The sequence below is a fragment of the Pseudoxanthomonas sp. genome (assembly GCF_051953815.1).
GTDB lineage: Bacteria > Pseudomonadota > Gammaproteobacteria > Xanthomonadales > Xanthomonadaceae > Pseudoxanthomonas_A.
Genome location: NZ_JBQCIJ010000022.1, coordinates 1 through 183124, shown reverse-complemented (window position 1 = coordinate 183124; position 183124 = coordinate 1). Strand labels below are relative to the sequence as shown.

149 protein-coding genes, 1 other RNA gene and 1 pseudogene are annotated in these 183124 nt (G+C 67.2%); 75 read left to right on the top strand and 76 right to left on the bottom strand.

The window, feature by feature from the left end; genetic code table 11:
* The 3 genes from dnaK to hrcA all read right to left on the bottom strand — a co-directional run.
* Positions 1-1639: molecular chaperone DnaK (gene dnaK / locus ACTHN1_RS06170; RefSeq protein ID WP_440470078.1), on the bottom strand; the 1639-nt coding region annotated here is incomplete at its 3' end.
* Positions 1640-1747: 108 nt separating this feature from the next.
* A complete protein-coding gene (gene grpE, locus ACTHN1_RS06165) occupies positions 1748-2266 on the bottom strand; it encodes a nucleotide exchange factor GrpE (RefSeq protein ID WP_440470077.1) in 519 nt (172 codons plus the stop codon).
* A 42-nt stretch (positions 2267-2308) separates the two neighbouring features.
* The gene (gene hrcA / locus ACTHN1_RS06160; protein ID WP_440470076.1) at positions 2309-3361 is read right to left on the bottom strand and encodes a heat-inducible transcriptional repressor HrcA; all 1053 of its coding nucleotides are present in this window, start codon (positions 3359-3361) and stop codon (positions 2309-2311) included.
* A gap of 120 nt (positions 3362-3481) precedes the next feature.
* Here hrcA and ACTHN1_RS06155 point away from each other — a divergent pair, with 120 nt between their 5' ends.
* Both ACTHN1_RS06155 and recN read left to right on the top strand, forming a co-directional pair.
* The gene (locus ACTHN1_RS06155) at positions 3482-3940 is read left to right on the top strand and encodes a DUF2269 family protein (protein ID WP_440470075.1); all 459 of its coding nucleotides are present in this window, start codon (positions 3482-3484) and stop codon (positions 3938-3940) included.
* 83 nt (positions 3941-4023) lie between these two features.
* Complete coding sequence (gene recN, locus ACTHN1_RS06150) at positions 4024-5694, top strand: DNA repair protein RecN (protein WP_440470074.1); 1671 nt, start codon at positions 4024-4026, stop codon at positions 5692-5694.
* 99 nt (positions 5695-5793) lie between these two features.
* Here the strand turns inward: recN and fur are convergent, their stop codons facing one another.
* Positions 5794-6198, bottom strand: coding sequence for a ferric iron uptake transcriptional regulator (fur, locus tag ACTHN1_RS06145; RefSeq protein WP_440470073.1), 405 nt, complete (start codon positions 6196-6198; stop codon positions 5794-5796).
* Between the two features lie 105 nt (positions 6199-6303).
* On the opposite strand from fur, the gene ACTHN1_RS06140 reads away from it, so the two are divergent.
* Entirely contained in the window at positions 6304-6699 is a 396-nt protein-coding gene (locus ACTHN1_RS06140) for an outer membrane protein assembly factor BamE (protein WP_440470072.1), read from the top strand.
* Between the two features lie 6 nt (positions 6700-6705).
* On the opposite strand, the gene ACTHN1_RS06135 is transcribed toward ACTHN1_RS06140, so the two are convergent.
* Positions 6706-6960 (bottom strand): RnfH family protein, encoded by a 255-nt coding sequence (locus ACTHN1_RS06135; RefSeq protein ID WP_440470071.1) that lies wholly within the window; start codon positions 6958-6960, stop codon positions 6706-6708.
* A 2-nt stretch (positions 6961-6962) separates the two neighbouring features.
* Positions 6963-7391 (bottom strand): type II toxin-antitoxin system RatA family toxin, encoded by a 429-nt coding sequence (locus tag ACTHN1_RS06130; protein WP_440470070.1) that lies wholly within the window; start codon positions 7389-7391, stop codon positions 6963-6965.
* A 40-nt stretch (positions 7392-7431) separates the two neighbouring features.
* On the opposite strand from ACTHN1_RS06130, the gene smpB reads away from it, so the two are divergent.
* Positions 7432-7920 carry an SsrA-binding protein SmpB gene (gene smpB / locus ACTHN1_RS06125; protein WP_440470069.1) on the top strand — a complete coding sequence of 163 codons (489 nt, stop codon included), beginning with the start codon at positions 7432-7434 and terminating at the stop codon, positions 7918-7920.
* A gap of 243 nt (positions 7921-8163) precedes the next feature.
* Positions 8164-8517, top strand: a transfer-messenger RNA (tmRNA) gene (gene ssrA / locus ACTHN1_RS06120).
* A gap of 103 nt (positions 8518-8620) precedes the next feature.
* On the opposite strand, the gene ACTHN1_RS06115 is transcribed toward ssrA, so the two are convergent.
* Positions 8621-9418 (bottom strand): nucleotidyltransferase domain-containing protein, encoded by a 798-nt coding sequence (locus ACTHN1_RS06115; RefSeq protein ID WP_440470068.1) that lies wholly within the window; start codon positions 9416-9418, stop codon positions 8621-8623.
* Positions 9419-9593: 175 nt separating this feature from the next.
* On the opposite strand from ACTHN1_RS06115, the gene ACTHN1_RS06110 reads away from it, so the two are divergent.
* Positions 9594-9800 carry a hypothetical protein gene (locus ACTHN1_RS06110; RefSeq protein WP_440470067.1) on the top strand — a complete coding sequence of 69 codons (207 nt, stop codon included), beginning with the start codon at positions 9594-9596 and terminating at the stop codon, positions 9798-9800.
* Between the two features lie 48 nt (positions 9801-9848).
* Here the strand turns inward: ACTHN1_RS06110 and ACTHN1_RS06105 are convergent, their stop codons facing one another.
* The 5 genes from ACTHN1_RS06105 to ACTHN1_RS06085 form a co-directional block, all read right to left on the bottom strand.
* Entirely contained in the window at positions 9849-10580 is a 732-nt protein-coding gene (locus ACTHN1_RS06105; RefSeq protein WP_440470066.1) for a DUF2306 domain-containing protein, read from the bottom strand.
* A 114-nt stretch (positions 10581-10694) separates the two neighbouring features.
* Entirely contained in the window at positions 10695-10970 is a 276-nt protein-coding gene (locus ACTHN1_RS06100) for a hypothetical protein (RefSeq protein ID WP_440470065.1), read from the bottom strand.
* Between the two features lie 171 nt (positions 10971-11141).
* Positions 11142-11417: a chaperone modulator CbpM gene (locus ACTHN1_RS06095; RefSeq protein ID WP_440470064.1), complete on the bottom strand. Its 276-nt coding sequence runs from the start codon at positions 11415-11417 to the stop codon at positions 11142-11144.
* Positions 11414-12328 (bottom strand): DnaJ C-terminal domain-containing protein, encoded by a 915-nt coding sequence (locus ACTHN1_RS06090; RefSeq protein WP_440470063.1) that lies wholly within the window; start codon positions 12326-12328, stop codon positions 11414-11416. Before ACTHN1_RS06090 ends, ACTHN1_RS06095 begins: the two co-directional genes overlap by 4 nt.
* Positions 12325-14628: an FdhF/YdeP family oxidoreductase gene (locus tag ACTHN1_RS06085; RefSeq protein WP_440470062.1), complete on the bottom strand. Its 2304-nt coding sequence runs from the start codon at positions 14626-14628 to the stop codon at positions 12325-12327. Before ACTHN1_RS06085 ends, ACTHN1_RS06090 begins: the two co-directional genes overlap by 4 nt.
* A 193-nt stretch (positions 14629-14821) precedes the next feature.
* Between ACTHN1_RS06085 and fdhD the strand changes: the two genes are divergently transcribed.
* The 3 genes from fdhD to ACTHN1_RS06070 all read left to right on the top strand — a co-directional run bounded on the left by fdhD (position 14822) and on the right by ACTHN1_RS06070 (position 17492).
* A complete protein-coding gene (gene fdhD, locus ACTHN1_RS06080) occupies positions 14822-15664 on the top strand; it encodes a formate dehydrogenase accessory sulfurtransferase FdhD (protein ID WP_440470061.1) in 843 nt (280 codons plus the stop codon).
* Positions 15665-15704: 40 nt separating this feature from the next.
* Positions 15705-16640 carry a Dyp-type peroxidase gene (locus tag ACTHN1_RS06075; protein WP_440470060.1) on the top strand — a complete coding sequence of 312 codons (936 nt, stop codon included), beginning with the start codon at positions 15705-15707 and terminating at the stop codon, positions 16638-16640.
* A gap of 300 nt (positions 16641-16940) precedes the next feature.
* Entirely contained in the window at positions 16941-17492 is a 552-nt protein-coding gene (locus ACTHN1_RS06070; RefSeq protein WP_440470059.1) for a TetR/AcrR family transcriptional regulator, read from the top strand.
* Positions 17493-17589: 97 nt separating this feature from the next.
* Here the strand turns inward: ACTHN1_RS06070 and ACTHN1_RS06065 are convergent, their stop codons facing one another.
* Positions 17590-18492, bottom strand: coding sequence for a LysR family transcriptional regulator (locus tag ACTHN1_RS06065; RefSeq protein WP_440470058.1), 903 nt, complete (start codon positions 18490-18492; stop codon positions 17590-17592).
* 55 nt (positions 18493-18547) lie between these two features.
* Between ACTHN1_RS06065 and ACTHN1_RS06060 the strand changes: the two genes are divergently transcribed.
* Entirely contained in the window at positions 18548-19576 is a 1029-nt protein-coding gene (locus ACTHN1_RS06060) for an MBL fold metallo-hydrolase (protein ID WP_440470057.1), read from the top strand.
* Between the two features lie 204 nt (positions 19577-19780).
* Here ACTHN1_RS06060 and ACTHN1_RS06055 read toward each other — a convergent pair whose 3' ends face one another.
* The 8 genes from ACTHN1_RS06055 to ACTHN1_RS06020 all read right to left on the bottom strand — a co-directional run bounded on the left by ACTHN1_RS06055 (position 19781) and on the right by ACTHN1_RS06020 (position 28420).
* Entirely contained in the window at positions 19781-20317 is a 537-nt protein-coding gene (locus ACTHN1_RS06055; RefSeq protein ID WP_440470056.1) for a DUF4199 domain-containing protein, read from the bottom strand.
* Positions 20318-20435: 118 nt separating this feature from the next.
* Positions 20436-20885 (bottom strand): response regulator transcription factor, encoded by a 450-nt coding sequence (locus ACTHN1_RS06050; protein ID WP_440470055.1) that lies wholly within the window; start codon positions 20883-20885, stop codon positions 20436-20438.
* A 50-nt stretch (positions 20886-20935) separates the two neighbouring features.
* The gene (locus tag ACTHN1_RS06045; RefSeq protein WP_440470054.1) at positions 20936-21502 is read right to left on the bottom strand and encodes an alpha-ketoglutarate-dependent dioxygenase AlkB family protein; all 567 of its coding nucleotides are present in this window, start codon (positions 21500-21502) and stop codon (positions 20936-20938) included.
* A gap of 1 nt (position 21503) precedes the next feature.
* Positions 21504-24740 carry an error-prone DNA polymerase gene (locus tag ACTHN1_RS06040; RefSeq protein WP_440470053.1) on the bottom strand — a complete coding sequence of 1079 codons (3237 nt, stop codon included), beginning with the start codon at positions 24738-24740 and terminating at the stop codon, positions 21504-21506.
* Complete coding sequence (locus ACTHN1_RS06035) at positions 24737-26158, bottom strand: Y-family DNA polymerase (protein WP_440470052.1); 1422 nt, start codon at positions 26156-26158, stop codon at positions 24737-24739. The genes ACTHN1_RS06040 and ACTHN1_RS06035 overlap by 4 nt, the downstream gene beginning before the upstream one ends.
* 9 nt (positions 26159-26167) lie before the next feature.
* Entirely contained in the window at positions 26168-26794 is a 627-nt protein-coding gene (gene imuA, locus ACTHN1_RS06030; protein ID WP_440470051.1) for a translesion DNA synthesis-associated protein ImuA, read from the bottom strand.
* Between the two features lies 1 nt (position 26795).
* Positions 26796-27413 (bottom strand): transcriptional repressor LexA, encoded by a 618-nt coding sequence (gene lexA, locus ACTHN1_RS06025; protein ID WP_440470050.1) that lies wholly within the window; start codon positions 27411-27413, stop codon positions 26796-26798.
* 74 nt (positions 27414-27487) lie between these two features.
* A complete protein-coding gene (locus ACTHN1_RS06020) occupies positions 27488-28420 on the bottom strand; it encodes a LysR family transcriptional regulator (RefSeq protein WP_440470049.1) in 933 nt (310 codons plus the stop codon).
* A 101-nt stretch (positions 28421-28521) separates the two neighbouring features.
* On the opposite strand from ACTHN1_RS06020, the gene ACTHN1_RS06015 reads away from it, so the two are divergent.
* Both ACTHN1_RS06015 and ACTHN1_RS06010 read left to right on the top strand, forming a co-directional pair.
* Positions 28522-29157, top strand: coding sequence for an NAD(P)-dependent oxidoreductase (locus ACTHN1_RS06015; protein WP_440470048.1), 636 nt, complete (start codon positions 28522-28524; stop codon positions 29155-29157).
* 52 nt (positions 29158-29209) lie between these two features.
* Positions 29210-30148, top strand: a complete 939-nt coding sequence (locus ACTHN1_RS06010; protein WP_440470047.1) for an MBL fold metallo-hydrolase — start codon at positions 29210-29212, stop codon at positions 30146-30148.
* Between the two features lie 232 nt (positions 30149-30380).
* On the opposite strand, the gene ACTHN1_RS06005 is transcribed toward ACTHN1_RS06010, so the two are convergent.
* A complete protein-coding gene (locus ACTHN1_RS06005) occupies positions 30381-32753 on the bottom strand; it encodes a Tex family protein (RefSeq protein WP_440470046.1) in 2373 nt (790 codons plus the stop codon).
* Between the two features lie 157 nt (positions 32754-32910).
* Between ACTHN1_RS06005 and pip the strand changes: the two genes are divergently transcribed.
* Together pip and ACTHN1_RS05995 are read left to right on the top strand one after the other, a co-directional pair.
* Positions 32911-33864: a prolyl aminopeptidase gene (gene pip / locus ACTHN1_RS06000; RefSeq protein WP_440470045.1), complete on the top strand. Its 954-nt coding sequence runs from the start codon at positions 32911-32913 to the stop codon at positions 33862-33864.
* A gap of 8 nt (positions 33865-33872) precedes the next feature.
* Positions 33873-34358, top strand: coding sequence for a DUF7004 family protein (locus ACTHN1_RS05995; protein ID WP_440470044.1), 486 nt, complete (start codon positions 33873-33875; stop codon positions 34356-34358).
* Positions 34359-34464: 106 nt separating this feature from the next.
* Here ACTHN1_RS05995 and ACTHN1_RS05990 read toward each other — a convergent pair whose 3' ends face one another.
* The 10 genes from ACTHN1_RS05990 to ACTHN1_RS05945 all read right to left on the bottom strand — a co-directional run bounded on the left by ACTHN1_RS05990 (position 34465) and on the right by ACTHN1_RS05945 (position 44984).
* The gene (locus ACTHN1_RS05990) at positions 34465-35142 is read right to left on the bottom strand and encodes an OmpA family protein (protein ID WP_440470043.1); all 678 of its coding nucleotides are present in this window, start codon (positions 35140-35142) and stop codon (positions 34465-34467) included.
* Positions 35143-35265: 123 nt separating this feature from the next.
* Positions 35266-36744, bottom strand: coding sequence for a WS/DGAT/MGAT family O-acyltransferase (locus ACTHN1_RS05985; RefSeq protein ID WP_440470042.1), 1479 nt, complete (start codon positions 36742-36744; stop codon positions 35266-35268).
* A 60-nt stretch (positions 36745-36804) separates the two neighbouring features.
* Positions 36805-38220 carry a cryptochrome/photolyase family protein gene (locus ACTHN1_RS05980; RefSeq protein ID WP_440470082.1) on the bottom strand — a complete coding sequence of 472 codons (1416 nt, stop codon included), beginning with the start codon at positions 38218-38220 and terminating at the stop codon, positions 36805-36807.
* A 37-nt stretch (positions 38221-38257) separates the two neighbouring features.
* Positions 38258-39328, bottom strand: coding sequence for a hypothetical protein (locus ACTHN1_RS05975; protein WP_440470041.1), 1071 nt, complete (start codon positions 39326-39328; stop codon positions 38258-38260).
* A gap of 29 nt (positions 39329-39357) precedes the next feature.
* The gene (locus ACTHN1_RS05970; protein WP_440470040.1) at positions 39358-40755 is read right to left on the bottom strand and encodes a replicative DNA helicase; all 1398 of its coding nucleotides are present in this window, start codon (positions 40753-40755) and stop codon (positions 39358-39360) included.
* Positions 40756-41010: 255 nt separating this feature from the next.
* The gene (gene rplI / locus ACTHN1_RS05965; protein WP_440470039.1) at positions 41011-41460 is read right to left on the bottom strand and encodes a 50S ribosomal protein L9; all 450 of its coding nucleotides are present in this window, start codon (positions 41458-41460) and stop codon (positions 41011-41013) included.
* Between the two features lie 130 nt (positions 41461-41590).
* Positions 41591-41821 (bottom strand): 30S ribosomal protein S18, encoded by a 231-nt coding sequence (gene rpsR, locus ACTHN1_RS05960; protein WP_079726029.1) that lies wholly within the window; start codon positions 41819-41821, stop codon positions 41591-41593.
* A gap of 11 nt (positions 41822-41832) precedes the next feature.
* On the bottom strand, positions 41833-42261 hold the full coding sequence (gene rpsF / locus ACTHN1_RS05955; protein ID WP_440470038.1) for a 30S ribosomal protein S6: 429 nt from the start codon (positions 42259-42261) through the stop codon (positions 41833-41835).
* A gap of 542 nt (positions 42262-42803) precedes the next feature.
* Positions 42804-44567 (bottom strand): DUF885 domain-containing protein, encoded by a 1764-nt coding sequence (locus tag ACTHN1_RS05950; RefSeq protein WP_440470037.1) that lies wholly within the window; start codon positions 44565-44567, stop codon positions 42804-42806.
* Between the two features lie 78 nt (positions 44568-44645).
* Positions 44646-44984, bottom strand: a complete 339-nt coding sequence (locus tag ACTHN1_RS05945; RefSeq protein ID WP_440470036.1) for a HesB/IscA family protein — start codon at positions 44982-44984, stop codon at positions 44646-44648.
* A gap of 111 nt (positions 44985-45095) precedes the next feature.
* On the opposite strand from ACTHN1_RS05945, the gene asnS reads away from it, so the two are divergent.
* The 16 genes from asnS (at position 45096) to ACTHN1_RS05865 (ending at position 58569) form a co-directional block, all read left to right on the top strand.
* Positions 45096-46496, top strand: coding sequence for an asparagine--tRNA ligase (gene asnS / locus ACTHN1_RS05940; RefSeq protein ID WP_440470035.1), 1401 nt, complete (start codon positions 45096-45098; stop codon positions 46494-46496).
* Positions 46497-46515: 19 nt separating this feature from the next.
* Positions 46516-46821 (top strand): hypothetical protein, encoded by a 306-nt coding sequence (locus ACTHN1_RS05935; protein ID WP_440470034.1) that lies wholly within the window; start codon positions 46516-46518, stop codon positions 46819-46821.
* Entirely contained in the window at positions 46818-47141 is a 324-nt protein-coding gene (locus ACTHN1_RS05930; protein WP_440470033.1) for a hypothetical protein, read from the top strand. The genes ACTHN1_RS05935 and ACTHN1_RS05930 overlap by 4 nt, the downstream gene beginning before the upstream one ends.
* A gap of 2 nt (positions 47142-47143) precedes the next feature.
* Complete coding sequence (locus ACTHN1_RS05925) at positions 47144-47779, top strand: FMN-binding negative transcriptional regulator (RefSeq protein WP_440470032.1); 636 nt, start codon at positions 47144-47146, stop codon at positions 47777-47779.
* Between the two features lie 41 nt (positions 47780-47820).
* Positions 47821-48609, top strand: a complete 789-nt coding sequence (locus tag ACTHN1_RS05920; RefSeq protein ID WP_440470031.1) for an SDR family oxidoreductase — start codon at positions 47821-47823, stop codon at positions 48607-48609.
* Positions 48610-48679: 70 nt separating this feature from the next.
* Complete coding sequence (locus ACTHN1_RS05915; RefSeq protein WP_440470030.1) at positions 48680-50107, top strand: aldehyde dehydrogenase; 1428 nt, start codon at positions 48680-48682, stop codon at positions 50105-50107.
* Positions 50108-50226: 119 nt separating this feature from the next.
* Positions 50227-50901, top strand: a complete 675-nt coding sequence (can, locus tag ACTHN1_RS05910) for a carbonate dehydratase (protein ID WP_440470029.1) — start codon at positions 50227-50229, stop codon at positions 50899-50901.
* On the top strand, positions 50894-51325 hold the full coding sequence (locus tag ACTHN1_RS05905) for a RidA family protein (RefSeq protein ID WP_440470028.1): 432 nt from the start codon (positions 50894-50896) through the stop codon (positions 51323-51325). Before can ends, ACTHN1_RS05905 begins: the two co-directional genes overlap by 8 nt.
* Before the next feature lies 1 nt (position 51326).
* Positions 51327-51857: a 3-hydroxyanthranilate 3,4-dioxygenase gene (locus ACTHN1_RS05900; RefSeq protein WP_440470027.1), complete on the top strand. Its 531-nt coding sequence runs from the start codon at positions 51327-51329 to the stop codon at positions 51855-51857.
* A gap of 5 nt (positions 51858-51862) precedes the next feature.
* Positions 51863-52873 (top strand): amidohydrolase family protein, encoded by a 1011-nt coding sequence (locus ACTHN1_RS05895; RefSeq protein ID WP_440470026.1) that lies wholly within the window; start codon positions 51863-51865, stop codon positions 52871-52873.
* 2 nt (positions 52874-52875) lie between these two features.
* A complete protein-coding gene (locus tag ACTHN1_RS05890) occupies positions 52876-53253 on the top strand; it encodes a 5-carboxymethyl-2-hydroxymuconate Delta-isomerase (protein WP_440470025.1) in 378 nt (125 codons plus the stop codon).
* Positions 53250-54524 (top strand): kynureninase, encoded by a 1275-nt coding sequence (gene kynU, locus ACTHN1_RS05885; RefSeq protein ID WP_440470024.1) that lies wholly within the window; start codon positions 53250-53252, stop codon positions 54522-54524. Before ACTHN1_RS05890 ends, kynU begins: the two co-directional genes overlap by 4 nt.
* Positions 54525-54537: 13 nt before the next feature.
* Positions 54538-55908, top strand: a complete 1371-nt coding sequence (locus tag ACTHN1_RS05880) for an FAD-dependent oxidoreductase (protein WP_440470023.1) — start codon at positions 54538-54540, stop codon at positions 55906-55908.
* Positions 55905-57344: an exodeoxyribonuclease I gene (sbcB, locus tag ACTHN1_RS05875; RefSeq protein WP_440470022.1), complete on the top strand. Its 1440-nt coding sequence runs from the start codon at positions 55905-55907 to the stop codon at positions 57342-57344. Before ACTHN1_RS05880 ends, sbcB begins: the two co-directional genes overlap by 4 nt.
* Entirely contained in the window at positions 57341-58027 is a 687-nt protein-coding gene (locus ACTHN1_RS05870) for a DUF2461 domain-containing protein (protein WP_440470021.1), read from the top strand. Before sbcB ends, ACTHN1_RS05870 begins: the two co-directional genes overlap by 4 nt.
* Before the next feature lie 2 nt (positions 58028-58029).
* Entirely contained in the window at positions 58030-58569 is a 540-nt protein-coding gene (locus tag ACTHN1_RS05865) for a DUF2939 domain-containing protein (RefSeq protein ID WP_440470020.1), read from the top strand.
* An 82-nt stretch (positions 58570-58651) separates the two neighbouring features.
* On the opposite strand, the gene ACTHN1_RS05860 is transcribed toward ACTHN1_RS05865, so the two are convergent.
* The 5 genes from ACTHN1_RS05860 to ACTHN1_RS05840 form a co-directional block, all read right to left on the bottom strand.
* Positions 58652-59380 (bottom strand): transferase, encoded by a 729-nt coding sequence (locus ACTHN1_RS05860; protein ID WP_440470019.1) that lies wholly within the window; start codon positions 59378-59380, stop codon positions 58652-58654.
* Positions 59377-60294, bottom strand: coding sequence for a 5'-nucleotidase (locus ACTHN1_RS05855; protein ID WP_440470018.1), 918 nt, complete (start codon positions 60292-60294; stop codon positions 59377-59379). The genes ACTHN1_RS05860 and ACTHN1_RS05855 overlap by 4 nt, the downstream gene beginning before the upstream one ends.
* A gap of 55 nt (positions 60295-60349) precedes the next feature.
* A complete protein-coding gene (locus ACTHN1_RS05850; protein ID WP_440470017.1) occupies positions 60350-60844 on the bottom strand; it encodes a hypothetical protein in 495 nt (164 codons plus the stop codon).
* Between the two features lie 100 nt (positions 60845-60944).
* Positions 60945-61715 carry an NAD kinase gene (locus tag ACTHN1_RS05845; RefSeq protein WP_440470016.1) on the bottom strand — a complete coding sequence of 257 codons (771 nt, stop codon included), beginning with the start codon at positions 61713-61715 and terminating at the stop codon, positions 60945-60947.
* A gap of 196 nt (positions 61716-61911) precedes the next feature.
* Positions 61912-67023: an NAD-glutamate dehydrogenase gene (locus ACTHN1_RS05840; RefSeq protein ID WP_440470015.1), complete on the bottom strand. Its 5112-nt coding sequence runs from the start codon at positions 67021-67023 to the stop codon at positions 61912-61914.
* A gap of 205 nt (positions 67024-67228) precedes the next feature.
* Here ACTHN1_RS05840 and ACTHN1_RS05835 point away from each other — a divergent pair, with 205 nt between their 5' ends.
* From ACTHN1_RS05835 to ACTHN1_RS05810, 6 genes are all read left to right on the top strand, one after another.
* The gene (locus ACTHN1_RS05835; protein ID WP_440470014.1) at positions 67229-68002 is read left to right on the top strand and encodes a TetR/AcrR family transcriptional regulator; all 774 of its coding nucleotides are present in this window, start codon (positions 67229-67231) and stop codon (positions 68000-68002) included.
* A complete protein-coding gene (locus ACTHN1_RS05830) occupies positions 67999-69204 on the top strand; it encodes an efflux RND transporter periplasmic adaptor subunit (RefSeq protein ID WP_440470013.1) in 1206 nt (401 codons plus the stop codon). The genes ACTHN1_RS05835 and ACTHN1_RS05830 overlap by 4 nt, the downstream gene beginning before the upstream one ends.
* A 12-nt stretch (positions 69205-69216) precedes the next feature.
* Positions 69217-72381: a multidrug efflux RND transporter permease subunit gene (locus ACTHN1_RS05825; protein WP_440470012.1), complete on the top strand. Its 3165-nt coding sequence runs from the start codon at positions 69217-69219 to the stop codon at positions 72379-72381.
* A gap of 305 nt (positions 72382-72686) precedes the next feature.
* Entirely contained in the window at positions 72687-73823 is a 1137-nt protein-coding gene (locus ACTHN1_RS05820) for an efflux RND transporter periplasmic adaptor subunit (protein WP_440470011.1), read from the top strand.
* Positions 73824-73836: 13 nt separating this feature from the next.
* Positions 73837-77007 (top strand): efflux RND transporter permease subunit, encoded by a 3171-nt coding sequence (locus ACTHN1_RS05815; protein ID WP_440470010.1) that lies wholly within the window; start codon positions 73837-73839, stop codon positions 77005-77007.
* A gap of 105 nt (positions 77008-77112) precedes the next feature.
* Entirely contained in the window at positions 77113-77967 is an 855-nt protein-coding gene (locus ACTHN1_RS05810) for a hypothetical protein (RefSeq protein ID WP_440470009.1), read from the top strand.
* 86 nt (positions 77968-78053) lie between these two features.
* On the opposite strand, the gene ACTHN1_RS05805 is transcribed toward ACTHN1_RS05810, so the two are convergent.
* Positions 78054-79202 carry an acyl-CoA dehydrogenase family protein gene (locus tag ACTHN1_RS05805; RefSeq protein ID WP_440470008.1) on the bottom strand — a complete coding sequence of 383 codons (1149 nt, stop codon included), beginning with the start codon at positions 79200-79202 and terminating at the stop codon, positions 78054-78056.
* A gap of 139 nt (positions 79203-79341) precedes the next feature.
* On the opposite strand from ACTHN1_RS05805, the gene ACTHN1_RS05800 reads away from it, so the two are divergent.
* The 6 genes from ACTHN1_RS05800 to ACTHN1_RS05775 all read left to right on the top strand — a co-directional run bounded on the left by ACTHN1_RS05800 (position 79342) and on the right by ACTHN1_RS05775 (position 86867).
* On the top strand, positions 79342-80271 hold the full coding sequence (locus ACTHN1_RS05800) for an ArsR/SmtB family transcription factor (RefSeq protein WP_440470007.1): 930 nt from the start codon (positions 79342-79344) through the stop codon (positions 80269-80271).
* Positions 80268-81356, top strand: coding sequence for a homocysteine S-methyltransferase family protein (locus tag ACTHN1_RS05795; RefSeq protein ID WP_440470006.1), 1089 nt, complete (start codon positions 80268-80270; stop codon positions 81354-81356). The genes ACTHN1_RS05800 and ACTHN1_RS05795 overlap by 4 nt, the downstream gene beginning before the upstream one ends.
* A gap of 8 nt (positions 81357-81364) precedes the next feature.
* Positions 81365-81964 carry a short chain dehydrogenase gene (locus tag ACTHN1_RS05790; protein ID WP_440470005.1) on the top strand — a complete coding sequence of 200 codons (600 nt, stop codon included), beginning with the start codon at positions 81365-81367 and terminating at the stop codon, positions 81962-81964.
* Positions 81964-84657, top strand: a complete 2694-nt coding sequence (metH, locus tag ACTHN1_RS05785; protein WP_440470004.1) for a methionine synthase — start codon at positions 81964-81966, stop codon at positions 84655-84657. Before ACTHN1_RS05790 ends, metH begins: the two co-directional genes overlap by 1 nt.
* Positions 84658-84981: 324 nt before the next feature.
* A complete protein-coding gene (locus ACTHN1_RS05780; protein ID WP_440470003.1) occupies positions 84982-85674 on the top strand; it encodes a hypothetical protein in 693 nt (230 codons plus the stop codon).
* 38 nt (positions 85675-85712) lie between these two features.
* Entirely contained in the window at positions 85713-86867 is a 1155-nt protein-coding gene (locus ACTHN1_RS05775; RefSeq protein WP_440470081.1) for an MFS transporter, read from the top strand.
* Here the strand turns inward: ACTHN1_RS05775 and ACTHN1_RS05770 are convergent.
* The 6 genes from ACTHN1_RS05770 to ACTHN1_RS05745 all read right to left on the bottom strand — a co-directional run bounded on the left by ACTHN1_RS05770 (position 86864) and on the right by ACTHN1_RS05745 (position 91430).
* Complete coding sequence (locus tag ACTHN1_RS05770; protein ID WP_440470002.1) at positions 86864-87568, bottom strand: alpha/beta fold hydrolase; 705 nt, start codon at positions 87566-87568, stop codon at positions 86864-86866. The two genes, ACTHN1_RS05775 and ACTHN1_RS05770, sit on opposite strands and share 4 nt — an antisense overlap.
* Before the next feature lie 12 nt (positions 87569-87580).
* Positions 87581-88216, bottom strand: coding sequence for a DUF2058 domain-containing protein (locus tag ACTHN1_RS05765; protein WP_440470001.1), 636 nt, complete (start codon positions 88214-88216; stop codon positions 87581-87583).
* A 57-nt stretch (positions 88217-88273) separates the two neighbouring features.
* Positions 88274-88507: a SlyX family protein gene (locus ACTHN1_RS05760; protein ID WP_440470000.1), complete on the bottom strand. Its 234-nt coding sequence runs from the start codon at positions 88505-88507 to the stop codon at positions 88274-88276.
* Complete coding sequence (locus ACTHN1_RS05755) at positions 88497-89849, bottom strand: UDP-glucose dehydrogenase family protein (protein WP_440469999.1); 1353 nt, start codon at positions 89847-89849, stop codon at positions 88497-88499. Before ACTHN1_RS05755 ends, ACTHN1_RS05760 begins: the two co-directional genes overlap by 11 nt.
* A 31-nt stretch (positions 89850-89880) precedes the next feature.
* Positions 89881-90816 carry an FKBP-type peptidyl-prolyl cis-trans isomerase N-terminal domain-containing protein gene (locus ACTHN1_RS05750; protein ID WP_440469998.1) on the bottom strand — a complete coding sequence of 312 codons (936 nt, stop codon included), beginning with the start codon at positions 90814-90816 and terminating at the stop codon, positions 89881-89883.
* 80 nt (positions 90817-90896) lie between these two features.
* Positions 90897-91430 carry a glutathione peroxidase gene (locus ACTHN1_RS05745; RefSeq protein WP_440470080.1) on the bottom strand — a complete coding sequence of 178 codons (534 nt, stop codon included), beginning with the start codon at positions 91428-91430 and terminating at the stop codon, positions 90897-90899.
* A gap of 159 nt (positions 91431-91589) precedes the next feature.
* On the opposite strand from ACTHN1_RS05745, the gene ACTHN1_RS05740 reads away from it, so the two are divergent.
* The 8 genes from ACTHN1_RS05740 to ACTHN1_RS05705 all read left to right on the top strand — a co-directional run bounded on the left by ACTHN1_RS05740 (position 91590) and on the right by ACTHN1_RS05705 (position 97756).
* Positions 91590-91844, top strand: coding sequence for a hypothetical protein (locus ACTHN1_RS05740; RefSeq protein WP_440469997.1), 255 nt, complete (start codon positions 91590-91592; stop codon positions 91842-91844).
* A gap of 3 nt (positions 91845-91847) precedes the next feature.
* Complete coding sequence (locus ACTHN1_RS05735) at positions 91848-92210, top strand: GntR family transcriptional regulator (RefSeq protein ID WP_440469996.1); 363 nt, start codon at positions 91848-91850, stop codon at positions 92208-92210.
* Positions 92210-93085, top strand: coding sequence for an ABC transporter ATP-binding protein (locus tag ACTHN1_RS05730; RefSeq protein WP_440469995.1), 876 nt, complete (start codon positions 92210-92212; stop codon positions 93083-93085). The genes ACTHN1_RS05735 and ACTHN1_RS05730 overlap by 1 nt, the downstream gene beginning before the upstream one ends.
* The gene (locus ACTHN1_RS05725; RefSeq protein ID WP_440469994.1) at positions 93082-94074 is read left to right on the top strand and encodes an ABC transporter permease; all 993 of its coding nucleotides are present in this window, start codon (positions 93082-93084) and stop codon (positions 94072-94074) included. Before ACTHN1_RS05730 ends, ACTHN1_RS05725 begins: the two co-directional genes overlap by 4 nt.
* A 70-nt stretch (positions 94075-94144) precedes the next feature.
* On the top strand, positions 94145-94984 hold the full coding sequence (locus ACTHN1_RS05720) for a hypothetical protein (protein WP_440469993.1): 840 nt from the start codon (positions 94145-94147) through the stop codon (positions 94982-94984).
* An 11-nt stretch (positions 94985-94995) separates the two neighbouring features.
* Positions 94996-95535: a DUF2884 family protein gene (locus ACTHN1_RS05715; protein ID WP_440469992.1), complete on the top strand. Its 540-nt coding sequence runs from the start codon at positions 94996-94998 to the stop codon at positions 95533-95535.
* A 66-nt stretch (positions 95536-95601) separates the two neighbouring features.
* Complete coding sequence (locus ACTHN1_RS05710) at positions 95602-96825, top strand: serine hydrolase domain-containing protein (protein ID WP_440469991.1); 1224 nt, start codon at positions 95602-95604, stop codon at positions 96823-96825.
* 88 nt (positions 96826-96913) lie between these two features.
* On the top strand, positions 96914-97756 hold the full coding sequence (locus tag ACTHN1_RS05705; RefSeq protein WP_440469990.1) for a DUF2268 domain-containing putative Zn-dependent protease: 843 nt from the start codon (positions 96914-96916) through the stop codon (positions 97754-97756).
* Positions 97757-97783: 27 nt separating this feature from the next.
* Here the strand turns inward: ACTHN1_RS05705 and ACTHN1_RS05700 are convergent, their stop codons facing one another.
* Positions 97784-99229 (bottom strand): class II fumarate hydratase, encoded by a 1446-nt coding sequence (locus ACTHN1_RS05700; RefSeq protein ID WP_440469989.1) that lies wholly within the window; start codon positions 99227-99229, stop codon positions 97784-97786.
* Between the two features lie 140 nt (positions 99230-99369).
* Between ACTHN1_RS05700 and purB the strand changes: the two genes are divergently transcribed.
* The 12 genes from purB to pilH all read left to right on the top strand — a co-directional run bounded on the left by purB (position 99370) and on the right by pilH (position 113144).
* Positions 99370-100737, top strand: a complete 1368-nt coding sequence (purB, locus tag ACTHN1_RS05695) for an adenylosuccinate lyase (RefSeq protein WP_440469988.1) — start codon at positions 99370-99372, stop codon at positions 100735-100737.
* Between the two features lie 39 nt (positions 100738-100776).
* Positions 100777-101175, top strand: coding sequence for a VOC family protein (locus ACTHN1_RS05690; RefSeq protein ID WP_440469987.1), 399 nt, complete (start codon positions 100777-100779; stop codon positions 101173-101175).
* Positions 101172-102098 carry a subclass B3 metallo-beta-lactamase gene (gene bla / locus ACTHN1_RS05685; protein WP_440469986.1) on the top strand — a complete coding sequence of 309 codons (927 nt, stop codon included), beginning with the start codon at positions 101172-101174 and terminating at the stop codon, positions 102096-102098. Before ACTHN1_RS05690 ends, bla begins: the two co-directional genes overlap by 4 nt.
* Positions 102095-103273 (top strand): ribosomal protein uL16 3-hydroxylase, encoded by a 1179-nt coding sequence (locus ACTHN1_RS05680; protein ID WP_440469985.1) that lies wholly within the window; start codon positions 102095-102097, stop codon positions 103271-103273. The genes bla and ACTHN1_RS05680 overlap by 4 nt, the downstream gene beginning before the upstream one ends.
* Positions 103270-104178, top strand: a complete 909-nt coding sequence (locus ACTHN1_RS05675) for a GNAT family N-acetyltransferase (protein WP_440469984.1) — start codon at positions 103270-103272, stop codon at positions 104176-104178. The genes ACTHN1_RS05680 and ACTHN1_RS05675 overlap by 4 nt, the downstream gene beginning before the upstream one ends.
* A gap of 216 nt (positions 104179-104394) precedes the next feature.
* Positions 104395-107226 (top strand): 2-oxoglutarate dehydrogenase E1 component, encoded by a 2832-nt coding sequence (locus tag ACTHN1_RS05670; RefSeq protein ID WP_440469983.1) that lies wholly within the window; start codon positions 104395-104397, stop codon positions 107224-107226.
* A gap of 60 nt (positions 107227-107286) precedes the next feature.
* Complete coding sequence (sucB, locus tag ACTHN1_RS05665) at positions 107287-108498, top strand: dihydrolipoyllysine-residue succinyltransferase (protein ID WP_440469982.1); 1212 nt, start codon at positions 107287-107289, stop codon at positions 108496-108498.
* A gap of 102 nt (positions 108499-108600) precedes the next feature.
* Positions 108601-110043 (top strand): dihydrolipoyl dehydrogenase, encoded by a 1443-nt coding sequence (gene lpdA, locus ACTHN1_RS05660; RefSeq protein WP_440469981.1) that lies wholly within the window; start codon positions 108601-108603, stop codon positions 110041-110043.
* A 144-nt stretch (positions 110044-110187) separates the two neighbouring features.
* Positions 110188-110781 (top strand): TIGR00730 family Rossman fold protein, encoded by a 594-nt coding sequence (locus tag ACTHN1_RS05655; protein WP_440469980.1) that lies wholly within the window; start codon positions 110188-110190, stop codon positions 110779-110781.
* Positions 110782-111320: 539 nt separating this feature from the next.
* Positions 111321-111617: a GIY-YIG nuclease family protein gene (locus tag ACTHN1_RS05650; protein ID WP_440469979.1), complete on the top strand. Its 297-nt coding sequence runs from the start codon at positions 111321-111323 to the stop codon at positions 111615-111617.
* A 34-nt stretch (positions 111618-111651) separates the two neighbouring features.
* Positions 111652-112644 carry a YhdH/YhfP family quinone oxidoreductase gene (locus ACTHN1_RS05645; RefSeq protein WP_440469978.1) on the top strand — a complete coding sequence of 331 codons (993 nt, stop codon included), beginning with the start codon at positions 111652-111654 and terminating at the stop codon, positions 112642-112644.
* Positions 112645-112751: 107 nt separating this feature from the next.
* Positions 112752-113144 (top strand): twitching motility response regulator PilH, encoded by a 393-nt coding sequence (gene pilH, locus ACTHN1_RS05640; RefSeq protein WP_141453090.1) that lies wholly within the window; start codon positions 112752-112754, stop codon positions 113142-113144.
* A gap of 95 nt (positions 113145-113239) precedes the next feature.
* On the opposite strand, the gene ACTHN1_RS05635 is transcribed toward pilH, so the two are convergent.
* Together ACTHN1_RS05635 and ACTHN1_RS05630 are read right to left on the bottom strand one after the other, a co-directional pair.
* Positions 113240-114130: a DnaJ C-terminal domain-containing protein gene (locus ACTHN1_RS05635; RefSeq protein ID WP_440469977.1), complete on the bottom strand. Its 891-nt coding sequence runs from the start codon at positions 114128-114130 to the stop codon at positions 113240-113242.
* Between the two features lie 150 nt (positions 114131-114280).
* Positions 114281-114724 carry an Hsp20/alpha crystallin family protein gene (locus ACTHN1_RS05630; protein ID WP_440469976.1) on the bottom strand — a complete coding sequence of 148 codons (444 nt, stop codon included), beginning with the start codon at positions 114722-114724 and terminating at the stop codon, positions 114281-114283.
* Positions 114725-114868: 144 nt separating this feature from the next.
* Between ACTHN1_RS05630 and ACTHN1_RS05625 the strand changes: the two genes are divergently transcribed.
* Entirely contained in the window at positions 114869-115345 is a 477-nt protein-coding gene (locus ACTHN1_RS05625; RefSeq protein ID WP_440469975.1) for a peroxiredoxin, read from the top strand.
* A gap of 79 nt (positions 115346-115424) precedes the next feature.
* Here the strand turns inward: ACTHN1_RS05625 and pbpC are convergent, their stop codons facing one another.
* The 10 genes from pbpC to ACTHN1_RS05575 form a co-directional block, all read right to left on the bottom strand.
* On the bottom strand, positions 115425-117812 hold the full coding sequence (gene pbpC / locus ACTHN1_RS05620; protein ID WP_440469974.1) for a penicillin-binding protein 1C: 2388 nt from the start codon (positions 117810-117812) through the stop codon (positions 115425-115427).
* A gap of 117 nt (positions 117813-117929) precedes the next feature.
* Positions 117930-122855: an alpha-2-macroglobulin family protein gene (locus ACTHN1_RS05615; protein ID WP_440469973.1), complete on the bottom strand. Its 4926-nt coding sequence runs from the start codon at positions 122853-122855 to the stop codon at positions 117930-117932.
* 135 nt (positions 122856-122990) lie between these two features.
* Positions 122991-125693 carry a DNA gyrase subunit A gene (gyrA, locus tag ACTHN1_RS05610; protein ID WP_440469972.1) on the bottom strand — a complete coding sequence of 901 codons (2703 nt, stop codon included), beginning with the start codon at positions 125691-125693 and terminating at the stop codon, positions 122991-122993.
* 299 nt (positions 125694-125992) lie between these two features.
* Positions 125993-127048 carry an S-methyl-5-thioribose-1-phosphate isomerase gene (gene mtnA / locus ACTHN1_RS05605; protein WP_440469971.1) on the bottom strand — a complete coding sequence of 352 codons (1056 nt, stop codon included), beginning with the start codon at positions 127046-127048 and terminating at the stop codon, positions 125993-125995.
* Between the two features lie 87 nt (positions 127049-127135).
* Complete coding sequence (locus tag ACTHN1_RS05600; protein WP_440469970.1) at positions 127136-127921, bottom strand: DUF3011 domain-containing protein; 786 nt, start codon at positions 127919-127921, stop codon at positions 127136-127138.
* 113 nt (positions 127922-128034) lie between these two features.
* A complete protein-coding gene (gene epmA / locus ACTHN1_RS05595; RefSeq protein ID WP_440469969.1) occupies positions 128035-129003 on the bottom strand; it encodes an EF-P lysine aminoacylase EpmA in 969 nt (322 codons plus the stop codon).
* Positions 129000-131375: an NAD-dependent DNA ligase LigA gene (gene ligA / locus ACTHN1_RS05590; RefSeq protein ID WP_440469968.1), complete on the bottom strand. Its 2376-nt coding sequence runs from the start codon at positions 131373-131375 to the stop codon at positions 129000-129002. The genes epmA and ligA overlap by 4 nt, the downstream gene beginning before the upstream one ends.
* Positions 131376-131520: 145 nt before the next feature.
* Positions 131521-132255 (bottom strand): cell division protein ZipA, encoded by a 735-nt coding sequence (zipA, locus tag ACTHN1_RS05585; protein ID WP_440469967.1) that lies wholly within the window; start codon positions 132253-132255, stop codon positions 131521-131523.
* Between the two features lie 38 nt (positions 132256-132293).
* Complete coding sequence (gene smc, locus ACTHN1_RS05580) at positions 132294-135797, bottom strand: chromosome segregation protein SMC (RefSeq protein ID WP_440469966.1); 3504 nt, start codon at positions 135795-135797, stop codon at positions 132294-132296.
* 177 nt (positions 135798-135974) lie between these two features.
* The gene (locus ACTHN1_RS05575) at positions 135975-138923 is read right to left on the bottom strand and encodes a DUF748 domain-containing protein (RefSeq protein WP_440469965.1); all 2949 of its coding nucleotides are present in this window, start codon (positions 138921-138923) and stop codon (positions 135975-135977) included.
* Between the two features lie 218 nt (positions 138924-139141).
* Between ACTHN1_RS05575 and ACTHN1_RS05570 the strand changes: the two genes are divergently transcribed.
* Positions 139142-140344: an amino acid aminotransferase gene (locus ACTHN1_RS05570; protein ID WP_440469964.1), complete on the top strand. Its 1203-nt coding sequence runs from the start codon at positions 139142-139144 to the stop codon at positions 140342-140344.
* A gap of 74 nt (positions 140345-140418) precedes the next feature.
* Here the strand turns inward: ACTHN1_RS05570 and ACTHN1_RS05565 are convergent, their stop codons facing one another.
* Complete coding sequence (locus ACTHN1_RS05565) at positions 140419-143319, bottom strand: ThuA domain-containing protein (RefSeq protein WP_440469963.1); 2901 nt, start codon at positions 143317-143319, stop codon at positions 140419-140421.
* 140 nt (positions 143320-143459) lie between these two features.
* Positions 143460-144542, bottom strand: a complete 1083-nt coding sequence (locus tag ACTHN1_RS05560) for an ABC transporter ATP-binding protein (RefSeq protein WP_440469962.1) — start codon at positions 144540-144542, stop codon at positions 143460-143462.
* Positions 144543-144751: 209 nt separating this feature from the next.
* Here ACTHN1_RS05560 and ACTHN1_RS05555 point away from each other — a divergent pair, with 209 nt between their 5' ends.
* The 4 genes from ACTHN1_RS05555 (at position 144752) to ACTHN1_RS05540 (ending at position 150044) form a co-directional block, all read left to right on the top strand.
* On the top strand, positions 144752-146113 hold the full coding sequence (locus ACTHN1_RS05555; RefSeq protein WP_141453107.1) for a GH1 family beta-glucosidase: 1362 nt from the start codon (positions 144752-144754) through the stop codon (positions 146111-146113).
* Between the two features lie 58 nt (positions 146114-146171).
* A complete protein-coding gene (gene glk, locus ACTHN1_RS05550) occupies positions 146172-147179 on the top strand; it encodes a glucokinase (protein WP_440469961.1) in 1008 nt (335 codons plus the stop codon).
* A gap of 260 nt (positions 147180-147439) precedes the next feature.
* On the top strand, positions 147440-149350 hold the full coding sequence (gene edd, locus ACTHN1_RS05545) for a phosphogluconate dehydratase (RefSeq protein WP_440469960.1): 1911 nt from the start codon (positions 147440-147442) through the stop codon (positions 149348-149350).
* A 37-nt stretch (positions 149351-149387) separates the two neighbouring features.
* On the top strand, positions 149388-150044 hold the full coding sequence (locus tag ACTHN1_RS05540) for a bifunctional 4-hydroxy-2-oxoglutarate aldolase/2-dehydro-3-deoxy-phosphogluconate aldolase (RefSeq protein WP_440469959.1): 657 nt from the start codon (positions 149388-149390) through the stop codon (positions 150042-150044).
* A 54-nt stretch (positions 150045-150098) separates the two neighbouring features.
* Here ACTHN1_RS05540 and ACTHN1_RS05535 read toward each other — a convergent pair whose 3' ends face one another.
* The 12 genes from ACTHN1_RS05535 to ACTHN1_RS05480 all read right to left on the bottom strand — a co-directional run bounded on the left by ACTHN1_RS05535 (position 150099) and on the right by ACTHN1_RS05480 (position 168185).
* Entirely contained in the window at positions 150099-150803 is a 705-nt protein-coding gene (locus ACTHN1_RS05535; protein ID WP_440469958.1) for a hypothetical protein, read from the bottom strand.
* Positions 150804-150861: 58 nt separating this feature from the next.
* Positions 150862-151713 (bottom strand): carbohydrate ABC transporter permease, encoded by an 852-nt coding sequence (locus ACTHN1_RS05530; RefSeq protein WP_440469957.1) that lies wholly within the window; start codon positions 151711-151713, stop codon positions 150862-150864.
* Positions 151710-152594 (bottom strand): carbohydrate ABC transporter permease, encoded by an 885-nt coding sequence (locus ACTHN1_RS05525; RefSeq protein ID WP_440469956.1) that lies wholly within the window; start codon positions 152592-152594, stop codon positions 151710-151712. Before ACTHN1_RS05525 ends, ACTHN1_RS05530 begins: the two co-directional genes overlap by 4 nt.
* Positions 152591-153880 (bottom strand): sugar ABC transporter substrate-binding protein, encoded by a 1290-nt coding sequence (locus tag ACTHN1_RS05520; RefSeq protein ID WP_440469955.1) that lies wholly within the window; start codon positions 153878-153880, stop codon positions 152591-152593. The genes ACTHN1_RS05525 and ACTHN1_RS05520 overlap by 4 nt, the downstream gene beginning before the upstream one ends.
* Positions 153881-153950: 70 nt before the next feature.
* Positions 153951-155522, bottom strand: coding sequence for a glucoamylase family protein (locus tag ACTHN1_RS05515; RefSeq protein WP_440469954.1), 1572 nt, complete (start codon positions 155520-155522; stop codon positions 153951-153953).
* 149 nt (positions 155523-155671) lie between these two features.
* A complete protein-coding gene (locus ACTHN1_RS05510) occupies positions 155672-157195 on the bottom strand; it encodes a tryptophan halogenase family protein (RefSeq protein WP_440469953.1) in 1524 nt (507 codons plus the stop codon).
* 149 nt (positions 157196-157344) lie between these two features.
* A complete protein-coding gene (locus ACTHN1_RS05505) occupies positions 157345-160404 on the bottom strand; it encodes a TonB-dependent receptor domain-containing protein (protein WP_440469952.1) in 3060 nt (1019 codons plus the stop codon).
* Between the two features lie 103 nt (positions 160405-160507).
* Positions 160508-163492 carry a TonB-dependent receptor gene (locus ACTHN1_RS05500; RefSeq protein WP_440469951.1) on the bottom strand — a complete coding sequence of 995 codons (2985 nt, stop codon included), beginning with the start codon at positions 163490-163492 and terminating at the stop codon, positions 160508-160510.
* Between the two features lie 150 nt (positions 163493-163642).
* Entirely contained in the window at positions 163643-164662 is a 1020-nt protein-coding gene (locus ACTHN1_RS05495) for a LacI family DNA-binding transcriptional regulator (protein ID WP_440469950.1), read from the bottom strand.
* A gap of 564 nt (positions 164663-165226) precedes the next feature.
* Positions 165227-167512 (bottom strand): glycoside hydrolase family 3 N-terminal domain-containing protein, encoded by a 2286-nt coding sequence (locus ACTHN1_RS05490; protein WP_440469949.1) that lies wholly within the window; start codon positions 167510-167512, stop codon positions 165227-165229.
* Positions 167513-167613: 101 nt separating this feature from the next.
* Positions 167614-167883, bottom strand: coding sequence for a BolA family protein (locus tag ACTHN1_RS05485; RefSeq protein WP_440470079.1), 270 nt, complete (start codon positions 167881-167883; stop codon positions 167614-167616).
* A gap of 2 nt (positions 167884-167885) precedes the next feature.
* Complete coding sequence (locus ACTHN1_RS05480; protein WP_295376016.1) at positions 167886-168185, bottom strand: YciI family protein; 300 nt, start codon at positions 168183-168185, stop codon at positions 167886-167888.
* 383 nt (positions 168186-168568) lie between these two features.
* Here ACTHN1_RS05480 and ACTHN1_RS05475 point away from each other — a divergent pair, with 383 nt between their 5' ends.
* From ACTHN1_RS05475 to ACTHN1_RS05455, 5 genes and pseudogenes are all read left to right on the top strand, one after another.
* A complete protein-coding gene (locus ACTHN1_RS05475) occupies positions 168569-169474 on the top strand; it encodes a segregation and condensation protein A (protein WP_440469948.1) in 906 nt (301 codons plus the stop codon).
* Between the two features lie 43 nt (positions 169475-169517).
* Positions 169518-170363 (top strand): annotated as a pseudogene (scpB, locus tag ACTHN1_RS05470) (SMC-Scp complex subunit ScpB); the annotation flags it as partial.
* Positions 170364-170398: 35 nt separating this feature from the next.
* Entirely contained in the window at positions 170399-172027 is a 1629-nt protein-coding gene (locus tag ACTHN1_RS05465; RefSeq protein ID WP_440469947.1) for a pseudouridine synthase, read from the top strand.
* Between the two features lie 151 nt (positions 172028-172178).
* Positions 172179-173276, top strand: coding sequence for an NAD(P)/FAD-dependent oxidoreductase (locus ACTHN1_RS05460; RefSeq protein ID WP_440469946.1), 1098 nt, complete (start codon positions 172179-172181; stop codon positions 173274-173276).
* A 96-nt stretch (positions 173277-173372) separates the two neighbouring features.
* Positions 173373-174152: a ferredoxin--NADP reductase gene (locus ACTHN1_RS05455; RefSeq protein ID WP_440469945.1), complete on the top strand. Its 780-nt coding sequence runs from the start codon at positions 173373-173375 to the stop codon at positions 174150-174152.
* A gap of 24 nt (positions 174153-174176) precedes the next feature.
* Here the strand turns inward: ACTHN1_RS05455 and ACTHN1_RS05450 are convergent, their stop codons facing one another.
* Both ACTHN1_RS05450 and ACTHN1_RS05445 read right to left on the bottom strand, forming a co-directional pair.
* Complete coding sequence (locus tag ACTHN1_RS05450) at positions 174177-174515, bottom strand: hypothetical protein (protein WP_440469944.1); 339 nt, start codon at positions 174513-174515, stop codon at positions 174177-174179.
* A 59-nt stretch (positions 174516-174574) separates the two neighbouring features.
* Positions 174575-175060 (bottom strand): glutathione peroxidase, encoded by a 486-nt coding sequence (locus tag ACTHN1_RS05445; protein WP_440469943.1) that lies wholly within the window; start codon positions 175058-175060, stop codon positions 174575-174577.
* Between the two features lie 137 nt (positions 175061-175197).
* Here ACTHN1_RS05445 and ACTHN1_RS05440 point away from each other — a divergent pair, with 137 nt between their 5' ends.
* Together ACTHN1_RS05440 and ACTHN1_RS05435 are read left to right on the top strand one after the other, a co-directional pair.
* Positions 175198-175803: a hypothetical protein gene (locus ACTHN1_RS05440; protein ID WP_440469942.1), complete on the top strand. Its 606-nt coding sequence runs from the start codon at positions 175198-175200 to the stop codon at positions 175801-175803.
* 116 nt (positions 175804-175919) lie between these two features.
* Entirely contained in the window at positions 175920-178085 is a 2166-nt protein-coding gene (locus ACTHN1_RS05435; protein WP_440469941.1) for a M3 family metallopeptidase, read from the top strand.
* Positions 178086-178307: 222 nt separating this feature from the next.
* On the opposite strand, the gene ACTHN1_RS05430 is transcribed toward ACTHN1_RS05435, so the two are convergent.
* The 3 genes from ACTHN1_RS05430 to ACTHN1_RS05420 form a co-directional block, all read right to left on the bottom strand.
* The gene (locus ACTHN1_RS05430) at positions 178308-179537 is read right to left on the bottom strand and encodes an MFS transporter (protein WP_440469940.1); all 1230 of its coding nucleotides are present in this window, start codon (positions 179535-179537) and stop codon (positions 178308-178310) included.
* 1512 nt (positions 179538-181049) lie between these two features.
* A complete protein-coding gene (locus ACTHN1_RS05425; RefSeq protein WP_440469939.1) occupies positions 181050-181277 on the bottom strand; it encodes a hypothetical protein in 228 nt (75 codons plus the stop codon).
* Position 181278: 1 nt separating this feature from the next.
* Positions 181279-183124 (bottom strand): RHS repeat-associated core domain-containing protein (locus ACTHN1_RS05420; protein WP_440469938.1); only part of this gene is annotated, 1846 nt, incomplete at its 5' end.

Here is a 183124-nt window from a genome sequence, read left to right as displayed (position 1 = left end):
CGTGCACCAGCTGGTCGGCCTTGTTGCGCGCGCCGATCAGCTCGTGGAACTTCTTGTCTTCTTCCTTGTTCGCCTCGGCGTCGCGCACCATGCGCTGGATCTCGTCCTCGCTGAGGCCCGAGCCGGCCTTGATCTCGATCTTCTGTTCCTTGCCGGTCTTCTTGTCCTTGGCCGACACGTGCAGGATGCCGTTGGCGTCGATGTCGAAGGTGACCTCGATCTGCGGCATGCCGCGCGGCGCCGGCTCGATGCCCTGCAGGTCGAACTTGCCCAGCGACTTGTTCGCGCTGGCGCGCTCGCGCTCACCCTGCAGCACGTGCACGGTCACCGCGGTCTGGTTATCGTCGGCGGTGGAGAAGGTCTGCGAAGCCTTGGTCGGCACCGTGGTGTTCTTCTCGATCAGCTTGGTCATCACGCCGCCCATCGTCTCGATACCCAGCGACAGCGGGGTGACGTCGAGCAGCAGCACGTCCTTGACCGAACCGCCCAGCACGCCGCCCTGGATCGCCGCACCCACGGCAACGGCCTCGTCCGGGTTGACGTCCTTGCGCGGCTCCTTGCCGAAGAAGTCCTTGACCGACTCCTGCACCTTCGGCATGCGGGTCTGGCCACCGACGAGGATCACCTCGTTGATGTCGGACACACGCAAGTTGGCATCGTTCAGTGCCGTGCGGCACGGGTCGATGGTGCGTTTGACCAGATCCTCGACCAGCGCCTCGAGCTTGGCGCGGGTGAGCTTGATGTTCAGGTGCTTCGGACCGGAGGCATCGGCGGTCACGTACGGCAGGTTGACCTCGGTCTGGTGGCTGGAGGACAGCTCGATCTTGGCGCGCTCGGCGGCGTCCTTCAGGCGCTGCAGGGCCAGCGGATCCTTGCGCAGGTCGATGCCCTGGTCCTTCTGGAACTCTTCCACCAGATAGTCGATGACGCGCTTGTCGAAGTCTTCGCCGCCCAGGAAGGTGTCGCCGTTGGTGGCCAGCACTTCGAACTGCTTCTCGCCGTCGACGTTGGCGATCTCGATGATCGACACGTCGAAGGTGCCGCCGCCCAGGTCGTACACGGCGATCTTGCGATCGGTGCCGTCGGCCTTGTCCAGGCCATAGGCCAGCGCGGCCGCGGTCGGCTCGTTGATGATGCGCTTGACGTCCAGGCCGGCGATCTTGCCGGCGTCCTTGGTCGCCTGGCGCTGGCTGTCGTTGAAGTAGGCCGGCACGGTGATGACCGCTTCGGTCACCGTCTCGCCCAGGAAGGCTTCGGCGGTCTTCTTCATCTTCTCCAGGATGCGCGCGGAGATTTCCTGCGCGGACAGCTTCTTGCCGTCGGCGGTGGCCACCCAGGCGTCGCCGTTGTCGTGCTGGACGATGGAATACGGCACCAGGCCGATGTCCTTCTGCACTTCGGCGTCGGTGAACTTGCGGCCGATCAGGCGCTTCACCGCGAAGAAGGTGTTCTTGGGGTTGGTGACGGCCTGGCGCTTGGCCGAGGCGCCCACCAGGACTTCGCCGTCCTTGGTGTAGGCGACGATGGAGGGGGTGGTACGGTCACCTTCGGAATTCTCGATGACGCGTGCCTTGCCGCCTTCCATGATCGCCACGCACGAATTGGTCGTGCCCAGGTCGATGCCAATGATCTTGCCCATTGTCGGGTTCGCTCCCTAAAAAGTGTCTGTCTTGGTCCGGCGCTGCGCCGGGGATGGTCTGGATGTGGGGTCCGGCCGGCGCGGTTCAAGCGCGGCCGGCCCGGGTGTTCAGTCCTGCCTGGCCACCACCACCAGCGCGGGACGCAGCAGGCGGTCGTTGAGCAGGTAGCCCTTCTGGAACACCTGCACCACGCTGCCCGGGGCGGTGCCGGGGGCGTCGACCTGGCTGATGGCCTGGTGGTGTTCCGGATTGAACGCGGCGCCGACCGGATCAAGCACGGTCAGGCCGTTGTCGCCGGCGACCTTCAGCAATTGCTTGTAGGTCAGCTCCAGCCCCTCGCGCAGCGGATTGGCCTCGCCAGCGGCCGCCGCCAGCCCGGCGTCCAGGCTGTCGAAGACCGGCAGCAGGTCGCCCAGCAGGCGTTCATTGGCGAACTTGCGCGCCATCTCGATGTCGCGCGCCACCCGCTTGCGCTGGTTCTCCAGGTCGGCCCGCTCCAGCAGCGAGGCGGCCCGCAGCTGGTCCAGCTCATTGCGGAGCGTTTCCAGTTCGGCGATCAGCGGGTTGTCGGTTTCTTGCGGTTCGGGCGTCTGGCCCAGTTCGGAATCGTGTTCGTTTTGGCTCATCTCGGGTCCCGTCGCGGCGGTTCCTGCCGCATGACAGGCAACTTATTGGGCCGGGCTGTCGGGATTCAAGGCGGCGCCCAGCGCATCGGCGGCCGCCTGCACCACCGGGATCACCCGGTCGTAGGCCATCCGGGTGGGTCCGATCACCCCCAGCACGCCCAGCACCTGGCCGCCGGCCATGTACGGGGCGGTGACCACCGAGACGCTGTCGTGGCGGGCCAGGCCGGTGTCCTCGCCGATGAAGATGCGCACCCCGGGGGCGCGCAGGGTCCGCTCCAGCAGCTGCAGGATCTCGCGCTTGCGGGCGAAGGTCTCGAACAGATCCCGCAGGCGTTCCAGGTCGGACAAGTCCTGCACGCTCATCAGCCGGGTCTGCCCGGCCAGCACCACGTCGTCGCCCGGCGGGACCAGCGCCTGCTCGGCCAGGTCCACCGCCTCGGCCAGCAGGCCCTCCATCTCGCTGCGGGCGGCGCGCAGCTCCCGCAGCAGGGTGGCGCGGATGTCGGCCAGCGGGCGGCCGGCGAAATGGGTGTTCAGATAATTGGCGATCCGCTCCAGTTCGGAGCGGTCGTAGGTCCGGCGCGGTTCGATGACCCGGTTCTGCACGTCGTTGTCGGCGAACACCAGGATCGCCATCACCCGGCGGCCGTCCAAGGGCACGAAATCGATGTAGCGGAAGGCGAACTGCTCGCGCCGGGGCGCGCTCACCACCCCGACGAAATGGGTCATCGCCGACAACAGTTCCGAGGCATTGCCCAGCAGGGCCTGGGTGCCCGCGCCGGCCGGCAGTTCGGCGCGCAGGCGGGTGATCTCGCCCTCGCCCAGCGATTTCACCTGCACCAGGCTGTCCACGAACACCCGGTAGCCCTGCGCGGTCGGCACCCGTCCGGCGGAGGTATGCGGCGAGCTCAGCAGGCCCACTTCCTCCAGTTCCGCCAGGATGTTGCGGATGGTGGCGGGGCTGACATCCAGGCCGCCGTGGCGGGCCAGGGTCTGCGAGCCGACCGGCTCGCCGTCGCGGATGTAACGGGAGATCAGCGCCCGCAGCAACTGGCGGGCGCGGGGGTCCAGCGGGGTGTCGGCGGGTGCGGCCATCATCGCGAATAGATAGCGGCATCGCCTCGCGACCGCAAGCGTTGAAGTGACTTCCGGCCACTTGGCCCGCGCCGGCGGATGCGGGTCAATGGGCGTCCCTCCCGGACCGGGCCCGCCGCCATGGTCTACCTGCTGTTCAAACTGCTGCACGTGGTGGCCTTGGTGCTGTTCCTCGGCAACATCACCATCGGCGTGTTCTGGGTGCGCCACGCCGCACGCCACCGTTCCCCGCCGCGGCTGGCGGACGCGATGGCCGGGGTCATCCGCGGCGATCGCGTGTTCACCCTGCCGGCGGTGATGGTGATCATCGCCAGCGGCGGCCTGGCCGCCTGGCAGGGCGGCTGGCCGGTGCTGCGCACGGGTTGGATCGCCTGGGGCGTCGGCCTGTTCGTGCTGTCCGGGCTGGTGTTCGCGGCGTTGGCCCCGCTCCAGCACCGCCTGCGGGTGCTGGCCGCCCGCGAGGGAATCGGCTGGGAAGACTGCGCGCCGCTGCTGCGGCGCTGGAACCGCATCGGCATCGCCAGCCTGCTGCCGGCCTGGCTGGCCCTCGCCGCGATGGTGCTGAAGGTGCCCGCGTAGCGCCGTCTCGGTTCCTGCGACGGCGCCCGCCGATGCTGCCGCCGCGTGCCATGCGTGTCATGGCTGGCCCTTACAATACGAGCATGCTCAGACACCTCGCGATCAAGGATTTCGCCGTCGTCCGCGCCACCGAACTGGAATTCGGCCCCGGCATGACCGTCATTTCCGGTGAAACCGGCGCCGGCAAGTCGTTGCTGGTGGATGCCCTGGGATTCCTGTCCGGCCTTCGCGCCGACAGCGGCGTGGTCCGCCACGGCGCCGAACGCGCCGAACTGTCGGCCGAATTCGCCATCGACGCCAACGCCCCGGCGCAGGCGTGGCTGCGCGAACAGGAACTGGACGACGAACTGGCCTGCCAGTTGCGCCGGGTCATCCGCGCCGACGGCGGGTCGCGCGCCTGGATCAACGGCCGCAGCGTCACCCTCGGCCAGTTGTCGGATCTGGCCGGACGGCTGGTGGAAATCCACGGCCAGCACGAACACCAGGCGTTGATGGACAAGGCCAGCCAGCGTGATCTGCTCGACGGCTACGCGCGCAACGCGGCCGAACGGCAGGCGGTGGCGACGGCGGCGGCGCGCTGGTCCGAACTGTTGCAGGAGCGCGAGCATCTCTCGCGCCAGGGCGACGTGTCCGACCGCATCAACTACCTGGAACACCAGCTCGGCGAACTGGCGCGCGAGGACCTCGCGCCAGCCAGTATCGAGAACCTGATCGCCGGCCACCGTCGCCAGGCCCACGCCACCGGCCTCATCCAGGCCTGCGACGCGGCGCTGGCGCGGCTGGGCGGCGACGAATCGCCTTCCCTGTCGCGGCAGTTGCAGCAGACCCGGGGCGAGCTGGCCCGGCTGGCCCAGCACGAGCCCCGGCTGGCCGAGATCGACGGCATGCTGGAAAGCGCCAACATCCAGATCGAGGAAGCGCTCGGCCTGCTCGGCCAGGTCCGCGACGATCTGGACGCGGATCCGGAGCAGTTTGAAGAACTGGAACTGCGGCTGGGCCGCATCCACGACCTGGCCCGCAAGCACCGCACCACCCCGGACGATCTGGCGCGGGTGCGCGACGCCATCGCCGCCGAACTGGATGGGCTGCGCGGGGCCGGCGAACGCCTGCTCGGCCTCAACAAGGAAATCGAGGCCGCCCGCGAGGTTTGGAAGACCGCGGCCGCCAGACTCAGCCGCAGCCGCCAGCGGGCCGCCCGCGAACTGGGCAAGACCACCACGGCGCTCATCGCCGAGCTGGGCATGGGCGGCGGCCGGTTCGAGATCGCGCTGGAAGCCAACGAAGGCGACCGCCCGGACCCCGCCGGCGCCGAGCGGGTCGAATTCCTGGTCGGCGCCAACGCCGGCCAGCCGCCGCGGCCGCTTCGCAAGGTCGCCTCCGGCGGCGAACTCTCGCGCATCTCGCTGGCCATCGAGGTCGCCGCGCTCGGCGTGGACGCGGTGCCGACCATGGTCTTCGACGAGGTGGACTCGGGCATCGGCGGCGCGGTCGCCGACATCGTCGGCAAGAAATTGCGCGCGCTCGGCGCCCAGCGACAGGTCCTGTGCGTGACCCACCTGCCCCAGGTCGCCGCCCAGGGTCACGCCCATTACCGGGTCAGCAAGGCGCCGGTCGACGGCATGACCCAGAGCGCGGTCGAAGTCCTGACCGCCCGCCAGCGCGAAGAGGAACTGGCGCGCATGCTCGGCGGGGTCGAGGTCAGCAAGGAAGCCCACGCCGCGGCCAAGCGTCTGCTGGCCGACGTCGCGGGCTGAGGGCGCCGGTCACCGGCTTCGTGCGGGCTTGTGTTTCACGGGGCATGGCCGGGTGGCCGTGCCCACCCGTTGCCCGATGGGGTCGCGGCTGCCGCGGACTCAGCGCTTCTTGCGCACGTACAGCACCAGCGAGTGCTCTTCCAGCACGTAACCGTGCTTGGCGGCGATTTCGCGCTGCAGCTTCTCGATTTCCGCGCTTTCGAACTCGATGATCTTGCCGGTATCCACGTCCACCATGTGGTCGTGGTGGCCGCCGCGATCCAGTTCGTAGACGGCCTGGCCACCCTCGAAGTTGTGCTTCAGCACCAGGCCGGCGGCCTCGAACTGGGTCAGCACCCGGTATACCGTGGCCAGCCCGATCTCGTCGCCGTGCTCGAGCAACTGCCGATAGATGTCTTCGGCACTGAGGTGATGCTGCGAGGTTTTCTGCTCCAGCAGCTCCAGGATGCGCATCCGCGGGTGGGTGACCTTGAGGCCAACCTTGCGAAGTTCTTGGGATTCCATATCGGCGTCTCCGTTCATAACCGGTTTAGCGCCGGCTGCCTGAAGCTGGGTTGCGGCGGTCGCCGGAAGTGTATCATCGGCATGTTTTCCACCTGTAGCCGTCCCATGCGCAAACTCCTGCTGGTCGCCGCCCTCGCCTCCCTGACTGCCGGCTGCGGCATCCTCTACAAGCAGCCGATCTACCAGGGCAACCTGCTGGACAAGGCGGCGGTGGATCAATTGCAGGTGGGCCAGAGCAAGCAGCAGGTGCAGGCGCTGATCGGCAGCCCGTCCATTGCCGATCCGTTCCATTCCCAGCGTTGGGACTACGCGGCCAGCGAACGCACCAACCGTCGCGGCACCACCGACATCAAGACCCTGACCCTGCACTTCCAGGGCGACACGCTGGCCAGCTGGGAAGGCGAATACTTCCCCGAGAACGATTTGCAGTTGGCCTCGGACGTGCGCAAGTTCGGCCCCAACCTGGCCAAGGACAAGAAGAAGGGCCGCGGCGGCCGCTGAGCCGGCCTAGGCCTTGCGGGCGCGCCGCCGCCGCGCCTCCTTGGGGTCCAGCGTCAACGGCCTCAGCAGTTCCACCCGATCCCCGTCGCGCAGGTCCGTCTCGGCCCGCGCCACCACGCCGTGCACGGCGTAGCCGGTGATTTCCGGATCGTCGGCGAACCCCGACGCGCTCACCGCATCGGCCACCCGCGCGCCTTCCGGCAAGTCCAGCGTCACCGTGTCGAACCGGTGCGGCCAGGCGCGGATGACCTCGATCCGCATGCTCATTCCCCGCGGTCGGCCACGCGCACGAAGTCGTCCACCATGCGATCCGCCAGCCCCTGGAAGCCCAGGGTCAGCGCCGGCAGCAGCAGGCGGCTGGACGGTTCGAATTCCAGGGTCAGGCTGACCTTGCAGGCGCTCTCGTCCAGCGCGTGGAATTCCCATTGCCCGTGCAGCTTGCGGAAGGGCCCGTCGACCAGCTTCATGTCGATGCGGTGCGGGCGGTCCAGGGTGTTTTCGGTGGTGAACCAGGTGCTCAGCGAGCCCAGCCCCAGATCCAGCCGGGCCACCAGCCGCTGCTCGCCGGTTTCGATGACTTCGGCGCCACGGCACCAGTCGAAGCGGCGGGGATAGGCGGGAACATCGTTGACCAGGTCGAACATGCGGCTGGCGGCGTGTTCGACCAGGGCGCTGCGGCGGATGGTTTGCATTTGACTCGCTTGTGGTTCCGCCTTCGGCGACAATAAACGGATGGGCAAGAAACCGGACAAGAATAAAGCAACTGGCACCATCGCGTTGAACAAGCGCGCCCGCCACGAGTACCACCTGGAGGAACGCCTCGAGGCGGGACTGGCGCTGCAGGGCTGGGAGCTCAAGGCCATCCGCGCCGGCCGGGCCAACATCACCGAGGCCTACGCGACCATTCGCCACGGCGAGATCTTCCTGTTCGGTTCCCAGATCACCCCGCTCATCCAGGCCTCCACCCACGTGGTGGCCGACGACCGCCGTACCCGCAAGATGCTGCTGCACCGACGCGAGATCGATCGCCTGATCGGCAAGGTCGAACGCGATGGCTACACCCTCGTGCCCACCTCGCTGTACTGGAAGGGCAACAAGGTGAAGGCCGAGATCGCCCTGGCCAAGGGCAAGCAGTCCCATGACAAGCGCGCCGCCAGCAAGGAACGCGACTGGGCCCGCGAAAAGTCGCGCGTCATGCGCCAGCACAACCGCGACGCCTGAGCCGGTTTTCCCGCAGGAGCGATATAAGTCGCGGCCGGATGAATAAGGCAGTCTGGGCACGTACCCGTCATCCGTGCCGGGAACATACCTGTGCTGGAAATCCCGATCGCGACTCACGCTGCTCCTGCGGGACGTCCTCGGCCGTCACCCGGCTAACCACCGGTTGACCGGCTCTCCGTCACAACCTTGTAAGCGCCCCACCCCGCCCCTACACTGTCGCGGTCAGGAAACATTCTGGCTCCCGGGGGTGCACTGGCTTCGACGGGGGTTGCAAAGTTGCCTGGTGCATGCCGAGGGGGCAGCTTTCCTCGTAAATCCAGCGGCAAAACTCTAGTTGCCAACGACGACAACTACGCTCTCGCCGCTTAAGGCGTAAGCCCCGAAACTGCTTGTGTCCGTGCTCGCAGCGTAGGGTCACTATCACGGAATCGCCGGGAGCCGTTGCCTGTCAGCTCCCGGTCAACCTCTAACAGGCTGGTCCTGCGGTGCGCTTTGCCCACCGTGCTGCCGCAGGACGAGACTCAACGGGGGGATAAGCATGTAGTACCGGGGATGGAGTGCCTTCGGACGGCGGTTCAATTCCGCCCACCTCCACCATTCAGACGAAAGGCCCGCTTCGGCGGGCCTTTTGTTTGGTGCTGGCGACACCCGGCAGACGTTCCCGCTTTCTCGCGGCGAAGAGGACGATGGCCTGGCCCCGTCAGTTCATCGGCCGGTCCATGTCGAGATAGCGCCTGAGCGCGCCGGGCATGTCATTGATCCGCTCCCGTGGCGGTTCGTCGTTGCGGAGTTCCAGGTACGCATCGATGGCGGCGGACAGCGCATCACGCACGGAATCCGCCTCATGCGTGGGCACCATGCGCGTCAGCAATTCGTTCGCCGGGCCGTCCAGCCCTTCGATTCGCCTTACGCCACGCTGTGGGCGCCCCGCCCTCCGATGAAGCATCGGGCCCAATACCTGATCGCGTAAAAAGGCGAGCATCCCCATGGCTTCGAACAATTCACCGCGCCGCAGCTTGGCCGCGCCATAGTGCAGCCATATCCAGGCCCGCTGCTCGAACCATTCCGGGGACCGGTCGGGCCAGTGGATGGCCGCCGCCTCCAGGCGGGCTTCGATGGCTTCGGGATCGCGCGCGAACAGAACCGCCGGGCGCTCGACAAGCCGGTCCAGGTCATCGGCAACCACGAACTTCAGATCCACATGCAGCAGCGGTGGTCCGTACAGGCAGATGAGAAGCCTGGGCTCGCCGACATGTTCGCCGGTGAACGCCGACAGCAGTTCGCCTGCCCTCTCCGCGAACCGCCTGCGCTCGGCCATCACCTCATCGTATTGGTCGCTGTCCACGACAATCACGAAATCCAGATCCGAATACTCATCGAACCCGCCATGGATATAGGAACCGCCGGCGAGCAGCGCCGTCAACCGGCTGTCGCGGGCAACCTCGGCCCGGACCCTTTCAACAAACTCCTGGTGCAATCGGGGCAATGCGCTGGTCATATCCGCTTCTCCAAGCCAGCGACCCAGACTACGAGCTTCAACCGTAAAGACAAGCGCTCCGATACTCGATACTCGATACTCGAGCCTCGCGGCTCGGAGCCTAATCAGGACGACCGCCGCGCGCCACGGCCCGCCTGCTATCTTCAACACCGACACTTCATGCCAAGGAACCCGCATGTCGCCTTTCGATCTGGCCGATCTCGTGGATCTGTTCTTGTCCTGGCGGTTCTATCTGGGTCTGGCACTCACCGCGGCGGTCTGCCTTGGTGTCATCCAATGGGTCGATACCGGCGTCCTGCGCTGGGTTTTCTGCATTCCCATCGCCATTATCGGCGTGCTGCTCAGTTTCCATTGGCAGCATCGCGCCGAATCCGACGGATGATGGTCATCCGGGAGGGGGGATGGTGTGTCTTCAGGCCTTCAACAGCCCTCAGGCCGATTCGGGCTCGGGAGTGACGCCGGTCGGCGTATCGGAACGCCGCTCGTGACGCATGGCCGCTGCGCGCCGTGTGCGGATCATGAAGCACCCCACCCCATACACCAGCAGCGGCGCGGCCCAGCTCAACCAGAGCAGCGTCGGAATCATGGTCATCGGCGGGGCGATATCCATCATGCCGGGAATCCGGATCAGTGCCCGGAAGGTAATCGGCGCCAGCGTCGCCAGATAGCAGGCAATCATCCATTGCCGGTGCAATGTCACCTGTCCGCGGCGGATGGCGGTGTAGCCCATGAAGGCCGTCACCAGCCAGGCCAGCGCGGTGGCGCCAAAGGCGATGCGTATCGCGTGCGGCGCCAGGCTGGTCAGGATCAGGCCGACCGCGCCCACACAGGCGACCAGCATTCCCAGCAGAAAGCTCCGGCCGATCCAGCGGTGCAACCGTGGATATCCACGGCGAATCTGCGGCAGGAACTGCAAGGCCCCCAAGACGATCGTCAGCAAGCCTCCGCCGATGTGCGTCCATAGCCATTCGCGGCGTGTCCAGAACATGCCATACGACCCGGCGTCCAGATGCGTGTACTTCTGATAGGCGATGGACAGGAATTCTCCGACGGCGACCGCCACCAGCAGCCATATCACCACCCATGCCGCGTTGCGCAGATGACGGGAACCGCTGCGGGAAACACTGGGAGGGTTCGGATCCGCCATCTCGGTGGGTGTCATCGGCTGGTGATGCGCTGAGACTACACGAGCCCCGGGGGATGGATAAGGCCCGTATTCAGCCGCGTCGTCGCCCCGCCAATCGCGGGGAACCGATGGCGCGGCCTTCGGTGGCGGCTATTCCACCCAGGACACGGAGCCAGGACGCCCTTCCATCCCGCTCGGGTCAGCAGACAGCAGATCTTCGTGCAGCATGAAGACCTCATTGTCATCAACGCCGGGATCGCCCAGTGCGTAGAGCGTGGAGAAGACGGACTCGTAGGCGGTGTTGCGCATCAGCAGGCATATGTCCCGGGGATCGGCGCCCAGCGCGAGCAGGCGCTCCAGGGCGGGGCCGCTGTCGGCAAGAGGATCATCAGGGCGCTGCCTTGCCTGGGCGATGACCTGGTTCAAGCCGGCCGGCCTGAGATGAATGTTGATCACATCGGCCCAAGATGGGCCAGGAATTCTTCTCGACTGGACATGTTTCTCTTGTACGGATGAGTTCAATGGACGCCTGGGACAAGCTGGCAATGGAAAGCAGCCATGCCAACGTGTGCGTGGTCGTCGACGCTCGCGTTGATTCTAGTCGCCCTTGATCTCGCTGCGCAGTTGCCCCAGCAGCCGGCGCAATCCATGGATCTGATCGATGAGATGCAGGGCGACATCGATGCCCTCCTCGTTCACGCCGAGATCGTCGGACAGATCACGGACCAGATAGGCCCGGGCCACATCCACTTCGGTCAGTTCGACACGGGCAACGCCCTGTGTTGGCGTGATCCACGCCTTCTCGATCCAGACGGTCAGTGTTTCGCGCCGAATGCCGGACTGGACCAGGAAGTCCTCAACATCGATGTTCATGCCGGATGCTCCTCGCGCGGGGCATGCGTCTGGCCCGCGTCCCATCGGGAAACGAAGTCCTTCAATTCGGCGTCCCCGCCCTTGGGCAGCACGATGCGCAGACGGACGTACTCGTCACCGCGTCCGCCGCCACGTCGCGGCAGACCATGACCCTTCACCCGCAACCGGCTGCTGCCGTCGGATCCCGGCGGCACGTTCAGCTCGACATGGCCGGTCGGCGTGGGCACGCGCACGGGTCCGCCGAGGACCGCCTCGCGCAGCGAAATGGGCACTTCCAGGCTCAGGTCTTCGCCGTCCTGGGTGAAGCGCGGATCCGGCATCACCTCCAGTTCGATCAACGCGTCGCCGGCCCGGCCCTGCTCTCCGCCGGGCGCGCCCTTGCCACGCAGCCGCAGCGTCTGCCCCGGCACGATGCCGGCCGGGACGGTGACATCCAGGGTGTCGCCGGTCGGCAGGGTCAACCGGGTGCGGGTGCCGTTGATGGCGTCGGCAAGGCTGATCGGCAGGCGATAGTGCATGTCCTGCCCGCGTCGCTGCGCGCGAGCCTGGGCGCTGCGGCGCAACAGTTCGGCGAACGGATCGTCGCCCTCGGCGAAATCCGCGTAGCCGCCATAGCCGGCGTCATCACCGTAGGACTGGCCGTGGTCGGCGCCCGCATAGTCGCGGTAGTAGCGATGCTGCGGCCGCTCGGCGCCGGTCTCGTCGATCTCGCCGGTGTCGTAGCGCTTGCGCTGTTCGGCATCCCCCAGCAGGCGGTAGGCGACGGCGACGTCCTTGAAGCGTTCCTCGGCTGCCTTGTCGCCCGGATTGAGGTCCGGGTGCAGTTTGCGCGCGAGGCGCCGGTACGCCTTCTTGATCTCGTCGGCCGAAGCGGATGACGACACGCCCAGCACCTCATAGGGATTGCTCACGGGCCCGCCTCCGTGGAAACCGGCCCGGATTCCATCGCGATCACGCGGACCGGGATCGACTTGGCGGCGGGGGTGCCGCTGATGCGATCGTAGTAATCCAGCGGGAGCAGTGGATTCAGTTCCGGGTAGTAGCCGGCCACCGCGCCGCGTGGCATCGGATAGTCCAGCACGGTCAGCCCCTCCACCCTTCGATGGTGGCCGTCGTTGCTGAAAGTCTCCAGCGCCACCCGTGCCTCCTGCGCCAAACCGCGCGCGCGCCGGTCCTCCTCGTTCATGAACAGCACCATGCGATCGTTGTACACGCCGCGATAGCGATCGTTGTAGCTGTAGATGCTGGTATTGAATTGATCGTGCGAACGCACCGTGGCCAGGCGCAGCATCGACGGATCGTCGATGGGATCGTTGACCTCCAGCCCTTCCAGCAACAGGAAGTTGGCCTTGCCATTGGGCGTGAGCCAGACCCGCCGGCGCGGCGCGACATCCAGGTGGAATCCCTTCGGGTCGCGGATGCGTTCGGCGAAGCCGGTGTAGATGGACGGATACACCGCCGCGATGCGATCCCGGATGAGGCCGTAGTCGGTGATGTAGTCCCGCCATGGAATCCGGCTGTCCGGCAGGGTCGCCTGCGCCATCCGGCACACGATCTCCACTTCCGGCAGCACGTCCGGACTGACCGGTTCCAGCACGCCGCGCGACGCGGTGATGTTGGACATCGAGTCCTCGATGGTGACGAACTGCTCGCCCGCCGCGGTCCGGATGCGCTCCGAGCGCGCCACCACCGGCAGGATCAGCGCATCCCTGCCATGCACCAGGTGCCCCCGGTTCAACTTGGTGGCGATGCCCACGGTCAGATCCAGCTTGCGCATGGCGGCGTAGGCGCGATCCGTGTCCGGTACCGCGCGCACGAAGTTGCCGCCCAGGCCGATGAAGACCTTGGCGCGGCCGTCCATCATCGCTTCGATGGATTCGACGGTGTGGTGCCCGTGTTCGCGCGGCGGTTCGAAGCCAAACACCTCGCGCACCTGATCCAGATAGGCCTGAGAGGGCTTTTCGTCGATGCCGACGGTGCGATCGCCCTGCACGTTGGAGTGCCCGCGGATGGGCGATATGCCCGCGCCCGGCCGGCCGAAGTTGCCGCGCAGGAACAGCAGGTTGGCGACCTGCTGCACCAGCCGCGAGCCCTGCTGGTGCTGGGTCAATCCCATGCCATAGCAGATGATGGTCGCCTTGGCGCGGATGTAGATCTCGGCGCACCGGCGGATCTGCGCCTCCGATACTCCCGACACCCGCACGATCTCGCCCCAGTCCTGCGCCAGCGCGTCGGCGCGGACGGCTTCCAGGCCTTCCGTGTGTTCGCGCAGGAACTCCCGATCGAGCACGGCCTCGCCGGCCGCTTCCCGTTCGAACACGACCTTCATCATGCCTTTCAGCAGGGCCAGATCGCCGCCGATGCGGATATGCACGAACTCGCTGGCGATCTCGGTGGACCCGAACGTCGCCATCTGCACCACGTCCTGCGGCTCGGTGAACCGGATCAGGGCGCGCTCGGGCATCGGATTGACCACGACGATGGGAATGCCGCGTTTCCGGGCCTCGACCAGGTGGGTCATCATCCGGGGCGAGTTGGTTCCGGTGTTCTGGCCCATCACGAAGATCGCGTCGGCGTGCTCGAAGTCCTCCAGCACCACCGTGCCCTTGCCCACCCCGATCGCCGGCGGCAGGCCGCGGCTGGTGGGTTCGTGGCACATGTTGGAACAGTCCGGGAAATTGTTGGTGCCGAACTGGCGCACGAAGATCGCATAGAGGAACGCCGCTTCGTTGGGCGTGCGACCGGAAGTGTAGAACTCCGCCTGGTGCGGACTTTCCAATCCGCGCAGATGGCGGGCAATCAACGCGAACGCACTGTCCCAGTCGCAGGGAACGTAATGATCCGTCGCCGCGTCGTAGCGCATCGGTTCGGTCAGCCGGCCCTGCATCTCCAGCCAGTAGTCCGATTGCTCCATCAGTTCGGACACGCTGTGGCGGGCGAAGAACTCGCGGGTCACCCGTGCCTTGGTGGCTTCGAAGGCCAGCGCCTTCACCCCGTTCTCGCAGAACTCCAGTTTCTTGGTGTGGTCGGCATCGGGAAAGGCGCAGCTGGGGCACTTGAAGCCGCCGGGCTGGTTCATCGCCAGCAATGCGCGCGAGCCCTTGGCGACGACACTCTGTTCCAGCAACACCTTGGCGGTGGCGGCGGCCGCGCCCCATCCCCCGGCGGGCTGGTGATACGGCTTGTAACGGGGAGGTTTCTGTTCGCTCATGACCGCACGCTCCCTGACCGGCTGACGCCATCAGTTAAGCACTTTAGGACCGCGCGCTCCACCTCGCCGTGATACCGGAACACCCGCTTCCCTCGCCGACGCCATGCCGGATGAGCTACGCTGCGACGCGCGCCGATGGCATTGCCGCCGAGGCGCGATGCCACGTCCGCCCGTCCACCGGAGAGGGAGAACCATGCTCGATTCCGGCGCGCCTTCCGCACCCCCGCCCCCGCCCGGCTGTCTCGCCCGGCGGATCCAGCGGCGGCGCGGGCAAACCATGGAAACGGCCATCGATCTGCTGGCCGAGGAAACGCCCGTCGCGATGCGCTACAACGGCCGCTCGTTCGCGGTGATGATGGCCAGCCCCTGCGACCTGGAAGACTTCGCCCTGGGCTTCTCGCTCAGCGAGGGGCTGATCGCCCGCCCGGAGGAACTGCTGGAGGTCGGGATCCGCCCGCGGGTGGAAGGCATCGAACTGGCAATGACGGTGTCCCCGCACACGGCGGGCGCCCGTTTCCGGGACGAGTCGGCCCGTGGCTTGCCCGGTCGTGGCGGCTGTGGCCTGTGCGGCGCGCGTGAACTGGAGGACGTCGTCCAGCCGCCCGCTCCGGTCGATGGCGCGGGCGTATTCGATGCCCCCGCGCTGCGGCGGGCGCTGGATGCGCTGGCGGACCACCAGCCCATGAACACCGCCACCGGTTCCATCCACGCGGCCGCCTGGGCCGACGCCGACGGTCGGATATGCCGGGTCCGCGAGGACGTGGGCCGGCACAACGCGCTGGACAAACTGATCGGTGCGATGGCGCGCGCGGGTGACGACCCCGCCGCGGGCATGTTGCTGATTTCCAGCCGGGCCAGTTACGAGATGGTGACCAAGGCCGCGCGTGCCGGCATCGGCTTCGTCGCCGCGGTCTCGGCGCCCACCGCGCTGGCCGTCGAACTGGCGCGCGGCGCCGGCGTCTGCCTGGTTGGTTTCGCCCGCGCCGACGGTTACAACATCTACACCTTCCCGGATCGCCTGCGGGTTCACCCCTGAAGGGCGTTTCCATTTCCCCCTATCGCCTACAGGAGTTTCCGTGCAAGCCGTTCTCGCCCAGTCCGTGACCGCCCCGGTGACATGCGCCGCCATCTTCCTCGTCATCACCCTGGCGCGCGGACCGCGGCACGTACAGGCCTGTCGCGCCCTGTGCGGCGACATGGCCGGACTGGTGCGCGCGATCGGCTCGCGTGTTCCCGAAGCCACCCTCTCATGCGTGATGGGATTCGGTTCGGACATCTGGGATGACGTGTTCGGCGCGGCACGCCCGCGCGAGCTGCATCCGTTCCGCGAAATCCACGGCGTCCACCATGCCGTCGCCACCCCGGGCGATCTGCTGCTGCACATCCGCGCCGCCCGCCAGGATCTGTGTTTCGAACTGGCGACCCAGGTCATGCAGCGCCTCGGCGATACGGTCACCGGCGCGGACGAGGTGCATGGTTTCAGCTATTTCGACAACCGCGACCTGATCGGCTTCGTCGACGGCACCGAGAATCCGGTCGGCCAGGCCGCGCTCGACGCCACCCTGGTCGGCGACGAGGATGCCGCCTTCGCCGGCGGCAGCTACGTCATCGTGCAGAAGTACCTGCACGACCTGGGCGGCTGGAACGCGGTGCCGGTGGCCGAGCAGGAGAAGATCGTCGGCCGCACCAAGCTGTCGAACATCGAACTGGACGATGCTACCAAGCCGAGCTACGCTCACAACGCGCTGACCTCGCTGGTCGAGGACGGGCAGGAACTGGAAATCCTGCGCGACAACATGTCCTTCGGCGACACCGCCAAGGGCGAATTCGGCACCTACTTCATCGGCTATGCGCGCTCGCCCTCGCGCATCGAGAAAATGCTGGACAACATGTTCATCGGCAATCCGCCGGGCAACTACGATCGGCTGCTGGATTTCAGCAAGGCGGTGACCGGTTCGCTGTTCTTCGCGCCCTCGGCGGAGTTCCTGGAGGATACGGCCGGCGGGGATTGACGGATCTCCATTGTCGTTTCCCGCTTCCGATCACCGGTCCCGGTTGACGGTCGATACGGCCGATCTTCCGTCCTCGCCCTCGGCGTCACGCACAACATCCGTCCCGGTGACAGCAGTTGCAGGCGATGCCAAACGTCGCGGGGCACAGGGCAGGCGCCGGGAGCGCTAACCGCGAGCGTGCTGGTTTCCCCGCCTTCCGGCGCCAGCGTCACCGCGATGCGGCCTTCCAGCACGTAAAGAACCTTGTCGCCGCCCGGATGGCGTTCCCAGAAGTCCGCGTCGACAGAACGGTCATCGACCATGTCGATCAACGCCACCAGCCATTCGGGATCGCACGACCGCGCCAGCACCAACCGCATCGCCCAGGCCGCCGGCGTCAGCATCGGTTCGCTGTACCAGTACTTTCCCAGCAAGGAGGCGCTGGTGGCGGGCGTCATCGATCTGCACATGCAGGAAATGATGCAACGCACCCGCGATGCATTGACGCGAGTGGCCCAGGAACCGCTTGAACCGGCCACGCGCGAGCTGGTCCGGGTGATGATCGACGCGCACCGCATCAACCCCAGACTGCACCGGGTGCTGGCCGAACAGACGCCGCGCGTGGGACTGCTGGAGAACGTCGGAGCCATCGAACACGAGATCTACACCCTCGTCCGCCGCTACCTGGAAACCCACCGCGAGGTGCTGCGCGTGCAGGATCTGGACACGGCGACGTTCATCGCCGTGTCCACGGTGGAGGCGCTGACCCACGCCGCCGTGGTGCAGGGCCCGGAAATGGTCTCGGGCGATCGCGCCGACGCCTACATCGACGAGGTCACCGCCCTGCTGGTGCGCTACCTGCGCAAGGTCTAGGCGCCCTTACCCGCCCCGCACCAACTTCCCGGGTTGGGCGCCTTGTCTCCATGCCGCCAACGATGTGGCCGGCATGAACGCCGCGCCCGCAAGGACTTCAATTGTCCAGCGCATCGACAATCTGACCGCGCAACCATGCCTGTGCGGGATCGCCATGTGTCCGTTCGTGCCAGATCATGGACAGCGAAAAGGTATCGAGCTTCATCGGCAGTTCGACGAGTTCGATGGGAACGGACTTTGCCACGTGCACGGCCAGCCGCCTGGGCAGGGAAAGCACTAGATCGCTCGCCGCGACGATCATCGGGGCGACGAGAAAGTGCGGCAGACGCACGGCCACCCGACGACGCTTCCCATGGCGGGCCAGAGCCGTATCGATCATGGCATTGCCCTGCCCGGTGATGGAGAGCACAACGTGGGATTGCGCGGCAAATCTGCTCAGCGTCAAACGGGAAGATAGAAGCGGGTGTCCCCGTCGAACCACGCAGACCAGGTCTTCGTTATACAACCTGCGACGATGGAATCCCGCAGGCAGGCGGTCATCGTCAAAGACTCCCAGCGCAACATCCGCATCCCCGCGTGCGACAGCGCCGACATTGTCGCCGTCCGGAACGGAGACTTCCAACCTCACGCCGGGGGCCTGTTTCCCGATTCGTCCGATCAGTCCGGGCAACACCATCGAGGCGACATGATCGATGCAGGCGATGATGAAGCGGTCCTGTGCAACGGAGGGCTCGAATCGTGGAGGCGCCACGATGTTGCGGACGTCTTCCAGCAGCCGGTCCAGCAATGGCTCCATGGCAAGCATCCTGGGCGTCGGCTCGACGCCCGTCGGCGTACGCACGACCACCTTGTCCTTGAACATCACCCGCAGTCTTCCCAGTGCCCGGCTGGCAGCCGGCTGGCTCAGTCCTAGCCTGAGCCCCGCACGAGTGACGCTGCGCTCGCGAAGCAGCGCGCCAAGGAACTTCAGCAGATTCAGATCAACGGCATGGATATCCATTTCACGCATATCAAATATACATCTCATGCATTTTATGCATGGTAAGGCGGTACCTATGATGCTGTCACCTGTACACATCACCGGTGAAAAGAGGCCGGCAGTTCACATGAAGCGATCTCCATTGCTCACCGCCATCCTGGGAACCTCCCTGATGGTCCTTGCGTTTTCATCCTTTGCCGGGACACCCGACCAGCCACGCGTCGCCGTGGAACAGCCCGCTGGCGTCTATCGCTTCGCGCTGGGCGACGCCAGGGTCACCGCCTTGTCCACCGGCACCGTGGATCTGGACCTGCACAAGTTGATGCATGGTACGACGCACGATCACATCGATCAGCTTCTGAGGCGTGAGTTCCTGGAAAATCCGGTGCGCACGTCGATCAACGTCTTCCTGGTAGAACTGGGCGGACGGCGGGTACTCGTCGATACCGGGAGCGGAGCGCTGTTCGGAGGGAATGCCGATCGCCTGATGGAAAGCCTGGCCGCCGCCGGCGTCCAGGCCGGGCAGATCGACGACATCCTGATCACCCATACCCATATCGATCATATCGGTGGACTGGTTCTGGACGGAGAACCTGTTTTTCGCAACGCGATCATCCATGTCGGCGCTCCGGATCTGGCTTTCTACCTGCAACCCGCCACGCCCTCGGTTCCCCATGCGGATGCAGCTTCGTCGGAAACCGCGGAGAAGATGCTGCGCGTCTACGCCGCAGCCGGGAAGATCAAGGCCTTCTCCGGGACGTCCGAAGTCGTGCCTGGCATCGTCGCAACCGTGCATGACGGGCATACCCCGGGCAGTGCGGTGTTCACCCTGCAGCGGGATGGCCGAAAGATCAGTTTCATCGGCGACATGATCCACGCCACCGTCCAGTTCGACGAACCGGCGTTGACCATTGGTTTCGATACGGATTCCTCGCGCGCCCGGGCAGTGCGCGAACGAACCTTCGACCTGGTGGCCTCGGAGCGTTCCCTGATCGCCGGTCCCCATCTTCCCTTCCCCGGCATTGGCCACCTCCGGAGTTCGGGAAATGGATATGCCTGGGTACCCATCCACTACGACGATCGCCCGCTGACCCTCCTGCCCTAGTCAACGGGAGGAAAACGCGGAATCTATTCAGCCATGCGCGCCTTTCGAAGGCGCGCATGGCTGTTCACCGCGTATCCACCACATGGCGTGAAAACCCTCTTCCACCCTCTTCCGGGCTGTGGCGTTCTTCCGATGAACGGCAGTGACACTGTCGTGATGGCGTGCCACGCGGTGTACGCACCCGCGCATGGTCCGGACTTGTCCTCACCCACCCCGCGCCGCCAGCACGCGGGGATTGCGCAGGATGGCCGCCGAAATCAGGGACATCAGCACGCCGACCGGAAAGATCTCGACGAAGGTCATCGGCAACCGGAACAGCGGATTGGCGTACTGCACCTTGAACGTTTCCATGTCGGCGGCCAGCTTGGCCAGCGCCTCGGGACTGGCGCCCTTGGCCTTCTGCGCCGCGATCATCGCCCTGGCATAGGTGTCTGCGAAATCCATGCCGCTGATCGCCAGCGCCGCCTCCCAGGAAAGCATGTAGATCAGGCTGGCCACGAAGCTCACGCCCACGCCCAGGCCGAACGCCGGCCAGAACCGGATCACTCCACCCAGATCGCGATCCCGGTGGCGCTTGATGGCCAGGAATACCAGGCTCAGGGCGACCAGCATGGTCAGGTAGCCGATCGCCATGCTGTAGCCGGAAGGCATGGCGCCTTCCAGGGTAAGGACGATGAGGGACAGGACGCCGCCGGCAATCAGGCCGGAGACCACGCCGTAGGAAAGGATCTTGCGCAACATGCCGGCACCCCGCAGGTGGAAAGGAGAGCTCATTGGACCGGCCGCCCGCCTGCGCGGCCATCGGCCAAACGGGGGATTTCCCCCGTTTCCGCCAAAGGATGTCACGCCTGTGGCCTGTTCAGGGCACCAGGCCCAGCTCGCGGGCGCGCCGCACCGCCTCGGTCCGCCGGCGCGCGCCCAGCTTTTCGTACAGGCGGGCGACGTGGGTTTTGACCGTGCTGGGCGCGATGTGCAGCTCGCGGGCGATCTCCTTGTTGGAACGGCCGGCGGCCAGTTCCAGCAGCACGGTCCGCTCGCGCTCGCTGATGCCCAGGCTGTCCCGCGCCTGCGGATTGCCGTCGAAGGGAGCCGGAAGCCGGCGACCGCCGAACAGGTGGGCGCCGACGAACATGCCCAGCGCCAGGAACGACAGCGCGATCAGGCCGATGTAGAAATCATCCCAATGGGTGCGCGCCAGCCGCTGGTAATCCAGCCATTGCAGCGCCAGCGCCGCCAGTGCGAGCGCCGCTCCGTACAGGGCGGTTCTCTTCCAGCGGGCGGCGGGCGTCCGGGCGGATCGGCGGTTCATGCGGGCCGATTGTCCGCCAGGCCCTGGTCCGGGAAAAGCCACGGCGCGGCTCAGGGCCGCACCCGGAACACCGCGCTGATCCGCGGGCCCTGATGGCGACGGGTCTTGGGAATGCCGTGCTCGTGGGTGAGCTGGGAGGCGTGGCTCATGCTCAACAGGCTGCCGGGCATCAGGTCGATGGGAATGGCCTTGTGCCCTTCCCCCTTGCGCTTGATCAGCATGCGGCGCGGCGCGCCCAGCGACACCAGGGTGATCGGGTGCCCCTCGCGCAGGATGTGCAGCTTGTCGCTGTGCATGGCGACGCTGTCGTGACCGTCGCGATAGAGGTTCATGCCCACCCGGCTGTAGGGCGCCGGCACCACCGCCTGCACCCGCCGCAGCATCTCGGCCAACGGCAGATCCGCGGGCAAGGCATCGACGTCGTAACTCGCCAGCAGGCGCGGCACATCCACCACCTTGTCGTACATCGGGCGCTGCAGATGGGTCCAGGCGGCCTGCGCATGCAGCGACTGGAACCATTGCCAGGCCCGCGCCTCGTCGACGAAATCCGGCCAGTAGCGGATGCCGCCCTGCGCGTCGTCGACCAGTTGCCGCATGGGACAGGCGAACAGGTCCATCTCAGTGGAAGTCCCGCGAAGTGGTGTGGAGATCGCCCAGCAGCCCGCTCATGTCGGAAAGATGGGCGGCGATGAGGTGCTGCACGCCGTCCACGTGTTCCCAGCGTCCGCGCACCGACAGCAGGCGCGCGCCCAACAGCGCCTTGCGCTGGCGCGCGGCCAGATGCGGCCACACCACCACGTTGACCACCCCATGTTCGTCTTCCAGGGTCACGAAGATGACCCCGCTGGCGGTGCCCGGCCGCTGGCGCTGGGTGACGATGCCGGCCGCATGCACGCCGCGTCCATGCGGCATGTCCTGCAACTGGCGCGAGTCCAGCACGCGCTCGGCCTGCAGGCGCTGGCGCAACAGCGCCAGTGGATGGCTGCGCAGGGTCAGGCCCAGCGCGCGATAGTCGGACAATACTTCCTCGCCGGTACGCGGCGCCGGCAGCACGATGTCGTCCTCGTCCGGACTGCCGGGCAACAGTGGCCGCTGGCGTTCGACGCCGGCCACCGCCCAGCGCGCGGCATGGCGGTTTCCGGCCAGCGCTTCCAGCGCGCCGGCTTCGGCCAGGGCGTGCCGGGCCTTCTCGTCCAGTCCCGCGCGCAGGCACAGATCGCGCACGTCGCGGAACGGCTGCCGCGTGCGGGCCGCGACGATCGCATTCGCCATCGCCTCCGACAGCCCGCCGACCAGGCGCATGCCCAGCCGGATCGCCGGCTGACCGGCGTCATCCGCGTCATCGATGCGGAAACGCCCGCCTTCCAGCGTGCAATCCCAATCACTGTGCAGCACGTCGACCGGCCGCACTTCGACCGGCAGGCGACCGCCCCGCCCGCGTCGCGCGTCCTGCACGATCTGGCTGGGCGAATAGAAGCCCATCGGCTGGGCGTTGAGCAGCGCGCAGGTGAACGCGGCCGGCTCGTGCCGCTTCAGCCAGCTGCTGATGTAGACCAGCTTGGCGAACGAGGCCGCGTGGCTCTGCGGGAAGCCGTAGGAACCGAAGCCCTTGATCTGTTCGAAGATCTGGTCGATGAATTCGGAAGAGTAGTTCTTTCCTTCCATCAGCTCGCGGATGCGCGCGCGATGCGGTTCCATATCGCCGCCGCGTCCCCAGGCGGCCATCGAGCGGCGCAGCCCATCTGCTTCCGCTTCCGTATAACCGGCGTGAATCACCAGTTCCATCACCTGTTCCTGGAACAGCGGAATGCCCAGGGTGTTGCCGAGAATGGCCTCGATGCCCTCGGAGGGATAGACCACCGGGTCCTTGCCCTGCCGTCGCCGCAGGTAGGGATGCACCATGCCGCCCTGGATCGGACCGGGGCGGACGATGGCCACCTCGATGACCAGATCGTAGAAATTCCCGGGTTTCAGTCGCGGCAGCATGCTCATCTGCGCGCGCGATTCGATCTGGAACACGCCGACGGTGTCGGCGGCCTGGATCAGAGCGTAGGTGCCCGGGTCACCGCCCGGGATCCGCGCCAGATCAGTGACGCGGCCACGATGCTTCTCTATCAGCTTCACCGCCTTGTGGATGCAGGTCAGCATGCCCAGCGCCAGGCAGTCGACCTTGAGCAGCTTCATGGTTTCCAGATCGTCCTTGTCCCACTGGATGATGGTGCGACCGTCCATGGCCGCGTTCTCCACCGGCACCACCGTGGACAGCGGCGCGTCGCTGATGACGAATCCGCCGACGTGCTGGGACAGATGACGCGGATGCCCACGCAGCAGCGCGGTCATCGCCAGCACCCGCGCGATCAGCGGATTGTCCGGATCGAAACCGGCCTCGCGCAGGCGCTGTTCCATCGGGGTGTCGCCGTTGCCCCAGCCGTAACAGTCGGCCAGCAATGCGATCTGGTCCGGCGGCAGGCCGAAGGCCTTGGCGACGTCGCGCACCGCGCTCTTGCCGCGGTAGCGGATCACGGTGGCGGCGATGGCCGCGCGTTCACGGCCATATTTTTCATAGACGTACTGGATAACCTCCTCACGTCGCTCGTGCTCGAAGTCCACGTCGATGTCGGGCGGTTCATGGCGATCCGCTGACAAAAAGCGCGCCATCAACAGGCGGGTCTCGTCAGGGTTGACCACGGTGATGCCCAGCGCGAAGCAGACCGCCGAATTCGCCGAGGAGCCTCGTCCCTGGCAGAGGATATCTTTTGATTTTGCGAAACGGACGATGTCCTGGACGGTCAGGAAAAATGCCTCGTAACTTTTCTCCGCGATGAGCTCCAGTTCGCTCTCGATCTGCCGCTTGACCTTGTCGGGCGTGCCCTCCGGCCAGCGTTCACGCATGCCTTGCTCGGTCAACTCGCGCAGCCAGCTGGCTGGCGTGTGGCCTTCCGGCACCAGTTCCACGGGATAGCGGTACTTCAGTTCGTCCAGATGGAACGTGCAGCGTTCTGCCAGTTGCACCGCCATCTCCCGCAATGCGGCCGGATAGATGTTGCCCAGCGCCCGCCGCGTGCGCAGGTGGCGTTCGCCGTTGCGGAACAGATGCTCGCCGCACTCGCTCAGCGGAAGCCCGTGGCGGATCGCGGTCATGGTGTCCTGCAGGGCGCGGCGGCGGCGTACGTCCATGTGCACGTCGCCGGCCGCCACCGGCGTCATGCCCTGCTCCACCGCCAATGCCAGCAGTTGTCGCAGGCGGGCATCGTCGTCCTCGTCGCGGTGCAGTTCCACCGCCAGGAAGGCGCGTTCGCCGAAGACCCGCTTCAGCCATTGGCCCTGGCGCGGATCCGGCACCCGCGCCGGCAGCCACAGCGCGAACAGGCCGCACGCCTCTCCGGCCAGCACGGTTTCCACATCCTGGCGGGTGAGCCGGTAGCTTCCCTTGGTGGTGGCGCGGCGGCCCACGGTGATCAGCCGGCACAGCTGCGTATAACCCGTCTGGTCCTGCACCAGCAGCACCAGACGCAGGCCGTCCAGCAGTTGGAACTCGCTGCCCACCACCAGTTTCAACCCCGTCGCCCGCGAGGCTTCCAGCGCGCGCACGATGCCCGCCAGCGAGCATTCGTCGGTGATCGCCAGCGCCTTGTAGCCGCATTGTTTGGCCCGCGCGAACAATTCCTCCGCGCTGGCCGCGCCGCGCAGGAAGGAAAAGTCCGACAGGCAATGCAGTTCGGCGTATTCCGGCAGGTCGTCGGCGACGATGCTGTCGTCGTTGGCCGCCGCCAGTCCCAGCCGTTGCGCCACTTCCCAGGCGCGCGGCGGACGGCCGCCGGGCGAATCGGTGTCGCGTTCCTGTTCGCGGCTCATGCGAACCACCCATGCAGCATCCAGTGACCGCGCTCGCCCGGCGGCGCGAACGCCCAGGCGCGCTGGCCCTGCGAGGTTTCCAGCACGTAGTAGTCGCGGCGCGCATCGTCGCCGTCCCACCAGCCGCTTTCCAGCCGTTCCGGTCCGGACAGGATTCGCGGGCGCGGATCCCGCAGCGGGATCGGCTGCGGCAACAGCCAGGCCGGACGCGGCGGGCGCACCGGCGCCTGCGCGATGGCCGTGCGCTCGTCTCCCCGCAACCGTCGCCAGGCGCGCTCCGGGCGCGGATCACCGGTGGGCGTCACCTGGTGGACCGCATCATCGCCCAGCCGCGCGCGCAGGCGTTCGCGCAGCTGCGGCCAGGGCAGGCTCTGCTGGGCGCGGGTGTCGAACAGATCCCGCGTGGCCGGCACGAACGGCGGCAGCTCGCGCGCGAGCAGGCGCACCGCCACCACCGGCGCGGGAATGGACACGCGTTCGAGCCGGTTGCGGGTCAGTTCGAACAGCATCGCCGGTTCCCGCTCGGCCGACAGCAGGCCCACTTCCACGTCGGTATGCCCTTCCTCGTGTTCCAGCCGCAACAGGAACCGCTGCACCCCGCCATCGCGGATGGACAGGTAGGTGCACAGATCGCCGATCAGCCGCCGCAGCGGGAACAGCAGCGCGGTGTGGCTTTCCACCTCGTAGCCCAGTTCCAGCCGCTCGTCGAAGTGATCCGGTGGGGCGTAGTACGACAGCGGCTCGTCGGCGTCTCCATACAGGCGATCCAGGTGCTCCAGCACGTCCAGGCCGAAGCGTCGGCGCAGGCTGTCGCGTGGCAGGCCGCGCAGGCTGCGCAGATCGCGGATGCCCATGCGGTGCAGGCGCTCGCCGGCATCGCCGGGCAGCACCGCGCGCCGGATGGGCACGCGATCCAGCACCTCGTGCATGACCGGCGCCTGCATCAGCGCCAGGCCATCGCGCAGGCCGGCGAACACGCGCGCCGCGCGCGGCGTCGGCGCCAGCGCGATGCGATGGCTGAAACCCAATGCATGCAGTTCCTCGCGCAGGCGCGCCTCAAACCGGGGCCACGGCCCCAGCAGGCGGAAACTGGCCCGCACTTCCAGCACGATGCAGCCGGGCCACTGCGCGCTGACCAGCGAACTGTGGCGATAGGCCCATGCGGCGAGGAAACGATGCCAGCGCGCTTCGGTCCGCGGGTCGTATTCGGCCAGCGCCAGTTCGGGCAGCAGCGCATGCGCGGCGGTCAGCCGCATGCCGGCCTTCAACCCGGCCCGCGCCGCCGCCGCGTTGACCGCGTGCAACGTGCGCAGTTGCGCCGGACCGGTCGCCAACGCCAGCGGCGCATCCGGATCCGGCGAACGCCGGAGGACGGCGTCCAGCGCCAGTTGCGGCAACAGCAGGCAGGCCCAGAGCATGCGCGCGCCTCAATGCCCGGTCCACGCGAACGCCTGCGCCGGCGGGTGTCCGCCGCGACACTTGCGCACATGCCAGGCACCGGGCCGTTCCCGTTCCGGCACGTACTCCAGCCGCAGCGCCGCCGGCGAGGCATTGACGGCATGCCGGCGATCCCGCAGCGCGAAACCCAGGCAATCGCCACTGTCGGCCGCCACCTGCAGGCGGCGCAGCGCCCGTCCGTCCGCATGGCCCGGCCAGCCGATCACCGCCGCGCAGGCGCCGCTGCGCAGGCACTGCTCGAACGCCCACAAGGCATCGCGTGGCGCGGCCTCGACCAGATGCAGGCGCGCCAGGTCCACGCCGCCGCCCTGCCAGGCCGGCGCATAGGGCAGGTACGGTGGCGCGATCAGCACCACCGCGTCGTCGCCCTGGCTCAGGCGCGCCAGCGTGGGCATCAACAACCCGATCTCGCCCACGCCATCGGCGGGCAGCAGCAGTTCGGTGAGCGCGCCGCGCGGCCAGCCGCCCTGCGGCAGCAGGCGATCCAGCGCGGCATGGCCGGTGCTCTCGCTGTCCACGGGAGCGACGGCGCCGCGCCCCGCATGCCACAGGGTCTGCGCGGCCAGCAGGGATTCCAGGGCGACGACGGAGCCCATGTCAGTCGCGCCGGATCAAACCGCAGTACACGCCTTCGATGGCGAAGTCCTCGTCCGGATCCGGATCGATCGGCGCATGGCCGGCGCTGCGCGGCAGCAGCCGCAGTTCGGTCGCGGTGCGATGCAGGCGCTTGACGGTGATGCCCGCGTCGCCGAGCCGCGCCACCACCGTCTGTCCATGGTGCGCATCGGGAGTGATGCGCACGCCGATCAGATCGCCATCGAGGATGCCGTCGTCGCGCATCGAATCGCCCTGCACGCGCAACAGGTAATCCGGACGCAGGCGGAACAGCGCCTCGTCCACGTGCAGGAAGGTTTCGGTTTCGCCGTCGTTGAGGATCGGCTGGCCTGCCGCGACCCGTCCCACCAGCGGCAGGCGGAGCGTGTCATCGCGTTCGGCGCGCGCCTCGATCAGGCGGATGCCGCGCGGCCGGCTGGGATCGCGGATCAGGTAGCCCTTCTTCTCCAGCGCCTCCAGGTGCTTGAACACCGCGCTGACATGGCCGATGCCGACCGCCGCGCCGATTTCCTGCAGGGTCGGCGCACTGCCGGTCTCGGCCAGGTGCTGGCGCACGGCCTCGAGGATGGCGGCTTGGCGGTGGGTCAGGGTCAGGCTCACGCGAGAATCTTTTCACCTAATCAGGTGAAAGCCAAGGGTGAAAACCTGAATCGGGCTTTCCCGCCCGGTCCTCCTCAGGCCGAAGCGCCGCCGGCCGCGGACAGCGCCCGATCCCAGTCCGGTTCCTCGCCGAAACGCCCGGCCAGGAAGTCCAGGAACGAGCGCACCAGCGGCGGCATCAGCCGGCGGGTGGCGTAGACGCCGAAGATGCCCATCGGCGGTATCTCGTAATCAGGCAGTACCGCGACCAGTTCGCCGCGGGCCAGATAATCGGCCGCCTGGTAGGTCGGCAGCATGGCGATGCCGCCGCCGCTGCGCACCGCCTGCAGCAGCACGCTGGCCTCGTTGGCGCTGATCCCGCCGCCCACCGCCACCGCCACCTCGCGTCCGTCACGGCGCAGGTGCCACAGGCTCTTGCCGACGAAGTGATGGGTCAGGCAATCGTGCGTGGTCAGATCCTCGGCGCGCGCCGGGGTGCCCCGCCGCCGCAGGTAATCCGGCGAGGCGCACAGCCGTGAACGGCACAGGGTCAGCCGGCGGGCGATGAGGTTCGGATCCAGTTCGCGGGTGATGCGGATCGCCAGATCCACCCGCTCCTCGATCAGGTTCACCGTGCGGTCCAGCAGCAGCATGTCGATGCGCACGCCCGGATGCCGGCCGACGTAGTCCACCACCGCCGCCGCCATCTGGCTCTGCCCGAACGAGGTGCTGCAGGTCAGCCGCAGTTGCCCGTGCGGCGGCGTGTCCGCATCGCTGGCGACCGACGCCTGCAGATCGGCGCCAAGCTCCAGCAGTTGGCGGCAGCGCTCCAGCGCCTGTTCGCCCGGCGTGGTCAGGCTGATCCGGCGGGTGGTGCGATGGAACAGGCGCACGCCCAGCCAATCCTCCAGTTCGGCCAGGTAGCGGGTGACCATCGCCCGCGACATGTCCAGCGCCTCGGCGGCGGCGGTCAGGCTGCCGCGCTCGGCGACCTCGACGAACACCCCCATTGCGGTCATCCGGTCCATGACTTGCTCGATTCATGCAACAAACAAGTGCCTTATACGCGGTTTTTCGTCCGCTTTCAGCTCACTACAGTGGCCTCCACATCCCCGCCCTGGAGTTCCCCATGAAAATCGCCCTCGTCGCCGCCACCGGCAAAATCGGCCGCCATATCGCCGCCCACGCCATCGCTCGTGGCCATGACGTCACCGCCATCGTCCGCCGCGACGGCGATCTGCCCGCCGAGCTGGACGGCGCCCGCATCGTCATCGCGCCGCTGGACGATCACGACGCCCTGGTCGCCGCCGTGCGCGGCCACGACGTGCTGGCCAGCGCCTACGGCCCGCAGCCCGGTGCCGAATCCAGCCTCGTCGATGTCAGCGACGCGCTGATCGCCGCCGCGCGCGAAGCCGGCGTGCCACGCGTGGTGGTGGTCGGCGGCGCCGGCAGCCTGGAAGTCGCGCCGGGCGTGCAACTGGTCGACGTTCCGGATTTCCCGGCCGCCTACAAGCCGGTCGCGCTGGCCCACCGCGAAGCCCTCAAGCGCTATCAGGCCACCGACGATCTGGCCTGGACCTTTTTCTCGCCCGCCGCGGAAATCGGCCCCGGCGAAGCGCGCGGCCGGTTCCGCACCCAGGCCGGTTCGCTGCTGAGCGACGCCAACGGCAAGAGCACGATCAGTTATGCCGACTACGCCGACGCCTTCGTCGCCGAAATCGAGCAGGCCCGCCATCCGCGCCAGATCATCACCGCGGCCTACTGATTCCCGCGTCAGATTTCCTCCGCCCGCGTCCGCCGACCAGGAGACGATGTCCATGAAAGTCCATGCCCTGAAATCCGTGAGCGCGCTGACGCTCGCCCTGTCGCTGGCCGCCTGCGGTGGCCAGGGGCCCTCGTCCGCCGACACCGCCGCTCCCGCGGCGCCCCGGGCGGCGGAGCCCGTCGCCGAACCGCTGAAGCTGGCGGTCTACAACCCCGGCCCGGCCGGCATCTTCGCGGTGTCCTCGGTGCTGGTCACCGGCCGCGAGGATGCGGTGCTGATCGACGCGCAGTTCTCCACCGCCGACGCGGCGAAGCTGGTCGAGATGATCAAGGCCTCCGGCAAGCGCCTGACCACGATCTACATCAGCCATGGCGATCCGGATTTCTATTTCGGCCTGGAAACGCTGAAAGCCGCCTTCCCGGACGCGAAGATCCTGGCCACGCCGCAGACCATCGCCCATATCCGGGAAACCAGCGCCGGCAAGCTGGCGCACTGGGGCCCGATCCTCGGTGCGGGCGCGCCCAAGCAGATCGTCGTGCCGGAGCCGCTGGCGGGTGATCGCCTGACCCTGGAGGGCCGGGAACTGCGGATTATCGGTCTGGATGGCCCCACGCCGGATCGCAGCGTGGTGTGGATTCCCTCCCTCCATGCGGTGGTCGGCGGCATCCCGGTGATGGCCGGCGAGCATGTGTGGATGGCCGATACCCGGACCCCGCAGTCACACGCCGACTGGCTGGCCACGCTCGATCGAATCGCCGCGCTGAAGCCCGGGACGGTGATCCCCGGCCACTATGAGCCGGGCGCGCCGCAAGGTCTGGACGCGGTGCGCTTCACCGCCAACTACATCCGCGCCTACGACGAGGAGACCGCCAAGGCGAAGGATTCTGCCGCGCTGATCGCAGCGATGAAGGCGCGGTACCCACAGTTGGGCGGCGTGTCCTCGCTGGAATTGAGCGCGAAAGTCAGCAAGGGCGAAATGCGCTGGCCGTAAGCGGCCGAATCGCTTTCCAAATCCTTCTCCCGTTCACGGGAGGAGGTGGTGCGCAAGCGCCGGATGAGGGCGATCTTGGCGCAATGGCGACGTCGCGGCAGAAGTTTGCCCGCTCGCCCCCATCCGCCTTCGGCACCTTCCCCCGCATGCGGGGGAAGGAACGCAGGATGAAAGTCCGCTCGTTCCCTTCTCCCGTTACGGGAGAAGGAGCATCGGTCGTACGGCCGCGCAGTCAGTCCTTGCTGCGGGCACGCGCGAAGGCCGCGGCCAGCGCGTTGTCGGCAGGTGGCGCGGCGGTGCGTGCTGCGCCACCCTGCCCGCGTCCGCCGCCGTCGCGGCCGTTGCGCGGACCGTTTCCGCCGCCACCGTTCCCGCGTGCGCCTTGCGCGCCACGGTCCTCACGCACCGGCGGCGGCGTGTCATCCAGTCGCCGCGTCAGGGCGATGCGCTTGCGCGGGATGTCCACTTCCAGCACCCGCACCTTGACGATGTCGCCGGCCTTGACCACTTCGCGCGGATCCTTGACGTAACGATCCGCCAGCGCGGAGATGTGGATCAGGCCATCCTGGTGCACGCCGATGTCGACGAAGGCGCCGAACGCGGCCACGTTGCTGATCACGCCTTCCAGAATCATCCCGGGCTTGAGGTCCTTGATGTCCTCCACCCCGTCGGCGAAGCGCGCGGCCTTGAACTCGGGGCGCGGATCGCGGCCGGGCTTCTCCAGTTCCTTGAGGATGTCGCGCACGGTCGGCACGCCGAACTTCTCGTCGGTGTAGTCCTCGGCACGCACGCCGCGCAGGAAGCCGGCGTCGCCGATGATCTGCTTCACCTCCCGACCGCATCTGGCCAGGATGCGCTCGACCACCGGATAGGCTTCCGGGTGCACCGAAGACGCATCCAGCGGCTGGTCGCCATCGGCGATGCGCAGGAAGCCGGCGCACTGCTCGAAGGTCTTCTCGCCCAGGCGCGGCACCTTCAGCAGATCCCTGCGCGACTTGAACGCGCCGTTGGCGTCGCGATAGACCACGATGTTGTCGGCCACGCTGGAGGACAGGCCGGACACGCGGGTCAGCAGCGCCGCCGAGGCGGTGTTCACGTCCACGCCGACCGCGTTCACGCAGTCCTCGACCTTCGCGTCCAGCGCGCGCGCCAGCCGGAACTGGTCGACATCGTGCTGGTACTGGCCCACGCCGATCGCCTTGGGCTCTATCTTCACCAGTTCGGCCAGCGGGTCCTGCAGCCGGCGCGCGATCGACACCGCGCCGCGCAGGCTCACGTCCAGGCCCGGGAATTCGCGCGCGGCGAATTCGGATGCCGAGTACACCGAGGCGCCGGCCTCGCTGACCACGATCTTCTGCATCTTCAGTTCCGGCGCCCGCTTGATCAGATCCCCGGCCAGCTTGTCGGTCTCGCGGCTGGCGGTGCCGTTGCCGATCGAGATCAGTTCCACCTGGTGCTTCGTGCACAACGCGCGCAGCACGTGCAGCGACTGATCCCACTGGCGCTTGGGTTCATGCGGATAGATGGTCGCGGTGTCGACCAGCTTGCCGGTGCGATCCACCACCGCCACCTTCACGCCGGTGCGCAGGCCCGGATCCAGCCCGAGCACCGCCTTGGGGCCGGCCGGCGCGGCCAGCAGCAGATCCTTGAGGTTGTCGCCGAACACCGCGATCGCCTCGGCCTCGGCCTTCTCGCGCGCCTGATTGAACAGATCCAGCAGCAGGTGCATGTGCAGCTTGGCGCGCCAGGTCAGCCGGCACGCGTCCAGCAGCCACTTGTCGCCCGGACGGCCCTGCGCGGAAACGCCGGCATGTTTGGCCACGCGCCCTTCGGCCAGCAGGTGCCCGGCTTCGGCTTCGTTGCCCGGATCCAGATCCAGCAGCAGGATTTCCTCCCGGCGCGCGCGGAACAGCGCCAGCAGCCGGTGCGAGGGAATCTTCGCCAGCGATTCGGCGTGGTCGAAGTAGTCGCGGTACTTGGCGCCTTCGGTTTCCTTGCCTTCGGCCACGCGGGCGCGGATCACGCCGACCTCGTGCATCCAGTCGCGCAGTTCGCCGACCAGCGCCGCGTTCTCGCCCCAGCGCTCCATCAGGATCGCGCGCGCGCCTTCCAGCGCCGCCTTGATGTCGGCCACGCCCTTCTCCGCGTCCACGTAGGCCGCGGCCGCGGTTTCCGGCGCCTGCGAGGGATCCGCCAGCAGGCCGTCGGCCAGCGGCTCCAGGCCGGCTTCGCGCGCGATCTGCGCGCGGGTGCGACGCTTGGGCTTGTATGGCAGGTACAGATCCTCCAGGCGCGCCTTGCTGTCGGCGGCCTCGATGTCGGCGCGCAGTTCACCGGTCAGCTTGCCCTGCTCCTCGATGCTCGCCAGCACCGCCTCGCGGCGATCTTCCAGTTCGCGCAGATAAGTCAGGCGGACCTCCAGGTTGCGCAACTGGGTATCGTCCAGGCCACCGGTGACTTCCTTGCGATAGCGCGCGATGAAGGGAACGGTGGCGCCTTCATCGAGCAGCGCGATGGCGGCACGCGCCTGCGCGGTCTGGGCGCCGATCTCGGTGGCGATGGTCTGGGCGATCTGCAGAGCCAGCTTCGGATTCTTGTCTTGCATTGCTTCCGTCGGAAATGACCCGGTGGTCCGGGTGGGATGCCGATTGTGGCAACCCCGGACCGTGCGCGAAACGGGTTGACAGGCAGGGAAATTCAGCTAGGGCCGGAGTCGATGACGGGGCTGCGCTATCCTTCGCCCAAACGGAAGGACGACGCACGTGCGCGAGCTGTATCCCGAAATCGAGCCCTATCGCACCCACCGGCTGGCGGTGGATGACCTGCACACGCTGTACATCGAGGAATGCGGCAATCCGGACGGCCTGCCGGTGCTGTTCCTGCATGGCGGCCCCGGCGCCGGCCTGTCGGCCTACCATCGGCGCTTCTTCGATCCGGCGCGCTACCGCATCGTGCTGTTCGATCAGCGCGGCGCGGGCCGTTCGACCCCGCCGGCCGAGCTGCGCGACAACACCACCTGGCACCTGGTCGCCGACATCGAGCGGATCCGCGGGCACTTCGGCATCGAACAATGGGTGGTGTTCGGCGGCTCCTGGGGTTCCACGCTCTCGCTGGCCTATGCGCAGGCGCATCCGCAACGCGTGCTCGGACTGGTGCTGCGCGGCATCTTCCTGGGCCGCCCGGGCGAGCTGCGCTGGTTCAATGAACTCGACGGCGGCGCGCGCTGGATCTTTCCCGAGCGCTGGGACCATTACCTGGCCCATATTCCGGAAGCCGAACGCGGCGAGATGGTCGAAGCCTACTGGCGACGCCTGGACAGCCCGGATCCGCAGGTCCGGCTGGCGGCCGCGCGCGCCTGGAGCAACTGGGAAGGCGGCAGCACCACCTTGATCCACGATCCGGAGGAAGCCGGCAACTTCGAGGATCCGAAGGTCGCCGTCAGCGTCGCCCGCGCCGAAGCGCACTACTTCCGCCACAACGTGTTCCTGGAACCGGATCAGTTGCTGCGCGGCATCGACCGCATCCGCCACATTCCTTCCACCATCGTGCACGGCCGCTACGACATCATCTGCCCGATGAAGAGCGCCCATGACCTGGCGCGGGCCTGGCCGGAAGCGGATCTGCGGGTGGTGCTGGCCGGGCACAGCGCCGCGGATCCGGCCATTGTCGACGCGTTGGTGCAGGCCACCGACGCGCTGGCCGACCGGTTCGCCTGAGCCGCGGCATGCGCCGGCATTTCAAGACGCTGGCCGACGGCGCGCTGATTGAATTCGATCGCGGCCAGTTCGACGACTGGTGCGTCTACCTGACGCCGCCGGGCGAACCCCGCTTCGCGCCGCGCGACGCATGGTACTTCGGCGAATTGCAGGCGCTGGCGGCGCGCCACGGCGCCTACCGCCTGTACGAGGATTTCGTGCGTGTCTACGACCGCACCGGCCCGCAGGCCAGTCCCGCCGTGCTGGCCTGGATCACCGGCCTGTCCGCCGCCTATGGCGAAGACGCGCTGCGGGTGGATCAACTGTTCACCATCCTCTACGCCGGCATGGTGGCCGAGGAAAACAAGGTCAATGGTCCACTGGGCCGACGCATCAAGCGGCTGGGCATGTACCAGGCGCTGATCGAAGGCATGCCCGCGACGGACGCGGCGAACTACAGCCGCAATATCGACGCCCGGCGGCTGGATGGGGAATGTCGGCGGCGGGGCTTCTGATGCTCCTGTGGGTGCACGAAGACGCACAGGACGGCGCAAGAACACGTACAAACGGAAAGGGCCGCTGACGCGGCCCTTTCTGTTCACTGCCTGGATGTCGCGATGCTCAGGAGCGCACCGGCAGCACCCGGATCTCGACCCGGCGGTTGAGCGCGCGGCCGGAATCGGTGTCGTTGCTGGCAATCGGATAGCGCTTGCCCATGCCGACGATCTCGAAACGCTCGCGCAGCACGCCCTGGCCGATCAGGTAATTGCCGACCGCCGACGCGCGCTGTTCGGACAGGCGCTGGTTGACCGCGTCGCTGCCGATGCTGTCGGTGTGGCCGGTCACTTCCACGATGGTCTGGTTGTACTCGGACAGGGTGCGGGCGACATTGTTGAGCGCCGGATAGAACTGCGGCTTCAGCTCCGCCTTGCCGAAATCGAAGGTCACCCCGTCCGGCAGGTTGAGCTTGATCACGTCGCCATCGCGGCTGACGTCGATGCCGGTGCCCGCGGTCTGGCGGCGCAGTTCCGCTTCCTGGCGATCCTGGTAGGCGCCAATCGAACCACCCGCCAGGCCGCCGACACCCGCGCCAATCAGCGCGCGCTGGCGACGATCGGTCGCGTCCTTGCCGCTGAGCAGGCCGACCGCCGCGCCGATGCCGGCGCCGATCAGCGCGCCGGTGCGGGTACGGTTGGGATCATTGGGATCGTTGGTCTGGCCGGTATAGCTGGCGCAGGAACTCAACATCACCGCGGCGCCAAGCGCGATGAGCGTGGTCTTGACGGCGTACTTGTTCATGGACTTCTCCTCGTCGAGTGGGAACGCATCCCGGCAATCATTCAGCGCCGGCAAAAATACCGGCTCCCTTCTGTCTGATAGCTAAAGCCCCGTGAAGATCCGGAAAAGCATGCGCCTTCCTGTTCAGCTTGCCAGCGGGGTTTCCTCCAGCAACGACTCCGCCGCGCCGGCATCGAGGGTGTAATCCCAGTTCCCCATCAGGGCCAGGTACAGCAGTTTCTCGAACTCCGGACCAAAGCGGCGAATCACCGCGTCGGGATCCGGCACGAGCTTGGCGTCGGCAATCAGGCCGAAGTGGACGCGGCCGTTGTAGCTGAGGATGGACACGCCGATGCCGATGGAGCCGGTCTGCGGCACCCAGAACATCATGTCGCGGACCCGGCTGCCGCCCATGTACAGCGGCTGCTGCGGTCCGGGCACGTTGGTGGCCACGGCGGTGGCCTTGCGGCTGAAGAGTTCCAGCGCGACGCCCTGCAGGGCCCCCGGCGCCATCCCGAGCGCGGCCAGGAGCCCGAACGCGACAATCGCCTGTCGCGAGTTCTTGAGCGTGTTCATGCAATTGGCGACCCGTTCCACCCGGCGGATCGGATTGGCCTCGCCGACCGGCAGATCCAGGAACACCAGACCGAAGTGGTTGCCCAGCTTGCGCGCGTGTTCCAGCGGCCGCAGGTTGACCGGCACCGTCGCACGCAGGGTCACCCCGTCGACGTCTTCGCCGCGCTCGATCAGATAGCTGCGCAGCGCGCCGGCCGCGGTGGCCATCAGGACATCGTTGACGGTGCAATCGCAGGCACGCCCCACCGCCTTGACCTCTTCCAGATCCAGCGGCTCGGCCCAGGCCACCCGCTTGCTCACCCCCAGCGGTCCCCGCAGCAACGTGGGCGGATCATCCGACAGCGCCAGCGCCGACAGCAATTCGCGGCCGATTTCGCCGCCCTCTTTCGCCAGCATCGTCGCCAGGCTCGGATCCCGGTACATCTCCATGCCCTTGCCGAGCATCTTGCCGCCCAGCTTGACGTAGCGGTCGATGGCGCCGACCCGGCGCACCACTTCCACGCCATCCTGCTTGAGCCAGGCCGCGCGCAGTTCGCTGCTGCGCTCCGGCTTGCGGGTGGTGTCGGTCAGCGACAGCAGCACCTGCACCAGCGCGATGCCATCGGCGTAGCTGTGATGGATGCGCGCCACCAGCGCCGAGCCGCCGCGATAGCGTTCGACCAGATGGAATTGCCAGAGCGGCTTGGTCTTGTCCAGCGGCGTGGACGCCATCTGGCTGACAAAACGCTCCAGCGCGCGCTTCTCCGAGGTGGGATCACTGCGCCCGGGCAGCGCCGACAACCGCACATGCCAGTCGATGTCGAAATCGGTGTCTTCCACCCAGGCGGCGCCGGCGGCGGTGTCCACGGCCTTCTGGCGGAAACGCGGATAGGCGAGGAAACGCCTGCGCACGACATCCTTGAGCCGTTCCAGCGTCATCGGCTCGTCGAACATCAACACGCCGGTAATCATCATCGGATTGGTCGGCCGGCACATCCGCAGCCAGGCGGTATCGACCCGCGACATCGGTTCGCGCCGTGGCTTGCCCGGCCCCTTCTTCGTCGCCATGCTGCCCTCCCTTCCGTGCATCGAGTGAAGCATGCGGCCACGAAAGGCGTCAACGCGCGCTCAGCCGCCGCTGTTCCGGTAGGCGGCCAGCGCCGCTTCGCGCCCTGCGGCCAGGTCCACCATCGGCGAGGCGGGATAGCCGGGCGCGAGCCGCGCGGCCAGCGCCGGCGATTCCCACGGCGCGAACCGCGCGGTCGCAGGCAACCCGCGCAGTTCCGGCACCCAGCGGGCGATGTACTCGCCCTGCGGGTCGAACCGGCGCGCCTGGGTGACCGGATTGAATACCCGGAAGTAAGGCGCGGCGTCGGCGCCGGTGCCCGCGGTCCACTGCCAGCCCAGGGTGTTGTTGGCCAGATCGGCGTCGACCAGCGTGTCCCAGAACCAGCGCGCTCCGTGCGACCAATGCACACGCAGGTGCTTGGTGAGGAAGCTCGCCACGATCATCCGCACCCGGTTGTGCATGTAGCCGGTCGCCCACAGTTCGCGCAGGCCGGCGTCGACGATCGGCACACCGGTCCGTCCCCGCTGCCAGGCATCCAGAACGCCGGCACCGGGCTTCGCCCAAGCGAAGCCGTCGAAACGCGGATTGAGGTTGCGGTCGGTGGTGTGCGGGAAGTGATGCAGCAGGTGCCAGGCGAACTCGCGCCAGCCCAGTTCGCGCAGGAATGCCTCCACTTCGGCGGCGTTGGCCGCGTTGCGCGCCTGCTCCAGCGCGGCGGCCACGCGCCACGGCGCGATCTCGCCGAAATGCAGGTGCGGGGAGAGCCGCGAGGTGCCCACGCGATCCGGGCGGTCCCGATCCTCGCGATAACCGCGCAGGGCGCCGTCGATGAAAATCTCCAGCGTTTCGCGGGCGCCTGCCTCGCCCGGCCGCCAGGCGTCCCAGAAGCCGCGATCCCAATCCGGCTTCGGCGCCAGCCCCAGCGAGGACAGCGGCACCGGCGCGGCGACATCGCAGGCCGGCAGGCGCGCGGGTGCCCGCCAGCACGACGGCAGCCGCCAACGCGCGCGCGCCGCACGCCAGAACGGCGTGAACACCCGGTACGGCGTGCTCTGCCCGGTCGCCAGATCCCACGGCTCGAAGAGCAGGCTGCCGTTCGCGCTTTCCACCCGCAATCCCTGCTCACGCAACTGCTTCTTCAGCGCGGCGTCGCGCGGCTGGGTCGCGGGTTCGTACTTGCGGTTCCAGAACACCGCCCGTGCGCCGCTCTCATGCAGGAGATCACGCAGCGCGGCCGCGGTCGGCCCCCCGCGCAGATGCAGCATCGATCCCCGCGAACGCAGATCGGCGTCCAGCGCCTGCAGGGACCGATGGCGCCAGGCATCCGATGCGGCACCCGGCGCCCACCCTCCCTCTTCTTCAGGCGCATGGATGTAGACCGGCAACGGCGTGTAGCCCTCTTCCAGCGCCATCCGCAGCGCCGGATTGTCATCCAGGCGCAGATCGTTGCGAAACCAGACGAGGGCGATCGGCAGATTCATTCGCTGCTGGCGCTCCATCACACGGCCTGTGTCATGGCGACGCCGGGTATGCGACATTCGCGGTCAGGACACCATAGCGTGCCAAGTACCACCATCTGATCTCCCAGGACGTTCCGATGGGCACACCATGCTGTGCATAGCATTGCTGTCGCGCGTCCAACTCCACGGGATCTGCGGGAAACATCGCCTTGAACGCATCGCTGCTGTCTGTTCCCACAATGAACATTTCCTGGTTGACGGCCAAGCTGATCACCGTCGTAGGCACGGCGGCCGCCAACAATCCGTGATAACCGACCGCATCGTTGCAAGTGAACGTGTAGGTTGGCTTCTGCCAAGGAGAACAGACGTTGGTCGCAGTGCAACGGACGTCGGAACCCTGTCCGATAAAGTCCTGAAAGTGCAGCCACGTCAATCGTGGCGTCGCGTGCAGAAGATTGGAAATCGAGGCCGCCAGGCTACTGCGTGTAGTGGAATCCAGTGTTGACCATGGACTCCAGAATGCCGGCGACCAGAGCACCGCGCCCGCACGCTTCTGGTACAAATCCCCGGACAACTGCAGGATATACGCCTTATATGCTTCCCTGATCTGCGCACCGCTGTAGCTGGTTCCTCCGACGTTGGAACCCGTGAAATAGTTGAGGTTCGCCTCCAACGTCAGGTACCAATGAAATGGGAGCGTCGGATACCGGGCTATCAGCGCATCCGCGATTTTCCTGGACAGGAGAATGTTGTCCCACCGATACCCGCTATCCATGATTCCGTGGAGATAACGGGATTGACCAGCGGACTCCCCCGGCCAGGGCAGATCCACGGTGCCCATGAATACATTGTCGAAGCAATGGAAGTAATCATCGACCAGATCCAGCTGCGCCACATACAGGTCACCATTGGCGTCTCCCGTATCGGAAAGGACCAGGTCGTAGATGTAGTCGGCGGTACCGGGCATACGGTGATGTTGGCAAACCGCTTCGAACCATTTCCGTGCCTTCCATGCCTCCGCCCCGGTCGGCACGCTGGCCACCTGCACGAACAGCCCCCTGGGGCCACCTGCCGATACCTGGTACGAAACAAACAGGCCAAGAAGCAACAACAGGCTACGCATGGTCAAACTCCCTTTCGTGGCGTGTGTCCTTACTCGAAGCTGCCGATGGAGTCGTGCGACAGATTGTCGAAGCGGGTGTACTCGCCGAAGAACTTCAGCTTGCACGAGCCGGTCGGGCCGCTACGCTGCTTGCCGATGATGATTTCGGCCAGGCCCTTGTCCGGCGAGTTTTCCTTGTTGTAATAGTCGTCGCGGTAGATGAACACGATCATGTCCGCGTCCTGCTCGATGGCGCCCGATTCGCGCAGGTCGGCCATGACCGGGCGCTTGTCGGTTCGCGTTTCCAGCGAGCGGTTGAGCTGGGACAGCGCGATCACCGGCACGTTCAGCTCCTTGGCCAGGCCCTTGAGCGAACGCGATATCTCCGAGATTTCGGTAGCGCGGTTCTCGCTGTTGCCGGGCACCGACATCAGCTGTAGGTAGTCGATCACCACCAGGCCCAGATCGTGCTCGCGCTTGAGCCGGCGGGACTTGGAGCGCAGCACCTCCGGCGACAGGCCGGGCGTGTCGTCGATGAAGATCTTGGTTTCCTTGAGCATCCGGATCGCGCTGGTGACGCGGCTCCAGTCCTCGTCTTCCAACTGGCCGGTGCGCAAGCGGGTGGCGTTGATGCGGCCATTCGAGGAAATCAGGCGCAACGCCAGCTGCGCGGCCGACATTTCCATCGAGAACACCGCCACCGCCTTCTTGGACTTGATGGCGGCGAACTCGGCGATGTTGAGCGCGAAGGTGGTCTTGCCCATGGCCGGACGCGCGGCCAGGATGATCAGGTCGGTCGGCTGCAGGCCGGCGGTCATCTGATCGAAATCGGTATAGCCGGTCGGCAGGCCGGTGACGTTGCCGCCGTTCTCGAAGCGGTTCTGCAGGACCTCGAAGGCATCCTTCAGCGCCGAGTTCATGCCGACGAAGTCGGTGCGCCCGCGCGCGCCCGCCTCGGCGATGGCGAATACCTTCTGCTCGGCCACCGCCAGCAGTTCCGCGCTTTCCTTGCCCTCGGGCTGGAAGGCGTCGTTGACGATGTCGGTGCCGACGTCGATCAGCTGGCGCATCACCGCCTTGTCACGGACGATTTCCGCGTAGGCGACGATGTTGGCCGCCGATGGCGTGCTGCTGGCCAGCTCGATCAGATAGGCGCCGCCGGCGACCTGTTCCAGATGCCCCTGCGATTCGAACCATTCGCCCAGGGTCACCGCATCGTACGGACGGCTGCGTTCGGCCAGTTCGCTGATGGCGCGGTAGATCAGCTGGTGATCGCGCCGGTAGAAATCCTTGTCGGTGAGCTTGTCGTTGATGCGGTCGTAGGCTTCCGGCGCCAGCATCAGGCCGCCCAGCACCGCCTGCTCCGCCTCCACCGAATGCGGCGGCACCCGCAACTGTTCGATTCGCGCATCCTGCGGGTCGTTGCGGAAACCTGGGCGGGCGGACATGGGGGCGACGGACTCCTGTGGCCGATGCGGGGCGAACGGAACGGGATTGGCCATGGTAGTCGCTCCACCGGCGGGTGGTTGCAGATAACCATGTGGATAACCGGTGGGCATCTCAGCGGCTGAGACACCCTCGACACCGGATGCGACGCACCGACGGACGGCATCGCGTCCGCGCGATGGCCGGGAAGATGCAGAGGGTACAAACGGAAACGGGCGCCGCGAGGCGCCCGTTCCGGTGCGGCACGGCCCGGGTTATCAGGCTTCGGCTTCGACCACCACCTTGACGGTGGTTTCGACGTCGGCGTGCAGCTTGGCGATGACTTCGAACTCGCCGATATTGCGGATCGGGCCTTCGCCCATCACCACTTCGCTCTTTTCCAGCGGCAGGCCGGCGGCGGTGAAGGCGTCGGCGATATCGCGCGGGCCCACCGAACCGAACAGCTTGCCTTCGGTCGAGGCGTTGGCCTTGATGGTCACGCTGGCGCCTTCCAGCTTGGCGCGGCGGCCTTCGGCGTCGTCATGCACGGCCTTGGCCTTGGCTTCGTACTCGGCGCGCTTGGCTTCGAACTCGGCCAGGTTGGCGGCGGTCGCCGGCACGGCCTTGCCCTGCGGCACCAGGTAGTTGCGGCCGTAGCCGGGCTTCACGTTGACCTTGTCGCCGAGGACGCCGAGGTTGGTCACTTTCTGCAGAAGAATCAGTTCCATCGTATTGCTCCGTATTCGTTAGCGGGCGGCTGGCCCGCAGCGTGGGCTGTCCGAATGACAGTGAAGAAAGAACCTCCCCTTCCGGGAAGGCTCACGGTGACCGGGCGCCTGGGCGTCCGGTCATCGACGCTTACACGTCGTGGTTGTCCGTGTACGGGATCAGCGCCAGAAAACGCGCGCGCTTGACCGCCGTGGCCAGCTGACGCTGGTAGCGGGACTTGGTGCCGGTGACGCGGCTCGGGACGATCTTGCCGGTCTCGGTCAGGTACTGGCGCAGGGTGTTGAGATCCTTGTAGTCGATCTCCTTCACACCTTCGGCCGTGAACTTGCAGAACTTGCGGCGACGGAAGAACTTGGACATGGGTGTGCTCCTTAAGCGGCTTCAGCGTTGTCGGAGGAGTCGGCGGCAGCTTCGGTGCTCTCGCCTTCTTCATCGTCGCGACGGCGGCGCTCACCACGCTCGGCCTTCTCGCCCTTCTCGTCCTTGTTCTTCATGATCAGGGACTGTTCGGTGTCGGCGCCATCGCGCTTGATCACCAGGTGACGCAGGATCGCGTCGTTGAAACGGAAGGTTTCGACCAGCTCGTTCAGCACGGCCTGGTCGGCCTCGATGTTGAGCAGGACGTAGTGGGCCTTCACCAGGTTCTGGATCGGGTAGGCCAGCTGGCGGCGGCCCCAGTCTTCCAGGCGGTGGATCTTGCCGTTGCCGTTCTCGATCAAGCCCTTGTAGCGCTCGATCATCGCCGGCACCTGCTCGCTCTGGTCCGGGTGGACCAGGAACACGACTTCATAGTGACGCATCGTTGTTTACCTTTCGGATGTAAGCCCGGCGGCCTCGCGGCGCCGGGCGGGACAGCTCCCCGACGTCCGGGCGGACGCGGTGGAGCAAGGACCCCGCCGTCTCGACGAGCGGCGGGGAGCCCGAAATTATGGCAGGTCAATGACTTGCAGGCAAATGGGCGGGAGTGGATGGCTGAGGACGGGGTGTCGCCGGCCCGGGGCGCGGCGTTCCGGGTTGGTCCCTGTCTTCGCATTACCTTTGAAGCAGATCAGAAATATCCTGCAACCATCTGATTTTCAATAATTTCCGCACGTTTTTAGACGTCGTCGCGGAAATGGGTCCCAGCGTTCGCCGGGACGACGATGGTGCTGACGGTCGCTTCCTGGACGCCGGTCCGTTGCCCCCCTCCGGCAACGTCGTGGAACCGCCGTCCCGGCGAGCGCCGGAAGCCATTCCGGCTCTGCCGGGGTCTCCCCCGGCGGCTCGGATGCCGGAGGCACAGGCATCCGACACGACATTCTCGAGAAACAACGACCGAAACGTGCCTCGCGCCTTTCCAGCCTCAGCGCCCCTTCTGCTCCAGGATCCAGGCGTCGATGCGCTTCTCCAGGGCTTCCAGCGGGACCGAGCCGGTGTTGAGCACTTCGTCGTTGAAGGCCCGCAGGTCGAACTTCGGCCCCAGCGCCTTGGCCGAGCGCTCGCGCAGCTCGGAGATCTTCAGCTGGCCGATCTTGTAGGCCAGCGCCTGTCCCGGCCAGGCGATATAGCGATCGATCTCGTTGACGATGTCCTGATCGGTCTTGGCGGCGTTGTCCTTGAAGTAGGCGATGGCCTTCTCCCGGCTCCAGCCCATCGAATGCATGCCGGTATCGACCACCAGCCGTACCGCCCGCCACATGTCGTAGGTCAGCTGGCCGAAACGGTCGTAGGGATCGTCGTACAGGCCCATGTCGTAGCCCAGGCGTTCGGCATACAGGCCCCAGCCCTCGCCGTAGGCGACGAAATAGGCGGTCTTGCGGAACATCGGCAGGTCGGGCAGTTCGATGCCGCGCGCCATCTGGAAGTGATGGCCGGGCACCGCCTCGTGCAGCGACAGCGCCATCATTTCCCACTTCGGCCGGGTCTCCGGCTTGTACAGGTTGACGTAGTAGTACCCCGCCCGACTGCCGTCGGCGGCGCCGGGCTGGTAATAGGCGGTGGTGGTGTCGGGCGCGGCGTTGTCCGGGATCGGGCGCACGCCGTAGGGCAGCCGCGGGATGGTGTGGAAGGCTTTGACCAGTTCCGGGTCGATCCGCTTGGAGAGCGCCTGATAGGCCTCCAGCAGCTCGGCCGGGGTCTTGTGGAAGTACTTCGGATCGCTGCGCAGGTGATCGAAGAAGGCATGCAGATCACCCTGGAAGCCGACCTGGGCCTTGATCTTCTCCATCTCGGCGCGGATGCGCGCGACCTCCTTCAGGCCGATCGCATGGATCTGCTGCGGGGTCAGCGGCGTGGTCGTGTAATAGGCGGCCATCGCCGCATAGAAATCCTGCCCGTCCGGCAGATCCGTGGCGGCGATGCTGGCGCGGCTGGCCGGCAGGTAGGTCTGGTCGAAATAGGCCTGCAGCTTGCGATACGCAGGCACCACCCGCTCGCGGATGACCTGCTGGGCTTCCTGGCGCAATCCGGCCCGGTCGGCTTCCGGCACGCCGTCGGCGAACTTCAGGAACGGCCGGTAGAACGGACTCCTGGCCGGGTCCTCGACGATCTGCGCGGCAATCTGCGCCGGCACCCGCTGCATCAGCACCTTCGGCGGCAGGTAGCCTTCGGCCACGCCCCGCTGCATCAGCAGCAGGGTCTGGTCGATCAGCGTGTCCAGGCCACGCAGGCGGGCGATCCAGTTGCGGTAGTCCTGCGTGCTGGCGAACGGCACCACTTCGGCCATGCCGTCGGCCAGTTGCACGCCGCCCTGGTGGCCGATGGGTTGCAGGTATTCCTTGAAGCGCTGGCGCGACACTGCCTGCTGCAGGTTCCACTCGAAGGTGTCGTAGTTGAGCTGGTCGGCCGGCGACAGGCCGTCGCGACCGATCGCGCGCAGCTTCTCCAGCGCGGCCCGGTCACTGGCCTCGCCGCGGGCGATGGCCTCCAGGCTGCGATCGCTCCAGCGGTCGTTGTAGCGGTTGTCGCCGTTGTAGCTGGCATTCTCCGGGCTCTCGCGCAGGCCCCGCTCCCATTCGGCCGCGAACAGCGCTTCCAGTGCGGCATGTTTGTCGGTGGCGGTCTGCGCGCGCAGCGGCGCGCAGACGGTGGCGGCCACCAGCGCGGCCAGCATCAGTGAACGGAACATCGAGCCTTCCCGGTGCGGAAAGCCCGGAAGCTTAACGTCTGCCCCGGCCAGCCGGCAGTGCCGGGACGGGCGTGGACCTCAGGCGGCGTCGGCCTGGGTGGTGAAGCTCTCGCCGCAGCCGCATTCGGCGGTGGCGTTGGGATTGCGGAACAGGAAGGTCTCGCCCAGGCCCTGCTTGGCGAAGTCGATTTCGGTGCCGTCCACCAGCGCCAGGCTCTGGGCATCGACGTAGATGCGGACGCCGCCGAATTCGAACACGGTGTCGCCCTCGCGCTCGTCGCGGGCCAGATCGGCGATATGGCCCCAGCCGGAACAGCCGGTGCGGGTGACGCCGAAGCGCAGGCCCAGCGCGCCCGGGGTCTGCGCGACGAAACGCTGCACGCGTTCCAGGGCGACGGGGGTCAGGGTGATGGCCATGCGTTCCTCCAGGCGGGATGTCGATTATAGGCCGTGGGCAGGGCGTTCGGCCCGCCGCTCCGGTAAACTCCACCGTTCCATAAATAGTCCTGTTACGGAAGGATTCAAGTCATGACGGTGGTGAGCGTCGAACATGCGCTGGCGGGCAAGATCCCGGCCGGCGGCGAAGTCACGGTACGCGGCTGGGTGCGCACGCGGCGCGATTCCAAGGCGGGCCTGTCCTTCGTGAATGTCAGCGACGGCTCCTGCTTCGCCGCCATCCAGGTGGTCGCGCCCAGCGAACTGGACAACTACGAATCCGAAATCAAGCGCCTGACCGCCGGTTGCGCGGTGATCGCCACCGGCACCCTGGTGCCCTCGCAGGGCCAAGGCCAGAGCTTTGAAATCCAGGCCAGCCGGATCGAGGTCATTGGCTGGGTGGAGGATCCGGAGACCTACCCGATCCAGCCCAAGGCGCACTCGCTGGAGTTCCTGCGCGAAGTCGCCCATCTGCGCCCGCGCACCAACCTGTTCGGCGCGGTCACCCGCATCCGCAACTGCCTGGCCCAGGCCGTCCACCGGTTCTTCCACGAACGCGGCTTCTACTGGATCAGCACGCCGATCATCACCACCTCCGACGCCGAGGGCGCCGGCCAGATGTTCCGCGTCTCGACCCTGGACATGGCCAACCTGCCCCGCGACGGCAAGGGCGCGGTGGATTTCTCGCGCGACTTCTTCGGCAAGGAAACCTTCCTGACCGTGTCCGGCCAGCTCAACGTCGAGGCCTATTGCCTGTCGCTGAGCAAGGTCTACACCTTCGGTCCGACTTTCCGCGCCGAGAACAGCAACACCACCCGCCACCTGGCCGAGTTCTGGATGATCGAGCCGGAGATCGCGTTCGCCGATCTGGCCGCCGACGCGGACCTGGCCGAGGATTTCCTCAAGTACCTGTTCCGCGCGGTGCTGGACGAGCGCGGCGACGACATGGCGTTCATCGCCGAACGCGTGCAGCCCGACGCGATCACCCGCCTGGAGACCTTCATCAACGCGCCGTTCGAGCGCATCGACTACACCGATGCCATCGGCCTGCTGCAGAAGTCCGGCAAGAAGTTTGACTTCCCGGTCGAATGGGGCCTGGATCTGCAGACCGAGCACGAGCGCTGGCTGACCGAGCAGCACGTCGGCCGTCCGGTGGTGGTGATGAACTATCCCGAGCACATCAAGGCCTTCTACATGCGCCTGAACGACGACGGCAGGACCGTCGCGGCGATGGACGTGCTGGCCCCGGGCATCGGCGAGATCATCGGCGGCAGCCAGCGTGAAGAGCGCCTGGACGTTCTGGACGCGCGCATGGCGCAGTTCGGCCTGGATCCGGCGCACTACGGCTGGTACCGCGACTTCCGCCGCTACGGCACGGTGCCGCACGCCGGTTTCGGCCTGGGCTTCGAGCGCCTGGTGGTGTACGTCTGCGGACTGAGCAACATCCGCGACGCCATCCCCTACCCGCGCGCGCCCGGCAGCGCCGAGTTCTGAACCGGAGCGGATTGCAACGATGCTCCTGTTCTTCGCCCTGTGCTTCGTCGGCGTCGCCATCGCCGGCTTCTGCGCGTTCGTGATCTTCTGGCCGCTCACGCTGGTGCACATCCGCGACCGCCATGCCGCGCTCGGCGCGCAGTGGGGCGAAGGCGCGTTCCTCAAGCCGGTCGCGCTGCGCTGGCTGCTGGCGCGCGGCTACCGGTCGCTGCGGGACGGCTCGCTGAGCGGCCTGGCCGCGCCGGCGCGCATCTCGCTGCTGGTGATCTTCATCGCCCTGGCGTCGTCGGGGCTGCTCACGCTGTTCTCGCTGGTGATCAAATGAACGATGCGATCCATGACGACGCGGTCCATGACGCCTGGTACGTGGCCTCGCTTGGCCGGACCTTGATCTGGGCTCGCCTGCGGGTGCTGGAAGCCGGCACCGCGCAGGTGCTGGACAGCGACGGCAACACCCTGACCTACGACAGCGAGGACAGCGCCCGAGGCGCATTGTTCGATGCCGAATTCGTCGCCTACGACGGACTGGACGAGGAAGACGCCCTGCAGCGCGGCTTCTCGCTGCACGAGGTCAGCCCGCCGCGCGCCGACGATGACGAGGCGCTGCCGGCGCTGATGGTGCAGCAACTGGGCGGTCGCGCCTGACGATGTACACCCCGCGCGCGTTCGCCGAGACGGATCTGCGCGAACTGGATCGGCTGATCGCCCGTGATGCCTTCGTCACCCTGATCACGACCGACGCCGGCGGCGCGCCGTTCGTCAGCCACATCCCGGTGCTGTACGCGCGCGACGGGGAACGCATCGTCATCGAAGGCCACTGGGCCAGGCCGAATCCACAGGCGCGGCATGCCGGCCCGGCCCTGCTGATCGTGCACGGTCCGCACGCCTATCTCTCGCCGGGCTGGTATCCGGACAAGGAAAGCGCCGCGCGCGTGCCGACCTGGAACTACGCGGTCGCCCATCTGCACGGCACGCTGGAAACCACCGAGGATGCCGCCACGCTCGCCGGCATCGTCGATCGCCTGAGCCAGGCCAACGAAACGCGGGTGGGCAGCGATTGGCGGTTCGAGCCCGCGCGCCCGGATCACGCCGGCCAGTTGCGCGGCATCACCGGTTTCCGTTTCCAGGCCGAGCGGGTGGAACTCAAGTTCAAGCTCAGCCAGAACCATCCCGAAACCAACGTGCGTGGCGCGGCCGCCGGGCTGCGGGCACAGGACGATGCGAACGCACACGAGGTCGCGGCGCTGATGCTGGAGCGGCTGGAACGCCGGCGCTCGCCGTAGGAGCGGCGTAGACTGCGGGTCCGGCATTTCGAGGAGTTCCGATGGATCTGAACCTGTCCGGCCGCCACGCGCTGGTCTGCGGCGCATCCGAAGGCATCGGCCACGCGGCGGCGCGCGAACTGGCCCTGCTCGGCGCCGGCGTCACCCTGCTCGCCCGGCGCGCCGAGGTGCTGGCCGACGTCGCCGCGAGCCTGCCGATCGTGGCGGAGGGTCAATCGCATGACTGGCTCGCGGTGGATCTGGCCGACCATGCCGCCCTGCAGGCGAGCGTGGAAGCACGGGCGGCGAAGGCTCCCGTGCACATCCTGATCAACAACACCGGCGGGCCGCCGGGCGGCCGTGCCATCGATGCCGGCGCGGGCGCCTACCTGGACGCTTTCCAGCGCCACCTGCTCGCCAACCAGTTGCTGGCCCGCGCGCTCGTGCCGGGGATGCGGGACGCCGGCTGGGGCCGCATCGTCAACGTGGTGTCGACCTCGGTCAAGGAGCCCATTCCCAATCTCGGCGTCTCCAACACCATCCGCGGCGCGGTCGCCTCCTGGGCCAAGACGCTTTCGCGCGAACTTGGCGCCGACGGCATCACCGTCAACAACGTGCTGCCCGGCTACACCCGCACCCGGCGCCTGCAGCAGATCCTCGACGACCGCAGCGCCGCCAGCGGCAAGGACGAGGCCAGCGTCGCCGCCGGCATGCTGGCCACGGTGCCGGCCGGCCGGTTCGCCGACCCGGCCGAAGTCGCCGCCGCCATCGCCTTCCTCGCCTCGCCCGCCGCCGCCTACATCAGCGGCGTCAGCCTCGCGGTGGACGGCGGTCGCATGCAATCCATCTGAGCGGAGCGCGTCGCGGCGAGGTGACCGCAATGCAGCAGGCCAACCGCGCGGGCCGGGTTAAGCTGGGGCCATGCAATCGCTGACCCACTGGATCGACGGCCAGCCACAGGCGGCCCGCAATGGCGGCTGGCTGCCGGTGCATGCGCCCGCCGACACTCTTCCCTACGCCCGCGTCGCCGACGGAGATGCCGCCGACGTCGCGGCGGCGATCGACGCGGCGGTGCGCGCGGCGCCCGGCTGGGCCTCGCTGCGTCACAGCGAACGCGCCGCCTGGCTGGAACGCCTGGCCACCGCGCTGGAGGCGCGCCTGGACGATTTCGCCCGCGCCGAGTCCCGCGACGGCGGCAAGCCGATCCGGCTGGCGCGCGAGGTGGAAATCCCGCGTGCGGTCGCCAACCTGCGTTTCTTCGCCCAGGCCGCGGCTCAAACCGCCAGCGAATCGCACCATGGCGAGGCGGGCCTCAACTACACCCTGCGCCAGCCGCTGGGCGCGGTGGCGACCATCTCGCCCTGGAACCTGCCGCTGTACCTGTTCACCTGGAAAATCGCCCCCGCGCTGGCCGCCGGCAACACGGTGGTGGCCAAACCCTCGGAGGTCACGCCGCTGACCGCCACGATGCTGGCGGAACTGGCGGCGGAGATCGGCTTCCCGTCCGGGGTGTTCAATCTGGTCCACGGCACCGGACCGCGGGTGGGCGAACCGCTGGTGGCCGATCCGCGGATCAAGGCGGTCTCCTTCACCGGCAGCACCCGGGTCGGCCAGCGCATCGCCGCCCTCGCCGCGCCGCAGTTGAAGAAGATCTCGCTGGAACTGGGCGGCAAGAATCCGACCCTGGTGTTCGCCGACAGCGACTGGCGCAACCAGCTCGACACGCTGGTGCGTTCGGCGTTCCAGAATTCGGGTCAGATCTGCCTGTGCGGTTCGCGCCTGCTGGTCGAACGGACCATCCTGGATGAATTCCGCGAAGCGTTCGTGGCCCGTGCCGCCGCCCTTAAAACCGGCGATCCGGCGGATCCCTCGACCGATCTCGGCCCGCTGGTCTCGCAGGCCCATCACGACAAGGTCGTGGCCTGCATCGCCCGCGCCCGCGCCGAGGGCGGGCGCTTCCTGCTGGGCGGTGACGCGTCCCCGCGCGGCGGCTGGTTCGTCGAACCCACCCTCATCGATGGGCTGGGTCCCGATGCCGCGAGCAACCTCGAAGAGATCTTCGGGCCGGTGGCGACCCTGCAGGCCTTCGACAACGAGGAGCATGCGCTGGCCCTGGCCAACGCCGGCGACTACGGCCTGGCCGCGATGATCTGGACCCGCGATCTCGGCCGCGCCCATCGCCTGGCGGCACGGGTCCGCGCCGGCATCGTCTGGATCAACACCTGGCTCATGCGCGACCTGCGCACGCCGTTCGGCGGCATGGGCCAGTCGGGCCTGGGCCGCGAGGGCGGGCTGGAAGCGATGCGCTTCTTCACCGAGGCCCGGAATGTCTGCATCGACCTGCGCTGAGGGGCGCCCGCCATACCGCCCCGAATCGCTCCGATGGCTGACGATCCGCGTCGATGGGCGCAAACTACGCGGTGGACCGCCCCGCGCGGCCCCTCCCCCGACCGAACCGGATACCGCCGATGACCGATAGCGAACTCGAGAAGCTGCTGCGCAACAACCGTGAATGGGCCGAGCGGATCAAGCACGAGGATCCCGGTTTCTTCAAGCGCCTGTCGCAACAGCAATCGCCGCGCTATCTGTGGATCGGCTGCTCCGACTCGCGCGTGCCCGCCAACCAGATCCTGGGCCTGGATCCGGGCGAGGTGTTCGTCCATCGCAACATCGCCAACGTCATGTCGCATGGCGATCTCAATTGCCTGTCGGTCATCCAGTTCGCGGTCGACATCCTCAAGGTCGAGCACATCCTGCTGGTCGGCCATTACGGCTGCGGCGGCGTGCACGCGGCGATGACCGGCGCGCGGGTCGGGCTGGCCGACAACTGGCTGCGCCACGTCGCCGACGTGGCGACCAAGCACGCCGTCCGCCTGGCCGAGGAAGACACCGAATCGCTGCGCCACGCCCGCCTGTGCGAACTGAACGTGATCGAGCAGGTGTTCAACGTCTGCCAGACCACCGTCGTGCAGGACGCCTGGGCGCGCAGGCAGCCGCTGACCGTGCATGGCTGGGTCTACAGCCTGTTCGACGGCCGCGTGCGCGAGCTGGGCATGGACGTGGACGCGGCCGAGCGCCTGCACCCCACCTACGAACAGGCGCTGGCGCGGATGCCCGCGCGCGGGGACCGGCGCGATGAGTGAAGGCATCCGGACCGGAGCGGCCCCGGCCCCGGTGGGTGCGTATCCGCACGCGCGCCGGGTCGGCCCGTTGCTGTTCCTGTCCGGCATCGGCCCGCGCGATCCGGCCAGCGACGCGATTCCCGGCAACGACTATTTCGCCGACGGACGCGTGCGCGGCTACGACATCCAGGCCCAGGCGCGCGCGGTGTTCGCCAACGTCCGCGCGGTGCTGGAAGCCAGCGGCGCGCGCTGGGAGGATCTGGTCGACGTGACCGTCTACCTCACCGACATGGCGCGCGACTTCAAGGCCTACAACCAGATCTGGGCCGAGCATTTCCCGGATCCGGCGCGCGCGCCCTGCCGCACCACCCTGGGCATCACCGCGCTGCCCACGCCCATCGCCATCGAACTCAAATGCGTCGCCGCATTGCCCGAGGAACGCTGACATGCTGCCCGGACCGATCAACCTGCTGGCCTGGATCGAGGAACACCGCCATCTGCTGAAGCCCCCGGTCGGCAACAAGGTGATCTACGCGGGCGACTTCATCGTCATGGTGGTCGGCGGCCCCAACCAGCGCACCGACTTCCACTACGACGAGGGCCCGGAGTGGTTCTACCAGCTGGAAGGCGAGATGGTCCTGAAGATCCAGGAAGACGGCGCCGTCCGCGACATCCCGATCAAGGCCGACGAAGTCTTCCTGCTGCCGCCGCGCGTGCCGCACTCGCCGCAGCGCATGCCCGAATCGGTGGGACTGGTGATCGAACGCCGGCGCCTGGCGCATGAGCAGGACGGCCTGCTGTGGTACTGCGAACACTGCAACCACAAGCTGTACGAGGAGTACTTCACCCTGAAGAACATCGAAACGGATTTCCCGCCGGTGTTCGATCGCTTCTATTCCTCGCGCGAACACCGCACCTGCGCGCGATGCGGACATCTGAACCCGGCGCCGGGCAAGTACGTGATGGCGGATACCTGAGCCCCATGCTGAAGATCGACACCCACGCCCACTTCCTGCCGCGCGACTGGCCGGATCTGGCCGGCAAGTACGGGGACAACCGTTTCCCCGTCATCCACCACGGCGACGACGGCCGCCACCGCATCTACAAGGATGGGCGTTTCTTCCGCGAGATCTGGCCCAAGACCTGGGATCCGGTGGAACGCATCGCCGACTACGCCAAGTTCGGCGTGCAGGTGCAGGTGATCAGCACGGTGCCGGTGATGTTCAGCTACTGGGCCAAGCCGCACCAGGCGCTGGAACTGCACCAGGCTCTCAATGATCACACCGCCGCGGCCTGCCGCGACTACCCGCGCCACTACGCCGGCATCGGCACCGTGCCGCTGCAATCGCCGCGACTGGCGGTGCAGGAACTGGAACGCTGCATGGATCAGCTGGGCCTGCAGGGCGTGCAGATCGGCAGCCACGTCAACGACTGGAACCTGGATGCGCCGGAACTGTTCGAGTTCTTCCAGGCCGCCAGCGAACTGGGCGCCGCCATCCTGGTGCACCCCTGGGACATGATGGGCGCGGCCTCCATGCCCAAATACTGGCTGCCCTGGCTGGTCGGCATGCCGGCCGAGCAGTCGCGCGCGGCCTGCTGCCTGATCTTCGGCGGCGTGCTGGAACGCCTGCCCGGCCTGAAGGTCTGCTTCGCCCACGGCGGCGGCAGCTTCCCCTACACCATCGGCCGCATCGAACATGGCTTCAACATGCGCCCGGATCTGGTCGCCACCGACAACCACCGCAATCCGCGCGAGTACCTGGACCGGGTGTACTTCGATTCCTGGGTCGCCGATCCGCGCGCGCTGCGCTACCTGCTGGATACCGTCGGCACCGGCCGGGTGATGCTGGGCACCGACTATCCGTTCCCGCTGGGCGAACAGGAACCCGGCGCCGGCATCGCCGCACTGGGGCTCGGCGAATCCGAGCAGGCCCGCCTCTATCACGGCACCGCGCTGGAATGGCTCGGCCTGTCGCGGCAACGGTTCGACTGACCATGCCGCACCTGACCGTCCAGTACACCGCCAATCTCGTCCTCGACGCGGACACGCTGCTGGGGCGGCTCAACCATGCCCTGGTGGCCAGTGGCCATTTCGGCGAGGAGGCGATCAAGAGCCGCCTCGTGGCGCTGGACGGCTTCCGCGTCGGTACCGACGAACACGCGCCGCGCGCGTTCGTGCATGCCCGCCTGCGCATCCTGCCCGGTCGCGACGAGACCGTGCGCGCGATGCTGTCCGAAACCCTCCAGCAGGTCCTGCGCGAACATCTGCCGGCAGGTCCGTACCACCTGCAGATCTGTTCGGAAGTCAGCGAGCTTCCCGCCAGCTACCGCAAGACCACCGTTCTTCCCTTCTCTTCACCGGCCTCTTCATGACCGACGCGCTGTCCCGCACCCACGCCATCGCCCTCGACGCCGCCGATCCGCTGCGCGCCCTGCGCAACGAGTTCCTGATCCCCAAGCACAAGCACAACGAGCAACTGTATTTCTGCGGCAACTCGCTGGGCCTGCAACCGCGCGGCGCGCGCAGGTACGTGCAGGAAGTGCTGGACAAGTGGGCCAACGAGGCGGTGGAAGGCCATTTCACCGAACCGGCGCAATGGATGACCTATCACGAGCTGGTCCGCGACGGGCTGGCGGACGTGGTGGGCGCGCAACCGGCCGAAGTGGTGGCGATGAACTCGCTGACCGCCAACCTGCACTTGATGATGGTCAGCTTCTACCGCCCCACCGCCGAGCGTCCGGCCATCCTGATGGAGGCCGGCGCGTTCCCGTCGGATCGCTATGCGCTGGAATCGCAGGTGCGCTTCCACGGTTTCGATCCGGCGCGCGATCTGATCGAAGTGGAGCCCGACCAGGCCGACGGCACCGTGTCGATGCAGGCCATCGAGCGGGCCATCGCCGAGCACGGTCCCCGGCTGGCGCTGGTGTTGTGGCCCGGCATCCAGTACCGCACCGGGCAGGCATTCGATCTCGCGGAAATCACCCGCCTGGGCCACGCCCAGGGCGCGCTGGTCGGTTTCGACCTCGCCCACGCGGTCGGCAACCTGCCGCTGCAATTGCATGACAGCGGCGCCGACTTCGCGGTGTGGTGCCACTACAAGTACCTCAACGCCGGCCCGGGCGCGGTTGCCGGCGCGTTCGTGCACGCGCGCCATGCCGATACCGACCGGCCGCGTTTCGCCGGCTGGTGGGGGCACCGCAAGGACACCCGTTTCCGGATGGGGCCGGAGTTCGCGCCCACCTCCGGCGCCGATGGCTGGCAGCTCAGCAACCCGCCGATTCTGGGCATCGCGCCGCTGCGCGCTTCGCTGGAGGTGATCGCGCAGGCCGGCGGCATGCGCGCGCTGCGCGCCAAATCGGAAAAGCTGACCGGCTTCCTGGAAGCGCTGATCCGCGCGCGGGTCGGCGACGCCTTGCAGATCGTCACGCCGTCCGATCCGGCCCAGCGCGGCGCGCAGCTGTCGCTGCGGGTGGTCGGCGGCCGCGAGCGCGGGCGCGACCTGTTCGAGTACCTCGCCTCGGTCGGCACCCTCGGCGACTGGCGCGAGCCGGACGTGATCCGCATCTCGCCCGCCCCGCTGTACAACCGATTCATGGACGTCTACCGCTTCGTCGAGGAAGTGGAGACCTGGCGCGGCGTCTGATCCGGAGCACCCTGTGAGCACAGCTAACGACCGTTCCCTCACCGTCATCGGCGCCGGCCTGGCCGGCGCCCTGCTGGCCACCCTGCTGGCCCGCAGGGGATGGCGGGTGGATGTCTACGAAAAACGCGGCGACCCGCGCCTCAAGGGTTACGCGGGCGGACGCTCGATCAACCTGGCGCTGGCCGAACGTGGCCGCCACGCGCTGCGCCAGGCCGACGCCGACGAAGCGGTGATGAAGCAGGCGGTGATGATGCGCGGGCGCATGGTCCATCCGCGCGACGGCCAGCCGCAGTTGCAGCGCTACGGCCGCGACGACTCGGAAGTGATCTGGTCGGTGCACCGCGGCGATCTCAACATCACCCTGCTCGATCTGGCCGAACAGGCCGGCGCCTCGCTGCATTTCCACCGCCAGCTGGATGCGGTCGATTTCCAGGACCGCGTCGCCACCTTCGTCGACGACCGCGACGGCGGCCGGCATCCGGTCGATTTCGTGTCGCTGGTCGGCGCCGACGGCGCCGGCTCGTCGCTGCGCGCGGCCATGCGCCAGCGCGCCGACCTGGGCGAGCGCACCGACTTCCTCGATCATTCGTACAAGGAACTGGAAATCCCGCCCGCCGCCGACGGCGGTTTCCAGATCGAACCCAACGCCCTGCACATCTGGCCGCGCGGCCGCTACATGTGCATCGCCCTGCCCAACGACGAAAAGACCTTCACCGTCACCCTGTTCCTGCCCAACCACGGCGATCCCGGCTTCGACACCGTGCATACGCCGGCCCAGGCCCGCGCGCTGTTCGAGCGCGATTTTCCGGATGCGATCCCGCTGATTCCGCATCTGGAGCAAGACTGGCACCGCAACCCGGTCGGCCAGCTGGCGACGCTGTACCTGGACCACTGGCACATCGACGAGCGCGCCGTGCTGCTGGGCGATGCCGCGCACGCGATGGTGCCGTTCCACGGCCAGGGCATGAACTGCGCGTTCGAGGACTGCGTGGCGCTGGCCGAGCAACTGGAACGGCACGACGACCGCGCCGAGGCCTTCGCTGCCTTCGCCCGCGAGCGCCAGCCCAATGCCCGTGCCATCCAGGAAATGGCGCTGGAAAACTACGTGGAAATGCGCGACAAGGTGGACGACGACGCGTTCCTGCTCCAGCGCGAACTGGAACGCGCGCTGCAGGAACGGCACCCGGGCCGGTTCGTGCCGCACTACACCATGGTCACCTTCATGCGCATTCCCTATCGGGTCGCGCTGGAGCGCAGCATCATCCAGCGCGAGCTGCTGGTGGAAGCCACCCGCGGCCGCGAGCGGCTGGATCAGGTCGACTGGGCGCAGGTGGACGTCGAGGTGACGCGCCGGCTCCCGCCGCTGGAGGCCGAGTCGCGGTGAGCGCCAGCTTCCTGTTCTACGATCTGGAAACCTTCGGCGCGGATCCGCGCCGGACCCGCATCGCCCAGTTCGCCGCACAACGCACCGACGCGGCGCTGAATCCGGTCGAGGAGCCCATCAGTTTCTTCGTCCAGCCGGCCGACGACTTGCTGCCCTCGCCGACCGCGACCCTGATCACCGGCATCTCGCCGCAACAGGCCCGGCGCGACGGCGTCAACGAAGCCGCCGCGTTCGCCCGCATCGCCGAGGAGATGGCGCGTCCGCAGACCTGCACGCTGGGCTACAACTCGCTGCGGTTCGACGACGAATTCGTCCGCCACGGGCTGTTCCGCAACTTCCACGATCCCTACGAGCGCGAGTGGCGCAACGGCAATTCGCGCTGGGACCTGCTCGACGTCATGCGGCTGACCCATGCCCTGCGCCCGGACGGCATCGTCTGGCCGCAGCGCGAGGACGGCGTCACCTCGTTCCGGCTGGAACACCTGGCCCTGGCCAACGACGTGCGCCAGGGCGACGCCCACGAGGCGCTGTCGGACGTGCGCGCCACCATCGGCATGGCCCGGCGCATGCGCGAGGCGCAGCCGCGGTTGTGGGAATACGCGCTGAAACTGCGCGACAAGCGTTTCGCCGCCAGCCTGCTGGATACCGTGGCGATGACGCCGGTCCTGCACGTGTCGCAGCGCTACCCCGCCAGCCGCATGTGCGCGGCGCTGGTGCTGCCGCTGGCCCGCCATCCGCAATACGACAACCGGATCATCGTCTTCGATCTGGAGGCCGATCCGGATCGGCTGCTGCACCTGGCGCCGGAGGCCATCGCCGATCGCCTGTATACCCCGGCCGCGGATCTGCCGCCGGGCGAGAGCCGGATTCCACTCAAGGAAATCCATCTCAACAAGGCGCCGGTGCTGGTCGCCCTGGCCCATCTGCGCGACGCCGATTTCGAGCGCCTGGGCATCGACATGCTGATCGCCGAAACCCATGCCGCCCGCCTGCGCGCGGCGGGTCCGGCGCTGGCCGAAAAGGTCCGGCGGGTGTTCGGCGGCGAACGCGAGTTCGCCGCGCCCGACGTCGACGCGTCGCTGTACGGCGGTTTCCTCGCCGACGGGGACCGCCGCCGGTTCCCCGAGGTGCGCGCCACGCCGCCGGAACTGCTGGGCCAGCGCGACTTCGGCTTCCGCGATCCGCGCCTGCCGGAACTGCTGTTCCGCTACCGCGCGCGCAACTGGCCGGACACCTTGACCGCCGACGAACGCCTGCGCTGGGATGATTACCGTCGCCGGCGCCTGGGCGGCGACAGTGGACTGTCGGAGTACGGCTTCGAGAGCTTCCACGCGGAAATCGCCGCGCTGCGCGCGGCCCCCACCACCGACGGCCCGAAGCAGGCCCTGCTCGATCAGTTGCAGGCCTGGGGCCGGGATCTGGAGCAGAGCCTGTGAGCAGTTATTTTTCCGACGCCAGTTTCAAGTTCCTGCGCGGGCTGGCGCGGCACAACGACAAGACCTGGTTCGCCGCGCACAAGGCGCAGTACGAGGATCACGTCAAGGAACCGTTCCTGCGCCTGCTGACCGATCTGCAGCCGGATCTGGCGCAGGTCAGCCAGCATTTCCGTTCGGATCCCAAGACGGTCGGCGGTTCGCTGTTCCGGATCTACCGGGACGCGCGCTTCTCCACCGACAAGTCCCCCTACAAGCCCTGGCAGGGCGCGCGCCTGTACCACGAGCGCCGCAAGCAGGTCGCGGCGCCCTCGTTCTACATCCACCTGCAACCGGGTGAGTGCTTCGTCGGGGCCGGGTTGTGGCATCCCGAGCCGGACACCCAGCGCCGGGTCCGCCAGTTCATCTTCGACAATCCCGGCAGCTGGAAGGCCGCCGCGCACGCACCGAAGTTCCGCCGCCGTTTCGATTTCGAGGAAAGCGAGAGGCTGACCCGGCCGCCGCGCGGATTTCCGGCCGATTTCGAATTCATCGACGATCTGAAGCACAGGAATTTCGTGTTCTGGCGCTCGCTGGAGGACAGCGTGATGACCGGGCCGAAGCTTCGCCAGGTGCTGGCCGCGGATCTCGCCGCGCTGGGCCCGTTCGTCGACTATCTGTGCGCGGCCCTGGATCTGGAGTTCTAGCCATGAAGAAGTGGATCGCGTTGATCGTCCTGCTGATCGCCGGCTTTGTCGGCTATCTCGCCGCCGGCCCCTATCTGGCGATCAACGGCATCCGCCAGGCCCTGGCCGAACAGGACACCGCCAGGCTGGAACGCCATGTCGACTTTGCCGCGCTGCGGGTCAACCTGCGCGCGCAGGTCGAGGATCAACTGGCCCGTCGCGCCGGTCCCGAATTCCAGTCCAGCCTGCTGGGCTCGTTCGCCCTGTCGGTGGCCAACAACGTGATCGGCAGCGGCGTCGACACGATGGTCACGCCGCTGGGCATCGGCGCGATCCTGCAGGGCCGTTCGATGTGGAAGAAGGCGGTCGGGGATACCGTCGGCGGCGATACCCATGCCCCGGCGGTGCCCGCGGATCCGCTGAAGAACGCCGAGCATCGTTTCGAATCCCTGTCGCGCTTCACCGCGACCATCCACGACGAGAACGGCCGCCCGGTGGTCTGCGTGTTCACCCGCCAGGGCCTGCGCTGGCGCCTGACCGACATCCGCCTGCCGCTGGATTGATCACGACGCTGGCGCCGCCGGGGCCGTTCGCCCCTTCCCCGCAACTTCTCCGCCGCGCAGGCCCGCTTCGACAACCGGCGCGCTATCGGTCCCGCGGACGCCACTCCCGGCGAGCGCGGGCCAGCCGCAGGAAGCGCGCCGCCAGTTGCCAGCGCGCGGCGCGCGGCAGGCGGGCCAGTGCTTCCCGCGGATCGGCGACCTCGCCGCCCGGCTGCCAGGCGAACGCGATCCGGTTCCCCATGCGGGGTTCTTCCAGCGCCAGCGCGCGGCCATCGAAAGCACGGCGCAGGCGCACCAGATGCCGGCGCGCGTCGGTCGCGTACAGGTTCACCGCCATCGCCCCGCCAGCGTCCAGCGCATCGCGGCAATCGTCGTAGAAAGCCTGGGTCGAGACGGCGGGCGAGATGCCCTCCGGTTCGTACGCGTCCACCAGCAGCAGGTCATAGGCGCCACGGCGCTGCCGCAGCATCGCCGCGCCATCGCCCAGGCGGGCGTGGAAGCGGCCACCGTTGGGGGGAATGCGGAAGGTCTCGCGCAATGCCAGCACGCCGGCATGGCTTTCGAACGCCTCGATGTGCGCATCTGGCAGATGACGATGGCAGAACTTGGCCTGGGAGCCGCCGCCCAGCCCGATGATGCCGATCCGGCCCGGCTGCGGACGCAGCAGCAGCGCCGCCATCATGGTCCGCGTATAGCCGACCTGCAGCACGTCCGGCCACCAGGTGAGCATCCGGCTCTGGGTCACGTCGCGGGTGAACTGCAGCGTGGTGTACCACCAGCCACGATGGACCCGGGGCGCGTCTTCCCTCACGGCACCGGATCGTTGGCGACGCCGTGCGGGACGTGGCCGGCGGCCACGTGCGGACGCGCGCTGTCGATGTTGTGCTGCGAATCGTCGAAGAAGATGTCGGCGCCGAACGCGTCCAGGAACGGTCCCTTGTGGCGACCGCCGAGGAACAGCGCCTCGTCCAGGCGCACGCCCCATTCGCGCAGCGTGCGGATGACCCGTTCGTGCGCCGGCGCCGAACGCGCGGTGACCAGCGCGGTCCGGATCGGCGAATGCTCGCCAGCCGGGAACACCTGCTGCAACTGGTGCAGCGCCGACAGGAATCCCTTGAACGGGCCGCCGGACAGCGGCGCGCGCGCGTTCTCGCGCTCATGCCGGCCGAAGGCTTCCACGCCCTGCTCGCGCGAGATGCGCTCGCTCTCGTCGCCGAAGATCACCGCGTCGCCGTCGAACGCGATCCGCAGTTGGCCGTCGTGCCGCTGCTGATGCGCCTGCGCCGGCAGGATGGTCGCGGCGGCGATGCCGTGCTCCAGCGAGCGCCGGACCGAATCCGGATTGGCCGAGAGGAACAGATCCGCGCCGAACGGCCGGATGTACGGCCAGGTCGGTTCGCCGGAGGTGAACACCGCGCGGACGATGCCCAGGCCGTGGTGCTGGATCGAATTGAAGATGCGCAGGCCGGTGTCGGCGGAATTGCGCGACAACAGGATGACCTCCACCCGCGGCGTGTCGTCGGCCGCGCCGGCGTTGAGCGCCAGCAGCTTGCGCACCACCGGGAAGGCGACGCCGGGCGCCAGCACGTCGTCCTCGTGCTTGCGCTGGTAGTCGCTGTAGACGTCGACGCCCTGGCGTTCGAACAGTGTGTGGCTGTCCTCCAGATCGAACAGGGCGCGCGAGGTCACCGCGACGGTCAGCAGGCGGGGGGTGTTGTCGGCCATGCGCACAGTATCGGCGATCGCGGGGCCCACCCGCGAGCGCCGTCCCGCGCCCCGCTCAGTCCGCGCTGGAATCGATCGTGAAGCGCGCGGGCGGGCCTCGCCGGTAGTCGCGGGTGATCGCGCGCACCTCGACTTCCATCCGCAGCGGCTTCTGCTGCGCCGGCGCATCGTCCGGCCACAGGAACAGCAGTTCGGCCCGACGGCTGTCGCTGATCACCCGCACCGGCTCGGCCGGGAACAGCGCATACGGGCTGTCCGCCGAGACCACCCGGAACTCGAACCCGATGTCTTCCAGCCCGTATTCGCCACGCGGCCAGTCCAGGCGCACGCCAAGCAGGCCCGAGCCGTCGCAGGTACCGGGGTTTCCGCCCAACCCGCGCGTGATCTCGGTGACCTTCAATGCGGGCGCTTTCAGGGTGTCCTCCGGCGCATCCGAAGGCGTCGCCCCGGCCTGCAGTTCGAACGGCGCCATGTGCGTGTTCAGGCCGCACGCCTCCACCGCCTGCGCGGGCAACAGCGCGCACAGTCCCCACAACCACCAGCCTTTCATCCCCTGACTCCTCGGCATCGGATTACGCTTCCGCCGGCACTCCTCCCGATGCCGGACGGCCCTGTCGTTGCTTGCTGCACGGCGTCCCCACGCCGCTTCCCTACACCACGAACTGCTCGCTGAGGATACGTTCCTCCAGATTGTGCTCCGGGTCAAACAGCAACGTCACGGTCCGGTCCTGCGACTCGCGGATGGTGACCTCGACCACGTCGCGGACCTCGTGCGAATCGGCGGTCGCGCTGACCGGCCGCTTGTACGGGTCCAGCACCCGGAACTTCACTTCGGTATTGGCCCGCAGGATCGCGCCCCGCCAGCGGCGCGGCCGGAACGGCGCGATCGGGGTCAGCGCGATCGTGCTAGACCCCAGCGGCAGGATCGGCCCGTGCGCGGAGAAGTTGTAGGCGGTGCTGCCGGCGGGCGTGGCGGTCAGCACGCCGTCGCAGATCAGTTCGTCCAGCCGGGTCTGGCCATTGAGGTCGATGCGGATGTGCGCGGCCTGGCGGGTCTGGCGCAGCAGCGACACCTCGTTGTAGGCCAGCGAGCCGATGCTGGCACCGGACTCGGTCAGCGCCAGCATTTCCAGCGGCCGCAGCTTGGCCGGCTCGGCCTGGGCGATCCGGTCCAGCAGGTCCTCGCTGCGGTACTGGTTCATCAGGAAGCCCACGGTTCCCAGCTTCATGCCGAACACCGGCTTGCCCAGGCTGCCGTGCCGGTGCAGGGTCTGCAGCATGAACCCGTCGCCGCCCAGCGCGCACAGCACGTCGGCATCCTGGGGATCGTGGCTGCCATGCAGGGTGGTCAGTTCGGTCAGCGCCTGCTGCGCCTCGGCGGCGGGACTGGCGAGAAAGGCGATGCGGGGCGTCTGGCTCATCCCGGGTTCCTGGTGGCTTGCCGGAGAGGATAACGGCAGAAGCTCCGGATTGGATGACCGGGACCGACGAGCCGCGTGATGGCGGGATCGCGCACGCCGCACGCGTCGAAGCGCCCTGCGCCCATCCCGTCGAATGCCCCAAAAGAGACAGGCCGGGTTGCCCCGGCCTGTCCCGCCATCATCGCGCGCGGGGCCCTCAGCCCTGCGCGGCCAGCTGGCCCAACCGCTGCACCGCGACCGAGGCGGTCGGATAGTCCAGCGTCTTCTGCGCCGCCAGCTCGTTGAGCATGGCCAGGGTGAAGCGCAGGCCGGCGTCACCACGCTGCAACCACGCCTGGACCTTCGCGTCGGCGGTGCTGCCCGGCATCGACAGCACCTGCGAGGTCAGCGTGCGCTGGTGGTTGGTCAGCTCGTCGCGCAGCACGCCACGCGCCACCGCGTGCCAGCGGCCGTCCACCTTCAGCGCGTCGACCTGGTCCACCAGCCACGGCAGATGCAGGGCTTCGCCCAGGCGATAGTGGACCTTCGACACGTCGACCGGCTTCAGCTTGCGCGCACGCGCCAGCTCGATGATGTCGCAGGACGGTTCCAGGTACGGCAGCGCCGCGAGCTGGCCGGCCAGTCCGGCCGGCAGGCCCTTGTCCTTCCAGGCCTGCAGGCTGGCGTTGTACGCCGGGCGCAGCGAGTCCGGCAGCACGCCGTCGGCGGCCCTGATCTCGTTGAAGCCGTCGTAGTAGCGCTCCACCGCGGTGGCGATCGCCGGGATCGGTCCCTGGCGGGTCAGCAGCCAGCGGGTGAAGGTGCGCTGCACCGACCAGATCACCTGCAGGGCGTCGATCTGCACCGACTCCGGCACCTTGCCGTCGAGGGCGTCGATCTGGTTCCAGAGTTCGCGGGCGTCCAGGGTCTCGCGGGTGATGGTGAACGCCTTGGCGACCTCGGCCGGGCTGCGGCCGGTGTCTTCCTGCATGCGCAGCAGGAAGGTCGCGCCCATCCGGTTGATGGTCGTGTTGGTCACCGCGGTGGCGATGATCTCGCGCTTCAGGCGGTGCTTCTCCATGTCCGCGGCGTACTTCTTCTGCAGCGGCTTGGGGAAGTAGCGCTGCAGTTCCTTGGACAGGTACGGATCTTCCGGAATGTCCGAATCCAGCAGTTGCTGGAACGCCACCAGCTTGGAATACGACAGCAGCACCGCCAGTTCCGGCCGGGTCATGCCCTGTCCGCGCGCCTTGCGCTCGGCCAGCTCGGCGTCCGACGGCAGGTATTCGATCTGGCGATCCAGCAGGCCCTGCGATTCCAGGGTCTGGATGAAGTGCTGCTTGGAACCCAGGCGCGCGGCGCTCATCCGCTCCATCAGGCTGATGGCCTGGTTCTGCCGGTAGTTGTCCCACAGCACCAGCTGCGCGACTTCGTCGGTCATGTCCGCCAGCAGCTTGTTGCGGGCGTCCATGCGCAGCTTCTTCTCCTGCACCACGCCGTTGAGCAGGATCTTGATGTTCACCTCGTGATCAGAGGTGTCCACGCCCGCGGAGTTGTCGATGAAGTCGGTGTTGAGCAGGGTCCCGTGCTGGGCGGCCTCGATGCGGCCCAACTGGGTCAGGCCGAGGTTGCCGCCCTCGCCCACCACCTTGCAGCGCAGGTCACGGCCGTCCACGCGCAGGCCGTTGTTGGCGCGATCGCCGACGTCGGCGTTGGTTTCGCTGCTGGCCTTGACGTAGGTGCCGATGCCACCGTTCCACAGCAGATCGACCGGCGACTTGAGGATCGCGCTCATCAGTTCGTTCGGCGACAGCGACTTCACGCCGTCGGCCAAACCCAGCACCTCGCGTACCTGCGGGGTGATCTCGATCGACTTGGCGGACCGCGGATGGATGCCGCCGCCCTTGGAAATCAGGCTGGCGTCGTAGTCGGCCCAGCTGGAACGCGGCAGCTTGAACAGGCGCTGGCGCTCCTTGAAGCTGCGCGCCGCGTCCGGCGACGGATCCAGGAAGATGTGGCGATGGTCGAACGCGGCCACCAGGCGGATGTGTTCGGACAGCAGCATGCCGTTGCCGAACACGTCGCCGGACATGTCGCCGATGCCCACGCAGGTGAAATCCTGGGTCTGCGAGTCGCGACCCAGCGCGCGGAAGTGGCGCTTGACCGATTCCCAGGCGCCGCGCGCGGTGATGCCCATGCCCTTGTGGTCGTAGCCGACCGAACCGCCGGAGGCGAACGCGTCGCCGAGCCAGAAGTTGTGGGCGATGGCCAGGCCGTTGGCGATGTCGGAAAAAGTCGCGGTGCCCTTGTCGGCGGCGACCACCAGGTATGGATCATCCTGGTCGTGGCGGACCACGTTCACCGGCGGAACGATCTTGCCGCCGACGATGTTGTCGGTGATGTCCAGCAGGCCCTGGATGAACATCTTGTAGCAGGCGATGCCTTCGGCCAGCACCGCGTCGCGGTCGCCGCCCACCGGCGGACGCTTGACGAAGAAGCCACCCTTCGCGCCGACCGGCACGATCACGGTGTTCTTCACCATCTGCGCCTTCACCAGGCCCAGCACCTCGGTGCGGAAATCCTCGCGCCGATCCGACCAGCGCAGGCCGCCACGGGCGACCGGGCCGAACCGCAGGTGCACGCCTTCCACGCGCGGGCCGTACACGAAGATTTCGCGGTACGGACGCGGCTTGGGCAGATCCGGCACCTTGGCCGAATCGAACTTGAAGGCGATGGTGTGCGCCGGCTGGCCATCCGCGCCCACCTGGTAGTAGCTGGTGCGCAGGGTGGCTTCAATCGCGCCGATGAAGCCGCGCAGGATGCGGTCGTCATCCAGGCTCGACACGCGATCCATCAGCTTGAGCAGCGCCTTGTGGGTCGCCTCGACCTGCTCCTCGCGCTTGCCGCCGCGGGCGGCGATCACCGGCTGCAACGCGGACAGCGTGGCCTCGTCGCCCTGCGCCAGGGCGCCGAGCTGGGCGGCGAAGCGATCCTGGCCCGCCTTGATCTCGGCCTTGCTCTCGTGGCCGACCGCCGGGTCGAAGCGCGCCTCGAACAGTTCCACCAGCAGGCGCGCCAGCAGCGGATAGCGGTTGAGCGTCTCTTCGACGTAGCTCTGCGAGAACGGCACGCCGGTCTGCAGCAGGTACTTGCAGTAACCGCGCAGCATCGCGATCTGGCGCCAGGCCAGGCTCGCGCCCAGCACCAGCCGGTTGAAGCCGTCGTTCTCGGCGTCACCGTGCCAGACCCGTGCGAAGGCTTCCTCGAACTGGGTGTGCAGGCGATCGGTGTCGATCGCGCCGTTGACCGATTCCACCTCGAATTCCTGGATGTAGACCGGCTCGGCGGCTTCCAGGCGGAACGGGTGCTCGGAGATGACGCGCAGGCCCATGTTCTCCATCAGCGGCAGCGCGTCGGAAAGCGGGATGTCGGTCTGCTGGCGGTACAGGTTCAGGCGCAGCCCGCCCTCGCCGGCGCGCGCGCGGCGCGAGCGGTGCAGGCTCAGGCGCAACGCGTCCGGGCCATCCAGCGCGGCCAGGTTCTCGACGTCGCTGGCGGCGAACTCGGGCGACACCACCTCGATGTAGCCGGCCGGCAGCGCGCGACCGAAGCGGCTCATCAGCTTCAGGCCCTCGGCTTCGCCGTGGCGCGCGATCAGGGTTTCGCGCAGATCGTCCTGCCAGTTGCGCAGCAGGTGGGCGATGTCGGCTTCCAGCGCGGCGGTGTCGACGTCGACCTGCTCGCCGGCCTTGGGCCGGATGGTGAGGTGCAGCTGCGCCAGCGGCGACTCGCCCAGCTGCACGTTGGTGTCGACGTACTCGCCGTGCAGGGCCTGCTTCAGCAGCGCCTCGATGCGCAGGCGCACGTCGGTGTTGAAGCGATCGCGCGGGATGTACACCAGCGCCGAGAAGAAACGGCCATAGCGGTCGCGGCGCAGGAACAGCTTGCTGCGCACGCGCTCCTGCAGGCCGAGGATGCCCATCGCGGTGCGGTTGAGTTCCTCCTCGCTGGACTGGAACAGTTCCTCGCGCGGCAGGGTCTCCAGGATGTGCCGCAACGCCTTGCCGCTGTGGCTGCTCGGCGACAGGCCGGAATTGCGCATCACGAACTCGTGGCGCTCGCGCACCAGCGGGATTTCCCACGGACGGCGGTTGTAGGCGCTGGAGGTGTACAGGCCGATGAAGCGCTGTTCGGCGATTGGCGTGCCCTTGGCGTCGAATTCCAGCACGCCGATGTAGTCCATGTTGCCCGGACGATGCACGTTCGAACGACGGTTGGTCTTGGTCAGGATCAACGCATCGACCGAACCGGACTGCGGCATGTAGTGCGCGGCCAGGGTCTTGACGCTGCGCGGGGTCGAGGTGTCGTCGCCGCGCAGCAGGCCCAGCCCGCTGTCCTCGACCGCACGCAGGGTGCCGTCGCCGTTGCCCTTCTCCACCCGGTACTCGCGGTAGCCGAAGAAGGTGAAATGATCATTGGCCGCCCAGCGCAGGAATTCCTGCGCCTCGTGGCGGCCGGCGTCGCTGATAGGCAGGCGGCGGGTCGCAAGATCGTCGGCCAGCGTCAGCATCTTCTCGCGCATCACGCTCCAGTCGCGGACGATCGAACGTACTTCCTCCAGCACGTGGCGGATGCGCTGCTCGATGCGCGGCATGTCGCTGGCCTGCTGGCGATCGATCTCCAGCACCATCAGCGATTCCGGCTTGCCCTCGCCCACCGCGGTCGCCTTGCCGGCCTTGTCGCGGGTGAAGCGCACCAGCGGATGGCCCAGCACGTGCACCCCCACGCCCATTTCCGCCAGCGCCATGCTGACCGAATCGACCAGGAACGGCATGTCGTCATTGACGATCTGCAGCATCGTGTGCGGCGCTTCCCAGCCATTGGCCTTGGCGTTGGCGTTGAACACCCGCACGTTGGCGGTGCCAGGCTTGCGGGCGCGCGCGAAATCCAGCATGTCGACGGCGATGGCCGCCCAGATTTCCGGGCCGTGATGCGGATACTCGTCATCGGCCATGCGCTTGTAGAACGCTTCGGCGAAGGCCTGCGCCTCGGCCTGGCGCGCGGCCGGCACACGCTTGCGGATCGCGGCGTAGATCGGCTCGAGCGAGAACCCCGCCGGCGCCTTGCTGGTCTTGCCGGACGGACCGGGCTTGCTGGCCGCAGCCTTGCCCGCTGCCCCCGCGGCCTTCTTGGCCGCGCCGGTCTCCGGTCGGGCAGCCACCTTCTTGGTCGGGGTCTTCTTCGGCGTCACCGCCTTGGCGGACTTGGCCGCGGCCGGTTTGGGCTTCTGTTTCTTCGGGGCTTGCTTGGGGCTGCGCACAGCGTTCATGCAGTTGGAGACTCTACGATTGGTAGTCGAATGGTCATTGTATCCCCCGTCGCCATGACAAAACTTGTTGCGCGGCGTCATAAGACGGGCTTGCAAAGTGCATGACGATTGACTAGGCGATTCGCCTCATCCGGATCTTCTTCGCCGTCCAATCGCCATGCACCTGCCGATGGAGGCGGCATAGGCGCCCCATTGCGCCGCGAGCATGAATGGTTCCCATGGCGCGCCCGCCGGCCGGGACGTCCTTGCCTGTTCAAATTCTGAACTGGACGGTATAGTCCAGCGCCTTATGTCGTCCGTCCTCCCCTCCTTCGCGGCCATCCAGCGCCGCCAGCGCGTGCACGCCGCCGTCCGCGAACTGCTGGCCGAGCAGGGATTCCGGATCAGCATGGACGCGGTGGCGGCCCGGGCCGGCTGCTCCAAGCAGACCCTGTACGCCCAGTTCGGCAGCAAGCAGGCGCTCCTGCGCAGTCTGATCGACGAGCACCTGGACCTGACCACCGCAAGGCTGGAAAACGACCCCGGCACCGGCGCCGACGCCCGCGCCACCCTGATCGGTTTCGCGATGGAGCATCTGGCCCACCTGTGCGATCCTTCGGTCGTCGCAACCAGCCAGTTGCTCACCGCGGAGGCCCACCAGTTTCCCGAAGAAGCGAAAGCGCTGTACCGGGACGGTTGCGAACGGCTGACGGAACGACTCGCCCGCTGGCTCGCCTCGGCCATGGAACGCGGCCTGCTCCGGCAGGACGACCCGAAGCTGGCGGCCGAATTGCTGTTGAGCATGCTCACCGGCCTGGATTTCGAGCGGCAGCGCTTCGCCGTACCGCACCGGCGCAGCGTCGCGGCCCGTCGGCGCTGGGCCGAATTCGCCGTTGACGCCTTCCTGCGCGCCTTCCCGCCGCACGTCGACGCCTTCACGGCCTCCCACGGCCGGAACCATTCCAAGACTTCCAAATCTGACACGGAGCTTCACCGATGACCGCCCCCGTCCGTTCCGTCGCCCTCTGCCTCGCCATCACGGTGGCGCTGGCCGCCTGCAGCAAGAACCAGGAACAACCGCAGATGCCCCCGCCCGAAGTGGGCGTGATCAAGGCCGCGCCGCAGACCGTGCCGCTGGAGCGCGATCTGGTGGGCCGCCTGTCCCCGGTCCGCAGTTCCGACGTGCGTGCCCGCGTTTCCGGCGTACTGCTCAAGCGCGTGTACCAGGAAGGCACCGACGTGAAGGAAGGCCAGGTGCTGTTCCAGATCGATCCGGCGCCGCTGCGCGCGTCGCTGAGCGCCGCCCAGGCCAACCTGGCCTCGGCCCAGGCGACCTACGCCAACGCCAAGACCGCCGCCGACCGCGCCCGCCAGCTGGCGCCGCAGAAGTTCGTTTCCCGCTCCGATCTGGACAACGCCGAAGCCGCCGAGCGCAGCGCCGCGGCCGCGGTCCAGCAGGCACGCGCCAACGTCGAGACCGCCCGCATCAACCTGGGCTACGCCAGCGTCACCGCGCCGATCTCCGGCCGCGCCGGCAAGCAGCAGGTCACCGAGGGTGCGCTGGTCGGCCAGGGCGAAGCCACCCTGCTGACCACGGTCGACCAGCTCGACCCGCTGTATGTGAACTTCTCCATCAGCGCGGCCGAACTGGAAGCCCTGCGCTCGGCGCAGAGCGGCGGCGGCGTGCAGCTGTCCGACACCGGCGCCGCCAAGGTCCAGGTCAAGCTGTCCGATGGGAATCTGTACGACCAGCCGGGTACGCTGGATTTCTCCGGCGTGGTGGTGGATCCCGCCACCGGCAGCGTCTCGCTGCGCGCCACCCTTCCCAATCCGGACCGCAAGCTGCTGCCCGGCGCCTTCGTCACCCTGCGCGCCACGCTCGGCCAGCAGAACAACGCCTTCCTGATCCCGCAGGGCGCCATCCAGCGCGACACCCAGGGCGCCTACGCCATGGTCGTCGGGCAGGACGGCAAGGTCGTGCGCAAGCCGGTCGACGCCAAGCAGGCGGTCGGCGCCAACTGGCTGATCACCAGCGGCCTGGCCGCCGGCGACCAGGTCATCGTGGACGGCCTGCAGAAGGTCCGCGAAGGCGCTCCCGCCAAGCCCGTGACGGCCGGCGCCAAGCCGGCCCAGCCGGCTGCCGCGGCGGGCCAGAAGCCCGCGGCCGCCGAAGGCGCGAAGCCGGAAGGCAAGGCCGAATAAGGATCCGCCCCCATGCCCAAGTTTTTCATCAACCATCCGGTCTTCGCCTGGGTCGTGTCGATCCTGATCTCGCTTGCGGGCGTGATCTCGATCCTCAACCTGGGCGTGGAGTCCTATCCCACCATCGCGCCGCCTCAGGTGACGGTCAGCGCGACCTACCCCGGCGCCAGCGCGGAGACCACCGAGCGGTCGGTGACACAGGTCATCGAGCAGCAGCTCACCGGCATCGACAACCTGCTGTACTTCAGTTCCTCGTCGAGCTCGTCCGGTCGCGCGTCGGTCACCCTGACCTTCCAGACCGGCACCGATCCGGACATCGCCCAGGTGCAGGTGCAGAACAAGGTGGCGCTGGCCACGCCGCGCCTGCCCTCCGAGGTGACCGCGCAGGGCGTGGTGGTGGCCAAGGCCAATGCCGGCTTCCTGATGGTGGTCGGCCTGCAGTCGGACAATCCGGCGGTCGATCGCAACCATCTGAACGACATCCTCGCCTCGCGCGTGCTCGATCAGATCGCGCGCATCCCCGGCGTCGGCAGCACCCAGCACTTCGGTTCCGAGTACGCCATGAACCTGTGGCTGGACCCGGGCAAGCTGCAGGGCTACAACCTGTCCTCCAGTGAAGTGCTGGCGGCGGTCAAGGGCCAGAACGTGCAGTTCGCCGCCGGTTCGGTCGGTTCCGATCCGGCCCCGGAAGGCCAGGCGTTCACCGCGACCGTGTCGGCCGAAGGCCGGTTCACCTCGCCGGAGCAGTTCGAGAACATCATCCTGCGCGCCAACAGGGACGGTTCGACCGTGCGCCTTAAGGACGTGGCACGGGTCGAGTTCGGCGCCCAGAACTACGGTTTCGACACCCAGTACAACGGCAAGCCGGTCGGTGCGTTCGCCATCCAGCTGCTGCCGGGCGCCAACGCGCTGAACGTGGCCGAGGCCGTGCGCACCAAGATGGACGAGCTGCAGCCCAGCTTCCCGCAGGGCGTGAAGTGGTTCTCGCCGTACGACACCACCACCTTCGTGACCATCTCGATCGAGGAAGTCGTCAAGACCCTGTTCGAGGCGGTCCTGCTGGTGTTCCTGGTGATGCTGATCTTCCTGCAGAACTTCCGCGCCACCATCATCCCCACCCTGGTCATTCCGGTGGCGCTGCTGGGTACCTTCTGGGGCCTGAGCGTCATCGGCTTCACCATCAACCAGCTGACCATGTTCGCGCTGGTGCTGGCGATCGGCATCGTGGTGGACGACGCCATCGTGGTGATCGAGAACGTCGAGCGCATCATGGCGGAAGAGAAACTGCCGCCGCGCGAAGCCACCATCAAGGCGATGGGCCAGATCACCGGCGCGGTCATCGCGATCACCGTGGTGCTGGCGGCGGTGTTCATCCCGTCGGCGCTGCAGGGCGGCGCCTCCGGTGAGATCTACAAGCAGTTCGCGCTGACCATCGCGATCTCGATGGCGTTCTCGGCGTTCCTGGCGCTGGGCTTCACCCCCGCGCTGTGCGCCAGCTTCCTCAAGCAGCACGAACACGACAGCCACGAGAAGAAGAACATCGTCTTCCGCACGTTCGAGAAGTACTACGGCAAGGTCGAGAAGACCTACGTGGGCCATATCGGCGCGGCCATCCGGCATACCCCGCGCTGGATGGTGGTGTTCGCCCTGCTGACGGTGCTGTGCGGCTTCCTGTACACCCGCATCCCCAGCAGCTTCCTGCCCGAGGAAGACCAGGGCTACGCGCTGGCGATCGTGCAGCTGCCGCCGGGCAACACCATGAGCAAGACCAACGAGGTGTTCACCCAGATCCGCGGCACCCTCAGCCAGATGGAAGGCTTCGAGGGGATGATGCAGGTGGCCGGCTTCAGCTTCCTGGGCCAGGGCGAGAACGTCGGCATGGCGTTCATCAAGCTCAAGCCCTGGGACGAGCGCAAGGTGGTGGTGACCGACTTCATCCAGCAGGCCAACGGCGCGCTGTACGGCATCAAGGGCGCGCAAATCTTCGTGGTCAACCTGCCGACCGTGCAGGGCCTGGGCCAGTTCGGCGGCTTCGACATGTGGCTGCAGGACCGCAGCGGCGCCGGCGAAGCGGCGCTGCTGGCCGCCCGCAACACGCTGCTGCAGAAGGCCGGCGCGGACAAGACCCTGGTCGCGGTCCGCCCGAACACCCTGGAAAACGCCCCCCAGCTGCAGCTCAGCGTGGACCGCGTGCAGGCCCAGGCGATGGGCCTGTCGGTCGGCGACATCTACACCTCGATCCAGCTGATGCTGGCGCCGGTGTACGTCAATGACTTCTTCTACCAGGGCCGCATCAAGCGGGTGAACATGCGCGCCGATGCCCCGTACCGCACCGGTGCCGAGTCGCTGGGCCGCATCTACACGCCCAGCAGCCTGCAGACCGATGCCAGCGGCGGGCGCGCGATGATTCCGCTGTCCACCGTGGTCCATTCGGAAATGGGCTCGGTGCCGCCGTCGCTGTCGCGCTACAACGGCTATTCGGCGGTGAACATCAACGGCGCGGCCGCGCCGGGCAGTTCCTCGGGCCAGGCGATGACAACGATGGAGAACATCGTGACCAACGATCTGCCGCAGGGCTTCGGCTATGACTGGAGCGGCATGTCGTACCAAGAAATCCTGGCCGGCAACAGCGCCACGCTGCTGATGGTGCTGTCGATCGTGGTGGTGTTCCTGTGCCTGGCTGCGCTGTACGAGAGCTGGTCGATTCCGGTGGCGGTGCTGCTGGTGGTGCCGCTGGGCGCCCTGGGCGCGCTGGCGTTCACCATGCTGCGCGGGCTGTCGAACGATTTGTTCTTCAAGATCGGCCTGATCACCATCATCGGCCTGGCCGCCAAGAACGCCATCCTGATCGTCGAGTTCGCGGTGATGGAGCGCAAGCAGGGCAAGACCCTGCGGGACGCGGTGATCACCGCCGCCCACCTGCGCTTCCGCCCGATCCTGATGACCTCGTTCGCGTTCATCATGGGCGTGCTGCCGATGGCGATTTCCTCGGGCGCGGGCGCCAATGCCCGCCACGCCATCGGTACCGGCGTGATCGGCGGCATGCTGGCGGCGACGTTCCTGGGCCTGCTGCTGATCCCGGTGTTCTTCGTCGCCGTGCGCCGCGTGCTCGGCGACAAGATGGACGAGCCTTCGCGCGAGTATCTGGAGGCGCACAACGCGCCCACCTCGCGGTGACGACGCGTCGAACATACCGAAGAGCATGGAAACCCCGGCCTGGCCGGGGTTTCCTGTTTTCGGCGCCCGCTTTCAAGCCGCGGCGGCCGAAGCGGATTTTGTAATGGGCATTATCACCGCGCGGACAAGTGACTTCCTTCCCTTTCGGGTTCGCGTCTCAGCCCGTGATAATCGCGCGATCCAAGATGTCGATCCGCGCCCCGCCCGTTCGTCGTCTTCCTGAATCCCCCCACCACAGACTACCTGCCATGACACGGAACGCCACTGCACGGAAACCCCCTTCCACCCTGCTCCGCATGGTCCTGATGCTGATCGCCGTCGTGCTGATCTTTGGCGGCGTGTTCGGCTTCAAGGCCGTCATGAGCAAGGGCATGAACGATTTCTTCGACAACATGCCGCAGCCGGCCTCGACGGTGACAGACTGGACCGCCAGGCAGGAACGGTGGGCCGATGCGCAGCAGGCGGTCGGCACCTTCGTCGCCATCCAGGGCACCGACGTGACCACCGAAGCCGGCGGCGTGGTGCGTGAGCTGTCCATCGACGTCGGCCAACCGGTCAAGGCCGGCGCGGTGCTGGCGCGATTGAACACGGCCAACGAAATGGCCGTGCTGCGCTCGCTGGAAGCCTCCGCCAAGCTGGCCGCCGTGCAGCGCGATCGCTGGCAGGCGCTGGCGCGCGACAAACTGGTCTCGCAGGCCGACGCCGAGGAGCGCAGCACCCAGGCCGCCACCGCGCAGGCCCAGGTCGAGGCGCAGCGCGCCCTGATCGCGCAGAAGACCATCACCGCGCCCTTCAGCGGCGTGCTGGGCATCCGCAAGGTCAGCCTGGGCCAGTACCTCAGCCCCGGCGATGCGATCGTCAGCCTGCAGACGCTGGACCCGATCTATCTCGACTTCACCCTGCCCGAGCAACGGGTGGGCCAGATGACCCGCGGCAGCCGGATCCGCGCCACCGTCGACGCCCTGCCCGGCCAGGTGTTCGAGGGCGAGGTCACCGCGGTCGAACCACTGGTCGACGCGGCCACCCGCAATTTCAAGGTGCAGGCAACCCTGGCCAATCCGGACAACGCGTTGCGGCCGGGTACCTTCGCCCACGTCGGCTTCGACACCGGCGGCGCCCAGAACGTGGTGGTCGTGCCGCAGACCGCGGTCAGCTTCAATCCCTATGGCAACGCGGTCTACGTGATCCAGGAAGTCGCCCGCGCCAAGGGCGAGACCGACATGCAGGGCAAGCCGCTCACCGGCAAGAAGCTGATCGTCAAGCAGCGCTTCGTCAAGACCGGCACCACCCGGGGCGACCTGATCGCGATCACCGAAGGCCTCAAGGCCGGCGAGCGCGTGGCCACGACGGGGCTGCTGAAACTGCGTAACGACGCCGAGGTGGTGATCAACAACAAGGTCCAGCCCAGCGCCAATGCCGCGCCGGCGCCGGAAAACCGTTGACGGAGCGCCGGCGATGAAATTCACCGACATCTTCATCAACAAACCGGTACTGGCGGTCGTCGTCAGCCTGTTCATCCTGCTGTTCGGCCTGCGCTCGTTCACCGAGTTGAACGTGCGCCAGTACCCCGAGCTGCGCAACGCGGTGGTCAACATCAGCACCACCTACTACGGTGCCGACGCCGACCTGATCCAGGGCTTCATCACCACGCCGCTCGAACGCGAGGTCGCCAGCGCCGAGGGCATCGAATACCTCAGCTCGACCAGTTCGGCCGGCGTGAGCCTGATCCAGGCCTACATCCGCCTGGACCAGGATCCGAACGAGGCGCTGACCCAGATCGCCGCCAAGGTCAACAAGATGCGCGGCCAGTTGCCGCCGGAGTCGGAGGACCCGGTGATCGATCTGCAGCAGGGCCAGCAGATCGCGGCCATGTACGTGTCCTTCGCCTCCGAGACCCTGGACAACAACCAGATCACCGACTATCTGACCCGCGTGGTCCAGCCCAAGCTGGTGACCGTGTCCGGCGTGCAGCGCGCCGACATCCTCGGCGCGGGCACCTTCGCCATGCGCGTCTGGCTCAAGCCCGACCGCATGACCGCGCTGCGGGTCACCGCCAGCGACGTCGCCAACGCCCTGCAGAACAACAACGTGCTGTCGGCGGTGGGTTCCACCAAGGGCGAGATGGTCGCGATCGACATGACCGCGCGTACCGATCTGCGCAATGCGGACGAGTTCCGTCAGCTGATCGTGCGCGAGGAAAACGGCGCGATCGTCCGCCTGGGCGATGTCGCCGACGTGGTCCTGGGTTCGGAGAACTACGGCACCTCGGTGCGCATCAACGGCGAAGCGGCGACGTTCATGGGCATCTTCGTCGCTCCGGACGCCAACTCGCTGGACGTGATCAAGGACGTGCGCAAGCTCTGGGACAGCGAAATCGTCCCGCAGCTGCCGGAAGGCATCAAGGCCACCATTCCCTACGACAGCACCGAGTCCATCCAGGACGCCATCGACGAGGTGGTGAGCACGATCGTCGAAGCGGTGATCATCGTGATCGTGGTGATCTTCCTGTTCCTGGGATCGCTGCGCAGCGTGCTGATTCCGGCGGTGACCGTACCGCTGTCGCTGGTGGGCGCGCTCTTCCTGATGCTGCTGATGGGCTTCACCATCAACCTGCTGACCCTGCTGGCGATGGTGCTGGCGATCGGCATCGTGGTGGACGACGCCATCATCGTGCTGGAGAACATCCATCGCCACATCGAGGAGGGCATGTCGCCCTATGAAGCCTCGATCAAGGGCGCGCGCGAACTGGCCTGGCCGGTGGTGGCGATGACCACCACCCTGGTCGCCGTCTACCTGCCCATCGGCTTCCAGGGTGGCCTGACCGGCGTGCTGTTCACCGAGTTCGCCTTCACCCTGGCCGGTTCGGTGCTGCTGTCGGGCGTCATCGCCCTGACCCTCAGCCCGATGATGTGCGCCAAGATCCTCAAGCCGCACAGCGCCGGCGGCAAGAGCAAGCTGGAGAAATGGCTGGACGCCCGCTTCGAGGCCCTGCACCGCAGCTACCAGAGGCGCCTGCACGGCACCCTGGAAACCAAGTCCGTGATCGGCATCTTCGGCATCCTGGTGCTGGTCTCCTGCGGATTCCTGTACACCTCCGCGCCGCAGGAACCGGCGCCGCTGGAAGACGAAGGCTTCATCTTCTCCATCGCCAGCGCCGATCCCTACTCCACCCTGGACTACGTGGAGCGCTACACCGAAGAGGTCACCACGATCGCCAAGGGCGTGCCGGAAATCCAGGACTATTTCCTGTTCAACGGCGGCTTCGGCGGCAGCGGCGGCGGCGCCAGCCCCAGCGCGATGGCCGGCTTCGTGCTCAAGCCCTGGAGCCAGCGTGATCGCTCGACCAAGGCGGTGCTGGAGCAGGAACTGCAGCCGAAGATGAGCGGGGTCAGCGGCCTGAACGTGTTCGCGCTGGTGCCGCCTTCCCTGCCCAGCGCAGGCGGCGACGGCGGCGGCGAATTCATCATCGGCGGCGTGGGCGAGCTGAGCCAGCTCAATGAACTGGCCGACAACATCCTGCAGAAGGCCATGGCCAGCAAGCGCTTCATCTTCCTGGACAAGGACCTGAAGATCGACAAGCCGCGCATCGAGGTGGAAATCGACCGCGACAAGGCCGCCAGCCTGGGCATCGACATGCGCACGCTCGCGGCCGACATGGCGGCCATGCTGTCGGGTGGCTACACCAACCGCTTCGCCATGCAGAACCGCTCGTACCTGGTGATCCCGCAGGTGCAGCGCAATGACCGCCTCAACGCCAGCGATCTCCAGAACTACTACACCCGCACCCGCGACGGCGAACTGATTCCGCTGTCGACCATCGTGACGCTCAAGGAAAGCGCGCAGCCGCAGTCGCTCAAGCGCTTCCAGCAGCTCAACGCGGTGTCGATCACGTTCGCGCCACGCCCGGGCGTCAGCAAGGGCGAGGCCCTGGCCATCCTGGACCAGGCCGCCAAGGAAGTGCTGCCGCAGGGCTACTCGGTGGATTACGCCGGCGAGTCGCGCCAGTTCAAGCAGGAGGGCTCGGCGATGCTGCTGACCCTGGTGCTGGCCCTGATCGTGATCTTCCTGGTGCTGTCGGCGCAGTTCGAGAGCTTCCGCGACGCGCTGATCATGCTGTTGACGGTGCCCATGGCGATCTGCGGTGCGCTGCTGACCCTCAACGTGCTGGCCATCGCCTCGCAGTTGCTGCAGATGGGAGGCATCGAGGCGTTCCCCGGGATGAGCATCAACATCTACACCCAGGTGGGCCTGGTGACCCTGGTCGGCGTGATTTCGAAGCACGGCATCCTGATCGTGGAGTTCGCCAACAAGCTGCAGATTGATCGCGGCCTGTCCAAGCGGGAGGCCATCGAGGAAGCGGCCGCCATCCGCCTGCGGCCGGTGCTGATGACCACCGCCGCACTGGTGTTCGCGATGATCCCGCTGCTGATCGCCACCGGCCCGGGTGCCGCCTCGCGGTTCTCGATGGGCGTGGTGATTGCGTCGGGCATGACCATCGGCACCATGTTCACCCTGTTCGTGCTGCCGGCGTTCTATCTGTACCTGGCTCGCGATCATTCCCGCGAACGCGGCCATGCGCAGGAAGGCGCGCCGGCCCTGCCCAGCGAGCCGGCACCCGGCCACTGAACGGAAAGCGTTCAAGCTCGAAAGACAGAAAAGCCCCGGCACTCGCCGGGGCTATTTTCTGGGGTGGGACCGTCCGGTCATGCGCGCCGGTTTGGGAATCTTCCGATGGAGTTCGCTCCCGCGCCCCGTCAGGCTGGCACGTCCCGCCTGCGCGCCTGTGCGATGCCTTCCCTCGTGAACCTGAAATTGCCGTTCCGGCTTCACCGCCTGCCTGCCATCCTGTGTTTCGTCGTCGCGCTGTCGTCATTCCCGTTCGAGGTCGCGCTGGCGCGGGCGGGGCACGACATTCATGACGCCGGCAGCTTCGCGGAACTTCATGCCCGGCAACCCGACCGTGTTTTCACCGCCCCGGCATACTCGCAGCGCGGCCAGACGGTGCGCCATCTCTACGTCAGCGAAGAAGAATTCGGCGAGCCGCAGTTCCAGGATCCGCAGGTGCGATACCAGCCCCATGTCGATGGCCGGGACGTGGACGTGTGGCTTGCCCACGACCGGGTCACCGTCGATGCGCGGGTCTTCCGCTATGCCGACGCATCGACGTTCGAAGGCGAAACCTCGGAACCGCATCACCCCATGTACGCCGATCTCCACGTCGCGCCTGGTCACCACCATCGTCCCGCCATGCTCTGCATCGAGAGCCATCCGGGTGACACCGATGCCGGCGCAACCGACCTGCCCTTGTTCCTGCTGGTCGACCCGCTGTCCGCGCAGGCCCGGCTCTACCGCCTGCCGGGTCGACTCTCCTCGTGCGCGGCGGTGGTTGCCGGCTCGACGGAAAGCCAGCCACGCTTTCCCGCCATACGCCTGCTGCATGCCCCGGATGGACGCGCCATCGGCGCGCGCCAGGAAGGCTGGCGCATCGATGGCGGGCGTTTTGTCGCCACCGGGAGTTCGATCAGCGCGACCTTCACGACTCCGGACGATCCATCCCGCCTGGTCTTCGACGCTCCGGCAGATTGAGATCATGGAGCACCCCAGAAAAGAGAACGCCCCGGCATGCCGGGGCGTTCTCTGCCTGACCTCGCGGAAAACCGGTCGGCCGGTTCTCAGCGCAGCCCTGTCTCGTTGCGGGCGATGACCAGCCGCTGGATTTCGCTGGTGCCTTCGTAGATTTCGGTGATCTTGGCATCGCGGAAATAGCGTTCCAGCGGCATTTCCTTGGAATAGCCCATGCCGCCGTGGATCTGCACCGCCTGGTGGGTGATCCACATCGCCGCCTCGGAGGCGGTCAGCTTGGCGATCGCGGCTTCATTGCTGAAGCGCTGGTCCTGGCCCTTCACCCACGCCGCGCGCAGGGTCAGCAGCAATGCCGCATCCAGCTTGCACTTCATGTCCGCGATCTTGGCCTGGGTCATCTGGAAGGTGCCGATCGGCGCGCCGAAGGCCTTGCGTTCCTTGACGTAGGCAATGGTCGCTTCATACGCCGCGCGGGCGATGCCGATCGCCTGCGTGGCGATGCCGATGCGGCCGGCGTCCAGCACGCCCATCGCAATCTTGAAGCCCTCGCCTTCCTGGCCAAGCACGTCCTCGGGCGCGACCACATAGTCCGTGAACTCGATTTCGCAGGTAGCCGAGGCGCGGATGCCCAGCTTGGGTTCGGTCTTGCCGCGGTGGAAGCCAGGCAGTGCGGTATCGATCAGGAACGCGGTGATGCCGCGCGCGCCCTTGTCCGGCTCGCTCATCGCGAACAGCACGATGTACCTGGCGACCGGACCGGAAGTGATCCAGCTCTTCTTGCCGTTGATCACGTAGCTGCCGTCGGCCTGCTTGACCGCGCGGCAGCGCATGGCGGTGGCGTCGGAACCGGACTGCGGCTCGGTCAGCGCGAACGCGCCGATTTCCTTGCCTTCGGCAATCGCGCGCACGTACTTCTGCTTCTGCGCCTCGGTGCCGAACTTCAGGATGCCGTTGCAGAACAGCGAGTTGTTCACCGACATGATGGTCGAATGGGCGGCGTCGCCGGCGGCGATCTCCACCATCGCCAGCACGTAGGCGATCGGGTCCATGCCGGCGCCACCATACTCGGCCGGCACCTCGATGCCCATCAGGCCGTTTTCACCGAGCAGGCGGATGTTCTCCAGCGGGAACTCGCCGGTCTTGTCGTGGTGCTCCGCGCTGGGCGCGATCTTTTCCTGCGCGATCCGGCGGGCCACGTCCTGGATCATCAACTGCTCTTCGGTGAATGCGAAATCCACGGCTAAAACCCCTCACTCCAAAGTATTTTGAATACCAATTGTAACCCGGCCACCCCGCACCATGCGCATGCGTATGTGGCGCTTGACCGGTCGTCGCGCCGGGCGGACAATATCTCTATATCGCGATAGGAAGATATTTATGGATCTGGAAGCCTGGTCGACCCGACTCAAGGTCTTCGCCGACGCCACCCGCGTGCGCCTGCTGGCACTGCTGGCCGGCGAGGAACTGACCGTGGCCGAGCTCTCGGCCATCACCCAGTTGGCCCAGCCACGTGTGTCCACCCATCTGGCCAAGCTCAAGGAAGCCGGCCTGGTGCGGGACCGGCGCGCCGGCGTGTCGGCCTATTATCGCTTCGACGAGGACAAACTGGACCCCGCCCAGCGGGACTTGTGGCGCGCGCTCAAGGAGGGCAGCGACGACCCGCTGCTGCGCCAGGACGCGGAACGCCTGCCGGCGGTGCTGGCCAGTCGCGCCGCCGATCAGAACTGGGCCGATTCGGTGGCCGGCGACATGGAACGCCACTACTCCCCCGGCCGCACCTGGGAAGCGCTGGCGCGCACCGCCCTGCCCCTGCTGGAAACCGGCGACGTGCTCGACATCGCCTCCGGTGATGGCGTGCTGGCGGAACTGCTGTCGCCGCATTCGCACCGCTACGTCTGCATCGACACCAGCGCGCGCGTGGTCGCCGCCGCCGGCGAACGCCTGCGCCGCTTCCCCAACGTCGAGGTCCGCGAGGCCGACATGCACGCGCTGCCGTTCAAGGACGGCAGTTTCGATCTGGTCGTGCTGATGCACGCGCTGACCTACGCCAGCAAGCCGGCCCAGGCCGTCGCCGAGGCCTCGCGGGTGCTGCGCAAGGGCGGCCGCCTGCTGTTGAGCAGCCTGGGCAAGCACGAGCATCGCGCGGTGGTGGAGTCCTACGGCCACGTCAATCTGGGTTTCACCGAAAAGGAACTGCGTAAATTCGCCGAGAAGGCCGGGCTTGAGATCGTGAGCGCGGAAACCGTCACCCGCGAACGCCGTCCCCCCCATTTCGACGTCATTTCCCTGTTGGGGGTCAAACCATGAACACCCTGCCCTGGCTGCATCCGCATCGCGTCCAGCTGCTGCTCGACGCCCTTGAACAGCGCATCCTGATCATCGACGGCGCGATGGGCACGATGATCCAGCGTCACGGCCTGCAGGAAGCCGACTACCGCGGCGAGCGCTTCGTCGACGGCTTCGACCGCCAGCAGCCCGAGCATGGCCACGGCCCCGGCTGCGGCCATGATCTGAAGGGCAACAACGATCTGTTGCTGTTGACCAAACCCGAAGTCATCGCCGGCGTGCATACCGCCTACCTGGAAGCCGGCGCGGATCTGGTCGAGACCAACACCTTCAACGCCACCGCGGTGAGCCAGGCCGACTACCATCTGGAACACCTGGTCTACGAATTGAACAAGGTCGGGGCCCAGGTCGCCCGCGCCTGCTGCGATGCCGTCGAGGCCAAGACGCCGGACAAGCCGCGCTTCGTCATCGGCGTGCTGGGCCCGACCAGCCGTACCGCATCCATCAGCCCCGACGTCAACGATCCGGGTTTCCGCAACACCAGTTTCGATGAGCTGCGCAGTACCTACCGCGAGGCCATCGACGGCCTGATCGACGGGGGCGCCGATTGCCTGATGGTGGAAACCATCTTCGACACCCTCAACGCCAAGGCCGCGCTGTTCGCCATCGAGGAAGCTTTCGACGCGCGCGGCGCGCGCCTGCCGGTGATGATCTCCGGCACCATCACCGATGCTTCCGGCCGCACCCTGTCGGGGCAGACCGCCGAGGCGTTCTATACCTCGATGTCGCACAGCCGGCCTTTGTCGATCGGACTGAACTGCGCGCTGGGCGCCCGCGATCTGCGCGAGCATGTGGAGACCCTGGCCACCGTGGCCGACGGCTACGTCAGCGCGCATCCCAACGCGGGCCTGCCCAATGCGTTCGGCGAGTATGACGAGACGCCGGAAGAAATGGCCGCGACCCTGAAGGAGTTCGCCCAGTCCGGTCTGCTGAACCTGGTGGGCGGTTGCTGCGGCACCTCGCCCGCGCACATCCAGGCCATCGCGCAGGCGGTGGCCGGGATTCCGCCACGCCGGTTGAAGCAATCGCTGGCCCGGGCCGCGTGAGGCGCGCGATGAAAATACTGGTCGTGGGTGCCAGCGGCACCCTGGGCAAGGCCATCACGGAGCGGCTTGGCCAGCATCACCACATCATCAGCGCGGGCCGCAACAGCGGTGATCACCGCGTCGACCTGCGCGACGATGCCAGCGTGGCCGGGCTGTTCGTGGCGGTGGGCCGGGTGGACGCCCTCGTCAGTGCCGCCGGCAGCGTGCATTTCGGGCCGCTCACCGAGATGACCGCGGCGCAGTTCGATGTCGGCCTGCAGGACAAGCTGCTGGGGCAGATCCGGCTGGCGCTGATCGGCCAGCACCATCTCGCGGACGGCGGTTCGATCACGCTGACCACCGGCATCCTCGCCAAGCAACCCATCCGCCTGGGCGCCAACGCCACGGCGGTCAATGCCGCCGTCGAGGGCTTCGTGCGCGCCGCCGCCTGCGAACTGCCGCGCGGCCTGCGCATCAATGCCGTCAGTCCCACCGTGCTCAGTGAAGCCTGGGACGCCTACGCCGATTTCTTCCCCGGTTTCGAACCGGTTCCCGCCGCCCGCGCCGCGCTGGCCTTCCAGCGCAGCATCGAGGGCGTGCAGACAGGACAGGTCTACAAGGTCTGGTAATGGACAACACCGCATCGCCCCGCTACACCCGCCTCTCCGGTCTCGAGCCGCTGGTCATCACCCCGGACCTGCTGTTCGTCAATGTCGGCGAGCGCACCAACGTCACCGGCAGCGCCCAGTTCCGCAAGCTGGTCAAGGAGGAGCGCTACGAGGAGGCCGTCGAGGTCGCCCGCCAGCAGGTCGCCAGCGGCGCGCAGATCCTCGACGTCAACATGGACGAGGGCCTGATCGATTCCGAGAAGGCGATGACCCGCTTCCTCAACCTGATCGCCTCCGAGCCGGACATCGCCCGCATCCCGGTGATGGTCGATTCTTCCAAGTGGTCCGTCATCGAGGCCGGCCTGAAATGCCTGCAGGGCAAGGGCGTGGTCAACTCCATCTCGCTGAAGGAAGGCGAAGCCGCCTTCATCGAGCATGCCCGCAAGGTCCTGCGCTATGGCGCGGCCGCGGTGGTCATGGCCTTCGACGAGACCGGCCAGGCCGACACCTGCGAACGCAAGGTGGAGATCTGTACCCGCGCCTACCGGATCCTGACCGAGCAGGTCGGCTTCCCGCCCGAAGACATCATTTTCGATCCCAACATCTTCGCGGTCGCGACCGGCATCGAGGAGCACGACAACTACGCGGTGGACTTCATCGAGGCCACCCGCATCATCAAGCGCACCCTGCCGCACTGCCATGTCTCCGGTGGCGTCTCCAACGTCTCGTTCTCGTTCCGCGGCAACGAGACCGTGCGCCAGGCCATCCACTCCGTGTTCCTGTACCACGCGATCCAGGCAGGCATGGACATGGGCATCGTCAATGCCGGCGCGATGCCGATCTACGATGAACTGGAACCGGAACTGCGCGACCGCGTCGAGGACGTCATCCTCAATCGCCGCCGAGACGCCACCGAGCGCCTGCTGGAGATCGCCGAGCGTTACAAGGGCAAGAAGGGCGAAAGCAAGACCGAGGACCTGGCCTGGCGCTGCAAGCCGGTGCGCGAGCGTCTGGCCCACGCGCTGGTGCATGGTATCGATGCCTACGTCGAGGAAGACACCGAGGAAGCGCGTCAGCAGGCCACGCGGCCGCTGGACGTGATCGAAGGTCCGCTGATGGACGGCATGAACGTGGTCGGCGATCTGTTCGGCGCCGGCAAGATGTTCCTGCCGCAGGTGGTCAAGTCGGCGCGGGTGATGAAGAAGGCGGTGGCCTACCTGCTGCCCTTCATCGAGGCGGAAAAACTCAGGACCGGCGACGCCGGCAAGTCCAACGGCAAGATCGTCATGGCCACGGTCAAGGGCGACGTCCACGACATCGGCAAGAACATCGTCGGCGTGGTCCTGGCCTGCAACAACTTCGAGGTCGTCGACCTGGGCGTGATGGTGCCGGCGCAGAAGATCCTGGACACGGCGCGCACCGAGAACGCCGACATCATCGGCCTGTCCGGGTTGATCACGCCCTCGCTGGAGGAAATGACCCACGTCGCCCGCGAAATGCAGCGCCAGGGATTCTCCCTGCCGCTGCTGATCGGTGGCGCGACCACCTCGCGCGCGCACACCGCGCTGAAGATCGATCCGCACTACGACGCGCCCACGGTCTGGGTGAAGGATGCCTCGCGCGCGGTCGGCGTGGCGCAATCGCTGATTTCGCGCGACATGCGCGCCGCCTTCGTGGCGGCCAACGACGCCGACTACGCCGAGATCCGCCAGCGCCATCGCAACCGCGGCGACGCCAAGCGGCTGGTGTCGCTGGAGAAGGCGCGCGGGCAGAAGTTCGACGGCGGCTGGGACGCCTACGATCCGCCGGCGCCCCGCCAGCCCGGCATCACCGTGCTGGATGACTATCCGCTGGCCGAACTGGTCGAGTACATCGACTGGACGCCGTTCTTCCAGGCCTGGGAGCTGGCCGGAAAATTCCCGGCCATCCTGACCGACGAGGTCGTCGGCCCCCAGGCCAGCGAGCTGTATCGCGACGCGCGGGCGATGCTCGACCGCATCATCGCCGAGCGCTGGCTGACCGCGCGCGGCGTGTTCGGCCTGTGGCCGGCGCAATCGGTCGGCGACGATGTCCTCATCCAGACCGACGGCGGTCCGCAGACCCTGCATTTCCTGCGCCAGCAGGTCGACAAGCCGGTCGAGCGTCCGGATTTCTGCCTGGCCGACTTCATCGCGCCGCAGGCCTCGGGCAAGCCCGACTGGATCGGCATGTTCGCGGTCACCGCAGGCATCGGCATCGACGCGCATGTGGCGCGCTTTGAAGCCGATCACGACGACTACAACGCGATCCTGCTCAAGGCCCTGGCCGATCGCCTGGCCGAGGCCTTCGCCGAGCGCCTGCACCAGCGCGTGCGCACCGAATTCTGGGGCTACGACGCCAACGAATCGCTCGACAACGAAGCGCTGATCGCCGAGGGCTATCGCGGCATCCGCCCCGCCCCGGGATATCCGGCGTGCCCGGAACACAGCGAGAAGGCGAGCCTGTTCCGCCTGCTCGATGCGAACGTAAACGCCGGCATGACCTTGACCGAGAGTTTCGCGATGCTGCCCACCGCGGCGGTGTCCGGCTACTACTTCAGCCATCCGCAGAGCCAGTACTTCGTGGTGGGCCGCCTGTCCAAGGAACAGGTCGCCGACTACGCGCGGCGCAAGGGCGTGGATCTGGCCCAGGCCGAACGCTGGCTGGCGTCCAATCTGGACTACGACCCGGATTGAGGCTGGGAATCGGGAATCGGGATGACCGGCCATACGGCCGTTGAAAGCCGGGATTCGGGAAAGGCTGGGCTTTTGCCTCCCCCTTTTGCAAAGGGGGACTGAGGGGGATTTGCTCTTGGCGCGAAGAGCAAGCGCTTTTCAACCGCCGAATGGCGGGTCAATCCCCCGTCATCTGCCTCGCAGTTGCCCGCCCCTTTTAAAAGGGGGCTATCCACGCCTCGTGGGACAACAGGGTTGGAAAACACACCGCATCCCGCCGCCCCCGCAATCCTCGTCCCGCACGGCATCGTTTAGGATCTGCATTCCCCACCGCCCCGCCCCCGCATGGACGCCGCCCAGAGCGCCAACGCCGCCTTCCTGCTCAAGCATGCCGCCCCCGGTCGCATCGGTCTTTCCGGCGGGCGTGACTGGATCAACAAGCTGATCCGCAAGGCCCAGGCGCCGCTGACCGGGGATGGTCACCGCAGTCTGTGGTCGCATGCCTTCCTCTTCATGGAGCAGCGCGTCGACGGGCACTGGTGGGTGCTCGAATCGGACCTGGATCTGCGCTATCGCCAGATACGTCTGGGCGTGCAGGAGAACCGGCTGGCCCGCTATTTCGACGAAACGGCCTTTCCCAATCTCGCCGTGCTGGATTTCGGCTTGGACGATGCGCAGGTCCGCCAGGTGCAGGTCGCCGGCCTGGATCTGCTGGCCGGCCTGTCCAGCTACTCGTTGAGCGAACTGGTCGGCACGCTGTTCGCCATGCACAGCACGCGGCTGCGCCAACGCGACAATCTGCTGGCCAGGGAAGGCGCGCTGTATTGTTCGGCGCTGGTCCAGCATTGCTACGCCACGGCGGGCGTGGAGTTCATTCCCGGCGTACCGGGCAAGAACGTCGCCCCCCACGATCTCTACGATTCGCCGTTGCCGCACCAGACCCACTCGCTGATCCGGGATCTGGGCATCTCGCATCTGCGGCGGCTGGCCCACGGTACCCGCGAACTGCTGCATACGCCCGTGCAGGATCTGCCGTGACGCCGTCCGGCGGGCCCTCGTCCGGCACCGCCGTCCCGATGGCGCGCCTGTCGAGCTTCTATCTCGCCTACTACGCCGCGCTGGGCGCGTTCACGCCCTACTGGAGCCTGTTCCTGCAATCACGCGGCATGCAGGTCGGCGCGATCAGCGTGCTGATGAGCCTGTGGTACGCCACCCGCATCGTCGCTCCGAGTACCTGGACCACGCTGGCGGCGCGGTCGACGCGCCCCATCCGCTGGCTGCATCTTGGCTGCTGGCTGACCTTGCTGGCGTTCGCCGTGTTCCTGCTGCCGCTGGGGTTCGCCGGGCTGTTCCTGGTGATGTGCGCGTTCTGCTTCGCCTACAACGCGGTGATGCCGCAGTTCGAATCGATCACCCTCACCCACCTGGCCGCGCAGCCACACCGATATGGCCAGGTCCGGGTATGGGGTTCGATCGGCTTCATCGTGGTGGTGTCCAGCTACGGTCCGCTGCTGGATCACTTCGGCGCCAGCAGCCTGCCCTGGCTGATGCTGCCGCTGTTGGCCGGACTGCTGGCTTCGGCCTACTTCAATCACTACGAACATCCACCACGCGAAACCGATGCGCCGGACCAGAGCGGTTTCCGTGCCCGCCTGCGGCAACCCGCCGTGCGCGCCTTCTTCGTCGCCGCCTTCCTCACCCAGATCTCGTTCGGCCCCTACTACACCTTCTTCGCCATCTATCTGGGCGAACACGGCTATTCCGCGTCGCGGCTGGGTCTGTTCTGGACGGTGGGCGTGCTGGCGGAAATCGGCGTGTTCTTCCTGTCGGCGCGGATTTTCCGCCGCTGGGACGCAGCCAAGGTCATGACCGTGGCGATGTTCAGCGCCGCGCTGCGCTGGTGGGCCACCGCGCTGTGGCCCGAGAACGTCTGGCTGCTGGGACTGGCGCAGATCACCCATGCGCTGAACTTCGGCGCGTTCTTCGCGGCGGCGATGCAGTTGCTCGCGCGGTTCTTTCCGGGGCGGCTCAACGGCCACGGCCAAGGCGTGTTCTACGGCCTTTCCTCCGGAGTCGGCGGTGTCGCCGGCGCCCTGATTGCCGGGCAGCTGTGGCATTCCAGCGGCGCCACCGCGTTCGCCGCCGCCGGTGGCTTCGCCCTGCTGGGCGCGCTCATCGCCTGGCGCTGGCTGGTGCCGAGCCAACCGGGTGCCGCTCCCCTCGCGGACTAGGCGAGGCGACGACGCTTCAGGAAGTCGACGATGGCGGTCGCGGCCGGGGCGGTCGAGACCTGAAACAGGAAATGCGGTGCGTCGATCCGGTGCAGTTCGGCGTCCCGCGCCAGGCGAAGCACTTCCCTGCCCGCGTGCCGGCCGATGAGCCAGTCGCGCGTCCCTTCCAGATACAGCACGGGCAGGTCCAGTGCTTTCAGCACGCCTCCGGCGTCGCTGCGCAGCGCCGCGAGCGCACGGGCCCGCAGCACCGGTGTCGGGATGCTCCGCAGGATGGCCCGCAGTTCATCGCGCAGTTCACCGCCCGCGCCGCGGCCGGCCAGCAACCGTTCCAGCAACAGGCCCGGCGGCAACATGGCCGGCATATGCGCCAGCACGCCGGCGAGCAGCCGACTGGCCGGCAATGGCGAGGACACGAAACTCGCGGCCAGCACCAGCGCCCGCAGACCCGGCGGGCGCCGCCCCGCCAGTTCGACCGCCAGCGGTCCGGCGAAGGATTCGGCGATCAGGACGAAGTCTTCGTCCCGGGGCAGCTGCGTCGCGATCCGGTCCGCCAGCGCGGCATAGCCGTCGAAGCGACCGCTGTCGTAGGCCATGACCCGGACCGTGAAATCCTCGTCCAGTCGCCGGGCCAGGTGCCGGTACAGGCGTCCGGTGCCATCCAGGCCGGGCAACAGGCACAGCGTGGGTGCCCGCTCCATCACCGCGATGACTTACCAGACCAGATCGTCGGGCACCTGGAACTGCGGATCCGCGTACGGATCTTCCGCCGCCGGCGCATCGGGGTCCACCTTGAGCGCGACCGAGGGCGCGAACGTGGCTTCCGCCTGCGCCAGCACCTCCGCCGTCACCAGCAGGTAGCTGCCATTCAACTGGACCACGCCCAGTTCGCCGGCATTGAGCGCCTTGAGCTGGGTATCGTTGACATAGATGCGCTTGATCTTGCCGCCATAGGGAAAATGCCGCGCGATCTCCGCATTCGCATCGTTCAGCGCCTGGTCCTTCAGCAGGGTTTCCAGCCGCGCCTTGGCCTCGCGGCGAAGCCGGGCTTCTTCCTGCTTCTGCCGCTCGGCCTCGATGCGCTCGTCCTTTTCCTTCTGCGCGCGGATCGCATACGCCTTGGCCAGATCGATATCGCCCTCGCGCTTGCCGCCCCTGCCCTGCTGACCGGAGGGCCCCGGTGGCTTGCCACCGGGCCTGCCGTTGCCGGCCGCTCCCGGTTTGCCGGAATGCCTGCCATGCGGCCTGTTCGACGGCTGTCCCGGCTTGCCAGGCTGCGGCTTGCGTTCGGGCTTGGGCGCGGGCTTGAAGCCCAGGCCGAGAAGTTGATCGCGGAGGGAGTCGCTCATTGCGGGAAGTTCGGCGGTGAACACAGCGCGCCCTTCACGGGCGCGGTGGCAAGCGTATCAATAATGCGGCGGCGGTGGTTCATCGGCCGGGTCGGCGTACAGTTCGCCCCTCAGCTTGCGCAGGTCCGAGAGCAGGTTCATCAACAGCGTGGTGTTGCGCCCGCTCTCGGCGCGGGCATCGGCCAGCGCCTCGCTCAGTTCGGCCATCGCCTGCTCCTGGAAGGTCAGGCGGGTTTCCAGTTCGACCAGGCGTTGCTCCAGCCGGTCCTGCGAAAACAGATCACTCGGCATGGATGGAACGTCCGCGGCCGATGCCGTAATAGGCGATGCCGGCCTGCTCGACCTCGGCCGGCTCGTACAGGTTGCGACCGTCGAAGATCACCGCATCCTTGAGCACGCCCTTCAGGCGGGAGAAGTCCGGACTGCGGAACTGCTTCCACTCGGTCACCACCACCAGCGCATCGGCGCCTTCCAGCGCAGACGCGGCCGAGTCGCACAGCACCAGATCATCGCGCTCGCCGAAAATGCGCCGCGCCTCGTGGCTGGCTTCCGGATCATAGGCCCGCACCCTGGCGCCGCCTTCCCACAACTGGGCAAGCAGGCGACGGCTGGAGGCCTCGCGCATGTCGTCGGTGTTGGGCTTGAAGGCCAGTCCCCATACCGCGAAGGTGCGACCACGCACGCCCTCGTCCTCGCCACGGTCGTAGTGACGCTGGATCAGCTCGTACAGATGGCCCTTCTGTGCGTCGTTGACCTCTTCCACCGCGTCGAGCAGGCGCGGCGTGTAGCCGTGCTGCTGGGCGGTGCGGGCCAGCGCCTGCACGTCCTTGGGAAAACAGGAGCCGCCGTAGCCGGCGCCGGGATAGATGAAGTACCAGCCGATGCGCGGATCCGAGCCGATGCCCTGGCGGACATGCTCGACGTCGGCGCCCACGCGCTCGGCGATGTTGGCGATTTCGTTCATGAAGCTGATCTTGGTCGCCAGCATCGCGTTGGCCGCGTACTTGGTCAGTTCCGCCGAACGCACGTCCATCACCACGATGCGCTCGTGGTTGCGGTTGAAGGGCGCATACAGGCGCTTGAGCTTTTCGACCGCGACCGGATTGTTCGCGCCGATCACGATGCGGTCCGGGCGCATGCAGTCCTTGACCGCGTCGCCTTCCTTCAGGAACTCCGGGTTGGAGACCACGTCGAACGGAATCTCCACGCCGCGCTTCTGCAGTTCCACCTGGATCGCGTCACGCACGCGATCGGCGGTGCCGACCGGCACCGTCGACTTGTCGACCACGACCGTCGGTCGCGCGATGTGCTGGCCGATGGTGCGGGCCACCGCCAGCACGTACTGCAGATCCGCGCTGCCGTCCTCGTCGGGCGGCGTGCCCACCGCGATGAAGACGACCTCGCCATGCGCGATCGCCTCGGCCGCATCGGTGGTGAACCGCAGGCGGCCGGCGGCATGGTTGGCCTTGACCATCGGCTCCAGTCCCGGCTCGTAGATCGGGATGATGCCGTTGTTCAGACCCTCGACCTTGGCGGCATCGATATCGACGCAGATGATGTCGTGGCCCACCTCGGCCAGACAGGTACCTGTCACCAGGCCGACGTAACCGGTGCCGAAGATCGCTACTCGCATGCTGGAATTCCGTGATTGGGGGAACGCAGAGTTATTGCAGGATGCCCATCAACTCAACGTCAAAAGTAAGCGTCGCGTCCGGCCCGATCTTGCCGCCCGGCGCGCCATCCTTGCCGTAGGCCAGGTCGCCGGGAATCCAGAAACGGTACTTGGCGCCCACCGGCATCAGCGAAACGCCTTCAGTCCAGCCCGGAATCACCTGGTTCAGGCCAAACTCAGCCGGCTGGCCACGATCGTAGGAACTGTCGAACACGGTGCCGTCCAGCAGCGCGCCGACGTAGTTGACGCGGACACGGCTGGCCGGTGTCGGACGCGCGCCGTTGCCTTCGCGCAGCACCATGTACTGCAGGCCCGACGGCGTGGTGATCACGCCCTTCTTGGCCTTGTTCTCGGCCAGGAATTTGGCGCCTTCGGCGCGGTTGCGCTGCGCGCCTTCGCTCTGGCGACGGATCATGAACGCTTCCATCGTCGCCTTGGCTTCATCGGCCGTCAGCAGCGGCTTGGCGTTCTTGTCCCATGCGGTGCGCAGGCCCTGCATCACCACGGCCAGATCCAGATCCTGCTTCAGCGGCGCGAACGAAGGACCGACCATGTAGCCGCCCAGCATCAGGCCGACCTTGTCCTTGGCCACGGCCGGCGGCTGGCTGCCCGGCGGCATGCCCGGAATCTGCTGGCCCTGGCTGGCGGCCAGATTGATCCGCAGCGCCTGATCGGTCGCCTGCGCTTCTTCCTGGCTGATCAGCGGCTTGCCGCCTTCCATCGCGTTCTTCAGCGCGCGCTCGAATGCGGCCAGATCGATGAACTTGGCAATCGGTTCGAACGATTGACCCACATCCAGGCCGAGCGAATAGCTGACCTTCTCGCGCTCATTCGTCAGCGCGGTTTTTTCCTGTGCAGACACGCTGCCTCCCAGCATCGAAAAAGTGATTGCCAAACCCGCCGCGAAACCGCGAACCGACCGCTTCATCCCTCAACTCCTCGCAACCTGCCGCGATGGCGGCGTCAATCCCGTATTGTCGCACGCAAGCCGCGGCCGCGTGCAGGGGCTCAGCGCCGCGCCGCCTTCAGTTCGCGTTCGATGGCGGCCACCAAGGCCGGATCGTCCGGGGTGATTTTGCTGGGGAAATTCGCCACCACCCGGCCGTCGCGCGAGATCAGGTATTTGTGGAAATTCCAGCCCGGCGCGACGCCGGTGGCCTGGGTAAGCGATCGGTACAGCGGCGTGGTTTCCGGTCCGATCACGTGGACCTTCTCGAACATCGGGAACTTGACCCCGTAGGTGAGCGTGCAGAACTCCTGGATCTGCTTTTCGCTGCCGGGTTCCTGCCCCTTGAAATCGTTGGACGGAAAGCCGAGCACCGCGAAGCCGCGTCCCGCGTATTTCTGGTGCAGGGCCTCCAGGCCTTCGTACTGGGGCGTGAAGCCGCACTTGCTGGCGGTATTGACGACCAGCAGCACCTGCCTGGCGTACTTGTCGTTCAGCCGGACCGGCGCCTTGCCGGCCAGCGGCCGGTAGCTGACATCCAGCAATCCGGCCGCCAGGACGCTGCCTGCGGCGGCCAGGGCGGCCATGAAAATCATTGTTTTCAACCACTTGCGATTCATTTCAGGCTCCTGGCCAGCGGGGCCGACAAGTATGCCTTCAGTTGGGTTACGAAACCGGGGATCCCCCGTTGACGGCCTGTGTTTTGGTGTTATAGTTACATACAACACCACTCACCCAATGAAGGGGGAGACGCAATGAAACCGAAACTGCTCAATACGCTGTCCGGCCTGGCGGCCAGTGGCGCCCTGCTGACCCTGGGTCTGCTGGTCGGCGCCACCGAGACCCGCCAGCGGAATGCCATGGAAGGCAGTCCCTTGGCCGGCGTCGATTCCACCATCGAAGCCGCGGCATCGGCCGAGGAGGCGCAGGTCCACCCGCGCCGCCGGGCGCGCGCCACCCTGTCGATGCCCTACTTCTCTTTCGCGCAGTCGCTGCGTCCGCGGGGTTGAGCCATGGCTGACATCCAGTGGAGCGACGGTGCTCCCATCTACCGCCAACTGAAGGATCGTGTGATCGCCATGATGCTAGACGGGGTTCTCAAACCGGGCGACGCCCTGCCCTCCGTCCGCCAGGTGGCGGCCGAATACCAGCTCAATCCCATCACCGTCTCGCGCGCCTACCAGGAACTGGCCGACGAGGCCCTGGTGGAGAAGCGCCGCGGCCTGGGCATGTTCGTCACCGACGAAGCCTCCCGCAAACTGCTCAAGAGCGAGCGCGAGCGCTTCCTGCACGACGAGTGGCCGGCGGTGGCCCAGCGCATCGAACGCCTGGGACTGTCATTCGAGGAATTGCTGCAAGCCAAGGGGAGCAAGTGATGAGCGCCGTGATTTCCAATACCGTGGTATCCGCCCACGGCCTTCGCAAGGCCTATCGGAGCAAGCTGGCGCTGGACAACACCAGCTTCCAGATCGAGGCCGGCAAGATCATCGGCCTGATCGGCCCCAATGGCGCCGGCAAGACCACCGCGCTGAAGGCGATCCTGGGCCTGACCCCGTTCGAGGGTGACCTGAAGGTGCTGGGCCTGGACCCGCGCAAGCAGCGCGGGCAGTTGATGAACGATGTCTGCTTCATCGCCGACGTGGCGGTGCTGCCCCGCTGGATGCGGGTCCGCGAGGCCATCGACTTCGTGGCCGGCGTGCACCCGCGCTTCGACCGCGCCAAGTGCGAGCGTTTCCTCGCCAACACCCAGCTGCGTCCCGACCTGCGGGTCCGCGAGATGTCCAAGGGCATGATCGTGCAGCTGCACCTGGCGCTGGTGATGGCCATCGACGCCCGCCTGCTGGTGCTGGACGAACCCACGCTGGGCCTGGACATCCTCTATCGCAAGCAGTTCTACCAGCGCCTGCTGGAAGACTACTTCGACGAGCAGAAGACCATCATCGTCACCACCCACCAGGTCGAGGAGATCGAACACATCCTGACCGACGTGATGTTCATCCGCGACGGCCGGATCGTGCTGACCGCGCAGATGGACGAGGTGGCCGAGCGCTACACGGAACTGCTGGTGTCGGCCGACAAGGTCGAACAGGCGCGCGCCCTGAATCCCATCGACGAACGTGGCCTGCCGTTCGGCAAGAGCGTCCTGCTGTATGACGGCATCGACCGCGGCCGGCTCGCCGAATTCGGCGAGACCCGCAACCCCGGATTGGCCGATCTGTTCGTCGCCATCATGAAAGGAACCTACGCATGAACGCCGCCACCACTGCGCATGCCACCAAGGGCTCGGCCTTCAAATGGCTGTTGAAACGGGAATTCTGGGAAAACCGGGGCGGCTTCCTCTGGGCTCCGGTCATCACCGGCGCGATCATCACGGTGCTGTCCTTCATCGCCGCCCTCATCGGCGTCATCAAGTTCTTCCAGGTGAAGAAGGATGTCGTCGACATGGCCATGGACGGCGACATGCTCGGGCATGCCCACCAGATCGGCCAGCTCGGCGACGGCATCCTGATGGGCGGCATGGGCCTGACCCAGATCGTGCTGGCCTTCGTGGTGTTCTTCTACGCCCTGGGAACGCTGCACGACGACCGTCGTGACCGCAGCATCCTGTTCTGGAAGTCGCTGCCGGTCACCGATACCCAGATGGTGCTGTCGAAGGCGGCCTGGGCGCTGTTCCTGGCACCGCTGCTGGCCATCGGCATCGGCGTGCTGGTCGGCCTGGCGCTGTGGGTCATCGCCGCCAGCGCGATGGGCGTGATGGGTCTGCCCGGAAGCTGGGCGATGTTCACCCACTCGCACCCGCTGAGCATGATCGCCAACGTGCTGTCGACCCTGCCCATCTATGTGTTCTGGGCCCTGCCCGCGGTCGGCTGGCTGATGTTCTGCTCGGCCTGGGCACGCAGCAAGCCGTTCCTGTGGGCGGTGCTGATTCCGGTGCTGGCCTGCGTGATCATCAGCATGCTGGGCATCCTGGGCATCGACATCCCCTACGGCCCGCTCTGGTACACCGTGGTCTACCGTGGCCTGCTGAGCGTCCTGCCGGGCACGTGGTCGCCGCGCAGCCTCACCGAAGGCCAGCTGGCCGGCCAGGATGTGAACACCCCGGACGACCTGATGCGGATGATGAACCTGGGCAACAACTGGCATGTCTTCGGCACCGCCGACCTGTGGATTGGCGCGGTCATCGGCGCCGGCCTGATCGCCGCGGCCATCTACCTGCGCCGCTGGCGCGACAGCGAGTAAGCTCCGCGGGCGGCGGCGTCCTGCCGCCGCCCCTTCGTTCCCCGATCCGCAGACCGCACGGAGAAGTCCCATGCACCGCGTTTTCCTGCCGCTGACCTTGCTGACCCTGGCCGCCGTGTCACCGGCCATCGCCCTGGCCGGCGACAATTGCAAGCACACCGAACCCCGCCAGCTCGATCTGGACATCGGCGATGCCAAGGCCGTGGTGTTCGACGTGGCCTCGCATGATCTGAAGCTGGTGGCGCGCGCCGGCGGCAAGATGAGCCTGCAGGGCCGTGCCTGCGCCTCGGAAGCCAAACTGCTGCCGCAGCTGAGCGTCACCCAGCAGCGCGAAGGCGACAAGCTGGTGGTGCGGCTGCGCCGTGAAGGCCAGTTCCGCGGCATATTTTTCGGCAACAACTATGCCTACCTGGAGTTGAGCGGCGGCGTGCCCGACGACATCCCGGTGCAGATCAAGGTCGGTTCCGGCGACGCGGAAGTCCGCGGCGCCGCGATCGTCAGCGTGGACGTCGGATCCGGGGACGCCACCATCCGCGAGACCCGCGGCCTGGTCGCCTTCGATGTCGGTTCCGGCGATGTGGACATCGATGGCGCGGGCTCGCTGCAGGGCATCGACATCGGCTCCGGCGATGCGCGCGCACGCGGCATCCGCGGCCCGGTGCGCCTCGGCGCCATCGGCTCGGGTGACTTCGAGCTGGAAGATGCGCAGGGCCCGGTGGAAATCGGATCCATCGGCTCGGGTGACGCCGAACTCGCCAGGATTGGTGGCGACATCGCGATCGGCAGCGTCGGTTCCGGCAATGTCGGCGTGCGCGAAGCGCGCGGCAACCTGACGGTCCGGTCCGTCGGCAGCGGCTCGATCGATCACAGCGGTGTCACTGGCACCGTCACCCTTCCCCGTCGTCATTGAGGAGTCACGCCATGCGCACTACGTCCCTTTCCGCCCGCGTGGGCATCGGCCTGGTGCTGGCGCTCTCGCTGGCCGCCTGCAAGCCGCAGACCAGCATCGACAACGGCAACGGCAAGATCGCCCGCTTCGGCGACGGCGAACTCACCATCAACGCCGATGGCTATCCGAAGGCCAAGGTCGGCGCCAACGGCGATTTGATCATCGACGGCAAGGCGGTGGCGTTGACGCCGGAACAGCGCAAACTGGTCTCGGCCTACTACGGTGAGCTGGAAGGCATCACCCAGGCCGGCATCGCGGTCGGCAAGCAGGGCGCGAAGATGGCCGGCAAGGCGGTCGGCGCGGCGATCAGCGGCGTGATCAGCGGCAATACCGACGACATCGACGCGCGGATGGAAGCCGAGGCCAAGAAGATCGAGGCCGAAGCCAAGAAGATCTGCACCCGCCTGAATGGGCTGCGCACCGCGCAGGACGCACTGGCGGCGCAGGTGCCGGCGTTCCGCCCGTACGCCAACCTGGACCAGAAAGAAATCGACGACTGCGGCAAGGACTGATCCTGCCGCCCCCGGTCGCGATGGCGGGAACCATCGCGACCTCCCACGCCAGACGCGAGGCCCGCCATGAAAGGGATGTGGTCGCTGTTGCTGTGCCTGTGCGCCGCCGTCACGCCCGTTGCCGGGCGGACCGCGGACACGCCGGATCCGGTCGAAGCGATGCTGCGGGACGCCCGCGTGACCGGCCTTGCGATGGCCGTCATCCATGATGGCCAGGTGACCGAACTGCGCACCTACGGCCTGCGCGACGTCGAGCGGGATCTGCCGCTGACGCCCGACACGACGATGTACGCGGCCTCGCTCACCAAGGGTGTCTTCGCCTATGCGGTGATGGGCCTGGTGCAGGACGGCCGGCTCGATCTGGACCGGTCGATCGCCGATTACCTGCCCCGCCCCCTGCCCGAGTACGAGAAATACGCGGATCTGGCCGGCGACGAGCGCTGGCGGAAGCTGACCGCGCGGATGCTGCTGGCGCACACCGGGGGCTTCCCGAATTTCCGTTTTTTCACCCCGCAGGGTTATGACGAGCACGCGAAACTCACCTTCGCGTTCGAACCCGGCAGCCGGTTCGCCTACTCCGGCGAGGGCATCAACCTGCTGCAGTTCGTGATCGAACATGGCATGGGCATCGACGTCGATGCGCTGGTGCGGGAGCGCGTGTTCGAGCGCTTCGGCATGCGCGCCAGCGGCCTGACCTGGCGCGACGCGTTCGCTGCCAATCTGGCCCAGGGCTACGACGAGGCCGGCAAGCCGCTGGGCCACAAGCGCCGCGGCGCGGTGCGCGCCGCCGGTTCGATGGACACCACCCTGCGCGACTTCGCCGCGTTCCTGGCCGGCCTCTCGCGCAGCGAGGGCCTGGACGCCAGGGCGCGCGAGGAACTGTTCGGCAACCAGGTGCGTATCGATTCGGTCCAGCAGTTCCCGACCCTGTCCACCGAGACCACCGCCGACAACGACGCCATCGGACTGGCCTATGGCCTGGGGTGGGCGGTGTACCGGACCCCGGAGGGGCGCGCGTTCTTCAAGGGAGGCCACGACGACGGCACCCGCAACATCGCCGTGTGCGTGCGCGACGGGCGTGATTGCCTGTTGCTGCTGAGCAACAGCTCCAATGCCGACGGCGTTTTCGCCTACCTCATCGAGCACAAGCTCGGACCGGTGTGCTTCCCCTGGTACTGGCAGGGCTTCCTGCCCTACGACCATCCGGAGCTGCGGGCGCCGGACGCCCGCGCGCGGTCGCATCCGCCCTGCACGGGCTGGCCCCTGCCGGGCCCCGCCGCCGCGCGTTGAGCCCGTCCGCGGCCGCCGGGTCACACCTGCACGTTCCGGGCGTCCTGATCCCTGGACGCACTCCGCGCCATCCCTGCCAGGACTTCCCATGAAACGTCGATTCCCGTTGCTGCTGTCCCTGCTCCTTCCCGGCCTCGCCCTGGCCGGCGAGCCCGTCGATTTCCACTACACCAACCCGCAGGTGCTGGCGGCGACCGATGCGGCGGCGGCCGGCGAAGCGTGGTTCGCTCGCTGCGCCGCCGGCGGCCAGTTCGCGGATCTGGCTCGTGGCTATGCGCCGGATCCGCGCCTCACCCGCGCGCAGCGCGAAGCGGCCGAGAAGGGTTTCGATCGGAGTCGTTTCGAGAAAATCGCCCAGTCCGCCTACGACCGCGTGGTCACCGACCTGCCGCAGGGACGGTTGACCCTGTGCGTGGACTTCACCGCGCCCGACGACGCATTCACCCGCGATCGCATGCAGGGGGTCATCGCGCTGACCGCGGGCAGCGGCAAGATCATCGTCAAGCTGCATCCGCAGGCCGACTGGGCAAAACTGCTGCCGTACGTGCTCGCGCACGAACTGCACCACAGCTACTGGGCACAGGAACACTTCCGTCCGGACGCGGCGTTCACCCTCGCTGACTACCTGGTGTTCGAGGGCCGCGCGGACTACTACGCCAACCAGGTGTTCGGCGCGCATCCGGCGCCCTGGATCCACGCGCTGGACGACGCCCGGTACACGGCCACCCTGGCCGCGTTCCGCCCCAACCTGGGCGAGACCTCGCCGCCGGTGCTGATGGGTTCGATGTTCGGCAACCCACAGGCGGGCATTCCGATGTGGGCCGGCTATTCGGTGGGCTACCGGCTGGTCGCCGCGCGGCTGGACGGCAAGCCACGCGACTGGGCGGCCATCACCGCGATGAAGGCCGCCGAGTTCATTCCCGCCGAATGAGGGCGGGAACCGTCGGCGCGAGGCGGCTCAGCCGCCTCCGCCACCGGGCTTGCCGTGGATGCCGCCCTTGGCGAGCACCGCCGGATCCAGCAGGGGCCTCAGCACCTTCTCCGGCAGGCCGGTGACCTCGCGGGCCACGTCCAGCACCGCGCGGTTCTGCTTGTAGGCCTGCTTGGCGATGGCCGCGCCCTTCTCGTAGCCGATCACCGGATTCAGGGCGGTCACCAGGATCGGATTGCGATCCAGCGCCTGCCGGACGTTGTCCTCGCGGACCTTGAGTCCTTCGATGGCGGTATCGGCCAGCAGCCGCGACACGTTGGCCAGCAGCTGGATGGAATCCAGCAGGTTGGCCGCGATCAGCGGCAGGGTCACGTTGAGCTGGAAGTTGCCGGTCTGTCCGGCCACCGTGATCGCGGTGTGGTGGCCCATCACCTGCGCGCACACCATCACCGTGGCCTCCGGAATCACCGGATTCACCTTGCCGGGCATGATCGAGCTGCCCGGCTGCAACGCCGGCAGTTCGATCTCGCCCAGTCCCGCGAGCGGCCCGGCGTTCATCCAGCGCAGGTCGTTGGCGATCTTGGTCAACGCCACCGCCAGCGCGCTCAGCTGGCCGGACAGTTCGACCGCGTCGTCCTGCGCCGCCAGTCCCTCGAACTTGTTGCCCGCGCTTTCGAAACGCACGCCGGTCTGTTTCGACAGCGCCTTCGCCACCCGCGCGCCGAAGCGCGGATCGGCGTTGATGCCGGTGCCGATGGCGGTGCCGCCCAGTGGCAACCGGCGCACCCGCTTGAGGCTGTCGGCGATGCGTTCCTCCGCCGACGCCAGTTGCGCCGACCAGGCTGAAAATTCCTGGGCGAAGGTCAGCGGCATCGCGTCCATCAGGTGGGTGCGTCCGGTCTTGACCACTTTCGCCAGTCCCTTGCCGCGCCGATCGATGGTGCGGCGCAGGTGCTTGATCGCCGGCAGCAGATCTTCCAGCACCGCCAGTTGCGCGGACACGCGGATGGCGGTGGGAATGACGTCGTTGGAGCTCTGGCCCAGGTTGACGTGGTCGTTCGGATGCACGTCCTTGCGCCCGGCCTTGCCGGTGCGGTTGGCGAGCGCGGCAATCACCTCGTTGGCATTCATGTTCGACGAAGTGCCGGAGCCGGTCTGGTAGATGTCGATCGGGAAATGCGCGTCATGCTGGCCGGCGGCGACATCCAGCGCGGCGGCGCGGATGGCCCGCGCGGTGGCCTGCGGCAATAGGCCCAGGCCGGCGTTGACCTCGGCGGCGGCGGCCTTGATCAGGCCCAGCGCGCGGATGAAGCCGCGCGGCATCGGCCGGCCGGAAATGGGGAAGTTCTGCACGGCGCGCTGGGTCTGCGCGCCCCAGAGCGCGTCGGCGGGGACCCGCAGTTCGCCCATGCTGTCCCGTTCCAGCCGGGTCCGTTCGTTGCGGGCCGTGCCCGCCGTGGTCTTCCTGCTCATCAGCGCCTCCTGTGGGAATGGTCTACGGCTGGCGCCGGGTGGTGGAACCGGCTGCTTGCGAGGGCCGCCAGCATACGCCAGGCCGGCAAACCGGCGTCTCGCGGTAAACTAGAACGCTCCTTTTCAGCCCCCAGCCCCCCATGTCGGAATCCGCCCTGCTCGCCCTGTCCCCGCTCGACGGCCGCTACGCCGCCAAGGTCGACGCCCTGCGCCCCATCTTTTCCGAGTACGGGTTGATCCGGGCGCGGGTCAAGGTCGAAGTGGAGTGGCTGCTGGCGCTGGCCGCCGAGCCCGGCATCGTCGAGCTGCCGGCGTTCTCCGCCGCCGCCATCGCGCGCCTGCGCGGACTGGCCGACGGTTTCTCGGTCGCGGACGCGGCCCGGGTGAAGGAAATCGAGCGGACCACCAACCACGACGTCAAGGCGGTCGAGTACTTCATCAAGGAACACCTGAAGGACGACGCCGAACTGGCGCCGGCCCTGGAGTTCGTCCATTTCGCCTGCACCAGCGAGGACATCAACAACCTCAGCTACGGCCTGATGCTGGAACAGGCGCGCCGCGAGGTGCTGCTGCCGTCGCTGGACAGCGTCGCCGCCGCGCTGCGCGCGCTGGCCCACGCCCAGGCCGGCCAGCCGATGCTGTCACGCACCCACGGCCAGACCGCCTCGCCGACGACCCTGGGCAAGGAAATCGCCAACGTGGTCGCCCGCCTGGAGCGCCAGCGCGCCCAGATCGCGGCGGTCGAACTGACCGGCAAGATCAACGGCGCGGTGGGCAACTACAACGCCCACGTCAGCAGCTATCCCGACGTCGACTGGCCGGTGTTCGCGCAGCGTTTCGTCGAAAGCCTGGGCCTGGTGTTCAATCCCTACACCACCCAGATCGAGCCGCACGACAATGTCGCCGAAATCGGCGACGCCGCCCGCCGCGCCAACATCATCCTGATTGATCTGGCCCGCGACATCTGGGGCTACATCTCGCTGGGCTACTTCAAGCAGCGCCTCAAGGAAGGCGAAGTCGGCTCCTCGACCATGCCGCACAAGGTCAATCCGATCGACTTCGAGAACGCCGAGGGCAACTTCGGCCTCGCCAATGCGCTGTTCGAGCATTTCAGCGCCAAGCTGCCGATCAGCCGCTGGCAGCGCGATCTCACCGATTCCACCGTGTTGCGCGCGCTCGGCACCGCCTTCGGCCACAGCCAGGTGGCGCTGGACTCGCTGGCCAAGGGCCTAGGCAAGCTGGAAGTGAATCCGCAACGCCTCGACGCCGATCTCGACGCCGCCTGGGAAGTGCTGGCCGAAGCCGTGCAGACGGTGATGCGCCGCCACGGCCTGCCCAACCCCTACGAGCAGCTCAAGGCGCTCACCCGCGGCCAGGGCATCACCGCCGATTCCATGCGCGCCTTCATCGAGACACTGGATCTGCCGGCCGACGCCCGCCAGCGCCTGCTGGAACTGACACCCGCCGGCTACACCGGCCTGGCCGCGTCGCTGGCCCGGAAGATCTGACGCTTCCGGATCCGCGCGCCGAACGCAGGACCGCTTCCCATGCAGTTGCTGATCAACCTCGACGTGCCGGATCTGGAAGCCGCCGAAGCCCTGTACCGGCGGGCATTCGGACTGACCGTCGGGCGCCGCCTCGGTGACGACGTGCTGGAACTGCTGGGGGCCCAGGCCCCCATCTACCTGCTGCGCAACGCCGCCGGCAGCGAAGGCGCGCCGGATTCGCCCCGCCGCTACGAGCGCCACTGGACGCCGGTGCACCTGGACGTGGTGGTCGAGGATCTGGACGCGGCCCTGGCCATTGCCGTCCAGGCCGGCCTGCAACCTGAAACCCCCATCCGCGACGCCCGCTGGGGCCGCATCGTGCGGTTGGCCGATCCCTTCGGCCACGGCTGGTGCCTGCTCCAGTTCCACGGTCGCGGCTACGACGAGATCGCCACATGAGGCACGACTTCCGATACCTGTTCCTGCTAGCGGTCGCCTGCCCGCTTTCGCTGCTGTCCGCCTGGGCCCATGCGGACGAGCGCGTCGCCGGCGCCACCGGCTGCTCCGCCGATGCCGGCTGGGATGATCCGGCCACGCCCCTGCGCCTGCACGGCAACACCTGGTTCGTCGGCACCTGCGGCATCAGCGCGCTGCTGATCACCTCGCCGCAGGGCCACGTCCTGATCGACAGCGGCACCGCCGAAGGGGGCCGCCAGGTTCTCGCCAACCTCCGCGCGCTGGGATTCCGCCCGCAGGACGTACGCGCGATCGTGATCTCCCACGAGCATTTCGATCACGTCGGCGGCCTGGCCGATCTGCAGCGCGCGACCGGCGCGCCGGTGCTGGCGCGCGAACCCGCCGCCACCGCGCTGCGCCGCGGCGCCAACGACCGCAGCGATCCCCAGTTCGGGCAACTCAAGCCCTTCGCCCCGATCGCCAACGTGCGCACCATCGGCGACGAGGAAACCGTCACCGTAGGCCCGCTGTCGCTGCAATCCATACCCACGCCGGGCCATACGCCGGGCGCGGCCTCATGGACCTGGCGCGCCTGCGATGGCGACGATTGCCGCCAGTTCGTCTACGCCGACAGCCTTTCGGCGTTCTCGGACGATCGGTACCGCTTCGGTGACGACCAGGCCCATCCCGGTTATGTCGCTGCCTTCCGGCAGGCCCTGGATCGGGTCGCCGCGCTGGAATGCGACATCTTGGTGACACCGCATCCGTCGGCCAGCCGGCTGTGGTCCCGGATCGGCCCCGGCGCCAGCGAACCGCTGGCGAACACCGCCGCCTGCCGCGACTACGCGCGGTCCGCGCGCGAACGCCTGGACAAGCGCCTGGCCGAAGAAGCCGCCTCCGCCCTGCAAACCTCCCCACGCCCATGATCGAAGTCCACGCCACCGCCAAGCATTTCCTCGGCATGCCCGCCGCGCGCTTCCTGAGCGAGTACTGGCAGAAGAAGCCGCTGCTGATCCGCAACGCGTTCCCGCATTTCCAGTCGCCCATCCAGCCCGAGGATCTGGCCGGACTGGCCTGCGAGGAAGGCGCGCTCTCGCGCATCGTCATGCATGATCGCGAGCGCGACGCCTGGTCCCTGCGCACCGGGCCGTTCCAGGAAGAGGAATTTCCCGGCATGCCACACCACGACTGGACCCTGCTGGTGCAGGACGTGGACAAGTGGGACCCGGACGTGCGCGCGTTGCTGGGGTATTTCGATTTCCTGCCGCGCTGGCGGCTGGACGACATCATGATCAGCTTCGCCGCCACCGGCGGCTCGGTCGGCGCGCACGTGGATCAGTACGACGTGTTCCTGTTGCAGGCCCAGGGCCAGCGGCACTGGCAGATCGACGCCGGCGGGAATCCGCCGCTCGGGTTCCGCGAGGACGTGGAGCTGAAGCTGCTGCGCGAGTTCACCCCCACCCACGACTGGGTGCTGGATCCGGGCGACATGCTGTATCTGCCGCCGGGCGTGCCGCACCACGGCGTGGCGGTCAATCCGTGCCTGACCATCTCGGTGGGCATGCGCGCGCCTTCCTCGGCGGAACTGATCAGCGACTACCTGGACACCCTGGTCGCCGACGCCGACGACCGCCTGCGCTACCACGACGAGGATCTTGCCCCGCCCCGCGATCCCAACGAGATCGACGCCGCCGCGATGGCCCGGGTGGTGGAGGCGCTGAACGCCCTACGCATGAACGATCCGGATCGTCTCGGCGACTGGTTCGGCCGCTTCATCACCACCTATCGCGCCGCCGGCGACGTGGCGCCACCGCCGCAACAGCGTTCGCGCATCGAGCTCGAATGGGATCTGGAGCATGGCGCGCGGCTGTACCGCCACCCGTTCTCGCGCCTCGCCTGGCGACGCGCGCGCAAGGGCGCCACCCTGTTCTGCACGGGCGCCGACTACGCATTGCCGGTGGCTGACGCGCGCTGGCTGGCCGCCGCCGAAAGTATCGATGGCGCCGGCTATGCCGGTCTGTCGGAGGCCGGCCGCGACACCGTGATGGCGCTGGTCGCGCAGGGCCACTATCAGTTGGGCATGGCGGAGGACGAGGAGTGAATCCACCGGGCTTCCGGGTCGAAGCGGTCGATTACGCCCACCGGCGGGACGATCTGCTGCGGGTCCGTGAAACCGTGTTCGTGCGGGAACAACACGTTCCCCTGGAAGAGGAACGGGACGCGCTGGACCCGCTGTGCCGGCACGTGCTCGCGCGCGACGACGCCGGCCAGCCCATCGGCACCGGCCGGCTGACCCCGGAACACCGGATCGGACGCATGGCGGTTCTGCGGGAATGGCGCGGGCGCGGCGTCGGCGACGCCCTGCTCGCCGCGCTGATCGCCCAGGCCCGCCTGCAGCGCTGGCCCGAGCTGACCCTCAATGCCCAGGTCAGCGCCGAGTCCTTCTACGCCCGGCACGGCTTCGTCCCCTACGGGCCGCGCTTCCACGAAGCCGGCATCGAACACCAGGCCATGCGCCGCCGGCTCGACGGCGCCACCGCCATCGAGGACCAGGCCGGCGCCCGGGCGAGCCTGCTGGCCCTGGCCCAGGCGACCCGCCGCCGCCTCTGCCTCTACAGCCGGGACCTGGAGCCGGGCCTGTTCGACGCGCCGGAGGTCCTGGACGCCCTGCGCCGGCTGGCGACCCGCCCCGGTCCGGTGGAGATCCGGGTCCTGCTGCAGGATGCGGGCGCCCCCCAGCGCCGGCTCGCCCCCCTGCTGCCCCTGGCCCAGCGCCTGCCCAGCGTGTTCCTGTTCCGCGAAGTGCACGACCCGGTGGACCGCAACTATGCCTCGGCCTACGCCGTCAACGAGGCCGATGGCTACTACTTCCGCCCATTGGGGCATCGTTTCGACGGCGAAGCGGATCTGGACGCGGCCGGTCGCGCGCGCCAGCTGCGCGAGGAGTTCGCGCACGTCTGGGAGCGCTCCCGCCCCTGCACGGAATATCGCGCGCTGGGAATCTAGACGTCCCTGACGGCCGAATTCCGCCGGAATCACATCGATATGTGTCTAGATTGTTGCCTGCGTGGGCCGGACTGCATCTTTAGTCCAATACCTTTATGCCCCGTTCCCGCCTTACGGGTATAATTTTGGGGTTGTCTTCCGCCCGCGCGGGCCCACATCGACTCCGCCGGCCCCGTTCCTCCAGATCATTCCGACAGTTCGCATCTCATCGCCATCGTGGACAATCTCCTGAAGCAGTTTGCGCAATCCTCGCAACTCAACGGAGGCAATGCCTCCTACGTCGAAGACCTGTACGAGCAATACCTGGTTGATCCCGACAGCGTGGGTCCCAAATGGAAGGCCTACTTCGACGGTTTCAAGGGTCGCGAGGCCGGTGACGTCCCGCACTCGGTGGTCATCGAGCAGATCACCGCGGCTTCGCGCCAGGCCGCCAACAACGGCCACGTGGCGGCCCCGGCCGGCGGCGACGAACGCGAGCGCAACGTCGGTCGCCTGATCACCGCCTACCGCTCGCGCGGCCACCTGGGCGCCAACCTGGACCCGCTGGGCCTGAGCCCGTCGATGAATCCGCCGGACCTGGGACTGGCCTTCCACGACCTGTCCGACAAGGACCTGGACAGCGAATTCAGCACCGGCAACGTGGCCGGCCTGCCGCGCATGAAGCTGCGCGATCTGTTCGCGCGCCTGAAAGCCACCTACACCGGCTCCATCGGCGCCGAGTTCATGCACATCACCGAGGTCGAGCAGCGCCAGTGTCTGTACCAGCGGCTGGAAGCGGCCGGCGGTGACTATGGCCTGGACGCCGCCGCCAAGCAGCGCACCCTGGAGCGCCTGACCGCGGCCGAAGGCCTGGAGCGCTACCTGCACACCAAGTACGTCGGCCAAAAGCGCTTCTCGCTGGAAGGCGGCGACTCGCTGATCCCGCTGCTGGACACGGTGATCCGCCGCGCCGGCGCCGGCCAGGTCAAGGACATCGTGGTCGGCATGGCCCACCGCGGCCGCCTCAACGTGCTGGTCAACACCCTGGGCAAGAGTCCGCGCAAGCTGTTCGACGAGTTCGAGGGCAAGTTCGAACACGACAACAGCCTGGCCCACGCCGGCGACGTGAAGTACCACATGGGTTTCTCCGCCGACATCGCCACCCCCGGCGGTCCGGTGCACCTGGCGCTGGCGTTCAATCCCTCGCACCTGGAAATCGTCGACCCGGTCGTGGCCGGCAGCGTCCGTTCGCGCCAGGAACGCCGCGGCGACACCGCGCGCCAGGCGGTCCTGCCGATCATCATGCACGGCGACGCCGCGTTCGCCGGCCAGGGCGTGGTCATGGAACTGTTCCAGATGTCGCAGGCGCGCGGTTTCGCGGTCGGCGGCACGCTGCATGTCGTGATCAACAACCAGATCGGCTTCACCACCAGCGCCCGCGACGACGCCCGCTCCACCCTGTACTGCACCGACGTGGCCAAGATGATCGGCGCGCCGGTCCTGCACGTGAACGGCGATGACCCGGAAGCGGTGGTGTTCTGCGCCAACCTGGCCTACGACTTCCGCCAGCAGTTCAAGAAGGACGTGGTCATCGACCTGGTCTGCTACCGCCGCCACGGCCACAACGAGGCCGACGAGCCGGCGGCGACCCAGCCGCTGATGTACCAGACCATCCGCAAGCACCCGACCACCCGGGAACTGTATGCCGCCAAGCTGGAAAGCGCCGGCGTGGTGGCCGCCGACGGCGGCAAGGCGCTGGTCGATCAGTACCGCGACAAGCTGGATTCGGGCGAGTACACCACCGAACTGGCCAAGCAGAAGGGCGACGAACTGGCGATCGACTGGTCCAAGTACGTGTCCGGCAAGCTCACCGACGCGGTCGACACCAAGGTCAAGCGCAAGGCGCTGGATTCGCTGGCCAAGATCATCAACACGATCCCGGCCGGGGTGACCCTGCATCCGCGCGTCGCCAAGATCTACGACGACCGCGCCAAGATGGCCGCCGGCGAGCTGCCCGGTGACTGGGGCTTCGCCGAGAACCTCGCCTACGCCACCCTGCTGGCCGAAGGCAACGGCCTGCGCCTGGTGGGCCAGGACGCCGGCCGCGGCACCTTCTTCCATCGCCACGCGATCCTGCACGACCAGAAGACCGACAGCTATTTCCTGCCGCTGCGCCAACTGGTGGAAACGCCGGAACAGGCCACCATCATCGACTCGCTGCTGAGCGAGGAAGCGGTGATGGCGTTCGAATACGGCTTCTCCACCACCGACCCGAACACCCTGTGCATCTGGGAAGCGCAGTTCGGCGACTTCGCCAACGGCGCGCAGGTGGTGATCGATCAGTTCATCGCCGCCGGCGAAGCCAAGTGGGGCCGCATCAGCGGACTGACCCTGCTGCTGCCGCACGGCTACGAAGGCCAGGGTCCCGAACACAGCTCCGCCCGCCTGGAGCGGTTCCTGCAGCTGTGCGCGCTGGAGAACATGCTGGTCTGCGTGCCGACCACGCCCGCACAGGCCTACCACATGCTGCGCCGGCAGATGCGCATGACCACCCGCAAGCCGCTGGTGGTGATGACGCCCAAGTCGCTGCTGCGCCACAAGCTGGCCGTGTCGACCCTGGACGAACTGGCCAACGGCGAGTTCCAGCACCTGATTCCGGACAATGCCGCGGACCCGAAGAAGGTCAAGCGCGTGGTGCTGTGCTCGGGCAAGGTCTACTACGACCTGCTGGAAGACCAGCAGAAGCGCGGCCAGGACGACGTCGCGCTGGTCCGCATCGAGCAGCTCTACCCGTTCCCGCGCCCCCAGCTGGCCGCCGAGCTCAAGCGCTTCGGCAAGGCCACCGACGTGGTCTGGTGCCAGGAAGAGCCGCAGAACCAGGGTGCGTGGTACCAGATCCGCCACCACCTCAACGCCTGCCTGGGCGAGAAGCAGAGCCTGCACTACGCGGGCCGCCCGCGCTCGCCGTCGCCGGCCGCCGGCCACTTCGCCGAGCACGTCGAGGAACAGCTGAAGCTGGTCGCCGACGCGCTGGTCAACAAGTTCGAAAACGACGTGGTCGCCGAGTAAGCGGCGACCCGCGTTCCACCCTTCAAAGCACGCCACCAAAAAAACAGGACGCCTCCATCCATGGCCACTGAAGTCAAAGTTCCGGTTCTCCCCGAATCCGTCTCCGACGCGACCATCGCCACCTGGCACAAGAAGGTCGGCGACGCGGTCAAGCGCGACGAGAACCTGCTGGACCTGGAAACCGACAAGGTCGTGCTGGAAGTCCCGGCGCCGGTCGACGGCGTGATCAAGGAAATCAAGTTCAAGGAAGGCGATACCGTGACCAGCCAGCAGCTGCTGGCGATCATCGAGGAAGGCGCGGTCGCCGCCGCTGCGGCCCCGGCCGCCGAAGCGCCCAAGGCCGAGGCGCCGAAGGCCGCCGCTCCCGCCGCTGCCGCTGCGCCGGCTCCCGCCGCCAAGGCCGCCCCGGCTCCGGCCGGCGCCGACAGCCTGCCGCCGGGCGCGCGCTTCACCGCGGTCACCCAGGGCATCGATCCGTCGCAGGTCGAAGGCACCGGCCGTCGCGGCGCGGTCACCAAGGAAGACCTGGTCAACTACGCCAGCGGCAAGACCGCCGGCGTGTCCGGCGGCGCCCGCCCGGAAGAGCGCGTGCCGATGACCCGCATCCGCGCCCGCATCGCCGAGCGCCTGATGCAGTCCAAGAACTCCATCGCCATGCTGACCTCGTTCAACGAGGTCAACCTGGGCAAGGTCATGGCGATGCGCAAGGAACTGGGCGAATCGTTCGAGAAAGCCAACGGCATCAAGCTGGGCTTCATGAGCTTCTTCGCCAAGGCCGCCGCCAACGCGCTGCAGCGCCATCCGGTGGTCAATGCCTCGGTCGACGGCAACGACATCATCTACCACGGCTACGCCGACATCTCGATCGCCGTGTCCACCGACAAGGGCCTGGTGACCCCGGTGCTGCGCAACGTCGAGCGCCAGAGCTTCGCCGACATCGAAAAGGGCATCGCCGAGTACGCCAAGAAGGCGCGCGACGGCAAGCTGGGCCTGGAAGACCTGCAGGGCGGCACCTTCACCATCACCAATGGCGGCACCTTCGGTTCGCTGATGTCCACCCCGATCGTCAACCCGCCGCAGAGCGCCATCCTCGGCATGCACGCGATCAAGGAACGCGCCATCGTCGAGAACGGCCAGGTCGTCGCCGCGCCGATGATGTACATCGCGCTGTCCTACGATCACCGCATCATCGACGGCAAGGACGCGGTGCTGTTCCTGGTCGACATCAAGAACCAGCTGGAAAATCCGCACCGCATGCTGCTGGGCATGTAAGCGCCGGGAATCGGGAATGGAGAACCGGGAATCGTCATCCCCCGCTCCATCCCGCTTCTGCGATTCACCATTCCCAATTCACCCTTCCCGTGTGAGCGAAGCATGAGCGAACAACAACAATTCGACGTCGTCGTCATCGGTGCCGGTCCCGCCGGCTATCACGCCGCCATCCGCGCCGCGCAGCTGGGCATGAAGGTCGCCTGCATCGACGCCGCGCTGGGCAAGGACGGCAAGCCGGCCCTGGGCGGCACCTGCCTGCGCGTGGGTTGCGTGCCCTCCAAGGCGCTGCTGGACAGCTCCCGCCAGTTCTACAACCTGCAGCACCTGTTCGGCGAGCACGGCATCAGCACCAAGGACGCCAAGATCGACGTCGCCACGATGGTTGGCCGCAAGGACAAGATCGTCAAGCAGTTCACCGGCGGCATCGCCATGCTGTTCAAGGCCAACAAGATCACCCCGTTCTATGGCTTCGGCCAACTGCAGCCGGGCAACGTGGTCAAGGTCAAGCAGCACGATGGCGGCGAAGTCGAACTCAAGGGCACCAACGTGGTGATCGCCGCGGGTTCGGATTCGATTGAACTGCCGTTCGCCAAGTTCGACAACGAATACATCGTCGACAACGTCGGCGCGCTCGATTTCACCTCCGTGCCCAAGCGCCTGGCGGTGATCGGCGCCGGCGTCATCGGCCTGGAACTGGGCAGCGTGTGGAAGCGCCTGGGCGCCGAGGTCACCATCCTCGAGGCGCTGCCCGATTTCCTCGCCGCGGCCGATGCCGAGGTCGCCAAGACCGCCGCGCGTGAATTCAAGAAGCAGGGCCTGGACATCCGCCTGGGCGCCAAGGTCAGCAAGACGGAGATCACCGGCAAGGGCAAGACCAAGGAAGTCGTGGTCACCTACAGCGATGCCGAAGGCGAGAAGACCCTGACGGTGGACAAGCTGCTGGTTGCCGTCGGCCGCCGCGCCGCCACCAGGGGCCTGCTGGCCGATGGCACCGGCGTGAAGGTCAACGAGCGCGGCCAGATCGAGGTCGACGAGCATTGCCACACCGGCGTCGACGGCGTGTGGGCGGTCGGTGACTGCGTGCGCGGCCCGATGCTGGCGCACAAGGGCTTCGAGGAAGGCATCGCGGTCGCCGAACTGATCGCCGGCCTGCCGGGCCACGTCAACCTCGACACCGTGCCGTGGGTCATCTACACGGAACCGGAAATCGCGTGGGTCGGCAAGACCGAGCAGCAGCTCAAGGCCGAAGGCACTCCGTACAAGACCGGCAGCTTCCCGTTCGCCGCGATTGCACGTGCGGTTGCGATGGGCGAGCCGGCCGGCTTCGTCAAGGTCATCGCGCACGCCGAGACCGACCGCATCCTGGGCCTGCACCTGGTTGGCGTCGGCGTCTCGGAGTTGGTGCACGAAGGCGTGCTGGCGATGGAGTTCAACGGCTCGGCCGACGATCTGGCCCGCATCTGCCACGCCCACCCGACCCTGTCCGAGGCCATCCACGACGCCGCCATGGCGGTGGACAAGCGTTCGATTCACAAGGCCAATTGACGCCGGGAACGGGGAATCGGGAATGGAGAGTCGGAAGATGCTCCTATCCATCCCCCTCCCCTGTTCCATACGACGCCGGGCAAGCCCGGCGTCGCGCTTTTGGGCTTCCCACGATTCCCCATTCCCGATTTCCGACTCCCCTCCATGAAAAGCCTCTGTGTCTATTGCGGCTCCAACGCCGGCAGCAAACCCCTCTACACCGAGCGCGCGGTCGCGCTGGGTGAGCACCTCGCCCGCGAGGGCCTGCAACTGGTCTACGGCGGTGGCAACGTCGGCCTGATGGGTATCGTCGCCGATGCGGTGCTGGCTGCGGGTGGCGAAGTGGTCGGCGTGATTCCCGAGCAACTGGTCAACTGGGAAGTCGCCCACAACGGCGTGACCCGGCTGGAAGTCGTCGCCAACATGCACGAGCGCAAGAAGCGCATGTTCGACCTGTCCGACGCCTTCGTCGCCCTGCCCGGCGGTTTCGGCACGCTCGACGAGATGTTCGAGATGCTGACCTGGCGCCAGCTCGGCATCGGCGACAAACCCTGCGCCTTCCTCGACGCGGATGACTTCTATGCGCCGCTGATGGGCATGATCGACCGCATGGTCGAAGAGCGCTTCCTGCACCCGGAGCAGCGCGCGGATCTGTGGCACGGCGAGGACATCGGCGCGATGTTCGACTGGATGAAGGGCTATCAGCCGGCGCAGTCGTCGAAGTGGATGGACGAGAAACGGCGGAAATCGCTGCGCTAGGATTCAAGCGGGAAAAGCCGCTGCCCTGCTCCCATGATCCCGGTGACGCCGGGAGTCATTTCGACTTTCGGCCACCATTCCTCGCACCGGATGGTCAGTGGATTCCAGCTTGCGCTGGAATGACAAACGGATGCTCCAGTCGTCCCAGCGAAAGCTGGGACCCAGCTGGCTTTTTTTCCGCCAGCACGGCCACGGATACAACCCAGTGGATTCCAGCTTTCGCTGGAATGACGGCGAGAGACGAATCCCTGCTTTCGCCGATGCAATATCCCCGTCGTCCCAGCGAAGGCTGGGACCCATCTGGCTCTTTCGCTGTAGCCCCGCCCTGGGATACGTCCCAATGGATTCCAACCTGCACTGGAATGACGCCGAGAGACGAATCCCTGCCTTCGCCGATGCACTATCCCCGTCGTCCCAGCGAAGGCTGGGACCCACTTTGCTTCCATTGCCGGCTCACGAATTCATTCCATTGACGACCTTTCCCGGTCCTTACCAACGCCGTAAAAGCTGAAGACATTCTTCCATCCAGCCCAGCCGCCATGTCCCGGGAACGGATTCCCTGCGTCTACCTGCTGGCCAGCCGGCCACGCGGAACGCTCTACATCGGCGTGACCTCCCATCTGCCCGGTCGCATCTGGCAACACAAACAGGATCAGGTCGAAGGTTTCACTTGCCGCTACCAGGTCCATACTTTGGTCTGGTACGAGGTCCACGGCACGATGGAATCTGCGATCCTGCGCGAAAAGGCGTTGAAGGCGTGGAAACGGATCTGGAAGATCCGACTCGTCGAGGATTCCAATCCGGACTGGCGGGATCTTTATCCGGATATCCTGTAGTCCTTCATCGCCCTGCCCCAACCGGAGCGGCCCCATGAGCTTGCCGAACACCTTCAACGCCTTCCGCATCCACAACGACGCCAACGGCTACCGCGGCGGCATCGAAGCCATCTCGCTGGACGACCTCAATCCCGGCGAGGTGGTCATCAAGACCGCGTTCTCGTCGGTCAATTTCAAGGACGCGCTGGCCGGTACCGGCGAAGGCAAGATCCTGCGGCGGTTTCCGCTGGTCGGCGGCATCGATGTGGCTGGGCATGTGGTGGCTTCCACCGACCCGGCGTTCCGCGAGGGCGACGCGGTGCTGGTGACCGGGTGCGGACTCAGCGAAACGCGTGACGGCGGCTACGCCGGGTACGCCCGGCTGGAAGCGAAATGGGTGATCCCGCTGCCGAAGGGATTGAGCCTGCGCGAAAGCATGATCCTGGGCACCGCCGGCTTCACCGCCGCGCTGGCCCTGTACCGCATGCGGGACAACCGGCAGACCCCGGATCTGGGGCCGCTGGCGGTGACCGGGGCGACCGGTGGCGTCGGCACCCTCGCGATCAACATCTTCAGCCGCGCCGGGTACGAGGTGCATGCCATCAGTGGCAAGGCCCAACACGCGGACTTCCTCAAGTCGCTCGGCGCCACCGAGGTGCTGGGACGCGATGCGCTGGCGACCGGACGACCGATGGAGTCGGCGCGCTTCGGTGGCGGTCTGGACAACGTGGGCGGGGCGATGCTGGCCAGCCTGCTGGCGCAGACCGCCCCCTATGGCAACGTCGCCAGCGCGGGCCTGGCCGCCACCGCCGAGCTGGACATGACGGTCATGCCGTTCATCATCCGGGGCGTATCGCTCGTCGGCGTGGCCTCGGCCGGCACCGCCCGCGCCATCCGCGACGACATCTGGCGCCATTTGGCCGACGACTGGAAGCCGGACCGCCTGGATGCCATCTGCACCCGCGAAACCACGCTGGAAGGCCTGCCGGAAGTGTTCCGGACCATGCTTTCCGGTGGCTCGTTCGGACGCACCCTGGTCACTTTCTGAGCTGTCGGGCCCGTCCCGACGGCGTGTCCGGGGATGCCCCCGTTTCTTTCTCCCCGGCCCGCTCCTACAATCGGTGCGGGGATATTTGGGGACACTTGGGGAACTCCATGGCACGCATTCTGATCGTCGACGATTCACCTTCGCAGTTGCTGGGCATCCAGCGCATCGTCGAAAAACTGGGACATGAATCCCTCACCGCCGAAGATGGCGCCGCGGGCGTGGAAGTCGCCAAGCGCGAGCTGCCGGACATGGTGCTGATGGACGTGGTCATGCCCAATCTCAACGGCTTCCAGGCCACCCGCACGCTGAGCCGCGAAGCCAGCACCAAGCACATCCCGGTGATCCTGGTGACCACCAAGGATCAGGACACCGACCGCATGTGGGGCCTGCGCCAGGGCGCCAAGGCCTACCTGACCAAGCCATTCTCGGAAGACGAACTGGCCGAGGTCATCGAACGCGTGTTCAACGCGCGCGAACTGCCGGAGCCGCCGGCGGCCTGACTGGTCCGGCCTTCAAGCGCAACAAAAAAGAGCAGGCCTTGGCCTGCTCTTTTTTTTGGGCGATGCGCGAATCGCCATCGCTCCCGCAAGGGTGCTTACGGTTTTTCGCCGAAGGCCCGGGCCAGGTCGCGATAGGCGTCCCGCTGTTCCTCATTGCCGGCGCGCGGGGCAGTGATTTCCAGCTCCACGATCTGATCGCCGGCGGGATTGCCCGGCAGGCCGCGTCCACGCAGGCGCAGCTTGCGGCCGGCTTCCGAATCCGGCGGGATCTTCACCTCGACCTCGCCGCCCAGCGTCGGCACCGCCATCGAGGCGCCCAGGGCCGCCTGCCAGGGCGCCACCGGCAGCACGTAGATGATGTTGCGGCCATCCACTTCGAACTGCGGGTGCGCGGCGTATTCGATTTCCAGCAGCAGATTGCCGCCGTTGCCGCCCTGCCCGGCCAACCGGATCACCTGCCCCGGCTTGATGCCCTTGGGCACCTTGACCTCCAGTTGCCGGCCATTGACGTTCACCCGCACGCTGCCGCCATCGTGGACGGCCTGCAGCGGCACGGCCAGCTTGGCGCGCGAGTCCCGCGACGCCTGCGGTCCACGCGCCTGCGCACCGTCGGCTCGCCCGCGACGGCCGAACAGGCCCTCGAAGAAGTCGCTGAAGCCGCCGCCACCGCTGCCGGTGCTGCCGAACACCTCGTCGAAATCGAAGTTCTGCCCGCCAAAGCCACCCTGGCCGAAATCCGGCGGCGGGCGGAACTCCTCGCCCGGCCGATAGCCGCGCGCGCGCAACTGGTCGTAGGCCGCGCGCTTCTGCGGATCACGCAGCGCCTCGTAGGCTTCGTTGACCGCCTTGAACTGCTCCTCGGCGCCGGCCTCCTTGCTGACGTCGGGATGGTACTTGCGTGCCAGCCGCCGGTACGCCGTCTTGATCTCGGCGTCGCCGGCGCTGGGTTCCACGCCCAGCACCGTGTAGTAATCCTTGAATTGCATCGGGGCTCCACTGGAAAACCGCGCCGGCCCAGGCCGGCTGGAAAATAGAATTGGCCCGTGACGCGGGCGCCACGGGCCAATTCTAACGGCAGCCGCGCCCGTCGCCGGACCCGTCGCCCAACGCCGCGCCTCGTCGGCGCGGCCGCCCGATCATTGCACCTGGATGCGACGGGGCGTCGTTTCCGGTTTCTTCGGAATATCGATCTGCAGCACGCCGTGCCTGCCGGTGGCGGTGATGCCGTCGGGATTGGCGCTGTCGGGCAGCGAGAAGCGGCGGTAGAACACGCCGTGGGTGCGCTCAAGCCGCGAATAGCGACCCTGTTCCTCGCGCTGCTCCTGCTGGCGCTCGCCGCGCAGGGTCAGGATGCCCTTATCCATGTGAATCTCGATGTCCTTGGGATCCACTCCCGGGACATCGGCCAGGATGACGAAGCGATCGGCATCCTCGCGGATGTCCACGCGCGGCATCCACTGGCTGGTGACGACATTGGACTGGTCGCCGTCGGCCTCGCCGAGGAAGCGCTCGAAGACCTGCTTGATTTCGTCCTGCAGGCCACGGGGATTGGCCCAGGGGTGGTACTGAACGATGCTCATTTCCGGAGTTCTCCTTGCGAAGACGCGCCGTGGCGGCGCCCATGCGCGGGAAAATAGGCGCCGGACATCTCTTTTCAAGCCCGTCACGCCAGCCGGGACGAGGCAGGCTAAACTCCATTCAGCCTCCCCTTACAGGAACCGACCATGACCATCCAGATTGGCGAACACATTCCCGAAGTCATCCTCAAGCGCATCCGCGAAGGCGTCGAGACCGTCGACACCCACGCGTTGTTCGACGGCCGCAAGGTGGTGCTGTTCGCCGTGCCCGGCGCCTTCACCCCGACCTGTTCGGAAAAGCACCTGCCCAGCTTCGTCCAGCATTTCGAGGGCTTCCGCAAGCGCGGCATCGAAGTGTTCTGCGTATCGGTCAACGACCCGTTCGTGATGCAGGCCTGGGGCAAGACCCAGCACGTGCCCGACGGCCTGGAGATGCTGGCCGACGGCAACGCCGATCTGGTCAAGGCGCTCGGCCTGGAAATGGATGCCAGCGGCTACGGCATGGGCATCCGCGCGCGCCGCTTCGCGCTGTATGCCGAGGACGGCGTGGTCCGCAACCTGTTCATCGAGGCGCCCGGCGAGTACAAGGTGTCCTCGGCCGAACACGTGCTGGCGAACATCTGACTTCGCACGGGTTCCTCACACGAATCCTGGCGGCCGGACACCTGTTCCGGCCGCTTGGATGACGCGGACAACCGCGACTTCATTGCAGGATCGAGAACTCCACCCGCGTCCACGCGCCGCTGTCGGCCAAGGCCGTCAGCGTGTGCGCTCCGGGTTCGTCGAAGTCGCGCACGAACGTGCGCGCTCCCTGGGTTTCCGCGATCCACTTTCCATTCAGCAGCCACTGCACGCGCGCTTCGGTGCCGAGCGCGCGCAGTTGCAGGCGCACGCCGTGTTCGCTGCCTGGCGCGCGCGCCAGGGTGGCGCGATCGTTGATGCCGTCGATGCGCAGTTCCTCGATCGCCTCGCGTCCGTCGTCCGCGCAATCCGGCGAAAGCGGCGGCAGCCGTGACTGCGCGCGTGTCTGCGCGCCCAGCCAGGGCGACGCCAGCGCCGGCCAACGAGCGATGCGCCGGGCCTGCGCGACGTGCGGTCGCGCGCATTCGGCCGACAGGCGCAGACCGGTCGCCGCGTCCACGTCGAAGACTTCCGTGCCCGCGCTCCAGCGGCGCGCGTCGCGCTCGGCAAGGGTGGGCGGAATCGCGCCGTCGAGGGTCCAGGCCTTCATCCGGCGCTGGCACAGCTCCGGCGCGTCGGCGTCCGGCGGCAATCCCAGCGGCCAGCAGATTTCGGTCTCGGCGACATTGGCCGGCGGCGGTTGCGCGGCGGCGTCGCCCCGCGCGCGCGGCAGGCTGTCGATGACTTCGAACATCAGCGGCAACGCCGTCACCGCACCATATTGTCCGGGCAACGGCGTGCCATCCGGCCGTCCGACCCAGACACCTACCGTGTACCGGCGCGTGCTCCCCAACGCCCAGGCGTCGCGGAACCCGTAACTCGTGCCGGTCTTCCAGGCAACGCGCGGACGCGTCGCGATATCGAAGGTGCCCTGCCCGTAACCGGGCCGTGGATGCGACTCCAGGATCTCGCGGATGATCCAGGCGGCCCCCGGCGATACCAGCCGGCGGTCCTCGCGCCGATCCTGCGGCGTATAGCGCACCCGTCCCGCCAGTCCTCCGCGGTTGAAGGCGGCGAACGCGCCCACCAGATCCTCCAGCCGGGCGCCGGTGCCGCCCAGGATCAGTGCCAGGTTCGGCGAGGCGCCGCGCGGATACTTCAGGTTGATGCCCGCGTTGGCCAGCCGCGCGGAGAAGCGCGTCGGTCCGACCCGGTCCAGCAGATCCACCGCCGGCACATTGAGCGACAGACGCAGCGCCTCCGCCGCGCCGATGGGGCCATTGAAGGCGGCGTCGAAATTGCCCGGACGATAGCCACCGAACGACTGCGGCGCGTCCACCAGCAGGCTTTCGGAATGGATGAGGCCGTCATCCAGCGCCAGGGCGTACAGGAACGGCTTGAGCGTGGAGCCCGGCGAGCGCCAGGCCTGGACCATGTCGACGTGGCCCAGCCGATCTTTGTCGCCGAACGTCACCGAACCCACGTAGGCCCGTGTTTCCATGCTGGCGTTGTCGATCACCAGCAATGCCGCCGAGGTGCGCGCCGGCAGTTGCGAGAAATAGGACGCCACCCGCTCTTCCAGCGTGCGCTGCAGATCCGCGTCCACGGTCGATTCGATGCGCGCGGCGCGCGGTTGCCGCTGGCGCAGGCGTTCGGCGAGCAGTGCCGCCGACAGCGGCGGTTGCAGCGAACGGGCGACCACCGGCTCGATGCGCGCCTCCTCCACCTGCGCCGGCGTCCATACGCCCAGCGCGACCATCCGCGCCAGCACCTTGTCGCGCGCCGCGCGCGCGGCCTCGGGATGGCGATCCGGCCGCAACCGGCTGGGCGATTGCGGCAGCACCGCCAGCAATGCGGCTTCGGCCTGCGACAGCCGCGTGGCCGGCTTGCCGAGATAGGCCCAACTGGCGGCGTCCACGCCCTCGATGGTGCCGCCGAAAGGCGCGCGCTCCAGGTACAGCGACAGGATCTCGCGCTTGGACAGGTGCGCTTCCAGCTGCACGGCGCGCAGCAGCTGCTTCAGCTTGCCCCAGGGCGTGCGCGTATGCGGATCCAGGATCCGCGCCACCTGCATGGTCAGGGTCGAACCGCCGGACACGATCCGTCCCCGCCGCAGCCACTGCCCGCCGGCGCGCAGCATCGCCCAGGGATTGACCCCGGGATGTTTCCAGAACCAGCGGTCCTCGTAGTTCAGCAGCGCATCCAGGTACAGCGGCGACACGCTCTCGGGACTGGCCGGGTAGCGCCAGACGCCTTCGCGATCGGCGAACGCGCGCAGCGGCGTGCCGTCGCGCGCGACCACCAGCGTGCTGGTGTCGCGAACCTTCGGCAACGGCGGCGGAAACAGCAGGTCCAGCACCAGCAACGAGGACAGCATTACGACCGCGCCCCAGCGCAGCAGCGCGGGCCAGCGAAGCCCGCGCAGATGGCGCCCTGCGCGTGTCCAGCGGGAAGGTTCGTCCCGGGTCACCCGCGTATTTCCCTGGCGACGCCGTCATGCCGCTGGCATCCGCACAGCCCTCCTCCCGCATCCGGAAGAAGGGAACCGGCATGCACCGATTCCCGGTTCCCCATGCCCACTCCCGCCCTACGGCTGCACGACGGTGATCGTGCCCACCCTGGAGCGGCCGACGCCGCGGATGTCCGGGCGATACATGTCCTCCACCAGCGGCGGCGGCACGGTGTAGGTACCGGGCGTCACCGCGCGCACCAGGTAGAACACCTTGGCGGTATCGCCGCTTTCCAGCTTCAGCGCGGCCACATAGCGATCGTCGCGGAATTCCTCGTGCTTCACGTCGGCGGCGCTGCCGCGATCGCTGACGCTGATGCCATCGACCACGACGTCGGCCCATTGCTTGGCATCGCCCAGATTGAAGTTCTCGATCTCCAGGCCGGCCGGCAACAGATCGGTGAACAGCGCGTCGGGCATGGTCACGTGCGGGGTGATGCTGACCCGGACGATCAGCGCCTCGCCCTCCTTCAGCGTGCCGCCGTTCCACTCCTTGCCATCGGTGCTGTAGTAGCGCCGCTCGATGCCGATCTGGCGTTCGTCGGCGGCCGGCGGCGTGCGCGGAATGCCGCTCACGTCCAGGCTGGCGTACAGCGGCGGCTGGCCTTCCGGCACGAAGCGCGCGCCGCGCGCCAGCGCCGCATGGTCGAGGCTGCGACCGAACAGTTTGGCCGGCGCGACGGTCTCGCTTTCGCCGCCCAGGCTCCAGGTGCCGGACACCAGCTTCTTCTGATCGACCATCAGCGCCTTGCCCAGCCGTGCCAGCGCCACCTGCTCCTGCGTGCTCAGCCACAACCAGCCGCTGTTGCGGCGGGCGTCCAGTTCGCGCCCCAGCGACACCGCGCGACGGTCGTACTCCGGCTTGGACAGCTTGCGTTCGTGCACCAGCGCGATCATCAGCGCATCGTCACGCAGGCGCGTGCCGTAATCGCCGAGGTAATCCGGACGATCGCCGGTCTTGGCGAAACCTTCGGCGATCGCCTTGGCGCCGCGCGTCTTGTCGCCCTGCAGCGACAGCGCCAGGCCGAGGTGGACCAGCGGCAGGCCGGTCAGGCTCTTGTTGCGCTCGTTGTCGTACAGCGCACGCAGCGTGCCCAGCGGCGCACGGTTGACCCGCGCCAGCGCATAGCCGGCGTAAGCCTGGTTGGCGAACTTCAGGTGATCCCGCTGCGAGTAACCGTAGAACTGCGCGCCACCGGCCAGCAGATCCTCATTGAGACGATTGAGCGCCTTCTGCAGCACGGCGTCGGGCACCGCGAAGCCGCCTTCGCGCGCGTCGAGCAGGAACTCGACCACGTACGGGGTCAAACCCGGATTGACGTAGCCGTCATCGCCCCACATCGAGAAGTGGCCGTTGGCCACCTGCATCGACGCCAGCCGACCGAACGCGCCTTCCATCCGTTCGCGGCGCTTCTTCGCATCCAGCCCACCGACGCCCAATGACTTGGCGGTCGCATCGTCCAGTTCCAGCGCCGCGTAGCCCTTGCTGGTGGTCTGTTCGGCACAGCCATAGGGATACTCGAGCGCGCCCTGCAATGCGCTGGCGAACGGAATCGGCGGCAGCGCGCTGACCAGCATGCGGGCATTGACCGAGCCGGCCATCAGGCCATCGGCCAGCCCCGCGCCCATTTCCACCGGCGCCAGGCTGTCGAGCACCAGCGTGCGCGAACGCAGCACCGACGGCCAACCGGCGCGCACCGGCAGGTCGTAGCGGCGATCCACCTTGAAGCCGTTGCCGTCGACGCGCACCCGGACCTTGGCGGTGGAGTAGCCCTCGCCGGCGGTGATCGGGAAGCTCAGCGTGGTCTTGGCGTCGGTCGCCAGTTTCGCGCTGCGCGCGGATTCGCCGATCGACAGCGGGCCTTCTCCGTCCACCCGCACGCTGAACTCGCCGGGCTTGCCGGTGAAGTTCTGCACGTCCAGGGTCACCATGCTGCGGTCCCCCGGCGCCAGCACGCGTGGCAGGCTGGCTTCGGCGACGATCGGCGCGCGCACCAGCGTCTCGCGATCGCGGTTGCCGTAGCGCTCGTCCGAGTAAACCAGCGCCGATACCCGCAGGGTGCCGTTGAAGTCCGGCACCTTCAGGCGGATGCGCGCGTTGCCCTGGGCGTCCAGCTTCACCGGGCCAGCAAACAGATCCACCGTCTGCACGCGCGAGGTCGGCCGCTTGGCCTGCGGCAACGCGGCCAGCGCCATGTCGCCGCCGAACCGCATCTTGGCGCTGCCGCCCTCGAAGCTTTCGATCACGCGTCCGTAGATGTCATAGGCGTCCACGCCAAGACGGCGCTGGGCGAAGAACTGCGCGTTGGCATCCGGCACCGGGAAGCGGGTGATGTTGAGGATGCCCACGTCCACCGCCGAGACGGTGACGTGCGCGGCCTTGCCGGCCAGCTCCGGCACGCTGACGGTCACCGGCAGCTCCTGCTCGGGCCGCATCTGCTTGGGCACGGCCAGGCCGACGGCGACGCGGCGCGCCTTGCGATCCATCGGCACGTGGGCCACGCCGACCGCGCGCGCCGGCGTGATCTTGCTCGGCGCGGAACCGCCGCGGAACACCAGCGCGGTGACATACACGTCATGCCGCTCCCAGTCCTTGGTCACCGGGATGGAGAAGCGGCTGCCCGGCTTGGCGTCGATCTCCTGCACGTACAGCATGCGATCGGCCTCGACCATCAACAGGCCCTTGCCCGGATGCGGCGGGGTCAGGGTCACCTGCAGGGTGTCGCCGGCCTTGTAGCCGGTCTTGTCCAGCGCCAGCTTCACCTTGTCGGGGCGCGCGTCCAGGCCGCGGTTCTGGTCATCCCAGCTCCAGCCGGCGCGGAACGGATAGCGGGTGGTCAGGCCGGAGGCCGGATCGAACACATCCAGCCGGTATTCGCCCCACTCCACCGGATAGTCGATGCGCGTGGCGGTGGCCCCGGCATCGATCACCTTGGTCTCCAGGTTCTCGAAGCGACGGGTGAAGTCGTAGTCCCAGCCGCCGTCTTCGTCGTAGTTCCAGTGGTAATCGCGATGCTCGCGCACCAGCGTGACCTTCAGGCCCTTGCCGGGCTGCGGCTTGCCGGCCGCGTCGACCCGCATGACCTCGAAGCCGGCATTGCTGTTGGCGTCGGCGCCGTCCTTGTCATCGAACAAGGGGCGCACGCCGACCAGCGCATTGGCCGGCCACATGACCCGCTTCAGCGTGCGGGTGACGGTGCGGCCGCCGGTTTCGTAGACGCTGCCGGAAATCACCGCGGCGATCGGCGTCACCGGCTTGGCTTCGGCCGGCAGCGCGATGGCTTCGCGGTAGACACCCTTGTCGTCAAATTGGGTATCGACGACGTCCTTGGCTTCCTTCGGCAGTTCCACCGTCGGATCACCAAAGAAGTAGCCCGGCAGCGCCTCGACCGGGTGCTGCTCCACCGCTACCGCCAGACGCGCGGTGAACCGGTTGCCAGCGGCCGGCGCGCCGTAAAGATAGGCGGCCGTGGCCTGCAGTTGCAGCGGCTGTCCCGGCGCGAGCGTGGCCTGCGCGGTATCCAGATCCAGCTTCATCCGTTCCGGCAGGAATTCCTCGATGCGCAGGGTCATGCCCTGCACCGCTTCCTTGCTGGCCGGATCGGTGCGGAACTCGACCTGCCAGCGGCCGGTCGGCGCTTCCTGCGGGATGACCTGCTCGAAGTTGAAATAGCCCTGCTCGCCCGGTTGCAGGCGGGTTTCGCGGAAGGTCTTGCCGTCCGGCTGCTTCAGGCGCAGGAAAATCGGCTGCGCCTTGACCGGCCGGCCGTCGAAATCACGCAGCAGCGCCGACAGTCGCACCGTCTCGCCCGGCCGGTACAGATCGCGGCCCGACCAGGCGAACACGTCGAACCACGCCTGCTCGCGACCGGCCACGGCGAACTCGGACAGGTCCAGCGCCGGCTGGTTGAACGGCAGCATCGACACGTCCTTGCCACGCCGCGCGATCAGCACATGGCCCGCGTCCAGCGTGTACTTCAGCAGGGCGTTGCCGTTGCTGTCGGTCTTGCCGGTCAGGAAGGTCTCGCCCTTGGCGTCCAGCACGCGCAGTTCGACCCCACCCACCGCGGCGCCGTCACGCAGCGAAGCCGTATGGACGAACAGCTGGTCCCTGTAGGCGCGCGTATGCAGGCCCAGGTCGCTGACGGTGAAGAACGCGGTCTCGAAATCGCCGGAGAACTTGCCGGTGCGTTTCATCACCGCGAAGTACAGGCCCGGCTCCTGCAATTCCTTGATGTCCTGGATCGGCAGGTAGGTCAGCAGGCGCTCGTTCGGCTTGCCGCCCAGCAGGAAGCGGTTGACGTAGACCGGCTCGGCGAGCTGCGCGATCGGTGTGCTGTCGCCATAGTCGCTGTCCAGGTCCCAGCTGCCACGGCGGCCGCCGCGCTGGTACTCGGAGAAGAATTTGGGCAGCGATTTCTCGTTGACCCGGAGGAATTCGACGTCCACTTCCTTGACGTTGATGGAGACCACCGGCAGGCCGCGGCTCTCGCGCGCCGGCAGCACGCTGCCCTGCGAGGCGAAACCGACCGCGGGATCCAGTTCGCCGGTGTGCACGCGCTGCTTGAGCTCCTTGCCCAGCCGGCTGCCATCGGCGGCCAGCAGATCGCCGCGAATGATCACGTCGTAGTCCTTGGCCGCTTCCACCGACGGGAAACGCAGGATCCTGCCCTTGTCGTCGAGCACCCAGCTGCCCTTGACGGTTTCGCCATTGGCGCCGGCCACGGCGAGCAACTGATCGAAGTCCTGGGAGCTCACCAGCGGGCGGCTGAACTCCAGCGCGATCGCCAGGCTGCCGTCATGTTGATCCGGATAGGCGCTGACCAGCCCGAAGCCGACCACTTCCTGCCGCTGCGCCTGCACCGCCTCGCCGCTGGCCTCGGGCAACTGCCCGGTGTCGTTGCGCTTGCATCCGCCCAGCGCGCCCAGCGCCAGCAGGCCGATGAAAAACGCGCGCAGCCCGAAAGCGCGCGCGCCGCGGAAAGAAGGAGCCAACGGTTCCATGTGCATGTCCCTGATCCGGTTGTATCGGCAGTATAGAACGCGGTTCGGGATCCAATGGGGTCAGCGTCGCAAGTGCGTGCAAAAAAGAAAACCCCGGTGCGACCCGGGGTTTTCGATCACGCGGCCGCCCTGGCCTCAGGCCTGCGGCGGTGGCGCGGCGACGTCCCCGGGCGCCACGGCGTCCTCGCCTTCCTCGTCCTCGTCCAGCGATGCGTCCAGGCGCTCAACCGCCTGCAGCACTTCGCCCTCGGACAGGCGCATCAGGGTGACGCCCTGGGTGTTGCGGCCGACGCGGGAGATTTCCGAGGCGCGGGTGCGCACCAGCGTGCCGCCATCGGAAATCAGCAGCACTTCGTCGTTGCCCCCGAGCAGCACGGCGCCGATCAGCTTGCCGTTGCGCTCACTGGTCTGGATGCCGATCACGCCCTGGGTGCCGCGACCCTTGCGCGGATATTCCGACAACGGAGTGCGCTTGCCGTAGCCGTTCTCGGTCGCGGTCAGGATGTAGGCCACGCCGGTGTCGTCCGCGCCGGTGTCCACCGCCGCCGCGGCTTCCTCGCCGCCGGCCTCCGCCACGTCCTCGGCGCCGTCATCCTCGCCCTCGTCCACGCCACCGGCGGACTCGGACACGATCAGGCTGACCACTTCCTCGCCCTCGGCCAGGCGGATACCGCGCACGCCAGCGGCGGTGCGGCCCATCGAGCGCACCTTGTCCTCTGCGAAACGCACGGTCTTGCCGTTGGAGGCGAACAGCAGCACGTCGTTGCCGCCGTCGGTCAGGGCCACGCCGATCAGGGCGTCGCCCTCGTCCAGGCTGATGGCGATCTTGCCGCGCGCCAGGCGGAAGGCGAACTCGGTCAGCGGAGTCTTCTTGACCGTGCCGTTGCGGGTCGCGAAGAACACGTAGCGGCCTTCCTCGTAGGCCCGCACCGGCAGGACCGCCTGGACCTTCTCGCCTTCCTCCAGCGGGATCCAGTTGATGATCGGACGGCCACGCGCGTTGGAGCCGGCCTCCGGCAACTGGTGCACGGGCAGCCAGAACACCTTGCCGCTGCTGGTGAAGGTCAGCAGGGTGTCGTGGGTGTTGACCAGCCACAGCTGATCGATGAAATCCTCTTCCTTGGTCGCGGCCGCGCTGCGGCCACGGCCGCCGCGGCGCTGGGCGCGGTAGGCGCTGACCGGCTGGCGCTTGGCGTAGCCGGCGTGCGACAGGGTGACCACCACGTCTTCCGGGGCGATCAGGTCGAGGATGTCCAGGTCCTCTTCGCTCGGACGGATTTCGCTGCGGCGCGCGTCGCCGAATTCGGCCTTGACGTTCAGCAGTTCGTCGCGGATGACCTGCAGCAGCACGTCCGGGTTTTCCAGGATGCGGATCAGGCCGGCGATGACCTCCAGCAGTTCCTTGTATTCCTCGGTCAGCTTTTCCTGTTCCAGGCCGGTCAGGCGATGCAGGCGCATCTCCAGGATCTGGGTGGCCTGCACGTCGGTCAGCTGGTAGACGCCGTTGACCAGGCCCACGCCCTTGGGCAGGTCATCCGGGCGCGACGCCTCGGCGCCGGCGGCCGACAGCAGCGCGCCGACCAGGCCGGGCTGCCAGGTCTTGGCCAGCATGCGCTCGCGGGCTTCCTGCGGGTTGGCCGACGTCTTGATCAGCTCGATCATCTCGTCGATGTTGGCGAGCGCGACCGTCAGGCCTTCCAGGATGTGGGCGCGGGCGCGGGCCTTGCGCAGTTCGAAGATGGTACGGCGGGTCACCACCTCGCGGCGGTGGCGCACGAACGCTTCCAGCATCTGCTTCAGGTTGAGCAGCTGCGGACGACCGTCCACCAGCGCCACCATGTTGATGCCGAACACCGATTCCATCGGCGTCTGCGAGTAGAGGTTGTTCAGCACCACCTCGGCCGACTCGCCGCGCTTGACCTCGATGTAGATGCGCATGCCGTCCTTGTCGGACTCGTCGCGCAGCTCGCTGATGCCTTCCAGCTTCTTCTCTTTGACCAGCTCGGCGATCTTCTCGATCAGCCGCGCCTTGTTCACCTGGTAGGGAATCTCGGTGACGATGATGGCTTCGCGGCCGGTGCGGTCGTCGACTTCGATGTCGGCCTTGGCGCGCATGCGCACGCGGCCGCGGCCGGTGCGGTAACCGGCGATGATGCCGGCAGTGCCGTTGATGAGGCCCGCGGTCGGGAAATCCGGGCCGGGGATGTACTGCATCAGGCCGTCGACGTCGATCTCGGGATCGTTGATCAGGGCGATCAGGCCGTCGATCACTTCCGACAGGTTGTGCGGCGGGATGTTGGTGGCCATGCCGACCGCGATGCCGGCGGAGCCGTTGACCAGCAGGTTCGGGAACCGGGTCGGCATGACCGTCGGTTCCAGTTCCTTCTCGTCGTAGTTGGGCTGGAAATCGACGGTTTCCTTGTCAATGTCCGCCATCAGCTCGTGGGTCAGGCGCGACATGCGCGCTTCGGTGTAACGCATCGCCGCGGCGCTGTCGCCGTCGACCGAACCGAAGTTGCCCTGCCCGTCCACCAGCAGGTAGCGCAGCGAGAACGGTTGGGCCATGCGCACCAGCGTGTCGTAGACCGACTGATCGCCGTGCGGGTGGTACTTACCGATCACGTCACCGACGATACGCGCCGACTTGTAGTACGGCTTGTTGCTGTGCGCGCCCAGTTCGTTCATCGCGTACAACACACGTCGATGCACCGGCTTCAGGCCGTCCCGGACATCCGGGAGGGCGCGCCCCACGATCACGCTCATGGCGTAGTCGAGGTAGCTCTTGCGCATCTCGTCTTCGAGGTTGACGGGGATGATTTCCTTGGCGAGATCAGCCATTCGGGTTCCGTAGTCTCAGGTTTTTCGAGCCGAAACCGGCCTGCCGGTGCGGAGCCGGCAACGCTAGCGCGGGCGGGGTTTCAGGCAGGTTTCTACAACCTGCGGAGTGTACCACAGACGGGACTTTTCCGCCCGGTTTTCAGCCCCCGAAACAAGCAGTTAGCGCGCCGCCAGGACCCTGCGCCGGCGCTTCCCGCAGGCACCGTCCACGCGCCGACGGACGGTGCAGGGGCCGGGGATCCGCAACCGCCCGGTTTCCGCAGCTCCCCCTTGGGGAATCCCCTCGGCCGGGACCGGATTCAGCCGAACGCGGCCCGCATTTTCGCCACGGTGGGCCGCTCCACCACGCCCTTCTCGGTGACGATGGCATCGATGAGTTCGGCCGGGGTGACGTCGAACACCGGGTTCCAGGCGGCGATGCCCTCGGCCACGGTGCGTACCCCGCCGATGCCCAGCAGTTCGCCGGGATCGCGTTCCTCGATCTCGATGGCGTCGCCGTCCGGGGTGGCCATATCGACGGTCGAGGACGGCGCCACCACCATGAAGCGCGCGCCGTGATGGCGGGCGGCGATGGCCAACTGGTAAGTGCCGATCTTGTTGGCGGTGTCGCCGTTGGCGCAGATGCGATCCGCGCCCACCACCACCCACTGCACGGTCCCGGTCTTGAGCAGGTGCGAGGCGGCCGAATCGGCGATCAGGGTGGCCGGGATGCCGTCCTGCTGCAGTTCCCAGGCGGTCAGCCGCGCGCCCTGCTGCCAGGGCCGGGTTTCGCCGGCGAACACGCGGTCGATGCGGCCCTGCGCCACGCCGGCGCGGATCACGCCCAGCGCGGTGCCGAAGCCGGCGGTCGCCAGCGAACCGGTGTTGCAATGGGTCAGCACGCCGCTGCCCGACGCGATCAGCGCCGCGCCCAGCTCGCCCATGTGCCGGTTGGCGGCCAGATCCTCGTCGGCGATGGCCTGCGCCTCGCGTTCCAGCACGGCGCGCCAGTCCGCTCCCGCGCCGTGCAGCGCCGCGCGCATCCGCGCCAGCGCCCAGGCCAGGTTGACCGCGGTCGGACGGGCGGCGTTGAGGCGCTGCAGCGCCGGCTCCAGCGCGATGCCCGCCTGCGCGCCGTCGGCGGCCTCGACCACGCGGGCCGCCAGCACCACGCCCCAGGCGGCGGAAATGCCGATGGCGGGCGCGCCGCGCACCGCCAGCGCATGGATGGCGGCGGCGACCTCGTCGCTGGTCGCGCAGGTCAGGTACTCGACCACGAACGGCAGCTTGCGCTGATCCAGCAGTTCCAGGGCGTCACCGGTCCAGCGTATTGGACGGATGCGGTCGTAGCGGGCGTAATCGAAGGCGTCGTTCATCGCGCCATTGTAGCGGGCGGAAAAAAGCCCCGCCTGGGCGGGGCTCGTTTTGACTGCAGCTCGTTTCGACCGCGTCCGCGCTGGCGATCACCAGACGCTGAATTCACCGCGGCAACCGCCGCTCACCCAGATACTGCCGCGGTCCCAGCCCCAGCTGCGGCCTTCGATGCAGGGCGACTTGGAAATCTGCCGTTCCAGGCGAGCGCCCCGGCGGACATTGGCATCGCAATGGCGGGTGCGGTTGTCGTTGGAGTCGCAGCGCACGATCCGGTCGTTGCCGCCCCAGCCGCCGCCGTTGCCGCCATTCCAGCCGCCACCGCCGCGGCCGCCGACTTCGAACTCGGCGCGGCAACCACCCGACACCCAGATCTGATCGCGCTCGCGACCCCAGTTGTAGCCTTCGGTGCAGCGGGTCTTGGAAATCTGCCGGTACAGGCGGACATAACCGCCACGCGGGATCGCACAGGTGCGATGACGCTCGTCGTTGGAATCGCAGCGCACGATCTGGGTGCCGCCGCCGTTCCAGCCGCCTCCATTCCAGCCACCGCCGCCCCAGCCACCACCGCCGCGAGTGCGGAATTCGGCGCGGCAGCCGCCGGTGACCCAGACGCCGTTGCGATCCCAGCCCCAGTTGCGGCCTTCGGTGCAGTAGGTGCGCGAGAGCCCTCGAATCAATTCGACACCGCCACGGGTATCGGCCGGGCAATGCCGGTATTTGCCGTCCTGCGATTCGCAGCGGACCACCTGGCCATAGCCATCCCCGTAACCGCGATCCTGCGGCGCGGCGGAGGCGGACGCGGCGGCGAAGCCCAGGGACAGGAACGACAACAGCGGCAACATCCGGTGCATGACGCGGGTCGTGGTGAACTTCATGGCGTGGCCATCCGTGTGAGTGGTGTTACGGAAGAATCTACCCGGCCATCATGAATGTGAACCCAAGAAACCGTTTCCTTTTCTTGGGGTTCCGGCAAACGTTTGGCCGCCGCTCAGGCTCGCGCGAAATCGAACGCCAGCACGTCGGCGATGCGCGGGGTTCCGAGCATCGCCATCAACAGGCGGTCCACTCCGAGAGCCACGCCTGCGCAGTCCGGAAAGCCCGCCGCCAACGCCGCCAGCAGGCGCGCGTCGATGGCCGGCGCGGGCTCGCCGCGCGCCCCGCGTGTCGCGACATCGCCGTGAAAGCGACGGGCCTGCTCGTCGGCGTCGGCGAGTTCGTGGTAACCGTTGGCCAGTTCCAGCGGACCCAGATAGATCTCGAAGCGCTCGGCCACCGGTGTCTCCGTCGTCCGTACCCGCGCCAGCGCGCACTGCGAAGCCGGGTAGTCGTACAGGGCCAGCAACTGGTCGTCGGGAAACGCCGGTTGCAACCGATGGGTCATCAGCAGGTCCAGCCAGTCGTCGCGTCCCAGCCCTTCGTGATCGATATGGATGTCACCCAGCGCGTTGCGCAGCACCTCGACGTCGTCGTACATCGGGTCGATGCCGAGCCTGTCGCGATACAGATCGCGGTAGGCCACCCGGTGCAGCCGCGCCTCGCGTCCGACCAGGGCCAGGCATTCGCGCAGCAGATCCGCGCACTCGTCGATCAGGCACTGGTGATCCCAGCCGACCCGGTACCATTCCAGCATGGTGAATTCGGGGTTGTGGCGACCGCCGGCCTCGCCGTCGCGGAACACCCGACCCAGTTCGTAACAATCGCCCAGCCCCGCCGCCAGAAGGCGCTTGAGCGGGAATTCCGGCGAGGTGCGCAGCCAGCGCTGGCGCGGACCGGCATCGACATGTCCACCGAACGCCAGCGGGAACGAGGCGATGTTGGGATCGGTGTTGCCGGCCTGCGACATCAGCGGCGTCTCCACTTCCAGCACGCCGCGCGCGGCGAAGTACGCACGCACGGTGGCGTTCAGGCGCGCGCGCAGGCGGATCGCCTCGAACGAAGCCGACGGCCGCCAGTTCATTCGTGTTTCGCCAGGAACGCGAGCAGCTGCGCCTCGTCCCAGATCTCGATGCCCAGTTCCTGCGCCTTGGCCAGCTTGGAGCCGGCGGCCTCGCCGGCCACCACCAGGCTGGTCTTCTTCGACACGCTGCCGGCGACCTTGGCGCCCAGCGCTTCGAGTTTCGCGCCGGCCTCGTCGCGGCTCATCGCGGCCAGGCCGCCGGTCAGCACGACGGTCTTGCCTTCCAGCGGGCCGACCGGGCCGCTGTCGCCTTCCGGCGTGATCGACAGCAGGTGCTCCATCACCTGCCCGCCTTGCGTCAGCAGCTTCGCGTGCTCGGGCACTTCCAGCCATGCCGCCAGCGCGTTCGCGGATTCAGTCGGCATGCCGGCGCTGACGAACTGGTGCGCCGGCGCCTTCACCAGTGCATCCACCCGCGGGAATGCCGCCGCCAGTTGCTCGGCGCGCACGCGGGTGACCTTGGGGATTTCCAGATCCACCAGCAGCGACGCCACGCCCAGATCCTCGCGCAGCTTCGGCTGCGGCAGATGGGTATCGGTGATGTTGACGCCCCGGGCCAGCAGGTCGTCGATCACCTGCTGGTTGCCGGGCTGGTCGAAGAAATGGCCGAGCGAGCGCGCCACCTCGCCACCGATGTCGGGCACCCGCTTGAACAGCGGCCACGGCATGCGCCGGATCAATTCCAGATCGCCGAACCACTGGGCCAGCGCCTTGGCGGTGCTTTCGCCGACATGCTGGATGCCGAGCGCGAACAGGAACCGCTCCAGGGTGGTGGTGCGGCTGCGATCGATGGCCTCGATGAGGTTGTCCGCCCATTTGGTCGCGACCTTGCCGGCCTTGACCGTTTCCGGCGTCGTGCCGTCGCGCTCGTCGGCACGACGCTTCATTTCCAGCAGATCGTCCACGCCCAGCCGGTACAGATCGGCCACGGAGGTGACGTAGCCCAGATCGCTCAGCACTTCGACATAGCGCTCGCCCAGGCCTTCGATGTCCATCGCGCGGCGCGAGGCGAAGTGGCCGATGGCTTCCTTGCGCTGCGCGGCGCAGGTCAGTTCACCGGAGCAGCGCCAGACCGCCTCGCCTTCCTCGCGCACCACTTCCGAGCCGCACACCGGGCAACGGGTCGGCATCGACCAGGGCCGGGTGCCGGGTGGACGCCGCTCCAGCACCACCCGCACCACTTCCGGAATCACGTCGCCGGCGCGGCGGACAATCACGGTGTCGCCATTGCGCACGTCCAGGCGCGCGATCTGGTCGGCGTTGTGCAGGGTGGCGCGGGTGACGGTGACGCCGCCGACCTGGACCGGCTGCATCAGCGCCCAAGGCGTGACCGCGCCGGTGCGTCCGACGTTGACCTCGATCGATTCCAGCACCGTCATCTGTTCCTGCGCCGGGAACTTGTGCGCGATGGCCCAGCGCGGCGCGCGCGAGACGAAGCCCATCTCGCGCTGGCCGGCATAGTCGTCCAGCTTGTAGACCACGCCGTCGATGTCGAACGGCAGGCTGTCGCGCCGGGCGCCAATGTCGCGGTAATAATCGAGCAGGCCGTCGATGCCATCGACCACGCGGTTTTCCGCACTGACCGGGAAGCCCCAGTCGCGCAGGCGCGCCAGGGTCTGCGAATGGGTGTCCGGCAGTTCGCCGTCCTCGACCAGGCCCACCGCATAGGCGTAGAACGCCAGCGGTCGCTGCGCGGTCATCCGCGGATCCAGTTGCCGCAACGATCCGGCCGCGCCGTTGCGTGGATTGGCCAGCACCTTGCCGCCTTCCTTCAGCGCGCGTTCGTTGTAGGCGCGGAACGCCGCCAGCGGCATGTAGACCTCGCCGCGCACTTCCAGCACGCGCGGCCAGCCCTTGCCGCGCAGGCGCATGGGAATGGCCTTGATCGTGCGCAGGTTGGCGGTGACGTCCTCGCCGGTCGCACCATCGCCGCGGGTCGCGCCCTGCACGAACACGCCGTCCTCGTAGCGAAGGCTGATGGCCAGTCCATCCAGCTTGGGCTCGACCGAGAAAAACAGATGAGGCCGCTTCAGCCTGTCGGCGATGCGGCGGACGAAGTCCCTGACTTCCTGATAGGGGTCCTCGCCCGGCGCCGGATCTTCCTGGGTGAAGGCATTGCCCAGCGACAGCATCGGAATCGCGTGGCGGACCTCCGCGAACCGCGCCGACGGCGCGTTGCCGACCCGCTGGGTCGGCGAGTCCGGGGTGATCAGATCCGGGTTGGCCGCTTCCAGCTCGTCCAGCTCGCGCAGCAGGCGGTCGTACTCGGCGTCCGGAATGTTCGGCTCGTCGAGCACGTGGTAGCGATAGTTGGCATCGTCCAGTTGGCGACGCAGCGCGATGGCGCGATCGGCGGGGGTGGGTGCGGTCATGGCGGGATTCTAAGGCGGCCGGCCGCAAAGCCGGCGTGTTCAATGCGTGCCCCGCCCGTCCGCGGTCCGGGGGAGCGGACGATCGGCGGAGCTCCGGGGGCAATGGACTGGCGTGGTTGCCGACGGCGGACCGCCGGCCGGACGATTACCAGCGCGGCGGCTTGGTCAGCGGCGGCGCTTCGTGCTGGCGGTCGTAGGCGCGCAGTTCCTCGCGGATGTGCTGGATGCGCTGGCGGCCCAGGGTGTTGCGGCTGTCGTCCAGGACCACGCCATTGAGCAGCTCGGCCATGCGCTCGACGTTGGGCAGCAGTTTCTCCCACGCTTCCAGCGCGCTCACCGGCGCCGGCAGGGTCAGGAAGAACGCGATGGCCGGAGTCTCCATCTCGCGGATGTTGGCCATGTCGAAGCTGCCCGGCTGCATGATGTTGGCCATGCTGAAGATCGGGCCGCGTTCGGGATGGCCCTCGATCAGGCGGTGGAACACGTTCATGTGGCCGAAGATCAGGCCGGTCTTTTCCGCCGCGACCACGATGTCCTCGCCGCGCAGCACCTGGCCGGCGCGCGCCGCCACGTACAGCGAGACGATCTTGTCGAAGTCCTGGCTGACCCGCTTGCCCAGGTGGCTGTCGGCCGCCGTCGGCGTGCCGCCGGCCAGGCCGAGTTCGGGCTGGGTGACCTCCTCGCCGGAGTAGTCGCTGTCGGTGTCGTAGGCCGCCTCGTCGCTGGCCAGACTGGGTTCGACCCGGGCGTTGTCACGCTCGCTGGGTTCCAGCCGCCGGCCCTGGCTGGGCTTCTTGGGGCGGCCGAAGAAAATGATCGCCGCGATCAGGATGGCGCCTGCGATCAGGATGCCGATTCGGAGCATTGCCATGTCGGACACGTCGTGTTCTCCGCCAGGGTTCGTTCAAGGGTCCAGGGTCAGGCCGCGCCAGCCAGGCGTGCCGCTTCATCCAGGTCGACCGACACCAGTCGGCTGACGCCCGGTTCACGCATGGTAACGCCACTGAGCTGATGCGCGGCTTCCATGGTCGCCTTGTTGTGGCTGACGAACAGGAACTGCACCTTCTCGCTCATCTCCTTCACCATGTTGGTGAAGCGGCCGACGTTGGCCTCGTCCAGCGGCGCGTCCACCTCGTCCAGCAGGCAGAACGGCGCGGGATTGAGCTGGAAGATCGCGAACACCAGCGCGACCGCGGTCATCGCCTTCTCGCCGCCGGACAGCAACGAGATGTTGGAGACGCGCTTGCCGGGCGGACGCGCCATGATCGCCACGCCGGTATCGAGCAGATCCTCGCCGGTCAGTTCCAGGTAGGCATGGCCACCGCCGAACAGGCGCGGATACAGCGCCTGCACGCCCGCGTTGACGCGATCGAAGGTGTCCTTGAAGCGGCCGCGGGTCTCGCGGTCGATCTTGCGGATGGCCTCTTCCAGGGTTTCCAGCGCGGTGGTCAGATCCACGTGCTGGGCTTCCAGGTACTCGGCGCGCTGCGAGGCCTCGCCGTATTCGTGGATCGCGGCCAGGTTGACCGGCTCCAGCCGGCGCATGCGCGAATCGATCTGGGTGACGGCCTGCTCCCACTCGCGCGCGTCGGCCACTTCCGGCAGGGTGTTGATGACGTCCTCGACGACGAAGCCGGCAGCGACGATGCCCTGCGAAAGCTGTTCGGACTTCAACGCCAGCGCCTGCTGGTCCAGCTTGCGCTGGGAAATCCGCTCGCGCTGCGCCAATGCCGCCTCGTCGCGCTGGTGGCGGGTCTGCTCGTACTGGCGCAGTTCGTTGTCGATGCCTTCCAGCACCGAGCGCGCCTCGGCCAGCCGGCGATCCGCGTTGACGCGTTCCTCCAGCGCGGCCTGGCGCTGGGCCTCCAGTTCCTGCACCGGCGAGTCGCCTTCGCTCAATTGCAGCGTGAGTTCCTCCAGCCGCGAATCGAGCTGGCCGCGCTGGCCGCCCATCCGATCCAGCGCCTGGCTCAGGGAGATGATCTGGGTGCGCTGGGATTCCAGCGTCAGTGCCAGCGCATGGGTGGCGTCGCGCGAGGCGCGCGCCGCTTCGCGGGCCAGATCGCGCGCTTCCACCAGTTGCCGGCGCTCGGATTCCAGCGCTTGCCGCGCCGCTTCCAGATCGCCCATCGCGGTGACTGCGTCCTCCAGCCGCGTGCGCGCCTCGCGGGCCTGCTCGCGGCTGTTGTCCAGGGTTTCCACCAACTGGGCGATTTCCTGATCGATCTTGTCGATGCGCTGGCGGGTCGATTCGACCCGGCCCTGCTGGCTCTGCAACTGGCCGGCAAGTTCGGACACGCCGCGATGCGCCAGGTACAGCGCGCGCTGAGCGTCCTCGCGCTGCTGTTCGGCGGCGAGCAACTGGTCGCGCAGGTTGGCCAGGCGCTCCTCGAGTTCGGCCTCGCGGGTCTGCAGCGTTTCGATTTCGGTGCGCAGGCCCTGGATTTCGCGTTCGCGCAGCAGCGCGCCCTGCTTGGCCGCGCCGGAGCGCAGCACCCGCACCCAGCCGGCGCCTAGGCGTTCGCCGCTGCGGGTGATCACCGAATCGCCTTCGCCCAGCTGCGCCTGCAGGCGGCGCGCCTCGGCCAGATCCTCGGCCACGTGCAGGCGCGCCAGCAGGCGGCGCACCGCCGCCGGTCCCTGAACCCGCGCGGCCAGCGAGGTCGGCGCGACGTTGAAGTCGGCCTGCGCGTCGGACACCAGCGCGATGCGGCCTTCGCCCAGTTCGCCCAAGGCGTCGACCAGCGATTCCGGCGCATCCACCAGCACGCCTTCGATGAGTTGTCCCAGCGCGCCTTCGACCGCGTTTTCCCAACCCGGCTCGACGGTCAGCCGCTCGCCCACGCGCGCGGCCGAATCCAGCCCGCGCGCCTTCAGCCAGCTCATCGCCGCGCCCTGCTCCTGGCCCAGCGCGGCATGTTGCAGGGTTTCCAGCGAGGACAGGCGGCCACGGGCTTCCTGGGCGCGCTTGCGCACCTCCGACAGTTCGGTCTGCGAGGCGCGCTGCTGTTCCTGCACCGATGCGGCCGACTGCTTGCGCGACTCGACCTGCTCGGTCAGCGACTCCAGTGATTCCTTCTGGGTGTCGTGCTGGATCTGCAACTGCTCGAAGGCTTCGGCCAGCGCGTCCAGATCCAGCCCGGCACGCTCGGCGGCCAGGTTCTCGCGGCGGCGCTCGGTCTCCAGCGCCTGCCGATCCAGATAGTCGACGCGGGTGCGTTCGACTTCGCCGGCGCGGGCGGCCTCGGCGGATTCGCGCGAGTGGGTTTCCCAGCGCTGCTGCCAGTCCGACAGTCGGGTCTCGGCGTCGCGCAGGGCGTCCTGCTTGAACAGGTCCTCTTCCTGCAACTGGGCCAGGCGCGGCTCGGCCTCTTCCACGCTCTCGCGCAGGACATTCAACTTGGTCTCGTCGCCGCTGATGTGCTGGCCCAATTCCTGCAACGCGTTGTGCGCCTCGTCGCGCGCCTTTTTCAGGCGCTCGGCCAGATCGCGCTGGTGCTGCATCTGCTGTTCCAGCCGGGCCAGGGTGCTGCCGACCTGATAGACCTCGCCCTGGGCCTTGTTCAGGCCCTCGGCGGCTTCCTCGCGGCGCAGGCGGTCGGTTTCGATGTTGCGTTCGGCTTCGCGCTGTTCGGCGATCAACTGCTGCAGGCGGGTTTCTTCCTGCGAGAGCTTCTCGCGCAGGCCCTGCAGTTGCAGATCCAGGCCGCGGAACTCCAGCGCCTTCCATTCGGCGTCCTTGATCCGGCGCTCTTCCTGCAGGGCCTGGTACTGCTCGGCCTGCTTGGCCTGGCGCTTGAGGTGCTCCAGCTGCTTGCCGATTTCCTCGCGCAGATCGTTCAGGCGATCCAGGTTCTCGCGGGTATGGCGGATGCGGGTCTCGGTTTCCTTGCGGCGTTCCTTGTACTTGGAGATGCCGGCCGCTTCTTCCAGATAGATGCGCAGATCCTCGGGACGGGCCTCGATGATCTGGCTGATCATGCCCTGCTCGATGATCGAATAGCTGCGCGGTCCCAGGCCGGTGCCGAGGAACAGGTCGGTGATGTCGCGGCGGCGGCACTTGGTGCCGTTGAGGTAGTAGTTGCTCTGGCCGTCGCGGCTGACCTGGCGCTTGACCGAGATTTCATTGAACGCGGCGAATTCGCCGGCGATGGTGTGATCGCTGTTGTCGAAGATCAGCTCGACGGTGGCCTGCGAGACCGGCTTGCGGGCCGAGCTGCCGGAGAAGATCACGTCGGTCAGCGAATCGCCGCGCAGGCGGCTGGCGGAGCTCTCGCCCATCACCCAGCGCACCGCGTCGATGATGTTGGACTTGCCGCAACCATTGGGACCGACCACGCCGGTCATGTTGGTGGGCAGGTGCAAGGTGGTCGGATCGACGAAGGACTTGAAACCGGACAGCTTGATGGTCGAAAGGCGCATGCAGCGATGGTTTTCCGGGGCGTCGCGACCGGCCGGCCGGTGCGCTGCCAAATTGTTGGACTGGATGAGGTTGAATCACCAAATACTTGATTTATATGGCAATCCAATACTGCTCTTGCGGCATTGACCGATGAGTATAACGGGCCCCGGCTCCCTGCGGGACCGCAGGCCCCGGCCTTACTCCAGGCCCAGCTCCAGCCGCGCGCCGCCTTCATGCGCCGCCGGTCCCTTGGCGGCGTCGATGAACACCCGGGTGGGATCCACCTCGCCGCCGGCCAGCAGGGCTTCCTGCACGGCGTTGGCGCGGGACCGCCCCAGCGCGGCCAGTTCGTCGGCGCCGGGCCGGTAACGGGGCAGCAGGGCCTGGCGCAACCAGGCCACGTCGGCCGCCTGCCGCGCGGCCTTGCGCGCCTTGCGATCCTGGTCTTCCCCTCCACCCTCCTCCGCGGTCTCCGGAATATCCGGCTTGTGCCCCAGCTGTTGGCGGTAAAGCGCCGCCAGCAGGTCCGCCTGCTCCCTGGCCTCCAGGGTTTCGACGGCCACCGCCCCGTCCTTGCGCGAGGCAAGCATCGCGGCATCCAGGCGCTGCGCGGCGATGGCGTCGGCCTCCCCCTCCAGCGCCGTGCCGGCCGGAATGTCCAGCCGCAGCGCCGGTCGTTCGGCCAATGCCTTGGCGAGCGCGGACAGGCTGGTGCGCGCCGGCTCGCCGAGTTCGCTGGACCCGGCGGCGAAATCGACGTAGCGGGCCTGCTCGGCCCCTTTGAACAGCGAACCGATGAAGTCGAACGGCGCGGTCACCGCCTTGACCAGGATGTTCTTCAGGATCTGCCAGACGATGGGCCACATCCGGAAGGTGGGATCGTCGAGCGAGCCGTTCACCGGCAGGTCGAGGTCAATCACGCCCTGGCGGTTCTTCAGCAGCGAGGTCGCCAGCCGGATCGGCAGCGAGACCTTCTCCTTGCTGTCGGTCGCCTCGCCCCACTCCAGCTGATCCAGGACCACGTGATGGGCCGCCTCCAGCTTGCGGTGATCGATCCGGTAATGCAGCTCGGTGCTCAGCTTGCCCTTGGCGATGGCGTAGCCGGCGAACCGGCCGGAATACGGATTGAAGATCGGCAGGTCGATGTTGCGGAAGCTCATCTTCAGATCGGTCCGCTCGTCATAGGCGAAAGGATTGAGGGTGCCGTTGATTTCCACCGGCGAGAAGCGGTTGACCACCTGTCCCTGCAGGTCCACCCGGGCCTGCGCCGAGGCGGCGGTGGACAGGCCGCGGATGTGCCCGCGCAGGGCCGCGATGTCGGCGCGGAAACCGGGATCCATCGAGGTGTCGGCGAAGGCCATGGTGCCGTTCTCGATCTGCAGGTCGTCCACCCGGATGGCCATACCCGGGCCACTCGCCGAAGCGGGAGCCGCGGCCGGAGCGGGACGGGCGAACAGCCGGCTCAGGTTGACCGAGCGGTCCGGTTCGATCGCCACGATGGCGAATGGCCTGCGCATCAGGACGCGCGCAATCTGCAGACGCTCCTGCGCCTGCGCGTAACGCAGGCCGTCGACCTCGACCCGATCCCAGGCCACGACCTGCCGCCTGCCGGCGCGTTCGAGCAGAGAGAACCCGTCGACGCGCCCGGCGCCGGTGAAGTCCAGCGCCGCGCCCGATCCCCCCGGCAAGGTCAGTTCACCGTTCGCGCTGAGCGTGCCGGAACGCAGCTCCAGCGCGGGAAAATCCGGCAGGTAGGCCTGCACGTCGCGCAACGGCAGGTCCGCCAGATCCAGTTTGAGTTGGACCGCGGCGGTGGCCGGCACCACTTCGCCCTCCAGCGCCAGCCGGGTCCTGCCGTTGACGGTCGCGGCGGCCCGCAGCGGGACCGGCCGCGCCATGTCCAGGCTGATGTCGCGCGCGCTGGCCGACAGTCCCTGCAGACGGAAACGGCTGGCCGGCCGCACCGCGCGGTCCTGCACTTCCACCTCCGCGCCCTCCACCGCGATCTCGCCCAGATTGAAACGCCAGTCGGGTCCGGACGCCGGCGAGGAAGCCGATGACGGCGCCGCGTTCGTGGAGGCGGCGGGAGCGGAGTTATCGGCAACTGACTTGTCGGGAACGGACCCATCGGAAAACAGGCGTTGCAGGCTGAGCGCGCCGTTCGCCTCGCGGGTCAGCGCGGTCCGCAGTCCATCCACGCGCAGCGCGCTGGCGGCGATTTCACGCTTGTCCAGCGAGAACCGCGCGCCTTCCAGCGCCACCCGCCCCAGGGTCGCGGTGTCCCGCGCGTCTCCCCGGGCGCGCATGCCGACACCGCTGGCCTGCGCGCGCGACAAGGTCGCCTCCAGCAGCGTGCCCGTCGCGGTTCCCGCGGCGAAGCGGTAGCGACCCGCCACGTCGAAGCGACCGCCGTGCAGTTCGAACGGCAACGCCTCGCTGAGGAAGGCATAGGCGGTGTCCACCTCCAGGTTCGCGGCGCTCAGATCGCCGGACGAAGCGAACGGGCGCAACGACAACTGGCCGCGCCAGTCGAACCGCTCGCCCTGATCCCCGCTGGCCGCGAAATGGAATCCGCCGCCCTGGCCGTTGCCGGACGCGGTACGGAAATCGCGCAGTTCGAAGCGGATCGGCGCCAGCCGCTTGCTCGGCTGCAGGCGCCGGCTGTGATCGGCGAAATCGACCGCGCCGTCGGCGACGGCGAGACGTTCGACCCGCACGTCCGGCGGCGGGCTGTCGTCCTGCTTCGGGGGCACCAGATCGGCAAGGTTGAGCGAACCGTCGGGACGCACGACGGCCTGCACGTAAGGTCCGTCCAGGGTCACGTCACGGAAGGTATAGGCGCCGCTCCACAGCGATGACGCCTGGAAGTCGACCACCAGCCGGCGCAGCGCCACCAGGGGTTTGTCTCCAGGCGCGGCCGCGGGCTCGCGGATGGCCAGCGCGGTCGCCTCGGCGCGGAAGGTAAATGGGTTGAACCGCAGATCGCCCAGGCTCAGGGTCTTGCCGAGTTCCTCGCGGACGTAGTCGGTGGCCTCGGCGCGGGCGAACCGCGGCAACCACCAGAACCCCGCCAGCGCGTACAGCCCCACCGCCAGCAGCGGCAGGACGATGATCCAAAGCAGTCGACGACGGATCCAGCCCAGCATGACCTGCTCCTTGGAGGCGCCCGTTCCACCGCCGCGAGCGCACGGTGGAGCGGGACGATGGGGCCAGGACGCCGGCCAATCATCGGAGCGCTCACATTAACGTGCCCGACGACCGTCGTGCCAGCGCCCCCTGCGGACCCACGGCCGGCACCGGCCTGTTAGGATCCGGGAGTTTGTTCGCTGCACCTCCCTTCCCTCACCACACTGGTCACACCGCCGTGTCTCTCTTTGCATCCGTCGAACTGGTTCCAGGCGATCCGATCCTGGGAATGACCGAGGCCTACAACGCCGATCCCCGCCCCGGCAAGGTCAATCTGGGCGTTGGCATCTACTACGACGAGCAGGGCCGCATCCCGCTGCTCGATTCGGTCCGCGAGATCGAACAGGCCCTGGCCGCGGAAGCCAAACCGCGCGGCTACCTGCCGATCGATGGCCTGCCCGGCTACAACCTGGCGACGCAGAAACTGCTGTTCGGCGCCGGCTCGGCGGTACTTGAGGCCGGCCGCGTGGTCACCTCCCAGACCATCGGCGGCAGCGGCGCCCTGCGCATCGGCGCCGACTTCCTCAAGCGCGCGCTGCCGCGGGCGAAGATCGCCATCAGCAGCCCCAGTTGGGAAAACCACCGCGTGGTGTTCGGCACCGCCGGCTTCGACGTGATCGATTACCGCTACTACGACGCGGCCACCCACGGCCTGGATTTCGCCGGCATGCTGGCCGACCTGGGCGCGCTGGAACCGGACACCGTCGTCCTGCTGCACGCCTGCTGCCACAACCCGACCGGCGTCGACCTGACCGCCGCGCAGTGGGCGCAGGTGGTGGAACTGGTGAAAGAGCGCAACCTGCTGCCCTTCATCGACATCGCCTACCAGGGTTTCGACCAGGGCACCGACGCCGACGCCACCGCGATCCGCCTGTTCGCCGATTCCGGCATCCCGGCGTTCGTGGTCGCCAGTTCGTACTCCAAGTCGTTCTCGCTGTACGGCGAGCGCGTGGGCGCGCTGTCGATCGTCTCGGCCAACCGCGACGAGGCCAGGCGCGTGCAGTCGCAGATCAAGCGCACCATCCGTTCCAACTACTCCAGCCCTGCCACCCACGGCGGCGCGCTGGTGGCCGGCGTGCTGGGCAGCGACGAGCTGCGTGCGCGCTGGGAGAAGGAACTGGGCGGCATGCGCGAGCGCATCCACACCCTGCGCGCGGGACTGGTGTCCAGGCTGGCGGCGCTGGGCGCGCCGGAGTTCGGCTTCATCCAGCAGCAGGCCGGCATGTTCTCGTACTCGGGCCTGAGCACGGCCCAGGTCGATCGCCTGCGCGAGGAATATGCGATCTACGCCATCGGCACCGGCCGCATCTGCGTGGCCGCGCTCAACAGCCAGAACATCGGCAAGGTGGCCGAAGCGGTGTATGCGGTCAGCCGCGGCTGAGTCCGCGTTCCCGCCGTGTTCGCCGAAAGCCCCCGGCCATGCCGGGGGCTTTTTTTTCAGACCGCCGTGCGCGGCTACTTGCCGCCGAGGTGATTCGCGATCGCCTCGATGTCATGGCGGCTGAGCCCGGCGGCCTGCGCGCGCATCGCGCCGTCGGTCAGCGTGTCGACGATGTAGGCGCGCGAACGACTTTCCAGCAGCGAGCGCGGCGGGATGTTGCCCTGCGGATGGTCATGGCAGACCGCGCAGCGCTGCTTGAACAGCGTCGCGCCATCCAGGCCGGAGTCCGCCACGGCCGCGGTCGCGCCTGGATTCGCGCCGCCGGATGCCTGCGTCGCCGAAACATCCTTCGGTCCCATTGCGCGCTCCGCGACGCGCGCCGGCGCGTCCGGTCCGAACGCCTGGATGCGATCGGTCCCCACCACCACCGTGCCGTTCGCGAACACCGGTTCGTTGTATTTGCCTGACGTGTGCAGTTGACCCGGCGCGCTCTTCCAAAGCAGGTCGAGGCTGTCGCCGTCGAACGCGTACAGCACCGGCGACGGCGCATCGGCGCCCGCCAGCGGCGCGGAGCGACGGGCGTTCTCGTCGAGCACCCAGACGACGGGATCGCGCGCACCGTCGCTGCTGACCACCGGCGATCCGGGATTGATCAGGACCTGTTCCATCTGCCGGCGCTCGATCGCCAGATACGCCGGTTGGCCCGGCGTGGTCGCCACCCGCAGCTTCACCAGCGACGGCGGCACCGCGTCGGCCGAGCCTTCCGCGCGCCGGGTGTTGCCGGTCAGGTAGACGTGGATCACTCCCTGCCCGTCCCGGTAGTACGCCGGCAGCGAGCGCCCGCGCGCCTGGTCCATCGCCGCATCCCGCTCCGAGTAAGGACCGAACACATTGAGCGGCCCGCGCCCGCCGAACTGCGGCTGGGGGGACGGCGGCAGCAGCGAACCATCGGTGGCCGCATCCAGGCCGCATTCCGGACGCCTGTCGAGCCGTCCCGGCAGGCGTTCGCGATCCAGCAGATACGCGTTGCCCTGCTTGCCGCCCACCACCATCAGTCGCGGCGTCGCGGTCCGTGAAGGTTCCAGGTCGGCCAGCAGGCTGATGCCGCCGGATCCCAGGTCGATGTCCATCCTGGCGCTGCCGCAGTGATTGAACGGCGTGTACGTGCCGCGCAGCCGCAATCCCTCGTTCGCGCCGTCGGACAGTTTCAGGACCGACTGGGTCCAGTCGTGCGGCTGATCGCGATAGCCGTCGAAGCCGCTGCCGGTGACCACGAACACGTTGCCGGCCTCATCCAGCGCCGGACCGCCCGCGCCCCAGATGCCGCCGCTGCCACGGTGCGGCATCGCCACCGCCGCGAACGCGCTGGCCACGCGCGGTCGCAGCGTATCGACCGCGACCAGCCAGCCGGTCTCGGTTTCGCCGAAGGTGACGTACAGGCGCGCGCCGTCCGGACTCAGGTTCAGCGCCCCGCGCTGCACCCGGAAATCGAAGCGCCGCTTCGGTGGCACCAACGAAGGACCGGCGTTGGCGTTGACCGCGTTGAAGCGCGCTTCGTCCAGCCGCACCGGCCAGCCCTCGATGATCCTGCCGCTGCCGATGTCCAGCGCATACGCCTGCCAGCGCTGTTTCGGATCGCAGCTGGTCACATACAGGCGACCTCGGGTCACGTCGATCACCGGCGTGCTCAGGACGCCGGTCGGCACCTGATCGAGCGGCGCCGGTTGCAGGTGGCACGGCGGCGCGAGCTGCGTGTGCCAGAGGATGCGGCCGGCGGCCACGTCGCCGGCGCGGGCCGCGTTGATCGCGTAGACATGACCGTGGTTGCTGGCGGCGAACACGACCTGGAACGTCTGTCCCTGGTGCTGTCCCGTGGTCATCCGGACCTGCGACAGGTACAGCGGCGAGGCGTACAGGCGCGGCGCCTGGCCTTCGTAGGCATCCAGTGGCGGCGATTCCCACAGCAGGCCGAAGGAGGGATCGCGCACCCGCGCCGGCGTCAATCCGGGCTGATGGCGATGCCAGCCGCTGCGCTGCCGATCCGCGTGGAATGTGGTCGCGTCGTTGGCCGATGCCACCACCGCACCGGATGCCGCGGGCCGATCCGCATCCGGTGTCACCCGTCCACCGGCGCCCTCCGCGCCGCGCGCCGGGACCTCGATGCCCGCCGTCCACAGGATCGCGTTCAACAACACCTGGCGCAGCATCGGCTGCTCCAGGGCGGCCAGGTAATGCGCACCGCTGTAGCCGAATGACCGGCCGCCGTCGGGACGCTCGAACGCCCAGCCAATCGTGACCGTCTCCGGCCTGTCCTCGACCACGGCGGCACCGTCGCGGTACTGCACGTGCAGGGTGCCGCGCAGCACCGGCCTCACCCCGCGCGCGGCGAAACGCAGGGTGGGATAGAACTCGTCGCGATAGCGGAAGCTGGTCACGCCACGGGTGATCGGATGCGCCGCGTCGGCCGGCGAGACCGTCGCCATCTCGGTCGTGCGGTCGAACATGCCGACGCGTTCGGCCCCCAGCCAGGCGCGCAGATCCAGGCCGGTGGCGTCGGCCGGCACCGTCGACGTCTGGTGCAGCGCGACCAGTCCCACGCCGCGCGCGACCAGCGCGCGCAGCTGGGCGCGCCGCGCTTCATCGCGCAGGGGATGCCGATCGAGTCCGTCGAAATAAAGCACCACGGTCGAAGCCCCGCGCAACGCGGCGGGATCGGTGGGCCATCCCTGTTCGTACACGACGATCTCCGCATCGCGGCCCTGCGGCGATCCGCGCAGCATCGCCGCCAGCGCGCGCAGGCCCTCGGCATAGGCGTGCCGTCCGGGCCCTTCGCTGCCGGTCCCGCCAATCAACACGATCCGGTGGCCCGCGCCGGGTCCGCCGCACCCCATCGCCAGCAGCATCAGCAGCGCCATGCCCGTCAGCAGCGCGGCGCGGATGCGCGCGCGCGCCGGTGTTGCCTTCCGCTTCCGCACTGGCCCCTCTCCCGTGACGGATATCCGCAAACGTTGCGAGCGAGGCTAGGACCGACGACGCCGCGGAGGAATCCGATCCCGCTACGTTCTGAGGCTAGATTTTGTTGCCTGCGGAGCGAAAGGCTCGGCGCGCGGCGGCTTCACCACAGCCGGCGGCCAGTCCCGGCGTCGAAGAAATGCAGGTGCGCGGGATCCACCGCCATCCGCAGGGCCGCGCCCGCTTGCGGCAGCTGGCGCGGGGGCAACCGCGATACGAGGGGATGCGTGCCGAACACCTGGTTGACGAACACCTCACTGCCCACCGGTTCCACCACCTCCACCCGGGTGTCGAAGCCCGCCGCCTCCGGCGCCGCCGGTTGCAGGTGTTCCGGGCGCACGCCCATCGCCACCGGCTTGCCCAGCCAGTCCTCGCCGACCCGCGCATCGCCCAGCGGTATCGACAGGCCCGCCTCGAGCACCAGCCGCAACCCGTCCGCGCGCTCCAGCCGCCCGTGCAGCACGTTCATCGCCGGGCTGCCAAGGAAGCCGGCGACGAAAAGATTGGCCGGATGCTCGTACAGCGCCATCGGCGTGTCGATCTGCTGGATCTGCCCGTCCTTCAGCACCACGATGCGCTGGCCGAGGGTCATCGCCTCGACCTGATCGTGGGTCACGTAGATCATGGTCGCGCCCAGTTGCCGGTGCAGCCGCGCGATCTCGGTACGCATCGAGTGGCGCAGCTTGGCGTCCAGGTTGGACAGGGGTTCGTCGAGCAGGAACACCGCCGGCTCGCGCACCAGCGCGCGTCCCAGCGCGACACGCTGGCGCTGGCCGCCGGACATCTCGCGCGGCAGCTTGTCCAGCATCTGGCCCAGGCCGAGGGTTTCGGCGGCGGCATTGACCCGCTGGTCGATCACCGCGCGCGGATGCCCGCGCAGCTTCAGCCCGAAGGCGAGGTTCTCGGCCACCGTCATGTGAGGGTACAGCGCGTAGTTCTGGAACACCATCGCGATGTCGCGATCCTTGGGCGCGACCTCGTTGACCACGCGGTCGCCGATGGACAGCGTGCCGCCGGAGATTTCCTCCAGTCCGGCGATCATCCGCAGCAGGGTCGACTTGCCGCAGCCCGAGGGCCCGACCAGCACCATCAGTTCGCCGTCGGCGACCTCGAAACTCGCCCCGTGCACGGCCACCTGGCCGTTGCCGTAGACCTTGCGGACATCGTCCAGCCGAACGCTCGCCATCTGCTCTCCCGGGCGGCTCGCGCCACCGTGTTGTCGGACCCTGCCGCCGGGCCCCTCCCGGTTGCAGCGGCGCGCATACGAATGCACGCCCTCAATGACCACCTTCCCATTTCCCAACCCGGGAAGTTGGGTTATTCTGCCATGTAATCGTTTTCACAACGCAATCACCCCACTCGTCCCCACACTTTCACGACACTGCCGGAGGGGCCATGTCGAAGTCTTATCGTTTCCCCGAGAACTTCATCTGGGGTAGCGCCACCGCGGCCTACCAGATCGAAGGCTCGCCGCTGGCCGACGGCGCCGGTCCCAGCATCTGGCAGCGTTTCGCCCACACCCCCGGCCGCATGCTCAACAACGACACCGGCGACGTGGCCTGCGACCACTACAACCGCTGGCGCGAGGATATCGGGCTGATGAAGGAACTGGGCATGCAGGCCTACCGCTTCAGCGTGTCCTGGAGCCGGGTGATGCCCGAAGGCCGCGGCCGGATCAACCAGAAGGGCCTGGACTTCTACGAGCGCCTGGTCGACACCTTGCTGGAAAACGGCATCCAGCCCACCGCCACCCTGTTCCACTGGGACCTGCCGGCGGCGCTGGACGATCGCGGCGGCTGGCTGAACCCGGACATCGCCGACTGGTTCGCCGAGTACAGCGAAGTGATGTTCAAGCGCCTGGATGGCCGCATCAAACGCTGGGCCACCCTCAACGAACCCTGGGTGGTCACCGACGGCGGCTACCTGCACGGCGCGCTGGCGCCGGGCCACCGCAACCGCTTCGAGGCGCCCATCGCCTCGCACCACCTGCTGCGCTCGCACGGCAAGTCGGTGCAGGCCTACCGCGCCATCGGCAAGCACGAGATCGGCCTGGTGGTGAACATCGAGCCGAAGTACCCGGCCAGCGACAGCCCCGAGGATCTGGCCGCCACCCGGCGCGCCGAGGCCTACATGAACCGGCAGTACCTGGATCCGGTGTTCTTCGGCACCTACCCGGAAGAACTGCGCGAGATCTTCGGCGAAGCCTGGCCGGAATGGCCGCAGGCGGACATGGACCTGATCCGCCAGCCGCTGGATTTCATCGGCGTGAACTACTACACCCGCAACGTCTCCCGCCACGACGAATCGAACTGGCCGTTGAAGGTCTCGCCGGTCCGGCAGACGCAGCATACGTATACGGAGACCGGCTGGGAGGTCTTCCCGCAGGGTCTGACCGATACACTCACCTGGGTCAAGGACCGCTACGGGAACCCCAAGGTGTTCATCACCGAGAACGGCGCCGCCTTCTTCGATCCGCCCAAGGCCGAGCGTGGCCGCGTGCGCGATCCGCTGCGCCTGAGCTACCTGCGCCAGCACCTGCGCGCGGTGCACGCGGCCATCGAGGCCGGTTGCGACATCGGCGGCTACTACGTGTGGTCGCTGCTGGACAACCTGGAATGGTCGCTCGGGTACTCCAAGCGCTTCGGCATCATCCACGTCGACTTCGACAGCCAGACCCGCACACCGAAGGACAGCGCACGCTATTATGCGAAGGTCGTCGCCAGCCACGGCGACGCGCTGACCAACGAGGACGACTGAGGCGAATGCGGCGGACTACTTTTTGCGGCCAAGACCCCTTCAAGAGTAAGCACCCCGCATGAGCACCGATCACCGGGTCCTGCTCGCCGACATCGGCGGCACCAATGCACGCTTCGCGCTGGCTGACACCAGCGCCGCCGTGCCGCTGCTGGAAGACAGCGTGCGCGGCTTCGCGGTGGCGGATTTCCCGTCCCTGGCCGACGCCGCCCAGCATTACCTGGACGAGGTCGGCGCCGAACAGTCCGGCCTGGACATCCGCAACGGCGTGTTCGCCGTCGCCGGCCGCGTCGACGGCGACGAGGCCCGCATCACCAACCACCCGTGGGTGATTTCGCTGTCGCGCACCCGCGACGCGCTGGGCTTCGACGACCTGCGCCTGGTCAACGATTTCGCCGCCCAGGCGATGGCGCTGCCGCTGCTCGGCCGCCAGGACGTGGTCGCGATTGGTATTCCCGACTGGACGCCGGATCCCCAGGCGACGCATCGCACCTACGGCGTGATCGGGCCGGGCACCGGACTGGGCGTGGGTGGCCTGATCATCCGCGACGGCCGCACCTTTCCGCTGGAGACCGAAGGCGGCCACGTCAGCTTCGCCCCCGGCACGCCGCAGGAAATCGAAATCCTGCAGCGGCTCTCGGCGCAGTTCGGCCGGGTGTCGATCGAACGCCTGATCTGCGGCCCCGGACTGGTCAACCTGCACCGCGCGCTCAGCGAGATCGCCGGCGAGGATCCGGGCAACCTGCAGCCTTCCGACGTCACCGCGCGCGCCGCCACCGGCGATGCGCGCAGCAACAACGCCATCGATGTGTTCTGCGCGGTGTTCGGCGCGGTGGCCGGCGATCTGGTGCTGACCCTCGGCGCCTGGGACGGCGTGTTCCTCACCGGCGGACTGGTGCCGAAACTGCTGACCTCGCTGCAGCATTCCGGCTTCCGCCAACGCTTCGAACACAAGGGACGCTTCTCCGCCAACATGGCGCGCGTACCCACCCTGGCGATCGTCCATCCGCGTCCCGGCCTGCTCGGCGCGGCGGCCATCGCGGTGGAAGCCTACGGGCCGTCCCGCTGATCACGCCGACCGCCCGCATCGCGGGCTGGTCTGGCTTTGGTCACTTTCATTGCAGGCGCAAAAGGTAGAAAGTTGAGGGGTTCTCCGTTGTCCGCCCTGCATCGGCGGCGACGTCGGCCTGGAACCCGCGTGCAGGCCGGACACATGCTTGCCCTGCCCCGGCATGGCGCAGTCCGGCATGCGCCGCTGCGTGGACACCGACGACGCCCTGCCCACGGCCAGCGGCGCACACTCGTCCTTCCGCAGTCCAGCCGACGCCAATGAGCCTGCATCCGCGCATCCAAGAAGTCACCGAACGCATCCGCCAGCGCAGCCTGCCGCTGCGCCGCGCCTATCTCGCCGGCATCGATGCGGCCAACGCCGCCGGCCCGCATCGCAGCCGCCTCAGTTGCGGCAACCTCGCGCACGCGTTCGCCGCCTGCGGCCCGACCGACAAGGATCGCCTGCGCGCCGACGCCACCCCCAACCTGGGCATCGTCACCGCCTACAACGACATGCTGTCGGCGCACCAGCCGTTCGAAACCTACCCGGAGCTGATCCGCGAAGTGGCGCGTTCGATCGGCGCCACCGCGCAGGTCGCCGGCGGCGTGCCGGCGATGTGCGACGGCGTCACCCAGGGCCGGCCGGGCATGGAACTGTCGCTGTTCTCGCGCGACGTGATCGCCCAGGCCACCGCGGTATCGCTGAGCCATGACATGTTCGACGCCGCGCTGTACCTGGGCGTGTGCGACAAGATCGTGCCGGGCCTGCTGATCGGCGCGCTCGCCTTCGGCCACCTGCCGGCGGTGTTCGTGCCGGCCGGTCCGATGACCCCGGGCATTCCCAACAAGAAGAAGGCGGAAGTGCGCGAGCGCTACGCCGCCGGCGAGGCCAGCCGCGAGGAACTGCTGGAAGCCGAATCGGCCAGCTACCACGCGCCGGGCACCTGCACCTTCTATGGCACCGCCAACTCCAACCAGGTGCTGCTGGAAGCGATGGGCGTGCAGTTGCCGGGCACCTCGTTCGTCAATCCCGACCAGCCATTGCGCGACGTGCTGACCCGCGCTTCGGCCGAACGCGCCCTGCGCATCACCGCGCTGGGCGATGACTACCGTCCGCTCGGCCACCTGATCGACGAGCGCGCGATCGTCAACGCGATCGCCGCGCTGATGGCGACCGGCGGTTCCACCAACCACACCATCCACTGGGTGGCGGTGGCGCGCGCGGCCGGCATTGTGCTCACCTGGGACGACATCGACCTCATTTCGCGCACCGTGCCGCTGCTTGCGCGGGTGTATCCGAATGGCGACGCCGACGTGAACCGCTTCGCCGCCGCCGGCGGCACCGCGTTCGTGTTCCGCGAACTGCTCGACGCCGGCTTGATGCATGACCTGCCGACCATCGTGCCGGGCGGCATGCGCGCGTTCTGCGACGAACCGCGCCTGCAGGACGGCCAACTGGCCTACGCGCCCGGCGTGGCGCAGAGCGCCGACCCGGCGGTGGTGCGTCCGGTCGCCGAGGCGTTCGAGGACCAGGGCGGCCTGCGCCTGTTGCGCGGCAACCTCGGCCGCTCGCTGATCAAGACCTCGGCGGTGAAGCCGGAGTACCGCTTCATCGAAGCGCCCGCCGTGGTGGTGGACGACCCGCGCGCGCTCAACAAGCTGCATGCCGCCGGCGTGCTGCCGCAGGATTTCGTGGCGGTGGTGCGCTACCAGGGGCCGCGCGCCAATGGCATGCCGGAACTGCATTCGCTGGCGCCGCTGCTGGGCCTGCTGCAGAACCAGGGCCGGCGCGTCGCGCTGGTCACCGACGGCCGCCTGTCCGGCGCCTCCGGCAAGATTCCCGCCGCCATCCACATGACCCCGGAAGCCGCCCGCGGCGGTCCGCTGGCCCGGCTGCGCGAGGGCGATCTGATCCGCCTGGACGCCGAGGCCGGCGTGCTTGAGGCGCTGGTGCCGGCGGAGGAATGGAATGCGCGCGAGCTCGCGCCGAACACCTCGCCCGCCGCGCTCGACATCGGCCGCAACCTGTTCGCGGTCAGCCGCGACGTGGTGACGCCGGCGGATCAGGGCGCGCTGTCGATTTCCTGCGGCCCGCCGTACCACAACGGCACCTGGGAATACGATTCGGAATACGAGCTCGGCGACGCCGGGCATGCCGCCGAAGCCCCGCACGAAGCGAAGGACGCCTGAGCGCCTCTTCCCCCTCCCACGCATTGACCGATTCCCCATGAGCATCGAAGCCCGCCAGCAGAAAGCCGAACAACTCCTCCGCGCCGCCGGCATCCTGCCGGTCGTCACCGTGCACACGCTGGACGAGGCGCGGCGCGTTTCCGAGGCGCTGCTGGCCGGCGGCCTGCCGGCCATCGAACTGACCCTGCGCACGCCGGTGGCGATGGAGGCGCTGGCGATGCTCAAGCGCGAACTGCCGGACATCGTGATCGGCGCCGGCACCGTGTTGAGCGTCGAGCAGATGCAGCGCTCCATCGACGCCGGCGCGGATTTCCTGGTGACGCCGGGCACCACCGCCGAGATGGCCGATGCGCTGGCCGCGGCGCCGGTGCCGGTGGTGCCGGGCGCGGCCACGCCGACCGAACTGCTGTCGCTGATGGCGCGCGGTTTCCGGGTCTGCAAGCTGTTCCCTGCCTCCGCCGTCGGTGGACTGGCGATGCTCAAGGGCCTGGCCGGCCCGTTGTCGGAACTCAAACTGTGCCCGACCGGCGGCATCGGCGAGGACACCGCCGCCGACTACCTGTCGCAGCCGAACGTGGTCTGCATCGGCGGCTCGTGGATGGTGCCCAAGGCCTGGCTGGATGCCGGCGAGTGGGACAAGGTGCGCGAGAGTTCGGCCAAGGCCGCCGCGATCGTCCAGCGCGTGCGCGGCTGATTCCCCCGCTTCGTTTCCCTGTGGGAGCGACGTCGGTCGCGACCGACATCGCTCCTACAGCGGGTCTCCTTCCCGATACAGGCGCAACCCGAACCGGTCGCGCCACCAGCCGCGCGCCAGCAGCAGGTGCCAGCCGACCAGCAGCAGGCCAAGCTGCCATTCCAGCGCGTTCTCGATCCGATCACGCAGCGCGTCATCGGCGATCAGCGCGCCGGTGACGACATTGCCCACGCCCAGTCCGAGCATGGCCACGCACAGCGCGGCCATGCCGGTCAGCAATGCCGGCGCCAGGCGCCGAAGCACCCTCGCCCGCCGCATCAACAGCAACTGGGCCAGAAACCCGAAGCCGAAGTACACGGTCACGCCGTAGCGGCGCAGGAAACCGTAGACCTCGCCGTCGGTTCCGAGGAAGGTCGCATAGATTGCCAGGGCCGACGCCGAAAACAGGCCCAGCACCCGCAGCCACCGCGCCGCCGTACTTCCCCGCTCCCGCTCACGCAGCCACGGCCCGGCCAGCCACCAGGTGGCGCCATGCAGGAGCGCGCAGGGAATCACCAGCAGGCGGAACAGATGATTGCCCAGCCCGTGCCGCGCCGCGCGGCTTATCGAGGTGCAGCCTTCCCAGTACGGCACGCAGGCCGGCACATGGCCGGCCTGGATCGACAGCCACAGGGCCAGATGCGTGGCGACCAGCAGCAGCAAGGCGGCCGCCAGCGGCAGCGGCCAGAGCGGGGTGAAGCCGCGTTCCCTCATCGCCATGGCGACACTCTACCTTCCCGCCCGCTCCTGCATGCGGCGTTTCGCAGGCAACACTCCGTCAGCCCTTGACGCTCCCCAGCAGCAGGCCCTGGAGGTAGTAGCGCTGCAGCAGCAGGAACAGCAGCAGCACCGGCAGCACGGTGATGACCGCGCCGGCCATCATCATCTCGACGTCCATGATGTGTTCGCGCGACAGCGAAGCCAGCGCCACCGGCAGCGTGTAGTGGGCCTGGTCGGTCAGCACGATCAAGGGCCACATGAAGTCGTTCCAGGCCGCCATGAAGGTGAAGATGGCCAACGTCACCAGCACCGGCTTGAGCATCGGCAGCACGACCTGGAAGAAGATCCGCCACTCGCTGGCGCCATCGATGCGCGCGGCTTCCAGCAGTTCGTCCGGAATGCCGCGCGCGTACTGGCGGACCAGGAAGATGCCGAACACCGTCGCCAGCGCCGGCACGATCACGCCGCCGAAACTGTTGACCAGTCCCAGTTGCTTCATCAGCAGGAACAGCGGCAGCATCGCCACCTGCGCGGGAATCACCAGCGCCGCCAGCAACAGCTGGAAGATCCGATCCCGGCCGCTGAAGCGCAGCTTGGCGAAGGCATAGCCGGCCATCGTGTTGATCAGCAGCGAGCCCAGCGTGATGGCGCCGGACACCAGCAGGCTGTTGGCGAAGTTGCGCGCCATGCCGGTGCGCGCGAACAGTTCGTGGTAGTTGGCCAGCGTCGCCCCGGACGGCAGCAGCGGCGGCGGGAAGCGGCTGGCCTCGCCGGCCGGCATGAACGACACCGACACCATCCACAGCAGCGGCGCCAGGCTGACCACCGCCAGCAGCAGCAGCGCGCCGTTGACCGCCCAGGCATGCCAACGCGATGTCCCCACCTCGCGCGGGAGCGCGTGCCGGCTCATACCAGATCCTTCCTGCGCCCCAGGCGCAGCATCACGGTGGTCACCGCCAGGATGATCAGGAACAGCAGGAACGCCACCGCCGAGGCGCGGCCGAGCCGCCACCACTTGAAGCCCTCCTCGAACATGAAGTACAGGACGCTGACCGTGCTCTGCAACGGGTCGCCGCGGGTCATCACGTAGGGTTCGGCGAACAGCTGGAAGTAGCCCGATACCGTGATCACCCCGACCACCAGCAGCACCGGCCCCAGCATCGGCAGGGTGATGTGCAGGAACTGCCGCCACTTCGACGCCCCGTCGATGCGCGCGGCCTCGTACAGGTCCTGCGGAATGGCCTGCAGGCCGGCCAGGAAGATGACCATGTTGTAGCCGAAGTTCTTCCACACCGCGAACAGCATGATGGTCGGCATCGCCCAGCGCGGATCACCCAGCCAGTCGATGGGGGCGATACCCAGGTGGCCCAGCGCCCAGTTCACCAGCCCATAGCTGGTATGGAACAGATAGCGCCAGATCACCGCCACGGCCACCAGCGTGGTCACCACCGGCGCGAACAGCGCGGTGCGGAACAGCGCCTTGAAGCGCGCCACCGGCGCATTGAGCAGCATGGCCGCGCCCAGCGAGACGGCGATCGACAGCGGCACGCCGACGATCACGAAGTACGTCGTGTTCCACAACGACTTCCAGAACATCGGCGCCTGCAACAGCTCCCAGTAATTGCCCAGGCCGACGAAACGCAGATTGTCCGCGTCGGCCAGCGCATACAGATCGAAGTCGGTCAGGCTCAGCAGCAGCGCCGAGAACACCGGCAGGCCGAAGAACACGCCCAGCACGACCAGCGCGGGTCCGGCGAACACCCAGCCCGCCACCGAAGTGCGCCGCATCATCGCTGCGCTCCCGTGGCGGCGGCGGGATGGTCACGCTCGTACATCCAGCGGCGCTTCTCCAGGATGGCGTCCACGCGCGCATCCAGATCCTCCACCGCGCGCTCCTGGCGCTGGCCGCCGCGCACCACCTGCTCGGTCACCAGCCGCATTTCCTGGGCGATGCGCTCCCACTCCAGTACCTTGGGCGTGGGCTTGACCCGCTCCAGCTGATCCCGGAACGCGCGCGCGTATTCGTCGTTGGCCAGCGCCGGATGTTCCCAGGTGCTGCGCCGTGGCGGCAGGTCGCCGATCAGGGCGTGGAAACGCTGCTGGATCGCCGGACGCGACAGGAACTCGATCAACTTCCACGCCGCCGCCTTGCGCTCGGAGCTGCGGAAAATCACCAGGCTGGTGCCGCCGGCGATGCCCGCGCCAGGGCCATCCGGGCCGGGCAGCGGCATGGTGCCCCACTGATCGCGCAGATGGGCGGGCTGGCGCTTGCGGAACTCGCGGATGTTCCAGGGGCCGGACAGATAGAAGGCGTAGAAGCCGTTGAAGAACTCGTCCCAGACATTGGAGATCTGGGTTTCCGACATCTTCGGCGCCCAGCCCTGCTCGAACATGTTGGCGTAGAAGCCCAGCGCGCGCCGGAAGCCGGGACTGCGGAAGTTGCCGCGGTTGTCGTGATCGCGCAGCAACGGGTCCGGCATCTGCAGCGCCAGCGAGACCTGCTGCTCGAACTCGTTGACCGGCATCAGGATGGCGTAGCGATCGGGGCCGGCGTTGCGCTTGATCGCCGCCATCGCCTTCTCCCACTCGGCCCAGGTGACCGGCGGGGTGTCGAAGCCGGCCTGGCGCAGCAGATCCTTGCGGTAGTACAGCAGGCGGGTGTCCACGTACCAGGGCACGCCCAGCAGTTGCCGGTCGACCACGGCGGTGTCCCAGATGCCCGGGAAATAATCGTCCTGCTCCACCACCTTGGACCCGTCCACGTAGGACTGGAGCGGTTCCAGGGTGCCCAGCGCGGCGAACTCCGGCAGCCAGGTGTTGCCGAGCTGGCACAGGTCCGGCAGGCCATCGGCGGCGAACGCGGTCAGCAGTTTCTCGTGCGCGGCGGTCCAGGGGATGTTCTGGACATCGACATCGATGCCGGGGTTCTCGCGTTCGAATTCGGTGACCAGCTCGGCGACCACCTCGGCCTCGCGTCCCATGGCCCAGAAGGTCACCTTCTCGCGTCCCTCTTCCCGCCCGCAACCGGTGGACAGCAGCAACCCGGCCAGCGCCAGCAGGAAAAGACAGCAGCGCACCAGACATCCCCCACCACCCGAGGGATGCCTGATGCGTGCCGGAGAGAACCTGATCATGCCGACAGCTTACTTATTGCGGTGTCTGGTTGCGCGCCGGCGCCTCGGCCTGCTGTTCGGCGGCCTGCGCCGCGCGCGATTCGGCCGTGCCCAGGGCCCGCGCCGCGGCCGCTTCCGGGTCCGCGTTGGCCGGCACCTGGATGGGCGCGCCCTTGGGCGTCATCCAGCCGCCCTCGAAGCCCGCGCGTTCCAGGCCCTTGCGGATGTACGGATTCTTCTTCATCACTTCCCAGACGAAGCCGTTCCGGTAGTTGGCGATCATCGTCAGGATCGGCCCCTGGTCGATGCCGATGTAGTCGCTGCCCACCCAACCCTCTCCCGGCACGATGCGCCCGGCCTTCAGCGGAATGTCGTAGTCGAAGCTGGGATTGAACGCATCCAGGAAGCCATAGCTGGAATACAGGTACTCGCCGTAGCGCTTGTGCATTTCCTCGGTCGCCGGGATCACGATCTCCGGCGCGAACGGCAGCGAGGCGATCGCCGCGGTCGGGGCGATGGTGCCGTCGTCGAAGTTCTCGCGGAAGCCCACGCCACGCGCGGAGTAGTGGCGGAACTGGCGCTGTTCGCCGCGGTATTCCTGCAGGGTCTGCTGCGGGCCGTCGCTGGCGGTCAGGCCCCAGACGTTCTCGCCGTAACCGCGCCACTTCATCGGATTTTCCATGGCGTAGCTGCGCTGGGCGTAGGTGGCGCGGCGGCTGTTCTCGAAATAATCGATGCCCTTCTCGCGCATGTACGCGTCCTGGATGCCGCGGAAGTCGATCCACACGTGGCTGTACTGGTGGCCGAAATGCGGTCCGAAGGTCAGGTACTCCTGGCCCTGGTACACGCCCCACGACTCGCCGTAGGTGCGCGTCCACACTTCCCACGCCTCCGGACCCACCGGATGGCTCGGCGACCCCAGCGCCAGCACGTACAGCATCATGGCTTCGTTGTAGCCCTTCCAGTCATGCGGAATCACTCCGCTCTCCGGATACCAGCCCATCGACACCAGCGGCTTGTTCTTCTGCAGCCAGGTCCAGTCCACCCGCTTGTAGAGCACGTCGGCCAGTTCGCGGATTTCCTGCTCGCGCGGATCGTCGCGATCGTAGTAGGACTGGGCGAACAGCACGCCCATCATCAGCAAGGTGGTGTCCACGCTCGACAGTTCCACCCAGGTCGCATAGCGATGGCCGGTCTGCATGTCGAGGAAGTGGTAGTAGAAACCCTTGTAGCCGCCCTTGCCTTCCGGCTGCGGGCCCTGCGGCAGGTCACGGAAGAACTTCAGCGTGGTCAGGGTGCGGTCCACCGCCTGGGTCCGGCTGAGCCAGCCGTTCTCGACGCCGATCGGATAGGCGGTCAGGGCGAAACCGACCGAGGCGATGCTGGCGAACGGTCGCGACGGAAAGCGGTCCGGCGTCAGCCCGTTGAGTTCGTTGGTGGTGTCCCAGAAAAACTGGAACGTGCGCCGTTCGACGTCGCGGAACAGCGGCGGCAGTTCCGGCTTCTCCGGTTTCTTGCGCACTTCCGCCGTCGCCGCCGGTTGCGCGGGCTTGGCCGACTCGGCCGGCGCGGGCGCCCGGTTGCAGGCCGCCAGCAGGACCACCATCAGGCCTGCCAGCCATGTCCAATTCCGGTTTCCCCTGGCCCCGGTCTGGCCCTTCTTGCCTGTAAACGTTTTCATCTCTAGTCGTTTCTTTTCCTTCAAGGGTGGCCGCGATATCGCGGCTCAACGCGTGGAGAAAGGACGCCGGCGCATCAGAACGATACCGGCTCGGCTTTGCAGTGGCGGTCGATGAACCGCTGGTGCTCGGGCATGGCGTCGACGCAGGCGCTGATGGTTCCCGCCACGCTGTCCATCAATCGCTTCAGATCCGCGTCCGGGACGCGGTCCACCAGCGGATGCCAGCCGCGTGGTTCGACGCCCTGCCCGATCATCACCTGCACCCAGCTGATCTCGGCGAACATCTCGCTGGCGTTGCGGAAGAAGCGCCCGCTGTCGCGGAACAGATCCAGATTGGCGCTCAGGCTTTCCGGCACCGACATGTCGCGGCATTGGCGCCAGAACGGCGAATCGTCGCGCTCGGTGGCGTTGTAGTGCAGCACCAGGAAATCGCGGATGCGTTCGAACTCGAATGCCAGTTGATCGTTGTAGCGCTGCGCGAGCACTTCGTTGAAGCCCTCGCGCGGCAGCAGTTCCAGCAGCTTGGAGATGCCCGACTGGATCAGGTGGATGCTGGTGGATTCCAGCGGTTCCATGAAACCGCTCGCCAGGCCGAGCGCGACCACGTTGCGGTTCCAGCACTTCCTGCGGCGACCGGTGGTGAAGCGCAGCGGTCGCGGATCGGCCAGCGCGCGGCCGTCGAGGTTGGCAAGCAGGGTCGCGGCCGCCTCGTCGTCGCTGATGTGGGCGCTGGAATAGACGTAGCCGTTGCCGGTCCGGTGCTGCAGCGGGATCCGCCATTGCCAACCCGCACTGCGCGCGGTCGAACGCGTGAACGGCGTCGGCGGGCCCACCTTCTCGCAGGGTACGGCCAGCGCGCGATCGCAGGGCAGCCAGTGCGTGTAGTCGATGTAGCCGGTGTGCAGCGCTTCCTCGATCAGCAGGCCACGGAAGCCGGAGCAATCGATGAACAGGTCACCGGCCACCTCCTCGCCCGAGCGCAGGCGCAACGAGCGGACGTGGCCGTTTCCGGGATCCAGCTGGACCTGCTCGACGATGCCCTCCACCCGCTTCACGCCCAGTCGTTCGGAATAGGCGCGCAGGTACTTGGCATACAGGCCGGCATCGAAGTGATAGGCGTAGGCGATGTTGGCCAGCGGTGAATCGGGCGGCACGTCGCTCGCGCCGGTCATGAACCGGCCGCGCCGCGCGGCCAGGCTGTTGAGCGTATAGGCGTCCAGCGACTGCGCCATGCCGGCCTTGCGCGCCTTGAACCAGTACTGCTGGAACGGCAGCAGGCCGTAGGGATGGCCGATTTCCTGGCCAAATCCATGGATATAGGTATGACCGGTGCGATACCAGTCGACGAACTCGATGCCCAGCTTGAAGGTGCCCTGCGTGCTGCGGACGAAATCCGCCTCGTCGATGCGCAACAGCTGGTTGAAGGCTTTGATGTGCGGGACCGTCGCCTCGCCCACCCCCACGATGCCGATCTGCTCGGATTCCACCAGGGTGATGGCGTAATCCTGCCCCAGCACGCGGGCGAAGGCGGCGGCGGCCATCCAACCGGCGGTACCGCCGCCGACGATCACGATGTTGCGCAGGGTTTGTGGATTCATGTCGCGATGTCGGAAGTACGATGGAACCTGCGCTCTCCGCCGCCCCGGCATCCGGAGGCGGCGAAGCATCATTCAGGAGAAACAGCCCGGAAGAAATCCGTCGGCGTTGCCGCGGCACCCGGAGAGAAGGTGCCGCGGCGCGGCCATGATCAGAACTTGTAGCTGACTTCCAGATTCAACGTACGCGGGAAGTAGTAGATGTTGCCGCGCGTGTTGATCGAGATGTCGGGGTCGAGCTGTCCACCGCTGCCGAAGCCGTTGTACGCGTAGTCCGAATAGTTCTTGAAGTTGAACGCGTTCAGCAGGTTGGCCCGGATGGAAAGCTTGGTGTCGCCCGGCAATTCGAACACCTTGGTCGCCTGGAAATCGACCGTGCGGTAGCTGAAGATCTTGCCGCCGATCAGGAACTTGCCGTTGGCCGGCGGAGTGAAGCCCACCAGCTGGCAGCGCGAACCATCCCATGCGTCATAGCCATAGCAGGCGATGGTGTTGCGCGGGGTCGGGGTCTCCAGGACGATCTTGGCGCCGAAGGTGATGCCCCACGGACCATCGATCGAACCCGACGCGGTGAAGCGATGCTTGGGCGCGTTGCCGGACTTCACGAACGGCACGTAGCCCAGGCGCGACTTGTCGAAGTAGGCAAACGGATCTTCCGAGTTGGTGCTGTTCTGGCGACCCTGGGTATGGGTATAGCCGAAGTTCACGCCCCAACCCGAGGCCTTGGTGTACGGCTTCTCCAGCGACAGCAGGATCTGGGTGTTGTTGCTCTCCACGCCGTTGTCGCCGACGATCGTGCCGCCGTAACCCGGGACCGTGCCGCCCCACGGCGCGCCGCCGTTCTGGAAGAACGAACCGTCCGGATGGCGGTTGGCCAGGGTGAAGCCGAAACCGTCACGCGACATGATGCGCTGGATGGTCACGTCCGACAGCCATTCGCCGATCTGGTTGGTGATGCCCAGGCTGAACTGATCGGCGTACGGCGTCTTCAGCTTGTTGTTGAGCATGAAGACTTCGGCGCCGCCACGGCCGGCGATGGCCGCGGCCAGCACGTCCACGCCGCCCAGGTAGGCCGGATCCCACGGCAGGCAGCGACCGGTGCTGGCCGGTTCGCGCACGCACTGGCCGGTGACCGGATCCTGGAACTCGAAGCGCACCAGCGACACCGCCGACTTGGTCTTCTCCAGCGCCAGATCCTTGAACAGGTTGCGATCGTAGGAGCGACCGGCGCCACCGTGGATCACGTGGCGCTCGTCACCGAAGATGTCATAGGAGAAGCCGAAGCGCGGCGCCCAGGCGTCCTTGAAGCTCTTGCGGTTGTGGCCGTTGCTGATGTAGTCGGCCGGATTCAGCGCATCCTTGCCGCCCTTCAGCCAGCGATTGATCCACGGTTCGCCCGGGTTGTCCGGATCGGGACCATACAGTGCGGCCAGATACGCCGGCGAGGTCACGTGGTCGGTGTAGGCCGGCACGTCCTCGTAATCCCAGCGGATACCCAGGTTCAACATCAGGTGTTCGTTCACCTGCCAGTCGTCCTGGATATAGAAGCCGTACTGCTTGGCGTCGGTCTTGACCAGCGCCGACTGGCCCGGCTCGTCGAACGGCGCCAGGAACTCCACCCGGTACGGGATGTTGGACACGACGCCGGTGGCGGGATCGAAGGCGTAAGTGAACTGCGGGTTGTAGGCCTGGCCATCGCTGGAGGTCAGGTCGATGGACTTGAAGCTCACGCCCATCTTGATGGTGTGATCGCCATGCCACTGGAAGCTGTTGAAAGTCAGGTCGTCCTGGATCGACCAGCCCTTCTGGATGGCGCTCTTGACGCTGAAGCCGTCAGCCGGGCCCAGGTTGAGTAGGGCACGTTCCGCCGGTTCGGGCTGGCCGGTGTCTTCCAGCCAGGCGATCTTGCGGCCATTGCCGAAGCCGAACGGATTCGGGTTGTTCTCGGTCCGTTCCGTGGTGACGATCAATTCGTTGAAGAAGCGATCGCCGCTGTGCTGCCAGCGCAGATTGGAACGCTCGTCCTTGTTGATGCGCTGCTGGCCGTGCTCGGGCGTGTCCTGGCCGCCGATATTGCCGGCCTGGGTCTCATCGCGATACTGGGCGCTCAGTTCCAGGCGATCACGCTCGTTGAGGTCCCAGCTCAGTTTCGCGAAGTAGAGATCCTCGTCCAGCGGGACGTAGGCCGCGCCGAAGTAGGACCGCAGATCGGCCGGCAACCGGTCAGCGACGTTGCCGGATTCGGCCGACGGCTGGACGGTCTGTGCGTAGATGTTTTCCTTGTTCTCGTAGGCGAAGAAGAAATGCATCCGATCCTTCAGGATCGGACCGCCCACCGCCAGGCCCCATTCCTTGATCTGCGACGAGCCCTTTTCCTTGTTCCATTCGTTGGGCAGCTTCTCGCGCATGCCTTCGTCGGTGTAGTGGTAGAACACCTCGCCTTCGAACTCGTTGGTGCCCGACCGGGTCGCCGCGGTGATCGCCGCGCCGCTGATCTGGCCGTACTCGGCCTTGTAGTTGGAGGTGATGACCTTGTATTCACCGATCGCCAGCTGCGGGAACGGATTGCCCGCGCTCTGCTGCTGGCCGGCGATGCCGCCGCGCTCGACGTAGCTCTTCTGGCTGACGCCGTCGATGAACAGGTTGGTCGAGCTGGTGTTGGTCACGCCGCTGCGCAGTTCGGCCACGCCCTGGTTGTTGATCTTGAACTGCATGCCGGGGATGGTGTCGGCGAACTCCAGGAAGTTGCGCGTCGCCTGCGGCAGCGTCTCGATCTGGCGCTGGGAAATGGTGTTGCCCACTTCCGAGGTGCGGACGTCACGCAGCAGCGGTGCGGACACCGTCACCGTGTCCAGGTTGGTCGCATCGCCCGCCGGCGCGGAGGCGCCGGAATCCAGGTTCAGGGTGGAACTGGCCGCCACGGCCAGGGTTACCGTCTGCGACGCCCCGCCCGCCTGCACGGTGTAGGTGCCCGGCGGCAGGCCGACCAGGGTGTAGGTGCCATTGGCGGTGGTCTGGGTGCGCCGGACCGCGCCGGTGGCGACGTTGGTGGCGACGACTTCGGTGCTCGCCGAAGCGCCGGCCACCTGGCCACGCAGGGTGGCGCCGGTGGACTGGGCGAAAGCCGGTGCGCTCATCGCCAGGCAGCTGACGAGCGCGCAGGCCAGGAGGGTACGATTGGGTTGCCGCGCTTTGTGGTTGCGTTGCTTCATGGTCATAAGTCCAAGACGTGAAGGTAAGGGCTGTTTCTTGTGCTGTCTTTCCAGGTAGAGCGTCAGGATCCACGCCTGGAATCAGGCGGTGGCCCCTGCAGGCTCACCAGTTGAGTCCGAAGGTGATCTTGAAGGTCCTCGTGGGATAGGCGATGTCGTAACGAGAAGTATTGTTGAGTTGGCGATTGCCGAAGTTGGGGTTGGGAACGGCCACGCTGGCGGGGTTGGCCGGGTTACGTCCTGTGCCGCGGTTTCCATCCCAGCCGGTCCAGTTGTTCCAGTCGAACGCATTGATCAGATCGGCGCGGATGCGGAACTTGAGATCGGTTCCGGTATCCCATTCCTTCTGGATGGCGAGATCGAACTGCTTGTAGCCGATGGTGGTGTCGGCGTAGTACGGATTGAAGTAGCAGTTCCAGGTATCGATGCTGATGCAGTCCAGCGATTCGCGCGCCTCCGGCGTCGCCAGGGTCAGCTTGCCGGACAGGGTCATGCCCCAGCCCACATCCATGATGCCGGTCGCCACCAGTCGATGCTTGGAAACACCCAGCGACTCGGTGAAACCCACGTTGTCCAGATTCGGGTAGTCGAACGAGAACGTGTCGTGGTTGTTGCGGTTCTCCTTGGCGTCGCTGTAGGTGTACGCCAGCGTCGTGCCCCACCCCGACTCGCGGGTATATGGCTTGTCCAACGACAGCAGCAGCGAGGTCAGGCGTGTTTCAACGGCGTTGCGGCCGATCAACAGGCGGCCGAATCCGGGGAGGTTGGCCGGCGGCGCGCTGCCGAAGGTGCGACCCGGCGGGAAGAACGAACCATCCGCGAGACGGTTGCCCACCGAGAACAGGATGCCGTCATGGCTGAGGATATGCAGCAGTGTCACCGACGAATTCCAGTCGTGGCCAAACAGGCTGAACGCGTTGCGCATGCCCAGGCTGAACTGGTCCGAGTACGGCGTCTTGATGTCGTTGTCGATCATGTAGACGGTGGTGCCGTTGTTCGGGTTCGCCGCGACCAGCGCGTCCAGGGTTGCCTGGTCGTAGTAGCTCGGATTCCAGGTCAGGCAGGTCGCCGGCTGGTTGGAGCAGTTGTGGCCGGGCGTGTTGAAGCGGTAGGTGTAGCTCTGGAACGCCAGGCTGTACTGCTCGCGCGCCATGAAGTCGAACTGGTTGCGGCTGTAGGCGCGGCCGACGCCACCGAAGATCACATGGCGCTGGTCGCCGAACAGGTCGTAGGAGAAACCGACGCGCGGCTGCCAGGCGTCCTTGAACGCCTTGCGGTTGTTCCCGGTCGAAATGAAATCGTTGTAGTTGTAGTCGACGTTCGGGTTGTTGATCGGGCCGTAGCTGCGCAGCGCATTGACCAGCGAGGTCGGCGTGACATGGTCCTCGAAGCTGGGGGTTTTCTCGTAATCCCAGCGCAGGCCCAGGTTCAGCGTCAGGTGCTCGTTGACCTCCCAGTCGTCCTGGAAGTAGATGCCGAACTGGGTATTGTCCGATTCCACCGGCCCCATCGTGCCGATGCCGGTGGAGGTGAAGTTGACCTCGTACGGCACCTCGAAACTGCGGGCGATATCGAAGCGGTACTGCGGATTGGGAGGCTGGCGCTGGTAAGCGCTGATGTCGATCTTCTTGTACTTGATGCCGGTCTTGATCGTGTGCCCTTCCCAACCAAAGAACGTGAAGTCGTTCTGGAAGGCGAAGCCCTTCTGACCCTTGTCCTGCATGTCATTGCCGCCCCCGAAATTGAGGACCGCCGCCATGGCCGGATTATTGCCGGTCTGCCCGTTCACCGGGACCTGGTAGTTGAAGCCCGGCCCCATCGTCACCGGACGCGGTCCGAACGACGCATCCTCGTAAGTGATGTGCGCGTCGTTGAGCCAGTTCTGCGCACTGTACTGGTAACGCAGATCGTAGCGGCTGTCCTTGCCGGCGCGGCTGGTGCCGTAATCGGCCGTGTTGAGATTGCCGATGTTCGCAAGGTCGTCTTCCTTGCGATCCTTGATGGTGAACTCCACCAGGTGCGCATCACCGGGCGTCCAGCTCAACTTGCCGAACCAGAGATCCTCGCTGAAGGGGGAGCCGGTGCTGTTGCGGATGAGATCCTGCACTCCGACAGGCAAGCGTTCGATCGGAACGCGGGTGCCCGTGGTCGGTCCCGGCGTCACGTCGCGCGGACGCAGGATGTCCTTGCCTTCGTAGGTGACGAAGAAATGCAGGACGTCCTTGACGATGGGACCGCCGAAGGACGCGCCATACTGCTCGGCGCTGCGATCCTGGACGACATCACCCCGGCGCTGGCGTGGCGTGCGCGCCATCCACTCCTGGTTCGAGTAGTCCCAGAAGAAGCTGCCTTCGAATTCGTTCGTGCCCGACTTGGTGACCGCGGTAATGGCCGCGCTGCTCAACTGGTCGTACTCGGCCTTGTAGTTGGACGTGATGACCTTGTACTCGCCGACCGCCAACTGCGGGAACGGATTGCCCGCGGTCGAATCCTGACCGGTGATGCCGCCCTTGAGGACGTAGTCCTTCTGTCCGACGCCATCGATGTAGACGTTGATGCCGTTGGAAATCTGCGCACCGCTGCGCAGCGACGTCACCTCGTCCACGCCGGAACGGGTGACGGCGATGCCGGGAATGGTATCGGCGAAGGCAAGGAAGTTGCGCGAGTTCTGCGGCAGGGCTTCCAGTTGCTTCTGGGTGACATAGCCGCCCACTTCCGACGTCCGGGTTTCGATTGCGACCGGCGCGGCGGTCACCACCACGCCGTCCAACGTCGTGGCCGGCTGCACGCTGGTCGCTTCGACCGTCTCGCCCAGATTCAGGGTTACCGTCTGGCCAACGGATACCGTGATCGATTCGCTGTAACGCTCGCCGCCGCGCTCGACATCAAGACGGTAGGTTCCCGGAGGCAGGCCACCCAGCGAGTAACCGCCGTTGGCGTTGGATTGAACGCTGCGGGTCAGTCCTGTCGCAACGTTGGTCGCCGTCACCCGGGCCGCGGCATCACCCGCCACCTGCCCGCGAATCGTCGCACCCGTCGATTGCGCCATCGCCATCGGCGCGACGCCCAGCACCAGGCAACTGGCCAATGCACAACTCAACAACCTGCGCTGCGGAGAACGATTCGAGCGATTTCGATACCCCATGATTTCCCCCTCCCGGGACGATCAATTCAAGGCAATGCGTTTGTGGAAACGGTTACATCTGTGAACAAAAAAAATCCGCGTGGCACCTGGCCTTCAGCGCGCATGCGCGCCTGTTTTTCCCGCACTCGACTCACGAACAATCAGATCCGGTATCAGGGTCTGCGCTTCATTCGACATGCTGCCCTCCGCGTCGATGCCATCCAGCAGGCGGGTCATCGCATGGCCGCCCAATTCGGCAATGCTGACCCGCATCGTCGTCAAGGGCGGGTGAACAAAGCGTGCGAGCGGGATGTCGTCGAACCCTGCCAGCGCGATATCGCGCGGCACGTTGACACCCGCTTCGTTCAATGCGTACAGGCATCCCAGCGCCATCATGTCGTTGGCGGCGAACACCGCGTCCGGGCGTTGTTTAGACGCGAGGATCCGCCTGCCGGCTTCGTAGCCGGATGCTTCGTTGAAGTCGCCGGGCAGTTCCCACGCGTCACCCTTGCCGGCGATCGCGTCGCGATAGCCACGCAGGCGTTCGCGCGCGTCGAAATTGTCTTCCGGCCCGCCGATGAAGGCGATGCGGCGGTGCCCGGCCTGCAGCAGATGCTCGGTCATCGCGCGGGCGCCGCCATAGTTGTCGATGCTCAGCACCGGATACGGCGCGCCATCGAGCTGGGTGTTGATCAGCACCACCGGCAGCGACGACGGCAGGTTGTCGGTCAGGAAACCCGGACGGTCCGCATACGGCGACAGCACCAGCAGGCCATCGACGCGACCGCGCATCGCGCGCAGCGCCTCGCCCTGCTCTTCCGGATGGCCGTGATAGCTGGACACCAGCAGATGCTGGCGACGCGCACGCGCGATCTGGTCGATGCCGCGGATGAGTTCGGAGAAGAATTCGCCGTACAGGTCCGGCAGGACCACGCCGATGGTCTGGGTGCGGCGGCTGCTGAGGCTGCGGGCGGCAGCGTGCGGCTGGTAGCGCAGGCGGTCCGCGGTCTCGACGACGTGACGACGCACCGTCTCGGCCACGTTGTCGTGTCCGTTCAGTGCGCGCGACACCGTGGCGACGGATACCTTCGCCTCGCGTGCCACGTCTTTGATGGTGACGGCCGTTCGCGCCATTGCACCGCCCCTCCGCGGTCATGACTGCAATTGCAGTGGACTGTAAACGTTTTCAAAACGAGATGTAAAGCCCAGGTTAGATACAGATGACAGCGCAGTCATTTCAACCACTTAACGACTTCTTTTTGTTCTTTTTTTGCTGCATTGCAGAAAATCTGCGCTGACGCGACATTTCATGGCCGCCCATGGACGGGAGACGGACAAATCCGGACCTGTGGGGGACAGCGGCTGGTCGAATCCACTGTCCTCGTCTGCCTGGGTTCGCGCCGGGGAAGGCGCTTGCGGCCCGTTCCGTCCCTGCGCCCCTCTGACGCCGCGGTCACCTGTTCCCGCCCGTCCCGTTTCGTCATCACGGCGAAAGCCGGGCCCCCTTTTGGCCATCCCGCTTTCAGCCTCACGCAACGCCGCATGGATTCCAGCGTCCGCTGGAATGACGGGATGCAGGTTCCCCCGTTTGCCCGGTCGGGCATGCGGCAGAACACAAGGCATTCGGCAAGACAAAAAAAACGCGCGCAGCCTGGGCCGCGCGCGTTTTCAGTACCGCCATGACATCGGAGGCTCAGCTCACTTCGCCGCGACCTCGAACTTCGCTTCCAGGGTATCGACCGAGTTGCCGCCGGCGAACACCGTGAAGGTGCCGGGTTCCACCACCCGCTTCATCTTCGCGTCGTACATCGCCAGGTCCTCGAAGCCGAGCTTGAAGGTCACCGTCTTCGATTGCCCCGGTTCCAGCTGCACACGCTCGAAACCGCGCAACTGCTTCACCGGGCGGGTCACCGAGGCGACGTCGTCGCGCACATACAGCTGCACCACTTCGGCGCCGGCGCGCTTGCCGGTGTTGGTCACCGTCACGCTGACTTCCTGGCTGCCATCGGCGGCGATGCGCGGATGCTTCACCGAAAGGCCGCCGTACTGGAAGGTCGTGTAACTCAGGCCATGGCCGAAGGCGTACAGCGGCGTCCACGGCACGTCGATGTACTTGGAGGTGTAGCGCTCGGTCTCGCTGGGCGGGCGGCCGGTGTTCTTGTGCGCGTAGTAGATCGGCACCTGGCCGACGGTGCGCGGGAAGGTCACCGGCAGCTTGCCGGCCGGATTGAAGTCGCCGAACACCACGTCGGCGATGGCGTTGCCGCCCTCCACGCCCGGGAACCACGCCTCCAGGATCGCCGGCACGCGTTCGCGCAGCGGTCCGATGGACAGCGGACGGCCATTCAGCAGCACCGCCGCGGTCGGCTTGCCGACCTTGGCGACCGCGTCGGCCAGCGCCTGCTGCGCACCGGGCAGATCCAGCGAGGTGCGGTTGCGCGCCTCCGCGCTCATGTCCGGATGCTCGCCCAGGAACAGCAGCACCGCGTCGGCCTGCTGCGCCGCCTTCACCGCCTCGGCGATCCCCGTGGTCTCGCCGCCTTCGAGCGAGGTGCCTTCGACATACACCACTTTGGTACCGGGACCGACCGCCGCGCGGATGCCCGCCAGCGGAGTGATTGCATCCTCGTCGCGGCCGGCGCCGGCCCAGTTGCCCAGCATCGCCCGGCGCAGATCGGCCAGCGGCCCGATCACCGCCAGGGTCTTCACCTTCTGCTTGTCCAGCGGCAGCACGCTGCCGGTGTTGTCCAGCAGCACCAGCGATTTGCGCGCCATCTCGCGCGCGGCCGCGCGGCTGTCCGCGGTCAGGGTGCGCGCTTTTTCGCGCTCGACGTTGCAGTAGCGGTACGGATCCTCGAACAGCCCCATCCGGTACTTGGCCCGCAGCACGCGGCGCACCGACTCGTCCACGGTGGCGATCGGCAGCTTGCCGGCCTTCACCGCCGCCGGCAGATCCTTCACATAGATGCGGCTGACCATGTCGATGTCCACGCCCGCGCGCAGGCCGAGCACGCCGGCATCGGCGCGGTTGCCGGCCACGCCGTGCTTGATCAGCTCCTCGACGCCGGTGTAATCGCTGACCAGCAGACCGTCCCAGCCCCATTCCTTGCGCAGCACGTCATTGATCAGATCGCCATTGGCGTGCATCGGCACGCCGCCGACCTCGTTGAACGAGGCCATCACCGACTGCGCGCCCGCATCCACCGCGGCCTTGAACGGCGGCAGGTAGACCTCGCGCAGGGTGCGCTCGGAGATGTCGGCGATGTTGTAGTCGCGGCCGCCTTCTGCGGCGCCGTAGGCGACGAAATGCTTGGCCGTGGCCAGCAGGGTGTCGCCGTTGCCCAGTTGCTTGCCCTGGAAACCGCGCACGCGCGCCGCCGCCAGCACCGAGCCCAGGTAGGGATCCTCGCCCGCGCCCTCGACAATGCGGCCCCAGCGCGGATCCCGCGCCACGTCCACCATCGGCGCGTAGGTCCAGTGGATGCCGTAGCCGGCGGCCTCCCAGGCGGCCACGCGGGCGGCGTTCTCGACTTCGACCGGATCGAAGCTGGCCGATTCGCCCAGCGGCACCGGGAAAATGGTGCGGTAACCGTGGATGACGTCGTAGCCGAACATCAGCGGAATGCCCAGGCGCGATTCCTCGACCGCGATGCGCTGCAGCCGGCAGGTCAGCTCGGCGCCCTGGGTGCCCAGGAACGTGCCGATCTCGCCGTTGCGGATCTGGTCCTCGCCGCCGGCCATCGCCTGCGGACCGGTGTCGTTGCCCAGTCCGGGAGGCTGGTTCAGCTGGCCCAGCTTTTCTTCCAGGGTCATCTTCGCCAGCAGGCCTTCGATGAAGGCGGCCTCGCCGGCCGGCGCTTTCTGGGTGCGGGCACCCACGGCCGGGGCCACCAGCGCCGTGGCGATGGCCGCCGCCAGCCACCAGTGGCGGCGCGCGCGCGGACGGGCGCCGGCGGACAGGCCGGCGCGGGTACGACTGTTCATGTGTTTCCACCTCCCATGGGCAAGGGGCGGAATGTAAACGTTTTCATCGCCGCCTGCAAAACCGCGCTCCGGCCCCGGATCCCGGCCCTTCCGGCGGCCGCTCAGCCCGGCTCGCCGGGTCCGGAAGCGTGGATGGACAGGGCGTGGATGTCGGTCGTCATCATCTCGCCCAGCGCGGCGTAGACGGCCCGGTGCCGGGCCAGCGGCGCCAGCCCGGCGAACGCCTGGCTGACGATGGTGACGTCGAAATGGCCCCGCCCGTCGCGGGCGCCGGCGTGGCCGGCGTGGCGATGGCTGTCGTCGATCACCTCGAGGAGGCTGGGCTGGAACGCCTGCTCCAGCGCCTGGCGGATGCGCGCGACCCGCTCCACGGTCACGGCAGCACCTTGCGGAACGGGCGCACGTCGACCCGGGCGTAGACGCCGGCTTCCACATAGGGATCGGCCTGCGCCCAGGCCTGGGCAGCGGCCAGCGATTCGAACTCGGCGATGACGATGCTGCCGCTGAAACCGGCCTCGCCCGGATCCTCGGCGTCGATCGCCGGGCACGGACCGGCCAGCAGCAGCCGGCCTTCGTCGCGCAACGCGGTCAACCGGGCCAGGTGGGCGGGACGGGCGGCCATGCGCCGGGGCAGCGCGCCTTCGGTGTCATGGCCTTCGATGGCATACCACATAGGTTCACTCACTCGGAACGGGGATGAACGGATTGTACGGGCCGCCCGCCCGGCGGTGCTGGACAGGGCCGGGCGCAGCCCTTACTCTTGCCCCACTGCACGGCCGGAAGCAGCGGCCCGTCAGGGGATTTCCCAGGCACTGCACCGGATTCGCCGGCCAGTCGCCCAACGACGATCGATTCGCTGCCCCCACCCGCCCGCGCCGACGACCTCCTCGCTGTCGGCCGCCGCCTCTTTCGCGGCGAGCTCCTCTACGGCGTGATGACATGTTTGCTGTACGGAAGCGTTCGCCCGCAAGGCCCTGTTCGGCATGAAGACCATGGCGTCCATGCGGCAACGCGTGCAATCGAAGGCATTGTGACCCGCACTACGGCTTTTTCTTGATGAGCTCCGAACTCGCGCAAGACGCGACCCCGACAAGCCAGTCCACGCATCCGCAGCAGCAGGAAATGCCGCTGGCCGTCGTGCATGGACAGCCGGTGCTGCAGATTCCCCAGGATCTGTACATCCCGCCGGACGCGCTGGAAGTCATCCTGGACGCCTTCGAGGGCCCGCTGGATCTGCTGCTGTACCTGATCCGCCGGCAGAACCTGGACATCCTGGACATCCCCGTGGCGGAAATCACCCGCCAGTACGTGGACTACATCAACGTCATGCAGGAGCTGCGCTTCGAGCTGGCGGCCGAATACCTGGTGATGGCCGCCATCCTGGCCGAGATCAAGTCGCGCATGCTGTTGCCGCGGCCGGTCAACGAGGACGGCGACGAAACCGACCCGCGCGCCGAACTGGTGCGCCGGTTGCAGGAGTACGAGCGCTTCAAGCAGGCCGCCGAGGATCTGGACGCCCTGCCCCGCCAGGATCGCGACACCACCCCGGTGCAGGCGCACGTGCCGGACCGCGCCTCGGTCAAGCTGCCGCCGCCGGTGGAGCTGAAGGAAATGCTGCTGGCGCTGCACGACGTGCTCAAGCGCGCCGAGCTGTTCAGCGGCCACCACATCAAGCGCGAGGCGCTGAGCGTCCGCCAGCGCATGGGCGACGTGCTGTCCCGGCTGGACGACGGCCGCTTCCACCGCTTCGAATCGATGTTCACCGCCGAGGAAGGCAAGCTCGGCGTGCTGGTGACCTTCCTGGCCATGCTGGAACTGGCCAAGGAACAGTTGCTGGACATCGTGCAGGAAGCCCCGCTGGCGCCGATTTACGTCAAGTCGCTGGCACTGAACAACACCAACGAACCGCTGCAGTTCTCCAGCGAGTTCGACGACAGCGACGACGCTGCCAACGACGCCTGACCGGCCCCGTATTCCATCCGCCTGGACCAACGCAAGCGCACGAATGGATCAATCGCTCATCAATCGCATCGTCGAAGCCGCCCTACTGGCGGCCAACCAGCCTCTGTCGCTGGCCCAGTTGCATGGCCTGTTCCCGGAAGAGGAACCGGCGCCCGCCGGCAGCGTCGAGCGCGCGCTGGAGGAATTGCGCGAAGGCTGCGTCGATCGTGGCGTGGAACTGGTCGAGGTGGCCTCCGGCTTCCGCTTCCAGGTCAAGGCCGACGTGCACGGCTGGGTCGCCCGCCTGTGGACCGAACGCAAGACCAAGTACACCCGCGCCACCCTGGAAACGCTGGCGCTGATTGCCTACCGCCAGCCGATCACCCGCGGCGAGATCGAACAGGTCCGCGGCGTGGCGGTGAGCAGCAACATCATCCAGGCGCTGGAAGAGCGCGAGTGGATCCGCGTGGTCGGCCATCGCGACGTGCCCGGCCGGCCGGCGCTGTTCGGCACCACCAAGGGCTTTCTCGACTACTTCGGCCTCAAGCGCCTGGACGAACTGCCGCCGCTGTCGGAACTGAAGGACATCGGCGAACTGGAACCGCAGCTCCCGCTGGACGGCGCGCCGGTCCCGGCCGGGGTCGCGCTCGATGCGGAAGGCGCCGGCGACGGTGATGCCGGCTCGATCGGTTCCAGCGCCGATGGCGAGGACGAAGAAGACAACCCGACAACGGCGGAAATCACGGGCGACGAGTCCGGCGAGCAACCGCAGGAAGACGCCACGGACGGCGCGCAACCAGACACCGAGGCCGCGCAGGACGACGACGCGGACACCCACGAACCGATCGCCGACGAAGACGAAGGCGACACCGGCAATTCCATCGACACCCAGGATGACGACGCTGAAAGCCTTGAGGAAGGCCGGGCCTCGTCGGAGCAGAAACCATGAGCAATCCCCCCCGCAACAAACTGTCGCTCAAGCGCGACGCCGCCGCCGAAGCCCCCGCCGGCAAGCTGGAAGAACGCCTGCACAAGGTGCTGGCGCAGGCCGGCCTGGGTTCACGCCGCGCGCTGGAGCAGCGCATCGCCGATGGCCTGGTCAAGGTCAACGGCGAGACCGCGCAGGTCGGCATGAGCGTCAAGAGCGGCGACAAGATCGAACTCGATGGACGCCAGTTCGTCGCCAGCGCGCTGACCGAACCGGCGCGCGTGCTGATGTACAACAAGCCCGAAGGCGAAGTGACCACCCGCGAGGATCCCGAAGGCCGCCCGACCGTGTTCGAGGCGCTGCCGGCGCTCAAGGGCGCGCGCTGGATCGCCATCGGCCGCCTGGACATCAACACCACCGGCCTGCTGCTGCTGACCACCGACGGTGAACTCGCCAACGCGATGATGCACCCGTCCTACGAGGTCGAGCGCGAATACGTGGTGCGCGTGCGCGCCCCGGAAGGCCAGGAAACCGTCCCCGACAACATCGTCGATCGCCTGCACCGCGGCGTCGCGCTGGACGACGGTCCGGCCAAGTTCGACGAAATCGAACGCATCGGCGGCACCGATTCGCACGACTGGTTCCGCGTGGTCGTCAAGGAAGGCCGCAACCGCGAAGTGCGCCGCCTGTGGGAATCGCAGGGCTGCCAGGTCAGCCGGCTCAAGCGCACCCGCTATGGCCGCATCTCGCTGCCGCAGCCGCTGCTGCGCGGCCAGTCGCAGGAACTGTCCGACGCGCAGGTCGAAACGCTGCGCAAGGAACTGGGCCTGGAAGACGGCGCGCCCGCCGCGCTGACGCTGCAGCCGGTGATCGGCCAGCGCCGCGCCGCCAAGTCCACCGTGCACGTCTCGCGCGAAGGCCGCAGCCAGGGTTACGTCAACGGCCACAACACCGCCGACGAAGGCCGCGAACTGCGCCGCTTCGATCACGTGCGCGAAGATCGCGGCCGGGGTCGCGGCAAGAAGCCGCACGGCGGCCTGACCGTCAGCGGTGAAGCCGCCGCCAAGCAGGCGCAGAAGCCGTTCAAGCAGCGCAAGATGAAAGGCCCGAAGCCGTTGCCGGATGGCAACCCGGCCGCGTTCCGCAGCTGGTACGTGCCGGAAGGCGTCGACACCGGTCCGACCGGCCACCGCAACGCCGGCCCCGCTCGCAAGGGTCCGGGCGGTGGCGGTGCCGGCAAGCGCGGCGGTCGTCCCCAGCAGGGTGGCGGCGCCGGCTTCGGCAATGAATATGGTGGCTTCGGCGGTGAATCGCGTGGCCCGCGCGGTCCGCGTGGACCCGGCGGCGGCGCGGGTGGCGCCGGCAAGCCGCAGCGCGCCGCGCGTCCGTACGGCCACCCCGGCAACGCGCCGAGCTTCCCTTCCGATCACGCCACGCCCGGCGGCTTCAGCCCGTACGGCCAGCCGCGCGGTCCGCGTCCGCAAGGCGGACGTCCCGGCGGCGGCAACCGTCCGCAGAACGCCGGCCCGCGTCCGGGAGGCCGTCCCGGCGGCCGTCCGGCCGGTGGCCGCGGTCCGGGCGGGCGCCCCGGCGGCGGCGGTCATCGCCCGCGCGGCGGTGGCGGCGGTGGTGGTCATCACGGCTGACGTGAACGGAAAAGGCGCCTGACGGCGCCTTTTCTTTGGGTTCTTCACTACCCCACACGGACGACTTCGTCTCTCGGCTTCACCCCGACTTCATCGTCTTTCCGCGCTCGCCCTCGATGCTCGCTGTGTACTCGAAATCGAAAGACAGCGAATGCACAACGGAAACCATGACGTCATCGTGGTCGGCGCCGGCTTCGCCGGCCTGGCCTGCGCACACGAAATCGCCAAGGCTGGAAGGCGCGTCTGCGTGATCGATCGCAAACGCGATCTGGGCGGGCGTCTGCATACCACCGGTATCCTGGTCGAGGAAGCGCTGGCGAATCCACTCTTCACGGATCTGCCGGCCGGAATCCATCATTCGGTGTCCAGCGTCAAGCTGTACGCACCTGGCCTGGAAAGCATCGAACTCACCGCACCGGGTTATCGCTTCCATACCACCGATACACCCGCGCTAATGCGCTGGCTCGGCGAACAGGCAGTCACCGCCGGTGTGGACATGCGACTGGGCTGCGCATTCCGGGAAGCACAGGCGACCGCCCATGGCTGGCACCTGCCAGGAGTGGGTCAATGTCGCTATCTCGTCGGCGCCGACGGCGCGCGTTCCAGGGTGGCCGCATACTTCGAACTGGGGCGCGTGCGGGATCTCCTGCATGGCGTGGAATACGAATACGACGGCGCCGGACTGCGCAGGCCGGATGCGCTGCACTGTTTCATCAGCCGGCGCTGGGCGCCAGGTTACATCGGCTGGATCGCACAGACGCCGCGCGGTGTCCAGGCCGGACTGGCGCAACGCCTGCGCCCCGGCGCACCACCACCCGACGTGGCGGCATTCCTCGCTCATGTCGCGCCGCTCGTGGGCCTGTCCATCGTTCGAAAACCCGACAGCATCCGCGCCGGCCTGATTCCCTGCGGCGGGCCCGTGCGTCCCCGGGTGGGCCGCCACGTCCTGCTGGCCGGCGACGCGGCCGGGGTGGTGTCGCCGGTGACGGCGGGTGGCATCCATTCCGGCCTGCGCCACGGCGCCGAGGTCGGCCGCGCGCTGGGCCAGGCCCTGGATTCCGGCATTCCTCCGCAGGCCTCGTCAATCCGGGCCATCCCGGCCTGGCGCCGCAAGCGCGCCCTGCGCTGGGCCTTCGATCATCTGCAATGGGACTGGCCCTTCGACCTGCTGCTGAAATCACCCCCGCTGCGCCGCATGGCCGAGCAGATCTATTTCCATCGCCGTGGACGGGCCCCGTCGTCCCCCTGAATCCAGGCCCCGCCCCGGCCTTTCCGCTTGCGCCGGATCAAGGCCGACCCGGGGCGGTCGGCTACAATGCGTGGGTTCAACAACGCACGACTCCCCATGTCCTCCGCTTTTGGCACCGAGACGGTGCTGGACGTCCGTCACTGGACGGACGACTACTTCAGCTTCACCACCACCCGCGACGACGGTTTCCGCTTCGACAACGGCCAGTTCGTGATGATCGGCCTGCAGACCGAAGCCAAGCCGCTGCTGCGCGCCTATTCCATCGCCAGCGCCAACTGGGAAGAACAGCTCGAGTTCTTCAGCATCAAGGTGCCCAACGGCCCGCTGACCTCGCGACTGAAGGACATCCAGCCCGGCGACACCGTGGTGATCGGCCGCAAGCCCACCGGCACCCTGCTGATCAGCGACCTGCACCCGGGCCGCAACCTGTACCTGCTGGGCACCGGCACCGGCCTGGCGCCGTGGCTGTCGATCATCAAGGACCCGGAAACCTACGAGCGCTTCGACCGCGTCATCCTGACCCATGGCGTGCGCCACGCGCAGGACCTGGCCTACCGCGACTATTTCGAAAAGGAACTGCCGCAGCACGAGTTCCTCGGCGAGACCATCCGTGAGAAGCTGCTCTACTACCCTGCCGTCAGCCGCGAAGAGTTTCCCAACCACGGCCGCCTGACCGATCTGATGGCCAGCGGCCGGATGATGGAAACGCTGGGGCTGGATGCGCTGGATCCGGAAAAGGATCGCGCCATGATCTGCGGCAGCCCGCAGATGCTGGCCGACTTCCGCAGCCTGCTGGACGGCCGCGGTTTCACCGCCGCGCCGCGCATCGGCAGCCCCGGCCAGTACGTGTTCGAGCGCGCCTTCGTCGAGAAGTGACGCCGGGAGGGCCGGCGGCCCGCCCTATCGCTCCCCGTAACGCAGCCAGATGACCGCGCTGCGTTCGTTGTCGAACACGTGGCCCTGGAAGCCGTTTTCGTTGGCCAGGATGCTCGCCAGTTCCACCTGGGGAATCTGCTCCAGGTGCTTTTCCACATAGGCCACACGCACCGCTTCCAGCCCTTCGCCGTGCATGGCCTGCACGAACTGCAGCAGTTGTTCCGGCGGCGGCGGCTCGCCTTCCATGTCGTCGACCACCAGCAGGCCGGCAGGCCGCAACCGCCGCACTTCCATCGCGATCCGGCGCCAATAGGCCAGCGTGGTTTCAAGCGTGCCATTGATGCCCCGGACGTGCGCCTTCAACCCGTAATCGGCGGGACTGAATGCGATCCGGAACGGCGGTGAAGCGTCCTGCGCGTCCATCAGCCGGCCAGCGCGGCCTCTATGTCGCCGGCCAGCGATTCCGGGGTATCGGTCGGCGCATAGCGCTTGATCACCTTGCCGTCGCGCCCGACCAGGAACTTGCTGAAGTTCCACTTGATCGCCGAGATTCCCAGCAGGCCGCTCTTTTCCTGCTTCAGCCATTTCCACAGCGGATGCGCGCCGTCGCCATTGACGTCGATCTTGGCGAACATCGGAAAGCTCACGTCGTAATTGAGCGAACAGAAATTACGGATCTCCGCCTCGTCGCCCGGCTCCTGGTGGCCGAACTGATCGCAGGGGAAGCCCAGCACGACCAGTCCCTGATCCCGGTAATCACGCCACAGCTTTTCCAGGCCCGTGTACTGCGGGGTGAAGCCGCACTTTGACGCGACGTTGACGATCAGCAGCGGCTTGCCACGGAAGTCGGCCAGCGAGCGGGTCTGGCCGTCGATGTCGACGGCGGAGAAATCGTAGGCGGTGGTCATGGCGGACTCCTGGGAAACCTCGTTATGAGACACCCGGGGCCCGTCCGGGGCAAGCGTTTTCGCGGCGCCTCGCGCACGGGTGCGACGATGGCGGGGATGCGCTAGCCTTGGTTGTCGCTTCCGCCGGGGAACACGGAATGCAGCTTTCGCCCCATGCGCCCGATGCCGCCTCGATGGCCACCGTCTACCTGCACGTGCGCGTGCTGCTGGGCATGGTGGTCGGTCTGGGCCTGACCCATCTGCTGCGCCACTTCGCCCGCATCATCGAGCGACCGCGCCATTGCCAGATCTACTGGGTGCATCTGTGCTGGGCGGCGTTCGTGTTCTCCTACCTGCTGCTGTTCTGGTGGTGGGAGTTCCGCCTGTCGCATCTGGTCCGCTGGAGCTTCAACCTCTACTTCTTCGTGGCCCTGTACGCGCTGATGCAATACCTGCTGTGCGCGCTGATCTTCCCCGAGAACCTCGACGGCTATTCCAGCTACCGCGATTACTTCTACGACCGCCGCAAATGGTTCTTCGGCCTGCTGGCGCTGGTGTTCGCGATCGACTTCATCGATACCTGGATCAAGGGCGAAGCCTATTTCCGCAGCTTCGGGCCGGAATACGTGTTCCGCAACCTCGCCTACATCGTCGGCAGCCTGATCGCGCTGTGGACCCGCAACCCGCGCTACCACGCCGGTTTCGCGGTGCTCGGCCTGCTCTACCACGTGAGCTGGATCGCACGCGAGTTCGAGACGCTCTGATCCCGGGCCTTGGCACAGAACCGCCCCGCCCGGCACATGCCTTTCGTCACGCGCCCGCGCCCCGGGCCTTGGGTTAGCCTGCCGAAAGCCCTATCTCTGTCAGGACGCAGCACCCCATGACCACCCGCCTTGCCCTCGCGCTTGCCGCAACCCTCGGACTTGCCATGCCCGCCTACAGCCAGACCGCCGCGCCGGCCACCGCCGAAGCCGCCAAGGCCGCCAATCCCTTCTTCGCCGATAGCCCGCTGCCGCTGCACTACCCGCAGTTCGACAAGATCAAGGACAGCGACTTCGCCCCCGCCTTCGACGCCGGCATGGCCGAACAGTTGAAGGAAATCGACGCCATCGCCAACAACGGCGCCGCGCCGAGCTTCGACAACACCATCCTGGCGATGGAGAAGAGCGGCCGCGTGCTGGACCGCGCCCAGACCGTGTTCTACAACCTGGTCGGCGCTGACACCAACGACGCGCGCGAGAAGCTGCAGGCCGACTACTCCGGCAGGTTCGCCGCCCATCGCGACGCCATCTATCTCAACGACAAGCTGTTCGCGCGCATCCAGAAGCTGTACGACCAGCGCGCCGGCCTGGGCCTGGACGCCGAGGGCGTGCGCCTGGTCGAGAAGTACCACACCGATTTCGTCCGCGCCGGCGCCAAGCTGTCCGACGCCGACAAGGCCACCCTGAAGGACATGAACGGCCAGTTGGCCAAGCTCGGCACGCAGTTCAGCCAGAACGTGCTGGCCGAGGTCAACGATTCGGCCGTGGTGGTCGATGACGTCAAGCAGCTCGACGGCCTGACCGAGCAGCAGATCGCCGCCGCCGCCGAAGTCGCCAAGTCGCGCGGCCTGGCCGGCAAGTACGTGCTGACCCTGCTCAACACCACCGGCCAGCCGGCCGAGTCGCAGCTCACCGATCGCGCCCTGCGCCAGCGCCTGCACGAGGCTTCGGTCGCGCGCGGCAGCCGCGGCGGCAAGTTCGACAACCGCGAACTCATCGCCACCATCATGAAGCTGCGCGCCGATCGCGCCAAGCTGCTGGGCTATCCGGATCACGCCACCTACGTGCTGGAAGACGAGACCGCCAAGACCCCGCAGGCGGTCAACGCCATGCTCGGCCAGCTGGCGCCGGCCGCCGTCGCCAACGCCAAGCGCGAGGCCGCCGATCTGCAGGCCATGATCGACCAGGAGCAGAAGGCCAAGGGCCAGCCGACTTTCGCGCTGGCGCCGTGGGACTGGTCCTTCTATACCGAGAAGGTCCGCACCGCCAAGTACAACTTCGACGAGTCCCAGCTCAAGCCCTACTTCGAACTGACCAACGTGCTGGAAAACGGCGTGTTCTACGCCGCCAACCAGCTCTACGGCCTGACCTTCAAGAAGCGCACCGACCTGCCGCTGTACCACCCGGACACCACCGTGTACGACGTGTACAACGCCGACGGCACCCAGCTGGCGATCTTCATCGCCGACATGTACGCGCGCGATTCCAAGCGCGGCGGCGCCTGGATGAACTCCTACGTGTCGCAGTCCGGCATGACCGGCTTCAAGCCGGTGGTCGCCAACCACCTCAACATTCCCAAGCCGCCGGCCGGCCAGCCGACCCTGCTGACCTGGGATGAAGTGACCACCGCGTTCCACGAGTTCGGCCACGCCCTGCACGGCATGTTCTCCAACGTGAAATACCCCTACTTCAGCGGCACCAGCGTACCGCGCGACTTCGTCGAGTATCCCTCGCAGGTCAATGAAATGTGGGCGGACTGGCCGTCGGTGCTGAAGAACTACGCCAAGCACTACAAGACCGGCGAAGCGATGCCGCAGGCACTGCTGGACAAGGTCATCGCCGCTTCCAAGTTCAACCAGGGCTTCGCCACCACCGAATACCTCGGCGCGGCCATGCTGGATCAGCGCTGGCACCAGATCGGCGCCGACAAGGTCCCCGCCGCCGCCGGCGTGATGAAGTTCGAGGCCGACGCGCTGGCCGCCGACAAGATCGACTACGCCCCGGTGCCGCCGCGTTACCGCACGCCCTACTTCAGCCACATCATGGGCGGCTACTCGGCCGGTTACTACGCCTACATCTGGTCGGAAGTGCTGGACGCCAACAGCCAGGACTGGTTCAAGCAGCACGGCGGCCTGACCCGCGAGAACGGCGACCACTTCCGCAAGACCCTGCTGTCGCGCGGCGGCAGCGTGGACGCCATGAAGCTGTTCCATGACTTCGCCGGCCACGATCCCAGGATCGAGCCCCTGCTGGAAAAGCGCGGCCTCACCGCCCCCGGCAAGTAAGCGCAACCGTCCTCGTCGCAGTAACCATCACGCCACCTCCGGGTGGCGTGATGGTTTTCGCCGTCACTGGATGACTCCGATTCCCCCTTTGAAAAAGGGGGATTGAGGGGGATTTGCTTTTCCGCACCAAGAGCAACACAGGACTGCCTCTACCTCCTTCCTTGACCAGCCGTTCGGCTGTTGAGAGGCGTTTGGCAAAGGATGGACTGAGGGGATTTGCGCTTATCTCTTCCGCACAAGCCGCAGGCCGATGAGCGACACCAGGCCACACGCGATCACATACAACGCAGGCGCATTTGGACTCCCCGTCAACCGGATCAGCTCCGTCGAGAAGAACTGCGCAAAGCCACCAAAGATCGCAATCGCCACGCAATAGGCAATCGACAGGCCCGTCGCGCGCAGCCGCTGCGGCAGCACTTCGCTGACCAGCACCATCGTCGCCGGCGCGGTCATCGACATCGGAACCGACAGCAGCCCCACCGCCACCAGCAGCCGCGCCAGGCTCGGCGCGGCGTTGATCCAGGCGAACGCCGGATATGCCATCACCAGCAGCGCCAGCCGCGACCACAGCACCACCGGTCGGCGCCCCAACCGGTCGCACAGCCAGCCCGCGAACGGTGACAGCAGCACCTGCACCACCGCGGCCACGCACCCGGCCCAGATGCCAAGCGACAGCGGCATGCCCAGCTGGCTGACCGCGTAATTGCTCAGGTAGTACACGATGATGTAGGTCGACGACGCCAGCCCGATCATCAGCAGGATGCTCGCCGCCAGTTCGCGCCGGTGCGACCACAACAGCGCCACCTGCGGGGTCTCGGCTTCCGCCTGTCGGGAAGGGACCGTTTCCTCCAGGCGGCGCCGGATCAACAGGCCCACCGGAATCACCAGGATGCCCAGCACGAACGCAGCCCGCCACCCCCACGCGTCCAGCGCCGCCGGTTCCAGGAGATTGCTCAGCAGCAGGCCGACCAATGCGCCGAACAACGCAGCCAATCCCTGGCTGAAAGGCTGCCAGCTGGTATAGAAACCGCGCGAACGCTCGTCCGCGTACTCCATCAGCAACGCCGTGGACGCGCCCATCTCGCCGCCGATGGCGAAGCCCTGGATCAACCGTGCCAGCAGGATCAGCAGCGGCGCCGCCACACCAATCTGCGCGTATGTCGGGGTCACCACGAAAATCAGCGAGCTCAGCCCCATCAGCCACAGCGTCAACGCCACCGCCGGTTTCCGGCCTACCCGATCGGCGTACATGCCGATCAACAAGCCGCCCAGCGGGCGAGTCAGGAAGCCGACGCCGAACGTCGCGAACGACAACAGCAACTGTCCGGTCGGATCATCGACCGGAAAGTAGAGCCGTCCGATCAGCGTGGCGAAGAAGCTGTAGACGACAAAGTCGTAGAACTCCAATCCGTTGCCGACGGTGATCGCGCTGATCGCATGGACCCTGGACAACGGACGGCCGGAAGCCTCACTCCCGGATGTGATCTTGGTGGCTGACATGGACTCCCCCCTCTGGAGCTGTGGAAATCGCATGGCTGCTCTGTTCAGGTCAACTAACATTGGCGCAAGCTGCGACCCGCGTTGTGCGGCGAACGCTTTCATCACTTTCGTCTTGCCACCCGAATCCGTCCCGTCATGCTCTCGCGCTTGTTGAAAACGAGTTGAAGGCGTACCCAGCGCGCGCATCCACGCGCTGCGCAAGGCGCAACGCATCACCTAGGTGAAACTCGCCGAATAACTCGGCGTCCCCCAACAGACCGTCACCGCCTACGAGAGCGGCAACTGCGGCATACCGATTTCGCACCCGCCGCGTCTGGCCGCGTTGCTGGGAACGTCCGTTGAAGCCCTGACCGGGCAACCGGCTTCTCTGCCGGCAGGCGCGGCCCCGCGCCCCGGATTCAACAGCAACTGGAACTGGTCAGCCGCTTGCCGCATGCCACGCAGAAGATGGTCAGCGAAGTACTGGATTGGCTACTCGCACAAGCCGCTCGCGGATAACCCGATGGCCGGCAGAGTGCAGATGCTCGGATTACGCCGGCTGCACACCGCCATGCGTGCCAACGGCGATCAGAGTGCGCACTTCCAACTCACCCACAACGGCATCGACTTCGATTGCCTGTTCCTGGTGGACGTGACGCCCTACGAGTTCGTGCTGGCAGCCATCGGACATCCCGACGTGGCGCTGCTGTTGCCGGTGCGGCGGGGGTACTTCGTCGAGGCGGATCGGCGACGACTAAAGGCCGCTGGCCAAGCTGTTCGATCGGGGCGCGCAGACGTTCCACCCCTTCAACCCCGCGCAGTTCCTGCGCTAGATAGATCAGGCCATTCCCGGCCACTACCGGCCACTACCGGCAACCGACGCCAGCGAAGACCATCCAGACCTACCACCATCACTTCGAACACGGCGACCGGCCTTACTTCATCGGCTGGCGCGACAACGATCTGCGCGGCGACCAGGTCAGCGACGCCAACTTGGCCAAGACCGAACGCTGCTTCGGGCCAGCGATCCGCACACTATGCAAGCGCACGAACTAGAGTTCGTGTTGGCATGTCGCCATCCGAGAGCGGCCGTTCTTCGCGCCGCCCGCCAAGCCGTAGAAGAAACAAAGCCCGCGCATGTTGGCCTCGTGCTTCATAGGTCTAGAGAACTCTACTCTGACTGCTATTTTTAAGGGAAAGGCTACGAGAAGAATGCAGAAAAAATGCACGAATAGCGGTTTCAGATTCACTTCCTGATCGCCCATGGCACACCAATGCCCAGGAAAAAGGTATCAGGGACACTTCTGCAAAGTGCTCATGCTGCAGGTGCTTAGGGCTGCATGCCGGCCTCTCCAGCCAGAGTCATTCGAGAGATGCTGCCGCATAAGTGCTATGAACGACCTCTCCCCAAGAGCACTTCCTGAGCATGACAACAAAAGCCCCGCTCCTGCGGGGCTTTTTTTATCACGCTTTGGACTCGGCGAATCAACCCACAATCCCATCGAAACCTTCCAATTCCGACTCGTGAATATCAACGGCTTCTCCATCTTCATATTCAATCGTATAGATAACGCCGGCCGGGAAACGAGCAAAATGCTCACCAGCCGGCCTCTCTTCAAAAACTCCTATTACCCAAGCAATAGCCCCTGGACGCAACCTTTTCTCAGCGCTCGGGATGACACGAACAATGTCGTCGTAAGTGTATTTGTTCATCTTATTGCGGCTTCTGTTCAAGCGGTGGCAGCTTAGGCTCGTTGATTGGTAAATGAGGATTCCCATTCTCGTCCGTCACGCCAGGACGATGGCCATGAGGCCCCTGAGCTTGCGGATCGGACTGTCCTTTATGCCCCCCCTTATCGAGTCGCGTTCCAGTTGGGCTCCCATCTCTGTCGCGAACTTGCTGGTATCTCCCATCTGGTGAACTTGATACTTGTTCCCCTTCACCAACTGGTATCGCATTTCCATCACCGTCCACAACTATCACCGGCTTATCCACTGGACCAGTATAGGGATTTGTGTTTCCTTCACTTTCATTTTGATTTGTCTGAGCCAACTCTCTAATAGCTTCTTCAGGAACCTGTAGTCCTGGCTGCGTGACTGTATTGACAATCGCGTTCTCAATGATGCGACTTGCGTAAACCGCAAGCACATACAGTTCGTCCAAATGATTCCGGACCGTGCCCGAACAGCGGTTCTCGTCGCAAACCACTTGCCTTCCATCGGGGTCCGTGAATTTGTACGGACTATTGTTTGCATACCAGTAGCGATTAAACGCACCGACCGGATTGCTGTATGCCGTGACCGGATCGACGCTAAGGAACCGTCCGATGGTCGGGTCGTAATACCGCTGCTGCATGTAGGTCAGCCCGGTGGCCGCATCCTGCACATGCCCGGTGAAGCCGATGCCGCCGTAGTTCGGCTTGCCTATTACCGAGCCATAGGGCTCATAGTTGTTTCGTTCAACCACCTGCCCACTGGCATTCGTCACCACCGTCGGGCTCCCCAGCGCGTCGGTGTGCTGATAGCGAAGCTCACCCGTGTTGGTGACAAAGTTCCACTCGATGGTCGCGAGCAGGCTGTTCCCCAGATAGATATGGGGGAGACTCAGATTGCGGCGCCAGTCCTGACGGAAGACAAGCTGCCCATCCTGTCCATACATCGACAGAATGTCGCCGTCGGTTGCGCTCCGTGCCGAAAGGCGCCGGCCGTAGCCGTCGTACCGGTAACTCTCCTTTCCCACAACCTCGCGAAGACGGTTGCCATAGTCAAAGTGGTAAGCCTGACCATTCTTGTTCTCCAGATTGCCCTGCGGGTCATAGCTCAGACCAACAACAGTCGCTGCCACGCTGTTCTGGATGCCAATCAGGCGATTTGTGGCGTCATACACGTAGGCGGCGTAGTCCTTGACGCCCGCCAGCTTCCAGGAGGTCAGATTGTCCAGGGCGTTGTAGGTGAAGCGATGCCAGCAATCACCTCCGAACATGCATGAACCCACACTGGTCAATCGGTCCAGACCGTCATAGGTCATCCAACGGCTATGGCTACCATCTCCGCCACCCTGAACATAGTCGCCAATGGCTTCAACATTACCGTTATGGTCATAGCTATAGACCAGGTTCTGCACCGCCCCATCCACAGTGCGAATAGGCAACTGGCGTGCGTTCTGGTCCATCGTGTGAACGATGCCATTTCCGTATGTGAACTGCTTGATAGCGCCGTTTGGGTAGTAGCTGATGCCACTGGCGTGCGTGCCCCAGCCACTGGTCACGCTCAACGGTTGCCCCAGAGCGTTGAGGGAGTAGTTGACATTGAGCTGGTCCGGCGTCGTATAACCGCTCCGATTTCCCAACCCGTCGTAGCGATATTGAATGCCCCAGCTATACCAGCCTGACTGAGTGACGCTTTCTCCGGTCAACAGACCGCGCTTGTTGTAGCTGTAGTGGTTGGTGACCGTGCCCGTCGCCGGTCCGTCGTTGTCCGTCACGATGGTCTGCACCGCCCCGGTCGGCCAGTAATACCAGGTCTGGTTGCCCTTGCTGTCCGGGAACAGGAGGGACTTG

Bases quoted from the DNA above. Each gene is read 5' to 3' on its own strand.
- ACTHN1_RS05440 (WP_440469942.1), top strand. From the start codon at position 175,198: ATGCAGCTTTCGCCCCATGCGCCCGATGCCGCCTCGATGGCCACCGTC.
- ACTHN1_RS05840 (WP_440470015.1), bottom strand. From the start codon at position 67,023: ATGAACGCTGTGCGCAGCCCCAAGCAAGCCCCGAAGAAACAGAAGCCC.
- ACTHN1_RS05635 (WP_440469977.1), bottom strand. From the start codon at position 114,130: ATGCAATTCAAGGATTACTACACGGTGCTGGGCGTGGAACCCAGCGCC.
- ACTHN1_RS06040 (WP_440470053.1), bottom strand. From the start codon at position 24,740: ATGAGCCGCGAACAGGAACGCGACACCGATTCGCCCGGCGGCCGTCCG.
- ACTHN1_RS05740 (WP_440469997.1), top strand. From the start codon at position 91,590: ATGAAACCGAAACTGCTCAATACGCTGTCCGGCCTGGCGGCCAGTGGC.
- ACTHN1_RS05760 (WP_440470000.1), bottom strand. From the start codon at position 88,507: ATGCCGAGTGATCTGTTTTCGCAGGACCGGCTGGAGCAACGCCTGGTC.
- imuA (WP_440470051.1), bottom strand. From the start codon at position 26,794: ATGGGCTCCGTCGTCGCCCTGGAATCCCTGCTGGCCGCGCAGACCCTG.
- ACTHN1_RS05835 (WP_440470014.1), top strand. From the start codon at position 67,229: ATGAATGGTTCCCATGGCGCGCCCGCCGGCCGGGACGTCCTTGCCTGT.
- ACTHN1_RS05950 (WP_440470037.1), bottom strand. From the start codon at position 44,567: ATGTTCCGTTCACTGATGCTGGCCGCGCTGGTGGCCGCCACCGTCTGC.
- ACTHN1_RS05630 (WP_440469976.1), bottom strand. From the start codon at position 114,724: ATGAGCATCGTTCAGTACCACCCCTGGGCCAATCCCCGTGGCCTGCAG.
- ACTHN1_RS05800 (WP_440470007.1), top strand. From the start codon at position 79,342: ATGGATCTGGAAGCCTGGTCGACCCGACTCAAGGTCTTCGCCGACGCC.
- ACTHN1_RS06010 (WP_440470047.1), top strand. From the start codon at position 29,210: ATGAAAGTCCATGCCCTGAAATCCGTGAGCGCGCTGACGCTCGCCCTG.
- ACTHN1_RS05575 (WP_440469965.1), bottom strand. From the start codon at position 138,923: ATGCTGGGCTGGATCCGTCGTCGACTGCTTTGGATCATCGTCCTGCCG.
- ACTHN1_RS05510 (WP_440469953.1), bottom strand. From the start codon at position 157,195: ATGAATCCACAAACCCTGCGCAACATCGTGATCGTCGGCGGCGGTACC.
- ACTHN1_RS05820 (WP_440470011.1), top strand. From the start codon at position 72,687: ATGCTGATCGCCGTCGTGCTGATCTTTGGCGGCGTGTTCGGCTTCAAG.
- ACTHN1_RS05475 (WP_440469948.1), top strand. From the start codon at position 168,569: ATGAGCTCCGAACTCGCGCAAGACGCGACCCCGACAAGCCAGTCCACG.
- ACTHN1_RS05460 (WP_440469946.1), top strand. From the start codon at position 172,179: ATGCACAACGGAAACCATGACGTCATCGTGGTCGGCGCCGGCTTCGCC.
- ACTHN1_RS05735 (WP_440469996.1), top strand. From the start codon at position 91,848: ATGGCTGACATCCAGTGGAGCGACGGTGCTCCCATCTACCGCCAACTG.
- ACTHN1_RS05535 (WP_440469958.1), bottom strand. From the start codon at position 150,803: ATGGCGATGAGGGAACGCGGCTTCACCCCGCTCTGGCCGCTGCCGCTG.
- ACTHN1_RS05995 (WP_440470044.1), top strand. From the start codon at position 33,873: ATGCGCCGGCATTTCAAGACGCTGGCCGACGGCGCGCTGATTGAATTC.
- ACTHN1_RS06140 (WP_440470072.1), top strand. From the start codon at position 6,304: ATGCGCAAACTCCTGCTGGTCGCCGCCCTCGCCTCCCTGACTGCCGGC.
- ACTHN1_RS05900 (WP_440470027.1), top strand. From the start codon at position 51,327: ATGCTGCCCGGACCGATCAACCTGCTGGCCTGGATCGAGGAACACCGC.
- hrcA (WP_440470076.1), bottom strand. From the start codon at position 3,361: ATGGCCGCACCCGCCGACACCCCGCTGGACCCCCGCGCCCGCCAGTTG.
- ACTHN1_RS05755 (WP_440469999.1), bottom strand. From the start codon at position 89,849: ATGCGAGTAGCGATCTTCGGCACCGGTTACGTCGGCCTGGTGACAGGT.
- ACTHN1_RS05825 (WP_440470012.1), top strand. From the start codon at position 69,217: ATGCCCAAGTTTTTCATCAACCATCCGGTCTTCGCCTGGGTCGTGTCG.
- ACTHN1_RS05855 (WP_440470018.1), bottom strand. From the start codon at position 60,294: ATGGCCGACAACACCCCCCGCCTGCTGACCGTCGCGGTGACCTCGCGC.
- ACTHN1_RS05725 (WP_440469994.1), top strand. From the start codon at position 93,082: ATGAACGCCGCCACCACTGCGCATGCCACCAAGGGCTCGGCCTTCAAA.
- ACTHN1_RS06055 (WP_440470056.1), bottom strand. From the start codon at position 20,317: ATGTTGCGCAAGATCCTTTCCTACGGCGTGGTCTCCGGCCTGATTGCC.
- ACTHN1_RS05515 (WP_440469954.1), bottom strand. From the start codon at position 155,522: ATGGTGGTCCTGCTGGCGGCCTGCAACCGGGCGCCCGCGCCGGCCGAG.
- ACTHN1_RS05615 (WP_440469973.1), bottom strand. From the start codon at position 122,855: ATGGAACCGTTGGCTCCTTCTTTCCGCGGCGCGCGCGCTTTCGGGCTG.
- mtnA (WP_440469971.1), bottom strand. From the start codon at position 127,048: ATGAACGACGCCTTCGATTACGCCCGCTACGACCGCATCCGTCCAATA.
- fur (WP_440470073.1), bottom strand. From the start codon at position 6,198: ATGGAATCCCAAGAACTTCGCAAGGTTGGCCTCAAGGTCACCCACCCG.
- ligA (WP_440469968.1), bottom strand. From the start codon at position 131,375: ATGACCGCACCCACCCCCGCCGATCGCGCCATCGCGCTGCGTCGCCAA.
- ACTHN1_RS05935 (WP_440470034.1), top strand. From the start codon at position 46,516: ATGCTCCTGTTCTTCGCCCTGTGCTTCGTCGGCGTCGCCATCGCCGGC.
- ACTHN1_RS05560 (WP_440469962.1), bottom strand. From the start codon at position 144,542: ATGGCGAGCGTTCGGCTGGACGATGTCCGCAAGGTCTACGGCAACGGC.
- ACTHN1_RS05600 (WP_440469970.1), bottom strand. From the start codon at position 127,921: ATGAAGTTCACCACGACCCGCGTCATGCACCGGATGTTGCCGCTGTTG.
- ACTHN1_RS05730 (WP_440469995.1), top strand. From the start codon at position 92,210: ATGAGCGCCGTGATTTCCAATACCGTGGTATCCGCCCACGGCCTTCGC.
- ACTHN1_RS06105 (WP_440470066.1), bottom strand. From the start codon at position 10,580: ATGACACCCACCGAGATGGCGGATCCGAACCCTCCCAGTGTTTCCCGC.
- ACTHN1_RS05645 (WP_440469978.1), top strand. From the start codon at position 111,652: ATGAGCTTGCCGAACACCTTCAACGCCTTCCGCATCCACAACGACGCC.
- ACTHN1_RS05795 (WP_440470006.1), top strand. From the start codon at position 80,268: ATGAACACCCTGCCCTGGCTGCATCCGCATCGCGTCCAGCTGCTGCTC.
- smc (WP_440469966.1), bottom strand. From the start codon at position 135,797: ATGCGCCTTTCGACCATCAAGCTGTCCGGTTTCAAGTCCTTCGTCGAT.
- pilH (WP_141453090.1), top strand. From the start codon at position 112,752: ATGGCACGCATTCTGATCGTCGACGATTCACCTTCGCAGTTGCTGGGC.
- ACTHN1_RS05815 (WP_440470010.1), top strand. From the start codon at position 73,837: ATGAAATTCACCGACATCTTCATCAACAAACCGGTACTGGCGGTCGTC.
- ACTHN1_RS05655 (WP_440469980.1), top strand. From the start codon at position 110,188: ATGAAAAGCCTCTGTGTCTATTGCGGCTCCAACGCCGGCAGCAAACCC.
- ACTHN1_RS05555 (WP_141453107.1), top strand. From the start codon at position 144,752: ATGTCGAAGTCTTATCGTTTCCCCGAGAACTTCATCTGGGGTAGCGCC.
- ACTHN1_RS05915 (WP_440470030.1), top strand. From the start codon at position 48,680: ATGCAATCGCTGACCCACTGGATCGACGGCCAGCCACAGGCGGCCCGC.
- ACTHN1_RS05425 (WP_440469939.1), bottom strand. From the start codon at position 181,277: ATGAACAAATACACTTACGACGACATTGTTCGTGTCATCCCGAGCGCT.
- purB (WP_440469988.1), top strand. From the start codon at position 99,370: ATGTCGGAATCCGCCCTGCTCGCCCTGTCCCCGCTCGACGGCCGCTAC.
- sucB (WP_440469982.1), top strand. From the start codon at position 107,287: ATGGCCACTGAAGTCAAAGTTCCGGTTCTCCCCGAATCCGTCTCCGAC.
- ACTHN1_RS06020 (WP_440470049.1), bottom strand. From the start codon at position 28,420: ATGGACCGGATGACCGCAATGGGGGTGTTCGTCGAGGTCGCCGAGCGC.
- grpE (WP_440470077.1), bottom strand. From the start codon at position 2,266: ATGAGCCAAAACGAACACGATTCCGAACTGGGCCAGACGCCCGAACCG.
- bla (WP_440469986.1), top strand. From the start codon at position 101,172: ATGAGGCACGACTTCCGATACCTGTTCCTGCTAGCGGTCGCCTGCCCG.
- epmA (WP_440469969.1), bottom strand. From the start codon at position 129,003: ATGAACTGGCGGCCGTCGGCTTCGTTCGAGGCGATCCGCCTGCGCGCG.
- ACTHN1_RS05705 (WP_440469990.1), top strand. From the start codon at position 96,914: ATGAAACGTCGATTCCCGTTGCTGCTGTCCCTGCTCCTTCCCGGCCTC.
- ACTHN1_RS05925 (WP_440470032.1), top strand. From the start codon at position 47,144: ATGTACACCCCGCGCGCGTTCGCCGAGACGGATCTGCGCGAACTGGAT.
- ACTHN1_RS05775 (WP_440470081.1), top strand. From the start codon at position 85,713: ATGGCGCGCCTGTCGAGCTTCTATCTCGCCTACTACGCCGCGCTGGGC.
- fdhD (WP_440470061.1), top strand. From the start codon at position 14,822: ATGCTCGATTCCGGCGCGCCTTCCGCACCCCCGCCCCCGCCCGGCTGT.
- ACTHN1_RS05490 (WP_440469949.1), bottom strand. From the start codon at position 167,512: ATGAACAGTCGTACCCGCGCCGGCCTGTCCGCCGGCGCCCGTCCGCGC.
- ACTHN1_RS05465 (WP_440469947.1), top strand. From the start codon at position 170,399: ATGAGCAATCCCCCCCGCAACAAACTGTCGCTCAAGCGCGACGCCGCC.
- ACTHN1_RS05625 (WP_440469975.1), top strand. From the start codon at position 114,869: ATGACCATCCAGATTGGCGAACACATTCCCGAAGTCATCCTCAAGCGC.
- ACTHN1_RS05865 (WP_440470020.1), top strand. From the start codon at position 58,030: ATGAAGAAGTGGATCGCGTTGATCGTCCTGCTGATCGCCGGCTTTGTC.
- ACTHN1_RS05650 (WP_440469979.1), top strand. From the start codon at position 111,321: ATGTCCCGGGAACGGATTCCCTGCGTCTACCTGCTGGCCAGCCGGCCA.
- ACTHN1_RS05530 (WP_440469957.1), bottom strand. From the start codon at position 151,713: ATGAGCCGGCACGCGCTCCCGCGCGAGGTGGGGACATCGCGTTGGCAT.
- lpdA (WP_440469981.1), top strand. From the start codon at position 108,601: ATGAGCGAACAACAACAATTCGACGTCGTCGTCATCGGTGCCGGTCCC.
- ACTHN1_RS05710 (WP_440469991.1), top strand. From the start codon at position 95,602: ATGAAAGGGATGTGGTCGCTGTTGCTGTGCCTGTGCGCCGCCGTCACG.
- asnS (WP_440470035.1), top strand. From the start codon at position 45,096: ATGACGGTGGTGAGCGTCGAACATGCGCTGGCGGGCAAGATCCCGGCC.
- ACTHN1_RS05445 (WP_440469943.1), bottom strand. From the start codon at position 175,060: ATGACCACCGCCTACGATTTCTCCGCCGTCGACATCGACGGCCAGACC.
- ACTHN1_RS05990 (WP_440470043.1), bottom strand. From the start codon at position 35,142: ATGAACAAGTACGCCGTCAAGACCACGCTCATCGCGCTTGGCGCCGCG.
- ACTHN1_RS05455 (WP_440469945.1), top strand. From the start codon at position 173,373: ATGTCCTCCGCTTTTGGCACCGAGACGGTGCTGGACGTCCGTCACTGG.
- ACTHN1_RS06155 (WP_440470075.1), top strand. From the start codon at position 3,482: ATGGTCTACCTGCTGTTCAAACTGCTGCACGTGGTGGCCTTGGTGCTG.
- ACTHN1_RS05975 (WP_440470041.1), bottom strand. From the start codon at position 39,328: ATGCGTAGCCTGTTGTTGCTTCTTGGCCTGTTTGTTTCGTACCAGGTA.
- ACTHN1_RS05765 (WP_440470001.1), bottom strand. From the start codon at position 88,216: ATGAGCGACTCCCTCCGCGATCAACTTCTCGGCCTGGGCTTCAAGCCC.
- ACTHN1_RS06035 (WP_440470052.1), bottom strand. From the start codon at position 26,158: ATGCTCTGGGCCTGCCTGCTGTTGCCGCAACTGGCGCTGGACGCCGTC.
- rplI (WP_440470039.1), bottom strand. From the start codon at position 41,460: ATGGAACTGATTCTTCTGCAGAAAGTGACCAACCTCGGCGTCCTCGGC.
- ACTHN1_RS06115 (WP_440470068.1), bottom strand. From the start codon at position 9,418: ATGACCAGCGCATTGCCCCGATTGCACCAGGAGTTTGTTGAAAGGGTC.
- ACTHN1_RS05930 (WP_440470033.1), top strand. From the start codon at position 46,818: ATGAACGATGCGATCCATGACGACGCGGTCCATGACGCCTGGTACGTG.
- ACTHN1_RS06070 (WP_440470059.1), top strand. From the start codon at position 16,941: ATGTCGATCAACGCCACCAGCCATTCGGGATCGCACGACCGCGCCAGC.
- ACTHN1_RS05985 (WP_440470042.1), bottom strand. From the start codon at position 36,744: ATGGCGACGAAGAAGGGGCCGGGCAAGCCACGGCGCGAACCGATGTCG.
- glk (WP_440469961.1), top strand. From the start codon at position 146,172: ATGAGCACCGATCACCGGGTCCTGCTCGCCGACATCGGCGGCACCAAT.
- kynU (WP_440470024.1), top strand. From the start codon at position 53,250: ATGACCGACGCGCTGTCCCGCACCCACGCCATCGCCCTCGACGCCGCC.
- recN (WP_440470074.1), top strand. From the start codon at position 4,024: ATGCTCAGACACCTCGCGATCAAGGATTTCGCCGTCGTCCGCGCCACC.
- ACTHN1_RS05770 (WP_440470002.1), bottom strand. From the start codon at position 87,568: ATGGAGCGGGCACCCACGCTGTGCCTGTTGCCCGGCCTGGATGGCACC.
- ACTHN1_RS05700 (WP_440469989.1), bottom strand. From the start codon at position 99,229: ATGAGCAGGAAGACCACGGCGGGCACGGCCCGCAACGAACGGACCCGG.
- ACTHN1_RS06130 (WP_440470070.1), bottom strand. From the start codon at position 7,391: ATGCAAACCATCCGCCGCAGCGCCCTGGTCGAACACGCCGCCAGCCGC.
- can (WP_440470029.1), top strand. From the start codon at position 50,227: ATGACCGATAGCGAACTCGAGAAGCTGCTGCGCAACAACCGTGAATGG.
- ACTHN1_RS06065 (WP_440470058.1), bottom strand. From the start codon at position 18,492: ATGGATATCCATGCCGTTGATCTGAATCTGCTGAAGTTCCTTGGCGCG.
- ACTHN1_RS06110 (WP_440470067.1), top strand. From the start codon at position 9,594: ATGTCGCCTTTCGATCTGGCCGATCTCGTGGATCTGTTCTTGTCCTGG.
- ACTHN1_RS05790 (WP_440470005.1), top strand. From the start codon at position 81,365: ATGAAAATACTGGTCGTGGGTGCCAGCGGCACCCTGGGCAAGGCCATC.
- ACTHN1_RS05945 (WP_440470036.1), bottom strand. From the start codon at position 44,984: ATGGCCATCACCCTGACCCCCGTCGCCCTGGAACGCGTGCAGCGTTTC.
- rpsF (WP_440470038.1), bottom strand. From the start codon at position 42,261: ATGCGTCACTATGAAGTCGTGTTCCTGGTCCACCCGGACCAGAGCGAG.
- ACTHN1_RS05845 (WP_440470016.1), bottom strand. From the start codon at position 61,715: ATGAGCCAGACGCCCCGCATCGCCTTTCTCGCCAGTCCCGCCGCCGAG.
- ACTHN1_RS05480 (WP_295376016.1), bottom strand. From the start codon at position 168,185: ATGTGGTATGCCATCGAAGGCCATGACACCGAAGGCGCGCTGCCCCGG.
- ACTHN1_RS05905 (WP_440470028.1), top strand. From the start codon at position 50,894: ATGAGTGAAGGCATCCGGACCGGAGCGGCCCCGGCCCCGGTGGGTGCG.
- smpB (WP_440470069.1), top strand. From the start codon at position 7,432: ATGGGCAAGAAACCGGACAAGAATAAAGCAACTGGCACCATCGCGTTG.
- ACTHN1_RS05690 (WP_440469987.1), top strand. From the start codon at position 100,777: ATGCAGTTGCTGATCAACCTCGACGTGCCGGATCTGGAAGCCGCCGAA.
- ACTHN1_RS05810 (WP_440470009.1), top strand. From the start codon at position 77,113: ATGGAGTTCGCTCCCGCGCCCCGTCAGGCTGGCACGTCCCGCCTGCGC.
- edd (WP_440469960.1), top strand. From the start codon at position 147,440: ATGAGCCTGCATCCGCGCATCCAAGAAGTCACCGAACGCATCCGCCAG.
- metH (WP_440470004.1), top strand. From the start codon at position 81,964: ATGGACAACACCGCATCGCCCCGCTACACCCGCCTCTCCGGTCTCGAG.
- ACTHN1_RS05920 (WP_440470031.1), top strand. From the start codon at position 47,821: ATGGATCTGAACCTGTCCGGCCGCCACGCGCTGGTCTGCGGCGCATCC.
- ACTHN1_RS06135 (WP_440470071.1), bottom strand. From the start codon at position 6,960: ATGCGGATCGAGGTCATCCGCGCCTGGCCGCACCGGTTCGACACGGTG.
- ACTHN1_RS05715 (WP_440469992.1), top strand. From the start codon at position 94,996: ATGCGCACTACGTCCCTTTCCGCCCGCGTGGGCATCGGCCTGGTGCTG.
- rpsR (WP_079726029.1), bottom strand. From the start codon at position 41,821: ATGTCCAAGTTCTTCCGTCGCCGCAAGTTCTGCAAGTTCACGGCCGAA.
- ACTHN1_RS05890 (WP_440470025.1), top strand. From the start codon at position 52,876: ATGCCGCACCTGACCGTCCAGTACACCGCCAATCTCGTCCTCGACGCG.
- gyrA (WP_440469972.1), bottom strand. From the start codon at position 125,693: ATGGCTGATCTCGCCAAGGAAATCATCCCCGTCAACCTCGAAGACGAG.
- ACTHN1_RS05435 (WP_440469941.1), top strand. From the start codon at position 175,920: ATGACCACCCGCCTTGCCCTCGCGCTTGCCGCAACCCTCGGACTTGCC.
- ACTHN1_RS05680 (WP_440469985.1), top strand. From the start codon at position 102,095: ATGATCGAAGTCCACGCCACCGCCAAGCATTTCCTCGGCATGCCCGCC.
- ACTHN1_RS05495 (WP_440469950.1), bottom strand. From the start codon at position 164,662: ATGGCGCGAACGGCCGTCACCATCAAAGACGTGGCACGCGAGGCGAAG.
- ACTHN1_RS06095 (WP_440470064.1), bottom strand. From the start codon at position 11,417: ATGAACATCGATGTTGAGGACTTCCTGGTCCAGTCCGGCATTCGGCGC.
- ACTHN1_RS05745 (WP_440470080.1), bottom strand. From the start codon at position 91,430: ATGATTTTCATGGCCGCCCTGGCCGCCGCAGGCAGCGTCCTGGCGGCC.
- ACTHN1_RS05850 (WP_440470017.1), bottom strand. From the start codon at position 60,844: ATGAAAGGCTGGTGGTTGTGGGGACTGTGCGCGCTGTTGCCCGCGCAG.
- ACTHN1_RS06015 (WP_440470048.1), top strand. From the start codon at position 28,522: ATGAAAATCGCCCTCGTCGCCGCCACCGGCAAAATCGGCCGCCATATC.
- ACTHN1_RS05525 (WP_440469956.1), bottom strand. From the start codon at position 152,594: ATGATGCGGCGCACTTCGGTGGCGGGCTGGGTGTTCGCCGGACCCGCG.
- ACTHN1_RS06085 (WP_440470062.1), bottom strand. From the start codon at position 14,628: ATGAGCGAACAGAAACCTCCCCGTTACAAGCCGTATCACCAGCCCGCC.
- ACTHN1_RS05720 (WP_440469993.1), top strand. From the start codon at position 94,145: ATGCACCGCGTTTTCCTGCCGCTGACCTTGCTGACCCTGGCCGCCGTG.
- ACTHN1_RS05895 (WP_440470026.1), top strand. From the start codon at position 51,863: ATGCTGAAGATCGACACCCACGCCCACTTCCTGCCGCGCGACTGGCCG.
- ACTHN1_RS06005 (WP_440470046.1), bottom strand. From the start codon at position 32,753: ATGCAAGACAAGAATCCGAAGCTGGCTCTGCAGATCGCCCAGACCATC.
- ACTHN1_RS05540 (WP_440469959.1), top strand. From the start codon at position 149,388: ATGAGCATCGAAGCCCGCCAGCAGAAAGCCGAACAACTCCTCCGCGCC.
- ACTHN1_RS05780 (WP_440470003.1), top strand. From the start codon at position 84,982: ATGGACGCCGCCCAGAGCGCCAACGCCGCCTTCCTGCTCAAGCATGCC.
- ACTHN1_RS05970 (WP_440470040.1), bottom strand. From the start codon at position 40,755: ATGTCCGCCCGCCCAGGTTTCCGCAACGACCCGCAGGATGCGCGAATC.
- ACTHN1_RS05505 (WP_440469952.1), bottom strand. From the start codon at position 160,404: ATGAAGCAACGCAACCACAAAGCGCGGCAACCCAATCGTACCCTCCTG.
- ACTHN1_RS06050 (WP_440470055.1), bottom strand. From the start codon at position 20,885: ATGAACCGCCGATCCGCCCGGACGCCCGCCGCCCGCTGGAAGAGAACC.
- ACTHN1_RS05830 (WP_440470013.1), top strand. From the start codon at position 67,999: ATGACCGCCCCCGTCCGTTCCGTCGCCCTCTGCCTCGCCATCACGGTG.
- ACTHN1_RS06060 (WP_440470057.1), top strand. From the start codon at position 18,548: ATGATGCTGTCACCTGTACACATCACCGGTGAAAAGAGGCCGGCAGTT.
- ACTHN1_RS06045 (WP_440470054.1), bottom strand. From the start codon at position 21,502: ATGGACCTGTTCGCCTGTCCCATGCGGCAACTGGTCGACGACGCGCAG.
- ACTHN1_RS05750 (WP_440469998.1), bottom strand. From the start codon at position 90,816: ATGAAGCGGTCGGTTCGCGGTTTCGCGGCGGGTTTGGCAATCACTTTT.